The organism is Sulfurimonas sp. HSL3-1 (assembly GCF_039645995.1).
GTDB lineage: Bacteria > Campylobacterota > Campylobacteria > Campylobacterales > Sulfurimonadaceae > Thiomicrolovo > Thiomicrolovo diazotrophicus.
Genome location: NZ_CP147920.1, coordinates 674979 through 899406 on the forward strand (window position 1 = coordinate 674979; position 224428 = coordinate 899406).

The following is a 224428-nucleotide window of genomic DNA, read 5'->3' on the forward strand; positions in this document are numbered from 1 at the left end:
TCGATCACTTCGCAGTGGTCAAGGGCAGGGACAAAGAGGCCGGCGGCGGGGGCGTTGATGTAGAACACCTCCCCGACCTCGGAGGTGAACGGCTCGCGGACCTTGAACTCCGTCGGGGTCTCGATGATCCCCTCGCGCTGCATCAGATTCAGGATCCCCCGCAGGAGCTGGCGCCCGTAGGCCTTTGTCAGACGCATCCCCACCCCCATCTCGACGACGAGGGTTTTCGTCCCCCGCTCGTTCATCGTATGCGAAAAGGTCGCTTCGAGGACCGTGACGGCGTCGTGGATCCAGATGAAGTCGCAGTTGAGCTGTTTGGCCAGGGGGAGGGTCGCTTCCGAGAACGCCTTGTTGATGCGGATCTGCGGGATCTCGCGCAGGAAGATGTTGGAGGAGTGGATGTCGATGGCGATGTCGCTGCCTTCGACGTCTTCGGCCAGGGCATGCACCACCTGCGCGGGCAGGAAGTCGTTGCGCGCCCCCGGGAAAGCGCGGTTAAGGTCGATCTCGTAGAGGGGGAAGCCGCGGATAATGGTGTCGACCCCCAGGGAGTTGACGGCGGGATAGATGTCAACGGTCCCGCGCAGGGCTTCGGGATGCTCGCGCAGCCATGCGGCCAGGAGGTAGATGACGAGCTGCCCTTCGAGCTCGTCGCCGTGTATCCCGCTGACGACGCTGATGCGCTTGGCGTCCGGGCGCACTTTTTCCGGTGCGAAACGGGCGCGCTGGATGCGCAGCGTCTCTCCCACCGGGAGCTCGGAGGAGAAGATTTCCGTGATTTCCGGGTTCATTTTCAGTAGACGACGAGCTCGTCGATGAGGGCGTTGATGGCGTCGAGGTTGGCCTCTTCGTCGGTTCTGGAGATGGCAAGTTTCGCGTCGGGCGCGATCTTTTGCGCCGTCTGCAGAATGTTGTTGAGGTACTCGATGGGCTCTTTCCCGTCCTTGCCGTGACGGAGGTGGAGGTCAACCTTTTCGGTCAGCTTGCCCAGGCGGACGAAGTGGTCGCTTTTGCAGCGGATCAGGCCGCGGTTCATGCTGCCCCAGATCTCGTTGATCAGGGAGAGGGCATCGTCGACGAAGCGGTAGTCGACGAAGACGGCGCTTTTCGAGGCGTGGTCGAAAAGATCGGCGAGGTGGATCGTCTCGCCGAAGGCGTCCGTATCGATATAGGCCCGTGAGATGATCGCGTTTTCGCGGGCGAAACGCATGATCTCCGCCAGGTTGGAGGGGTGGTCCCCGAAGATGGCGTTGTCAAGGAACTGGGAAGCGTTGGCGTAGTCGAGTTCGATCTCGAGGTGCTCGAAATAGCGCCTCCCGGCGTCCTTGTCCGTGTCGATAACGCAATCGAAGATTTCGATAACGTCAACGAGGGTTGTTTCGACGCGCTGGAGGTGGCGTCCGAACCAGTAGAGGTTGGTGGCGACGTTGGTGCTCAGCAGTTGATCCATCTTAGAGCTCCATGACCCATGTATCTTTGAACCCGCCGCCCTGGGACGAGTTGACGAGGTAGTTGCCCGCTTCCATCGCATAGCGTGTCAGCCCGCACTCCCAGACATTGACCTTCTCGCCCATGACGACATAGGCGCGGAAGTCCGCCTTGCGGGGACTCAGCTCCCCGTTGATGAGACACTCTTCGTCGTAGAACTCAACGAGCTCCTGGGCGATAAAGCGGCGGGGGTTGGCCTCGATGATCGTTTTGAGGTCATCGAGCTGGATCTTGGACATGGCGTGTCCGAACATGACGCCGTACCCGCCGGCTTCTGCGACATCCTTGACAACGAGTTTGTCAATGTTGTCGAAGATGTATTTTTTGTCCTTTTCGAAATAGGGGAGGTAAGTCGGCGCGTTATGCATGATGGGCTCTTCGTTCAGGTAGTATTTGATCATTTGCGGCACAAAGTAGTAGATCCCTTTGTCGTCCGCGACTCCATTGCCGACGGCGTTCATGATCGCCACGTTGCCCGCGAGGTAGGCTTCGATGATACCGGGTACGCCGATGAGACTTTCGGGGTTGAAAAACTTGGGGTCGAGGAAATCATCGTCAAGGCGGCGGTAGACCGCCCCGACGCGGATGCGTCGCCCGTCGTAGTTTTTAAAGTAGAGGACCTTGTTCTCCACGACCAGTTCGGCGGCGCGGACCAGTTCGGCCCCGATCTCTCCGGCGAGGTAGCTGTGTTCGTAATACGCGGAGTTGTAGCGCCCCGGGGTCAGAACGACGTTGATGCCGCCGGTATTGACGTAATCCATCGCGTTGCGCAGGTACGACGAGTACTGCTTGATCGGTTCGATCTTCAGCTCTTCGAAGAACTCCGGGTAGATCTTGCGGTAGGTGTCGCGGATGGAGAGCGGATAGCTCGCCCCGCTGGGCACGCGCAGGTTGTCCTCGAGGATGACCCATTCGTCGTTCTTGGTATCCTTGACGAGGTCGATGCCGTTGATATGGGTCCTGATCTTCTGCGACGGGGAGAAACCGACGAACTCCTTGAGGTACCCTTTGGCCTGGTGGATAAATGCTTCGGGGACGATGCCGTCCTTGACGATCTTGGCCTCGGTATAGAGGTCTTCTAGGAAGAGGTTCAGTGCCGTGATGCGCTGCTCGAGGCCGCGCTGCATCTTGCCGAACTCCTCCTTGGAGATGATGCGGGGAATGACGTCGAAGGGGAGTGAACGCTCGATGAAATTGCCGTCTTTATAGAGATTGAAATTGACAGCGAACTTATCCATATAGCGCTGAAACTCTTCGACTTTCTGTCGATCCTGCCGGGAAAAAATCTCCCAGAACTTTTCGTGTAGTTTTCCAGTTTCTTCTATCAATGTATCTCCCTTGATGCTTTTATGCGAACATCACTCCGACCCGCGGGTTTCACGGTGCCAAAGGTGGTGTGGGTATAAAAGATCATATTGCATATTCTATGAGAAAATGCTTTTATTCGGTGCTTTTGTGGTTTTCGTTTTTTCGTCAAAGCGCGGAGGGCTAGCCGCCCCGATCCGTCGATTTGATGAACGCGGCTTTTCGCAGGGGGTTCGGCATGTGGTACGGGGCGCGGCGGGTCTGTTTTGCTCGCATCTAAACCACAACCAGGTTCTCGAAGAGGTCGTTGATAGCATCGAGGTTGGCCTCATCATCTTTTTCGTCGATGGGCATCTCCGCCTCCGGGGCGATCCGCTGCGCAGTGATGAGAATATTGTGCAGGTAGACGACCGATTCATTGCCGTTCTTGCCGTGGCGCAGGTGCAGGTCGACTTTCTCGGTCAGTTTGCCCAGGCGGATGAACTGGTCGCTTTTGCGCCGCAGAAGACCGCGGGCCATGATCCCCCACACCTCGTTGATGAGTGAGAGTGCATCCCCGATGAAACGGTAGTCGACCTTGGTATCGGTCTTGGCATAGGTGTCGAGGAGGTTGTAGAGCCTGATCGTCTCCCCGAAGGCTTCCGCGTCGAGATAGGGACGGCAGATGATGGCGTTTTCTCGGGCGTTGCTCATAATGGTGGCGAGGTTTGCGGGGTGGTCGCCGAAGACGGCCTTTTGAAGGAAATCCTGCGCGCTCTTGTACTCCAGCTCAATGTCCAGATGCTCGAAGTAGCGTACGCCGGCTTCTTTGTCCGTGTCAATCACCGCGTTGAAGAGCTCCAGCACGTCGATCAGGGTCGTTTCGACGCGCTGGAGGTGGCGGCCGAACCAGTAGAGGTTGGTGGCGACGTAGGTGGTGAGCAGCTGGTGTTTATGACTGTGCTGGGGCCAGGTTTCGACAAACTTTATGCTCGGGTACTGCCGGTAGTCGGCATAGCCGTTAAGATAGTCTCGGAGCCGTTTAAAAAGGGTGATGGCGTTGAACGTCCAGAGATGCTTTGGATCTCGGTCGACGGGGGGAACATGTACTGCGTTCATAGTGCGCCTCCTGCAGATACAGCGGGTCTGTCGGGCTCAAACACGTTTCGAGCATATATTTTGACCATTATAGAACGCGCGGCTGTGCATAGGGTGATATTTATGATTAACTTTTAAACATAGCAGGTTTTTTCAGGTGGAAATGGACGTGAAATCACGGAAAATAAGGCGCTTTCTCCTCTGAATGCACAAACGGGCTTACATAGGGGACGTTTACGAAAAGCCGCCGATCGAAAAGCGACGGGTGCCTATCGTTTGCGCGCGTTGATGAAGTAGACGGCGGCGGTACTGACGGCACCCCCTGCCACGAGCCAGAAGGAGGGGCGCTCTCCCAGCAGCAGGAAGCTCGCTACCAGGGCGGTCAGCGGCACGAGGAACATATAGCTTCCGGCCTTGGCCGAGCCGATCTTACCCGACGCGACAAAGAAGATGGTCGACGCCACCGTCTGCCCCATGATGGCCAGGAAAAGCAGCCCCGTCCAGAACGTCCAGTCCTGGTGCAACACCGTACCCAGCCCCGCGGGCAGTGCCGGAACGAGTGTGATGGGTACGGCGAAAACGGCCAGCCAGAAGTTGAAGTGGATGGGTTCCATCTCCGTATGCGACTGCTGCCCCAGCAGGGTGAGCACGGCCCAGACGAGCGCGCTGCCGATAAAGAAGACATTGCCGCTGTGCAGCAGGTCGGCATGCCACACCTCCAGCATCAGCATCCCGCCGAACAGTCCCACTCCCAGCCCAAGCAGCTGCGTCGGGGAGACGCGGGTGTGGAAGACAATCAGGGCGAGCAGGGCCGTGAGAATGGGGCTGGCCACGGTGATGATGACCCCGCCCGCCCCGGCGCTGCCCGTTTGCACGCCCCAGAAGGCGAAGTACATAAATGCGACGTTGAGCGCGCCCGCCGCGATAGTGAAGCGCAGCGTCCGGCGGTTGAGGCGCAGCGGCTTGCGCCGCCAGTAGAGGATGGGCAGGAAGGAAACCGCCATGATGGCGAAGCGCAAAAAGGTGACGGTCTCGACCGGGACGTCAGTATCGGTCACGACCTTGAGCGCGGGCCAGCCGATGCCCCATAACACCATCGCCAGTACGATCCAACCCGCCATATTGCTTCCCTGCAGAAAATTTCGGGAATTATACTCCGATAATGGTGTGATGTGATATTTCAATGACTTCTATTTGCTACTTTGCTATCATGGCTTTTGAACGAAATGTATGATTGGTCTCAATTCTCAATAGCTGAACATACGTTATTGCTACTAATTAATTCTTAGGAGTAGACTTTGGTCAACCTATGGATATTGCCGATTGCACTCGTCATACTTCTAGACCTTGCTGCACTTTTTGTCGTCATAAACGAAGAGTTACTGTATGAGGCACATCAAAAGTTTTATAAAGTGCTTTTTATTCTCCTCGTTCCTCTTATCGGTGCTATTGTAGAGCTTTACCTACTTAGCAGATATGCAAAATTTCGTGGAGATGGCTATTACCCAGATGATGATGTTAAGTGGTATGCATTTTGGAATCACTTTTCAAATGACAGTTCATCATCTGGCAGCCATAGTGGTTCTGATGGGAGTGGGGGTGGAGATTCCGGTGGCGGCGGAGATTAAAACTTCTAACAAACTAAAGGAGACCAATCAAAAACCCGCAAGCAGGTTTTTGATTGGTCATTTTAAACGTAATAGTAACAAGGGAATCTGAAGATGGGAAATAAAATAGAGTACAAAAAAGCGTTGAAAAAGCAAATTGTGACTGCGATTGCAGCACTTTTGCTTTTCCTTGTACTGATGTATCTTTCTATGCAATCATCATTTGGCATACTTCAATTTAGCATAATAGGAATGCTTAGTATCGGCCTCATGTTAACAGTTCTACATGCCTTCAAAAATCAAGCCAAAGAGGCAAAGTGTCCACATTGTGAAACCGACTTATTTGAAATGACACAAGTCGCATTGTCTGAAAAAGTCGAATTCAATTACTGTCCAACCTGTGGCAAACATGTTGAGCTATAACAAATCAAAAGAGACCAATCACAAACCCGAGGGCGGCTTTTTGATTGCTCATTTAAATGTAAACTTCCAAGAAAAAAGGAGACAAAAATTGAAATCTGAGAGGTATAAAATCGGAAGGGAGAAACTGGCCGAGGTCGGCGGCGATCAGGGGGATAAGATCATTGAGGCCCTCAGTGCAATCGCTCCGGAGTTCGCCGACCTGCTTGTGGAGTTTCCTTTCGGAGACATCTACAGCCGTCCGGGCTTGGAACTGCGCTCCCGTGAAATCGCCACGGTCGCGGCCCTGACGGCGATGGGTACGGCAGCGCCCCAGTTAAAGGCCCACGTACACGGGGCACTCAATGTCGGCTGCACGCCGCAGGAGATCATCGAGATCATGATTCAGATGGCGGTATATGCCGGTTTTCCCGCCGCGTTGAACGGGCTTGCGACCGCCAAAGAAGTTTTTGACGAACGGGATATCAGCGTTCAAAACTGAAAACGCTCCGGGGATCGCTATTTCCGGTAGTGTTCCAGTGCGATTGTCAGGTACTGGGTGTGGTGTCCAAACGATTCTTTCGAAGAGAGGGAGGGGGGCAGCGATATCTCTCCCCAGGTGGAGGTGATAAAGAAGCGGGCGAAGGCTTTGGTGTCAAACGCTACGAGTTCACCGTCTGCAACGGCGGCTTCCAGCGCCAGAGAAAGCTTGTCGATAAAATGGTGGTAGGCCTTTGTCAGGACGGTTTCAAAGTCGGGGTCCAGCGGGGCCATCTCCACGAGCAGGCGGTGCAGAGGGCAGCCGTTGGCGATGAGGGCGCCATGGTTCTGCATCTTCGAGAACACGCGCTCGAAAGTCTGAAAAATGTTCTCACCCGGCAGGCGAGAAAAGTCGAAGAAGTCGTCCATTTTCGGGACGATGCGTTCTTGGCTCACGGCCAGGATGAGGTCCTTCTTGGAAGCGAAAAAGTGGTACATGCTCCCCTTGGGCACCCCGGCGGCCTTGAGGATGACGGCGGTGCCGGTACCGTGATAGCCGTTTTTGTAGACTTCAGCAAAGGCGGCGTCCAGCAGCCGCGCTCTTGAGTCCTGGCGCTTCATAGTTAAACCCTTGAAATTTTTGCATCATTATATCGGTTTGTCCCCGGGGTGCCGGGGCACGGGCTAAAGCGCTTTGGTGAAGATGATGGCCCCGTTCGTGCCGCCGAAACCGTAATTGGTGCTCATGACGGTTTGAAGCTCCTTCTCGCGCGCGGTGTTGGCGACGTAGTCCAGGTCGCAGGCGTCGTCTGGGGTACGGAGGTTTATGGTCGGGGGCATGATGTTGCGCTCCAGGGCCATAATGGAGACGGCGGCTTCGATGATGCCGGTGGCCCCGAGACAGTGGCCGATACTCCCCTTGATGGAACTGATCGGAGGCACGGTCTCAAAGACCGCTTTGAAGGCTTTGGTTTCGTTGGCGTCCCCCAGCGGGGTACTGGTCCCATGCGCGTTGATGTAGTCCACTCGTGGGTTGCCGGCCATCTGCAGCGCTGCCTGCATGGCCCGGACGGGGCCGTCCGTGGCGGGGGCTGTGATGTGGCCTGCGTCTGCGCTTTCGCCGAAGCCCGCGACTCGTGCATAGATCTTCGCACCCCGCTTTTGGGCATGTTCCAGGGTTTCGAGCACGAGCGCCGCCGCCCCTTCGCCCATTACGAAGCCGTCGCGCTCCTTGTCGAAGGGCCTGGAGGCCGTTTTCGGGTCGTCGTTATGGGTGGAGAGCGCCTTCATGGCGCTGAAGCCGCGGATGCCCGTCTCGCAGATGCACGCTTCGGCGCCCAGGGCGACCATGACGTCTGCCCCGCCGGCCATGATGGTCTTCGCCGCCTGGTTGATGGCGTGAAGCCCCGCCGTGCAGGCCGTCGTCGAGGAGAGGTTCGGCCCCTTGAGCCCGTAATAGATGGAGGCGTACCCCGCCAGCATGTTCGTGATGGAACCGGGGATGAAAAAGGGCGAGATCTTCTTGCCGAAGGCGTTCTTTTCGATATTTTCCTGCATCATCGGCAGTCCGCCTATCCCGGTGGCGGCGCTGACGCCCATCCGGGCTGCATCCCCGCTTTGCGGTTCGAGCGCGGCGTCGGCAAGGGCCTCTTTCAGCGCATGCATTCCCAGGTGGATGAAGCGGTCGCTCTTTTTGATGTCTTTGGGGTCCATGATGCTGCTTGGATCGAAGCCTTTGACTTCACTGGCGATTTGGACGGCATCGCCGGAGGCATCGAAATGGGTAATATAGTCAATGCCGCATACCCCCTCGATCAGCGCTTCAAAAGCGCTCTCGGCGCTGATGCCGACGCCGTTGATCATGCCGATTCCCGTAATGACAATAGGGTTCATTTTAACTCCTTTGCAAAAGTTTGAATGAGACAGAAACATACAAAGTTCGCTCAAATAGACTGATTGGTCTAGTGAGATTCTAGTAGAGCTGTGCTTAAACTAGACTAAACGGTCTAGTACTAAGATGCTATAGTTGTCTACGAATAAGAAATGTGTCGATGCGGTCACTGGCGATATTGTGCCGGGCCGAAAGAAAGGAGAACCGTTGGAAGCCGCCGATATACCATTTGCACGCTATATTGGGCTTGAACAGGAGAAAGGGAGCGTGTCGCTGGGGTTCAGCGGTACGGTAATGAACCATCTCAATACGATACACGCCAGTGCCCAGTTCGCTTTGGCGGAGACCCAAAGCGGTCTGTTTCTGCAGACGCTCTTTCCCGAACTGGAGGGCAAAGCCGTCCCGCTTTTGCGGGATGCGCAGATCCGTTACAGAAAACCCGCCGCGGCAAGGATCGTCGCGTCCGCGTCAGTGGACACATCGGCGGTCGAAACGTTCAGGGATCAGTTCGGAAAAAAGGGGAGGGGGTCGATCAGGGTCGACGTCGCCGTGACGGACATCAACGGTGTATTGACGTCGCAGGGCTCCTTTACATGGTTCATCCAGACGCTCTGAGGCGTCAGCCGCTCCACTTCTCCAGCTTCGCCGCGTTGTGGTTGTAATCGGGCTCTTTCGACTCCGGGTCGAGGAGGTCGTTGGTCAGGTAGTTGATACGGCGGTCGGTGACAGGGACGAAGAGGGTCTTTTCGCGGATGTTCTCCGTCACCTTCGCCTCGAAGACAAGCGCACCCCTCGCCGTCGTCACCTTGACCTTGTCGCCGTCCGCAATCCCCGCGCTTTGCGCGTCTTCGCTGTTGATCTCGATGTAGCTCAGCGGCTTGTGCTTGAGCAGGCGGTCGACGAAGGCGGTCTTTGTGCCGCTGTGCCACTGGTCGCGGGTCCGCCCGGTCGTGAGCAGGTAGGGGAACTCCAGTGAGCTGCTTTCGCTGCGGCGTTCGTTCTGTACGAAGATGAGGTTCGCCCTTCCGTCTGGGGTGAGGAACTCGTTATCGTCAAAGAGCCCCTCGCCCCAGACATGGCCGCCGTTTTTGAGGCTGGCGGCGTCGACGCCGCTGATGTCCATGTGCCCCTTCGGGCTGAGCGCCGTCATGCGGCGGTACTCGTCCCAGATCGCTTCGGCGTCTTGGTAGTCAAAGGCGCTTACGAAGCCCATGGCCCGCCCGATCATCGAAAAGATCTCCCAGTCGGGTTTGCAGTCGATGCTGCGGCGGGTTAGGCGCTCTTGGCGGGTGATGCTGCGGTCCATGTTCGTCTGTGTCCCCTCCTTTTCACCCCAGGGGGCCGCCGGCAGCCGCAGGTGGGCAAAGGGTTTCGTTTCGCTGTCGTCGTAGGCGTTGATCTCGACGATGAAGGGGACCTTCTTCAGCGCCGCTTCGACCCGGCTGCGGTTGGGGAGGTGGTAGACGGGGTCGGTGTGGCAGATGATAAGGACGTCGAGTTCGCGCCGTTCGGCCGCTTCGATCATCTCGAAGGCGGTGAGCCCCGGAGCGGGGGCGATGTTCTGCGCCCCCCAGAATTCGCTCACCTTGGCGATGGACTCTTCGTTAAAATCCAGGTGCACCGCGAGGGTCGTCGCCAGCCCCCCGACCTCGCGGCCCCCCATGGCGTTGGGCTGTCCGGTCAGGGAGAAGGGGCCGTTGCCGGGACGGTTGATCTTGCCGGTAAGCAGGTGGAGGTTGATGAGCGCGAGGTTCTTGTCGACCCCCTGCGCGCTCTGGTTCAGCCCCATCGTCCAGGCGGAGATGACGTTCTCGCTCTGGTAAAAGAGTGCCATGAATGCTTCGAACGCTTCTTCTTCCAGCCCGCACCGCTTTAGCAGTTTCTTCGTCGGGATCTTCTTGATCTTTTTGAGGTAGGCGTCAAACCCGTTGACATGCGCGTCGAGGAAGGCGTCGTCGGTCTTGCCGTCGTCGACGATGCGCCGCGCGACAAGGCTGAGAAAGTCGATGTCGGTACCGACGCGGATGGGAAGGTGGAGGTCCGCCTGCTCGGCGGTCTCCGTACGGCGCGGGTCGATGACGACGGTTTTCAGCCCCTCTTTTTTCGCTTTCTTGATTTTGTTGTTGAAGACGACGTGCGCTTCGGCGGGGTTGGCGCCGACCATGATCAGAAGGTTGCAGTGCTCGATCTCCTCCATCCGCACGGGGACGTAGTCGACGCCGAAGACCTTCTTGTGGGCGACGACGGCGCTGGCCATGCAGGTGCGTGAGTTGGTATCGACGTTGTTGGTCCCCAGGAACCCCTTGCCGAGCTTGTTGGCGACGTAGTAGTCCTCGGTGAGCATCTGACCCGAGAGGTAGAAGCCGATCCGCTCGGGGGAGGTGGAGCGGATGTTGTGGACGATCGTCTCGATGGCCATCTCCCAGGAGATCTCCGTAAAGTCTTCATAGGCTTTGCGCAGCTTGGGGCGCAGCAGCCGCGTCGGTGTCTCGATGGTGTGCAGCTCGCTGGCCCCTTTGGAGCAGACGAGTCCCTCGTTGACGGGGTAATCGATGTCGCCGACGAGGCGCCGGGTGTCGTACTCGATACCGCAGCCCACTCCGCAGTATCCGCAGACGGATTTGATTTTCATAACAAGCCTTTCTCTATATATAGGGGTCGATATTTCGTTGTTGCTGACGTATTATGACATAATATGCTAAGAAAATATTAAGACTATTGTATAAAAAACATACAAATAAATTGTCATTTTACTCCCTATAGCATGCCATAATGGTGCAACCGAAACAGAGTTTCAAAAAAAATAAAGGTTAAAGCAATGAAAAGTGCATCTGGATTAAAAGGTTTGACACTGGCCGGACTCACCCTCGGGCTGGTAGCGACGACGCTGATGGCGGACGTCGAAAAGAAGAAGCTGACCATCGGCTTTATTGCGCTGACGGACTGTGCTCCCATCGTCATCGCGGAGGAGAAGGGTTTCTTTGACAAGTACGGCCTGGATGTGCATGTCGTCAAGGAGGGCGGCGGTTGGCCGGGGATCCAGCAGAAAGTGATCAACGGCGAGTACGACTTCTCGCACGCCCTGGCGGGGATGCCGATCGCGGCGACGCTGGGCATCAACGGGGATGCGAACCTCCAGGCGCTGATGAGCCTCGATTTCAACGGCAACGGCATCACCTTCGGCAACAACATCATCAAGAAGATGAAAACCTACGGCATGGACGAGAAAAAACGTCCGCTCGGTTCCGGATCGCTGAAGAAGTACATCGATGCCAAGCATCAAAAAGAGGGGGGCAAATACCAGCCGCTGAGCTTCGGCATGGTGCACCCGGTCTCGACGCACAACTATGAGCTGCGCTACTGGATGGCCTCCTCGGGCATCGAGCCCGACCGCGACGCGACGATCAAACCTTTCCCGCCGCCGACGATGCCGTCGAACCTGATCGCGGGCAATATCGAAGGGTACTGCGTCGGGGAGCCTTGGAACGAACGGATCGTCCTGAAAAAAAAGGGCTCAACCCTCGTCACGAACTACGACATCTGGAACAACAACCCCGAAAAGGTGCTCCAGGCCCGGGCGGACTTTGTCGAAAAGAACCCTGAAACGACCAAGGCGGTCCTCAAAGCGATCATCGAGGCGCAGATGTGGCTGGATGAGAGCTGGGAACACCGCAAAGAGGCGGCGAAGATCCTCAGCAAGCCCAACTACGTCAAGGCACCGGTCTCGGTACTTGAAAAGTCGATGACGGGGACCTTCCAGTACCTTAAGGGGCGGGATTCCGAGCCCAACCCGATGTTCAACGTCTTCGCCAACTACTACGCGGCGTACCCTTTCTACAGCCACGGCATGTGGTTCATCACGCAGATGTACCGCTGGGGACAGCTCGACAAGCCCGTCGATATGAAAGCGGTCATCGAGAAGACCTATCGTCCGGACCTGTTCGCGATCGCGGCCAAAGAGGTGGGGTATGCACTGCCGCCGAGTCCGTGGAAAAAGGATGGCGTGGACAAGTACAACATGTTCATGGACGGCAAGGTTTACGACCCGAACAAGGCGGTCGAGTATATCTACAGCTTCAAGGTGACGAACCCGCTCGTGAGCGAGGCGGACCTCAAAGCGGCCAACGCCTGGGAGGGGAGCCTGAAGACGGCCCAGCCCGATTATGTCTGCCCCTACGGGCCCGCCGGCTGCGCCGACCCCAAATACGTTACGAAATAAATCTTCGGCCCTTCGCGGCTGAAACCAGGAAAACATGATGCAGGAAATTATCAAGAAAACCGCGCTGCCGCTGATGGTGCTGTTCGTCATTCTGGCGGGCTGGCAACTGGTGGCCAACAATGTCGAAGAGTTCCCGACGCCCCACAGCACATGGGTGGCGGCGTTCGGGGGAATCAATGCCGACGGCGACGAGATCGAGGGAGTGCTTTCCGATCCGTTTTATGTCGAGAACGAGGATGACAAGGGGATCGCCTGGCAGATCACGAACTCCCTCGGCCGGGTCTTCGGGGGCTTCGCGCTGGCGATCCTCGTGGGGATCCCCGTGGGGCTGCTGATCGGGATGAGCAAAAACTTTATGATGGCGCTCAACCCCTACATCCAGATCCTCAAGCCGGTTTCGCCGCTGGCGTGGCTGCCGCTGCTGCTGATGGTCTTCCAGGACATCAACCTGACGGCCATCTCGACGATCTTTATCACCTCCATCTGGCCGATTATCATCAATACGGCCCTGGGGGTGCGCAGCGTCAACCAGGATTATCTCAATGTCGCGAAGGTGCTGCAGTTCACCCCGTTCGAGACGATCCGCAAGATCATCCTGCCCGTCGCGGTACCGTACATCTTTACGGGGATGCGGCTGAGCCTGGGGATCGCCTGGCTCGTCATCGTTGCGGCGGAGATGCTCACCGGCGGGATCGGCATCGGGTTCTGGATCTGGGACGAGTACAACAATCTGAACTACCCGAACATCATTATCGGGATCATCATCGTCGGTGTCGTGGGGTATATCCTCGACGTCATCATGGGCAAGATCGCCGATTTCTTCGACTACCGAAAACGCGCCTGAGGAGGACAGCATGGGTAAATTTCTCTCACTGGAACATGTCGACAAGGTGTTCCCGCTTCCGGGCGGGAAGGAGTATGTGGCGGTCCGTGATGTTGACCTCGAGATCAAAAAGAACGAGATCATCTCCATCATCGGTCACTCGGGCTGCGGCAAATCGACGCTGCTCAACATGATCGCGGGGCTCGACCTCAACACGGCCGGGGGGATCTTCTTGAACAACAAGGAGATCGGCGGCCCGGGCCCCGAGCGCGCCGTGGTATTTCAAAACCACTCACTGCTGCCGTGGCTGACGGTCTACCAGAACATCGAGATGGCCGTCAAGAAGGTGATGCCGGAGCTCAGCAAACAGGAGCTTGGCGAGCGGGTCATGAAATTCGTCAGCATGGTCAACCTCGACCACGCCAAGGACAAGTACCCCGGCGAGATCAGCGGGGGAATGAAGCAGCGCGTCGGGATTGCCCGCGCGCTCTCCATCAAGCCCGAGGTGCTGCTGATGGACGAACCCTTCGGGGCCCTTGACTCGCTGACCCGCGCCAACCTGCAGGAGCATCTGATGCGCATCCAGGAGAAGGTACAGAACACCGTCATCATCATTACGCACGACGTCGACGAAGCGGTGCTGCTCAGCGACCGGGTCATCATGATGACCAACGGCCCCGAAGCGACGGTGGGAGAGATCCTCGAGGTGAACCTGGAGCGCCCGCGCGACCGCGTGGCGCTGCAGCAGGACCCCGAATACGTCCGCTGCCGCGAAGCGATCCTCAGTTTCCTCTACGAGAAGTTCGCCAAAGACGACGAATAAACACTGCTTTTGAAAGCAGCAAGGTGTCGGCGGGACGCGTTCCCGCGGCGTAATAAAGTCGCTCGCTCTTCTGGGGAGTCCCGTCGCATCATGCGGGGCTCTCCAGAGGTGCCGCCTCGAGATTGTAAAAGGATAATTTGAATGAAGAAGTGGATGATGTCGCTGGCCGCCGTGCCGGTTATTGTGGGAAGTATGGGTGTGGCTGCAACGGCTGCTGAAGAGATCGTTCTCCTGAACGGTATGAAGATGAGCGGCGAGATCCGCCCGCGCTACGAGATGGCAGCAGTGAAGGACAACGGCCTCGATACGGCCAACGCCTTTACGGCCCGGACGCGCCTTGCGGTCGAAGGGACGCTCTTCGGCCTGGAAGGGCTGAGCGCCAAAGTGGGGATGACCTCGGTCAACAACTTCGGCTATAACGACTACGCGCCGCAGGATGCAACCTATGACCTGATCCTGGACCCCCAGCAGGCGATCCTGACGGAGGGGTACCTGGCCTATACGGCGGCGGACACGACGCTGCTTGCGGGGCGCTCCTTCGTCAATCTCGACGACCAGCGTTTCGTGGGCACGGTCGGTTGGCGCCAGATGGAGCGCGCCTACGATACGGTGACGCTGAGCAACGGTTCCATCGACGGGCTCTCCCTGATGGGGTCGTGGATCTACGGTTACCAGGGGGTCAACGCCAACCCGACGACGGACACGGGGTCGCTGCTCCTGCACGCGACATACACGGCGGGCAAGGCGCTCTCCGTCACGGGGTTCGGCTATATGCTCGCGGACGTGCATGACACCTACGGCCTGCGCGTCTCCGGGGACATCGCCCTGAACGGCGTGACGCTGAACTATGCGGCCTCCTACGCCAAGCAGAGCGATGCTTCGCTGACCTACGCCCTCGATGATGCGCCGGAAATCGACGCTTCTTACTACGACATCGCCCTGGGCGCGAACATCTCCGGTCTGATCGTCGGCGCGGAGTACGAGGTGCTCGGGGATGCCGAAAGCAACAGCACAAAGGGGTTCACGACCCCGCTGGCGACCCTGCACAAGTTCCAGGGGTGGGCGGACGTCTTTCTGGGGCGCACGGCCGGCAGCAATAACGACGGTCTGGCGGACCTGAGCGGTAAACTGGGATTTGCGGCGCCGGGCTTCGGGAAGGTGCTGGGAGTTTACCACAAGTTCGACGCCCTCTCCGGCGCGAACAAGGACCTGGGCAGCGAGTTCGACCTGCTCTACGCCAACAAGGTCCCGGGTGTCAGCAACCTCGGTTTCCTGGCAAAGGCGGCCTTCTACTCCAAGGGCGACACGGGCAACGACGTCACCAAGGTCTGGGCGCAGCTCGATTACAAGTTTATGGTCAAATAAGCGTTCGCGCGGCCTTTCCGGCCGCCGAAACGGTCATGTTTTTTGACGCTTCTTCATCACCGAAGGCGCATTAAAAAACATACGAAGGATTCATGATGCAAAGAATTACCCTTCCCGTTGTACTGCACAACCCGAAGATACTGCTGATAGGCGGCGGGCCGGTCGCCCTGCAAAAGGCGCAGGTGATGCGCCGCAACCAGATCGATTTCGACGTTATCACTGCGTGCTGCAGCGAGGCGATGCGCACCCTTGTCCCGGAGGCGTGTGAACGCCCCGTGACGGAGGAGGATTGCCGGGAGTACGGCATCATCATCGACGCCACCGGCAACGCCGAAGTGACGGCGATGCTGACGGCGCTCAAGCAGCGGCAGCGTTTCCTGCTCAACGTCGTCGACGTCCCGGAACAGTGCGACTTCTTCTTTGCCGCACTGATCGAGCAGGGGCCGGTCAAGATCGCCGTGAGTTCCAGCGGGGGCTCGCCGGTGATCGCCCAGGCCATTCGCGACAAGATCGCCCGGATGCTGCCGGCATCACTGGCTGCACTGGGGCAAAAGGCGATGCGCGAGCGCCTCGCCGGGCAGATCCGCCCCGGGGCGCTCAAAGCCGAGGCGAAGCGGCAGCTGGGACGGGTACATCTCGTCGGCTGCGGCACGGGGGACGTCGACCTGCTGACGCTCAAAGCGTACCGCCTTATCACGGAAGCCGACGTCGTTTTCGTCGACCACCTGGTGAGCGACGAGATCAAGGCGCTTATTCCCAAAGCGACGATGGTCATCCACGTCGGTAAGCGCAAGGGGCACCACAGTATCAAGCAGGAGAAGATCAATGAGCTCCTGATCGAGTATGCGCAGAAGGGGCTGGAAGTCGCCCGGCTTAAGGCGGGCGACCCCTACATCTTCGGACGCGGTGCAGAAGAGGCGCAGGCGCTCGCGGCGGAGGGGATCCGCGTCGAAGTCGTGCCGGGGATCTCCTCGGCCGTTGCCGGACCGCTTGCCGCAGGGATCGCCCCGACGGCACGGGGATACGCGGCGAACCTCTCCATCGTCTCCGCGCACCTGGCGGGCAACCGCATCAACACGGAGTGGATCGACCTGCTCAAATTGAAAAACCATACGACCATCGTGCTGATGGGGGTCTCGCGCGCCAAAGAGATCGTGGAGAAGGCGCTGGAGGCGGGCGCGGACGCGGCGCTGCCCTGCGCCGTCATCTCCAACGCCTCCCGGCCGAACCAGCAGCGCTTCATCACGACGCTGGAAGGGCTGCCGGCAGTGGCCGAAAACGCCCCGCGTCCCGCGATCATCGTCTTCGGCGACGTCGTCAACCTGCACGCGGTGCTGCCGCAGTACATCAACGAAGGGGAGTACCATGATCAGCGTATTGCAAGCGGCCTCTGAAGCCCGGAATACCAAAACGAACAAGGTCGAGCAGACCAAGGCGCTCAAAACCCCCAAAGAGGCGTTCGAGCAGATCGCCGAGTACGCCAAAAAGGGGTACGGCAGTATCCCCAAGGAGGACCTGGGCTATTTTTTGAAGTGCTTCGGCATTTTCGACCGCCCGATGACCCCCGAGCGCTTTATGATGCGGGTGCGCATTCCCGGCGGCCAGCTGGATGCCGCCCAGGCACGCACCGTCGGCGAGATCGCCAAGGCGTTCGGCCGGGACTACATCGATATTTCGACCCGGGCGCAGATCGTCCTGCGTTACCTGAGCATCGAAGCGATGCCGGAGATCCTTGAACGCCTTGAAACGGTGGGGCTGACGACATTCCATACGGGGGTGGACAACTTCCGCAACATGGTCAACGACCCCCTCGACGGGGTGGCGTTCGACAACATCCTGCCGTCGCAGGGGCTGCTTGTGAGTCTTCAGTCGCTTTTCCTGGGGCACTGGGAGTGGGTCAGTGCCCTGCCGCGCAAGTTCAACACGGGGGTCTGCGGCTCCCTGGCCAACCGCTGCAACATCTTCGGGCAGGACTGCGGTTTCGTGCTGGCGCAAAAAGAGGGGGTCTACGGCTACAACGTCTACCTCGGCGGAAGGGTCGGGGTGATTGCCCGCAACGCGGACATCTTTGTGCGCGACGAGGCGGAGGCCGTGGCGATGTTCAAGGCGCTCATCGAGCTTTACCGCGATTACGGGTTCCGCGACAACCGCAACAAGAATAGACTCCACTTCCTCATTGAGGCGGTGGGGATGGAGGCCCTCGCCGCGGCCATCCGCGAAAAGGCGGGTATCGACTTCGCCACGGCCGGGGAGACGCTGACCCAGCTGGACAACAGCGACCCTGATCAAGGGCGGGTCCAGCTGAACAACGGCAGCTTCGCGGTCCATGCCGTCGTCCCCTCCGGCGTTTTCAGCGGCAGCGACCTTGTCGCCGCGGCGGAGGCGGCGGAGACGTTCGGCGACGGGCGTGTGCGCCTCGACATTGAACAGAGCCTTTACCTCCTTGGGGTAGACGCAGTCCACTACGAGGCGTTGATGGAGACGCCGTTCTTCGAGAACTACAAGAGCGTTTCCAGCCCCTATTTCAACCACCTGATTGCCTGCGCCGGGGAGGAGCACTGCCCCTTCGGCGTCATTCCGAACAAACCCGACGCCATCGAGATGGCCGAGTACCTCAGTCGCGCGGTGCCGCTGGAGGGCGGCCGCGTGCGGATGCACTGGTCGGGCTGCGTCAAAGGGTGCGGCCTGCACGGGGTCGGCGACGTCGGTTTCGAGGGGTGCAAGGCTAAGGTGAACGGCGAAACGGAGCACGGGGTGCACATCACGCTGGGGGGCAAACTCACCGCCGAAGGGCAGGAGGGGTACAGCGTCATGAAGTCAGTGCCGCTGCGCTTTGCACGCTACCACGTCGAGTCGCTGATGCGCGAGTACCGCCGTCTGCGCAGGGCGGGGGAGAGCTTCGGGCAGTTCCACGACCGGGTGCTCTCAGGTTACTCGCCCGCGGCGATCGGCTTTGTCATGCAGCTGCAGGCCTATGTGCGCGGCAGGGGCATCGATCTGGCGTTGGGGTTCGAGGCGGGTGCGAAAAGCGGCCGGAACGAATCTTTCGAACTCTTCGACTTCGGCTGCCGGCTCTATAAAAAACTGACGGGTGAGACGGCCTACCCGCTGCAGGCGCACTATATGCCCTCGGAGGGGGAGCGGCTGGATACGACGCTGCTTGAGCGGCCCGGCATCGATACCAATCTGGCCCGGATGGTTTCAAAGATGCTTGAGCCCCATGCCAACCTTCGCGCCAAAGCCTTTACGGAACTAAACGGTTTCGTGGCACTTTCGCCTTCCTAGCACGCACTACTTGCCCTCGGGGCGGGCCCGGTCCTCGGACGCCTGCGCAGAGAGTGTCCGACAGAAATCGGCATGCGGCAGACATCAAAATATTTCTTCAAAAAACTGTTAAGTTCCATTCTTCACCACTCGTCTTCATCATAAACGGTTTTAGTGTTCAGAAAATAATAAGATTTGTGTATAAAATACATACAATTTTCTGCTACATAGTTTGAAATTTAATCGGTAGAATTTTTCAGGTTGATCGGACCGTGGTAGTGCCTGCGCGCCTGCTGTACGGAAGGACCACGCCCTTGCCGATGCCGCTCTCCGTGAAGGGCAGCAGCGTCGGGAAGCGGCTTCGATCAACAACACGATAAGGAGATATCCAATGGCCTATTTGGCTCCAAGCGAATTTGTAACAAAAATGGTCGATTCGGGAGAATCGAAAGTCTATATGTCCACAAAGGACACCCTCATCCGCGCCTATATGGCGGGGGCTATCCTGGCACTGGCGGCGGTCTTCGCCGTCACGGTCGCAATGAAAACCGGTTCGCCGCTGGTCGGCGCAATGCTGTTCCCGGTCGGCTTCATTATGCTCTACCTCATGAGTTTTGACCTGCTCACGGGTGTTTTTGTCCTCGTCCCGCTGGCATGGCTGGACAAGCGTCCGGGCGTTTCGATAGCCCAGGTCCTTCGTAACTGGGCTCTGGTGGGGCTGGGGAACCTGATGGGTGCCTTGACGGTCGCGTTTATGATGGCTTTTATTTTTACATACGGTTTTGACACGGACGGCGGCGAGATCGCCAAGAAAGTGGCGGGCATCGGTGAAGCGCGTACCCTGGGGTACCAGTCCCACGGTGTATCCGGCTGGTTTACGGTTTTTGTCCGCGGCATGCTCTGTAACTGGATGGTCTCCATGGGTGTCGTCGGCGCGATGATCTCCACGACGGTCAGCGGCAAGTTCCTGGCGATGTGGATGCCGGTCATGCTCTTCTTCTTCATGGGCTTCGAGCACTCTATCGTCAACATGTTCCTGTTCCCGTTCTCCCTGATCATGGGCGGTAACTTCACGATCTCTGACTACATCCTCTGGAACGAGGTTCCGGTTGCACTGGGTAACCTGGTCGGCGGTCTGGCGTTTACGGGTCTGACGCTCTACGCAACGCACGTCAGAACAAGCCCGAAACGTGTGCTGGGGTAACCCGGCATCGCGGCCCCGGCCGCATCCATTCAAAACAAAAAGGAAATATTTTTTATGACAAAGCTTGAAATGACTGAAACGATTATGGCGGCGAAGAAAAGCAGCGGCCTGGGCTGGGAGGCGATCTCAGAGAAGGTCGGTCTCGGTTCCGTGTTCCTCACCTCGGCGTGTCTCGGCATGAACAGCCTGAAGCCCGAACCGGCAGATAAACTGTGCGAAGTCCTGGGGCTGGATGCCACGGTCTCCGAAGCGCTGCAGGCGTTCCCCAACAAGAAGTGGGACCAGATCGTTCCGACCGATCCGCTCATCTACCGTCTTTATGAAGTCGTCGGCGTCTACGGCGAAACGATCAAGGAGATCGTCGGCGAGAAGTTCGGCGACGGCATCATGAGCGCCATCGATTTCTCCATGGATATCGACAAAGAGGAGAACCCGGCGGGCGACCGCGTCGTGATCACCATGAACGGCAAATTCCTGCCCTACAAGTCGTGGTAACACGACTTTTTTTGAGCATGGCCGCGGTTGCGGCCGTGTTCAAAAGGAGTCTGACAAAGATGATCAAGCGATGAATACAGCCGTGAAGCTCACCGTCGGAAGCCACACCGACAAAGGGCGCAAACCCCTGAACCAGGATTTTCACGATCTGCGCATCCCCGACGATACGCTGCTCTGCACCAAGGGGGCGGCCGCAGCGCTGGCTGACGGCATCAGCAGCAGCGAGGTGAGCCAGATCGCCAGCCAGGTCGCCGTCGTCTCTTTTCTGGAGGACTACTTCAGCACCCCGGAGACCTGGTCGGTCGGCCGGGCGGCCCGGCAGGTGCTCAAGGCGACGAACTCCTGGCTCTACGCCCAGACCAGGCGTGGGCCGGAGCGCTTTGATATGGACAAAGGCTATGTCTGCACCTTCAGCGCGCTGGTACTGCGGGGCAGGAGCGTGCACCTCTTTCATATCGGCGATGCGCGGATCTACCGGCTGCGCGACGGGGTACTGGAGCAGCAGACCGAAGACCACCGCCTGCGGATCTCCCAGAGCGAGAGCTACCTCAGCCGTGCCATGGGGATGGATTCGCAGCTCATCATCGACCATGCCGTGCTGAGTGCGGAAGCGGGGGATATCTTTTTCCTGATGACCGACGGGGTTTACGAGCATCTTCTTGACGGGGATATCCTGCAAACGCTGCAAGCGAGCGGCGACGATTACGACGGCGCGGCGGAAGCGCTGGTCAACCGGGCCCTGGAAAACGGCAGCGGGGACAACCTGACGCTGATGCTCCTGCGCATCGACGCCCTCCCGGAGCAGGCGATCGACGAGCGCTACAAGGAGGTGATTGAAAAGCCTTTTGCGCCGCTGCTCGAACCCCGGTCGGAATTCGACGGCTACCGCATCGTCCGTACGCTCAGCACGACGAGCCGAAGCCATGTCTACCTGGCGGTCGACATGCAGACCGATACGCCCGCGGTGCTCAAAACCCTCGCGACGGAGCTGCAGCATGACCGCACGCAGGTGGAGCGTTTTCTGACCGAGGAGTGGATCGCCCGCCGGGTCAGCAACGCGCACCTGCTCAAGGCCTACCCGCAGCAGCGCCTGCGCGCCTACCTCTACACCGTGACCGAGTATGTGGAGGGGCAGTCGCTGGCGCAGTGGATGACGGACAACCCCCGTCCCGACCTCGAGACGGTCAGGCGCTACGCCGAGCAGATCGCGCGGGGGCTGCTCGCGCTGCACCGCCGTGAGATGGTGCATCAGGACCTCCGCCCCGAAAATATCCTGATCGACGCCACGGGGACGCTCAAGATCATCGATTTCGGCTCGGTGAAGATCGAGGGAATTCAGGAGACGGTGCCGGAGCGCGAAGGGACGCAGATGCCCGGCACGGCGCACTACTCGGCGCCGGAGTATTTCCTGGGCGACACGGGGACGCCGCGTTCGGACCTCTATTCGCTGGCGGCGATCCTCTACCGGATGCTCTCGGGCAGCTCCCCGTACGGACTCAAAGTGGCGCGGACCAAACAGCGTTCGGAGCAGAAGAAGCTCAAATACGTACCGCTAGCGACGGAGGGGAGCGGCGTGCCGGTCTGGTTCGACAAGGCGCTGCGCAAGGCGCTCGATCCGGACCCGGAGCGCCGCTACGAGGATGTCGCCGAGTTCGTCTACGACCTGCGCCATCCCAACCGGGCCTTTTTGAATAAAAGCAGACCGCCGCTGATCGAACGCGATCCGGTCCGTTTCTGGCAGGGGGTCGCCCTGCTGCTCGGATTCGCCCTCGTCATGGTGGCGGCACAATGCCTGGGCGGGTGAAGGTTCCGGCGTACTTCTGGGGAGCTCCGCCCACGCGGCGCGGCGTTGCTCAGAGGTACAACCTCGCACGAATAATTAAAGGAATAACTATATGAAAAAATGGATGATATCCCTGGCGGCGGCGCCGTTGATGATTGCAGCAATGAATACGGCGGCGGCAGCCGAAGAGAGCATTACGATCCTAGACGATATGAAGGTGAGTGGCGAGATCCGCCCGCGCTACGAGATGGCGGACGTGAAGGACAACGGTCTTGACACGGCCAACGCCTTTACGGCCCGGACCCGCCTTGCGGTCGAAGGGACCTTGTTCGGTCTCGAAGGGCTCAGCGCCAAAGTGGGGATGACCTCGGTCAACAACTTTGGCTACAACGACTACGCGCCGCAGGATGCAACCTATGACCTGATCCTGGACCCCCAGCAGGCGATCCTGACGGAGGGGTATCTGGCCTATACGGCGGCGGACACGACGCTGCTCGCGGGACGCTCCTTCGTTAACCTCGACGACCAGCGCTTCGTGGGCACGGTCGGCTGGCGCCAGATGGAGCGTGCTTACGACACCGTGACGGTCGTCAACAAATCCGTCGAAGGGCTGACGCTTCTGGGGTCGTGGATCTACGGCTACCAGGGGGTCAATTCAAACCCGACGACCGATACGGGTTCGGCGCTGCTCAACGTCAACTACAAGGCGGGAGAAGTGCTCACCGTCAGCCTGTTTGACTATATGCTGGCCGACATCCACGATACCTACGGCATCCGTGTCAGCGGCGCCGTGCCGGTCGAGGGAATCAAGTTCGATTACGCGGCATCCTATGCGATGCAGAAAGACGCGACGCTCGATTATGCCCTTGACACCGCGCCGAAGATCGACGCCTCCTACTATGACGTCGCCCTCGGGGCGAACATCTCCGGTCTCATCGCCGGGGCGGAGTACGAGGTGCTCGGTGACGCCTCCGGCAGCAGCACAAAAGGCTTCACGACACCGCTGGCGACCCTGCACAAGTTCCAGGGGTGGGCGGATGTCTTTCTGGGGCGCACGGCCGGCAGCAATAACGACGGTCTGGCGGACCTGAGCGGCGAACTGGGATTTGCCGCGCCGGGCTTCGGGAAAGTCCTGGGGCTTTACCACAAATTTGACGCCCTCTCCGGCGTGAACAAAGACCTCGGAAGCGAGTTCGACGTGCTCTATGCCAACAAGGTCCCGGGCATCAAGGACCTGGCCTTCCTGGCGAAGGCGGCTTTCTACTCCAAGGGCGACACGGGCAACGACGTGACCAAAGCGTGGCTCCAGCTCGACTATAAGTTCGCGACGAAGTAAACCGACAGACGCGGTGTCCGTGAGCGGCCGCCGCGCGAAGCAGATAACAAAGGAGTTTGACCATGAGTCTGTCCAAGGAGACGATCGAGATCGTCAAGGCGACGGCGAAGCCCGTTGCGGAAAATGCGGAAGCGATCACGGCACGGATGTACGAGATCCTTTTCGAACACTATCCGGAAATGCAGGTGCTCTTCAAAGACGCGTCGCCGGACCAGCACAAAAAACTGGCCGCCGCCGTCGGCGCCTATGCCGTCAATATCGAAAAGCTCGAACTCTTAGGTGACGCTCTCGAAAAGATGGCGCAATCGCATGTCCGTTCCGGCGTGCTGCCGGAACATTACCCCGCCGTCGGGGTCTCGCTGCTCACGGCCGTCAAAGAAGTGCTCGGCGATGCCGCGACGGACGACGTGCTGAGCGCCTGGAAAGAGGCTTATTTCTTCCTCGGCGATCTGCTGATCGCCCGCGAAAAAGCGCTTTACGCCGCGGCGTAAAACGTTACTTCCCCCGCAGGCGGAAAAGCTTTTCCGCCTCCATCACCACGACCAGCCCCAGCGCGAAGAGCAGCAGTTTGCCCCACATCTCCAGCGATACCGGTTCCAGTGACAGCAGATGCTGCATCCACGGCAGCTGCATGGCGGCAATATGCACCGTTTGCGCCGCCACGATCGACAGCGGCAGCAGCAGGTTCTTGAAATGGCTGACCGCGAAGAGGTAGCGCGTTTCGCTCCGGCTGTTGAGCGCGTGTAGATTCTCAAAGAGCACCATGAGCAGCAAGGTGACGTTGCGGGCGGATTCCACCGAAACGCCCTGCGCGAGAAGGGTGTAAAAAACCCCAAATCCGATGACGCCCATATAGAGGGCCCCGAGGGCAATACGCCGGATCATCAGAACGTTGAAAATGGGTTCTTTGGGCGGACGGGGGCCGCGTTTGAGCACGTGGGGCTCGGCGGGCTCAAGCCCCAGGGCGACATCCTGGATGCCGTTGGTAACGAGGTTGAGCCAGAGCAGGTGGATGGGCAGCAGCGGCACGGGGGTCGCGAAGGCCAGGGAGAGCAGGACGAGGATGATCTCCGCCAGTCCGGTGGAAATGAGCAGGTGGACGACCTTGCGGATGTTGTCGTAGGCGCGGCGCCCCTCCTCGATGCCGCCCACGATGGAGGTGAACGCATCGTCGGTCAGGATCAGGTCGGCGCTCTCCTTGGCCACGTCCGTGCCGCTTTTTCCCATCGCGATGCCGATATGCGCGCTTTTGAGCGCCGGGGCGTCGTTGACGCCGTCCCCCGTCACGGCGACATAGTGCCCGAGGCCCTGGAATGCGTGGACGATCTGCAGTTTCTGTTCGGGCGATACCCGTGCAAAGACGCGGATGCCGGCCAGTGCACTTGGATCGGCCCCGTTGTCGTACCATCGGCTCAGCGCCTCTCCGTCGATCACCTGTGTCGCGTCTTGCGCCATCTGCAGACGCTTGGCGATATGCAGCGCCGTCTCGGGGTGGTCGCCCGTGACCATGGCGACGGTGATGCCCGCTTCGCGGCAGTGGGCCACAGCCGTTTCGACCCCGTCGCGCAGGGGGTCGGTGATGGCGGCCAGGCCGGCCCATTTGAAGCGTTTGGCGTTCAGGGCGTCTTGAAGGTTCGGGGACGCGCCGTCGGCGTAGGCGACCCCGATCAGGCGGTACCCCTCCCGGGCAAGGCGGCTGACCCGCTCCAGCAGCGCTTCGCGTTCGTCCTGCGCGATGCGGCAGGCGGCGAGGATCACTTCGGGCGAGCCTTTGATCGCCGCGAAGTAGCCCGTTTCCCTCTCGATGACGGCGCCGGAGAACTTCTGGGAGGGTTCGTAGGGGATAAGGTCGGTCTTCGGGGTCTCGAGCAGCTCCGCCAGGTCGGCATTTTGCCGGTGCGCGTAGCGTACCAGGGCGACGTCGACCTGGTCGCCGCCGAAGCGGCCTTCGCGGTTGAGGTAGGCTTCGTTGGCGACGACGACCGCTTCGAGCGCCTTTTCGGCTTCGATGTCGAAGGATTCGACGCTGAGCCTGTTCTGGGTCAGGGTCCCGGTCTTGTCGGTGGCGATGAAGGTGCATGAGCCCAGGGTCTCTATGGCCGGGAGCTTTCGGACGATAACGTTGCGGCGGGACATGGCGACCGCCGCCGAAGCGAGGGCGACGGTGATGGCGACGGGAAGCCCTTCGGGCACGGCGGAGACGAAGAGGGCGACGGTCAGGAAGAAGATCTCCAGCAGCGGCGTTCCCCGAAAGAGCGACAGGGCAACGATCAGCAGGGAGATGATCCCGACGGCGGCTGCGATCTTGAGGGAAAAGGCTTCCAGGCGCGCGATGAGCGGGACCTTGACGGCGGATCTGCCGATGAGGAGTTCGGCGATCCGCCCGATCTGGGTATGCAGACCGACGGCGCTGACGATCCCTCTGGCCCGCCCGCTGGTAATGTAGGTCCCGGCAAAAAGCATATTGCTGCGGTCGCCGAGGGGAAGGTCGGGGTCGTCGAACCGGCGTTCCGCATCCTTCCCGACCTCCAGCGACTCGCCGGTCAGCAGCGACTCGTCGGCGGAGAGGTGATAGGTATGGATGAGCCGGAGGTCCGCCGGGACCTTGTCGCCGCTTTCGATCACCACGATATCGCCCAGGGCGAGGCCCGTGGCATCGATCAGTTCCTCTTTGCCGTCACGCAACACCTTCGCCAGAGTCTTGACGCTGTGCCGGAGGGCGTGGGCCTGCTGGTCGGCACTGCGTTCGAGCACCGTCCCGATGGCGGCATTGATCACCAACACGGCAAGGATGAACCCGGCATCGAGCGCTTCGCCGATACCGAAACTGATCAGCGCGGCGATGAGCAGGATGAGGATGATGGGGTTTTTGAACTGGGAAAGTATGATGCGAAGCAGCGGGGTCGGCGGGGCGACCGGGAGGGCGTTGGGACCGTCGCGCTTCAGGCGCGCTTCGGCCTCGGCGCTGCTCAGGCCGCTGCCGCTGCTGTCAAGATGTTTGAAGGTGGTATCGATCCCAAGGGTGTGATGCGCGTCGAATTCCATACACCTATTGTATCAGGCAACATGCGTCTCGGTAAAGGGCTTGCCCCTTCAGCCGTTGTTGCGGTTGAAAAAGGCGAGGACGAGGGCGACGACGATGAGGAGGCCGAAGGTGATCCCCCAGATGAGAAGGTTGATGTCCCCGTCGAGGGGGGTGTTGTTCGGGTTCATAGTTGCTCGCTTTTATCTTGGGTCAGATAGATCCAGTAATCCTGGTAGCTGTAACCCCGGTTGAGGAAATAGAGTTGCAAAACGACGACACGGTAGAGCGTCAGCGCCATTTTCGCAAAGGGAAGGGCGAGGCTGAGCCCGGAGAGCCATCCCTGCTGTTTTCGCCCGCGGGTCTCCTGCATTGTCTCCTTGCCGATATTCTGTATGAGGTACCAGCCGAAAAGAAAAGAGAAAATGAAGTTCGCCATCACCCCCAGCAGGGCGACGGCAATGAGGTCCTGTGTAAAAAGACCGAAGAGCACTGTTTAGGCGTTTTCGATAGCGTCTTGGAGGATCTTGGCGGCAGCAGCCTTGTTCTGGTAGTCTTTGACCTTGACCCATTTGCCCGGCTCGAGCGCTTTGTAGGTTTCGAAGAAGTTCTTGATCTTCGCCAGGGTGTGTTTCGGCAGGTCGTCGATGTCCTGGATCTCCTCGTAAGTCGGGTCGATCTTGGAGACCGGTACGGCCAGCAGTTTTTCGTCGATACCGCTCTCGTCTTCCATGATAAGTACACCGATCAGGCGGCAGTTGACGACGGAACCGGCCTGCATCGGGTACTCGGTCAGGACGAGGACGTCAGCCGGGTCGCCGTCTTGTGAAAGGGTCTTGTTGACGAAGCCGTAGTTGGCCGGGTAGTACATGGCGGAGTGCATGACGCGGTCGACGACGACGGCACCGCTCTCTTTTTCGATTTCGTACTTGATGTTGGACCCGTAAGGGATCTCGATCACCGCTTTGACTTTGTCCGGGTTTTCACCGTAGCCGATTTTGCTCAAATCCATAATGCGTTCTCCAGAAATATTTGGCGTGATTGTAGCAAAGCGCACCTCTGAAAACCCTGTAAAGTTCCAAAACAGATGGCGGTGTATGGTAACAGTCCAGGCTTAGGGGATCGTGATTTTACGGGAATATCATACGATTTTTATCTTCTTTTCTATACTATAGGCCGAGTAATTTTGATGAAGGCCCAGGCCTTCGAAACTGTAACAAGGGTAGATCATGGAAGTGAACCTCGTAGCCGAGGGGCTCAAATTCATGGTGCTCGGTATGGGCATCGTCTTTTTGTTCCTCACGCTGATGATTTTTGCGATGAACGTAATGTCGAAGATCATTCATCGCTATTTCCCGGAACCGCAGGCGGCAGAGTCGGGAAAGTCCGCTCCGGCGGCGGATAAACTGAAGAAGGTGGCGGCGATTGCCGCGGCCATTCACCACCATAACACTAAGTAAGGATTGGCATGGCGAAAAAATTCATTGACGTGATGGATACGACGTTCCGCGACGGCTTTCAGTCCGTCTTCGGCGGACGGGTACTGCTGAACGACTTCCTGCCGGCGGTCGAAGCGGCAAAAGAGGCGGGGATCACCCACTTCGAATTCGGCGGGGGCGCACGCTTCCAGGTGCCTTTTTTCTACCTCAACGAGAACGCGTTTGACAACATGGACAAGTTCCGCGAGATCGTCGGCCCCGACGCGAACCTGCAGACGCTGGCCCGCGGGGTCAATACGGTCATGCTCGACACGGGCAGCCGCGAACTGGTCGACCTGCATGCGAAGATGTTCAAAAAGCACGGGACGACAACGATCCGCAACTTCGATGCCCTCAACGACGTCAACAACCTCATTGATAGCGGCCGCAGCATCGTCAACCACGGCCTGAAGCACGAAGTCGTGGTGACGATGATGGACCTCCCCCCGGGATGCGAAGGTGCGCACACCGTCGACTTCTACGAAAAGATCCTCCGCGACATCCTCGATGCGGAGATCCCTTATGATTCCGTTTGTTTCAAAGACGCCACCGGTACCGCCAATCCGCAAAAAGTCTACGAGACGATCAAAATGGCACGCAAACTGCTGCCGGAAGGGACGCATATCCGCCTGCATACGCAGGAGACAGCGGGGATCAGCGTCGCCCAGAACCTGGCGGCCCTCGAAGCGGGCGCGGACGGTATCGACGCCGCGGCGCACCCGGTTTCCGGCGGTACGAGCCAGCCGGACCTGCTCGTGATGATGCACGCTATCAAAGGTAAAGACTACGATTTCGGCTTCGATTTCGAGAAGCTCCTCAAATACGAAGCGACCCTCAAAGAGTGCCTCGCAGACTACTTCATTCCGCCGGAAGCGACCCAGGTCGAACCGCTGATCCAGTTCTCTCCGATGCCGGGCGGCGCGCTGACGGCCAATACGCAGATGCTGCGCGACAACAACATGATGGACAAATTCCACGATGCGATCCTCGCGATGCGCGAAGTTGTCGAGAAGGGCGGGTACGGCACCTCCGTCACCCCGGTTTCGCAGTTCTATTTCCAGCAGGCGCTCAACAATACCCTGATGGGGCCGTGGAAGAAGATCGCACCGGGTTACGGCCGTATGGTCCTGGGCTACTTCGGCAAGACGCCGGTGGCGCCGGACGAGGAAGTCGTCAAGATCGCCGCGGAACAGCTCGGCCTCGAACCGACAACGGAAAAAGCGATCGATCTCGCCGACAAAGACGAAAAGAAATCCGTCGCCTTCTGGACCAAGCGTCTTGAAGAAGAGGGGATCGAAACGAGCGAAGAGAACATCTTCATCGCAGCAGCCTGTGATGAAAAAGGGATCACCTTCCTTAAAGGTGAAGCGGAAGTCAACGTCCGCAAACTTTCCGAAATGCAAAACGAAAAAGAGGAGTGCACAGGTATGGGTTCAGGAAACTACACGGTCGTCGTCGACGGTCAGAAATTCAGCGTTCAGGTCGCCGAAGGCGATGCAAATATCCAAGTGACTGCGGTGCAGGGTGAAGCGGCAGCCGCTCCCGAAGCGGCCGTTCCGGCCGGTGAAGGCGAAGAGATCAAGGCGCTCCTGCCGGGCAACGTCTGGAAGGTCGTGGCCAATCCGGGCCAGAGCGTCGCGGAAGGCGACAAGATCATGATCCTCGAATCCATGAAAATGGAGATCGACGTCGTAGCACCGCGCGGTGGCGTCATCAAGTCCATCAACGTCAACGTCAACGATAAGGTCGTCGAAGGCCAGGTTGTCGCGGTAATCGGATAAGCGGATGAGAGCGCTGTTTATCAAACTGCTGCTGGCATTGTCGCTGTTCGGCGCCGTGTCGGCGTCGGCATCCGATGCCACTGCCGCGCACGAGGCGCCGGCCGTAGAGCAGAAAGCCTACGAGTCCCACAGCATCGGCCACCTGCTGGCCAACTTTGCCAAGTCGACCGGCGTCTACGCGATCCTCTTCCCCGATCCGGACGAGATGAGCGCCCTCGGAAAACCGATGAGCGATTTCCACAAGGGGTGGGGACGCGTCATTATGATCCTGGTCGCTTTTGTCCTCTTTTACCTGGCGATCGCCAAAGGGTTTGAACCGCTGCTGCTGCTGCCGATCGGCTTCGGGGGCCTGCTTTCCAACATCCCCGTCGCCGACATTGCAGGGCCGCACGGCTTCCTGGGCGTCATCTACCAGGCAGGGCTCGCGAACGAGCTCTTCCCTATTATCATCTTTATGGGTGTCGGGGCGATGACGGACTTTGGCCCGCTGCTCTCCAACCCGAAAACGGCGCTGCTCGGCGGTGCCGCGCAGTTCGGGATTTTCGGGACCCTCGTCGGCGCGGTCGCGCTGTCGCAGTACACGGACCTTTTCGCCTTTACGCTGCAGCAGGCTTCCGCCATCTCCATCATCGGGGGTGCGGACGGCCCGACGTCGATCTACATCGCCACGAAACTGGCGCCGGAGCTGCTGGGGGCGATCGCGGTTGCGTCGTATTCGTACATGGCGCTGGTGCCGATCATCCAGCCGCCGATCATGAAGGCGCTGACCAATGAGAAAGAGCGCAAGATCAAGATGACGACCCTGCGTCACGTCAGCCGTATGGAAAAACTGATCTTCCCGATCCTGGTCCTTGTCCTGGCGATCCTGGTCCTCCCGGACTCCACGCCGCTGATCGGCGCCTTTGCGTTCGGGAACTTCCTGAAAGAGTCCGGTGTCGTCGAGCGCCTCTCCGATACGCTCCAGAACGCCCTGATCAACATCGTGACGATCTTCCTCGGTCTCGGTGTCGGTTCCAAGCTGGCGGCAGACCAGTTCCTCGTCGCGGACACACTGGCGATCCTGGCCTTGGGCCTGGTCGCCTTCTCCGTCGGTACGGCCGCCGGGGTCATCATGGCGAAGATCATGAACCTCTTCCCGGGGACGAAGATCAACCCCCTCATCGGTTCGGCAGGTGTTTCCGCGGTGCCGATGGCGGCGCGTGTCTCCAACAAAGTCGGTATGGAATACGACCGCAATAACATGCTGCTCATGCATGCGATGGGCCCCAATGTCGCGGGTGTCATCGGTTCCGCCGTCGCCGCGGGTGTCATGATCAGTATCTTCGCGTAAGCGCAGAACTTCCTCTGCTTCCCGGGGCATCCCGGAAGCGACCCTTACACAAAACCTTTCCCCGTCGTGCTCAGTGCCGCATCAGATAGGCGTTACACCCGTCTTTGTAAAAGCCTTCGAGCGTTTTGACGGTCTCGAAGCCGAAACGGCGGTAGAGGTCGATTGCGGCGTTGTTGTCGCAGCGGACTTCAAGCACGCAGCGCATAAAGCCGCGCGACGCCAGTTCGGAAAGCATCCGCTCCATCAGCAGGGAGGCGATGCCCATCTTGCGGTATGCCGGGGCAATACCGAGCGAATAGAGCTTCGGTTCGCGGCGCCGCAGCAGTGCGAGGATATAGCCGGCCATCTCCCCGCTGTCGGTCTGCGCGATGAGCAGCAGGCTGTGGCGGATGTGGTAGTAGAACGCACGACGGCTCAGGGGGTAGTTCTCCGCGGAGAAGAGGGTGCGTTCAAGCTGTTCGAGTGCCGCGGCGTCGGCGGCAGCGGCGGCTCTGACCGTCATTTCTGGTAGATGGTGTACTTGGGCACCAGCTTGAAGGGACGGTAGGACATCTTCACCTTCTTGAGGTTTTCAAAGCCCATGTCGTCGCCGACGTTGATGTAGACGATGCCGTACCGCTCCTTGAGCAGTTTCGAAAATTCGCGGAAGATGAACTGGGCGCACCCCATCACTTCGAAATCGGTCTTTTCGATGATGACGCAGGCCGTATCGCCGCTGATGCGTTCGCCCGCCGTAAAGCCTTTGATCTCCCCGTCGATATAGATGACGAGGCCGAGCAGCCCCAGCTCCGTGTAGTGCTTGAGCATCCGTTTGACGGCGTGGCGCTCCTGGTGGATCCCCTCGAGGAAAACTTCCGCCTCCTCCTTTGGCATATATTTCACCCGGTCCGCAACCCACTTGTTGAACAGGGCCATAATCCCCTCAAAGTGCTTCTCACTGTCGAGCTCCTCGACGTAGGCGTCGGTGTAGGAGTTGCGGAAGCGGTTGATCTCGGTGCGCTTGGTGTGGTAGCTGTTACCCCGCAGCTCGATGAGCTTGTCGGCTTCATAGACGTAATCGACGAGCTTCTTTTCGATAATGTAGTGTTCGAGCATCTCAAACATGCTTTGCGCCTCGTCTTCGCTCTGGACGAACTCCTCGACGGTGGACGCCTGCACGTAGTCGATGCGGGAGTAGTAGGGGGAGGAGTTGTTTGCGTTCATGATCTCGAAACAGCGTACGATCGCCTTGTCGACGTTCTTTTTTTTGCCGATGGGCGGCAGCAGCATTGTCAACTCGCCTCCCGTGATGATGAAGAGACAGAAACATTTGTTGATGACGGCGTAAAAGCCGCTGCTGTTTCCCAGCCAGATATAGTTGGCGGCAAAGGTGTAGTCGCTGATGTCGACGTCGATTTTGCGCAGCTGTTTTTCAAGAACGGGTTTGGCTTTGAGGCCGAAGGGTTTGAGTGCCTGTTTGTTGATGACGAGGTTCGCCATGGGGGTGGTGTGTCCTTTGCGAGGGAGAGATTTTAATGGAATTCTACTCCGCTTTTCGCTGTTTGCGTCAAGGAAATTTTTTGGGCCCGGAAGGGGCGGAAAACAGGGCGTTATGCAATCGACGACACAGTATAATGCCCCTGTAAAAAGGATTGACGATGCTAAAAATGATGATCGGTTTTATGAAAGATTACTGGAAGTACCGCGACGCGGTCAAAAAGCAGCACCGCTGGATCGTGAAGTATGCCGCGCAGAAGGGGTATGCGATCAACCCGAGCCTGATGATGAGTAAGAACCTCGAAGTGTGGCTGAGCGAGATGGAGGCGACCTTCGGCAAGCGCTACTGCCCCTGCTTCGAGCCATCCGGTGATGCGAAACTGGACAAGCAGATGTGCTGCCCCTGCGAATTCATCGACGACGAGATCGACGAGTACGGTACCTGTCACTGCGCGCTTTTCGGCCGGGGGGACCTTGACAAGGCGGGCTGGAAGGCGTCGTCGCAGCGCCTGATGGGAGAGTACCGCGTACCGTTGAACATGAAAGAGGGCGTCCTCGACACCCGCGGCATGCCCCTCGACCCGCGCCGCGGCCTGCCCATCCCCGACGCCATGCACCAGATGAAGGCAACGCTCAACGGCTACGGCGGCAAGACGTTGAAGATGATCGTCGAACGTGACCAGGAGGCAAAGAACCTGGAGACCATTGCCGCCTTCCGCGGCTACGGTTTTTCGAAAACGGCGTCGGATGACGGGATCACCGTGACCCTGGACCTGGAGAACAAAAACGCGCAGGGCGCATCGGGCAGCTGCGGGCAGTAAGCCGCCGCCCCCACTTTTGCACGTCCGCAGGGATTTTTAAATCTCAAGGGATTTTTCCTATACTGCAAATATTGATATATAATAGTGCAAAAGGGGGATAAGATGAAAAAACTTGCACTTATTCTGGGATTGACCCTATCACTGCTGGCGGCGGACAAATGCGCTGTCTATGCCGTAAAATACCAGGAGATCCCGCAGATCAAGGTCGTCACGATCAACGGTTCGTCCACCTGCGAAACGGGGACGGTGGTCATCAAAATCTATGACGGGAAAGGGCAGTTCCTCCAAAAAATCTCCGCCCCGATCGAAAACAGCGCCTTTTCAACGCAGTTTGAAGGCACAGCGGCAAAAGGCCTGCGCTTCAAACACTCGGTACTGGATAAAGACGGAAACGTGCTGGATCGCTACTGAGCGGTGCGGACGCACTCTATCGGATCCCCGGTTTAAGGGGCTTCCGATGGCGTCACTCTGCAATGAAGATTAATCTGGAAAGTTGCTTGTTAACTCTACTGGATACTCAGAAGTGGGCCCGGTGAGATTGTAGGCAGATATGGTTTTCACAGTAAAATTCATCGCCCAGCTGAGAAGCTTCGCGCTATAATAAAGGATGCTTCTCTATAAATATTTGACTCCTGAACGTACTGACGTACTCCACAACAAATCAATAAGACTAACACAGATAAATCTGTTAAATGATCCTTTTGAATATATCATCAATGTTAGTGCTGAAAAAAAGACGATGGCAGAATATTTGCACAAACATAGACTCAATGAACTCAAGGCAGAAGTCTTTAGACAAAATCCATACCTGACACAAATATCAAATACAATCGATTGGAAAAATCAGATTGAAGCTTTTTGTACACACGATACTTTGCATGAGCTTATTCATTGGGAGAATGTACTGGAGAATGTGATTAATAAAATAAGCTCGCACGGTGGTGTTCTTTCAATGACTGAAGATCGAAATAACAATTTGATGTGGTCTCATTATGCAATGGAACATACTGGTTTTGTCGTTGGCTTTGATACATCAACTCCAATGATTGAAGGAGGCGGATTTAAGCCTGTGTCATATCAAGATGAAACCGTGAGAATGCATTTTACAAAAGTTGAAGAAATAGAAGATGTACGTGCTCATGAAAAGAGTAAAGATAAAGAATATTGGATGAGTGCAATGTATGTAAAGAGTACGGATTGGTCTTATGAAAAGGAATGGAGACTTACTGGCCCATTTTCTTTGTGCAAGGAAGTTAAGCCCCTTGTCTATTTGCTGCCATTTGATCCTAGATCAGTAAAAGAGATTATTTTGGGGTGCAGGGTATCTACTGAAACTGAAGAAAAAATACGTAAGTTACTTGCACAAGATAAGCAGTTGGAACATGTTGAACTGTATAGGGCAAAAAAAGATCCAAGAAAATTTCAGCTGATTATCGAGCCATGTTAATCATTTGCACCACGCTTTCGTCTTTGTCCCGCCGTCGTACCGTACCGCCAGACCGCTGTCCATCAGGCTCTGTCCGACGCTTTGCCCGTCCACATAAACATCCGCCACGATCCGGAAATACTTCCCGCGCTTCATATTCCGAAGCTCGATCGTTGTTGCGCCGCGGAGCATGGCGACCGTATGCTGTTTCGCACGATGCGCCAGACGTTTTTCCGCCGGGCACTTCCCCCGCATTTCCGGGGTGTCGATGCCGTTGATCCGGATCCCGATGCGTTCGCCTATTAATGGGGGCCATGCGTTGACCGTCGCCCGGAAGGTGTCGCCGTCATAGACGCTGGTGACTTCGTCGACGATGACGGAACCGAAGTTTTTGTTATTGATCGAAGCGGCGTTCAGGGTGAAGCATAAGAGGAGAATAGTCAGGTGTGTTTTCAATAATATTCGTACTTTATATTCCAATAGAATTGGGTTTGATGGTGGTGCTGATGGGGAGACTCGAACTCCCGGCCTCTTGATTACGAATCAAGTGCTCTAGCCGACTGAGCTACATCAGCATTCGGGGGGCGGCATTATACGATGCAATCGCTTATTCTGCAAGGGTAAGGAGATGGTCTGCGGCAAAATGGGCCGCGCCGTCGAGGGCCGTTTCGGGGTTGAGCGACACCCGAACGGGCATCGCCTCGAGCAGGGGGGCAAAACGCCCCTTCGCGCGGAAGGCGTCCATAAAGTGCTGCTGCAGAAAGGGGAGGATCTTCGGTGCGATCCCGCCGCCGATATAGACGCCTCCCGTGGCCATCGTTTTAAGCGCAAGGTTGCCCGCTTCGGCCCCATAGATCGCTGCAAAGAGCGCGAGGGTTTCTCTGCAGAGCGCATCGCCATGCAGCAGGGCCCCCTCGCTTATTTTCGCGCTGCGGTCCTCCCCGGCTGGCAACTCCCGCATGAAGGCGGGTTCCGGCGCAACTTCCGTCTCTTTTAAAAAGTCGTAGAGGGTATGGACACCGGGACCGGAGAGCACGCGTTCGGTACTGACATGATCGGGGTGGCGGCCCCGGAGCCAGCTGAGCAGTTTTTGTTGCAGGTCGTCGGCGGGGGCAAAATCGCAGTGTCCGCCCTCCGAGCCGACCGGCCGGTAGTGCTGCCCGTCGGAGAAGAGCATCGCTTCGCCCAGGCCCGTTCCCGCGGCAATGACGGCGCGGTTGCCTACGGCGGCGCCGGCACCGTCGTTGAGGTCGGTGAAATCGGCGTCGTCGAGGTAGAGCATCCCGTACGCGGTCGCCTCGAGGTCGTTGAGGAGCCTGACCCTCGGGGTATCAAGCTTTGCCTGCAGCGCCGCGGTGTCGATTTCCCAGGGGAGGTTCGTCGTTTTGCAGACGCCGCCGACGACGGGGCCGGCGATGCCGAAACAGGCGGCATCGATCCGGGCGATCGCGGATGTATCCAAAAAAGCATCGATCACCGAGGTGAAATCGTCATGATCGCCGCTGGCATACTGCCGTTTCGTTTCGATCTCGAGGCCGCCGTCACGGTAGCGGTAGAGGGCGAGATTCGTCTTGGTTCCGCCGATGTCGCCGGCAAGGATCAGGGGCGAGCGAGTCATTCGAATCCTTCGTGCAGAAGATGGCGGAAGGCTTCAACGAAAGCGCTTTCCGTGTCGCGGGGGGAGCGGTGGTAAAAAGCGTCCCACGCCTGTCCGCGCTGCTCATTGTAATGGGCGTCCCCGTGCTCCTTGGTCCAGGCGATGCGCACCGCGTGGCCGATAAGCACATCCAGAACGATATCGTTTTCGACCTTCAAGTCTGGGTTCTGCCGAAACAGCCAGGTGAGGCTCTCGATCGCCTCGAGGTTGAGCTGACGGTACTCCGGGGCTTGAATGCCCTGCAGCAGGGTGTCTATGCGCAGTTCGAAGCTGCGTTCGCCGGCGGTGGTATCGAGGGTCTGCTCGCTTCCGACGCGGTTGGCGATGTCGTATTTGTCCCCGATGACGATGCCGCTGCACTGCTGCAGCAGATACCAGACATCCTTGTAGAAACGTTCGGCATGGTGCCCGATCAGCCCGGCGTCATGACGCCACTGCATCCAGTTCTCCACCTGCGAGAGTTCCGTGATCCTAGCGACGGATTTGAGCTGGGAAAAGCCCGAGGCACGGAGGTTTTCCATCTCGTTCATGCGGCGCCGTTCGGTGGCGAAGGTCTGCAGCACCTCCCGCAGGCGGTGCAGGATCTCGTGAGGGGAGAGGGTGAGCAGGGTTTCGTAGGCGTCGCCCATCGGCAGCTGCATTTCCCGGCTGATACGGCTGACGAGCAGCTGCACAAAGTACCAAGTGCGCAGGGTAATGAGCTGTTCGAAGAGCTCCGGCTCGATGCGGATGAGGTGACCCAGATGGAGAATGATCTCCTGGGTCAGGACGGTCTCTGCGGCGCTGTTGCCACAGTAGGCGTAGATGGTCTCCACGATGGCCGTACTCTCCGCGGGGTGGCAGAAGGTCGCCTTTTCAAAGTAGGCGCGCCCGACGGCAAGGCGTTTCTGGCGAATGACGATATCGAGCAGGACGTCTTCGAGGCGCTCATCGTAGCGGTAAAGCAGGTCCGCCAGTCGGCGCACGGCCGCCCAGTCGTGGCGGGCGGAGGCGGTTTCATACTGCTGCTGCGCGATCGTTTGGAGTGATTGCTCCCCCCGGACGGTCGGCACCGCAAACGCTTCGCCGCGGCGGCGCCAGAGCTGCTGCAGCGCTTCGACGGCGCGGGGATCAGGGGTGAGCGGATGGAGGAGTGCCACAAGGGCATCGTCGTCGAGCTGCCCGATCTCCTGGCGTGCGGCATAGGAGAGATGATAGTGCTCCTGTGCCGCGGCATCGTGCGGGCGGGTCTCCCCATCGGGGCGGAACTGCGGCGGTTCGGGCCGGAAGGCTTCGCGCTGCCCCATCTGTTCGCGGGATGCGGCGGTGAGGAGGGTATGAAGCGGACCGGATTGTACCGCCGTACCGCAGCAGCGGCCCGATTCGACGGCGCGCAGCAGCTCGAGGACGCTCTCCTGCGTTGCCGCTTCGAGCATGTCGTCGCGCACGAGCAGGAGCATGAGGGGCCGGCCGGCCTGATCCCAGTTCTCGGCCAGGAACTTCAGCGACGAGCGGATATGCTCGACGAGCAGACGGTTGTCGTAATGGAAGTAAAAGGCTTTGGGGTCGAAGTGGTAGGGGAGAAAGACGTAGGTCTCGTCGCCCACCTGGTAGAGCCGGGAGGTCGTGATGGTACGCGAGACCTGCTGCGGCCGGCCCGTGAGGTGCAGTTTCCGGTTGGCACCGACGCTGCTGAAGAGCCGCGAGAGTTCCGAGGCGTGCAGGACCTGGGCCGGTGCCGCTTCTTCAAGGGTTTCGCTACGGATACCGAGGGCGTGCAACCGATCCTTGATGGCTTGGCTTTCGGCGACAACGGCGACGAGGGGGGTGGTCGTCCGTATCGCGCCGACACGTTCGCGCCGCCGGAGCGGGTCGATGTCATCGGGAATGAGGAGGCCGTCGTCGAGCAGGGAAGCAAGCAGGTAGAGGCTCTGGGCCCAGACGAGGGGAACATTCTCATTGGGGCGGCGCTCCTGGGAACCGGGCGCGGCTTTTTCCGCTTCGATCGCCGCTTCGGGGACGATGTAGAGCTCCGGCAGGAGGCTTATCCCTTCCACCTCGACAAAGAGGGGCTCCAGTTTGGCTTTCCACTCCCCGGCGGCTTCCGCGTCTCCGCGCAACAGGGCATCAAGCATCAGGTAGGTAAAGAAGAGCGGCCACTCCGATTCGATGTGCTCGAACTGTCGCAGCTCCTCGGCCTCGTAATGGAGCCGGGAAGTGTCTTCGAGCACGCTCTGGTGGCCGTCGAGCAGAAAGCGCTTGCACCCAAAGCGGCCGGCGAGCTTTTTGCGAATCTTCTGGGCCGTTTTGTTCACAAGTTCCGCATCCTCGACGGCGTAGGCGGGGTAGCCGATGATGGAGAGCAGCGCCGCATCGGTCTCCTTGGAGGTCGATTCGCGCGGCAGGAGGCCGTGCAGGGTGAAGCGCGAGCGCGCGACGTCGCTGGCGACGACGTGGATGACGCCCTCGAGGCCCCGCGCGGTGCCGTAAAGGTTGAACCCGTCGAGGGCCTCCAGGGCGGCCTTTGCCATCCCGACCGAGCTGCAGTTGATCTCGGGGTCGCCGTGGTTGATCTTGTTGCCCCGCTCCCAGATGCCGTAATCGGGGGTGGCATAGGTGCGGCTGATATAGTGCACGAGGTTCTGGACGAAGTCGACCTCGTCATCGCTGTAGATGATCTGCAGGCCCGAGGCCGTCATCTGGGCAAGCATCAGCAGGAACAGGGAGGTGGCATCGAGCTGCAGGTGCCCCCACTCGTTGTCGCCGACGACCGCGAGGCCGCTCTGGGTGCCGTACTTGGCGTGCAGGGCATCGAGGGGGTTCTGGGTGCGTTTGAAGCGTTCGACACGGTCGGATTGGCGCATCATCGCCGTCAGCACACCACGCATCAGCTTGACGACGCTGAGCGAGAGCGAAAGGGTACGGGCGTTGGCGGGGTCGTGCCGCTTGTAGGCCAGGGAGAGGCCCCAGACGCAGAGGATGCTGTAGACGTTGTCGCGGACCCAGGCGTCGGTGTAGTCGCCGTGCGCATTGACGGCGGTACTGGCGGGCAGAAGTCCCGTCACGGCGTCCTGACGCTCGAGAATGATCTTCGAGACGGCGTCAAAGCGTTCTGAAAGGCGTGCTTCGAATGTCATGATGGCTGTCGTCCCGGAAGAGAATATTGTAAGAACGATGATAGCATATCCGCGTTTCCTGGGAGGGGGAAGGGTGGCGTTTTTTTGAGCAGACGCGCGCAGTTGAATCTCCCCATAGACAAGGCGCCGACGCAGGGAGGCTAGAGCTTTGCATAAGCCAAAAAGGGATAGAATTGTCCGAAAAAACGGGAGCCCCATGCAGAAGAAAACCGCCTGTCCCCTGGACTGTTACGATGCCTGCAGCGTCATCGTCGACGCGGGCAAACTCAAAGGGGATAAACTCCATCCGTACACTCACGGTTATCTCTGTCCCCACCTGAACCACTTCAAGAAACGCGAACGCATCGCCGAGCCGAAGCTGAGGGGCGAAGTCGTCTCGATGGAGACGGCGCTGGCGCATCTGGAGACGTTGGTACGCGACGCCCGCGAGGGTAACGGGATTCTGCATTACCGCAGTTCCGGGAACTTCGGCCTGATGCAGGGAGTGACGGACCACTTCTTCGCTTCCGTGGGCGCGGCACTGACAAAGGGCTCGCTCTGCGACGGGGCGGGAGAGGCCGGTGTCGTCGAAGGGCGCGGGGCAAACCGCGCCCTGCCGCCCGAACAGATCGCCGAGGCCGATGTCGTCATGGTCTGGGGGCGGAACGTCCCCGTGACCAACTCCCACCTACTTCCCTTCCTCAAGGGCAAGGAGCTCATCGTCGTCGATCCCGTCCGGACGGCCTTCGCCGAGAGCGCGGATATCCATATCCAGTTGAAGCCCGGCGGGGATCTCTATTTCGCGATGCTGCTGGCCCGCTTTATCGTGATCGAGGGGATGTATGATGCCGAGTACCTGGCCGAACACGGCGAGGCGTTCGAGGAGTACTACGAGCTGACGCAGACGGTGCGGATCAAAGCCGCCTTGGACAGCATCGGGCTGGGGCTGGGTGATATCGGCCGTGTCCTGGAGCGGCTGAAGGGCAAAAAGGTTGCCATTCTGGTGGGCACCGGCGTGCAGAAGTACCGCCACGGCGACGAAGTGCTGCGCGCCATCGACGCCATCGGTACGCTGCTGGGGCTCTTCGGGAAACCGGGCTGCGGCGTCAGTTTCCTGGGCAGTTCGTCCAGCGGCATCCCTTCGCCTTTCGCGGCGGCCCGCCGGTTCGAGTCCAAGGCCGCGGCGGCCTTTTCCGATTACGATCTCGTCTTTGTCCAGGGGGCCAACCCGGTGGCGCAGATGCCGGATACGAGGCGGGTTGTAGACAGCCTCTCCAAGGCGGGGCACGTCGTCTATTTCGGACTCTATGAGAACGAGACCTCGGCGATGGCTGAACTGGTCATCCCTGCCAAGACTTTCCTGGAAAAACGCGACGTGCGCACCGCCTACGGCCATAACGCGATGCTGGAGATGCCCGAGTGCGAAACGGGCGAGACCGGCATCAGCGAGTACGCGCTCTGTACGGCGCTCTGTACGGCGTTCGACGTGCCCCTCGAGAGCGAAGCGTACTACCTTGAGCACTTCCTCGCCTGCGGGGAAGCGAAGGATGATAAAACCCTTGTCAAGGGGCGGGAAGCGCTCCCGTACGCCGAGGGATTCGACACCGATGACGGGCAGTTTTTATTCCTAGAGGAGTATGATTTCGATTTCGATATGGAGGAGGATTATTTCCTCGTCTCCCCGAAAAGTCCCCGAAGCCTCAACTCCCAGTTCGACCGGGAGTCGCGGGTGTTCATGCACCCGGAGTGCGGTTTCGAGGAGGGGGCGTCGGTACGGCTCGTTTCGGAGCAGGGGAGCCTGGAGCTGCCGCTGGCCTATGACGACCGGCTGTTGGCCGACTGCGTCCTGGTCTATGCCGGGACGCCGGGGGTGAATAATCTCACCACATCCCTGCGCAGTTTCGCAGGAGAAAACGCCTGTTACCAGGCAAACAAAATCAAGGTGGAAGCATGTTAGATACGATCAAGTCCATGGACGAGCAGTTTGTTCTGCCGACCTACGCACGGCAGGATATCGCTTTTGTCAGTGGTGAAAACGCACGGTTAAAAGATACGGAGGGCAAGGAGTATATCGACTTTACCTCCGGTATCGGCGTCGTCAGCGTCGGCCACGGGAACCCGGTGGTCACCAAGGCAATCTGCGAGCAGGTGGGGCGCATTACCCACATTTCGAACCTCTACCGCATCGAACCGCAGGCCGAGTGTGCGCGCCGCATCGTCGAGCGCAGCGGCTACGACATGAAGTGCTTCTTCGGCAACAGCGGGGCCGAGGCGAATGAGGGGGCGATCAAGATCGCCCGCAAATACGGGGAGGTCGACGGGCAGGTGAAGCGCTACAAGATCATCACCCTCGAGCACTCCTTCCACGGCCGCACGATCACCGCGCTCAAGGCGACGGGGCAGGAGGCGATGCACAACTATTTTGGTCCCTTCCCCGACGGTTTCGTCTACGCCAAGTCCATCGACGAGATCGAGGGGCTCATTGACGACCATACGGTCGCGGTCATGATCGAACTGGTTCAGGGCGAAGGCGGGGTGCAGCCGCTCGATCGCGAAAAGGTCCAGGCACTGGCGGCGATGCTCAAGGCAAAAGACGTGCTGCTGATGGTCGACGAAGTTCAGACGGGGATCTATCGTACGGGCGAGTTCCTCGCCTCGAACCTCTACGGCATCGAACCGGACGTCATCACCCTGGCCAAAGGGGTAGGCGGCGGGGTCCCCATCGGGGTCGTCATGACGGCGAAGAAGGATATTTTCGCCCCCGGCGACCACGGGTCGACCTTCGGGGGGAACTACCTCTCCACCGCGGCGGCCAATGCCGTTCTGGACGTGCTCGAAGCGTACAAGGAGAGCGGGAAGCTCGACGAAGCCTTCCTCTATTTTGAAACGGAGCTCAAAAAGCTCTTTGAAGAGTATCGCGGCCTCTTTACCGATGCGGTCGGTTTCGGCATGATGCGCGGCCTGCGGGCGAAGGATGCCGACACCCTGGCCCGCGTGATCGCCAAGGCACGCGAAGAGGGGGTACTGGTCCTCAAAGCGGGGCGGAATACGCTGCGGTTCCTGCCGCCGCTTACTATCAGCCGGGAGGAAATGGATGAGGGGTTTACACGCCTTCGCCGCGCTCTGGCTGCTCTCTAGCGGTCTTTGCGCCGCCGAGCAGAACGCGACGGTCCTGTTCGGTACGCAGCAGCGCTCCGGGGCCGACCGTCAAAGCGTCTCCCTCGAAGCCTACCTCTCCGAACTCAAGCGCAAAGCCTTCGGGTACGACTACGCCAAGACCGAAGAGGAGAGCGCGAAGCTGCGCGACAGCTGGATCCAGCCGGCACTGATCAACTACACCCTCACCCGCCAGAATCCCTATAATGAGCGCGGAGCGCCGGAGACCCAGCAGGAGAGTGCTTCGATCGCCATCGACCAGCCCATCTTCCGCAGCGGCGGGATCTACTACGGTATCAAGTATGCCCAGGCGTCGCGCGACGTCGGCATGCTGACCATCGCCCAGCAGGAGCGCACGCTGATCAAGCAGGCGGTCGACCTGCTGATGCAGATCAAGCAGTCCGAACTGGGCATCGCCAAGCAGAAGCTGCAGGTGGACAATACCGAGATCAACCTGCTGCAAAAGCGCGAACAGTATATGAGCGGGCAGCTGGACTCGGGTTTCCTGAACAATGCCATCATCGAGCGCAACCTTGCCAAGCAGGCGCTGCTGGACCTGCAGACGGCCCAGGCGAAGCTGGTCAGCGCTTTCGAGAGCATCAGCGACCTCGATTACCGTGACGCCAAGATTCCTTTTCTCGCATCGGTGGACGAGGCGCGCTTTATGGACGGAACGATCGACCTTGCCCTGGCGCGGCAGCAGCGGGCGCAGGAGGGGTACAACAAAGCGGTCACCCTTGCATCATACCTGCCGAGTATCAGCCTGCAGGGGAGTTACAACTGGCAGAAGCGGGAGTCGATCATCTACATCAACGGATCGTACGTTCAGTCCAACCCCTCCGAAACGTCTTACTACAGCTACGGCCTCAAGGCCTCCATGCCGATCGACGTCAACAGCATCAACGATTACGAGGCTTCACGGCTCGCTTACCTCAAGTCAAAAGTCACCATCGACGACACCAAACGTGCGCTGCGGGCCCTCTACGAGCAGGTTGTCGAGAACCTCAGGAACATCGACGCGAAGATCGCACTCTCCCGGGAGAACGAAGCGCTTTACGCGACGCTGCTGCACGATACGCAAGAGCAGTACGGGGTCGGGTTGAAGACACAGTACGACGTCGATCTGCTGGCCAATTCCCGGCAGATCGAGAAGCTCAGCCAGCGCAGTTACGAAATCGACCGCCAGCGCGAGCTGCTGAACCTGTATGAAAAGCTGAGCGATCCCGAATCATGAGATTCAGCGAGTACATGACGGAGTGGCTCTATGCCGAAGACGGCTACTACGCGACCTACCGTCCCATCGGGAAACAGGGGGATTTCTACACGGCCGTCAGCGCGTCGAAGTTTTTCGGCGGCACCATCGCCAAGCACCTGATCGACGTGATCGACGAAGGGTTCCTCAGTCCGAACGCGACCGTCTGTGAGATCGGGGCGCACCACGGCTACCTGCTCGCGGACATTGTGGAATTCATCTACACCCTGCGCCCCGAACTGCTGAAGAGCCTCTCCTTTGCCATCGTCGAGCGGTTTGAACATCTGCGGGAGCAGCAGCGGCGCTATTTCGCCGACGCTTTCGGCGACGCCGTCACGCTGCGGCAATATTCGGCACTGGACCAGATGCGCGTTGAAGAGGCGTTCTTCGTGGCCAACGAGATCTTCGACGCCTTCCCCTGCGAACTCTATTACAAGGGCAAGACGGGGCGGGTCGAAAACCACGAGGTCATCTTCGATCTCGATGACGCCTGGGTCAAAGCGAAGGCAGAGCAGTTCCACAAGGACCGGGGAGAAATCGCCGTCGGGTACGAGGATTTCGCGCGGGAGATGGCCGCGGCGGCAGGACAAAGCGAATTTATCACCTTCGACTACGGGGAGATGCAGGCGCGGCCGGACGTCTCATTGCGGGTCTACAAAGAGCACGAGGTGTTCCCCTTTTTCGATGAGGGGCTTGAGCGTGCGGCAGCTTTCAAAAAAAGCGATATCACCTACGACGTGACCTTCGCCCACGTCAAGGAGGCGTTCGAAGCCGCCGGGATGCCGATGGCGGAGTACGCGACGCAGATGAAAGCTTTGGTGGAGATGGGCATCCTGGAACTGATGGAGATCTTAAGAGCGAATGCAGACGAAAAAGTCTATAAACAGGAACTTGAAAAGGTCAAGACGCTGATCATGCCGCAGTTCCTTGGGGAACGTTTTAAAATGATTCGATTCAGAAAGGAGAGAGCGTAATGGAAATCATCATCAACGGAGAGACGCGTACCGTCAAGGAAGATACCCGTCTTGGCGCACTGCTCGACGAGATGGGCCTTCGGGAAAAAGTCATGGCCGCGGCCATCAATATGGAGATCGTCAAACAGGAGCTTTGGGATACGCACGAGCTGCACAATAACGACCGTCTCGAACTGCTTGACTTCGTCGGCGGAGGCTGAAGCCGCCAGCTGACGAGGCACTGAGGAGCTGCCGATGGAAAACGGAAACGCCCTGAACCGGTACGCACGGCTTGCGGGGATGGCCTGGCTTGTCGTCATCCTCACCGGTATTACCGCGGAGTTTTTCCTGCGGATGCCGCTGATCGTGGCGGGAGACGCGGCGGCCACGGCGTCGAATATCCTGGGGGCGGAGGGAGCGTTCCGCCTCAGCATCGTCGCCGACATTATCATGCTCCTGTTTGACGTGACGGCCGCCGTGGCACTCTACCTTCTTTTTCGCCCGGTCAATCAGTTGCTGGCCCTGCTGGCGACCGCTTTTCGGCTTGTGATGGGCGCCGTGCTGGCCGCCAACCTCACGGCACTGACTTCCCTCCTTTCCGTTTTGCACGGGACGGACTCCGCGGCACCTTCCATCGTTCAGCAACTGCTTGATGCCCATGCAAGCGGCTACGCGATCGGACTCGTCTTTTTCGGTCTGCACTGTTTCATCCTCGGTGCCTTGATTCTCAAATCCCGTTACCTTCCCCGGCTGCTGGGGATAATGCTGATGATCGCGTCTCTGGGCTATCTCATCGACAGTTTCGCCCACCTGCTGCTCCCGCAGGGATCGGCGCTTTTGGCAATGATGGCACAGACGCTGATTGCACTGGCCTTGTTGGCGGAAGTGTCGCTCTCTTTATGGCTGCTGGTAAAAGGGGTGAGGGCATAACGCGGGGAAAGCAGGCAGCGGATGCAGGCATCCGCGCCTCTCATATTTACGGTTGTGCCGGTTCGACACACGCTTCGTCACAGAGGGGGCAGTTTGATGTCGCGGTCGCCCTGACCTCGGTGCCGTTAAGCGGCTCGGTACCGATCGCTACGACAGTGTTGCTGTGCGAGTTGTTGATCGCGCATTCGGAGACCGTCGCTGTGGGGTGGTAGGTGCTGCTGAAGCTTTCGCACTGGGTCCGGCCCTGCGGGTCGTCTGCCGGGTAGAGGGCATCGTAATCGAACATCTCACCGGACTTGTCGTCGGTGACGTGAATGTTGGTGAGGAGGGTGCCGTTTTGTTCGTTACAGACCCTGCCTTCGTAATCGACGCGGACGACGACTTGGCCCCCGCGCGTTTCGAGTTTCTGTTTACAGGTTTTCGTGATGGAGATCGCCGGGTTGAGCGTGACCTTCTGACAGGTTGACTGCGCCGTTTCCGGTGCCATAGAGTACTCGCCGATATAACCGGTCGCAGTGATCGTATTGGTCGGCGGGTTGAGGTAGGAGTTGACCGTATAGCTGTAGCTTCTTGATTCGCCCGTCGCCAGGTCCGTCATGTCGCTGAGGGTCGGATCGTCGCTGGGATCGTCCGGGCTCCCCGCATCGTCTTTAAACTCGATACGGTCGATCGTACCGAAGCCTTCGTTGGTGACCGTATACTTGAAGGTATGGTTGATCGTGATGTAGTCGGAACGTTCGAGTTCGGAGGAGAGACACTCTTTGTAAATACTCAGTTTACAGGTATCGAGATTGCCGCTGACGAAGTCCTTGAGCTGGGCGTTGACGCGGTGGGATGAACGCGTCTCCATCAAAAAGGAGCTGAAGCAGGGGACTGCATTTTCAAAGATCCAGCTGAGATTGATCCCCCCTTCGAAGAAGCTGTTTTCGGGATAGGTGTGTTCGGGCATGCCGTCGACGAGGGATTTGGGGGTGTAAGTGTCCCAGGCTTGCGTCGGACTGCCGTTGGAGGTGGCGAAGTAGTAGTTGTCTCCCCCGCCCTGGCCCTCGAAGATGAGCTTCAGGTTGTCTTTTTGCGTGGTATCCCACTCGTAGAGTTTGACGTGCGCCTGCGCACCGCCCTGCACGAACTCGGCAAGCATCAGCACGTCGCCGTTTTTATGGGTGCCCGAAAAGGTGCCGTCAGGTTTCGGGGCGACACGGTCCTGGAAAAACCACACACCCATCTCTGCCGAACCGTCCGTGGAGTAGCGGTCGCCCATCAGGTAGACGATCAGTTCGCCGTTGGCATTGTAGGCTGCGGCGGCGGAGTGGAGGATCTCATCCTTGTCGGGGACCGAACCGTCCGTCCAGCGCCACTGGTTGACATTGCGCACGTCCTTCGAACCGCCGCCGGTGAAGATGCTCATGCCGAGCCCGTCTGCAATGATGCCGCTGTCGCTGAAGGCGCTGTCGAGTCCGTTGGCGATATCCTGCCAGTCGTCTCCGGGGACGGCCGCTTCACTGATGATATTCCCGTCGAGTTCAAATTGACCCGTCGCATGGGGCTTTTCCCACGCGAATGCATTGGCAGCGGCGCCAAGCAGCAGTGTTGCGGCGAGGAGGTTTCTCCACTTCCGCCCATTCAATGTGATCTGTTTCATTTTCGGAACCTTTTCACTTGAGGGGCAGGGACAGCGTAGGATAACGATGTGTTTCCCCTGAGCCTATTGGCTTCTAAAGCCAAACCGTTTCATTTCTTCCATAACTAAATATTATTCCTGAAGAGCTTAAGAACCGATAAGCACAAAATTGAACTTGTGAAAGAGAGCTGCCATGACGGGCGCGCGAAAGCGCTTTTTTTCAGGCGGAGGGAGGGGTCTTGAGGAGGGATTTTAGTTCGCTCCCTTCGATGAATTCGACGGCTATAAGGCGCTGGGCGACGGTCTCAATCAGCGCCCAGTGCGTATCGATGACCTCTTTGGCCCTGGCAGTGCCCTCCGCGATCCAGACGGCGATGCGCGATTGCAGTTGAGTGTCAAAGAGGGTGTTACTGACATTTTGTTGCAGCATCTCGATACTGATGTTCTGCAGCTCGCTGTCCATACCGTATTGGGCGACGGCGCTGTAGGCGTAGAGGGTTGCCTGCTGCAGGTCGTTATAGGCACCCGTTTCGATCCCTTCCCCCTCGCCGTACTGTTTGACGGTCGCCAGGCGCCCCGCCAGCGAGACGGCGATGTTGGCACGCAGTTCATCCGCGCTCATGTTCGCCTGAAGCTGCTCCTGGGTATAGGAGACGAGCCCGAGGGTCTCGCTGCGGGGAATGACGGTGACCTGTTCGATCTCGACCTCGGGCAGGAGCACCATGGAGGTGACGGCATGGGCCGCTTCGTGGTAGGCGCTGCGCTGCAGGTCCTCTTCGAAGTTCTTGAGGCGTTTCTTCTCAAGACGGCTGCCGTATTTGATGGTGTTGATCTGGTCGATAATAATCTGTTCGTCCAGTGTGGCTTTGTTCTGCTTGATCGCCTCCAGCGCGCAGGCTTTGGCGATGCGGCCGAGCTCGTAGCCGTTCATGCCGCTCATATAGCGGGTAATGCGTTCGATATCGATCTTTTCATGGGGTTTTTCAAGGAGCTGTTTGGCGAAAAAGAGTCGGGCTTCCCTGTCGAGTTCCGGCACCTCCACAAACTGGTCGATACGGCCCGGATGCATCAGCGCCGCGGGCACCTCCTCTTTGTGCTGTGCCGTCATCACGGTGAAGACGAAGTTTTCCGGCGAGTCCGGACTCCCGTCGATCGCCGCGTCCAGCGCCTCGGTCGGAATCGGCGTGTAGTTGCCTTCGATGATCCCCTTGACGTCGACGTTGTCGAGAATGACCAGGAGCGGGGCGGCCTGACGGGCCCGCTGGAATGCCGCCTCGATCAGCTCTTCGTTGAACAGGTCGCTGCCGCGCAGGTAGAGGTAGGGGAGTCCGGCTTCCTTGGCAAAGGCTTTGACGAGCAGGGTCTTGCCGACCCCTTCGGGGCCGTAAAGCAGCAGCCCCTTGGGGAGGGTGATCCCGAAGGTTTTCAACCCCCGGTCGTTATGCAGCAGCGCCACGAGGGAAGCGAGCTGCTGTTTGACGCGGTTCTGTCCGGCGATGGCGTCGAAACCGGTGCGGCCCACCGGGTGGATGGTCAGGCGGTCGCTCTGCGTGCTCAGGGGGGTGATCTCCTGGGAGTGCTCTTCGATGTCGCGCAGGCGAAGTTCCGTGCACTCTTTGCCGACGTGGCGTTCCCAGTTCAGGCTGAAACGGCGGTCGTATTTGCCGAAGGCTTTCAGGTCCGATTCGTCGGCAAAGGTGCTGCGCAGCCAGTTGCGCGCATCTTTGGAGACGTCAAGAACGATGCGGCCCGTTTCGGGCATGTCCGCAGCGGCGAGATCGAAGAGGTAGGCCGGGAGACGGTGCGCTACCCGTGTCGTATTGAGGTAGGGGGAGAAGGAGAGCAGCAGTGCGAGGGCAAGCTCGGAAGGGTGCCGCACTTCGAGGGGAACGGGCCGGAAAGTGTTCCAGTGCGCGGCTGCGGTTTGCAGGATCTGTTCGGTGATGGCCCGAAGCGTCTGCAGGTCGTGGGGGTAGAGGAGGATAAGATCCGTTTCGCTCATGACGTTGAGCAGTTCCGGGTCGAAAAGGGCACGGAGGATGCCGCTCTCATCGGGCATCCCCGTGGTGGCCAGCCCCTCGTAGAGATGGGCCTGTTCCAGCAGCGGCTGGTCGTAATAGCGGTCGAGGAACTGCTTGTCGACCCATTCGGGGGATTTGATCTTGAAAAGAAGTACGAAGAGCGTACGGCCGTACCGCTCCGACGCCCCCGGCGCACCGTCGGTAATGATGGCGGCGACGGCGCGCTGAATCGCATGATCGGCTTCGTCGATATCCTCGAAGACGATCGCCCCCTCCGGATGCTCGGTGACCCAGCGCGTGAGAATGCCCTTCGTTCCCAGCAGCCGTTCGGCATCGTCGGCGAAGGCGAATTCCCCCATGTGCAGGTGCAGTCGCTCGCGTCCCAGATGGGCGAGCGTCTGCAGCATCATCAGCTTTTTCCCGGAAGCGGGAGGCCCGGCGATCACGAGGAGGTCGGCGACGCCCCCGAAATGGGGGCACTGCCCGAACCGCCCCAGCCACTGTTCCAGCAGTGCTGCCGGTCTTTCCTGCCCCTTGGAGGCCAGATCGGTTATTGTCGTATCCATTCGAATATTATAGGGAGTTTTTGCCTTCAAGTGCAACGACGGCGATGGCGAAGCCGCCGTCGTGGGTGATGGAGAGGGAGACGTCGGTAATGCCGAAACGTTCGCGGACCGTGTCGGAGAGGGCGAGCTGAGGGGCGCCGCGATCGGTTTTGGTGATAACGATGTCGTGGAAACCGCACTCGCCGCCGATGCCGCACCCCAGCGCCTTGGCGCAGGCCTCCTTGGCGGCCCAGAACCCTGCGGCGGTATGGGGCCTGCCTACGAGGGCAATCTCATCGGGGGAGAGAAAGCGCTGCAGTGCCCGTTCGCCGTGACGCGTGATCATCCCTTCGATGCGCTCGATTTTGACGAGGTCGATGCCGATCATAGCTGCTCGTAGTCGTCGATCTGATGCTGTTTGCCGAGGTCGCTCAGCGGCACAAAGCTTTTTATCTCGGGGTCGTAGTAGCGGATGTGCCCTGTTTCGATATCGTAGTACCAGCCGTGGATAAAGAGCTTCTCCTCTTTGACCATTTTGTTGACATAGGGATAGGTGAGGAGGTTCTCGATCTGGGAGAGGATGGAAAGCTGCTCGGTGAGGCGAAGCAGCGCTTCGCGGTCCCCGTCCATTCCCAGGGTGGCGACCGCGTTCTCTTTTGCCTTCATCCCCAGGGAGAGCCATTTGCGCGTATGGATCAGCCCGGGGTCGCTGATCTCTTCGTAAAGCGCCTGGCAGGCGCCGCAATGGGTGTGGCCGCAGATGATGATCTCGGAGACCTTGAGGACGCTGACGGCATATTCGATTGCCGTGGCGGTGGCATGGAAATCTTCGTCGGGCTTGTAGACGGGAACGAAATTGCCGACGTTGCGCATGACAAAGAGGTCACCGGGTTTGCTCTGGATCATCAGGTCGGGGATGACGCGGGAGTCGGAGCAGCCGATAAAGAGGGCTTTCGGACTCTGCCCCTCTTTGGCGAGGCGGAGGAGTTCCGCTTCATGCTCTTTGAAATAGACCTGTTGAAAGAGTTCGTTCCCTTCGGCGTATGTCTGCATGGGAGATGATTAGAGTTGACAGCGCTCGATGTTGAGCATCTTCATCAGTTTCTCGAAGATGGCGCCTGCTTCACGGTCGTAGTCGTCGTGATACTCCACTACGATCAGCTTGCGTCCGCCGGCGCTTTCGGTCAGGTAGACGCTGCGGTCGAGCTTATGCTCTTCGTGGATCTGCGCCAGGGCGGCATTGATCTCTTTATACTGCTCTTCCGTATCGTAAGCCAGTGTGATTTTGGTGTAGCGCTCTTCGCCTTTGTAGTCCGCATCAATGCATGGTGCTGCCATAGGAATCCTCTGCCGTTTATCTTTGGGTTGATTATACTGAAACTCTTTTGAAGGAAGCAAATCGCGGGGGCGTTTCGCGGCCGGGGCACTCAACGTGCTTCGATTCTGACCTCCAGGTGGGAAGCGGCGGTGTCGGCGAGGATTTTCTCCAGATCGGGTCGACGGTCCGGGGAGGAGGGGAGGGCCGTCAGCTGCCCCATCAGCAGGCTGAAAAGCTGCACGGTACTCTGGCCGCTGCGGTTTGTGACGTTGATCTCCAGGGTGTCGGCCCGGCCGCGCAACAGGGCGGAGAAGGCCGATTCCGCCTCGGTGATCCAGCGCGTCAGGGTGGGACTGTAGGCGAACTTATTGCGTTTGCGTTCGAAGGCGCGGTGCAGCAGGGTGTCGTACTGGCCGATATAGGCGGCGAAGCGTTTGTCTTTTTCGAGCAGGGAGCGGTAGGCCCGGCCGTCGGCGCTGCTCTGTGCATGCAGAGCATGGAAGAGAAGATCGGGGTAACCGGAATGCGGAGGCTTTCGTGCCGGGGTAAAGAGGGCCGAGGCGTTGCGGAGCGTGACGTGCAGCGTCAGGGTGTCGTGGTTCCCGTTCGCGTTGTCGTTGCGGGAGGTGAAACGGGTGTCGATGGTGTCGTTCCCCTCATACACGGTCGTGAGCGCCAGGCGGCCGGAAAACGGGGAGGCGAACTGCTCGGCGTAGAGGGCATGCAGCCTTTTGCCCACATAATCGGCTCTGACGGTGTCGTTGGTGTCGAACCAGGCTTCGAACAGGTAGGGGGCCGTGGCGTCGCTGCTCTCCGTCGCGTTCGTCTCGAGGGTGGCCCCGGCGTAGTCGAGCGAGACGCTGCCGAGGACGCGTTCGGCGAAGGCGGCCCCCTTTGCCGTACGCTTCATCCTGTTGGCGAAATGGAGGGTGTCGATGTGCAGATGGGCCTGGGGATCATACTGGTCATAGTCGAAATCCGAGACGTCAAGCTGTTCGAGATTGCCGACAAGGGCCCGTTCCAACGCATCTTTTCGGGGGGTCGACGGCGGGGCGAAATAGGGCTTTTCGGCGGCAAGGTGCTGTTGCTGCAGACGTTCTAACTCTTCCACCTCCTTCATTGCGGCGTCAAAGGCCTCTTTTTGCAGCAGCACCCCCAGCGCCTTGTTGAACGATGCGGTTGCCGCTTTGAAGGCGGTGACGGCGGTGCGGTTGGCATCGCGCTCCTCTATTCGTTGGCGCTGCGCCTTGCAGACAAACTGCGTGCGCTCAGCGCGGCATGCCGGGATGAGCCTGCCCTCGGAGCGGTAGGTAAGGTAGCGGGTGAGATTCACCGTGGGATCGTCTACTGCTTTGGGGACTGGAACGGCGAAGAGCAGCGCTGCAGGCAGAAGCAGTGCCGGGAGAAGATAGGGGGTCATGGCGCTTCCTTGAACTCCTATTGTACTTCAAGAAAGCCAATAAGCCGTTCAGTCGGCGACAGGGAGGTAGGCATATCCTTCATTCTGTTTTTCGATCAGGCCGACGCCGGCGTTGAGCACGGTTTCGATGCCGGGGTAAATATCCTTGGCGTCGATTTTTTTCTTGGTCATCCCCGCCTGGCACATCAGAAATGTCACCTCGTAGGTCTCGGCGAGGGCGGCGATGCGTTTGGCCAGTTCCGGGGCGGCTTTGAGCAGTTTCGGGTCCTTGGCAAAGTCGAAGTGTGCCGGATCTTTGAGAAAGAACTTGTAGGCGTTGCCGTGGATGACGACGGCGACGTCGAGCTCTTTGAGCTGGTTCTCAAAATAGGTCTTGTGGGCGACGATCCCTTTGAGAATCTTCTGTTCAAAGGTGTGCATGTCGCCGGTGGTCAGGTCGATGACGACTTTGGGGTTCTCCGCGCCAAAGAGCGAGAGGACGGTCAGCAGGATGAGAAAGAGTTTTTTCATGCAATCTCCTTGGTGAAGTGCATCATACCGGGGGAAAGTAAAAACTATGTAAAAAGGGGCGTTTAATGTCCGGTCCCCGAGGCTGCCTGCGGTTTGGGACGGAACAAACGTAGGAGTAGAAGAATGAATCAAACCAGTTCGGCAGGGAGGGGAGCCGAATCTGCAGGCAGCCTCGGGGACCGGACGGAGAGGTTACTCCGTCAGATCGCCCAGCAGCGTTTCAAAATCGTTCTGTGCTTTCATCAGTTCGGCCTTGGCCTCATCATCCTGGACGCGCGCGCTGCTCATCCAGTTGTAGACGCCGGGGAAACCGATAACGATCTTGTCTTCCCCTTTTTTCTTGTACATCATCATCGTACAGGGCGCGAAGGCCGAAGCCTGCGGGCGCGTCTTGGCGACGTTGTAGATCACCTTCAGCTTGCAGATGGAGTAGGTGTCGTAGAAATCGAAGGGGTTGTCGATGCTCTCATCCTCCCCGACGACCATTTCGAAATCGAGGGTGTTGGAGAGGACGAACCCTTTGGGACTGAGACCGCCCTGGATTCCCATGGCGAGTTCCTCTTTAACGTCATCGTACTCATCCTCTTCGACTTCGAGGCTGTAGGTCGAAACCAGCGGTCCCGACGCCGGGAGCGGGTTCTCGTTCTCGATCGCGACGGAGGCCTTCGGCATTGCTGATTCCAGCGCTTTCAGCGCCGCCGCCTCGATCTTTTTCAGGATCGGGTCGACGCTTTTGAGACCGATGATCTTGGCCATCGCTTCGGCCGTCAGGACGGAGACGTGCAGCTGCTTCTCGCCTTTGTGCTGGTAGATCCCGAAGCCCATCGGCACGAAAATGCCAGCATCGGGATACTTGACGACGAGCGTGCGGGAGAGATCCGTATGGTACGCCGTCAGCAGGTAAAAGACGTCGAAGTCGCTCTGCTGGAACTGGATGTTGAACGGTTTGTTCATCTCCGTATTGGCGGCGATGGTGAAGCCGTTGGCCGCAAGTGAACGTTCGATCACCTGCGGCAGATCGCTCGTGGGGTCGTTATCGACGCTGAAAATCCGCAGGTCGCCCTGGGCATGCAGTGCGATCACGGTCGAAAAGAGTAAAAACAGTATGTGTTTCATCATGGTGTAATCCTTACGGTTTGATATAGACCCAGCCATCTTTGACCCGTTCGATCATCTCGACGATGCCGGCGGTGACGACTTCGACGTCGTCGATGAGCTGGTCTTCGGTAATGTTTTTGGTGCGCATCGTGTTGCCGCAGGCGACAAAGGTGACGTCGTACAGCATCAGCGTGCGCACCCGTTCCGCAATTTTCGGGTCGTTCTTGAGCAGGGTGCGGATCCCTCCCGAATAGGCGACGATCTCCATCTGGACCTTTTCGGGGCCGTAGAACTTCAGCACGTTGTTGGCGGAGCTGAGGACATGGTTGATCGCCTCGTCGCTGCCCTCGGTCACCGAGAAAACGACTTGGCGTGGGTTGTCAAGGGCCGGTTTGGGATCGGCGAACTCCGTATCGGCGTTCAGCCAGAGGCCCCAGGCCAGCAAAATGATCAGAAAACGCATGTTACTCCTTTGTGCACGCCGAAGCGGTCAGTGCGGTGAAATCCTCCCGGTTCCAGGAGCCCGGGACGGTTTTGATGATGCTGCCGTCGGGCTGAAGGATGACGAAAGTAGGGGTCATCGGGACCCTCGCTTTGAAGGGAACGTCCCGCTTCGAGAGGTTGATCTTGACCGGGACGAAGCACCCTTCGACCCAGCGGCTCATGGCCCCATCGTTGAACACGGCCTGCTCCATGTCGTGGCAGTAGTGGCAGTCGTCGCGCACGAGGGCGGCCAGGATGTTCCTGCCGCTCTCGTGCGCTTCGGCCTTGCCCTGTTCCCAGCTGCGCCAGTCGACGGCGTCGGCGAGCAGCGGCAGCAGCAGCCACAGCAGCTTATTCATCGTCCCACTCCAGCATCCGGTAGGCCACCTCGACGTTTTGCGCATGCATCGTGTCATAGAGCGCGACACTGCGGAAAGCGTCGAGGCGGATCGTTTTGGTGGCCTCGGCGATGCCGATGCCCTCGTCGATGGCATCACGCACGCGGTCGCGCAGCTGCGTCAGGTAATCATAGGTCATTTGCAGTGCGTCGCCGTCGGTGCGCTCGCCGTGGCCGCCGATGATGTGTTTCAGCGGCATTGCCCGTATCATCTCCAGCGCGGCGATCCACCCGTGGAGGTCGCCGTCGCGCAGGGAGGGGATGCGGTCGTTGAAGACCAGGTCTCCGGCAAACAGCGTCTGCCGGGAAGGGAGGTAGACCAGGAGATCTTCCGCGGTGTGGGCGCGGCGGGTGAGGCGGATGATCCGGATCTCTTCGCCGTCGATGCGCAGGGTTTCATTGGTGTCGACGTAGCGGGTCGGCAGCGCGATTTCCGTGCCTTCATAGGCTTCGGGGCTGATGCGCTGCTGCATCCGCGTCTTTGCCGTGAGGCTGACCGCCTTGTTGAAGAGGCGGGGACCGATCACCTCGGCGCCCCGGGCTTCGAAAAAGCCGTTGCCCAGCCAGTGGTCGTCGTGCACATGGGTGTCGATGACCGGGCCGTTCTTCTGCGCCTTGATGCGCTGCATGACTGCAGCGGCCTCTTTGGCATAGGCGTAGGTCGGGCCGCTGTCGATGACGAGCCAGCGGTGGCCGGTATCGACGTAGCAGCTGTTGACCATGTTGCCGTTGTTGACGGTGTTCATCACCTCCGGCTTTCCGAAAAAACAGTAAATACCCCGGGCGACACTGACCGGTTCGAGATGGTACTCGAACGCCAGTGCCGATGTGATGCCAAGCCACACAGTCCAGAGCATTTTCATCTGTCAATCCTTCTTAGAAGAGGTAGTTCAGCTCGAAGCGGTATTCGTTGTAGGAGTCTTTGTCATACCCCGCTTCACGATCTTTGGCATCGACCAGGCCGATGCGGACTTTGGCTTCGAGCCCCGGAATCGCTTTGACCTTTTCGATCAGGTCGATATGGATAATGTTGCTGTCCGCCTGGACACCGGCCGCCTGCTTGTCCTCGTCGAAGTCCTGCATCGCGTAACGGACCATCGCGCTCAGACCGGAGACCAGGTTGGCCTTGTCGAAATTGAAGTTGACCTGTGCTGCCGTCGTCTTGGTATTGGCATACCAGTTGTACTGTGCCATCGCACGGGTATAACCGCCGGTCGGGAAGCCGCGCCACGGCGCGACGATATCCGCTTCATCGGCGACGGCGGAGTAGGCGACCATCATTTTAAGCGGACCGGTTTCCGCGACGAGACGCGCCATCCAGAGGCTGGAGTCGAGGCTGTCAGGCGTATCGTAGCCCTTGGTGTTGTCAAAGACGGCCGTACCGCCCGTCCAGTCGACGAGGGTCCCTTTGAGGGAGGCACCACCGACCTTACCGCCGCCGTCGTCCATCTGTTTCATGTAGCGGGCACCCGGCGTGATCTTCCAGCCTCCGAGCGGAATGGCATAGTTGATCTCGCCGGTCAGAGAGCTGACGACGCCCGGGACGCCGCCGTAGGTCAGGTCAAGCTGCAGGTTCTTGATGGATTTGTTCTGCACGTCGGCGACGATCAGCGAATGGGTGATATCCTCTCCCGCCGCGCGGAAGTTGTTGACGCTCAGACCCTTGTGGACCGCGGAGTCGTCGTTGCCGTTCCACTGCGTTTTGACGCTTGTATTGGAATCATCAAAAGTGAGGACGTCGTGGAACGTCTCATGGTCGCGCAGCTTCTGCTGGTAGAACCAGGCACCGCGGATCCGTGTCTGCGGAAGCTCTTTGGTCGTGAAGGAGTAACCCTCGAAGGTGTTCGGGATCATCTTCGTGTCGTTGGACTTGGTCAGGAAACTCTCGAAGATCTGACGGCCGGCGACGAAGGAGGTTTTGGAGATGTCATACTGGACATAGGCCTGCGCCAGCGTCGCAAAGCCGTATCGTCCGAGACGGTTGACGTTGTAGCGGCTGGTCGTATCCTTGCCCGCCTTGAGGTAGCCGATGTTCGCCTCGGACATGCGCTCGCCCGGGAACGGTTCGTCGGTATAGTACAGACCCGCACCGGCGCTCAGGCCATAGAGGGAGGCGGTTTTGTAGATTAGGTTACCGCCGAGCCCCAGGGCACGGTTGTCCTTGTTCTTCGTCTGCGCCGTATCATCGTTTTTCCAATCCCAGTTGAAGGAGTTGACGCGCAGGCGGCCGTAGACGACCCCCTTGGCAAACATATCGGTGATGGTATCCGCTTTGCCTGGGAGCACGTTGTAGACCTCCATCATGTTCCCTTTCAGGGAACGTTTGGGGGTGAATGCCTCGCCGTCGGCGGCAGAGGCACTGCTCGTCAATGTACAGGCCAGCGCGGCCGCTGCGGCAGTCGAAATGAATTTCATTGATTTAATATTAGCCATTTACTCATCCTTTTTTCAATGTAAAAGAGAGATAATGTCAGCGGTGATGAACGAATGTCCCCGTGACACTATCACTGGCTGGCGGCAGGTAGCAGCTGCCGCCGTCTTGTCCTCAGACACCTACTCCCACGACACCGTGACGGTGCCGACCGTGCAATCTCTCAGCAGCCTCCCCCCTTGGAAGGACAACCGCAATCGTAATCCAGCAGTTTGACATTGCCCGCATTGCTGACATCCACCACTTTTTTGCGGCGGATATAGTCGCGGACGACATCATAGACGGGACGGATCTTCTCTTTTTGGAGATGCTCGCCCGCATTTTGGAGGTTGCCCCCCCATGACGAAACGACATAGGTCCGCTTCGGATCGATCGGTTTGCCCCCCACAAGAAGATTGCTGATACGCTTGCCGCGGGCGTTGCCGACGGCGATGTCATAGGTCACCCCGCCGAGGCGGCTCATATCGCCGCCCTGCTGGTAGAGCGGGTTGGCGTTGAAGACGTTGTCGGCGATATCTTCAAGCAGGTTGGCGATACGTTCGCCTTTCAGCTCGAAGGTGTAGACGTTGGGATAGGTGATCCCGCACATCTCGTAGACGTTGTCCATCAGGATGTCGTCTCCCGGAAGGACCGTCGTTCCCCACCGGTAGCCCGGCGTGAAGGAGATGTCGCATTTCATCTCATCCATGATCGCGTCATTAATGAGCTGGTCGAAGGTCGAGAAAAAGGTGTCGCGCTTGTAGAGCAGCCCCTTCGTTTTCCCCAGCACTTCGTTGAACTCCTTGTCAAAGGGCGCATAAAGCTCCGCGACGAGCTTTTCGCCCGCGGGATCCGCCGGAATGATGTTCGAAGCGACCGGGATGAGCTTGTACTCATACCCTTTGACCTTGTGGTCCCGGATGTCGATATCGAGGCGCCCGACGTATTTGCCGTGGCTGCCCGCGATGACGATGACCGTGCCGTCGATGACAATCGGTTTCGGGGAGGGGTCGTGCGTATGGCCGCTGAGGATAAAGTCGATCCCGTGGACCTTGCGCGCCACCTCCTGGTCGACGCTGAAACCGTCGTGCGACAGCACGACGACACAGTCGACCTTCTGCTCGTTACGGAGCTCGTCGACATACTCCTGCAGGGTATCAAGCCGCAGCCCGAAGCTCCACCCCTCGGTGAACTCTTTGGGGTTCGCCGTCGAGGTGAACGGGAAAGACTGGCCGATAATGCCGATCTTCGCCCCGTTGCGCTCTTCGATGGTGTAGGGTTCGAAAATCAGCTCTTCGTACTCCTCGGAGAAGGGGTCGTCCCCGATAATGTTCTGGGAGACGAACTTCGCATCGAGTTTGTCAATAAGCTCTTTGACCCGCTCTTTGCCGTAGGTGAACTCCCAGTGGCCGACCATGACGTCGACGCCGAGGTAGTTCTGCGCCTTGACGATGGCTTCGCCCTCTGTCTTCAGCGCGACGCCGGTGCCCTGCCAGGTGTCGCCGGAGTCGAGCAGCAGGACTTTCTCCTTGCCGCGCTGGCGTTCGACCTCGTCGATCAGGGTTTTCATGTGGGCGATGCCGCCCATCTTCCCGAATTTGCGTGCCAGGGCGGCAAAATCCATGTGGGTGTCGAAGTAGGCGTCGAGGGAGCTGGGCTCCAGTCCGTAGTGCTTGGCAAAGGCTTCGCCGCAGAGGAAACCGGGCGTCCCCACGAGGTTCGGCGCCGAGATCAGCGTCGAAGGCTCGCGCCAGTAGAGGGGCTTGATGTGCGCATGCAGGTCACAGATGTGCAGCAGGGTCACATTGCCCGTATCTTTGAAGTCATACAGATCCGCGAGCGAAATGTCCGCAGGGTTTTTTCCCCCGACGGTCGTCGCGTAGCCGTTGGAAACCGTCACCAGTCCCAGGGCCGCGGCGATCTGCAGAAAGTCTCTTCTTGAAATATCCATTCATCTGTCCTTTAGCGTTTCAGGCCGGGGATCGCGATCGTTTTGTTCTTGGCTTTCGCGAGATTGGTGACATAGACCTCAAGGCCCACCATCTCATCCGAACCGATCGGGAGCACCGCCAGCAGGGCGTTTTTCATACACCCCTGGAAGCGGCGCTGCAGGGTGCGCAGGGAGGACTTCGTCATCCGGTACGCCGGCCAGGTTGCGCCGGCGCCCGCTTCGCCCAGATCCGGCAGGGGCTGGGTGCGCAGTACGGAACCGACAATGTCGGCGGAGTGGCAGCTGTTGCACGAAAGCCCGCGGCCGCCGCGCGCCGTCATAAAGACCTCTTCGCCCAGCTTGTAGGCGGCCTTCATCTGCGGGTTGGCGTTGACGTCGATCGCCACCGCTTCCTCGTTGGCCAGCGATTTGGCGTAGGCCAGCATCGCAAACATCTCTTTGCTGCTGAGCTTGAACGGTTTATGGCCGTTCTGGGCCATCAGCGCCTGCATCACCTGGTCGACACCGAGGACGGCGTCAAACGGTTTGATATAGCGGGGGAAGCCGGCGATGTACGCGGGGAGCTTTGCTTCGGAAATGCCCAGGAACTTCGCCAGGCCGGCGTCGCCGCCGCAGTTTTCTTCCACGAGCTCACCGCCCCATTCGACGTCCATCTCCGCCGGGTTGTTCTCCAGCAGTTCCGCATAGAGCGCGCGGTCGGCGTCGCTCATGGCGAACTGCTCACCGCCCATGGCCAGCGTGCCGCAAAGCAGGGTGGCCGCAATGATTGATGTAACTTTCATGGCTCAGCCTTTCGGTTTGAGTTTTTTCGACTTCTCTTGGACTTCGCCGGTGTTGGTCTTGTAGACGACTTTCAGTGTCCCTGCAGCGGGCACTTTGAAATTGATCGTGAAGACCGGGTTCGTCGAAACGGATTCCCAGACCTGCATCGTCGTGAACGGGGTGTCGTTGAAGAAGAACTTCACCTCGGTGATGTAATCGGCGGGCACGATCTTGCCGCTTTTCTTGTCTTTGCGCATCCCGGTTTCCATCGGGTGCATGACCATGAAGTTGACCTTGACGACGTCGCCGCTTTTAAACTTTTTCGGTTTGATTTTAATCAGTGATTTTCTTTCTGCCATTGTCTATCCTTTTTTGATGATACTCGGGTCTGAAGCGGCGATCAGCCGCAGCCGCCGATCGTGACTTTGACGCTCTGTTTCGCGCTGAGGAATTCGCCGGTGCTTGTTTCGGCGACGACGAGGACATCCTGGGAGCTGCCGAGCTTGATCCGTGTCGCGAACATCGCCGCGCCGTTGGCCGGTGTCAGCATGATGTCGGCACAGCGGACGTTGCTGTTTTTCGTGGCGAAGATGTGGATCGCTTTGACGTAGTCATCCGGTGTCATCGGGGAATCGACTTCAACCGTGACGGGAACGACGGCGCCGTTTTCCGCGATCTCAGGCGCTTTGAGGTGCACCTTTTTCGAAGGCGTGACGGCCTTGCCGCCGGTAATGGCCTTGAGGGCCGCGTCGATGTTCATCGTGTTGGGGCCCTTGGGCGCTTCCGCCGCGAGCAGGCTCTGCGGGGTGAGGGTTGCTGTTGCTGCCGTGGCCGCTGCGGCCAATCCGATACGTTGTAAGAAACTTCTTCTTTGCATGGGTTCTCCTTTAGTGTTTAATGGAAACGATATATGAGGTGATGTCGCAGATTTCACGTTCGGTAAAGAGACCGGTCGTGAGGTTGATCGTCATGTGCGTCTTCGGGTTATCGACACGCGCGTCGGCGATTTTCTGGTAGACGAACTGGTTGTCACGGGTACCCGTTTCAATGAAAAATGCATGGTAGTTTGTCAGGTCCGGACCGATATTTCCGGCGCCTTTGGCCCCTTCGATATTGTGGCAGGCGACACAGTTGCCGTACTGCTTCGGTGAGCCGTTCGCATTCTTTTTTGACAGGCCTGCAGGCAGTTTGCCTTTGGCTTTTTCTCCATTGAGGTTATGGAAAATGTATGCGCCCCGGGCGATCGCGTCCTTGTCGTCCGTGATACACCCCGCTGGCATCGTGTAGGCCTTGGCCGGGCCGAACAGATCCTTCTGGATGATCGACGCCGCTTCGGGCCGCTCGATGGCATCGGACAGGTTGGCGGCGAACGCTACACCCAGACCGATGGTCGTACTGAGTAACAGCCATCTCTTCATCGTGTTTCTCCTTGCTTGGTTTCGAAAATTGTAACGGTGCAATGTAAAAACAATGTAAAAAAGTATAAAGATTTTTGATGGGGAGAGAAAAAGTTCCTATTAGCAGATCAAATAGCAGGATTTTGGCAGAGATGGGGCGGGAAAACGTAGGTAAATGTGCTTCCTTGTTGCGGTACGGAAGAGACCTCCAGGGTGATGCCCGTCTCCTCCATGATCGCCTTGACGATATTGAGCCCGATGCCGAAACCGCCTTTGCCGGTCTCCTCGCGGTAGTAGCGTTCAAAGATCTTTTCGGTGTTCTCGATCCCCAGCCCGTAATCCTTGAAGGTCAGTTCGCAGCGGTGGTCGTACCGTTTCAGGGCGACCTCGACGATGCTGTTCTCGTGGGAGTACTTGATGGCGTTGGAGATGTTGTTGTCGATGATGCGCTGCAGCTGGGTCTGGTTGAAGTGCAGGAACACCCCTTCATCGATCTCGGAGGCGATGGTGATCCCTTTCATGGCGGCGACCTCGTTGAAATAGAGGATGCGTTCGCGCACGAAGGCGCTGACGTCGATCTCCTCGTATTCGAAAACGATCTGCTTGTTCTTGATGAGGTACTCCATGTCGTTATAGATGTTCGAGAGGGTCTTCGACGCGGCTTTGATGCGCTGCAGGTATTTGCTCTGGGGATGCTTGCGGTTATAGAGATCGATGTTGATGTTGATGATGGAGAGGGGCGTGTTGATCTCGTGGACGGTATCTTTGATAAAGTTATCCAGTTTCTGGTTGACGCGCTTGAAGGGCAGGGCAAAACGCTGCAGGACCAGGAGCGAGAGAAAAAAGACGAGGACGACGATGGCGATGAGGATCGTCGCGACGCGTTCGTAGACGGGTGCGTAGGTGAGGTGGTTGCCGACGATGAGGTACTCCGCGCCGAAGTAGCGCTCCCGCGGCAGGGGGATGATGAGGTAGGCGCTGCGGCTTTCGTCGATGTGGTACCCGGCGGCAAAGTGTTCCATCGGAAAGTCGATGAGGGTGAAGACCGGTTTGAAGTGCAGGTCGTAAAGCCCCGAGACGATCCGCTTGAAGCGGGGGTACTCGAAATAGCTTTCACGGTTCTCGTCGTACTCCTCCATGGCGCTGATGACACGGGCGGCGTGCTGCTTGAGCATCAGTTCGTTCTGGATCCCGTGGATCTGTTTCATATAGACGGTGTAGACATAGAGCGGCGCGAGGAGGATCACCGTGATCAGTGCCGTGTAGAGCATCGCGTTTTTGAGGGCGTACTGATTATCTTTCAATGATATACCCTATGCCGCGGCGGTTCTTGATGATGTCCGCGGGGAGTTTTTTGCGCAGGTTGTTGATCTGGACCCGGATGTTGGCGGGGTCGACATACTCGCCCCACACTTCGTCCTGGAACATCGCCATGGAGACGGCCTGGTTCGTATGGCGCAGCAGGACTTCCAGGATGTCGTTCTCCGTCTTGCTCAGCGTAATCGGCTCCTCTTTGTAACTCAGCTGCATCCGTTTCGTATCGTAGAGCAGATCCGGGGCGAGTTCGATCGCTTCGCTGTGCTTGTAGTAGTAGCTGCGCAGCGCATGTTCGATGCGCAGCTGCAGCTCGGTGAGGTCGAAGGGCTTGCGGATGTAATCGCAGCAGCCGCGCTTGTACCCCTCTTCGAGGTCCTTGGTCTGCGTCCGGGCGGTGATGAAGATGGCCGGGGTCTCGTTGCCCTCGGCACGCAGGGTCTTGAGCAGTTCGAATCCGCTGAGGCCGGGGACGTTCACATCGAACAAGAAAAGGTCAAAATGGGTCGCGCAGGCGGCGTCGAAAGCGTCGTCGCCGTTGGCGTAGGTCTCGACGTTGAAATCAAGATCCTCCAGAAACTCCTCGATGCTGACGCGCAGCGCGTATTCATCTTCCAGCAGCAGAATCTTCATCGTATCTCTCCTTCGATCTTCCGGGCGAGTTTGTAGTGGAGCATCAGGGCGATCAGCTCCTCTTTGGTGTAGGTGGAAAGTATGTCCCGCGCCTCCTCCATAAAGAGTTCCCGGTCCTCCTCGGGGACGGTGTCCTTGAGCGAGAGCAGGGCCTTGTCGTATCCGCTGTGGTAGACCTTGTTGTCGTACTGCTCTTTCTTGACGATGTCGTAGAGGTTGTTCCGCGAGAACGCGAGCAGGAAAGAGAGGTCCTCCCCGCTGCGGGCAAAGTGCTCGATGCTCTGTTTGGGCATGACGAAGACGAAGGCGCCGATGGTCTCGCCGTCGCCGTTGCGCATCGGTTCGAAGAAGATGTACTTGTTCTCCCGCAGCATGATCCGTTCTTTGCGCAGCTGTTTCATGTCCAGGCGCTGCAGGACCTTGAGGTTGATGTTGTTGTAGCGGCGGTTGCCGACGAGATACCAGGCGACGGAGGGGTTGTTCTGCATCAAAACGGCGGTGTTGTAGTAGCTGTCGTCGAGCAGGGCGTAGAGGTCGATCCCGAACTTGTGGAAGAAGTCGGTACTGGCGTCGAAGAACTTCAGCACTTCGACAAAACCGATGAGCTCCCCCTCTTCGTACATGGGGACGGTCGCCTTGATCCCCAGACGTCGTCCGACTTCGATGGAGGAGCGCGGTTTCTTGTGCAGCATGATCTCTTCGAGGTCGCGGCGGTAGGTATCGAGCGGCATCCCCGAAAAGAGATTGTCGGCATCCCAGCTGCGGGCGAAGAGGCGCGAATCCGCGGTAATGATCTGAGCCCGCACGAGTTCGGAGGTGTTTGTCTGCACCGATTTGATCATCCGTTTGAGGAGGGCGAAGCCCGCTTCGTCGTCATCTTCTTTGAGGGCATGCCGGAGGGAGTCGTTCTCCGAGAGGATCAGCGCAAACCGCAGGGCATCCTCCTTCTCGTTGCGCAGCTCCGTGCGCAGCGAGAGGCTGAGCTGGTCGCTGACCTCGTCGATGACCTGCCACGCGACCTCCCGGTTGAAGACTTCTATGGTCATAATCAGTAAGAGAATGATGAGAAAGAAAGGAACGGCGAAGAGCAGGTTGTTTCTGGAAAATAGCTTCAAAGGGTATCGGCTCCTTGGATCACCGATTATATCAAAATGTTATTACACTGTTCAAGAGGCCTGAGCCCCTTCTTGAACATGCCGGGCAGAAGCGTAACAGCGGTGCAGCACCGCGCGTCGCGTTTACTGGATCTTAATATAGGCGAATCCGTCGCGCTGGTCGTCAATGACCTTGACGATGCCGCCGGGGGTGATCTCCACGTTGTCGGCGATCTGTGACGCTTTGACGTTCTTCTTGTCCATGGTGTTCTGACAGGCGAAAAAGGTAATGTTGTCGCCGCCGAGCAGCTTGAGGCCGTTAAAGCGTTTGCGCGTCCCTTCGCCTGTCGGCCCGCCGCGTTCCAGGTAGGGTTTGGCCGCGAAGCCGGTCCCTTTGAAGTCCTTCATGAAGTACTGCAGGCACGGCCCCAGTGCAACGACGTCGATCTCGTACTGGATCAGGTTCTTCTCGTAATATTTTACGGCGTTGTTCAGCGTGTTCAGCATGAGGTGGACCCTCTGGACGTCGGGGAAATCGCACTGGTAGACGATCTTGACGACGTCATCTTCGTCATCGGCCCAGACCGTCGGTATGAAAAGGGTGAGTGCCAGTGCGGCTATTATCCGTGTGATCGATACGTTTTTCATGTTGTCTCCTTTTAAAATGCCGCGGTGAGCTGGATGGCGAGGCGATCGCCCATGTTGTCCAGCACGTTCTGCGCCGCAGAGTTGCCCGGTGCTTTTGCATCGCGGATCATGTAGTTGAAATCGATCCGCGTCGGGCCGCGGAAACGATAGGAACATCCCAGGGTGATGGTCTGGAAGTCGCGTTCGCCTTTGGTGTCGTTGGTCAGGCGGTTCATAAAGTCATAGCGGCCGAAAACCTCGAACTGCTTGGGAAAGAGCTCGTACTGCAGGTTGAGATAGCCGCCTTCGGCCTTGTTCTCGGTGCCGACGGCAAACTGCAGCTGCCAATCTTCCTGATAGGGGTCCGGGTCTGTGTCCTTGGCGCCCGTATAGATCATCCCTTCGGCCCACATATATTCCGCTTCCGCCCGCAGGCCGTTTTCGTAGTAGGAGAAGCCGACGCCGTAGCGTTTACGGTCGTGCTTGACGGGCGTGGTCGTGCCGTTGGCATCGGCGGAGTAGAGCCGCCGCTTGCCGGTCTGCCCCCAGACAAAGAACTTAAGGGCTTCGGTGTAGAAGCCTTTGCCGGCGCCGAAGTCGTCTTCGAGGGCCAGGTAGCCGTAATGGGTCGCCTGGTGGTCCGAAGCGTTGTGGGAAATCCCCGTACCGTTGCCGTACATGTAGGCGTAGCTGAGCGTCCACCCCTGACCGAGCGCAAAGGTGTCAAAGAGCTCGATTCCCATGTCCCGGAACGCGGCGATCGGCCGTGTGACGTCGGTACTGGTGTAGTGTACCGTCGAAGCGCCGCCGGCCGCTTTGCCGGTCTGTGCAGTACCGACATTGGTCACCTGGCGCTCGAGCACCTGCTGGTTCGTCATCGTGGTGAATTCGATATAGGGGGAGACGAAGACGGCGCGCAGCCCCTCTTCGCTGCCGGGTGTTTTAAACATACCGATGCGCGCATTGAGCCCGGGGACGTGGCGGAGCGTCACCGATGCGTCGGTGAAGAAGGTGGCGGTATCATGCCCGGCAAGATTGTTGACGGCGTTATTGCCGAACTCCGTCATGAAAAAGTAGTTGACTTTGTTGTCGTTGTCGGCCATGCCGCGCGCGGCGAGTCTGGCGCGAAAAAGGCTGAACCCCTCCTGGTCGGCTAGATTGGGGTTCAACAACGAGAACGGGGTTTTGTTGACACCGTTCGGGTCGATGAAGACATCGCCGTAATCTTGCTTGTAGTTGGCCTGGATAAAGCCCCAGACGACGGGCATCTTGTTGCGATAGGGTACGACAACCCCTTTGGGCGCGACGGTGTCGGGCTGCGTTCCCTGCAGCATCAGCCAGTTGGCCGCCTCCAGCGACATGGCGCTTAAAAGCAATACTATTATTCCTGCTACTCCCCTGAAAAAGGGGCGTATTAAACCGTTTCCTTGCGTGGGCATTTCCCATCCTTTTGATTTGAATGGGCATGATGATAGAACTGGAGTGTAAAATTAATATAAAAATTTCGAATATTATTGATATTTTTGTGATTAACTTTTGTTATGGAAGAAAAGTAGTGGTGGGATGGGTCCTATTTGTACATAAGAATTTCGATTCTTGTCTCGCGCGGGCAAGCGTGACTGAATGTCACCCTTGATTTTGCTGGTGGACTATTGATTTCAAGCCTGTGCTGGTCCTTTGGAACAGCGCTAAAGCGCATTGCTGAAAACAACTAAATTGTTTTTCAGTGCAACAGCTACGGTTTGTCCTCGCTGCGCTCCGGAATTCCGCTACGCTGCATCGTTCGCCAAAACGCCAAAACAAGGGTACCGCTCGCGTAGCGATGTTTCCTTGAGCAGTTGGCGTTTTTTACGGCGAACTCACATCCAATCGATCAGTTTGGTGACCTCGTCGACGGGGTAGCATTTCACGCCGTGGCTCTGCTGGGGCTTTTTGGCCACCAGTGCCTTGGTGATGCCGTGCATGGCGAGTTCGCGCAGGCGGGTGTCGAGCTGGAAGACCTCGCGCACGTCCCCCACCAGCGAGACTTCGCCGATGAAGACGGTCTCCTTGGAGACGGTACGGTCGCGGAAGCTGCTGATGATGGCCGCAAGCACGGCGAGGTCGGCGGCGGTCTCATTGATCTTGATGCCGCCGGTGATGTTGATGAAGACGTCGTAGGAGTTCAGCGGCAGCTCCAGTTTGCGCTCGAGCAGCGCCAGGAGCATGTTGAGGCGGTTAGTGTCGAAGCCCGTCGCCTGGCGCTTGGGGTTGGAAGCGTGTGATTCGCTGACGAGAGCCTGCACTTCCAGGATGATCGGACGCGACCCCTCCATGATAACGGTAAGCGCCGAACCGCTCTGCGCACGGTTTTTGTCGAAAAAGCGCGACCCGATGTCCTTGGCGCTGACGAGTCCCTCGTTGCGCATTTCGAAAACGCCGATCTCGCTGGTGGGGCCGAAGCGGTTTTTGAACCCGCGCAGGATTCTTAGCTCCTGGGCACTGTCGCCTTCGAAGTAGAGCACGGTGTCGACCATGTGCTCCAGCACCCGCGGTCCGGCGATGGAGCCCTCTTTGGTGATGTGGCCGATGATGAACACGGCGATGCGGCGCTCCTTGGCGAGGCGCATCAGCTCGAAAGTGATCTGGCGGACCTGGGTGACGGAGCCCGGGGCGGAAGTGACCGCCTCACTGTAGAGCGTCTGGATGGAGTCGACGATGAGGCATTCGTAGCTGCGGTGGGCCAGCTCGGCAAGCACCTGTTCCAGGCGGATCTCGCTGAGGAGATAGAGGTGGTCGGCGTTGGCGTCAAGGCGGTTGGCGCGCAGCTTGACCTGACCTTCGCTCTCCTCGCCGGTGACGTAGAGGGTGTTCCGGCCCCCTTTGGCGATGTTGGCGCCGATTTTGAGCAGCAGGGTCGATTTGCCCACACCGGGACTGCCGCCGATCAGCGTCAGCGATCCGGGAACGACCCCGCCGCCGAGCACCATGTCCAGTTCGACATCGTCGGAGCTGAAGCGTTCGACCTCGGTGTGGGCGATCTCGTTGATGGGCTGCGCCTTGGCTTTGCCGGTGACGGAGGAGGCAGTCTGTTTGAGCACCTCCTGCTGCTGTTCACTCAGCTCGACAAGAGAGTCCCAGGTGCCGCAGTTGGGGCACTTGCCCATCCATTTGGCCGAGGTGAAACCGCAGTGCTGGCATTCGAAGAGGGATTTTTTCTTGGCCACGATGCCTCCGTATATCCGTATTGTGTGGGAAAGCATAGCATACCGCCGGCGTAGGCGGCCATACTATGACGCAGTGTCAGAAGGATGCTTAGGCCTCCGCCTCAAATATCGGGTCGAGGAAGCCGTCGATGAACTCGAACTTGTTGAAGGGAACGAGGTCGTCGGGCTGCTCGCCGACACCGACGAAGAAGATGGGCAGACGCAGTGCGTAGGCGATGGAGAAGATCGAACCCCCCTTGGCCGTGCCGTCGAGCTTGGTGATAATGATGCCGTCGACATCGACCATCTCGTTGAAGGCTTTGGCCTGGGCAATGGCGGAGTTGCCCTGGGTGCCGTCGATGATGAGGATCTTGCGGTGCGGGGCACCGGCATGGGCCTTGTCGCAGATGCGGACGATCTTCTTAAGCTCCTCGGAGAGGTTCGTCTGGGTGTGGAGCCGTCCCGCCGTATCGATGATGACATGCTCGAAACCGCGGGCTTTGGCGGACTCGATGGCGTCGTAGGCGACGGCGGAGGGGTCGTGCCCCTGGCGCGAGGAGACGATGGGCACGCCCAGGCGGTCGGCCCAGCGGGTCAGCTGCTCGATGGCCGCGGCACGGAAGGTGTCGGAGGCCCCCAGCAGGACCCGCTCCCCCGCGTTCATGTAGTGCTGTGTCAGCTTGGCGATCGTCGTCGTTTTGCCCGCGCCGTTGACCCCGATGATGAGGTCGACGAAGGGCTTTTCGTGCTCGGGCTTTTCGTAGTTGGCCCAGGCAAGGGTCGCCATCAGCTTCGATTCAAGCTGGTCGCGCGTGACGTCGTCGGCGTAGAGCTCGCGCAGGATGATCTCGATGAGATCGTATTCGACATCGGCTTCGAGGAGAATATCCTCGAGCTCATCCTTGGGGATACGTTTGCGTTTTTTCGGGGCGACGCTTTTCATCGCCTCCGCGGTCTTCTGCAGCCCTTTTTTGAAAAAACCGAGCATTGTCTATTGCGCCTCCGCCAGGGCTTTCAGGTCGGACTCGAGCATCTCTTCGGGAACGAGTCCCGAGTAGTATTTGACGAAACGGCCGTTTTTATAGACCACCATGAGGGGGATGGGAAAGTCCTGCCCGACGCCGATGGCGCCGGCGACCGCACGGGAGAATTTCTGGTTGTCGGGAGAGTTTACAAGGCTGTACTCAATGCCGATATCCTCCGCGAAACGCCGGTAGTAGGCGTTGTCGTTCCCCTCTTCGATCGTCACACCGATAATTTTGATCTTGCCCGCCAGTTTTTTTTGCAGGCTGCTCAGGTGCGGGGCCTCGGCACGGCAGGGCGGACACCAGGTGGCGAAGATGTCGTAGACGACCACCGGTTCGGGGACGCCGCTGATCCGGAAGTCCGCGCCGGATTTGGTCACTTCGTAGGCAGAACCGTTGATGTCGTTGAGCGTGTAAACGGTTTTGGCGATCAGCGCATCCGCGTCGCCGCTCTGCGCGTCTTTGCTGTCGCTGCAGCCGCCGAGCATCAGCAGCGCGACAAGTGCGGTTATCGTGAACTGTTTTACCATCATTTTCATACCTGTTTGTTAAAATGGCCGATATTATAACCCATCTCCGGTAAAGCCCCATTATCCGGGCTGCAGGGGGCGGTTCCAAGCGAGGTGTTTTATGACGAAAGCCGCATTCCGCGACATCTGCCTGAACAAGCAGCGGTCGGTCTGGGAACATAACCGCCTGGAGCGGGACAAACGGCTCTGCGATGCCCTCTACGCGGAAGTGCGTACAAGCGGCGGGAAAGACATTCTGCTCTTCTGGCCGCTGGGGAGCGAGCCGGACCTTCGGCCGCTGCTGCACCGGCTGCGCCGGGAGGGGTGGAACGTCTATCTGCCTTTTATGGTCGGTGCAAGCTTCCTGATGGTACCATTTAGATACCCGATGTTCCGTAAAAATTTTGGGATTTACGAGCCGGGATTCAGTAATAGAAACATTAAAAAGATTGATATAGCTGTGGTGCCAGCCGTCGGGGTTGACGCACAGGCACGCCGCATCGGATTCGGTAAAGGGATGTACGACCGTTTCTTCGCCCGATTGAACAGAAAACCAAAAACGATCTTTGTTCAACTCGAAGAGTGTATGACAAACGAGAAAATTTGCGATGATTACGATGTTTCGGCTGATGTGCTATTGACACCGTCGGCCCGCTATGAAGCAGCGGGGACGATACATGATAAACGAAATACTCTCAGGAGGCGCGATCGCCACTATTAGCGGTGTGGTGGGATTTTTCATTTCGAAAAAGATCACGAGTGCTCACCTTGATTTTTATACGGAACAGGCGAAAGCCAAAGCCAAAACCATTGAGAAAGAGGCGGAGGCCCTGCTGGTAGGCGCTTCGGAACGGGCGCGCAAAACGGAAGAACGGGCGGAAAACCGCTACGAGGATGCCGTGCGCCGCGCCGAGCATGACCTCGCCGGGCGCGAGTCGACTATGTCTCGACGCGAAAAGGACCTGGAGCGTTTTGTCCGCCAGGAGCGCGAGGCGGTCGAGCATGAGCTCAAGGTGGCCGGCAGCAAGCGGCTGGCTGTCGAGCGCCGCGAGAAGGCGCTGATCCAGCTGCAAAACGATTTTGAGCGCCGTACGGATGAGGCGATCCGTGCCGTTGAACGCAGTGCCGGGATGACGAAGGATGAGGCACGTCAGCTGCTGCTTGCGCAGGTGGAGGCGCGTTCGCGAGACGAGATCGCCCACATCGTGCGCCGCTACGAGAACGAGGCGAGGGAACAGGCCGAACGCCATGCAAACTTCCTGCTGGCCCAGGCGACGAGCCGTTTTGCGGGCACCTTCGCCTCGGAGCGCCTGATCAGCGTCGTGCATCTGGACGATGATGAGCTCAAGGGGCGCATTATCGGCAAGGAAGGGCGCAACATCAAAGCGCTTGAAATGGTGCTCGGCGTCGACATCATCATTGACGAGACCCCCAAGGAGATCGTGGTAAGCAGCTTCAACCTCTACCGCCGCGCCATCGCCACGCGGACCCTGGAACTGCTGATCGAGGACGGGCGGATCCAGCCCGCAAGGATCGAGGAGATCCATGCCAAGGTGACGGCGGAGTACGAGGAGAAGATCCTGCATGAGGGCGAGGAGGTCGTCTTCGAAACCGGTGTCGGCCCGATGCATCCCGAGCTGATGAAGCTGATCGGGCGGCTGCGCTACCGTGCAAGCTATGGTCAGAACGCCCTGGCGCACACCCTCGAAGTCGCCAATATGGCGGGGATCATCGCCGCGGAACTCGGCGGGGACCCGAAGATGGCCAAACGGGCGGGGCTGCTGCATGATATCGGTAAGGCGCTGACCCATGAGCACGAGGGGAGCCACGTGGATCTGGGGGCCGAAGTATGCCGACGCTATGACGAGGATACCATCGTCATCAACGCGATCTTCGCCCACCACGGCCAGCAGGAGATGGACTCCATCGAGTGCGCCGCCGTCTGCGCCGCCGACGCCCTCTCCGCCGCCCGGCCGGGGGCGCGCCGCGAGGTGCTCGAGAGCTTCCTGAAACGGGTGACGGAAATAGAGGAGATCGCGTCGCGCCACCCCGGCGTGCGGCAGGCCTACGCCATCAACGCCGGCCGGGAGGTCCGTGTCATCGTCAATGCCGAGGTCGTCAGCGACGACGAGACGGCGCTGCTGGCCAAGGAGATCGCCGACGAGATCGCCCAGAGTGTGAGCTATCCGGGCGAGATCAAGGTGAACGTCATCCGTGAGCTTCGCAGCGTGGAGTACGCACGCTGAAACACGATAACTGTGTCTGTTTCTTAAACAGAATACGTTCGTAAATAGTGTTAGAATGCCCGCTGCATTTTAAGATCGGTTTTTAGAGAACCGAATGACGCCAAGGAACGTATTGATGGATAAAGCACAGACGCTTGAACAGCTCAGCGCAGCTAAAAAAGCGCATATCAAATGGGTCAACCGTGCGAAAGCCCTCGTCGGGGGGCTCCCCGTCGAAAAGGACGCCATTCCCGTCGACAGCACCGACTGCCAGTTCGGCCAGTGGTTTTACGGTGAGGGACAGAAGCTCAATGCGATACCCGGCATGGACCGCCTCAGTACGATCGAAACCCTGCACTTTACCCTGCACGATACCTATCTGAAGATTTTCAAACTCTATTTCGGGGAGATGAACCGCTCTTTTTTCAGCAAACTCTTCAATATGAAGCCGAAGATATCCGACAGTGATAAGGAGCTGGCAAAGGAGTATTTTCAGCAGCTCGAAGGGGTCTCGAAGCAGCTGCTGGATGAGATCGGTCGGCTGGAGCGGCGGCTCAACGCGATGAGTGCGGAGAGCTTCGAAGAGAAGTAGTCGGGTTTTAGTGCTTGACGGTGACGACAACCGCGCCGCGGAGGTCGTTCATACGGTAGCCCGTCGCTTTGTCTTCGGGGTAGCGTTCGCGGATCGCTTTGGCAAGCTCCGGCAGTTTGTCGATGTCGCCGTGACATTTGAGGCAGGCCGCTTTGTTGATCAGCAGCGGCTTGTAGTATTTGTAGACACCGTCCCCGACGACTTCGACGACGTCTTCAGGCAGCACGACGCCGTTGGCCTGCAGGGTCTGGAGGGATTCGAGGATCGCTTTTTCGCTTCCCTGGGGCGCATTGGCCGGGTTGCGGTACTGGAGGCTGATCCGTTTGACGCTGACGTCGGAACCCATGGACTGGTCGATGACTTCGGTCAGGGTGTAGGCGTGGTCGCTGCAGAATCCGAAGGCCTCCATCGGGCCGCCGGATTTGAGATGCTTCTGGAGGTTGCCGCCGAGGCTTTTGAGCAGCGCGGCTGCCGTTTTCTGGCCGGTGGCTTTGACAGCGGCGATCTCCTCGGGTGTGCTCTCATAGGGGTTGGCAAAGAGGGCCGTGGCCAGCAGGGTCGTAGTTAACAATATTTTTTTCATCGATTAATCCTCCAATAATGTGTTTGGCGCCATTCTAACGTTTTTTCCGCCAATGCGCGTGCTTCGTTCGCGATTCAGGTGGCGTAGAGCTGCTCGACTTCCATCTCGTTAATATCGGAATCGTCATAGGGATCGGTATGGATAAAGGGGTGGACCCGGTCGTTGGGGAAGAGCATCCGCATCATGCTCTCCACCTGGTCGCTGACCTTGTGGGCATCGAGCAGGGAGGTCGCGTCGTCAAAGACGAGATGGACGGAGACAAAGATGTCGCTGCCCGCCCGCCGTGTCTGGAGATGGTGGTGACCGTTGATCTTCTGCAGCCGGTTGAGCATGGTCGTGATGCGGGCCGTCTCCTCCTTGGTGAGGGAAACATCCAGCAGCATCATCAGCCCCTCTTTAAGAATAGGGAAGGCGGAGGTGATCATGTAGATCGCGATCCCGATCCCCAGCAGCGGGTCGATCAGTTCGAAACCGCTGAAGTGGATGATGCCCAAAGAGAGTAGGATCGCTCCGTTGGTGAAGAGGTCGGTCTTGTAGTGCAGGGCGTCGGCGCGGATGACGAGGTTGTTGTTCTTTTTCGCGACGTGGTTCAAAAAGAGGACCAGCGCGCCGGTGAGGATGATCGAAAAGAGCATGACACCCATCGAAGCTTCCATGTACTCGATCGCCCGGGGCGTGATGATCTTGTCGATGGCGCTGTAAAGGATGAAGAGCCCCGAGATGGAGATGATGGTTCCCTCCACGACGGAGGCGACCGCTTCGAGTTTGCCCAGCCCGAAGTTGAAGTTCTCGTCCGGTTTGCGCTCGGACTGGTGCAGGGCGAAAAAGTTGAAGATGGAGACCGAAAGGTCCAGCAGGGAGTCGATCGCGGACGCCAGAACGGCGACGGAGCCGCTAATGATCCCGATGGCCAGTTTGAACAGCACGAGGATACCCGCCGTAGTACTGGAGATTAAGGTCGCTTTTTTCTCGATACGCATGAGGCCGATTTTAGCGAAAGATGGCTAAAATGCGTCTCATAAGGGCCAAAGTGAGCAAGGAGTTACAATGCAGTTACCCCAGATTTCAATTCCACTGACACTACCATTCGAGGTGCCGACGATGGTGCACCCGGTCATCATCCATTTTGCGCTCGTTCTGCCGGTAATCGTCCTGCTGATCGAGCTGGCGAACCTGGGCTTTAAGCGCCGCGCCCTCAGCCTGACGTCTTTGGGCCTGCTGCTGCTCTCCCTGCTCTTCTTTGTCGCCGCCTACTACACGGGGAAAGCGGACGGGGGCGAAGCCTTCGACCTGCTCGGTACCGGAGCGCGCGAAGCGCTGGGTGCGCATAAAATGCTGGGGACCTATCTCGTTTATGCGCTGCTGATACCGATTGCATTCAAACTGGCGGCGATGCTTCTGGCGCAGAAATGGGCCCGCGGGGCGTTGATCGTGACACTGATCATGCTGATCAGCTTTATGGTCAAACAGGGGTATGACGGCGGCGAGTTGGTCTACCGCTACGGCGTCAATGTCGCGGCGGTGACGGAGGCGGAAGAAGCCGCCTCCGATGCGCGCGACGATCTTGCGGACATGAACGAGACGGTTGCGGAGCAGGCCGCGGAGATCGAAACCCTCAAGGCGCAGATCGCGGTGATGCAGAGCAAGGCCGGCGAGAGCTTCGGAGAGAAGGTCGACAAGGCGGTGACGGACGCCGTTTCCAAAGTGAAGAAGATCTTCAGCGACGACAACGCTACCAAAGCGGCGCCGCAGGAGGAGAAGGCGCCCTCATCCGAGGCGAACGGGACCATCTGAACGTGACGATCTCACCCCTCGACGCCATCCGTCGCGAGCGCGAAGCGTGGATGGGATGGAAAAACATCGCCCCGCTGCGTGAAGCACTCGCGGCCCTTCCGGAGATCGAGACCGTCTGCAGCTACGGGGATACAGTCACCCTGACAACGGCAGCAGACGTCGATCCGGCCCAGGTCGAACGGGTCGCACGGATGCTGATGCCGTGGCGGAAAGGGCCTTTCGAGCTCTTCGGCCTCTTCATCGACACCGAGTGGCAGAGTTTTATGAAATACAACCTGCTCCGTCCCCACTTCGATCTGCGGGGGAAACGGGTCGCGGACATCGGCTGCAACAACGGCTACTACCTTTTCCGTATGCAGGAGGATGCCCCGGCAAAGCTGGTGGGTTTCGACCCCTCTGCACTTTACAAGACCCAGTTCGATTTTATCAACCATTTCGCCAAGACCCAGATCGTCTATGAACTGTTGGGAGTAGAGCACCTGCCACTGTACGAGGAGAAGTTCGATACGATCTTCTGCCTGGGGGTGCTTTACCACCGCAGTGATCCCGTCGCAATGCTCAAACAGCTTTATAAAGGGCTTGACAGCAGCGGGGAGGTCTACCTCGATACCTTTATGATCGACGGGGAAGAGGAGATCTGCCTGACGCCGGCGGGCGCGTACTCGAAGATCCCCAATATCTATTTCGTCCCGACGATCCCTGCACTGCAGAACTGGTGCCTCCGGGCGGGCTTCACGGGCTTTGAAGTACTGGAGACCTCCGTGACGACACCGGAGGAGCAGCGCAAAACGGAGTGGATAGAGGGGCAGAGCCTGGAGGACTTCCTGGACCCGGAAGACCCGGCAAAGACCGTCGAGGGGTATCCCGCCCCCAAACGGGTCTACGTACGACTGACAAAGGAATCAAAAGCATGATTCTCAACACTCACCTGAAGATAGATACCGCGCTCTGCGGAAACGTTATTACCCTGGACAAAGGGTATGCGGCGGTGGAGCTGGAGACGACGCCGGCGATGGCGGCGGATGAAAAAGGGCTGGTGCATGGCGGCTTTATTTTCGGCGCGGCCGATTACGCGGCGATGGCTGCCGTGAACGAACCGACCGTCGTTTTGGCGGGGAGCAGTTGCCGTTTTTTGGCCCCTTCGAAAGTGGGAGATACGCTCCTTTTCAAGGCCGAATGCTCCGAGAATGACGGCAAAAAATATCAGATAACGGTTAACGCATATTGCGGCGAAACCAAGGTATTTTCGGGGGAGTTTACGGCCGTAGTACTGCCCGAGCATGTACTGGGATGAGCGGTTTTTACACAGTTTTTGTATAAAAAATTCAAAAAAGTTGGATTTCCACTAAGTTATTTAATTTTTTGATAGTACAATTTTATCACATTGTTAACTAAGGAGTAGTAAGTTGAAAAACGTAATGACAGTGATTGCAGCCTTCTTCATCGCGATGATGGTGAGCGGATGTGCGACGATGCATATGGGATGGACTGCGGTAACGCAGCAGTATAAACTGGACGACGGCGCAATGGAAGCGTACGACAATATGTTTACGAAAGTTACCGAGTACGGCGACCCGGCAAGAGCGATGATGCAAGAGTGGAAAGTCAACGCGGATATTCCGAACGAGGACGTTGCCGAAACGATCAAGTCCCTTGCGGAAGAGTACAACATGCGTGTCACGGGTGACATCAAGATGTATACAAAAGACGATGCGAAGCCGGACGAAGTGAAGCATGCGCGTATCTTCTCCCTCTGTAGCCTTCCGATCGCGAAAGTGTTCCTGAACCACTCCCGTTATTACGGCGGTTTCATGCCGTGTCGTATCATGCTGGTTGAATACGGCAACGGTGACCGCTGGCTTGTCAGTATGGATATGACCCTCGCCATCCACGGCGGATACCCGCTGCCGGATGATATGCTCCAGATGGCACTCACCGTCAAAAAAGCGATGGACGAAGTCCCGGCGCGCGCAGCGATCGGCGATTTCTAAGAAGCCTTTTTCTTACCTCGGGGCGTGCTGAGGCACGTCTCACCCCTCCGTAACTCCCCCTAAGCCGTTTTAGCTATAATCTTTCCTTACAAAAACAACGTCATTGCAAGGGTTTTATGTCGTGTTACACAGCGAGATTGATGCAGTTCTCAACAGCAAAGACCGCCTGCTGACCGAGGTCTATTTTGACCTGCAGCGCCGTTTCGAGGAGAAATACGGCAGCGATACGGTCGTCTTCATGGAGATCGGTACCTTCTATGAAGTCTACGAGGTCAACAATGACGACATGCAGGTGGGCAAGGCCAAGGAGATGGCGGAGCTGCTCAATATCCAGCTGACCAAGAAAAACAAGAACATCCCCGAGAACAGCGTCAAAAACCCTTTTCTGGCGGGGGTGCCCTCCGTCTCCTTCGAGCGCTACCTGAACCGTCTGATCCAGGAACAACGCTACACGATCATCGTCATCCGCCAAAAGGGGGTGCCGCCGAAACTCAGCCGCTATATCGGCCAGATCATCTCCCCGGGCACCAACTTCGACCACACCGTCGACAACGACGACAACTACATCGTTTCCCTGCTGATCGACCGCCACAGGGAGATCTACAGTGTCGGTTACGCGGCCATCGACGTGACGACGGGAAAAACCTGGCTCTACGAGACCTACGGCACGAGCGAAGACCCCACCTACGCCCTGGACGAGATCTTTAACCTGCTCAACATCTATCGTACCACGGAGGTGGTGCTGACCTTCCTGGAGGGGGTGGAGAACCAAAAAGAGGTAATCCGCTACCTCGAGATCAGCGAGCACTACGCCTACAGCGTCAACCACGAGCGTCCCAAGATCGACTACCAGAACGAGCTGTTCCAGAACGTCTACCAGATCCAGTCGCTGCTCTCGCCGATTGAGCACCTCGATCTGGAGCGGCATCCCTTTGTTTCCGAAGCGCTGGCGACGCTGGTGCACTTCGTCATCGAGCACGACTACCATATCATCCAGAAGCTTGCCCGCCCGAAGATGATCGATAACACTCGCTATATGTACCTCGGCAACAACGCCCTGGAGCAGCTGGCCGTCCTCTCCAAAGACCGCAGCGATATGACGCTGCTGAAGCTCATTGACAAGAGCGTCACCGCCATCGGGAAGCGCCTGCTCAAAGAGCGGCTGCTCAACCCGATCCAGGAGCGCGGCGAGCTCGAACGCCGTTACGGCCTGATCGACCGTGTGATGCCGCACGTACGGATGCTCGGCGATGCCCTGCGGGGGGTCTACGACCTCGAACGTCTGCACCGCCGGATCGCCCTGGCGCGCCTGCACCCCTTCGAGATGAACTACGTCCACGCCTCGCTCGTCGGCATCCGTGAACTGATGGAGTTCGTCAAACGGCACAAGCTCATCAAGACCCCCTTCAGCGAGCAGGAGGTCGATACCTTTATCCGCGACATCGAACAGAGCATCGATCTGGAAGTGTCGCGCCGCTTCACCGTCAGCACCGTCGACGACAACTTCCTGCGCCGGGGCGTCGACGTGCAGGTGGACGCGCTGGTGGATGAGAACGCCCGGATGCTGCAGCACTTCGCGATCATCATGGATGCGATGGAGCGGATGCTCGGCGAGCAGGGGGCGGCCGCGGGCAGCGGCGGCTACGTCTCCCTGGGCGTCCTGGACAAAGAGGGGCACTACATCTCCATGAGCCGCACCCGCTGGGCGATGATCGAGAAGGAGTTCGCTTCCGGCAGCGTCGACCTGGGGGGCGAGACCGTCTGTTTCAGCGACTTCAGCGTCAAGCGCCTGACCAACAGTGTTAAGATCACCTCGGAACTGACGGAACAGCTTTCCGACAAGATTATGCGCAACCAGGCGAAGATCGTCGCCCTGGTCAAGGAGCGTTTCATCGCCCTGCAGCGCACTTTCGAGCGGCGTTATACGCTCCTGTTCGAGCGGATCATTGCCTACGTCGCCGACCTCGACGTCGCCGTCGCCTCCGCGCGGGCGGCGCAGCAGTACAACTTCGCCTGCCCGACCATCGTCGATGTGCACGAGGACGAGAACTTCCTGCAGCTCATGGCGCTGCGTCACCCGCTCATCGAGATCCAGGAGCGGCAGGGGGTCTACGTCCCCAACGACATTGTCATGGGCAACCGCGCCTACATGGACCTTCCCTATCCGGAGACCGTGATGCTCGATCCCGCCGTGCATGACGGGCACGAAGTCAACGGAGTGCTGCTCTACGGCATCAACTCCAGCGGGAAATCCTCCCTGATGAAGAGCATCGGGCTGGCCGTCTTGATGGCCCAGGCGGGCTTTTACGTGCCGGCGTCGTCGATGAAGTTCTCCCTTTTCGAGTCGCTCTTTACCCGGATCGTCTCCCGGGACAACCTGCAAAAGGGGCTCTCCACCTTCGCCGTCGAGATGATGGAACTCAAAAACATCTTCAACCGCGCCGGGACACGGTCGCTCATCCTCGGTGACGAGATCTCCCACGGCACCGAAACGCTTTCCGGTGTCGCCATCGTCGCGAGCGCGATCATGAAACTGGCGAAGCTGCGTTCCATCTTCCTCTTTGCCACCCACCTGCATCAACTGGCATCGATGGAGGAGATGCGGCGGCTGGAGAACGTCGTCGACCTGCACCTGAGCGTGGAGTACGACGAGGCGCTTGACCGTCTGATCTTCAACCGGGTGCTGCAGCCGGGCAGCGGCTCGAGCGTCTACGGGTTGGAGTTTGCGCGCTCCCTGCATATGGACCAGGAGTTCCTGGAGGCGGCGAACCGCATCCGCAAGCGCCTCTCCAACGACTTCGACGAACTGGAGCTGCTGGTCAAAAAACGCACCAGCAAGTACAACAAGGACCTCTTTGTTACCACTTGCGTCATCTGCGGGGCGAAGGCGGAGGATGTGCACCATATCGCCCACCAGGCCAGTGCGGACACCCGCGGCTTCATCGGCCATATGCCCGTCAACCACCGCCACAATCTCATCCCCCTCTGCCGGGATCACCACCGGGAGATCCATGAGGGAAAACTCGTCGTCAAAGGCTTCGTCATGACCTCCAACGGTCTGGAACTTGACGTCGAGGCTCAGTTGGCCAAACCGGCCGTTGTCACCGAGGAAGTACCGGAGATCAACGAAGCCGAAGTACCGGAACCACAGCCCGAAGCACCGGGAAAAGCCTCCATCGATATGGATGATTTTTAAGGGGATTGTCTATGGAGTTCAAGCCGCATTCGCAGGCACAGCTCAAAGCCCTTAGGGTGACAGCGGGAGAGGCCTACATGATCGAGTATCTGAACAAGGATTACTTCAACGGTGAAGAGACCGTCGAGCGCGGGAGAGGGACGGCCGTCGTGACGGAGCAGGGCATCTTCTTCAATGTCGAAGACCCTTACGGGATGGAAAAACTCATCATGCAGGCACGAGTGGTCGTCCGCGGCTGAAGCCGTATGGGGTGTTTGGACCGAAGACGTTATAATCCGGTAATTTGTTTGCCGGACAAGGAGAACAGAATGAAAAAAGTATTGACTATTTTGACCGTAACGCTGATGATGCTTGGCGGCTGTACCCAGGAGACGCAGAACAAGTTCGGCCATGGGCTGCAGAACTGGACGGGGACCAACGGCGTGCTCGACATCTACAGCGGCGGCAAGCTTGTGATGCGCTTCATCAAGATCGGAAAGATGAGTACAGGCAAGGGAACGGACGATGGTTCGCCGCGCCCTTTCCGTTACAGCTACGGCGTACTGGACAGCAACTTCAACTACGAAGTCGACAGCGGCGAGAAGAAGATCTATTTCGAGGTCAGCGACTATTCGACGGAGTATGTTTTCTATGAGAACCCGAAAGGCTGAGTTTGGACGTCATTGCACTTTTTAAGCACCTGATCGAACGCAAAAGCGAGACGCCGGACGATGGCGGTATCCTCGATTTCGTCGAGGGGTATCTTGACGGCTATACCGCGGTGCGCATTGACGTCGCCGAGGTGAAAAACCTCTTTATCTACAAACGTTTCGGCGAGGGGGAACACCTCTGTTTCGCGGGACATGTCGATGTTGTCCCGGCGGGCGAGGGGTGGGAGACGGACCCCTATACGGCCGTCGAGAAAGAGGGCAAGATCTACGGCCGCGGCGCGCAGGATATGAAAGCCGGCGTCTCGGCATTTCTGCAGGCGGTCAAAGAGACCGAGGCATTCCGGGGGACGCTTTCACTGTTGCTGACCTCCGACGAGGAGGGCCCCGCGAAACACGGCACCGTGGAACTGCTCAAATGGCTGCAGACGGAGGGGATGCTCCCCGATGCCTGCATCGTCGCCGAACCGACCTGCGAAGAGCGGTTCGGTGACGCCATCAAGGTCGGGCGCCGCGGCTCCATCAACGGCGTGATCGAGAAGCGGGGCAAACAGGGGCATGCCGCCTATCCGGAAAAAGCGAAGAACCCCATCCACAAAGTCGCCCAGGTGCTGCACCACATGGCGGGGGTAAACCTGGACGAGGGGGACGAATACTTCAGCCCCAGCCAGTTCGTCGTGACCGATATCCGCGCGGGTATGGAGGTGACCAACGTGACCCCGGGTAAGCTGAAGATGATGTTCAACGTCCGCAACTCCACAAAAACGGCCAAGGAAGATATCGAGGCCTTTGTCCACCGCTATTTCAAGGAGATGGACTACACCCTGAGCCTGGACCAGAGCGCGAAGCCCTTCGTCACCGATGCCAACACCCACATCGTCCGCACGATCGATGCGGCGATCGCATCGGTAACGGGGCTGAAGCCCAAGCACTCCACGGCGGGGGGAACATCTGACGCCCGCTTCATCGCCGAATACGGTATCGACGTCATCGAGTTCGGGGTGCGCAACGACACGATCCACGCCCCGAACGAATGCACGACGCCCGAGCAGGTCCGGGGGCTCTGCGACGTCTTTAAGCAGGTGATCGCGACCTACTGAACCTCCGCGCCCGCAGGGGCGACCCTCGCTTCATCGGCCTGAATATACTCCAGCATCGCCCTGGCGTGCTGCGAATAGCATACCAGCTGCTCCTCGTCGACAAACCGGCTGTTTTTCCGTTGCAGCCGCAGATAATCCTCATTATGATAGTAACTGAAGAAGACGCCGCTGTAGAAGAAATGGCGGCGGTTGAGCATGGCGACGACCTCGTCGATCTCCTCGATATGGTGAAGGTTGATGTCGGCATAGACCATTTCGCAGTGGTCGGTGTGCATCAGGTCGATCAGCTCATCGAGCGCCTCGTCATCGGGCAGCCCCTCGATAATGATGAATCCGACATTGATATAGGGGTTTAAATGGTGCGAAAGGAGCTGCCGGTTGGGATTGGCCGGTCTGCTGGCCGAATTTTCCACCTTCGCGCAGCGGTAGGCGGCTTCAATCTGCCCGGCATAACGCTGCGGCGGCAAGCAGTAGCGTTTATGGGTGTCAAAGACGAGAAAACTGATCATCGCTCCGCTGCGCAAGGAAGCCTTGATCTGGCGTTCGATCTCCGTCTGGGAAGGGACTTCGCCCAGCACGATTGCCGTTTCGCACATACCGTGGGAGAGGTTGGCTCTCTGGCTGTAGGGGTGCAGCATCAGCGCTTCGCCGTAGATGGCGTTGAGATGCATCGCCCTGGCGGTGGCGATGATCGTATCGAACATGCGGGTCATGATCCCCATCTTCTTGAATTCCGGGTCGACGGCGGCGATGGCGATTTCGGCGATTTCGGCGTGGCGGGAGAGCACCAGGGCGAAATGGCCGACAACGCGCACCCCGTAGACGGCGACAATAGAGACGACTTCCCGGTCCTGGTTGAGCTGCCGGATCTTGACGGGATCGTAGAACTGGCTCTTGTAGTAGGTGTAGTGGTAGTTTTTATAGATAAGTTGGGCGATCCCCTCGGCATCCGACTCATCGAAACGCCGGACATCAAGCCGCTGCAGGATCGTCTCCTTGTCCGGCAGTGCTGTCGAGGTCTTGCCGGTACGGATGTCATAGTTATGCTCGAAGGCCTGGATGACGCTGAAACGTTTTCCCCGGTTCTCAAGCATCGTGAACCAGAAACGGTCGACGAGGTCATAGATGCGGTAGAATCCCTTTTCATGCTGGGTAGTGTGGTCGACTGCCTCGCTCATAAAGGGGGTGAAATCAAAGGGAAGCCCGCTGTCCTCCACATCGATCTGCAACTGCCGCGGGGTAATAGTAAAACGGACCGTGACATCCATGTTCTCCAGTTTTTCATAGGCGTGTTCGACGACGTTTTCAAGCAACTGGTCGATCGCCTCGGAGAGCTGTTCAGGGCGGTGTAGTGGCAGCAGTTGCCTCAGGTGTTTGCAGGTGTAGCGCAAGAGGCCGAAGTGGGTTCTGCTGGTGAGGTGGATTTCGATGAGGTCACGCATCGTCCATCGCTTTCAGCGCCGCGAGGGCCATGATCTTCATGCCGTAGCGCAGGGCGTCGTCGTCGACATCGAAGCGGGCATTATGCTGGGCGACGCAGGTCCCTTTTTCCGGATCGCAGCTCCCCAGCCGGAAAAAGGCGCCGGGGACGATCTCGAGGTAGCGCCCGAAGTCCTCCCCGCCCATTACGGGGTCGGCGAGATCGATGACGTTTGTTTCTTCCAGTACCTCCGAAGCGGCGGCACGGACGATGTCGACCATGGCGTCGTGATTCTGCACCTCGGGAGAGCCGTAACGGTAGGAGAAGGCGTAGGTGGCGTGCATGGAGTCGCAGATTCCCCTGATAGAGACCTCCATCATCTCGGGGATGGCGTGACGCACATCATGGTTGACGGTCCGTACCGTACCGCACACCTTGACATGGTCGCAGATGACGTTGGGCGCTTTGCCCCCTTCGACGGTCCCCAGCGAGATGACGGCGGGATGAAGGGGGTCGATCCGCCGGGAGACGATATGGTTGAGGGAGTTCACCGCCATCGACATGACGAGGATGGCATCGACCCCTTCGTGGGGGCGGGCGCCGTGCGCACTTTTGCCGAAGATCTCGATCTCAAAGGTATCGGCAGAGGCGAGCATGACCCCGTATTTGTATCCGATCTGTCCGGTGTTGAGATAGGGGTAGGCGTGCAGCCCGAAGATCGCCTTCACGTTCTCGAGGGCCCCGTGGGCGATCATCTGGGCACTGCCCCCCTCGGTGATCTCTTCGGCGGGCTGGAATATGAAACGGAGGTTCTGCCCGAGGCTGCCTTCAATGCGCTTGAGCGCCAGGGCGGCCCCCAGCAGCACGGCGGTATGGGCATCGTGCCCGCAGGCGTGCATAATGCCCGGGGATTGCGAAGCATAGGCCCTCTCCGTGCGCTCCTGGATCGGCAGGGCGTCGATGTCGGCCCGCAGGGCGACGAAGGGGGCGTCCTCGTTCACGACGATCTCGGCGATCAGCCCGTAGTGTTCCTCGAAAGAGCGGACCTGCAGCCCCTCTGCTTCGAGGATCGCCTTGATCATCAGGGTCGTATGCTCTTCCGCGCCTGAGAGTTCGGGATGGGCGTGCAGTTCGTGCCGCAGCGTCACGATCCGCTCTTCGATGGCGTCAATCGTTTCGAACAGTGTGGTTTGCCGTGTTTCCATGCGTCACCTTCCCCGTTTGATTTGATTATAGTGCAGTCACATTAAAAGCAATCTTTGGTGCGCCGCGCTTTTCTTATGCTAAAATGGACCTACCATAGAGGGGGCTCATGCGCTATCTGCTGAATATTCTTTTTTTCGCCGCACTGCTCTTAGGCGCCCCGACGGAGTGGGCGAAGAGCCTGGACGATGCCAAACGGATAGCCGCGGCGGAGGGGAAACTGGTCTATGTGCTGATCACGGAGCCGGGTTGCCGCTGGTGCAAGCGCTTCAAACGTACGACGCTGCACGACCACGGGGTCCGCCGACGGCTCGATGAGATGGCCGTCGGGGTGGAGGTGGAGCGCGGCAGCGGCACCTACCCCGATACCCTCAAGGCGCTGATGATTCCGATGCACTATTTTTTAAGTCCCGATGAGAGGGTTTTGGTTAAAATGCCGGGCTACTGGAACATAGAGGATTTTATGTCCATACTCGACGATGTGGAAAGGAAACGAAAATAATGCAGTTTGTACAGACGGAAAACGCCCCGGCGGCAATCGGACCCTACTCGCAGGCGGTCAAAGTGAACGGGATGGTCTACACCTCCGGGCAGATCGCGCTGACCCCGGCGGGAGAGATGCTTGAGAACGATATCACGGTTCAGACGAAGCAGGTACTTGCCAACTTGACGGCGGTGCTTGAAGCGGCGGGCAGCGGCCTGGACAAGGTAATCAAAACGACGATCTTCCTGGACAGCATGGACGATTTTGCGACGGTGAACGCCATATATGCCGAAGCCTTCGGCGATCATAAGCCGGCGCGTTCGACAGTGGCGGTCAAAACCCTGCCCAAAAATGCCCTGGTGGAAATAGACGCGATCGCCCTTGCGGATTAAAGCCTTTTTGGCTATAATTCGCCCACTAAAAGAACAGGGACCTCTCTTGAAGACTGAGAGTGTAACCAGAGGAGCGCGCTGAAGTCGCGGCATGCGTGTCGTTGAAAGCGCTCCTCCATCCAGGTGCTAAAAGGCCTGATCGGAACTGATTGTCACGTTTTGATGAGTCGGATACACTCTGAGTCTTTAAGTTAGGGCACCTTTAGAAACTACCTTCGGATCTCAGAGGGTTTTTGAGGTATGAGGTTTTATTCGTTTTTTGTGAAGGCACAGCTAAAGCTGTGTCAAACGGAAAACGGAGGAAAGATCGTGCCTCAAAAAACATCCCGAAGGGCGTTACAGAGAAAGCCACACTCGGCGTTGCCGCTTCTCGACTTGGCTGCGGCCAGGTCTTCGAAGCGTCGCCTTGATTGTGACATTCTCTGTAACGCTGAGACCGAAGGTAGTTTCTAAAGGTGCCCTGGGGATTCTTTTCTATACATTACAAGGAAATGCTATGTACGCAATCATCAAAAACGGTGGCAAGCAGTATAAAGTGGAAGAGGGCGATATCCTTCTGCTTGACAAAATGAGCCTTGAGCCGAAAGCAACGCTCGAGATCAAAGAAGTGCTCGCGGTCAACGCCGGTGAGCTGAAAGTCGGTGCTCCTTTTGTTGACGGTGCGGTTGTGACTGCAGAAGTCATCAACGAAGGCCGCGACAAGAAAGTCACGATCTACAAAAAGCGCCGTCGTAAAGACAGCAAGCTCAAGCGCGGTTTCCGCCGCAGTTTCACACGCGTTCGCATCACGAAGATCGCGGCGTAATCTAGGAGGAGTTCGATATGGCACACAAGAAAGGTCAAGGTAGTACACAGAATAACCGCGATTCCGCGGGACGTAGACTTGGTGTGAAGAAATTCGGCGGCGAAGTTGTCAAAGCCGGAAACATCATCGTTCGCCAGCGTGGTACGAAAGTCCACCCGGGCCAGAACATCGGTATGGGCAAAGACCACACGCTTTACGCGCTGGTTGACGGCATCGTCCAGTTCGAGCGCAAAGATAAGACCCGCAAGCAGGTCTCTATCGTCCCGGCTTCCTAAGCCGCTTTTTTAACTACACGCCGCCCGAGCTTAGCTCGGCGCCGCTGCTTTCTATAAGAATCACCTTTATTTAACAGTATACTTCTAAACGGATGTCCAAGTCTTCTGTTGAGTGAAGCCCTACAAGGATTTAATGCATGTTTGTCGATCAGATCGAATTGGAATTGTCATCAGGGAAAGGCGGCGCCGGCTGTGTAGCGTTCCGCCGCGAGAAATTCGTCGTCAACGGCGGCCCGAACGGCGGGGACGGCGGACGGGGCGGGGACGTCTGGTTCCGCGTCGACAACAACACCCACACCCTGGCCCATTACCACGGCAAGCATAAGCTGGTGGCGGAAAACGGCCGCCCCGGTCTCGGCTCGAATATGACGGGCAAGTCTGCAGCGAAGCTCTTTGTGATCGTTCCCCCGGGGACCCAGGTATTCGATGCCGAAAGCGGCGAGCTGCTGATGGACCTGGTCAGCGAGGGGCAGGAGCAGAAGCTGCTGCAGGGCGGCAAGGGCGGCTTGGGGAACACCCACTTCAAATCCTCGACGAACCAGCGCCCGACCTATGCGCAGCCGGGTGAACCCGGAGAAACGCGCCGGGTCCGGCTGGAGCTCAAGCTTATCGCCGATGTCGGTCTGGTCGGATTCCCCAACGTCGGTAAATCGACGCTCATCTCGACGGTCTCCAATGCGACACCTGAGATCGCGAACTACGAATTTACGACCCTGACACCGAAACTGGGGCAGGTCCGCGTCAACGATTACGAATCTTTCGTGATGGCGGATATCCCGGGGATCATCGACGGCGCCAGCGAAGGGCGCGGTCTGGGACTGCAGTTCCTGCGCCATATCGAACGGACCAAAACGCTGCTTTTCATGATCGACCTGGCGTCGTACATGACGATGACCTACCAGTACGAGACGCTGCAGCAGGAGCTGGAACGTTTCAGTGAGATGCTCGCCACACGCGCTTTCGCCATTGCGCTGACCCGTGTCGACGCCCTCTCCAGAGAGGAAGCCGAGGAGAAGATCGCGGAGATGATGAAGCTGGTGGGGGTGTCCCCGTCGCAGAAGAGTCGCTACGGATTCGATGACGCCCTGCCGTTTTACGAGCAGGACCTCTCCGACGAATCCCAGAGTTTTGACCGGGAAAAACCCTTCTTCATGGTCCCGATCTCCTCGGTCGCCCATGAGAACATCAAGCCCCTCAACTTTGCGCTGCATACCCTGGTGGAGATGGAACGCGCGTGAAACGTATCGTCCTGAAGGTCGGCAGCGCCGTCCTCACCGAGAACAACCGCATCGCCCGCGACAGGATGCAAAACCTTGTCGACCTTATCGCCCGTCTCAAAGCGCGTTACGAGGTGATCCTTGTCTCCAGCGGCGCCGTAGCGGCGGGGTATACGGAGCTTAAGCTCGACAAGAGCGTTCTGGCGAACAAGCAGGCGCTCGCGTCCATCGGCCAGCCGCTGCTGCTCAACCGCTACAAGAAGAAGTTTGAGAAACACGGGATCCTGCCGGCGCAGGTCCTGGTGACGGCGGCCAACTTCTATACGGAGAGCCAGGCGGAAAAGGCCCGCAACACCATCGACACCCTGATCGAAAACGGGGTCGTGCCGATTATCAACGAAAACGACGCCACCGCCGTCGAGGAGCTGGTCCTGGGCGACAACGACCAGCTCTCCGCCTACACGGCGTACCACTTCAACGCCGATCTGCTGGTGATCCTCTCCGACATTAACGCCTATTACGACAAGGACCCGCACTGTCACGACGATGCCTGTGTCCGCCCGCTCGTACACGCCATCAAAGCGGAGGAGCTCTCGAAGGAGGTGACGCCGCACAACAGTTTTGCGACCGGGGGCATCGTCACCAAACTCAAAGCGGCGCATTTTCTCCTCGAACGGGGCCGCAGCATGTTCCTGGCCAGCGGCTTTGAACTGGAAGACGTCGAGAACTTCCTGCTGCATGACACCCAGAGCGGCGGGACGCTCTTCACCCCGGAGGTATCGGCATGAAAGTGATCTTTATGGGGACACCGGATTATGCCTCCCGGATCCTGGAAACGCTGATCGCTCAGCATGACATCGAGGTCGTCGCCGCTTACACCCAGCCGGACAAGCCCGTGGGTCGGAAAAAGGTACTGACGCCGCCGCCCGTCAAAACGGTGGCGGAGGCGGCGGGCATCCCCGTCTTTCAGCCCGAGCGTCTCCGCGACGAAGCGACGGTTGAGACGTTGCAAGCGATCCCCTGCGACTATATCGTCGTTGCCGCCTACGGGCAGATCCTGCCCAAAGCGGTGTTGGCACACGCCCCCTGCATCAACCTTCACGCCTCTATCCTGCCGCAGTACCGCGGCGCGAGTCCCATTCAGCAGAGCCTTCTGAACGGGGATAAAGAGACCGGCGTGACGGCGATGCTTATGGAAGAGGGGCTTGATACGGGCCCCATTCTTGCCACCCGCCGCATTGCCATCGGCGACGATGAAACGGTGGGGAGCCTTTTCGAACGGCTGACCGACCTCGCCGCGGACATGACGCCGGAGGTGCTGCGCTCCTATTCGACCCTGACACCGGTTCCGCAGAACGACGCCGATGCAAGCCTCTGCAAGAAGATCAGCAAAGCCGACGGCGAAGTCGCCTTTGACGACGCCCGTACCCTCTATAACAAGTACCGCGCTTTTACCCCCTGGCCGGGGGTCTATCTCTCCGGAGGCCTCAAACTGACGAAGATGCATCTGGCGGAGGAAGAGGGAAGCTTTGTACCGGGACGTATTCTTGCCGTTGAGAAATCACAGGTAAAGATCGGCTGCAGCACGGGGGCACTCTGGATCGAGACGGTCCAACCGCCGTCGAAAAAAGCGATGGCGGTCATTGACTACCTCAACGGGAAACGGCTCGGTCTTGACGATACGCTGGCTTGAGCGGGTCGATTCCACCCAGCGCTATCTCATCGATCAGCTCAAAAAGGGTGAGGTTGTGCCGCCATTTGCGGTAGTAGCGGACGTACAGGACGCGGGGCGCGGCAGCCGGGGGAACAGCTGGACGGGTTTGGAGGGGAATCTCTTTTTCTCTTTTGCCGTCGAACGCAGCGTTTTGCCTGCCGATCTCAAACTTGAATCCTCCTCCATCTATTTTGCCTTTCTGCTCAAAATGGTTCTTGAAGATGCGGGATCGGAAGTCTGGCTGAAGTGGCCGAACGATTTTTACATCGGGGAGCAGAAAATCGGCGGAACGATCACGACACTGCGACAAAATAGCCTTGTGTGCGGCATCGGGCTCAACTTGAAAAATGCCCCGGAGGGGTTCGCCGCTCTTGACATTGAAATTTCACGAAAAAAGTTATTAGATGATTATTTTTCAAGGGTGGAAGGATTTCCAAAATGGAAGGAAATCTTCAGACTATACGCGCTAGAATTTGACAAAAGCAGACGGTTCCAAACGCATAATAATCATCATAAATTTTCCTTAGAAAACGCGGTGTTGTGCGACGATGGATCGGTTATGTGTGACGGGCAAAGGATATACAGCCAGCGATGAGTGAAGTAATTGTAATCGCCAATCAAAAAGGCGGGGTAGGCAAGACGACGACTGCGGTAAATCTCGCGGCGTCCCTTGCCGTTGAAGGGAAAAAGGTGCTGCTGATCGATGCCGATCCCCAAGCCAATGCCACGACATCGCTGGGATATACCCGTAACGACTACGAGTTCAATATCTACCATGTATTGATCGGGGCAAAGAAGCTCGGCGACATCATCCTGACGACCGAACTGCCGATGCTGGATCTCGCACCCTCGAACATCGGCCTGGTCGGGGTGGAAAAAGAGTATTACGACTCCAGCCAGAGCAAAGGGCGCGAACTGATCATGAAAAAGGCGATCGCGCAGGTCAAAGAGCATTATGACTATGTCATTATCGATTCGCCGCCGGCGCTGGGACCGATGACGATCAACGCCCTGAGTGCCTCGAATTCGGTCATCATCCCGATCCAGTGCGAGTTTTTCGCCCTGGAGGGGCTGGCGCAGCTGCTCAACACGGTACGCCTGATCCGTAAAACGATCAACCCTGCGTTGGCGATCAAGGGATTCCTGCCGACGATGTACAGTTCCCAGAACAACCTTTCCAAGCAGGTCCTGGCGGACCTGCGCCAGCACTTCAAAGAGAAGCTCTTCACCGACGAGATGGACGACTGCATCGTCATCCCGCGCAACGTGAAACTGGCGGAAAGCCCCAGTTTCGGCAAACCCGCGGTCCTGTACGACGGACGTTCCAGCGGCTCCATGGCGTACCAGAACCTTGCCCAGGCTATCCTGGCGTAACGGATGGGTATGGCAAAAGCGAAATCCCTCGGACGCGGCCTGGGCGAACTGCTCGGAGAGATCGAAGAAGCCTACGATCACGAAATCCCCAAAAACGCCCAGGTCGTAGAGGTCCCCCTCTCACAGATACGGCCGAACCCTTTCCAGCCCCGGAAACATTTTGACGAAAAAGCGCTGAGTGAACTGGCCGCTTCTATCAAATCCCACGGCCTGATCCAGCCCATCGTCCTCGTCGAAGACGTCGACGGCTACATCCTCGTCGCGGGGGAGCGGCGCTGGCGTGCAAGCAAACTGGCGAAACTGAAGACGATTCGTGCCGTCATCGCCTCCCTGGACGAGGCGCAGATGCGCCAGCATGCGCTGATCGAAAATATCCAGCGCGAGCAGCTCAACGTCGTCGAACTGGCCCAGGCCTACGAAGAGCTGATCAACCTCCACGGTCTGACCCAGGAGGAGCTGGCGGCGGTGGTTCATAAAAGCCGCAGCCACATTACTAATACCCTCCGCCTTCTGCAGCTTTCCAAGAAAACCCTCTCCTCGTTGATCGACAGTACGATCAGTGCCGGGCATGCCAAGGTCCTCGTCGGGCTGACCGACAAGGAGCAGAAGGTGATGGTTGACTCTATCCACGGCCAGAAGCTTAGTGTCCGCGAGACGGAACAGATGGTCAAACGGTTGAAGAGCCGCGGCGAGCATGAAGTACAGGAGAAGCCGAAAGCCCCAGAATACGACCTCGGGGCCGTACGGAACGCCCTCGCAGACGGCGGGTTTACCGTGGCCTCCGGAACGAACAAAATCACCATCACTTTTCGCGATGAGCAGGAGATTGCCCGTTTTCTGGACATCCTCGGCTGACCGCTGCATTAATTTGTAACCAAAAAATTTCACCCTTTTGTAATTTTTCTCCTTTTTCGCTTTTTCACCTCCCAACTTAACAGGGTTTTTAATTTATAAGTTGTATAATCACGCAACTTTTAGGAGGTGATATGTTAGATATTAGTCCACTGCTGCTCATCAGTACAGCTGTTGTCTTCCTTATCCTTATCGCCGTTCTAAACGGTATGCTCTACAAACCTCTCTTCGCTTTCATGGAAAAACGTGACCAAGACATTCAGAACGATCTGGCGGAAATCGGCTCAAACGACGCCGAAGTCAGCGCACTGAACGAAACGGCAGATTCCATTATCAGCGAAGCACGTTTGCAAGCGGCTGCGGAACGGGAAAAAGTGATTGCGGATGCAAAAAAAGCGGCGGAAGCCGCCATCGGTGCCAAGCGTGCTGAGCTGGCCAAAGCCTACGATGCCTTTGAGGCGGAACTTGCGACAGAGCGCGATAACCTCCGCTCAGCGCTTGCTGCAGAGGTCCCGGCTTACGTCGAGGCTGTTAACGCCAAGATCAGCAAGATATAAGGAGATATGATGAAAAAACTGTTGGTAATGACCCTGTTCGTTTCAGCATCGCTCTTTGCTTCATCCGGTGCCGAGCACGGTGCGACAGATATTCTTCCGCGTACGGTCAACTTCCTGATCTTCGCCGGAATCCTGTGGTATTTGCTGGCGAAGCCGGTCAAGGGATTCTTCACCGGTCGTGCCGGTGAAATCGCCGACCGTCTGAACAGCATTCAGGAGAAACTGCGTGCCTCCGAAGCGGAAAAAACCGCTGCGGAAGCGCGTGTCGAAGAGGCAAAAACCTTTGCGGCAGAACTGACGGCGACAACGGAAAAAGAGAAAGAGGTTCTCAAGAAACAGATTGAAGTCCAGTCTGCCAATGAGATCGCCGTTCTCGAAAAACAGATGAAAGACAAAGAGGGCCTCGCGGAACGCCAGATGGTGCGCGGCGTCGTTGAAACTGTTCTTTCAGACGTAACGGCACAGAGTACAGCTTCTCTCGACAAAGAGAAGATGGCTGACATCATTATGAAGAAGGTGGCTTAATGGAAGCGATGATCGCACAACGTTACGTCAAAGCCCTCACTTCCATGATGGATGCCGAGGCTCTTGCCAATACGAAAACCCTTTTTGATGCACTCGCAGACGCTTATAAAGAGAAAGCGTTTGCCGATATCATCAATGACCCCCAGATTGGCGACGCTGCGAAAGAAGAGCTCCTGCTCGCCATCGTAGCGGGTGCTGACAGCAGCGCAGTGAACAATCTGATCAAACTGCTGGTCGAGAAAAAGCGCCTGACGGTTATCCCGGCGATTGCGGAGTCACTCCGCCTGACACTGGCAGGGATGAACAAAACCTATGAAGGCAAGGTCTACAGCAACACGGAGGTTGAAGCATCGACCCTCGCGGCGCTGAGCAGTGACCTGGGTAAAAAGATGGATGCGACGATCACGCTCGCTTTCGTCGCATCGGATTATGACGGTATCAAAGTTGAAGTGGAGGACCTCGGTGTCGAGGTCAGCCTCTCGAAGAGCCGCATGAACGCTCAACTGGTTGAGCACATCTTAAAAGCAATTTGATCTTGGAAAGGAGATAGCATAGTGGTAGCAAAAGTACAAGCAGATGAAATCAGTTCAATTATCAAAGAACGTATTGAAAACTTTGAACTGAACGTCGAGATTAATGAAACAGGGAAGATCGTCTCTTACGGAGACGGTGTTGCTCAGGTCTATGGCCTGTCCAATGCAATGGCCGGTGAAATGGTCGAATTCGAAGACGGGACTCAGGGTCTTGTCCTCAACCTCGAAGAGAGCAGCGTCGGTGTTGTTATCCTCGGTAAAAGCGGTGCACTGCGCGAAGGCATGAGCGTCAAGCGCCTGGGCAAACTGCTGCGCGTACCGGTCGGTGACGCACTGCTGGGTCGCGTTGTCAACGCCCTGGGTGAGCCTATTGACGGCAAAGGCCCGATCGAAGCAACGGAAAACCGTTTCGTCGAAGAGAAAGCACCGGGCATCATGGCACGTAAGTCCGTCCATGAACCGATGGCAACGGGTATCAAGTCTATTGACGCCCTCGTGCCGATCGGCCGCGGTCAGCGCGAGCTGATCATCGGTGACCGCCAGACAGGTAAAACCACTGTTGCACTCGACACGATCATCAACCAGAAAGGCAACGGCGTTGTCTGTATCTACGTTGCTGTCGGTCAGAAAGAGTCTACGGTCGCTCAGGTCGTCCGTCGCCTCGAAGAGCACGGTGCCCTCGAGTACACTATCATCGTTTCCGCGACAGCGTCTGAAGCGGCTGCACTGCAGTTCCTCGCACCGTACACGGGTGTCACGATGGGTGAATACTTCCGTGACAACGCTCGCCACGGTCTGATCGTTTACGATGACCTTTCCAAGCATGCGGTCGCTTACCGTGAAATGTCCCTGATCCTCCGCCGCCCTCCGGGTCGCGAAGCGTTCCCGGGTGACGTCTTCTATCTCCACTCCCGCCTCCTCGAGCGTGCTGCGAAGCTCAACGATGAGAAAGGTGCAGGTTCACTGACGGCGCTGCCGATCATTGAAACGCAGGCTGGTGACGTTGCGGCATACATCCCGACGAACGTCATCTCCATTACCGACGGACAGATCTTCCTCGAGACTGACCTGTTCAACTCCGGTATCCGCCCGGCGATCAACGTTGGTCTCTCCGTATCACGCGTCGGTGGTGCTGCACAGATCAAAGCAACCAAGCAGGTTGCCGGTACACTGCGCCTCGACCTGGCTCAGTACCGCGAACTCCAGGCGTTCGCCCAGTTCGCTTCCGACCTCGACGAAGTCAGCCGCAAGCAGCTCGAGCGTGGTCAGCGCATGGTCGAAGTTCTGAAGCAGCCGCCGTACTCTCCGCTGACAGCTGAGAAGCAGGCACTGGTCATCTTCGCGGGTAACGAAGGTTACCTCGACGATCTGCCGGCAAGCAGCGTTGTCAAGTTCGAAGCAGAACTGTATCCGTTCGTGGAAGCTTCTTATCCTCAGATTTTCGAGAACATCCGTTCTACATCCAAAATCGATGATGAGACGAGTGCACTGATGAAAAAAGCGATCGAAGAGTTCAAAGCGTCTTTCGTCGCTGAGTAAGGACCATCATGGCCAACTTAAAAGATATTCAACGACAGATCAAGAGTGTCTCTAGCACGCAGAAGACGACACGTGCGATGAAGCTCGTCTCCACGGCGAAACTCCGTCGTGCGGAAGAGCTCGCAAAGCGCTCACGTCTTTTTGCCGAAAAAACGAATGCCATGATCTCTGAACTGGCCAGCCAGATCGAATGTATGAAGATCGGCGGTATCGAAAACCGCGCGTTCTCCGAGATTGAAGCGCCGAAAATGGTCGATATCATTTTCGTGACGGCCGACAAGGGTCTCTGTGGCGGCTTCAATATGCAGACGATCAAAGCCGTTCGCAAGCTGATGGCCGAGTTTAAAGACGAGAAGGTGAAAGTCCGCCTTCGCGGTATCGGCAAGAAAGGGATCGAGTTCTTCAACTACAACCAGGTGGAGATGCTCGACGAAGAGATCGGTCTGAGCTCTGCGCCGGACATGGATCGCGCCGCCGAGTTCATGGATGCATCCATCCAGGACTTCAAAGACGGCAAGATCGACGGCGTCTATGTCGTCTACAACGGCTACAAGAACGTCATCACGCAGGAACTCCACGTCAACCGCATCATGCCGGTCGATACGGAAGAGTTTGACTGTAACGACGTTAGCAAAGGTTCCCTGCTGGAACTGGAAGCGGAAGACAGTGAAAAGATGCTGGACGCCCTGCTGACAAAGTATGCCGAGTACAACATGTACTACGCCCTGATCGATTCGGTCGCGGCGGAGCACTCTGCACGTATGCAGGCGATGGATGCGGCTACGAACAACGCCAAAGAGATGGTGAAGAAACTGACAGTCCAATACAACAAGGCGCGTCAGGAAGCAATTACGACCGAGCTGATCGAAATCATCAGCGGCGTCGAATCGATGAAATAGGAGGAATCGAATGGTTGGAAAAATTATCCAGGTCATGGGACCGGTTGTCGACGTTGAGTTCGACGGAAATCTTCCTGCGATCAATGAAGCGATCGAGGTAAAAGCAAGTGTGGAAGGCAACGAATACCGTCTGGTACTCGAAGTTGCTTCCCACCTCGGTGACGGTCGTGTCCGTACGATCGCCATGGATATGACCGAAGGTCTTGTCCGCGGTACGGAAGCCGTCGCGACAGGCGCTCCGATCAAAGTACCGGTCGGTGACAAAGTTCTCGGCCGTATCTTCAACGTTATCGGTGAAACGATCGACGAAGGCGATCAGGTCACTGACGCTGAAATGTGGTCTATCCACCGTGATCCTCCGCCGCTTGTCGAGCAGAGCACGAAGACTGAGATGTTCGAAACCGGTATCAAAGTCGTCGACCTCCTCGCGCCGTACGCCAAAGGTGGTAAAGTCGGTCTGTTCGGTGGTGCCGGTGTCGGTAAAACCGTCATTATCATGGAGCTGATCCACAACGTCGCACATGCACACAGCGGTTACTCCGTCTTCGCCGGTGTCGGTGAGCGTACCCGTGAAGGTAACGACCTCTACCACGAGATGAAAGACTCGAACGTTCTGGATAAAGTTGCCCTCTGCTACGGCCAGATGAGCGAGCCTCCGGGAGCACGTAACCGTATCGCCCTGACGGGTCTGACCATGGCGGAATACTTCCGTGATGAAAAAGGCCTCGACGTTCTGATGTTCATCGACAACATCTTCCGTTTCGCGCAGTCCGGTTCCGAGATGTCTGCACTTCTCGGCCGTATTCCGTCCGCAGTTGGTTACCAGCCGACACTGGCACGCGAGATGGGTGCGCTCCAGGACCGTATTACGTCTACGACGAAGGGTTCAATCACTTCCGTCCAGGCGGTTTACGTCCCTGCGGATGACCTGACTGACCCGGCACCGGCGTCTGTCTTTGCCCACCTTGATGCGACGACGGTTCTGAACCGTAAAATCGCGGAAAAAGGTATCTACCCGGCCGTCGACCCGCTTGACTCTACGTCTCGCCTGCTCGACCCGCAGATCATCGGCGAAGAGCACTATAACGTCGCTCGCGGTGTCCAGAAGACACTGCAGAAGTACAAAGACCTGCAGGATATCATCGCGATTCTCGGTATGGACGAGCTTTCCGAAGACGACAAAGCGACTGTCGAACGCGCACGTAAGATCGAGAAGTTCCTTTCTCAGCCGTTCTTCGTTGCAGAGGTCTTCACGGGCGCTCCGGGTAAATATGTCACTCTGGAAGACACGATCAAAGGCTTCAAGGGAATTCTCGAAGGTGAATACGACCACATGCCGGAAAACGCATTCTATATGGTCGGTGACATGAAAGAGGCGATCGAAAAAGCTGAAAAAGCCAAAGCGTAATCTTTTTCAGTCCAAAAGGAATAAGTAATGGATACTTTTAAACTGGAAGTGATCACGCCGAACGGCCTCATTTTTGATAATGAAGCCGTCGAAGTCACGCTGCCGGGTGAAGAGGGTGAGTTCGGTGTACTGCCGCGCCACGCCTCTTTGACTACGCAGCTCAAAGCCGGCGTCATTGACATCGTCACTGCAGAGAAACGCACCGAGTCCATCGTCGTGAACTGGGGTGTGGTTCAGGTGACTGAATCGAAAGTGACGGTGCTGGTCGACGGTGCCGTCGCGATCCGCGGTGAAGGCGAAAGCGAAATCGCCAAGGTCCTCGAGGATGCGAAAAAACTCCTGTCGGATGTTTCGGACTCCAAGATGGCACTGGCTTCGGTCTCAGCCAAGATCGAATCGGCTGCACACAAACTGCTGTAAGCGACGATCATGTTTGATTCGCTCAGCGACTACTATCTCAAAAGCAACAGTGTCACCCTCGCGGTCCTGGCACTGCTTGCGCTCTATTTCATCGTTATCAACTGGACCTTTTTCTACCGCTTTCTTTCACTCAATCGCTGGGTCGACAAAGAGACGGATTCGCTTGAATCGCTTTTGATGGGTGCACAGGGGATTGCAGCAAACTCCTACCTGAACCACTTTATCAAGAGCAGCAAACGTCTCTCCGCGGAACTCTTCGACCTGGGACTTTTCGCCGGTACGAAAGAAGCAACGAAAGGGTTGGCGATTCTCTCCGTTGTCGCCTCTACAGCACCGTTTATCGGGCTGTTCGGTACGGTTGTCTCCATCCTTGATACCTTCAACAACATCGGTAGTGCCAGCGGGACGATGGCTGTTATCGCCGCCGGCGTCTCCGATGCGCTTGTTGCGACGGCGGCGGGGATCTTCGTCGCGATCTTCGCGTACACCTACCACCAGATCCTCAAACGCCGTGCGTACGAGCTGACAGGGCTGCTGCAGATGCAGCGCGATGCCCTGATGGCGAAAGAGACGGACGCCGCGTGAGCGTATTCGACTGGGATGAGCGCCCGGAACTGAACATTACGCCCCTCGTGGACGTGATGCTCGTGCTTCTGGCGATCTTGATGGTCATCGCTCCGAACATTGTCTATGAAGAGCTGATCAATCTCCCCCAGGGTTCGGCACAGCAGCAGATGCAGAAAAAACCCCCGGTACACATTGTCATTACGAAAGAGGGCGTCATTCTCGTCAACAAAGAGAAATTCGACCGTCTCGGGTTCATCGACAACTTCTACCGTTTTGCCGAACAGAATCTCGATGCCAAGTCAACGGTGACGATCAGTGCCGACCGTTCACTGGATTACGGAATGGTGATGTCGGTTCTGGCGGCGGTAAAACAGGCAGGTTTCAGTGAAGTCTCTCTCGCTACCAACGGTTGACGACCCCAGGGACTTCTATCTGGGCGGGCTCTATGCCGTTGTCCTTTTTGTCCTGATCATCCTGCTTTTTTTCCAGCTCCTTCGGGGACTGGACAAAATGCACAGTTACGCTATGACGAAAAGTTCTGCGGTCTCTGTTTCCCTGGTGGATGTCCCGCTGGTGACTTCAAAACAGAACAATACCCCCAAACCTGTACCCAAACAAGAAGCGGCGCCGGAACCCACCCCCGAGCCTGAAGAGAGCCCCACGCCTGTTGAGGATATCTCCTCGCTCTTTTCGGATATCCAGACGCAGAAGATCGTGCATACCAAGCGGCTGGACGAGCAGAAAAAGATCGATACAAAGCGGCTTGCCAACCTCCAAAAGCGCATTAAAACAACGAAGAAGCGCGACACGACTGCAACGGCTGAGAAGGTCAAGAATCTGAACCTCGTACGCCCCTCGCAGGAAGCCGGCGGGCAGAGCGCGTCGGGCGGCGCGGAAGTCAATGCGTATTACGCTAAAATACAGGCCACTATCTATGAGAACTTCTTCCCGCCGGTCAATTCCGAAGGCTCGGTTTCACTGATCCGCATCTGGATTTCGGCCAGCGGCAAGATGACGCGTTTTAAAGTGCTGCGCCCTTCCGGCGAGGCATTTTTCGACCGGGAGGTCACGCAGCTGGAGCAGCGCCTCCTGCGCGTCAGGTTCGAGAGAAACCCAAAAGGAAATGAGGCCGTGCTGGATGTCAGCCTGGTCTCCAAGGAGTAACGATGCGTTTTTTCATTGCCATGATGATGAGTGTGACGTTGATGTTCGCCGCCGATGCGACCATTGAAGTAGTAAAAGAAGCCGACAGTCTTCCTTCCATTGCCGTGGAGGATGCCTCCGTCGATTTCACCGGTACGCCGGCCAAACGTTTTTTCAGACTGCTTTCGAGCGATCTGAACGTCTTGACGCTCTTCAATGTCGACCACCACTACGCCACGACCCATTTTGATAACGCTTCGATACTGAACCGTGCCATGGATTACACGCTGCGTTTCCGCCTGCGCGACGACGATGCCGCTTTTGTCGCCGACATCCGCCTTTTCCAGGACGACAAGGTCGTGATGCAGAAAAGCTACCGGGTGGCCAACACGGGCATGAGCCCCTTTGTGGCGCACGCGATCGCCTATGACATTAACGATTTCTTCGGCCAGGCGCCGCTGGAGTGGCTCAAGCGCAAGATTATCTTCGCACGTCTCAAAGGGCGTATGGAGAGCGAAATCGTCATTGCAGACTATACCCTCTCTTATCAGCATGTTATGATCAAAGGAGGACTCAACGTCTTTCCGAAATGGGCGGACGAGGCGCACACCGCGTTTTATTACACCTCCCTCAGCGGAAACAAACCGACCCTCTTCAAGATCGACGTCCGCACCGGTGCGCGCAATGCGATCATGAGTTCGGACGGGATGCTGGTCTGCTCCGATGTCAGACGGGACGGACGGGATCTGCTGCTGACAATGGCGCCCAACGGCCAACCCGACATCTACCTCTATGACACCGCCACGAAAACGGCCAAGCGGGTCACGACCTACGGCGGCATCGACGTTAACGGGCAGTTTATGAACGACGGCCGTGTCGTCTTTATCTCCAACCGTCTCGGGTATCCGAATGTCTTTGCAAAGCGCCCGGGCGAAGCCAAGATCGAACAGCTGGTCTTTTACGGAAAAGACAACTCCGCGTGCAGTGCGCACAACGAATATGTCGTTTACAAATCCCGTGAAACGAACAATGCCTTCGGTCCGAATACCTTCAACCTCCACCTGATTTCGATGAAGACGGACTTTATCCGCCGCCTGACCGCCACGGGCATCAACGAGTTCCCGCGCTTCTCCAATGACGGCGATGCCATCATCTATATCAAAAACTACAAACAGCAAAGTGCCATCGGGGTGATCCGTCTGGCCCAGAACAAAAACTTTTTGTTCCCCCTCGCAAGCGGAAAAATCCAGTCTTTGGACTGGTAATCCGTAAACTTAAAGCAGGTTGCTATATCCTGTTAAGTTTTTTTTGCTAAAATCTTCTGGATTAATTAATGAACACCCTCGTGAAAGGCTCTGTTCGGACTCCCTAAAGGATTGTGATGAAAAATGTGTTGGTATACAGCAGTGTAGTTCTGATGTTGTTGGCTGGATGTAGCTCTAAAACACCGGCGATCGATGAGACGCAGACGGGTGCGGAAAGCAGCCAGATGGAGAGTGCGGCGGATGCAGATACTGTTGTCGTCGATGAGAATGCAGGTGTCAGCGACAGCACGATCGAGATCGGTGAAGAGACGATGAGCGCACTGGAAAGCCAGATGGACTCCATCTACTTCGCTTTCGACAAATTCGATATCAGCATGGAAGCATCTTCGAAGCTCCAGACAAATGCGGCACTGATGCAGGGCAAGGCAGCTGCCTTTAACATCAAAATCGAAGGTAACTGTGACGAATGGGGTAGCGACGAGTACAACTTCGCCCTGGGCCTCAAACGCGCAAAAGCCGCCAAAGATGCGCTGGTCGCCGAAGGCGTAAGCGCCGAACGTATCAGCATGGTCAGCTACGGCGAAAGCAATCCGGTCTGTGTCGAAAAGACACAGGAGTGCTGGGCCAAGAACCGCCGCGACGATTTCAAACTTCTTCCGTAATCGGGACAAATGAAACGTCTTTCCCTCCTTCTGGCGGGCGCCTTGCTGCTTCAGCTTCAGGCGTCTGAGCCCTCCGTATTCGGTGCCGGCAATCTTGACAGCGATTCGCCCTATGGGTTGACTGAATCCGAAAAAAAGATTGTCGAAAACCGGCAGAACCTCAAGAATACCAAACGCAAATCCCAAGAGAACAGTGCACAGCTTCAGAGCCTGCGCGAACGCATTGACGGGTTGCAGACGATTATCGAAGGGTTGGCGGAAAAAACCCAGGAAAACAAGCTCAAAGTCACGGAACTGACATCCGGCGAAGACATCGGTGCCCAGCGTGATGCCAAGATCGCGGCACTGGAAGAGGCGGTCCGGGCGGACGAGGCCAATATCGCTTCGTTGAAGTCGCTCCTGGAGAGCATGGCGACACAGGTGGACGCCATCAACGCCAATTACGTTTCCAAGGATGAGTTCAACGCGCTTGTCGGGGAGATCAACGCCTTCAAACGCGATCTGGGCAAAACCCTTAAAAGCGTCAGCGCTCCGGCGGCGGGGGCATCCCTGGAGTCAAAATCGAGCAAGGAGCTTGCCGCCGAAGCGAAGGCAAGCTATAACAAGCTCTACTTCAAAGATGCCATCCCGATGTACGAGGAGCTGATCCGCCGCAACTACAAACCGGCCTATGCACACTTCATGATCGGGGAGATGTGGCACTACCGCAAAGAGTGGTCCAAAGCGCTTTCATATTTCAAGGAGAGCGCGGCCCGTTCTTCGAAAACATCGTTTATGCCGACACTGATGCTCCACAGTGCGGAATGTATGATGCATACCGGTGATTCGGCAAACGCGAAAAAGTTTCTCCGGTCACTTATCGCTAAATACCCTGCCTCCGGTGAAGCAGCGGAAGCAGAACGGCTTCTGAATACTTTGTAGGCAGCTATAGCGCCACTTTTTCAGCCGCGCTATAGTTAGATCGGGTTAGAATCCCTAAATTTTTGTAAAGGTAATATTATGGCAATCGAAACGAATCAAGTCGTATCCATCCAGTATGAAGTTCAGGCCGACGGCAAGGTCGTTGACTCCAACATCGGCGGTCAGCCGCTCGTCTTTATGTTCGGCAAGGGACAGATCATTCCGGGCCTCGAAGCGGGTATCCAGGATATGGCAGCAGGCGAAAAGGGCGATGTCCTGGTTAAAGCCTCTGACGCTTACGGCGACTACAATCCCGAAGCGACTCAGGATGTTCCGAAAGAGCAGTTCGCCGGTATCGATCTTCAAGAAGGCATGACACTCTACGGTCAGGGTGAAGACGGCGGTACGGTCCAGGTCGTCGTCAAAGAGATCAAAGACGAGAGCGTTCTTGTCGATTTCAACCATCCGATGGCCGGAAAAGATCTGATCTTCAGCGTCACGATCAATGAAGTACGTGACGCGACGGCCGATGAAATCGCCAGCGGCGTTCCGGCAGAGAATAAGGTTGATGACAGCTGCTGCGGAAGTAGCGGCGGACATAGCTGTGGCTGCCACTGAGTTTCTGGCGGCCTCACACGCTTCGACCGAAGCGCTGCGGACGGCGACTCTCCTCAAGACCCTCCAGGTCAACGCACTTATCAGCGGACCGAAGGGAACAGGCAAACAGACGCTTGCACGGGTGATCCTGCCCGGCGCGGTCGTGTTGGATGCGCGGGATTTTGACAATGTGCTCAATGCGCTTGAAAGCAATGACGAAGTTGTTTTGACGCATATTGAACACTGTCCGAACATTACGCTGCTTTTCGAGCGGGTCAAAACGGAAAAGCTCCGTCTGATCGCCACGGCATCATCCGAATACCTTTCCGATGCGATCTGGGAGTTCTTCAGCGTCAAGATCGCCCTGCCGCCGCTGCTCGAGCGCCCGGAGGACGTCGAGCTGCTTGTCAGCCATTTCAATGCCGAGGCGGACCGGATCTTCGACCTCTCCCCCGAGGCTTCTCCCTCCGGTAAAAAACCGGACCTGAGCGACAACGCCTACTCCCTGCGCAAGCAGATCTATTTCGAGCGCCTGATGGGTGGCGTCAACGAAGCGGAAGTGATACAGGTGATGGAACGTTATTTACAGTCGCAGATGGGGTCGCACAACGATTACCGCAAATTCCTGCACCTCTACGAGGTCCCGCTGATCCGTACGGGACTGCGCAAGTTCAAATCGCAGCTGCAGCTGGCGGAACGCCTGGGTCTCAACCGCAACACCCTGCGCAAAAAGATTGCGGAAAACGAGCAGTTCGGTCTGCTTGAATCATAATTCAGGAGGAGAAATGAGTCAGAAAATCGCGATGGTGTTCCCGGGACAGGGGAGCCAGAGTGTCGGTATGGGCAAGGCGTTCTACGAGGCGTCTGATTATGCAAAAGAGATGGTCGAGAAGGCCAGCGACCGTATTGGGGTCGATTTCAAAGCGTTGATGTTCGAGGAGAATGCGAAACTCGATCAGACAGCCTATACCCAGCCGGCGATTCTGCTGGTGTCGATGATGGCTTATAAGCTCTTTCAGGAGGCGCGTCCAACGGCGCCGACACTGCTGCTGGGGCACTCCCTCGGCGAAGTGTCCGCCGTCTGCGCGAGCGGGGCGATCGATTACCTCGACGCCGTCGAGCTGGTGCACAAGCGCGGCCAGCTGATGCAGGGGGCCTGTGAAGGCGTCGAGGCGGGGATGATGGTCATCGTCGGTCTTGACGACGCAGCGGTCGAGACGATCTGTACCGATGCGCGCAACAAAGAGAACAAGCAGGTCTGGCCTGCGAATTACAACCAGGACGGCCAGCTTGTCGTTGCCGGTCTCAAACCGGACCTTCAGAGCCTCGAAGCAACTTTCAAAGAGGCCGGAGCCAAGCGTGCGCTGCTGCTGAACATGTCGGTCGCCAGCCACTGCCCGCTGCTCTCCGCCGCACAGGACCCGCTGCGCGCCGAGCTGGAGAAAGTGCTGCACGATCCCTTCGACGCACCGATCATCTCCAACGTCACGGCCAAGCCGTACCACACGAAGCAGCAAGCGGTGGAGCTGCTCAGCGAACAGCTGATCTACCCGGTCCGCTACAAACAGTCCGTCGCCGCGATTGCCCCGGACGTCGACCTCGCCATCGAGTTCGGCAACGGCAAGGTCCTTGCGGGCCTTAACCGCCGCATCGCCAAAGAGATGAAGACCTTGAACGTCTTCGACATGGATTCGCTCCAGGCTACCCTCGACGCACTCTCATGACCGTCACACTCGTCCAGAATGCACCCCGGCTGAACCGTACGAACCTTGGGGCGTGCGAAGCGCTGGCGGCTGCCTATTCCGGACGCAACGACGTCATCGTCTTCCCGGAACTGGCGCTCAACGGCTACCTGCTTCAGGACAAGGTCTTTGAAGATGCCTGGACGCTGCCGGAACTGGAACCGCTTGCCAAAGCGAGTCTCGCCTGCGATATCGTCGTCGGTGCGGCCCTCAAAGAGAATGGTCGCACCTACAACACCGCGTGCTATTTCAGCGGCGGCGAACTGCGTCATCTCCACCGAAAACTGCACCTGCCCAATTACGGGATGTTCGAAGAGGCGCGCTACTTTTTCAGGGGAGAGCGCATCGAAGCCTTTGACACGACATACGGTCGGAGTGTCATGCTTGTCTGCGAGGATCTCTGGCGCGCTCAGACAATGGCCGACGTTGCGGCGCTCAAACCGGAATTCGTCTATGTGATCGCCAACTCGCCGGCACGGGGTTTCGAGGAGGATGGATTGGCCATAGAGGGGCAGTGGGACGCGCTGCTCAAATCCCTCGCGCAGCTCTCCAACGCCTACGTCGTTTTCGTCAACCGTGTCGGTTTCGAGGACGGTCTGGGCTTCTGGGGCGGCAGCCGTGTTATCACGCCGCGCGGCGAAGCGGAAGAGACGCTGCCGCTCTTTGACGAAGCCGTGGTCAGTGTCACCCCGGACCACCGTCTGCATGACGTCGAGAAGTGGCTCGCCAAGATCGACTGAGACCCCTTTCCAGACCGCGGCAGCAACGCCGTCGCAGTTTATCCAGAAAACGTACTTCTATTCTCTTCCCCCCGCTACGCCATGCCGTGTTCGGTCAGAAACCGGTGCAGGGCGTTGGCGAAAGCGTGGGCGTCTTTGGGACTGAAGGGTTTCGGCCCTCCGGTGACGACGCCGGTGTCGCGGATCGTCTCCATCAGGTTGCGCATCGCAAGGTACTGCTTGATGTTGTCTGCGGTGTAGCGCTCCCCGCGGTGGTCGATGGCATGGGCGGCTTTGGCGAGGACCCGGTCTGCCAGGGGGATATCCGTCGTGATGACGAGGTCGCCGGGGGAGAGCAGCTCAACGATCCTGTCATCGGCGGCGTCGGCTCCGGCCGCCACGATGACCGTCTTTATCAAGGAAGAGTCTCCCAGCCGGACGGGTTTGTTCGAGACAAGCACCAGGGGCAGTTTCACCCGTTCGACGGCGCGCACCACGATGGGTTTGAGGAGGTTGGGGAAGGCGTCCCCGTCGACGAAAATGGTCACTGCGCGATCCTCACGCGGAACTTTTTGCCCTTGATCTTGCCGCGGTTCAGCTGCTGCAGGGCGGTGTCGGCGACACCCTGCTCGACAGCGACGTAGGCCAGGGTGTCATGGACGGCGATGTTGCCCACCGCTTTACCGTCGATGCCGCCGGAGGCACAGAGGGCACCGAGCAGGTCGCCGGGGCGCAGTTTCTGCTTCCGGCCGCCGTCGATCCGCAGGATGGCGAAATCGGGGAGAAAACGTACGGGGTCAGCCGGGGGGAAACCGGAGGCGTCTTCGGGGCTGAAAGGCGTCTCGCCGGCTTCGGCCAGCCGTTCGGCGGCCGGCTGCTGCTTGGGGGTAAAGAGCGTCAGGGCCATGCCGGTGCTGCCCGCCCGGGCCGTACGGCCGACGCGGTGGAGGTAGGTTTCGGGCTTTTCGGGCAGGTCGAAATTGATGACCGCGCCCAGCGCCTTGATATCGAGTCCCCGCGCGGCGACGTCCGTCGCGATGAGCAGCCGGATCCCGCCGAGGGCAAAACGCGTCAGGACCTCGGTGCGTTCGCCCTGGCGCAGGTCGCCGTGTAGGACGGCCGCGTCGTAGCCCTGCTCGGCAAGGGCGATCGCCAACGCATCGCAGCCCGCCTTCGTATTGCAGAAAACGACGGCAGATTCGGGGCTGTAATGACCGAGAAGACGCACGAGCGTCCCGACCTTCTCCCCTTTTACCTTGAAGAAATGCTGTGTGAGCGTCACCTCGGAAGCGCTATTCTCGACCTCCACAGTCACAGGATCGCGCAGCAGCGCGGCAGCGATGGCGGCGATCGTCTCGGGGAAGGTGGCCGAAAAGAGCAGGCTCTGGCGGGAGGAAGTCAGGTGCGAAGCGATCTTCATGATGGCGTCGTGAAAGCCCAGGTCCAGCATCCTGTCGGCCTCGTCGAGTACCAGGGTATGCACCTTCGAGAGCGAAAGCGTTTTTTTCCCCAGGTGATCGAGGACCCGCCCCGGGGTGCCCACGACGATGTGCGCTCCGTACTGCAGCGAGTCGCGCTGCGGTGCCAGCGGCACCCCGCCGCAGAGCGTCAGAATTTTGATGTTCGGCCGGTGGCGGGAGAGGCGTCGCAGCTCTCCGGCCACCTGTTCGGCCAGCTCCCGCGTCGGACAGAGAATAAGCCCCTGAACATCCGATTCATTCTCTGCGAGCTTCATGATCGTGCCGATCCCGAAGGCGAGGGTCTTACCGCTGCCGGTTTGCGCGCGGACGATGGCGTCTTTGCCTTCAAGCAGCGCCGGAAGGCTCTGTTCCTGTACGGGGGTCATACGGCGGTAGCCTAGGGCATCCAGGTTCTGCTGCAGTGCTGCGGGCAGGGGAAGAGTGGTAAAAGGTTTGGAGGTCACGGCGGCTCTTTGTGGCAGAATGCTCCGGGAACTTCTCCCGAAGGCGTTACGCCATTGTAGCGTATTGCGCCCCTGCGTGCATTTTACCGCGCTCTGAAGCTCTTTGGCTATAATTGCACCAATTTTACGATGCAGGAAAAATGATGAAAATTGCCATTATGGGGGCCATGGTCGAAGAGGTGGAGCCGTTTCTCGACGCGGGGGAACACGAACCGCTGCTCAAATACTTCAAGAAGCACAACGACGTCGAATATGCCGGGAACCTCTACCACGAGGCCCGTTTCAAAGGGCTTGATATCGTGCTGGGCTACAGCAAGATCGGCAAGGTGAACGCGGCATTGACCGCCGCGACAATGCTGGAGAAGTTCGGCTGCGAGATGCTGCTTTTCACCGGGGTGGCGGGTGCCGTGAACCCTGACCTGAAAATCGGTGATCTGATCGCGGCGACGCAGCTGTGCCAGCATGACCTTGACATCACGGCGTTCGGTCACCCGCACGGTTTTGTGCCCGAAGGCAAGGTCTACGTTGAACCGTCCCGCGAGCTCCTGCATATGGCCAGAAGCGTGGCCGAGGAGAAGGGGATCGAACTCAAAGGGGGGATCATCGCGACCGGCGACCAGTTCATCGCAGACGCGGAGCGTAAAGCCTGGATTGAAAAGACCTTCGAGGCGGACGCTATCGAAATGGAGGGGGCGGCCGTTGCCGTCGTCTGCGATGCGATGCAGGTTCCCTTCTTCGTGCTGCGCGCGATCAGCGACGCCGCAGACTTGGACGCGACGTTCGATTTCGACGAATTCCTGAAGCACTCATCACAGGTCAGCAGCAGTTTCGTCATGGGGATGCTGGAGAAGATCGCCGCCACCCATGGTCAGTAAAAAAATCATGCGGCAGCTCGGCCGCACCAACGCTGCTTTCAACCTGGTCGAGGAGGGAGACCGTATCCTCGTGGGGCTCTCGGGAGGCAAAGACTCCCTGACCCTCGTGCATGCCATGAAGGAGCAGCAGCGCCGCGCGCCCTTCAACTTCGAATTGATCGCCGTGACCGTTGCATACGGGATGGGAGAGGATTTTTCCGCGCTGATCGAACACTGCCGCTCTCACGGCATTGAGCATCACATCCACGATACGAACATCTACGACACGGCCAAGGAGAAAATCCGCAAAAACTCCTCGTACTGCAGTTTTTTCTCGCGGATGCGCCGCGGGTCGCTTTACAGCGCCGCGGAGAAGTTCGGCTGCAACAAGGTCGCCCTGGGGCACCACCTCGATGACGCAGCCGAAAGCTTTTTTATGAACCTGATCTACAACGGGCACCTGCGTTCACTCGCCCCGAAGTACCGGGCGGACAACGGCCTCATTGTCATCCGCCCCCTGATCCAGATGCGCGAACGCCAGCTTGCCGCCGCCGCGCACGACAACGACTGGCCGACCATCGGCGACGAGGCATGCCCCTCCATGCGTTTCGATGTCAAGATGCCCTACGCACGCGCCGAGATGAAGACGATGCTCTCGGAGATGGAGGGAAAATACCCCGACCTCTTCACGTCGATCAACGCGGCCTTCGGCCATATCTCCGACGACAGTTTTTTCGATCCGGAACGTTTCGCGCTCTAGGAGCGTCTGCGGCGGTGATGCCGCCGTACGGAAACGATCCAGAGGCGCTGGACCAGGTAGTAGCCTGCGACTGAAAAGAGGGTAGAGTAGAAGAGGGCGCCCGTATACAGCGGCACAACGATCGCATCGAAGTTCTGCTCAAACCACTCCAGGCTCATAGCAACGTGTGGCAGATTGTGCATGCCGAGCAGGAAGCCGCCGGTTTGATACTCGACATAGTAGATAAAAGGCATCGTCGCGGGGTTGGTGATCCAGACCAGGGCAATGGAGAGCGGCAGGTTGAAGCGGAAAAGCGGCTGCAGCAGCACGATGGCGACCATCTGCGCCGGCATGGGGATAAAGGCGATGAAAAGGCCGACAAGAACGCCTTTTGCAACTGCGTGTCTGTTCACGCTTAGAAAAGCACGGGGTATTTTATACTTTGCGATGACGTCGGCATACTTTTCATTGAAGCGGCTGCGTTTGAAAAACCGTCGGATCATGCCGTCACCCCGTGCAAAAGTCGCAGTATTATAACTGCTTTAACGAAATTGGCTATTAAAACAGGAATAAAATTCGTTTAAATGATAGCCGATATAATTTTGCCTAATTTTTATAACCTAATGATTTCAAAGGGAAGATAATGTCAAGTCTTAACGTATATCCGGACAAAGAGCTGCTGGAAAACTCCGATATGGTCGTCGTCGATATCCGCACCGAGATGGAGTGGATGCAAACGGGCGTCGTTCCGGGATGTAAAACGGTCACCTTTTTCCAGATGGACGGCAGCTACGACGCGGAAGGCTTTATGAAGGCAATGGATGCACTTGGTGGCAAAGAGAAAGAGATCGGCTTCATCTGCCGCACCGGTTCCCGTACGGCGCAGGTCGCCATGTTCATGAAGCAGCAGGGCTACAACGTCAAGAACCTCGCCGGCGGCGTCATGAAGCTGATGAGCGAGGGATACGAGCTCGTTCCCTACAAGGGCTGATCGCCCGCTCAAGCGGAAACAAACTCGCTGCGCAGCTCTCCGAAGAGCCGCAGGATACTCTCCTGGTAGGCGGTCACGTCGGGATCGTCCTGGCATGTGAGCAGCGGCTCCAGCTGGTCCAGATCGATCTTCAGCGCGTAGCGCGGCACGGAACGCAGGTCGCGGATGATATCTTCGACCAGTGCGTCGATGTCGAGCCCATTGTTTTTCAGGACCTTTTCCACCATCTCCCGCGTCGTCAGTACCAGCGTATTTGAACGGTCCTCGTCGTTGTAGATCTTCATCCCCGCCTCTTTGACGACGTCGAATTCACACTCGTTCGCTTCGTTGTCGGCCGAGATGAGCGCGGCAAAAAGTTTGGCACGGAATTCAAGCGAGCTGTGGTGATAGAGGAATAGCTCCCGGAACGCGTTGAAGAGAAAATATTTGAAGCTGAAGCGGATCGCCATCTCGTCGCTACCCCTTAAGGCATTTGGGATATTATACTGCATGCAATATTTCAGGGCACTTTCCCTCGCCGTTTTTTTCATACTCTTTTCGGGCTGCTCCCACCCCCGGGCCGCATTGCAGCATATCCTGCCGCAGTCGTGCGGCGTTTACGATATGAAACAGGCCGCCTGTATCGGCGATGCGGAGCTGGTGGCACGCCTTTCGCCCTACCGGGTGCTCTTTGTCGGGGACCATCACTCCAGCGAAGCGATGCACAGACGCTTCGCCGAAGTGTTGAGCCGCCTGGGAGAAAACGGGCGCCGTCTCCTGCTGGCCAACGAATGGTTTACCCCAGAGGATGATGACCTCCTGTCACGCTACGCGCGCGGCGCATATGACGGAAACTTCACCGCAGAGATCGGCTGGAAAACGAAAGCGGGCTACCCTTTTTCATCGTACGATCCCATCTATAAAAGCATCGTGGGAGCCGGGGGGATGCTCTTCGGTGTCAATATGGACAAGTCCTTTCAAAAAGCCGTTTCGGACGGCAATCTGAGCGCCATGTCCGAGGATGAACAAGCGTTCTTCGAGCATCTCGATCTGAACCTGAGTGCGCACAAGGCGATGCTTGCGCCCTTCTTCGCCCACTGCCACGCGAAGCAGGAGGGTGAAAGCGCGCAGCAGTGCCGGGAGCGGATGTACCGGGTGCAGGTCGCGTGGGACAGCTATATGGGTGAGCAGAGCGCACGGCTTGCCGCGGAAGAACTGCATTCGGACGAGGAGCTGCTTGTCGTCTTTGCCGGGGCGTTCCATATGGCTTACGGCCTGGGGATCAACGCCCGCTTCGCCCGCCGCAGCGCCGAGCCTTATGTGACGATCCTTCCCGTACCCGCGGGCAGCACCGATGCCGATGTCGGCGAAGCGGATTACCTGCTGTTCTATACCCCCGACGCACCTCCCAAGGAGACAGAATGACGCGTGAATCGAAGCGAATCTACGGCTGGGCGCTCTATGACTGGGCCAATTCCGCCTATGCCACCACGGTGATGGCCGGGTTCTTCCCGCTCTTTTTCAAAGCCTTCTACAGCGCCGATACCGATGCGACGCTCTCAACGGCCCAGCTGGGGGTCGCTAACGCGGTCTCCAGCATCATCGTCGTGCTGTTGGCACCGCTGCTCGGGGCCATCGCCGACGCCGGCGGCATCCGCAAGCGTTTCTTGCTGCTTTTCGCCTTCCTGGGCATCCTGATGAGCGCCGCGCTCGCCCTGGTCGGAAAGGGGCAGTGGGAGCTGGCCGCATTTGTCTATGTCCTGGGGAATATCGGTTTTATGGGGTCGAACATTTTTTATGACGCCTTTCTACCCTCGGTCACCTCGGAGGACCGTTTCGACAAGGTCTCCGGGCTGGGGTATGCGCTGGGGTATCTTGGCGGCGGGATCCTTTTTGCGCTGAACGTGGCGATGGTGCAGCAGCCCGAGTGGTTCGGGCTTGCCGATGCGGCGGCAGGGGTGAAAGCCTCTTTTATTTCCGTAGCACTCTGGTGGATGCTCTTCGCACTGCCCTTCGTCCTCTGGGTCAAGGAGAAGCGCAATACCCGCAAAATCGGTACGGTGACCCTCACGGTGCTCGGCTACCGTCGCCTGATGCGTACATTTCACAAGATCAAGCATCTCAGAGGCCTTTTCCTTTTCCTCGTCGCCTATTGGTTCTACATCGACGGGGTCGACACGATCATCCGGATGGCCGTCGATTACGGCATGGCAATAGGGTTCGAGGCCGGGGACCTGATCAAGGCCCTGCTGCTGGTACAGTTCATCGGGTTCCCGGCGACGATCCTTGTCGCGAAGCTGGCGCAGATGTGGGATACGAAAAAGGCGATCTATCTTACCCTTGGTTTTTATGTCCTGATCGCCATAATGGCGGCCTTCATGCACGACGTCAGCTCCTTCTACCTGCTCGCGGCGATGATTGCGCTGGTGCAGGGCGGTATCCAGGCGATGAGCCGTTCGTACTATTCGAAAATGATCCCCGCGGAGTACGCGGCGGAGTTCTTCGGCTTTTACAATTTCCTCGGAAAGTTCGCCACGGTTTTGGGGCCGCTGCTTATCGGCGCCGTCGCCCTGGCGACGGAGAGTTCCCGGGCGGGGATCGCTTCGGTCGCGGTCTTTTTCGTGATCGGCGCGGTACTGCTCTATATGGTCGATGAAAAAGCGGTGGCGGAGGAGGTCAGGGGCGCGATGCGCTAAGCTGCTTCAGCACCTTGTGGTCCGCCCCGCTCAGGGCCAGAGCGTCGATCTCCTCTCTTTGGAAATAGGTGAGCCCTTCGCGGTGTGCTTCGCAGAGCCAGACCTGCGCTTCGAGCCGGAAGTGCGAATAGACCTGCACGATGCTTTCGAGCGTTTTCCCCTGCTCGGGCGGCGCTGTTTGTTCATGAAACCCCCAAAGCCCGTGCAGGAATCTTCCTTCGCGCTGTTTTAACCCGTAACGGCCGTTGTGCCTGTAAACGACGATATGCCGTTCGCGCACCGGGACGCTTTTGCGCTTTTTCGGGGCGGGGTAGTACAGGGGGTCGCCCGCGGCGCCTTTGCAGGCGCCTTCGAAGGGGCAGGCATCGCATGCTGTACTCTTTGGGAGGCAGAGCGTCGCGCCGATATCCATCATTGCCTGGTTGAATTCAAAAGGGTGTTCGGGGTCGAAGAGCTTTTCGGCCAGTCGCCAGAGGGTTTTCTCATCGGCCTCCCTGCGGCCGAAGAAACGGTAGAGGATACGCTTGACGTTGGCATCGAGGATGGGTACAGGCGCGCCGTAGGCAAACGCGGCGATGGCGTGGGCCGTGCTTTTGCCGATCCCGGGCAGACGGATCAGACCCTCGACGGTTCCGGGCATATAGGGCGCAGCAAGTTGTGCGGCCCTGTGCAGGTTCTTCGCACGGGTATAGTAGCCCAACCCTTCCCACTGCTTCAATACGTCGTCAAGCGGAGCGCTCGCGAGGGAGGGGAGCGTCGGAAAGCGCTCGAGAAAGGGGAAATAGAAGCGTTCGAGCACGGTCTTGACCTGGGTCTGTTGCAGCATGATCTCGCTGACCCAGATCCGGTAGGGATCATCGGTATTTCGCCACGGAAGGGTATGGCGGCCGTGGTGTTCATACCACTGCAGCAGCCGGTTGTGCAGATCTACATTCATGGTGCGGATTATAGCAGACGCGTGTCGGAATGCAATCGTATAGTGCACTATTTATGTCTGCAATCAAATTGATTTTTCTTATATGAAATTAATTTTCTACGCTCTATACTGGGAGGTAATGAATAGCTGTTTTTCTCACGGCTTCGCGCTAAAAAGTGAAGGGGAGGCTGTTCAAGGTTGTTTGATTTTTTTGTACTGCAAGAAAAGCCTAACCCGGTGCGAACCGGGGGCGGAAAGCTACGGATCTTCTCGAAGATGGCCGGGTTGCCAAAAGTGGGGTAACTCGGTTGAAAAGTCTACTGATTCACTCTGTTACCCTCCTTTTTGATTTGAGTACTTCGATGCCTGCCCGTGTCAAACGGGTTTGGATTTGGAACCGCTTCGCAAGAGCGGCTCTATACAACAGGAGACTCTAAAAATGAAAGCTTCATTTCGAGATGAATGGGGGCTGATCAAGCGCATGCTGGGAGCGGGAGCACTGCTCTTCGCCGCAGCGGCGTCGGCCAACATCGGCTATACGCTGGAAGGGTGTCGCTCCACGTCTATTCCCGACGGATATGACCTGGCCGCGAACGACTATGTCTGCCCCGACGGGGCCTATACGACCGGTAACCTGAAAGGGTGGGCGGAGCTCGACCTTGTCCCGCACCGGGTGACGATCGAAAACAAGGGGAGCGATCCCCAGAAGTTCACCTTTACCGTCGGCGGTGACTACCTGTACGCCGAAGGCGGCGATCTGCGCGGGTGGGACTACATTTCCGTATTGACCCTCGATACGGACCTCTCCAACGACATCTGTAAAAATTGGGCGGAACAGTATCAGGACCAACTGGTTGTCCAGGATCTGCTTATTACACCCGACAATGAAGGTGCCGGGGGGGTCTTTACCACGATCTACCGACAGATTTCCGTAGCAGGCGGCGGACCGAGAGACGGGGAGTATGCCGCGAACGGTCTTCCCGGCGGTGCCGTGTGTGTCGCCAACTACTATCAGCGTCTCGCCCTGGGGTCACACCTCTATTCGGGATCTTCTTTGCAATCCAACCTCTGGGATGCGAACCTGAGCTCTTCCGGCGGCCAGAAACGTGTCCAGCTCCCCGATGTCAAGGCGGTTGAAACCAGCAAAGACATGACGGCGCGCCAGGCCCAGTCTTTTGGATGGAGCATCTCCAAAAGCGGCCCGGCGACGGTTGAATTCGGCGACACCTGTGCGCCGAGCGCCCCTACCAGCAAGCTGGTCGATGTCAACGTGACCTGGACGAAACTGGCGGCTACCCCGGAAGGCACGGTCGGTATCCACACCAAGATCTATGTCTCCAACACCGCTTCACGCGAAATCTACGCCAATGTGTCTGATGTCGTCTACTACAGCGGCGGCATGACCAGTGTGCAGCCGGATGCGTGCACTCCTTATCTGATGCCGCCAAACTTCTCCGGGGTCGTTTGCGAACACGATGTCATCGTCCCCGAAGATGAGAGCGGCGGACTGTACGATATCGCGACCATCGGTTTCGAAGACCCTTACCTTCCTGATGTGCCGATCACGGTTACCCTGGAAGCCACCGCATCCGCATCGGTCCAACCGGGTGACCAGCTCAACACCACGGCAATCGTCAGAGACCACGAATGGATCGAAAGTACGAACGGACTGATGAGTTTCTCAAGCGGTACATTCACGCCGGGTGATATCGGTGAATACGATGCGCCGTACGTTTCGGGAACGCCGACGGTCGGCGACGTTAACTGGACCTCTTACACTGTTGAAGACAGCGGCGTGCTGGTCTTCCATAAGACTGTTTATATCGACGGTCCGATAATCGCGACCGGTATGCTCAGCGACACCGCGACGATTGTGGGCGACGGGGGCTATACACCTGATCCTGCAACACATGAAATCGCGCTCTCTGCCGATGCGACCGTGTCGCTGACGATCAATAAAACAATGCCGGACGTGCTTGACGGCAACGACAGCATCGATGTCCTCTTTACCGTCTCCAGAGAGGGGATGGATGACATCAACCGCACCCTGACCTTCACGGCGCTCAGCCCGTTGACCCAATCGGTGAAGATAGAAGGTCTGGAACCGGGTTCGTATACCGTAACGGAAACGGCCCCGACCGGGTTTGAGCCGGAAGTAAGTGCGATTAAACCGGTGACGATCACGCTGCCGTCCTGCGGCGAGTCTGTCACCTTTAACAACCAGCTGGCCGGCCAACCGGCGGTCAAAGTCATCAAAGTGACCAAACCGGCCGAGATCGAGGGCATCCCGCAAAAAGGCGACTGGAACATGACGCTTTATAAAGAGACTGCTCCGGATGTCTGGACGGTTGTGACATCTCTGCTTACCGATCCGAACAGCGCAACGAACGTGCTTGTACCGGAAGGTGAACTCGCAGAGGGTCACTACAAAGTCGTCGAAATCATGAAAGACGGCTGGTATATGTCCGATCAATCCGGTGATTGCGACTTCACTGTCGACTATCCGGAAGATCTCTATCGCGCCGACTACGAGTGCCAGTTTGAAAATACCAAATACGGTACGGTGATCATCAACAAGCTGACCGTTCCTGCGGGAATGCCGGATTACTTCCACTTCGCCCAGGATCTCAACGGTTCGTATGATCTGAACCTGACGCATCTTGGGTCGCACACCTTTATGGATGTGATTCCGAAAACCTATACGGTGACGGAAGATGACCCGAAACCGGAGTATGATCTGATCGGTCTCTCCTGTGTCGAGCTTGACGGCGTGGAGAACAGCTCTACTTCTCTGAGCCAGCGCGAAGCAACGATCGTCGTCGATCCGGGTGAAACGGTCCAGTGTACCTACACCAACCGCAAGCGTGGTAAGATCGAACTGATCAAACACGAAAACGGCGGTACGACGTACACGCTGAATTGGACCTTTACGCTCAGCGGAAACGGTCTGAACCTGCTGGATACACCTGATGCGAACGGATTGGTAGACTTTAACGGAGTCTGGCTGGTTCCGGGTGCAAACTATACAGTGTGTGAAACGGGTATCCCGGTTGCCTGGGAAAACCTCTGGTACGTTGAAGGTTCTCCGGTCTCTTATGACAATCCTGACTCAGGGGAAGCATCGAACGAGAACCACTGCTATACCTTCAGCGTGGAAGCGAATCAGACGATCCACTTCGTCGTAGAGAACAACTATACGCCTCCGGGCGGTGAACCGCGTACGATCGGCTACTGGAAAAACTGGACGACATGTGACGGCCACGGCAACCAGCAGGAAAAAGCGGAAGCGGCAAACCTTCTGGCAGGCCAAACAGAGGTGTGGCTGGTCGATTATGTCCTGCCGATCACCCTGGGAAGCTTTGAAGTCGCCAGCTGTGAAGACGCGGTATCCATCCTGGATAAGCGCGATGTCTCCAGCGGCAAGAAGCGTGCCGGGGATGCAGCCTACGGTCTGGCGGCGCAGCTCTTGGCGGCCAAGGCCAACTATGCGGCCGGCGCGACCCAGTGTAGCGCCGCAAGCGATGCCATTGCTGACGGGGACGCGCTGTTGTCCTCCATCGGCTTCGACGGCACCGGCGGCTACCTCAAAGGCGGTAAGAACGCCGCGGCCCAAAAATCGTTGGCAACGTCGATTGCGGGTACGCTCGATGCTTACAACAACGGTGCGCTCTGTCCGTAACCGTTAGGCAAAGGCGCTTCGCCTTTGCCCTATTAATCTCCCGTTTTTCATCACATTTCAATCACTTTTACCCATTTTTTTTCTTTTTTGTATGCGATATAGAGAACTGTTTATCAACCTCTATTATGATATGCACCTATTTAAAGGAGAAGTATGAAAAAGGTTACGATTCTCGCGGCCGCCCTGCTGGCGTCGGCACTCTACGCGGCGCCTTCCGCGGAGCAGCAGCAGGCGGAGGCGATCAAAGCACGTCAGGAGGCGATGCTCAAGCAGATCCAGGCGGAGCTCGGTCTCAGCGACAAGCAGACGAAACAGTGGGGCGATATCCATGAACGCTACCTCAAGGCGCATATGAAACTGCGCGTCGATCAGAACAACGAGATCCAGGCACTGCTCACGGATGAACAGCGTAAAAAGTTCGAAGCGATGCAGCAGCGTTTTCGCGAGCAGCTGAACAAGCAGATGGGTGCACAAAAAAAGTAAGTGCCCCTCCTGCGCCCGCTATAATGGCGTCATGCAAATCCTCAAGACGCCTGTTTCCTCAACCTACGAAATCAAACAGTCGAAATTTATCGCCCATCTCGTCCCCTATAAGCTCTTCGATGCAACCCTGCAGCGCCTGCGAGCCGAGCACCCCAAGGGGCGTCATTTCGTGACGGCTTTCCGTTTCCTGAATGACCATATGCAGGTCGTCGAGGGGAGCAGCGACGACGGCGAACCGAAAGGGACTTCCGGCAAACCGAGCCTTGCCGTTTTGGCGGGACATGAGCTGATCGATGCCGCCGTGATCATCGTGCGCTATTTCGGCGGCACGAAGCTGGGGACGGGCGGGTTGGTCCGCGCCTATACCCAGGCGGTTTCCGATGCGGTGGCCCTGGCGGAGCTGACCGAGTATATTCCCCAGGAAAAGGCTGCGTTTACCTGCGGCTACAGCGCGGTCTCTCAGGTGGAATACCTGTTGACGGAGAGCGGTGTGACGGAGGTTGAAAAGGCCTTTGAAGCCACGACGGTGCTCTGGCATGTTTGGGGGGGAGATGAAGCCCTGGAGACATTCTTCGCCAGGGCGGGGCGTCTGGTGGAACGCCTGGAGGACGGAAAGTAAAGGGGCGTCGCGGTACTGCCGCGATGCAATCAGGGGCGGCCCAGGACGGACTCGAACATCGCGAAAGCTTTGCGCAGCCAGACCTTGGTGCGCTGGCGCTCCATCAGGCTCAGGTGGGCGGTGCCGTTCTCTTTGAGATTGGCGGCGGCCCAGAAGCTGAAGGTGTATTTATCGATTTTCTGCATGGTCGGGGCGTGCAGCGCGGGCAGTACCACCTCTTTAAGCGTACCGTTCGCCTCGCTTGAAACGGAGGCGATGACGTCGTCGACTTCGGAGAAATCGCTGCCGCGTCCCTCGTTTTTGACGACGGCGCAGGTCATGACGACGCTGTATTTCGGCAGGAATTTTTTCAGTAGCTGCACGGAATCCTTGCCGCCGTCGACGAGGTACCAGTAGACGATCTCGATCCCCGTCTCTTCACACATCCCAAGAACGTCATTCTCTTCGATCCAACGGTCAAGGAAACGCTCGGACTGCGCCGGCAGGTCCACCAGAACGTTGATGTCTTTTTCCAGCGCCAGTTCCATGATCTTGTCGCTGCTCTCGAAAAAGTCCAGGTCGATGGCATCGGTGAACTGCTCGTAGTAGCGGGTGAGTGACGCGTGGGAACGGTCCGCGTCCAGTCCGACAAAAGCGACATCGTTGTCGATAAAATACTGCGAAAGCAGGCGCGCGAAGACGGACTTGCCGACGCCTCCTTTCTCTCCTCCGATAAAGTGAATCATACTCATTGTTTCTCTCTCCATATCATGTGATGTATCACGGATATATTGTGCGCGTATAGTAGCGCTGCGGATATAAATGCGGGCTGTGGATCCGCAGGCAAATCGGAAAATTTCTGAAAGATTACACTAGACAGGACGCCTGCAATGCTTCGCCGAAATAACATCCTCCCAAAAGACTCATTGTTGATTTTTGTATCGGGAAAGTTTCGCTTTGACCGTCGATGTCGCCTGCTCGAGTATGGACTTGACTTCTTCGAAGCTCGTCGCTTTGTCGGCGTTGAAATCGATAAGCCGATGCTTTGTCCAGCGTGCACGATAGCGATCGTCAATCGCAAACCTCACTTCCTGCAGGGCCGGCTGCCGATGGACATAGTGGCCAATCACCTCCACCGAGGCTCTTTCCAACGCGCAATAAAGATCCAGCTTTTCTGATTGTGCGCAATCGGGCACAGGGGCTTTTCTCCAGGCGCTTTCATTGTGCAGCAGCGCATCCGCCCTACTGAGAATCTCCAAATCGACCGGCGTAACGCGAACGTCCCTCCGCTCATAATCCGGCAGACCCAAAACGATGCCGTTTTCGGTTTTGTAGACACCGATGACGCCGAAAATGATAAAAGAGCCCAGGAGCAGGAGAGACAAAAGGGTATAGAGAATGTACTTTTTCATGAATCGAGCCTTTATCGGACAGCTCCTCTATGCCGACAATGATGGCACATGTGCTTTTGGCAATTGTACTTCATCTCCCGGAAACGGGCAGGAAATCTCCTATTTCATATACCTTTTTGTCAATCGGCAAAAGTCGTAAAAGTCGCTCAGCATCAAGTAGCGGATTTCGACGTCTTCAAACTTCTTCTTCAAGATGGCATGGCCCTGCAGGTAGAGCTTGACATCGTTTTGGAACTCTTTGGGATATTCAAGTTTTTCGGCTCCCAAAGAGGAAAAGCAATCCAAAAATTCAAAAAAGAGCGCCGTGACGATCTTCTCTTTTTCCGGTGTCCTGTTTGAGAGAAAGTCCGTTGTCTCCTCAAATGTCTCGCATATTTTCGTCAAACACGCATTCATTTATATCCTCTTTACTCTGGTCTGTCGGAAAGGAAGTACAAAAACTGTACCTGCTGCTGAAATGCGACATGAAGGAGATCTCTTTTGTTATAGATCAGCCCACCCTTCGTCAATAAGCCATAGTGCAATGAGCATCATCAGAAAATAGCACGCCAGCAGCGTGTCCATGCCTGTCCACTTTAGCGCAACGGTGTGTCCCGCGGTGTAATCGGCCCCCTTCTTGGATGTTTTAAAACGGCTCATCGAAAGCATCCATGCGCCCGAATAGGCCACGACAAACCCCGTCACGTTCCACCACATCCACATCACTTCCGGGTGGAAAAGCCATAAGAAGAGGTTAACGCCGACGCCGCCAACGAGGCCGGTCAGTATGGCGCTGCTGCCGATGTGCCTGTGAAGCGCGCCGGCGAGGAAGACGGCCAAAACGGGCCCGTAAAAGGCCGAACCGATCTTGTTGATCGCTTCAATGACGGTATCGGCGATCACACCGACCATCAAAGCGAAGAGGATGACGGCGATGCCCCAGAAGAGGGTCGTGATCTGGCTCAGACGGATCTCTCTCGCTCCCTGGGTGTGCTTCTCTTTCAGGACAAAATCATGCAGCGTAACGGCGGAGAGGGAGTTGAGCGCCGAGTCGATGCTGGACATGGCCGCGGCGAGAATGGCGGCGATCAGCAGCCCTTTCACCCCTCCCGGAAGGTACGCCAGGATAAACTGGGGGATGAGGTGATCGGGGGAGGAGGCGGCGACACTCGCCTGGAGTGCACTGTCCTGCAGATAGAGCGTGCCTACGGTAATGCCCATCAACACGTACAGCAGCGTCAGCGGGAACCGCGCAAAGCCGTTGAAGTAGAGGGAGCGTTTGGCGTCCTCGATGCTCCTGGCGGAGAGTTCCCGCTGCACCTGGCTCTGGTCCGTTCCGTAATAGGCCGTATAGAGAAAAAATCCGCCGAAGAGAAAGGCCCAAAACGGCATGCCGCCGTCACTGCCGAGCCCCCAGCCAAAATCGAGTGTCTGCAGCCGCGCTTTGGGGAAGGTGTCGACAATGGCCCCGAACCCGCCAAGGAGATCGACGGCGATGGCGATGGAGACGATGACACCCAGCAGAAGCAGCCCCATCTGGAAGATGTCCGAATAGACAACGGCCCGCATGCCGCCGAGGGTGTCGTAGATCAGAATGATGAGGCCCATCGTAAGGATGGAGATCCAGAGTTCAAACCCGGTGATACTTTGCATCACGATGGCCGTCGCATACAGAGCGATACCAGTCCCCAGGGCACGGCTGAGCAGAAAGAGGACGGCAACCGTATTGCGGACGCCGGTGCCGTAGCGCAGCTGCAGGTACTCATAGACACTGACAAGCTTCAGCTTCCGAAAGAGCGGTATGAGAAAAATGGACGTTACGATCATGGCCAGGGGCAGGGCCAGCTCGTACTGCAGCCATGTCAGGCCGCCGCCCTCTTTGACGGCGACAAATGCAGGGATGGAGATAAAGCTGATGGCGGAGCTCTGTGTCGCCATCGTCGAGATGCCCACGGCCCACCACGAGAGCTTGCGGTCGGCGACATAGTAGTCATCCTGGTCGCGGTTTTCCTGACCGATAAAATAGCCGAAGAGCAGCAGCAGTATAAAATAGGCACCGATAACGTACCAATCTAGTAAATCCATACGGTTCCTTTGGCTGCAGCGTTAAAAGATAATGCCCTATTTTTGCCCATTTGTGAAATGCAGCTGCCCTCAGTAGATCCCCGGAAACAGGCGATAGCTTACTTCCTTCGCATAATCGGGGTACCCGGGAAGCTCCTCATGAAGGGTCTTGTCTTCAAGCGCGGTCCGGATCACGGCGATGAGCAACGCCGCCGCGGCGGGGAGAAGTGTCCAGAGAGAGTTCAGGGCGAGGATGATGCCGGCAAGGGCCAGAAGGTTTCCCGCATAGCCCGGGTGGCGAACGACCCGGTAAGGGCCGCTGTCGCAGACCGTATGCCCCCGGTCCGTCTGGATACGTACCGTCGTGGAGAAAAAGCGGTTCTCGACGATCGCCCAGGCCGCAAATGCGTACCCTAGTGTGATGATAATGAGGCCGAGAACGGTGAGCCATGCCGGCATGAGCGGCGTCCACGCATAACGGTGGTCGAGCCCTGCGACGATGACCAGGGGAAAAGAGAGGCTAACGGCCATCATCGGAGCAAGAACTTTGTCCCATGGTTTCGCGTTTTTAGCCTTCTCCAGGCTGGCCCTCTCTGCGAGAATGCCCGGATGCCGTTTTTCCGCCAGGAACCGTCCGCCGACACCGGCAAGAAACAGCAGCACGGAGTAGACCCAGCCCTGCCACCATCCAACATCGCCACCGCAGAGCAGCAGCACCAGCGGGATGATGAGGTAAAGGAGGATCACGTTGCGCCACAGACGGGGCTGGTTTTTATTTGGATGAACAGTTTTCAATGCCATATCTTTACTCCGGAATCAGCCATGATTTCAATACGTACGCCACCAACGTTTGAACTGCCCCATCAAATGACGCCCGCGCGCTTTTGACGGGGCTTGACCGATTTTCTATGTTTACAAACGGTGGGTTTCTTCCCACAGGCGCTCTTGGCCTACCCTGATGTACCAATCGTCGAATTGGGAACGGTAGTGTTCAAAAGGGTCTTTTAGCTTGGGACGGGGGTCTTTGCTGAGGGAATATGCCATCCCCTCGGTGAACCATTTTGGAGCCCGTAAAACACTGATCATACCCAATCTTTCATTTTGAAGATGATGGATCATTTCGTGCCTTACATAATACCGTTTCCAGGCCCGGGGACCGATAATGATGCCGAAAGTACCCAGGGTGATCGCAGAGCGCCTTCCCAAGCCGAACGACTCGGAACAGGCTTCTGAACTGCAAAATACAGTGCGCGGAGCATGTCTGATCCCGCCGACGGAGGTGCCGACGAAGTGCAGCGCTTCATTATACAGAGCGGTCGCGTCTTCCAGGCGGGAAGCATCGTCCGTGCATATCGCGTCGCTGAAGCACGGAACACCGGCTAGTTCCGGGGCAAGAATCCGAACCGGTTTATAGAATGCCCACGTAGAGCTGATAATCACTGCAATGAGCAAGGCGGCTATCGGAACTGCTTTTTTCATACTCTTACTATATTCGTATAACGTAAATGGAGTCGGTTACGTCAACCGTTTCGACTTCTCCAGGCGCTGCCCATCAGATAAAATGACCCGATCGACAAGCCCGAAATCAGCAAGGCACCAATACCCATAACGATGACTCTGACGATGCTTTTTGGCTCCATGAACAAGTCGTAGACGATGTGACCGGAAAGATATCCGAATGTCACGGCTGCTACAGCCATGAGCAAGACAATGAGATATGTAAACACTTTTCTGGGGATGAGCGCTGCAAGGGTCTGGCCGATCAATTCCTCGATAAGAAAATCAATCAATGGCATCCCTGCCTGGTTGCGGACTTGCCTCTGCCCGCAGTTTCAGGGCCTGATTCATCTCCTCGAACCCGCGTCTGGTGTCGCTGTCCAGACTGGAGCGAAAGAGTCCTACCAGGATGCCGCTGAAGCGCTCGTTCTGCTGAAAGCGCACCTTGTCCTCGCCGAGCGCTTCGATGACGAATGCATGCTCGCCGTCAAAGAGACCCGGGAACAGAAACCGGCCCAGCCACCTCAGTTCGCGCCCGGCTTCAGCGGCGAGGACCGCAGGCGAGAAACGCATAGGTTTGCTACCGCTCGGCTGGATCTCGACCTGAAGCCGCTTACCCTGGGTTGGGGTGCCCTGTATCGAACGGATGAAAGGATTCCATTGGGGGTATGCAGTGAAATCGGCCAGGATCTCCCATACCCGTTCAGCGGGTGCATCAATCTCTATTTCCGTATGTAGTTCGTGGATAGCCATATGGTTTCTGTGTCAATGATGTTCATCGTTTAAAAGAGCGATCAAAATTCGCATTATAGTCGGTCACTTGGGATTCGCTGGGAATGTCAAATATCCATAGCGGTGTAGAACAGGTCATCCGTTCGATTGTCTGTTGCCGTATCATTTTCTTTGTATTTTCTCAGCAACCATATTTCGAAGACTGCTCCGATCAATGGAACGCCCAATATGACGATGGTTTTGAAAATTTTTGTTCTTCTTGTATAAAGCATTTCTTCCAATAAAATAGACATGATTGCGCCAATGTCAACAGCTATTACCGTCCAAATGAGAAATAGATAAACACCAGTCATATTATTTCCTAACAATTCAATGGCATTCATTTTAGCAGATTATTGTAAATATGTACATTTTTTTAAACAGACTAAAACGTAATTTATTTCTATTTCTAATAATATACAGATGAACCCTATGGAAATTTGCCAATGCGGTATCGAGGCGATGGAGACAAAGCGGATAGCCGTGTTATTCGTCAAAAGTGCTGGAAATAATGGATAGTGGTGTATGGGAGGAGGAAAAAATGCTTTGAAAACCTTCTGATGTGCTGCATACAACAGAGCTTCGTTGACGGGTAGGAGAAGAATCGACAGATCAAGGGCAATAGGTGCAATTCATAGGCTTTTTATCTGCGCTTAACGCTGAGAATGACTCATGAAACGGGCGCAGGCGGGTTACTGATTGGGTTCCACTGAATTTGTTAGGCTCATTTTGCGTTCCATTCGTAGACGGTAACGATGGATGACTTCGAAGTATGCACCGGGTCACTGAACGCTATGGCCTCGGCCTCTTCAAGACTATCAGCTTTGATCAAATAGGCACCGCCGCTCTTGTCCGTAAACGGACCGGCAAGTTCAAGTTTTCCTCGTTGTCTCAGGTCATCGAGAAAGGCATAATGCGCATCAATGACCGATGGGTCGAACTGGGGCGTGCGAAACGTAGTTATAAGGTATCTATACATTCAAATTCCTTTTTTTGGTATGTCATTTGGATTAAATATCTCCTGCCAGACGTAGGATATTGAGTTCCTCGTCCACAGTCGGAGCCTCAAAGAATTGGGTAACATGGTTGAACACCGCTTCATTGTCGAACTGTGCCCGTTCCGGCTGCTCGGTTCGGCGCTTTGCGATCTGCGTTAGACACTGTGCATTGCTCACGTCGAGAAAGATAAGTTCATGCTCACATGCAGCTTCGGTGCAGAGCTGTTTGAACCACGCTCTCTGCCTGACCGTATTCGCCGGAAAGTCCATCACCACGTTCGTGCCCGTATTGATGATCTGCAGCACATGCAGTTTCACAAACGGCTTGATCATCTTGGAGAATTTCAGGTAATCGTCGAATGTGTTGATCTGGCCGGGGTAATGCGATGATAGCCAATCGTCTTCGGAGAGAAGCACCGCATTTTTTTCGGCCGACACGGCTTTTGACTTCGTCGATTTTCCGGCTCCCATCTTTCCGCAGAAAAATGTAAGTGTTCCTTTTGGTTTCATAATCCCTTCTTTTATGCATAACGTTTGACATGAGCAATCAAAAAGCTGCGCGCGAGTTTTTGATCGGTCTCCGATGAGTGGTCAAACCTTTGTTTCAAGCTCCATGAGCTTTTTCCAGGCCTTTTTCGGCTTAAAGCCCTCTGGTGCGATCAGTTTCGCATCCGGCTGATTCAAGACAAGCCTTTTATATTGAAAAACAAACGCAGATGCCCTGTAGTTCATGATGCAGTGAATGAATACTTTTTTCTTCTCATCCTGCAATGTTTTCAGAAGATGCAAGAACAGTGTGAATCTCTCTGTTCCCGGGTTTTTCCATGTTATCGGTATGTGAATATACATCATCCCGTTTTTCGAAACAATTTTATCCTCTTCTTTCAACGCGCCTTTGTTGTGCATCGCCAGGTTGATGACAACGTCAAAACCGTTCTCTGCAATGCGCTTGAACTGTTTTTTCGTGGGTTGTCCTGAGGTGGAAATATTGTCGTTGACTTTTATATAGTTGAGTATTGATTCCATCACCACTCCATTGTAGTTAAACGTTTAGACTGACCAATGAAAAAGACGTTTGTGCGTTTTTGATTGCTCTTCTCTGCATTGTTATAAGCTCTAAAAAAGCCACTTCAAGATTGTTACAAATCCAACGATCATTGAACTTAGAATAAGTGTCATAATGATTGATCCAATAAGCTTGCCAATAAATGTTTCTTTATCTTCATGGTAATAGGATTCATCCACTAGTTTGACACCTGCAAACTTTCCGAGTTCAAAATCTTCACATTCGCCTTTTTCTAATGCTGTTTGACAGGCCTTAATTAAGTTCTTGAGACTTTCTTCTGTTCCAACAAGAAAGTCTTCATCTTCTCCTGTCTGTCCATAACCTAGAAATGCATTTTTCTTATTTTTTTCCGGAATAGTGCCTTTGTATTCATCTTCAACATATTCCAAGATCAAACTTTTTTCTTTATCCATCTTCACTCTTTTGTATTGTCAGATTTGATCCGTTCAGCTCAAAAACCTGCATGCAGCTTTTTGATTGCTTTCCCTTGGGGTGTTATATCTATTCGAGCATAGCGGATATTACGCCATATGCAATAAATAAAACTGGTGAAGCTATCAATCCAAACATGACAATATGAAAGAGATTGAAATCGGGAAGACTGCTTTTGACTTCTTCAATTTCTGCAGCATACTGATCTTTAACCAAGAGCTTCAAACAAAAGAGTATGAATTGTACACCTGTGAGAAATGCAAAAATGCTCATCAATATTGGGTGCGCACTCCAGTGAATTAGAATGATCGGGAATGCTATAAAAGCCCAAAAGATCATATGGACTGGATTGAATACAAGCGCATTATTCGGGTCTATGAAAGTTATGATTTTAATGATTTTTTCATCCATGTAATCTGTTGCCTCCTTACGATATCACGCTTAAAATGAGCAATCAAAAAACGCACGTCGGTTTTTGATTGGTCTCCTGTGCCTTGTTGGCAAAAGCGCTATGGCAGTACACCGCCTTCTTTCTTGACATAGTGAATTCCTTTGTCATCCACAACCGTTTCATATCCAAGCACGGTCCAAACTTGGCAGAAAATAATTTTTCGAACGACATATCTTGCTACTTCTTCATCCGTCACATACATGCCAATAAAATTGTTTACTGTCTCGGCACAAAATTCTTTTGATGCGGGCAATTTCTCAAAGCACTGTTCTTTTGTCATATTGCCATCTGTCATTTCTTTTGCCCTTCGACATATTTGTTCATCATTATCAGAGGCATTTATAATGGACAAAATGATTTCTGATGTCTCCATTGTTTCTGCAATTGCAGCAATAGGGAGAAGTATGAAAATAAGAAGTGCGACAAAATGCATCTGGTATCCTTTGAGTTGTGATTTTGTTTAACCGCAATCGCCAAAATATTTATGGAATAGGTTGCTATAGCTTATGACCCGGTATCGTTTTTTGATTTTCAATGCTTGTCAGATATTTGGATGATTAAAGTCATATTCCGTCCACCACTTGATGTTGTATATCTCTTCATTTTGAGCGAGCACTTTGCTAAGTGCTTTTTGTATTGTCTCAACCGTTTGTGTCGTTGAAATTTTTTTGAAAAGGAATTTTCTAACGTACGGTTTTCTTGGCTCGATGAAGCAGAGAAAGCCATCGACGTACTCTTTACACTGGCCACAGCCAATCCAAATTGGGAATGCATCATTGCATATTGGAATCGTCCATCCCCAATCCTCACTGAAAGGATCCCTGACTTGAACACCTTCCTGCTTCAGCTGTTCGAACAATACAGTCGCAAGTTCTTGAACCGAAGAAACTAGAGTGGAACGGAACTCTACATGTGTTTCCATGCTATTGTCACCCAGCTATTAATCAGTTTACATTTGAAAGTACTATAGAACATCTTTGGTTAGAAAAACCTGGAAAATAATAACAATATACAATATATTAAATCTTCTAGTGTGCCGTAAAGCAAAAAAGAGTGCAAGGTTTTTATCGAAATAGGGGGATAGATTACTAACTTGTAGGGCTGCAAGCAGAGTTCCCCATTAAGGACAAGTCATGATTGTGGAGGTGTTAATTTAAAAGAGCATCAAAAGCCCTTTGGACTTTTGAAATAGACGGAAAGTTACGAGGGCAGTACGTCCTGAGAGCCGTTCGAGACTTTGTCTGCAGCGCTTTTCGCGGCTGTGGCGCTTTCGTGGTGCGCTTCGACCTCGACACTCTTGCGGAACATCGAGTGCGTGAGAACGATGACGTTGAAGACGGGGGTGATGTAGGCGGCGAAGGGGACCAACGAGAGCAGGTAGAGCCCGAGGGTCGTCATTCTTACTTTCCCGCCGTGGAAGGCCATGATCAGCTTGAAGCGCTCCTTCGTCGTCGTTTCCGAGGCGACGTCGAGCAGGTAGAGCTTGTGGAACAGGTAGTAAAAGGGGAGGTTGAAGGCGACGAGGTTCAGCATCGGAACGAAATAGAAAGGTGTGAGCACCAAAAAGAGCAGGAGCATAATGACGACATGCTTCAGCGAGGCGAGGAGGATGCCTGCAATGGAGCCGTGGTGTTCCAGCGGCAGGTGGCTGTAGTGGCGAGCGTGGATCTCACGCACGATATAGGGCGTCAAAAAGCCGATGATGGCCAGTGCGACGAACATGGCAAGGATGAACGTAGCAATCCCACCGACGGTAAAGACGATGAAACTGACCAGCCAGGAGGTGACGGTGTGCTCCATCAAGAAGCGCAAAATGGCCGAGCCGCCTTCGACGGTGGTCGTTTCGCTCTGCGTCTCCACCACGCCGTTTTGCTGGGTCTGCTGGTGCTGCTCGACCTGCAGGGTGCTCTGTTCAAGGGCGTCCAGTCCGGCGCTCGCCGCACCGAAAAAGAGGACGTACATCACGAGCACAGTCCCAATGAAGGGGATGAGGGCAAACTGGAGCATCCGCTTCGTAAAAAAGTCGCGGATGCTTACCGACCAGAGCGTTTCGTTCACATGTGTTCCTTGATAAGGGAGATGATCTCGTCGAAGCTGCCCTGCGGCACCTCTCCCTCATAGAGATAGAGGACGTTGCCGCTTTTGTCCGTAATGATGATGTCGGAGTTGTCGTCGGCGACCTTCCAGGCGGAGACCCCTTTCTTGTGCATATCTTTGACATAGATCGTATCGGGGAACTTCTCCTGCTTCGCTTTGAGCGATTTGGCGATGGCGAAGTTCGGCAGCCAGGTCGCCTCCATGTTGATGATGGCGACAGAGGCGAAACGGCTGCGGTCGAAGTCTTCGGCCTTCAGGGCGTCGGAGAAGGGGTTGTTGAGGTCTTTCTCGTCCGGGTCGACGTAGAAGATGACGTGGACCTTCTCTTTGAGCTCGTCGCTATTCCAAGGGGTACCGTCGACTTTGCCGCCGTCGTCGCCCTGAAGGTTAAGCGCCGGAAGGGGCTGGCCGGTCTGCAGGGCCATCAGGCTGAGCGTGAGCGCGAAAAGGGAGAGGAGGAGTTTCATAGGGGTCCTTTGCGAGATTTATAAGATTCTAGCATGGAAAGGCTTGGGATCAAATGCCCTTCTTCAGGTCTTGCTCCAGAGTTTTTCGTTGAGCTTCAGTTCCTCGACGATCCCGATGGAGGAGCGCAGGGTGCGGATGTAGCCCATGGCCTGATCGATGGAGAGCAGCGACGAAAAGACCGTCGGTTCGAAGAGGTCTTTGTCGTAGTCAATGGCGATCATGATCTTCTCGCCGTTAAAGGAGACGTAAACCTTGCTGCCCGTATCCTTCTTCAGTTTGAGCAGCCGCTGCATCATCGTGTGTGTGAGGATGTAGCGCGCTTCGATCTGGTCGGTGCCGTAGACGACGAAGGCTTTTTCAAAGGCGGGGTCGTCCATTCTGACGAGCTGGTCCTTGGTGAAGTTGCGCGACTGAAGCATCCCCCCGATAAAGGAGCCGAAAAGGTTCTCGGCCAGGTCGGGGAGGATGAGGGTGCGGCCTTTGAAGTGTTTGTTGAAGTCCGCGACAATAAAGAGCCCCTGGAAGATCGTGGACCAGTGCTCCCGCCCTTTGGAGTCGCGGCTGCGGTGTTCGGCATGGATGTCGGAGAACTGCAGCGAGACGCCGTCGAGGGTACCGCGCACGAGGTCGTTACCGCGGAAACGGTCGATGCGCTGCTCAAAGAGGTGGGAGAACTGAAAGAGCGACTGGGGAATGGCCGCATCCGGGGCGTAATGCAGCTCCTTTTCGATCGCTTCGATCAGGGGCCGGATGATCTTCTCCTTGAACCCGCTGCGGTAGCCGCTGATGAGCCAACGGAAGCCAAACCCGCCGATGGCGGTCGCCCCGACGCCGACCCAGATGTAAGACTCGTTAAAGCAGTGGCAGCTGTTGTAAATGGCGCCGATGATGAGCAGGGAGAGCGCTCCGAGGATGCCGAAGAGGGTCAAGACCTTCTTGCGGACCGCGTTGCGCTCCTGCTCCAGCTCCTGCAGGGAGTCGTAGAGCTCCGTATAGTAGAAATCCGTCAGTTCCGATGCACTTTTCATAAAGGATTACTGTTTGAAAAGGGCTCCGACATCAACGTTTTTGCGTTCATCCTCGGTAATCTCGAAGACCTGTTTTCGGCGGTAGTTCATCATGTTGGCGAGGATGTTCGTCGGGATCATCTCGATGGCGTTGTTGTAGTCCGTCACGGCCTGGTTGTAGGCACGGCGGGCGGCGGAGATTTGGGCTTCGACCTCGGAGAGGGTGCGCTGCAGGTGCATGATGTTTGTGTTGGCCTTGAGTTCGGGATAGCTCTCCACCGCGACCATGATGCTGCCCAGTGCGGAGGTGATCTGCTTATCCAGCGCGATCTTCTGTTCGTCGGAAATACCCGGTTTCATTGCCTGGGAACGCAGTTCGGTTACCTTCTCCAAGATCCCCCGCTCGTGCTGCATGTACTGCTGTACGGAGCTGACAAGGTTCGGGATGAGGTTGTAGCGTTTCTTCAGCACGGCATCGATCCCGGCAAAGATGTTGTCGACCTGGTTCTTTTTGGCAACAAGGCTGTTGTACATCAATACGATGATGACGATGACGACGGCGAGGATGATGAGTGCAGTCATGGCGGTACTCCGATGGAAATAATATCGTTTATTGTACTGAAAATCGGGCGGGAATCCGCCATAGCGTCGGGATAAGTAAAACACAACGCGTCTACCGCTACAATAAACAAAAAGGGGGTGCCTATGCAGAGCAGACTATACGCGATCCGGGGCAGGGTGCAGGGCGTGTGGTACCGTGCAACCATCCAGCAGCTTGCCCAAGCGGCGGGAGTAAGCGGTTACATCCGCAATTGCAGCGACGGCAGCGTCGAAGCGGCCGTCAGCTGCCCGAACGACGACTGTTTCGATCAGTTTGAACGGCTGCTCTGGGAGGGGTCGCCGCTCAGCGTGGTCGACAACGTCTCTTATGACATCATCGAAGGGGTGTTCGAAGGGGGATTCGAACAGCGCTAGGCGCGGGATGTTCTGGCGGCATGCAGGCCTGCCAGGTAGCCGCTTCCCCAGGCAAAGTGGAAGTTGAATCCTCCGCGATGTCCGGTAATGTCGATGACTTCCCCGGCAAAATAGAGTCCCTCCGCCTTGCGCGATGCCATCGTCCCCGGGTCGATCTCCTCCGTGGCGACCCCGCCGCCGGCGACTTCGGCATGCTGGTAGCCGTGGGTGCCGCTCACCGTAAACGGCCACTGTTTGATGATATAGGCGATCTTCTTGGCCGTTTTGGCGTTGAGCTCGCCGCAGCGCTGCTCCGCAGAGAGCTTCTGGGCCAGGAGCAGCGGGCGGATCAGTTTGCGCGGCAGCAGCCCACCCAGCAGGTCGGCGAGGGTGTCGTCGGGGATCAACTTCGCCATCTGTTCGAGCTGCGCCGCCAGTGACTGCGCGGTAAAACGGGGGAGCAGGTCTACTTTCAGCGTGACGTATTCAAAATCGCGTAGGGCCCTGGAGACGGCGTGGGAGAGGTCGAGGACGGCAAAGCCGGAGACGCCGTAGCGGGTAAACAGCAAGTCGCCTTCCTCCTCCTGGAGGGGCTGGTTGTCAACGAACAGCGTCACCCGCGCCGTCGTCTTGGTTCCGGCCATCTTCTCCAGCCCCGAAGCTTCCAGATGCAGCCCCACCAGAGAGGGGAAGGGGGGGACGATACGGTGGCCGAAATGTTCGGCCATGGTCATCCCGCTTTCGTTGCCGCCCAATTGCGGCGCTGCGGGAGAGCCTGTCGCGATGATCAGGCGTTCATAACGTCGTGTCTCCTCCCGAACCGACAGGGTAAACATATTTCCTTCTTTTTCGATGCGGGTGACGGTGGCATTGTTTTCAAACCGCACCCCCCGGTGCTGTGCCGCCCGGATCAGTGCGGACTGCACGGAACGGGCTTCCTGGCTCATGGGGTAGCACTTCCCGTCCTCTTTGACTTCCAGCAGCAGCCCGATGCGTTTGCAGAAACGTTCGAACGCGGTGAAGTTCATCGCCTCCAGCGCCGTTGCCGCGAAGGCGGGGGCTTCCCCTTCATAATCTTCGATACCGGTCGCGCGGTTGATGATGTTGCAGCGGCCGTTGCCCGAGGCGAGGATTTTCTTGCCGGGTTCGCCGTTCTGCTCGTAAACCGTGACCTCTGCACCCGCTTCCGCCGCCGTGATGGCCGCCATCAGTCCCGCGGCGCCGCCGCCGATAATTGCGATCGTACTCATAAAGGGATTGTAGTGGCTGTCGGGTTAGTTTCGGATTAGTCTTGGAAAAGAATAAGGGGAGAAAAAAAGAAAAGGCACCCGAGGGTGCCCGAAGGCGGCGGAATTAATTCCAGCCGTCTTTGACGATCTGAGTCGATTTGTTGTACGGATACTTCTCGACCAGTTCTTTGACAGAGAGTTTCTGATCGCCGCTTCTCATGAAGTGAGCGAGGGTGACAGAAGCCCAGTAGTCGTCAGCATACGCGGTGCCTTCGAGCTGAACCGGTACACCTTTCTTGTTAACCGTGTGACATGCGGAACATGTAACCGGGCCTGCATATTCGCCGTCCGGGCTGTACTGCAGCGCCTGCTCATGCGTCGTGATGTCAACGGTACGGTTCGGTCCGTCGTAGCGTGTAGAGTAGAGGCCGTGTGTGGACTCGTGACACGTTTGACAAGCCAGGTCGCCGTGCGCTTTAGAGTAGCGGAACAGAGACAGTTTGTTGTTCTGGTCGATCGGGAAGTACTGACCGCCTTCACTTTCAACAAACGGAGCGATGTGACAGTCTGCACAGTGCGGTTCGCCCGCTGCCAGCCACCAGTCGTTACCGCCGGATGCCGCTGCATACGGTACCGCACCGCCAGTCGGGTGATTCCACGGTTTCAGGTCAAGACCGTCTTTTGCGACGTTTTTGACGAGGACAGCAGATTCATGATCTGTATAGTACTTCATAACTTCGTTGTCGCCGGTTGTTTTCGGGTCTGCGATCGCTACGAATCTCTTCATGTCGCCGCCTGCAACTGCACTGACGATCTCTTTGAGAGATTTGTTACGGATAGATTTACCTTCAAGGGTCTGAACCGTTTTGAGGTCATCCAGTGCCTGCATTTTCTGCGCAACTTTCGTGTGACAGTTCGTACAGTACAGACCGCGCATTTTGGAAACACGCTCACCGTTCTCATCTTTGTGTGCGACTTCGTTGAGCTGGAACTTACCGTATTCGTTCAGGAAGAACGGCGGTTTGGCATCCGGGTTGGAGTGCGCGTCACGGCGGACATAACAACCACCACCACTCGTACGGACATCACCTTCGCTGAAGCGGCCTTCACCGTAGCGGTCAGCAACACGGTACGGGTTCGTATCGTCGTTCATGCTCGGGTTCTGGAAGTGTGTCGGGTGACAGGACTGACATGCTTGTGAACGGCCAGCAGCATCCGGCATCGGAACCATAGAGAGGTGGAAACCGTGGATTGCTTCTGTGAGCGTTTTCGCATGGACAGTCTTGTAGCCTGTTGCACCCGGCCGCGGTTCTTCGAGGTTACCGGAAACGTTGTCACCGTGACAGTCGGCACAGTTGACCTCACCGGTCTGACCCAGACGGTTGGAAGACGCTTTGTCGTTGTAGTACTTCAGGAATGAGGTACCGTGGTGGGCGTCGTGCAGCGAGAGAATGTTGATGGATGCTTCACTGAGGCGAGCCATGTATTCACTCTCATCCGGGTAGGTTTTCCAGTAAGCGTATTCGCGGTCGCTGGCATTGAGCCCTTCGTCGCGTGCCATCTGGGCAGCTTTACCCTGGCGGGAGTGACATGCATAACAGTTCGGGATATCAACCGGGTTGGTACCGAAATACTCGATAATCTGACCGTTTTCATCCATCAGCGGGCGACCGTTCTGGTCATGCACCTGTACTGCGGACTTCTGGAACGGCTGGAAATCTTTTTCGGTAACGGAACGGATCGTCCCTCTACGTGTAGAGTCGTTAAATGCCGTCAGCGGCAGACCCAGCGCATCCCACAGGTGTGATGCCGTCAGAACGAGCGGGATGTTCTGGACCGGCGGAACCAGTGTGTTCGTGAAGACGACGTTGCTACCGTCTTTACCGGAATACTCGAGGTAACCGCCGGCGATGTGCTTGCCGGACGGACCGGAATCGATAGGTACTTTAATGTCTTTACCGACAAAGAGGCGATCTTTCGCCGTTGCACCTTTAGGAATCGTACCTTCAAGATCTTTATAGATAAAGAGGTGTTTCCAAACATAGTTGGCCACGTTATCGCCCGGGTCGTCCATACGGCCGTTGCCGTCGACGTCTTTGGCGACAGACCAGTACTTCATCTTGTTGCCTTCACTATAAGAGTTATCTTTCGTATAGTAATAGAGCTTGACTTTGTCATCCGGTGTCAGCAGTTTCGGCAGTGCGCCGTTGGTACCGGATTTTACAGCCTGGGACTGGATAGAGTTATACGGCGGAATGACACAGCAGTAGCTCATCTCAAAACCGACACAGTGCATACCCAACTCATAGTTGACGAACGCATTGATATCGTTTTTCGGGTTGTAAGCTTTTACTTTCTTTCCACCGATTTTCATTTCAGTCGGCTTGAGCAAGGTCATGCTAAACGGCGGATTCTTGTCATAGTCTTTGACAGAAGCCGATGTCGTACTTGACAGTGCAGCCAGGGTGAGCGCCGCCGTCGTTAAAACAGAAACGCCACGAAGTTTTCGATTCATCATGTACTCCTCAGTGATAGAAATCCCGTTAGTTTTGCATTTGTTTTTTTAATCTATCTTTAAAGGCAAAAAACTTAAAAGGCACTGTGATGAACGTGTGATAAAAATAAGAAAATACTATATTAACTGCTTATGGTTCCGTTACGAAAAAATAATACGTGATGATAAGGTGATAATTATTGCCTATTTTTAAATGCGTATTTTCAAAAGATATTGAGGAGTATTGTTAAAAAAAAGTAAAGGTTGGCGCTTTAGCGCCCTGGGAAGAGGAGGGAACCGAGGCGGACCATCGTGGATCCGCAGGCGATCGCCAGTTCGAAATCGCCGCTCATACCCATGGAGCAGATCTCGGCCCCTTTGAGCCCGTCAAAGATCTTGCGGGTCGTCTCGAAGCTCTGCTTGATATGGTCGTTGTTCTCGGTATGGGCCCCGATGCTCATGACGCCGCGCAGGTCGATGCGCGGACAGCTCTCCGCGATCTGCGCGTAGATGTCTGACGCCGCTTCGGGCATGACACCGGACTTCGTCTCCTCTTTGGCGCTGTTGATCTGCAGGAGGCATTCCATCGTTTTGCCTTTGGCCTCGAGGCGCTTGTCGAGGGCCTGGGCCAGCTCGAGAGAGTGGAGCGACTGCATCAAGAAAGGGTCGAGGTCGATCAGCTGGTTGATCTTGTTCTTCTGAAGGCTTCCGATAAAGTGCCACTCCAGCGGCAGGTCCTCAAGCGTTTCCATCTTTGTCTTCATGTCCTGGACCTTGTTCTCGCCGAAGGCGCGCTGCCCGATGGCGTAAAGGGCTTTGACCGCCTCGGTGTCCACGTACTTGCTGACGGCGACTACTTTGACGATGTGGTGCTCGCTCACCAGAATGCGCGCCCGTTCGATCCGTTCGACGATCTTGTCGATGTAGATTTTATACTCTGTCTGTGTCATTGCATCAACCTGTTGATATCGTTATAGAGTCCGAGGCTCATCAGCCCGAGCAGTATGCCCCAGCCCGCGATGGTGAGCTTGAAGAGGATCGCTTCGCTCGGGGCGCGCCGCATGACCATCTCGTAGAGATTGAACATGATATGGCCGCCGTCGAGGGCGGGAATAGGCAGCAGGTTCAGCACCCCGAGGTTGACCGAGATGAGCGCTGCAAAGAACAGCACGGCCATCCAGCCGCTCTCACTGGCATCGGCGGTGATCTTGACGATGGTGACGACGCCGCCGAGCTCGGAGGTCGGCACGGCCCCGGTAATGAGCTTCTCGAGACTGATGAAGATCAGTTTGGAGGCCTGCCAGGTCTCTGCCGCGGCATAACCGAGCGCCCCGGCGAGTCCCAGCTCAAGGGCATGGGTCTCTCCGGCGGAACCGATGCCGACCATGGGGCGGTAGACGGTCTCGCGGAACATGTTCTGCGTTTCGGTCATCTTTGGCGTTACGGCAACCTCTTCGACCATGCCGTCGCGTTCGATCTGCAGGTAAAGCGTCCGTTCGGCCTGCTTGACGGTGTCGGACATCTCATCCCACGTCGTGACGGCTTTGCCGTCGATGGCGAGGATTCGGTCCCCCGATTTGAGGCCCGCCACCGCCGCCGGGGAGTCCTCGACGATACTGCCGATGACCGGGGAGAGGACCTGAGGTCCGCCGAGGGCGATCAGGAAGTAGAGCACGTAGGCCAGCACGAAGTTGGCCGCCGGGCCGGCAAGCAGGATCGCGATGCGCTGCAGCGGGGATTTGCTGTTGTAGCTGTCGGGGTCGGGACTCGTCTTGGTCGGGTCGCTGTCGTCCTGACCCTTCATGCGGACATAGCCGCCCAGGGGAATGGCCGCGATGCGCCATTCGGTGCTGAAGGCACGGAAACTGGCCAGTTTACGGCCGAAGCCGATGCTGAAGACCTCGACATAGACCCCCAGAAGGCGGGCCACGGTAAAGTGTCCGAGCTCATGGAAGAAGATCAGCGCCGAGAGGACGAGAAGGGAGACAAGCCAGCTCATGCCGCGTGGTGCCTTGCGTAGGTGCGGGCGAAGCCGACAACGTATTCCGCCCCGGAGTAGAGGGTGAGCACGACGGCGATCCAGAGCAGGATGTTACCGCCGGGCCAGTGCATGAGCAGGAAACCGACGGCGAACATCTGCGCGACCGTTTTGACCTTGCCCGCCCAGGAGGCGGCAATGTCGATCCCCTCTGACATGGAGACCGTCCGCAGGCCCGTAATGAAAAGCTCGCGTACGATAATGATATAGATGGCCCACGGCGAGGCGGCGTCGGTCATCATCAGTCCCAGAAAGGCGGCGAGAATGAGCATCTTGTCCGCCAGGGGGTCAAGGATCTTTCCCGTCATCGTGATCTGGTCGAGTTCGCGTGCAATGTAGCCGTCAAAGAAGTCGGTGGCGCTGGCGAGCACGAAGAGCAGGGCGGCGAAGTAGTAGTTCCAGCTGATGTCGATCCCCTGAGCGGTGAAAAACTGCGGGTTCAGGATGATCCAGAACATCAGCGGCGCAATGATGATGCGCGACAGTGCCAGCGTATTGGGCAGATTGAACATTACTTAAAGGTCGTCCCACCGTCGACGACGATCGTTTGGCCGGTGATCCAGCTCGCCTCTTCCGTACAGAGGAAGTAGACGGCGCCGGCGATATCTTCGGGCTGCCCCATGCGGCCGATCGCAGAGCGTCTGACCGTTTCGGCCTTGACTTCTTCGTAGTTGGTGAAGGCTTTGAGGGCGTCGGTGTCAATCGGACCGCCGGAGACGGCGTTGACGCGGATGTTCATCTCGCCCAGTTCCACGGCGGCGTAGCGGCTCATCGCTTCGACGGCGGCTTTGTTCGTGCCGTGGCCGGCATAGTTCTCGATATAGACGAGGTTTCCGGTGCTGGACATCGTGACGACGGCACCGCCGCCGACCTTTTCCATCCGCTTTGCCGCTTCCTGGGTCCCCATGACGAAGGCGTTGACCGTTGCGGTGTAGATGTTGTTCAGGCCGCGGGGCTTGAGGCGCATGAACTTGCCGTAGCCGCCGACGACGGGGCGGCCGTAGATCATCGCGTTGGAGACGAAGAAGTCGATCCGGTCGAAATCTTCATCGATCTTGGCGAAGAGGGGTTTGAACTCGTCGGGTTCGAGAATGTTCAGGGCGTAGGCGCGTGCTTTAATGCCGTAGGCAGCTTCCCAGGAGGCCGCAAGCTCGTTGGCGACGGTCTCGTTGCTGTTATACGTAAAGGCGATATCGACACCGTTGGCGGCGAACTTTTCGGCGATCGCTTTGCCGATCCCCTTGGTTGCTCCGGTGATGACCAGTGTTTTGCCCTTCATTTCTGACATTTAGTTGACTCCTACAATAGTATAGTTTTTCATGACGGCTTCGATGCGCTTCATGTTCTCCGCGGACGGCGGGACAAGCGGCAGGCGGTATTCGAGGGTGTCGATAAGGCCCGCAATATACATGGCCGCCTTGATCGGGATGGGGTTGGCCTCGCAGAAGAGGACCTTGTTGATCGGCAGCAGCTGCTCGTTAAGCGCGCGTGCCGTGGCGAAGTCGCCTTCGAGCGCGCTTTTGACCAGGGCGCTCTTCATATCGGGAAGCAGGTTCGCCGTGACCGAAGTGATCCCCGCGCCGCCGGCGGCAAGGATGGGATAGTCGATGGCGTCGTCGCCGCTGAAGACTTTGAGCTCCGGGCAGCGCGAAAGCAGCTCGACGGTGCGCTCCAGGCTGCCTGTCGCCTCTTTGATGCCGAAGATGTTCGGCAGGTCGTTGAAGAGACGTACCACCGTGTCGGCGGAGATGTCGGACATCGTGCGACCCGGGACGTTATAGAGCATGAACGGCAGTTCCGGCACGGCTTCGGCGATCGCCTTGTAGTGCTGGTACAGCCCCTCCTGGGAGGGTTTGTTGTAGTAAGGCGCGACGGAGAAGATCGCGTCGACGCCGCAGTCGCGGGCACGGATGGCCGTCGTGATGGCTTCGGCCGTCGCGTTGCTGCCGGCACCGGCGAGGACTTTGGTCTGTGTGCCCTTGCACACTTCGACGGCGATCTCCATGCAGCGGATATCTTCATCCGCCGTCAGGGTCGCGCTTTCGCCGGTCGTACCGACCGGGCAGACCGCATCGATCCCGTTGTCGATCTGGCGCTGGATCAGCGCCGCGTAGGTCTGTTCGTCGAGTGTGCCGTTTTTGAACGGGGTGATCAGCGCGGTGGAGGAACCGGTGATAATGTTCATTGCTCTGCCTTTCTCAAAATAATAGTCGTAGAGTGTTTGTCGTCAAAATAGGTCTGCGCCGTCTTCTGGATCTGTTCAGCCGTCAGTGCCGCGATATTCTCCTCGTAGGTCTCCAGCGGTTTCAGATCGCCGCGGGCGAGGTAGCCGCCGAAGAGGTCGGCGACGGAGCTCGCGCTCTCCAGGGAGAAGATGAAGTCGGCCCGGGTGTTGATCTTGACCTTTTCGAGCTCCGCCTTGGAGACGGGGTGGGCCTTGATCTGTTCGATCTGCTCGTGCAGCGCCGCTTCAACGCTCTCGGCTTTGACGCCCGGGTTGCAGGCCGCCATGAAGATAAAGACACCCGGGTCGATGTTCTCCATGTTGTAGGCGTAGATCTGGTTGACCAGGCGTTTTTTGTCGACAAGCTCGCTGTAGAGGCGGCTGCTCTTGCCGGAGCTGAGCATCTCGGAGATGGCCGAGAGGGCCGGCTGGTCAGGGTGGCGGAAGTCGGGGATGTGGTAGACGATCGCGATCATCTCCACTTCGCTCTCTTTTTCGATGAAGACGCGCTTGGCGCCGTCCTGCACCGGTTCTTTCGCCAATACCTTGGGGATCTCGCGGCTGTTCTTGACGGGACCGAAGTGGCTTTTCGCAAGGCTGAAGACGGTCTCGGGCTCAATATCGCCGGTAACGATGAGAATCGCGTTCTGCGGCTGGTAATAGGTCGCATGGAAGTTGCGGATATCGTCGATCGTCCAGGTCTGGATGTCGTTCATGAAGCCGATCGGCGTCCAGTGGTAGGGATGGTAGAGATAGGCGTTGTTGAAGAGCCGGAAATAGAGGTAGCCCAGGGGGTTGTTGTCGGTACGCCAGCGGCGTTCTTCGGCAACGACGTCGCGTTCGGGCTGGAACTCCTCGTCTTTGAGGCTGAGATGGGCCATCAGTTCCGCGAAGAGGGAAATGGATTTTTCCGCATTCCCCGCGGAGCTTTTGATGAAGTAGTGGGTGTAGTCGAATCCGGTGGAGGCGTTGTTGACGCCGCCGACACTCTTGACCTCTTCGTCGAACTGCCCCGCTTTGAGGTGTTCGGAGGATTTGAAGTTCATGTGTTCGAGCATATGCGCGATGCCGCTCTTGCCCATTACTTCGTTGCGGCTTCCCACTTTGTAGAAGACATCGGTCGAGATGACACCGGTGCCGTTGTGCATCGGGATGACGACGACCTGCATCCCGTTTTTCAGTGTCTGTGTTTCATAAGGCGGCAGCGAATTTGCCATAAGCGTTCCTAAGGTGAAAAATAGTGCGATAACCGTTCTGATCATCGTCTGTCGGCTCCAATGGCCTCGGTGATGCTGCTGTAGCCGTCGCGCTTCAGCAGGTCGGCGAGCCCACGGTTGATGTCCCCGATGAGCTCCGGCCCCTTGAAGATCAGCGCCGAATAGACCTGCACCAGTGAAGCCCCTGCCTTGATACGGCGGTAGGCTTCCTCGGCGCTGTCGATCCCTCCGACGGAAATGAGCACCGTTTTACCGAAGAGTTCCTTCGCCACGGCTTCGAAAATGGCGAAACTCTTCTCCTTTAAGACTTTGCCCGAGAGGCCGCCGATGCTTTTGGGCTGGGCCACAAGGGAGTAGTCGACGGTCGTATTGGTCGCGATGATCCCGTCGGCCCCCTTCTCGACAGCCAGGGTCGTCAGGGCCACGGCCTGTTCGGGGGTCATGTCTGGGGCGATCTTGAGCAGGATCGGCTTGTCAGTGATCGCCTTTGCCTCGGCGAAGAGCTCGGCGATGAACGTCTCGTTCTGCAGGTCGCGCAGGCCGGGGGTGTTGGGCGACGAGATATTGATGACGAGGTAATCGCCCAGATCGTGCAGGCCGCGGATAAGCTGCGTGTAGTCGCTGATGGCGTTCTGCTCCTCCGTCGTTTTGTTCTTGCCGATATTGACGCCGATGGGGGTCGTGAAGGGGTAGCGCGCTTTCAGGCGCTGCTGCACTTTGTACATTCCGTCGTTGTTGAACCCCATAGCGTTTTGGATCGTCTCTTCCTCGACGTGGCGGAACATCCGCGGTTTCGGGTTGCCCGGCTGCGGCTGGGGCGTGACGGTGCCGATCTCGGTGTAGCCGAAGCCGAGCGCCTGGATGCCGCGGATCATCGTCGCATTCTTGTCAAAGCCCGCTCCCAGGCCGACGGGGTTGGGGAAGGTACGCCCGAAGAGCTCCTGGTTCAGGATCGGGTCGGCGACAAAGTGCTTTTCCTGCCAGGGGTTGAAGAGCGACGGACAGACGTTGGCCATGCGCAGCAGGGTCGCCACGACGTGGTGGGCCGTCTCCGGCTGGAGTTTGAAAAGCCACGGTTTGAGGGATTCGTATGCGATCATCACGTACCTGTTTTTGGCAGGATTATACTTAATAATGATTTACGGTCAGTTAAAGCAGGAAGGTTTGCGCCAGGAACAAGAAGATGAAAAAGCCGAAAACATCGGTCGTCGTCGTCAGGAAAATGGAGGAGGCGACGGCTGGATCGATCCCCAGCCGGTGCAGGCCCAGGGGGATAAGGGTGCCGGCCGTCCCGGCGACGAGCAGGTTCAGAAGCAGCGCGCCGGCGACGATGGCCCCCAGGCGGATATCGCCGAACCAGAGCGAGACGATCAGGGCCGCGACGACGGCGATGGAGAGGCCGTTGGCCAGCACGATCAGCGCTTCGCGTTTTACCGCGGCGGAGACGCCGTCGTATTCAATCTCCCCCAGGGCGATCTTGCGGATCGTGACGGTGAGCGCCTGCATCCCGGCATTGCCGCCGAGGGCGGCGATGATGGGCAGCAGGGCCGCGAGGGCGATGTAGGAGGCGATCGTCGCGTCAAAGAGGTTGATGACGGCGGAGGCCGCCATGATGGCGACGAGGTTGAAGAGCAGCCAGATCAGCCGCTGGTGCGCCGCGCGGGAGACCGAGCTCTCTTCGGCTTCGTCGTCGACCCCGGCCAGACCGTAGGCCTGGTCCGTTTCGATCTGGCGGATCATGTCGTAGATGTCGTCGTACACGATCCGGCCGATCAGTTTGCCTTCGCTGTTGACGACGGCGATGATATTGAGGTCATACTCCTCGAAAAGGCGGACGACATCCGCAATCGGCGAGGCGGGACGGATCGAGAGAGGGGCTTTGCGGTCGCCGCGCTGCAGGATCTCTTCGATGGTCGTTGCGTCGTCGAAAAGGATCAGGTCGGTGAAGTGGAGCGTGCCGAGCAGCAGTCCCTCGTCATTGGTGACAAAAAGTTTGATGATCGGCGCAGCGGGTTCGTTTTGGCGGAAAAGCCGGATCAGAGTCTTCACGTCGCCGACCGTGTCATCGGGGTGGGCGGCCAGGAACTCGCGCTCCATATAGGCCCCGGCCTGGTCCTCTTCGAATTTGGAGAGCTCCAGGACCTCCCGCCGCTCCTCGTGGGCCATCAGCGAGAGGATCTTCTCCGCCAGAGTGGCATCGGCCTGTCGGATATCCTGAATGAGGTCAGTCGCCTCGTCACTCTCGATCGCCTCGGCGGCCCGGGCCAACCGGTGCGGGGGGAGGCGTTCCGCGGCGGCGGCGAATGCGTCGGCAGGGAGCTCGAGGAGCACCTCGCCCAGGTGCTGATGGGTGAGTTTGCTCAGGTTTGAAAAGAAAAGCCCGACATCGTAGCCGCGCAGTTTGACGAGGCTTTTGGCGGTATCGGTGGGGTTGAACCGTTCGTGCCCTCCGGCAATGGCGTGGATGCGGTCGACATGCTTTTTGATCTTCGGCTTCATAAGTTATATCGTAGCAACCCATCCTGAAAAAACGGTGATATGTCCGGGTGTCAGGAAGATGTTCTGTCATGAGGGATTAGAGGGGTGGTGCCTTCGCAGCAGCGCGGCGTCTTTGGAGGCGCTGGTCTGTGCGGGTGTTTCGGTTATCCGAAAAGTTTTTTCATGGTCGCAAAAAAGATTTTGAAGAGGCCTTTGTTCCCGACCAGGTCGTTAATGAATTCGTCGTAGCTTTTCCCTTTCTCTTCGAGGAAACCGCGCAGGTATTTTTCCGAGCCTTCCACACCGCTCTCGTTCTCGATCTCGACCAGTTTTTTGTAGATCGGCTCAATGGTTTTGATGACGTTGTCGGGTGCCGCTTTACGGTAGGCGGTGTAATTGACGATCTCATTGGTGATCTTGTCCGTTTTCGGCTCAAAATCCGTGATGACCCAGTAGTGGCGTCCGTCTTTGGCACGGTTTTTAACAACGGCCAAAATGTTATGCTTGTTTTTGATACGCTCCCACATCATTTTGAAGATGACTTTCGGCATATCCGGATGACGAATCATATTGTGCGGATGGCCGATGAGCTCGCTCTCTTTGTAACCGGAGATTTCGACGAAGTAGTCGTTCCCGTACTCGATGATCCCTTTGGGATCCGTCTTGCTCACAATATATTTTTTCGGGTCGAGATCAATACGATCTTTAACAGAACCTGACATCAAATAACCTTTTTGATAATTTGTACCGTTATTTACGGTTACTGAACTAGTTTAACAATCGTTAAATAAATTCAACGTTAAGCTACTATAATTGTTTCTAATCTGAGACACTAGGTAAAAGTGAGATGTTAATATGAAAAAAAATGATGCATTGCAGATCGTTGCCCAGGCGAAAAAACTCCAAAACGGCGAAATGCAAAAAGTGATGTTAATGGTCAAGAAGATCCCGCTGGACGGGGATGCGGTAGCGACGAGCTACCTGGAGTGCGGGGTCGACAAAACCCTGCGCGAGGACGAAGAGGGGCTCAAAAAGCTGCTGGGGGCGTCGCTGGTCGAAGAGATCGAAACATTGCATAAACAGTGGCACGATGAGTACTATAAGATCTATGAGCTCTACCAGAAAGAGAAGGGGCTGGTCTCAAAGCTTTTCGGCGGCCAGCCGAAGCTCAGCGAACTGGACCAGGAGAAGGCGAACAGTTACAGCAGCGATCTTAAAGAGCTGACGCGGAAGATCATCCACAAACTGGAAGCGGCGGAAGGGCGGCTTAAGCTGCTGCGCGGCTGAGGACGGCGGCATCCGCGGGGAGAGGGGTTACTCCGCCTTTTCCCAGAAGGTTCCCTGGGGGGTGTCCATCAGCTGGATTCCCAGGGCGCTGATCTCGTCGCGGATCGCGTCGGAACGCTCGAAGTCCTTCGCCTGTTTTGCCGCATTGCGCGCCGCGATCAGATTCTCGATTTTCGATTTCGTCTCTTCGTCGATCCCGTGCTGGAAATATTCATAGGGGTTCATCGTCCCGAAACCGAGGAGCGCCTCGACGTAGGCGAGGTCGGCGAGGATACGGCGTTTGAGCCCCTTGTCCTTGGGGTTGGCGTCGAGCCCCTCGTTGGCCGCGGCCACCATCTCATCGAGCAGTGCCAGGGCCTTGGAGATATTGAGATCGTCCCCCAGCGCTTCGAGCAGCGCAGCCTGGAAGGGCGTTTTTTCCTCGACGACTTTCATGCCGAAAAGACGCTTTTTCAGCCGGTAGAGGCGGTCGAGCCGCTTTTTCGAAGCGAGCAGATCCTCTTCGTTGAAGTTGAAGTCGCTGCGGTAGTGGGTGCCGAGGAGGAAGAAGCGCAGCACTTCACCCGGGTAGGCCTGCAGCGCATCTTTGATAAAGAAGCTGTTGCCGAGGCTCTTGCTCATCTTCTCCCCGTCGATCGTCACAAAGCCGTTGTGCATCCAGTAACGTGCCAGTTCATGCCCGGTGGCGCAGCGGGTCTGTGCCGCCTCGTTCTCGTGATGGGGGAAGAGCAGGTCGGCCCCGCCGCCGTGGATGTCGATGGCATACTCCAGGTGGGTACTGAGGTGTTTCTCGATCATTGCCGAACACTCCGTGTGCCACCCCGGGCGCCCCTTGCCGAAGGGCGAATCAAAGGCGACGGAGTCGTCCTGCACCCCTTTCCACAACGCAAAGTCCGCGGCATGGCGCTTCTCGCCGAAGCTTTCGACACGCTGCTGGGTATCGGCCTCGTCCTGGCGGCGGTTGGAGATGCTGAGATACCCGCTGTCGCTTCCCGTATCGAAATAGACGTCGCCGTTGCTCGTCCGGTAGGCGTGGCCGGTGTCAAGCAGTTTCCCGATAAGTTCGAACATCGCCTCGAGGGATTCGGTCGCTTTGGGTTCCAGGGTGGGGCGCTGCACCCCCAGCGCGCTCATATCGCGGTGGTAGGCCTCGGTATAGGTGTCGGTCAGGTCCGTGATGGAGATGCCGGCCTCGCGGGACTTGTTGATGATCTTGTCGTCGATGTCGGTGATGTTGCGGGCATAGGTGACACTGTAGCCTTCGGCCTCAAGCACGCGGCGCAGCAGGTCGAAGACGAGGGCGCTCTTGGCGTGGCCCAGGTGGGCGTCGTCGTAGACGGTCGGGCCGCAGACATAAAGCGACACCTTGCCCGGGATCAGCGGTTCGAAGAGGCGTTTGGTCTTGGTGACACTGTCAAATATATGCATGCAGCAGCTCCTTGAATGCGAGGACGGCCGCGGTGAAGAGTGTCACGGAAAGCACCCACCACAGCCCTTTTTTTGGGCGAATTATAGCAGATACGTGCGCCCGTCCCACGGCCCGCAGCGTGGCGGCGAGGGCGACGCTGCCGCCGAGCGACGACGCCAGTGCCAGTCCGGCGCCGCCGAGGGGGGCGATCAAGGCCAGGGAGAGCACGACGTTCGTCCCCAGGCTCCAGGTCGCGATTCTCGCCGCTTCGCCCTGCCGGCGCTGGGCATAGAGCCAGAGGGAAAAGAGCTTGCCCAGACCGAAGGGGATGAGGCCGATGAGGTACATCTGCAGGATCAGGGCCGTCGCGGCGGTATCGCCGGCGGTGAACGCCCCTCGTTCGAAGAGCAGCTGTGTGATCTCGGGGGCCAGTACGATGCCGCCGACGGCCGCGAAACCGAGCAGGTAAAGCAGGAACCAGAACGCCCGCGCAAGCATCGCGTGGGCCTGGGCCTCGTTGTCGTGCTTGAGGTGGCGGGAGATCTTGGGAAAGAGGGCGATCGTGGTGGCGATGGCAAAGAGCGCCAGCGGCAGCTGGAAGACGCGGTTGGCGTAGTAGAGGTAGCTGATAACCCCGGCACTGAGAAAACTGGCCAGCCAGGTATCGAGGAAGGCGGCGACCTGCGCGGTGGAGTTCCCCCATACGGCGGGGAAGAACTCCCGGGTGAAACGGCGCGTCTCCTCCCTGATCCGCGCGGCTTTGCGGCCGTAGTAGCGGACGCCCCCGGTTAGGAGCCGGTGGAGGCCCAGGCCGCGGATGGCGAGCAGGTGGACGAAGAGCTGGGCGAAGCCGCCCAGGACGACTCCGTAGCTGAGGTAGAGCACGACGGTCTCACTGCTGCCGTCGCGGGCCAGCAGCAGGGCGATGATCAGGGCGATATTGAGCAGGCCGGTCGCAAAGGCCGTCGTCGCAAAGTGGTTTTTGTACTGCAAAAAAGTGCTCAGGAAGGTGACGGCAAAGATCAGCGGCAGGTAGAAGAAGTTGATGGCGACGTAGGGGGCGGCCATCTGCACCGTCTGCGCGTCGAAGCCCAGGGCGATCACCTTGGCCGCAAGGGCGGGAAAGAGGTTGACCGCGAGGGTCATCAGCAGAATGATCCCCAGGAAGACGAGAAAGATGTGGACCGAAAAGACGGCTTTGTGTTTCGAACGGGTGAAGGCGGGGAGGAAAGACTGCGTGAAGGCCCCCTCCGCAAAGACGCGCCGGAAGAGGTTGGGGAGTTTGAAGGCGATAAAGAAGATGTCGCTGTAGATGTTCGCCCCCAGCACCGACGCGGTCAGCAGGTCGCGGGCAAATCCGAGGATGCGCGAAAAGAGGATGCCGAAGCTGTTGGTGAATATGGCTTTAAACATCGGCTTTCCCGTTGCCGGTCGTAGCATTTCTCGTTGCGTTGGTCATCGGTAAAACTCCCTTATTAAGGAGGGATTCTAGCACAGGGGAACTCAAATTCATCACCATGTAAACGGGTTGGGAGCATCACTATCTTATCACATTAAACAAATTAACACAGAAGTAACACTTTTTTCTTACGATGCACTTCTATTTTCATATTAGGAGATGTTTGTGAATGTTATTTTAAGAAAGGCTCTACTGCTGCTGGGGATTCTGATCACCCTGGCGCAGGCGGAAGAGACCTATTTTACGTCCTATCACTTTATGGGTTCGGGCAACTGTATGCGCTGCCATAACGGCATGACGGACAGTTACGGAAATGATATGTCGATCGAGACGGCATGGTCCTCCACGATGATGGCCAATTCCTCCAAGGACCCGATGTGGCGGGCGAAAGTCCGCAGCGAGATTAACCGCAACCCGCACCTGGAAGGGGTGATCAACGACAAGTGTACGCGCTGCCACGCCCCGATGGCGAATGTCGAGGCGCATACGTCCGGTGATGCCGTCGAAATTTTCGGCAGCGGCTTTCTTAACCCCGACAACGCGCACCATGACGAGGCTCTGAACGGAGTGAGCTGCACGCTCTGCCACCAGATCAAGGATAGCGGCACCCTCGGAACGCTCTCAGGCATGTCCGGCGGATACGAGGTAGACGACAGCCGCAGCATCTACGGGCAGTACGGTGACGTCTTTGCCGGTCCGATGATGAACAATCTCAACTATACGATCCGTCAGAGCGATCACATCAGCGCTTCGAAGATGTGCGCAAGCTGCCACAATCTGAAAACCCCCTATGTCGACGAGAACGGCAATGTGCTGAGCACGACCCCTGAGAGCGGGTTCCCCGAGCAGATGCCCTACAGCGAATGGGAACACAGCGGCTATGCCCAGAGCAAAAGCTGCCAGGATTGCCACATGAAGCGGGTCGACGGGGTGCGTATCTCGATGCGCCCGAACTGGGCGAATACACCGCGCGACGGCTTTGCACAGCACATGTTCGTCGGCGGCAACGTGCTGCTCCTGGACATCCTGAAAAACAACAAAAGTGCCTTGGAGGTGACGGCGAACAACTTCGACAACACGATCGCCAAGGCGGGGGAAATGCTTCAAAGCGCCGCATCCATCGAGGTCGCCCAGTCGTCACTGCAGCAAGGAACGCTGGAGGTCGCACTCAAGATCACCAGCACGACGGGGCACAAGCTCCCGACCAGCTTCCCCTCCCGCCGGGCGTTTGTGCACTTCAAAGTGACCGATGCCGCCGGCAGCGTCGTCTTCGAATCGGGACGTGTCAACGCCGACGGCAGCATTGAGGGCGCGGACGCCGACGGCGACGCCGCGGCTTACGAGCCGCATTACGACGTCATCACCTCGGCCGACCAGGTACAGATTTACGAGACGATCATGGCGAATAATCTCGGTGACGTGACCTATACACTGCTGCGCGGCATGGCGTACAAAAAAGACAACCGCATCCTGCCTGCGGGCTTTGACAAGGCGACGGCGTCTGATGATATCCGCGTACACGGCGGTGCAGAAAGCGACAGCAATTTCATCGGCGGGAGCGACACGCTTTCCTACCGCGTCAGCGGGCTGCCGGAGGGCAGCTACCATGTAGAGGCGGAGCTGCTTTACCAGCCGGTCTCCTACGCCTTTGCCCAGGATATGTTCAGCGACAGCTCCGCAGAAGCGTCGGCATTCCGGTCGATGTATGATGCATCGGCGATGAAAACGGCGCAGATCGCGGCGGCAGCGTTTGCGGTAGAGGGAAGCGGCGGCGCGCCGCTTCCGGCCTGCAGCGACGGTGCCGACAATGACGGCGACGGCCTGGCGGACCTGGCCGACCCGGGATGTGCCGACAGCGCGGACGATGACGAGACCGACACGGTCACACCGGCGACACCCGAACCGCTCCCGGAGTGCAGCGACGGCATCGACAACGACGGTGACGGCAAAACCGATCTTCAGGACCCCAGCTGTTCGGACGCTTCGGATAACGACGAGACCTATCCGCTCAGACGCCGCGGCGGAAAATAAACGCACCGGGGGTGTTCGCATCATCGCACGTTCTGTGCGGCCGTTCGCCCCTTCTCCGTCCCTCTACCTTTTACACAACTTTAACCCCCTTTGCATTACAATAACAACCAAATTGGCTGCAGGAGCGGGGATGATCGTCGGGATTGAAGGCGCGGTAGAACACAAAGAACCAACACTGGTGCATCTGAACGTGTCAGGGCTGATCTACGAGGTTTTTATTTCGCTTCAGACCTACGGCGCCATCCGCGAACCGCGGGTCAAACTCCACACCTCCCACATTATCCGCGAAGACGCCCAGCTGCTGTTCGGTTTTTTTGAGAAGAGCGAAAAAGTGCTTTTCGAACGGCTCATCAAGATCAACGGCGTCGGCCCCAAGGTCGCGCAGGCGATCTGTTCGACCTTCACGCCTGCGCAGTTCGGGCAGGTGATCGCGGCCAGCGACATCGCCCAGCTCAAGCGCGTGCCCGGTATCGGCCCCAAGAGTGCAGGGCGGATCCTCGTCGAGCTGGCCGGCTTCGACATCGAACTGACCGCCGGACACGCGGCCGTCCCGGCTGCCTCCGGCGAAGCGGCACAGGCCCTGGAATCCCTGGGCTTCAAGAAAGAGGAAGTGGCCAAGGCCCTGGCCAAATGCGAAAGCACCGAGACCTCCGCCCTCGTCAAAGAGGCGCTCAAACTACTTCAGAAACTGTAAGGATCACCTTGAAATTAGCGATTGTATTCGGCGGCGCGAGTTACGAGCACGAGATCAGCATCGTCAGCGCCATCACCGTGATGGAAAAACTTTCCGGCTATGAGCTGACGTTCGTGTTTTGCGACCAGGACCACACTTTCTACCTGATCGACCGCGGCAACATGAAGGCGAAGTATTTTGCTTCCGGCGACTATAAAAAGGCCCCCGTGCTGACCCTGACCAAAGGGGCGTTCGTCCAGAAGCGCCGCCTGGGTTCCACCGAGCATGCGATGCCGGTGCTGAACCTGATTCACGGCGCGGACGGCGAGGACGGGACGGTCGCGTCGCTGCTGTCGTTCTTCGATATTCCCTTCATCGGTCCGCGCACGGATGCGTCGGTACTGAGCTTCGACAAGCGCATGACCAAGTGGTTCGCCGCGGGCCGCGGCGTCAAAACGGTGGCATACGAAGAGCTGCACGCCGCGGCGGAGCATAAGGTGTCGACGTCCATGCCCTGCATCGTCAAGCCTTCACGCCTGGGCAGCTCCATCGGGGTCAGCGTCGTCAAAAGCGCCGCGGAGCTCGATTATGCCCTCGACGTTGCCTTCGAGTTCGATGACAGCGTTATCGTCGAACCCTTCATCGCCGGGGTCAAAGAGTACAACCTGGCCGGCTACCGAGGGGCGGAGGGGATCGTCTACTCCATCATCGAAGAGCCGCAGAAAAACGAGTTCCTTGATTTCGACAAGAAGTACCTGGACTTCGCCCGCAGCGGGGAAGTCGGCAGCGCCGCGATCGATGACGTACTGGCGGTGAAGCTCAAAATGGCATTCGCCTCCATCTACGAAGGGCTGTTCGAAGGGGCCTTGATCCGCTGCGACTTCTTCGTCATCGACGGCGAGGTCTATCTCAACGAGATCAACCCCATCCCGGGGTCGATGGCGAACTATCTTTTCGCGGATTTCCCCGCAGCCGTCGCTGACCTGCTCTCGAACCTGCCGCGTGCGCGCCGCCCGCAGGTTGACTACAAATATATCCACTCCATCAATGCAGCCAAAGGAAAATAGTGGCCATCAAGACCCTTCAATACGCCCAGCAGACTTTCTCGGTCAGTTATGAGATCGTCAATCCCGGGGCGAAGCACACCATCGTTTTCCTGCACGGCTGGGGATCGAACAAGGAGCTGATGAAGCAGGCGTTCGGCCGGACACTCGACACTTTCCGGCACGTCTACATCGACCTGCCGGGCTTCGGCAACTCGACGGCGCCGATTTCACTGGACAGCGAAGGCTACGCCGACATCATGGAACTTTTCCTGGCGCAGATCAATGCCAACGACAAGGAGATTATCGTCGGACACTCCTTCGGCGGCAAGGTGGCGACCCTGCTGCGCCCCCGGCTGCTGGTGCTGCTCTCCTCCGCGGGGATCGTCTGGCCCAAGCCGCTGAAAGTACGGGCGAAGATCGCCGCGTTCAAGCTGCTCAAGAACCTGGGGCTGGCCCAGCTGCGCGCACGTTTCGTCGCCGAGGACGCCAAGTCGCTGAACCGGGTGATGTACGAGACCTTCAAGCGCGTCGTCAATGAAGACTTTTCGGGCACCTTCCGCCATTTCGGCGGGCGGGCGCTGCTGTGCTGGGGACGCGACGATACGGCGACGCCGATGAAGAGCGCGGAGAAGATCGACACCCTCATTGAAAACAGCCGTCTGGTCGCGATGGAGGGAGACCACTACTTCTTCCTGAAACAGCCCGAAGCGGTGGCGGCGGAGATCGCCGCCGAATTCACCCGGAGCGTGAAGTGAACCCGGCGCTGGCGCAGACCGTGGCGTTCGCGACCAACGTTGCGCTGGTCCTGACGCTCGGGTGGTATCTCATCCTTAACCTGCAGTGGTACAGCTACAAGCTCGAGCGCGTCGTGCTCAACCACCACAAACGCAGCTGGCACCTTCTCTACTTCGTCGTGCCGTTCCTAGCCTATTTCATCCTCGGCGAATTTTTCCCGCTCTTTTTCCTGCTCTATTTCGGCGCTTTCGTCTGGTGGTACGTGCGCCTGGACAAGAAACTGGTGCTGACCTGGCGGGTCAAGCGTTTCCTCATCCTGCTCAGTGCGCTGGCGCTGTTCGGCGATTTCCTCTGTCTTATCAAGAGCTGCGGCACCCTGCCGCTTTTCCTCCCGCTGCTGCTGGCGTGGCTGCTCTCCACGGGCATCGAGAAATTCCTCTTCCTCGCCTACAAAAAAGAGGCGAAGCGCAAACTGGCCCGCCTGGAGGGGCTGACCGTCGTTGCCGTGACGGGGAGCTACGGCAAAACGAGCATGAAGAACTTCATCGCCCAGCTGCTCGGAACGCAGTTCGAGGTCTACATGACGCCGCGCAGTGTCAATACCCTGGGCGGCATCATCAAAGATATCAACGAAGCGCTTCCCGAAACGGCCCGGGTTTACGTCTGTGAGGCGGGGGCGCGCCGTCCCGGCGACATTCTGGAGATCGCCCAGCTCGTGGCGCCGCACTACGCCGTCGTCGGCAAGGTCGGGCCGCAGCACCTGGAGTATTTCGGCGATCTGGAGACGATCGTGCGCACCAAGCTGGAGCTGATCCAGTCACCCCGCCTGAAACAGGCCTTCGTACACTTTGAAGCAACGGATGAGCCCCATGAAAAGGTGCGCTTCTTCGGCAGGGAGATCGAAAACATCGCCGCCGACCTGGAGGGGACGTCGTTCGACCTCGCCCTTGATGAGGCACCCCTGCAGCTGCATGCTCCGGTCCTCGGCGGCTTCAACGCCGTGAACATCGAGGCGGCCGTGTTGATCGCGCGGGCGATGGGGATGACAGACGACGCCATCATGAAAGGGGTCGATGCCCTCCAGCCCGTCGAACACCGTCTGCAACGCATCGACGCCGGCGGCAAGGTCATTCTCGATGACGGCTATAACGGCAATATCGACGGGATGAAGGAGGGGATCCGCCTCTGTTCCATGCACCCGGGACGCAAAGTGATTGTCACCCCGGGGCTGGTGGAGAGCACGGAAGCCCTCAACCGCGAACTGATTGAGGCGATCAACGGGGTGTTCGACCTTGTCATCGTCACCGGAAAACTCAATGCCGCGCAGTTCAAAGCACAGCTGAACGTTTCGGACGTCCTCTACCTCGAAGAGAAGAGCACCCTGACCTCCGTGCTGGCCGAGAAAACGCGCCCAGGCGACATCATCTATTTCGCCAACGACGCCCCGAACTTTATCTAGGGGCGTCCGTAAGCGTAACCGACGGCAAATTATTTTGTAATATAATACGGGCACTACCACAAGTCCCGTAGCCAAAGGAGCCCCCATGCAATTTCTTCTCAAGCTTTTCAAAGCTCTGAACTCCGCCCAGAGCCCCTGGCAGGTGACGCTGGCAATCACCCTCGGGATGATCGCCGGGCTGACGCCCATCAGCGGCCTGCAGAATGCCGTGATCCTTCTGCTCGCCTTCTTGCTCAACATTCACCTGGGGCTCTTCTTCGTTTCGGCGGCACTGTTTGCGGGAATGGGTTACCTCTTTGACCCCTGGTTCGAACAGCTTGGTTACACCATCCTCAGCAGCGAAGGGCTTCAGGGGCTCTGGACGGGCTTTTATAACAACGGTTTCGTCCGCCTGACGCACTTTAACAATACCCTTGTCATGGGGGCGACGGTCGTCTCACTGCTGCTGGCCGTACCGCTGTATCTGCTGCTGGGATGGCTGATCGGACGTTACCGCACGGTGCTGGCGTCTTTCCTGGAACGGCGCCCCGTTCTGGGGACCTTCGGTTTCCTCAAAGCAACGACGCACCTGGACCCGACGGTGCGCTGGTGGGGTGCGGGTCTCTACGTTGCCGGGGGCGGGATCGTCACTGCCGTCGCACTGCTGGTCATCGACCCGCTGCTGAAATGGACGGTGGAAACGGGCGGCAGCCTCGCGCTTCAGCGCGATGTCCGCGTCGGCGCGGTCGATACCGACTTCAGCAAGGGGGCCGTCACGCTCCACCGCCTGGAAGTCGCGGGGAAACAAGAGGGCGTGGACGCCGTTTCGGCGGAGCTGATCAGTTTTGACGCCGACCTCTCGGCACTGCTGATGGACAGGGTACATATCGAGAAGATGATTGTCAGCGGCGTTGGCTTCGACACCCCGGCGACACTGAAAAAATCGCCTGCAACGGCCGAGGAGGCAGCGGCAGCGAAAACGGAAGGGGAGGGATTCGCACTCCCGACATTCGAATTTCCCGATCCCAAGACCCTCATCGCCAAAGCGGACCTGCAGTCAGTCAAGGTCTATAACGATGCGCAAAAAGAGATCGGCGAGATCAAGGCACGCTGGGAGAAGACCTCCAAAGAGGAGCTCAGCGGCGACAGCCTTACCGAGCTCCAGGGGGACCTGGAGAACCTCAAGACGATGAGCAAGTCAAAAGATCCGCAGTCGATGCTCAAGCTGGCCCAGGAGGTCAAGGCGTTCAAGGCGAAGATCGATGCGCGCAAGAAAGCGCTTGAGAAGATCAAAGCAGACTTCGACAGCGACCGCAAGCGCATCGCTGTGTTGATGCAGCAGGTCAAAGAGGCCCCGATGGCGGATTACAACCGCCTCAAATCAACCTATACCCTCGACGGCAACGGGGCCCTGAACGTCATCGGCGGGCTCTTCGGCGAGAAGATCAAGGGGTACCTGGCCATGGCGCGCAAATACTACGCGATGGTCTCTCCCTACCTCGGCAGCGCCGGGAATGAGAATCCGCCGGAGGAAGCGGTGCCGCCGCGGGGCGAGGGGCGCTGGATGCGCTACCCGCAGACGGTCCCCAGCCCGGATCTGCTGATCGCACTGACACAGATCGACGGCCTCTTCAAGACCCAGGCGTTCTCGGGCACCGTCCGTGACATCTCCGACAACCAGAAGGCATTGGGGCGGCCGCTGAGCTTCAAGGCGGCCAGCGACGGCCCGACGGTCAAAGGGCTCGTGCTTGAGGGCGAAGACAACCGCCTGGGCGATACCGTTCTCGACAGTGTGAACTTCAAAGCGCTGCGGATACCCTTGAATGCACTTGACATGAAACCGGTGCTGCTGGACAAGAGCAACCTTGCCATGACGGGGACGCTCAGTCTCAGCGACGCCACGGCGCTCGCCGGGGAGGGAAGTTTCGCGTTCAGCGACGCGGCCATCACGGCCGAAGGGCTCAGCGGCAAAACGGGTGAGATCGTCTCGGGTATCCTGAGCGGGATCTCCGCGTTCAAGCTGGACACGACCTTGGGCGGAACACTGACGGCGCCGACCATCGGCGTCAAATCCGACCTGGACCGCCAGATCTCCCGGGGGCTCGGCAAAGCGATGGGCAAGGAGCTTGAAAAGTATCAGGGTGAGCTCAAATCGCTGCTGGGCGGGGACACCGCGGCACAGCTTGCCGACCTGAAATCGTCCCAGGCGGGGATCGCCGACGTCGACAAACTCGCCGGCGATCAGAATACGATGCTCGGCAAACTGGCCGAGGAGGCGACAAAACTTGCCGGAGGCGGCGCGGTCGGCGACAAGCTCAAAGGCGTGCTTCCCTTCTAGGAACAGCGCCTGCGATCAGACAAATTCATAGGAAAAATGGGAGTAAGATGAAAAGAATAATCATGATGATGGCGGCACTGCTGCTGACGATGAGCTCGGCGGGTGCGGTGGAGATGTTTACGCTCAAGGCGGCCGGCGAGAAGACGATCGCTGCGACGGAGATGCCTAACGGCATGCGCTTTAGAGGGTATGACGGCAAACCGGTACTGGTGAACTTTTTCGGCAAACAGTGCCGCTACTGCAAGAAGGAGATCCCGCACCTGGAGGAGCTCAAAAAACGCTACGGGGGGCGCATCGGCATCATCGGTATCCATATGCAGGGACGCATGATGCCGCAGGAACGCGCGCAGATCGCCGGGAAAGCGGGCTTCAACTACCCTGTTTTCGAATATGAAGACAACATGGCGATCGTCCAGCACATCGGTTCGCGCGCCCGTTTCAACGGGAGCATCCCCTTTAATATCGTCTTCAACGGCAAGGGCGAGGTTTCCGAGATCATCCCGGGGTACCTGAGCGACAAAGACCTGGAAATGATCTTCAGCGAACTGCTCAAGAAGTGACGCTCAAGGCATGACTGAAAGCAGGAAGTTCGGCCTTATCCGGCAGCTGATCAGCATCGTCGGCGCCTTGAGCGCCGCCGTACTGGGCGCGCTGGTCCTGCTGATCGTCTTTGACGCCACCCGCCGCTACCTTTTTCATGAAGGCTCCGTTGCGCTGCAGGAGCTGGAGTGGCACCTTTTCGACGTCGTCATTATGCTCGGCGTCGCCTACGCCATGCACCGCGGGGCGCATGTGCGTGTCGACATCTTCTACGACCGCTTCTCCGAACGGACGAAACAGGTCGTGAACGTCGTGACGATGCTCTTTTTCGTGCTGCCCGTCTCCGCGCTGATCCTCTACGTCAGTTTCGATTTCGTCCTGATGAGTTTTGCGCAGATGGAAGCCTCCTCCGACCCGGGCGGACTCCCTTACCGTTTCGTCGTCAAGGCGCTTATCCCCCTGGCGTTTGCCCTGCTGATCCTGCAGGCGATTCGTGAACTGGCTGAGGCGTGGCATGCGCTGAAGGAGAGCATGTGATCGCGCTGGCCATGTTCGTCATCGCGCTGGCGCTGCTGCTCTCGGGCATCCCCGTCGCCTTCGTTTTCGGCGGTGTCGCGCTGCTCTTTGCGCTGCTCATCCCCGAGCTCGGGCTGCAGGTCTTCAGTCTGCTGCCGTTCCGCATCTACGGCATCATGGGCAATACGACCCTGATGGCGGTCCCGCTCTTCATCGCCATGGGGCTAATACTGGAAAAATCAAAAATGGCCGAGAAGCTTCTCGAGACGATGAGCGGCCTCTTCGGAGGGCTGCGCGGCGGCTTGGCCGTCAGCGTCGTGCTCGTCGGTACGATCCTCGCCGCCTCGACGGGGATTGTCAGCGCTTCGGTCGTGATGATGAGCATCATCGCCCTGCCGCTGATGCTGGGCGCGGGGTATGACAAAGGGCTGGCGTCGGGCACGGTCGCGGCCAGCGGGACGCTCGGGCAGATCATCCCGCCGTCGATCATCCTGATCATTCTTGGCGACGTTATGAACGTCAGCGTCGGCGAGCTTTTCATGGGGGCGGTGCTGCCGGGCCTGGTGTTGGTCGGTCTTTATATCGTCTATATTCTGCTTTATGCGGCGCTGAAGCCAAAAGCCGCCCCGGCGGCGGCCCGGGGAGAACACGTCGGCATCATTAAGGCGCTGACGGCCATCGCCCCGCCGCTGCTGCTGATGGTCGCGGTCCTCGGTTCCATCTTCGCCGGAATAGCGTCGCCGACGGAGTCGGCGGCCTTCGGCGTCGTCGGCGCCCTTGCGCTCAGCGCCTTCAACCGCACCCTGAGCTACGCAATGGTGAGCTACGCCCTGCTGGAGACCGTTAAACTTAGCGGGATGATCTTTATGATTCTGATCGGGGCGACGGCCTTCAGCCTTGTCTTCAACGAACTCGGCGGCAGCGACCTCGTGCTGGAGTTCTTCAGTCATGATATCGGGAACGTGTGGGTCTTTATCGGGGTGGCGATGCTGGCGATCTTCATCCTCGGCTTCTTTATCGATTTCATCGAGATCTCCTTCATCGTCGTGCCGATCCTCGTGCCCGTCATGCACGCCTTCGGCATCGATCCCGTCTGGTTCGCCATCCTCATCGCCCTTAACCTTCAGGCCTCCTTCCTGACCCCGCCCTTCGGCCTGGCGCTCTTTTTCCTTAAAGGGGCGGCCGGGTCGATGGTGACGACCCTGCAGATCTACCGGGGGATCATCCCCTTCATTCTGCTGCAGCTCCTGGCGATCGGCATCGTCATCCTTTTCCCCGACCTCGTCTTCGCCTTAATATAATCCAGAGTGCTTAAACTGGTATACTGTGGAATGGGAGGTGAGCGATGCATAAAAAATGGATGATACTCATGCTGCTGGCGGGTACGGCAGTGGCTTTCGGTACGGTGATCGCGACGCCGCCGATCCAGATGAGCGGCAAGGTGCAGGCGGCACCCGAATATGTTGAAGTCGACCGGACAGGCTACACGACGCCCGTGATAACGACACCGACCGTCGAGATGCACGGCCGGACGCAGTAGGGGTGAGGATCATGAAACATCTGCTTTTGATAGCCCTCATCGCCACTGTTTCCGCCTGGGGCGCTCCGGTGGATTTTACGTTCAAAGTCCCCGTCAAACTGGTCAAGGTCCGTTCGTCGGATGCGCAGGTGATGTGTACGGTCTACAACGCCCAGCACCAGTCCATTGCCGGGAAGTTTTTCCGTTTCGACCTCAACGGTGACGGCCAGTACACCTACAGCTATAACGGCACCGTCACGATTGAGATGTCCGTGCATTCGGGCAAAGACCCCCGCGACGGTGAGACCTATGAATGCCAGCTCTCTTTGCTGCTTCCGTGGGCGTCGCCCCCGTGGCAGAAGCCGATATCGCAGGGCTCGGACATCTATTTGACACCGCAACCCGGCACGCCCTTTGCGCCCCTTGTTTCAGGAAGTATCCCCAAGCCGAAAACCATTCAACAAAGAGTGCTGCCGGACAAGTACCGATCCCTGCACCCCATGAAACTGAAATGAGTTTGCCGGGGCCGCGGCCCGGCGCCGGAGTACCTTTATGCCCCGCATGCCAAAATTTATTCACGACGGAAAACCGATGTCACAGTACTATACGAAATCATTCCGGGTCGACTGGTCCGACGCCAACGCGAACGGCCGGGTACACCTTCCCACCTATTTCCGCTATCTGATCGAGACGGCCTGGGACTGGGGTGCCGCAGTCGGTCTGGGCATAGAAGACAGCCGAAAGCTCGGCCTGGCCTGGGTGGTCCGCGAAACGCAGATCCATCTGCTTCGGCCCCTTATCCCCGACGATACCTTCGAATTGACGATCTGGCTGGCCCACTGGCGCCGTGTCCACGGCACACGCTACTTCGAACTTGTCCACAAGACGAGCGGGGCGGTCATCGCCCAGGGGGCGCAGGAGGTGGTGACGCTGGACATGGAGAGTATGCGCCCCAAAGCGGTCCCCAAGGCGATCGTTGAACGCATGACGATCGAAACGCCCCGCACGGTACCGCACCGCCCCTTCCCGGCATTCAGCGACACGTTTGGGCGTGCCGTCCGACGGCAGAGGACCGTCACCTGGCAGGACCTCGATACGCTGGAGCACGTCAACAATACGAAGTATGTCGCTTTTGCCGAGGACGCCGCCGTCGCAGCATTGGCGGAGTTCGGATGGGCGCCGAAGGATTTCAAAGCGCATGGGCTGGCGGTGAAGAGCGACGGTGTCCAGATTCAGTACCTGACGCCCGCCGTCTGGGGGGAGACGCTGGAGCTTGAGACGCTTTTGTCGGAACTGGGCCCGGAAAGCGGCGTATGGCACGTTGCGATCGCGCGGGCTGAGGACCGCGAACCGGTCGCTCGGTGTGTCATGGCCTGGAGCGCTGTCGATGCGTCCGACGGCACGCTGCGGAAGATCCCGGAGGAGCTGCACCGTCGGCTCCTTGCACATTTTACCCCTCCCAAAACGGCACCGCAGGGGTGACGGCGATTTGACGGCCGTCCCCCGTTTCTTCATTTCCTTATACGTATTATTATGCGCTATACTCCCTACATGAAAGAGATTCTTTACGCGCCGTGGCGCACGGACTACATCAGCGGGCAGCCGATCGAGGGGTGTGTTTTCTGCCATATCAGCGAACATACCGAAGCGGACGAGGAGCTCCATGTCCTCTACCGCGACGAACACTGCTTTGCCGTGATGAACCGTTACCCCTACACCCCGGGGCACTTCATGATCATCCCTCATCTGCATACGGAAGCGCTCGAAACGCTTGATCCGGAGGCGTGGCTCCGCATCAGCGCATTGGCGCAGCAGGGGGTCAGGATGCTCAAAGAGGGATTCGGCGCACAAGGGGTCAACATCGGTATGAACCTCGGGAAGGCCGGGGGTGCAGGGATCGCCGAACATATCCATCTGCACCTTGTCCCCCGCTGGGAGCGCGATACGAACTTTATGACGGCGGTGTCGGGAACGCGGGTCTATTCGACGGATTTCGAAAAGATCTACCGCCGTCTGAAGGAACTGGCCCCCCGCTATTTTGTCTAAAAGAGGCGGATATCACTTTTTGTATCAAAAAAAATATTCATTTCTTGTTTAATTTTATGTTCAATAGATATCAGATAGCATATGGGAATCTATAAGTGAAAGTGGGTAGAACCATGAAAGCAGTAATGACGGCCTTGGTACTTCTGTTCTGTACGGCGCTCTTCGCGACCGAAGCGGAGGCGGTGAACAAGGCAAGCACGGTGAGCTGGTACAAGAAGTCCGCTTCGGAGGGGAATCCGGAAGCGCAGTTCTATCTCGGTGTGATGTACAGCAAGGGTGCGGGTGTAACCAAGAACGATGATCTCGCCGTTTACTGGTTTAAAAAAGCCGCGGCGCAGAACCATGCGCAGGCGCAGCTGAACCTGGGCTATATGTACGAGTCGGGCAAAGGGGTGAAGAAGAACTACGGCGAAGCGGTACAGTGGTACGAGCGTGCCGCCGAGAACGGCAGTTCGGTCGCCATGAACAACCTCGGGATCATGCACATGATGGGCATGGGGGTCAAAAAAGACAGCTACAAGGCATACAAGTACTGGCGCATGGCGGCCCAGCACGGCAACAACAACGCCTGGGACAACATTGAAAAACTGCGTCGTCTAGATCCCCAGGCAGTCCGCTGATAGGGCGAAGGGAGAAGCGCGTGACTTCCGTCCTGCTTGAATTTTCCATGTTCCCGACCAGCGGCGACTGCCGGGACGGCGCTTCCGTCTCCGCCTATGTCAGCCGGATCGTCGATATGATCGACCGCAGCGGTCTGCCGTACCAGCTCACCCCGATGGGGACGATCGTTGAGACGGGGAGCGTCAAAGAGGCGCTCGCGGTCGTCGAGAAGGCCTACGAGGTGCTGGGCGAGGATTGCGAACGGGTCTATTCGGCGCTGAAGCTTGATATCCGCAAAGGAAAGGCGGGGCGGTTGAAAGGGAAGATCGACTCGGTAGAGCGGGAGCTTGGCCGCGACGTCAGCCATTGATGGCTGGCAGAACCTTACTCTATTTCAATGGGGGCGGAATATTTTGGCGCAGCTTGCCTGCGCGCTCCCTGTAAAGTGTAGATATCCGTGTTTTTGTCCGTATACCGCAGCGTTAAAGATAATCAGCCGTTGCCGTCATGGTCGTGTTCGGCGTGGTGCGCGTGAAGTTCCATCGTCACGCCTGAATGGATAAAGAGCGCGAAAGCGATCACCGTATAGAGCAGTTTCCCGCTCGTATCCCCCATCAGTGTCCAGACAATCCCGAAAACAAAAGCGACTGAAAAGATGACGAACCAGTTTCGGTCGCGTTGAAACTGCGTTAATTCCTGCATAATAAACCCCTCCTCACTGTTGAAAGAAAAATAAGTATAACCTATTTTTTCTTTCGCGTCAGCACGTAGAGGAAGATCGCGCCTATGACGAGAAAAATGACGATCTTGATCTGGGTCTCTTCCAGCGTCTGCATCGGCGTGCTTTAGTGGGTTTTCACGTAAAGATTGGCGATGTAGTCGGAAAGGGCCTCGACCTGAACGGGGGTCAGATCCTTGACCTGGTTCTGCATCAGGGTTTTCATGGCGCCGCCGTAGGTGCCTTTTTGGTAGCCGATGATGGCGTCGGCGATACGCTTGCTTTCCCATTCGCCGATGGCGGCGGACTGGTTCAGTGCCATTTTCTCGCCCTGGTTGCCGTGGCAGGCGGCGCACTTCTGGAAGAGTACGGCCGGAGAGGCTTCGGCGACAGAAGCGCTTTGCGCAACAGGTGCCTTTTCGGCGGCGGAGACCGGTGCTGCGACCGAACTGTTGTCCGCGGCTTCCTTGACCGGTGTCGGTGCAGGCTCAACTGCCGGCTCAGGCGTTTCCACCGGGGCTGCCGCCTTCGGCGCGGCCTCAGGCGATGTCTTCCTTGAATCGTTACAGCCGGCGAGCAGGAGGAGGGCGGCCGAAAATGCAAGAGTTCTTATCAAAGGGAGCCTTTTTAAAAAAAGATGCCGCCATTGTACACTGTTAGAGCATTTGGGTCAAAGGTGCGCTTGAAATTTGTTTTTTGCTATAAAGTCAGCTTAAGCAATATGCCGGTTTTGGGGGGATCAAAGCAGTTCGATCATTCCCCGGTGGAGTGTCACGACACCGTGGTGCTCAAGCTCTTTGAGCAGGCGGCTGATCACTTCCCGCGACGACCCGAGGTGGGCGGCAAGTTTTTCGTGGGTGATGGGGATTCTGGGGGTGTTCTGCGCATGCAGCCACTCCCGGAGACGATCGTCCAGTTTCTTGAAACGGACGTCTTCGACCAGCCCCGCCATGCATTCGAGCCGTTTGGCGAAGAGGGCGAAAATGTAGTGCTGGTAGTCGCGCTCGGCCGTGTAGATCTGCTTGACGATCTCGGCGGGGAAGAGGTAGCCGCTGATCGGCCCGTCGGCGACGGCGCTCCCGATGGCGGGGGTCCCGGTAAAAGCGCTGTTGAGGTTGACGTTGCACTGCTCGCCGGGACCGAGGAAGTAGAGAGTGATCTCCTGGCCCGATTCGTGGAGCCGGAAGACGCGGACACTCCCTTCGCCGAGAAAGAGGACCTGCGCGCAGCGGTCACCCTGGCCGAAGAGCTCCGCACCGCTTTGGAGCCGGACCGCTTCCGCGTGGGTATCGACGAGGCGTCGGGATTCAGGCGCGAGGCGGCTGTAGCAAGGGAAAGGTTCCATCGGGCTCCTTTCGGGGGTTTGAAGGCCCCCGGTGCTGCAAAAGTATAGCAGATTATAATGGGTCACAAAGTATAATAGAGCCAAAAAAATCAGGACGAGAATGCAGTTTGAATCCTACCCGTTCGAAAAACTAAGTGCTCTGCTTGATCCCATCGAGCCCAACAGCGCCTACGCCCCGCTGACGCTGACCATCGGGGAGCCGCAGTTCGAGACCCCCGCCTTTATCCGCAACGCGCTGTGCGGCAGTGCCGACACCCTGCGCCGCTACCCGAAAACGGCGGGGGAGGAGATGCTTAACGGCGCCATGCGCGATTTCGTCGCACGCCGTTTCGGCGTGACCCTGAAGCAAGACCAGCTTGTCTCCTGCTTCGGGACCCGCGAGGTGCTTTTCAATTTCCCCCAGTACCTCCTTTTTGACAAGCCCGACCCGGTCATGACCTTCACCAATCCCTTCTACCAGATCTACGAAGGGGCGGCAATCGCCAGCCGCGCGAAGGTGAACTATCTCAACCTCGACGCTGCCAACGGCTTCAAACCGCAGGTCGATCCGGCGGTACTGCAGTCGAGCGATCTGGTGATCCTCAACTTCCCGAACAATCCGACCAGCAGCTGCCTCTCCCTCGAGGAGCTGGGTGAATGGGTCAAGCTGGCACTCGAGTACGATTTCGTACTGCTTAACGACGAATGCTACAGCGAGATCTACCCGAACGAAGCCCCGGCGGGTATCCTGGAGGCGAGCGCGGCCGTCGGCAACACAGCGTTCAAGAACGTCCTGGCACTCAACTCCATCTCCAAGCGCTCCAGCGCCCCGGGGCTGCGCAGCGGGTTTATCGCCGGCGATGCGGCCATCTTAGAGGGGTACCGCCAGTACCGCACCTACATCGGCTGCGCGTCGCCCCTGCCGCTGCAGACCGCCGCGGCGGCGGCTTGGGCGGATGAGGCACATGTGGCCGAGGCCCGGTCCGTCTACCGCGAGAACTTCGAGATCGCGACTGAGATCCTCGGCACGGCGGTCCCGGAGGCGACCTTCTACCTCTGGCTGGAGGTGGACGATGCGATCGCCTTCACCGAAAAGCTCTACCGCGACTACAACCTGAAGGTCCTGCCGGGCGAATACCTGGCGCGCACCGATATCAACGGTAACAACCCGGGCAAAGGGCGCATCCGCATTGCGCTCGTCGAGCGCCCGGAACGCACGCGCATGGCGCTCGAACGTATCAAGGAGGCGATGAATGGATAAGACCGAAGCGCTGAAAGCGAAGATTCTCAAGGCGCAGGAGGCGGCGGATATCGCCGGGCTTTACGTGCTGGAGCAGGAGGCGAACGAATGTTTTGACGAAAAGACGCTGATCGCCTATTACGCCAATATCCTGGACCTGGCGCTGGAAAACCTCACGGACGCCCTGGGGGCCGCGCGCCGCATGCAGATGACGGATGTGAAAGATTTCGCCACGCTGCGGGCCCTGTACGAGTATGCCGTGGAGCATTACAGTGCCGGCAAGGCTGCCGATGCGGCGGCGCTTTTCGAGATCCTGGCGGGGCTCAGCGACGACGCCCGTTTTTCCGAAGCGATGACGCGGCACAAGGCGTATGCCGAGCGGATTCCCGATTTCGGCCAGTTCCTCGACGACGCGGCGGACCTGGACGCGACCCAGCGCAACGGGACCTTCTATATCAGCGCGTTCCGCATTGACGACAACGGGACGGGCGAATCGTGAAGATCCATTTCATCGGCATCGGGGGGATCGGCATCTCCGGACTGGCGCAGTACATGGACCATAAAGGCAATAAGGTCAGCGGCAGCGACATCGCGGAGAACCGCATCGTACGGCAGCTGAAAGCGAAGGGGATCGCCATCACCATTCCCCACGACGCGAGCGCGATCACGGACCAGGATCTCGTCGTGCATTCGGCGATTATCAAACCGACCAATGTCGAAGTCGCGGCGGCGAAAGCGAAAGGGATCGAGGTGCTCCCGCGCCGCGAAGCGCTGCTGCGTATCCTGCAGGACAAAGAGGTCTACGCCGTGGCGGGGGCTCACGGCAAAAGCACGACGTCGGCGATCCTGGCGGCCATCATGGAAGGATCCGCCATTATCGGGGCCGAGTCCAAGGCGTTCGGCTCGAACGTCCGCTACAACGATACGAACGACCGGCTCATCTTCGAAGCGGACGAGAGCGACGGCAGTTTCCTGAACGCCAACCCCTACTGTGCCATCGTTACCAACGCCGAACCCGAGCACATGGAGTACTACGAGTACGATTACGACCGTTTCTACGACGCGTACCGCCGCTTTATCGCTTCGGCCGCGATCCGGGTCATCAACGCGGAGGATGCGTTTCTCTCGACCATTGAAGGCGATGCGATCCGGCTCTACCCGAGCCGGGACATCTCGGAGGTGGAATACGTGTTGCACGACGGCGAACCGCATACGCGCTTCCGCCTGAAAGAGCTTGGGAGCTTCGACGTCTGGGGCTTCGGCGAGCATATCGCCCTCGATGCGGCGCTGGCGATCCTCGCCGCGGTCCAGACGATGCCGGTCGAGACGGTCCGCGAGAAGATCCTCGGCTACCGCGGGATCAAGAAGCGCTTCGACATTATCGACAGCGGGGAGAAATGCGTTCTGATCGACGATTACGGCCACCACCCCACCGAGATCGCCGCGACGATGGCCTCGGCGCGCACCTATGCCCGCCTGCTGGGTCTGGAGACGATCACGGCCGTCTGGCAGCCCCACAAGTATTCGCGTACCATCGACAACCTCGAGGCGTTTTCGCACTGTTTCGAGGGGGTGGACCGTCTGATCATCCTGCCGGTCTGGGCGGCGGGGGAAGAGCCCCGCATCATCGATTTCGAAGGGGTCTTCAGCGCCTACAGCCCGCTGCTGGCCGACCGCGTCAAACGCAGCGGCTGCGGTCTTGAAGTGCTGAAAGAGGGTACAATTGTCGAAACGCCGGCATCGGGCCTGATCATCGGCTTCGGCGCCGGGGACATCACCTATCAGCTCCGGGGAGAAAAATGAGTTACGTCTATATCGTCGCCGTCATTGCACTGCTCTATGCGGGGATGCACTTCTTTACCGAACTGACCCACCGCCAGAAGCTCTCCATGGCTGGCGTCGTGCTGCTCATCATCATGGGGGCCGTGGCCTGGAACCGCTCCGTCGACACAGAGCAGGAGCATGTCCGCGCCGTCATTTTGAAGTTCAACCAGCACCAGACGCTTGAGTGCCGGGGGGTGGAGGTCAATGACCGCACCTTTACGCTCAGCGTCGGGACCCAGAGCTTCATCGCCAACGCGGGCACGCCCCACGCCGGGCAGATCTTCGACGCCGCAGGGTGCCGATGAGCGCTTTCGGCCATCTGCTCGATCAGCTCGATCTCCAGGCCCACGTCGCCGAGATCGAAAGCTTCCTCAGCCGTAAAAAGCCCCTCTATATCGAAGGGGACCAGGGACGCCACTATCAGTACATCCGTGCCCTTGACGCCCTCGAATTTCCCGCCCCGCCGAAAACGACCGCCTTCGATACGATCCTGATCCACCTCAAAAAGCAGGGGGTGCTCAGCTTCGAACAGATTTTCGAGCTCATCAAGGTCGTACGCTACTTCCGCACCCTGCGCAACAAAGGCTTCGAAGGAATCATCGGGGAGTGGATGGCCTCCGTCATCGTCCCCGACGCCTTCAGAGAGGTCGAGCGCCACTTTGATGAGAAGGGGCACTTCAAAGAGGAGCTCGACGAGGAACTCTTCGCCATCGCCGAACGGATCAAGGCGCAGAAGGGCGATGTCGCGGCGCAGATGAAACGGCTGCTCTATGCCGACAGGCTGCGCAGCTACCTCGTCGATACCCAGGTGCACTACATCAACGACGAGGAGTGTCTGCTGGTGCGCGGCGGTTTCAGCGCCGTGCTCAAAGGCAGCGTCGTGGGCCGGACGGGGGCGGGCTTCTTCTACGTCACCCCCGACACCCTGCTCAAATCCAAAGAGCAGATCCGCGCCCTGACCCAGGAGCGCGATGCGCGCTACTACGAGTACGCCAAGGGCTTCTCGGCGCAGCTGCGCGAATTGCAGCCCTTTATCGGCTTTATCGACAAAGAGTTCGACCGCCTCGACCACTACCAGGCCCGGGTGCTTTTCGCCCGTGCCAAAGGGTTGCATATCGTCGCGGCGCAGCCGGGCGAGGCGATCGTGCTTGAGGCCTTCGAGCACCCGGCCCTCTCCAACCCCAAACCCGTCAGCCTCGATTTCAGCGCTTCGGTGCTGATGATCACGGGGGTCAACGCGGGGGGAAAGACGATGCTGCTCAAATCGATCCTCTCCGCGGCGCTGATGGCCAAGTACCTGCTGCCGATGAAGCTCAATCCCCACCGTTCGCGCATCGGGTCGTTCAAACAGATCGAAGCGGTCATCGACGACCCCCAGAATGTCCGCAACGACATCTCCACCTTTGCCGGGCGGATGCAGCAGTTCTCCCGTCTTTTCGAGCGTAAATCGGCCCTGGTCGGGGTTGACGAGATCGAACTGGGGACGGACAGCGACGAAGCGGCGGCGCTTTTCAAGGTGATCCTCGACGACCTGATCCGCCGGGGGCAGAAGATCGTCGTCACGACCCACCACAAACGGCTCGCCTCCCTGATGGCGGACCGCGACGACGTCGAACTGGTCGCCGCCGTCTACGACGAGGAGCGACGGGTCCCCACCTACGACTTTTTGCAGGGGATCATCGGCAAAAGCTACGCCTTCGAGACAGCCCTGCGCTACGGAATCACCCAGGGGATCGTCGTGCGCGCCAAGGAGGTCTACGGCGAGCAGCACGAGAAGCTCAACCTCCTTATCGAGCGGGGGAGCGAACTGGAGCGGGAGCTGCGGCGCAAACACGCCGATGCGGACGAACGTCTGGAACGGCTGGAGGAGCGTGAGCGCGTGCTGAAGGATGAACGCGAGAGCCTGCGCCGGGAGTACGAGGAGCTTGAACGGCGCCTGCGCGGCGAGTTCCGGCAGGCAATCGACAGCGCCAAAGCGGCGGCAAAAGCGGGGGATACGGCGGCGATCCACCGGGCGATGAACGAGGCGAACAAACAGCTGCCCGAAAAGCGCGAAGCGAAGCAGAAAACGGCCCCTGTCGCCCTCAACGTCGGGGATGAGGTCAAGTACCGCAAGCAGCGCGGCGTCATCGTCGCGCTCAAGGAGAAGGAAGCGACGATCGAAGTCGAGGGGATGCGGCTGCGCGTGAGGCGCAACGAGCTCAAACCCGCCGGGAAAGCGGCTGCGCCGAAACCGAAGGTACAGGTGAGCAACAAAGTCGAAAAGCGCAGCGGACTCAAGCTCGATCTGCACGGCATGCGGGCCGAACAGGCCCGGGAGAAGATGGACGTCTTCATCTCCGACGCCCTGATCCAGGGGTGGGACGAGGTGATCATCTACCACGGCATCGGCACGGGCAAACTCGCCTACGCCGTCAAGGAGTTCCTCAAAGAACACCCCAGCGTTAAAAGTTTCGAAGACGCCCCCCCGCAGCTGGGCGGTTTCGGGGCAAAAATCGTTCACCTCTGATATAATATCCACTAATGTACTTGGCTCGGGAGCGCCTTGCTTCCGGGCCGGATGGAGAGGTGACGTCTACCGTGAACCGTCTTGTTGCCGTGACGCTGGCCTTGGGAGTGATAGGGGGGTGCACGCAACTGGACGGAAAAGAGATATCCTCCGCGGCGACCGGCCTGCCCGGAAGCCTTACCCTCAAGCAATCTTTTGTAGTGCGGCAACTCGACAACGGTGCTACCTATCCGCAGACCCCCTATATCCTGACGTTGAACGAAGGGAACTACGAGCAGGGACAGTACCGCATCGACGGCGGGCTCCTGCTCTACAAGGGGCATGACGGTAGCGGTGTGAGCCTCAACCAGATGGCCCTGGTCTACTGGGGGGATGATTTCGACGTCAGGATAGGAAAATTCGTTTCCAAAACGGGGGTGCTTGACTATCTGAGCGGCATGGACCTTCTCAACCCGGTCCGGGTGGATTTTTTTGACGATGCGAATATCAACCTCCGAAGGCTCCCGCAGTGGATGGCGGAGCTCTCCTGCTTTGTCGGGGAGAGTTCCCTGCTCAGAGTAACCGTACAGCCTTACGACGGGCGGACGCAGAGCTACATCTCGACGTATGTGGGATTTCTGCTCGACAGTTACCTTCCGGCCTATTTTGAACAGCTCATTCAAAACAGTGCGGAGGGGGCGGCGATCTACCGGAACGTGTTCCTCCCGCTGTACCGCGACGGCATCAGCCCGGCGCTCAAAAGCGATATCGACGCGCAGTACAATGAACGCGGGCTGGCCGTGGAAAAAAGCACGATCCAGGTGCTTGCCGAGAGCAGCGGTGCGGGGGCCACGTTCGGCGCAGTGTGGACGAACCGCTACTCGGAGGTGCCCTATATAGAGGTCGATCAGCAGCTGCTTGACATGATCGGTGCGCTGCCGGATGGACAAAACAGCGGGGAAGCGTTCCGGGAATACCTGGATCAGCCGGACCTCAACCCTATCAAGGGCGTCAGAGGGTTCCGCTACAACCAGTACTCCCTCTATGCCGAGGGCACGGTCGACACGTACGGCGTTCGCGCCGAAGTGGGCGTGCGCGACAGGGTGCCGACACTCAACACCTTCAGTCCCCTCGCCATGGTCGGTGTCGGGGTGGACCGGCAGGCGGGGAGCGCCTATTTCGACCTGGAAGTGCAGTGGGGCTATCTCAAACAGTACCGCCAGAGCGTGCTGGCGACCGTGCTGCTGAACAAGTTTGACCTGACGGTCTACAGGGGGGTGGCCGTGCGTTTCGACCACTACCTGATCACCGGGTGGTATGCGGGCAACGCCACCGCCGTGATGCTCCCTAACCTCGTGTTCACCCGCGGCGCCTTTGAAGTCGATCTGCATGCCCTCTACCACTCCGACGACAAAGCGTACAACACCGTCGGGTTCACGCTGAGGGCAGCGTTTTGAAGCTCGGGATGAAAACGGGGGCGCTGCTGTTGCTGCTGCTGTTCGGCGCGGCTTTGATGCGACAGGTTGAGGTGCGCACGGTGGACTGGAGCCGTTTCTTTCCCGGCACGCCTGCTTCGGCGATGCCGCAGCAGTGGTTTACGGCGGAGCGGCAGTATCTTTTTAGCGCGCTACCGGATGAGGCTCCTCTGCATATGTGGCGTTCGGAGGGGCTGATCGCGGACTATTACCGCATCGACCGGCAGGGCCTTTACCTGATGACGTTCAACCGTCAAAACCAGAACGCCGTCCTCGCACGGGTCGGGGGGTATCCGCACAGCGGCACCGCCGTCGTCGGTGCCCTGCTGCTGCAGGGGTTTTTCGGCGACATGGTCTTTTACCTGTATGCGATCGTGCCTTTTCTGCTCCTGCTGCTTTGGCTGCTGACATCGCTGGAGTACCTGCTGAACATTCTCATCGAGATCGGGGCGTTTACGGTGTCGCTGCTCGCCGTGCTGGTGACCGGCGGTGTCGCCGTCGACCCCGCCGCGCTGCTGGCGGTCGTTTTTCTCGTCATTTACGCTTTGACCCTTTTCAACTATCTCCATTCCGGGGAGATCGGCAAACACCAGCTGGCGTTCGGCATCACCCTCTCGGTCGCCACGACCGCTTTGAGCTCTCTTTTCCTCTATGCGTCGGATTTCGGGCTGGTCAGTACGTTCGGAAAGATGATGCTGATCGGGCTGGGGGTGCTCTACGGCTATCTCATCGGGCGGATCTACCTCTTCAGACCGCTGCGTCTCGTGTTCGGCTGGCGCCGCCGATGGCATGCGGACGATGCCCGGCTGAAAAAGGGGCTGCTGTTTCTCGGGGGCGCCGCCGTTGCCTGCGGCTTCGTCTGCGCGAAGGCCCCCTCTGTCGATCTGAACCCCATGAACCTCATGCAGCCGACGATGGCGGCGTACAAACGCATTGCGGCGTTCGAGTCCGACCATTTGCCGACGCTGCCTTTTGTCGTCCGCTTACGCGCGCAGAAGGGCGATCTCTCCGATGTAGGTAAGGCTCGGGAGCTCGCCGGGCTGACGGCGCGTATCGCTGGCGCAGTGCCCGGGGTGCTGCTGGGGAGCCTTCCGATGGGGTATGAGCGTTTCGCGGGATCGCCGCTTCGCGATGCGACGCCCGATGCCTACGCCCAGTATCTTCTTGCCCTGGAGTGGCTCGACGGCGGCCTGCCGCTGCTGAGTGCGGATCAGCGCGAGACCTATATGACGCTGAGTATCCCGATCACGACGCCGTCATATACGATTGCCGCCATGCTCAGGCGGCTGCAGGCGATCGGGGAGGCTTCGGGCGATTTCTCGGTCGGCATCCTGGGCAAGATCGCCGATTTCGAACATTTCCTGAGACGTTTTGTTGGGGAGTTCCTGATGGGCGTCGGTATCTCGCTCGGGTTCGTCGTGCTCTTTTTCCTGCTTTACTGCCGGACATGGAAGAGCATCATCGTCGTTGTGCCGCCGCTGCTTTCGCTGCTGCTGCTGGCAAGTGTTCACCGCCTGCTGGGGATGGATTTTACCATGATCACGCTGCTGGGCACGATTCTGTTCATCGGGCTGGTGACGGATTCGATCATCCATCTTTTCATCTGCATGAAACAGGAGGGGCCTGCCTGCATCGGCAGCGTGCTGCGTCCGATCATCGTCTCGAACACGACGATGCTGATCGGGCTGGGCGGGATGCTGTTCGGCGGAACGATGATCCAGCGCTTCGGCATGGAACTGGGGATCCTGCTGGCGGCGAACCTCGCCGTTGTGGTCTACCTGCTGCCGCTGCTGCTGAAGCGCTACTTCTTCCGCTGCGGGTGAGCTTAGAAGGTGCAGCGGTGCAGACGGTTGTGATGAAATAGCCCCCGTTTGATATCGCGAGAGACGCTCTCGGTGTCAACCATGTAGGTCAGCTTCCGCGACTTGATGAGGTCGTTGACCTGCCAGCGGGTGATGAGCATCTGTTCATCAATGCGGTTGACCGCGTCGATGGAGACGACCCGCTGCAGCTGGCCCCCTTTGAAGATTTCGACTTTTCTGATCACGGAGGTGGCGGCGTCGATGTAGTAGACCGAGCGGTTTCCCTTTCGCCTCAGTGTCACCTTGTAACAGGCAGCGCCGTCGAACTGTGTCTCCTCCAGCGGATCGAATGTCCCTGTTTTCGCGTCCAGTTCGGCGTAGGAGATCCCCATGCCGACGGCTTCGCTCTCCTCTTCTTGTTCGGGGATGATCCGTACGCGTTTCAGGGCGGGGAAGTAGATGGCATTGCTGCTGCTCTCCTGCTCCCGCTCGATCAGGATGGCGGTGCATTTGATGTTTTGCGGGGAGCGGAAACGGATCAGGAGGGATGAAGCGTCTCCCGTCTGCCGTTCGGCGACCATAAAAGAGCGTTCCTGCCGGTTGCCGCTGTTTTCTACGGTCATCGTGACGTCGAAACGCAGGTTGCCGAACGAGAAGAGTTTCGCGCTTTTTGCATAGATGGCCTCGGCACTCTCCGAAGCGCACAGGCTGAGTCCGGCCCAGGTCAGCAGGGTGGCTATACGGTGCCACTGCATGTCACACCGTCGCATTGGCATCGGATGCCTGCGCGGTATGCGTCGCGACCCACTCCAGCGCGCTCAGGGTGATCTCGCGCAGGAGGCTCTGATTGTCCAGCACCGCCAGGGCATACTCCTGCATGTTCGCCATCATCTGCTCCATCGTGCCCGCGACGACGGTGACGATCTGGTCCTCCGCCGCCGGCGTATACCATTCGCGGTCGAGAATAAGCGCCATCCCCGTCAGCATGAGGTTGGTGATCGTCTTCATCCCGTCATAGATCAGCAGCCCGAAATCGAGGATCAGCATCTCCGTATAGACGATCAGCTGTTCGGTGTAGACGATCCGGTCCGCCATCTCGCCGATCCTGTCGGCCATCTGGCCGATCTGCACGGCCATCCAGAGGATCCGGTCGGCCATGATGCCGACCTCCTCGCCGCGGGAGGCGAAGAGGTAGCCGAACTCCATCCCCTTCATCGCGAACTGGTAGGCATCCTCCTCGATATCCATCGTAAAGCTGTAGGCGAGGTCGGCCATATGGGTGGCAAAGTCGTAGGCGTCGCTTGCCGTCTGGGCGGTAAAGCTGTAGGCAAGGTCCGCCAGATGCGATGCAAAGGCGAACGCGTCGGTCTCCGTTTGGGAAGCAAAATCGGAAGCCTGGGTCGAAAAGGTGACGGACATCGTGGCGATCAGGTCGAAGAGGTCGCGCCAGGAGGCACCGTTGTCCAGAAGGTCGCGGAGCTGATCGAAATAGCTGGCGCTCTCCGTCGTGTAGACGGTGCCGCTTTTCAACACCCCCTGCATCTCCCGGGTATAGGTCGTAAAGGCATCCGTCTGCGGCAGGGCGCCGGCACCGAACAGCGTGACGAAGGTCTCGGCATCGCTCCCCTCGGCAAATCCCTCCTGCACGACCCCCTCCGTCGTGACCGCATGCGCGCTGAGCATCGTGAAGAGCTGGCGTACGACGACGGAGATGACGGCGAGGGAGACGGAGCGTTTTTTGAGGGTATCGAGCGAGGCCTGCTGCTCCGCGCTCAGCGTGTAGTGCTCGGTGGCCGGGTCATAGCCGTCCTGGAGCGACGCCAGCAGCGCTTCGGAATGCGTCTTTGCCGTGCCGATGACCGTGCTGACCGCGCCGCCGACGACCTTGAACATCAGCGCGACCAGGGCGCTTTGCACGGAAACCGATCCGAGGAAGGTTTCCATCTGCAGGGTCTCATCGGATGTCATTGTGCCGGCGGACGCCGGGGAGACCGCCGCCGTACCGGCCGCAGCGAGTTTTTCGAGGGAGAAGAGCCCCATGAGCGCCACCGCGGCGATCGCCATCTTCGCAAAACTCAGCAGGGTGTCGCTGTTGCTCTCAAAGCTCAGATCGGCCGCCGTCTTATCCGCAATGATCTTGAGCAGCTTGTCGACGGCGAAGTAGGTGAGGGTGGCGTAGAGAAGGGCCCGGGCGTCGCCGTTGTCAAAGAGGCTTTTGAGGTAGTTGAAAAAGCCGTTCATGGCGATCCTGATGGCATCGAAGATGTATTGGAGCGCGTCCCCGGCCGCCGCTTTGAGTTTGGCAAGGAGATTGTCGAAATCGCTGAACTCCGATGGGGTCTCCGCCGCCGTACGGTAGTGCGCCGATGCCGCGGCGACATCCGGCGCACTCTGTGCCGTCTCCTGCGGACGATTCTGGTAGTCGAAAAGGCGCATGGTCGCCAGCAGTTTCACATACTGGTGGCCGAACTGCTGATGGGCGAGGCTGCCGTAGGTTTCGTATTTGCGCCACATCGACTCCGTCTCGTCGCTCTGGAAAAACAGCGCATTGAGCGGGGAATCGGCCGGCAGGGTCGGGGTCGTCGCGGCGAAAAAGCTGCTGATGTCGTCCGGGGTAGGCTGTGCCGTTGTCCGCAGCGGGGAGGCATAGGTTCCGGTGAGGCCGCCGAGAAGGTTTTCGATCTCGGCGACGGTGCTGTCGTTTTGCGTTTTGGCCGCTTGCAGCAGTGCGACACGCCGGTCGATGGGAGAGAGGGCCGTACCGCCGCCGGAGCCGCCGCAGCCCGATAAGAGATTGATCGCAGGGAGTGAATAGAGCGCAATCGCGCTTGTTGAGAGAAACTTCCGTCTGTTCATGAGTCACCTTTCAATTCCGGTAGGCCGCAGATCCGTGCAATGCGTTTGCGGAGCTGCGACACGCAATAACACTCTTCATCCGAGGAGATAAGTCAAGGGGGGAGCCAAACCGCCCCGTGCCATGGACGCGAAGAGAACTAGGATGCCGAGCACGGGAACAGCATAAGAGAAGATTACTTAATTTTCATGGCTAAAATCATAAAAAATAATTATATTTAATGGCAGTAATGTGGCGTTGCAGCGTAGGGTGTCGGAAGGGTGCATAGCATCATGTCGATGAAAGAGAGGGGGGATTGGCGAGGCGTCAAAGAGGGCGGCTGCGAACGCACCCCGGATGGTATCGGAGTGCGGGGAGCCGCAGGACTCAGCCGGCTTCGTTGCCGGAGAGGAATTTCGCCAGGTCGAGGTCGTAGAACATCGTGTGGCGGCGGAATTTGTCGTAGGCGTAGCTCTCGATGAAGGAGCGGGCCATCGGCGGCATCGACGTGATCATGGTAAAGAAGGACTCCATCTCGTCGACGAGCTGTTCGTGGTCGCCGGTATGCGTCTCCCGTTCGGAGTAGAGGTGCTTCATCATCAGCTTCTCCTCTTCGGCAAAGTGGCGTTTCGTTTCGGTGATCCATTCGCGGAAGAGGGCGGTGTCGATGGCGCCTCCCTCCATTTTCTGAAGCTGTTCAAGCATCTGCAGGAACGTCTCGTGCGCCGCATCCATCACTTCGATATTCAGGCGAAGATCATGTGTCATAACGCCTCCTTTGTAGACTTCTGGTTATCAATGCATATTATATTCTTTTCTGCCCTTTCCTGCACCCCTTTACTCTCAACAAGCTTCGTTATAATCCTCTGCAAAAAAGAGCAACAAAGATGACGGCTGAAACCTATCGCGAAAGCGTGGCGCTGCTGAACCGCTACGCCTACCACTATTATGTCCTCGACAACCCCATTGCCAGCGACGAGGAGTACGACAGGCTCTACCATGACGTCCTGGCGTACGAGGAGGCTCATGCGGAAGCAGTGCTTCCCGATTCGCCGACGCAGCGGGTCGGCGGGGTGCCGCTTGAAGGGTTTGAAAAGGCCGCGCATCGCAGCCGCATGTGGAGTCTGGAGGATATTTTCGACGCCGAGGGGCTGCAGAAATGGCTGGAGCGCGTTGCAAAGCTTGTCGACAACGTCACCTTCTACTGCGAGCCGAAGTTCGACGGGGCGAGCCTCAACCTGATCTACGAAGGCGGCCGTCTCGTGCAGGCGATCACCCGCGGCGACGGCACGATCGGCGAAGAGGTGACGCAGAACGTCAAAACGATCCGCAGCGTTCCCCTCGCCATCGATTACGACGGGCGCATCGAGATCCGCGGGGAGGTCGTCATCTTCAAAGAGGAGTTCGACGCGATCAACCGCGAGCGCGAAGCGCAGGGCGAAGCGCTCTTCGCCAACCCGCGCAACGCCGCCGCGGGAAGTCTGCGCCAGCTCGACCCGAAGATCACGGCGGCGCGCAACCTCGTCTTCCTGCCCTACGGCATCGGTGAAAATACGCTCGACATCCCTCTGCTGAGTAAGCGGATGGAGTGGATCTACGCCCTGGGGTTCCGCAAACCGCCGCTGCACCGCGTCTGCGAGGGCTATGACGACATCGAGGCTATTTACGAGGAGATGAAAGTTACCCGGGACGATTTCGCGATGATGCTTGACGGCATGGTCATCAAGGTCGACCAGGTCGAGGCCCAGGAGGATATGGGCTATACGGTCAAGAACCCCCGCTGGTCGGTGGCCTACAAGTTCCCGGCGATCGAGAAGATGACCCGGGTCCGTGACGTGATCTTGCAGGTGGGGCGCACCGGTGTCGTCACCCCCGTGGCGATCGTCGAGCCGGTCGACATCGAGGGGGTTGTCGTCGAACGCGCGACCCTGCACAACTTTGACGAGATCGGGCGCAAGGATATCCACATCGGAGACCACGTCATCATCCTGCGCAGCGGCGACGTCATCCCGAAGATCATCAAGGTCATTCCCGAACGGCGTGACGGCTCGGAAAGGGCGGTTGAACGTCCGACGCGCTGCCCGGTCTGCGGTAGCGAACTCCTCGACGAGGGGGCGCTGATCAAGTGCCAGAACCTCTCCTGCGAAGCGCGGGTCGTGAACGCCATCATCTATTTCGCCTCCAAGCAGTGCCTCAACATCGACGGCCTCGGCGACAAGATCGTCGAGGCCCTCTACCGGGCGGGGCTGGTCAAAGGGGTCATCGATCTCTACGCGCTTTCGCTCGAAGCGCTGCTGGAGCTCGAAGGGTTCAAGGAGAAGAAGAGCAGGAACCTGCTCGACGCCATTGAAAAGAGCCGGGGCACGGCGTGCTGGCGCTTTGTCAACGGGCTGGGGATAGAGCACATCGGCGAGGTCGCTTCGAAACAGCTCTGCGACACCTTCGGCCTGGATTTTCCCGACGCGACGGAGGAGGCGCTGCTCGCCATCGACGGTTTCGGCGGGGAGATGGCGGCGTCGGTGCTCGAATTCGTCCGGGTCAACCGGGAACAGATCGAAGCGCTGCGCGGCGTCGTCCAGCCGGCGGCCCCGGAACAGAAGGCTGAGGCGGCGGAGAACCCTTTCAAGGGGAAGACGGTCGTGCTCACCGGCACGATGAGCCGACCCCGTCCGGAGATCAAAACCGATCTGGAGGCCCTGGGGGCCAAGGTCGCGGGGAGCGTGTCGAAAAAGACCGATTACGTTATTTACGGCGAGGACGCCGGCAGCAAGTACGATAAGGCGGTGTCGCTGGGGGTGGCGACCCTTACGGAAGATGCGATGAAACAGATGCTACAATAGACCGATGAAAACACCCGAAGAAAATATTGTCGCCAGCGACTACCAGGAGATCTTTGAGCTTCAAAACGCCATCTTGGAGAAGGTGGCCGAAGACGCCAGCAAGGAGGCCGTGCTCGAAGAGCTCTGCTTATTGCAGGAGAAAATGGTCCCGGGCAGCATCGCATCCGTCATTCTCGTGAACCCGAAAGACGGGAAACTCTACGTCGAAGCGGCGCCCTCGCTCCCCGACGAGGCCGTCAGCGTCTTCGACGGGTTGCTGCCGGAGCCCCACAACGGCTCCTGCGCCAACGTCGTGCTGCGGAACGAACCGCAGTTCGTCTGCGATATCAGCTGCGACGAACGCTGGCAGAACATGATGGATGTCGCGCAAAAAGCGGGCCTGAACGCCTGCTGGTCCATGCCCGTCGTTTTGGAAGGGAAGACGGTCGGCACCTTCGCGCTGACCTCTTTCCAGGAACGCGTGCCGACCCCGTTCCACAAGATGCTGCTCACCGTTGCCGCACGGATCGTGAGTATCGTGCTGAAGCGGGAACAGAACCGCGAAAAGCTGAGTTTCCTCGCCTTTCACGACCCGTTGACGGGACTGGTGAACCGGGCGATGTTCGAGGAGCGGCTGAAGCATCTTATCGCCCGTTCGGAGCGGAACGAAAGCAAAGCCGCCCTCTTTTTCATCGATTTGGACCGGTTCAAATACCTTAACGACACCTACGGGCACGCCACCGGCGACCGTCTCCTGGTGGAAGTGGCAAAACGCCTCGGCGAAAACGTGCGTAACGGCGATACGGTGGCGCGTTTCGGGGGGGATGAGTTCGTCCTCCTTTTCGAGGAAGCCGAGGATAGGGATAAGGTGATGGAAGAGGCGCGGCGGATGATCGAAGCCTTCGGCGAGGCGTTCCCGATCGGCGAGCAGCGTTTTCACATCTACGGCAGCATCGGCATCGCGATGTTCCCCGAGGACGGGGAGGATGCTCAGACCCTGCTGAAGCACGCCGATACGGCGATGTATCAGGCCAAACAGGCGCAGGACCATATCCGTTTCTACACCCCGCAGATGAGCGAACAGACCTTCAAGAGCCTCGTGCTGGAGAAGGAGCTGCGTGAGGCGATCCACAACAACGAGTTCGTCGTGTATTACCAACCCGTTTTCGAAGGGAGCGGGACGAGCATCCGGGGGGCGGAGGCGCTGGTGCGCTGGCAGCACCCCGAACGCGGTCTCCTGCTTCCGGGCGAATTCATCCCCTTTGCCGAAGAGACGGGGCTCATTTCGCGGATCGACAAGATGGTCCTGACCCAGGTCATCGGGGACCTGCGGCGCTGGCATGCAATGTCGATCAACCGGATCATCCCGCTCTCGGTCAACATCTCCGGGCGCCATATCAACGAAAAAGACGTGACCCGGCTGACGGAGATCCTCAACCGCAGCGCATTGGCCCGGGACTACATCGGGCTGGAACTGACGGAAACCTATCTGATGCAGTTCGCCGAAGAGACGGTGGTGCAGCTCGAACGGCTCAAACACGCCGGCGTCAGACTGGCGATGGACGATTTCGGCAGCGGCTATTCGTCGCTGGGATACCTCAAGCGTTTCAAGATCGATACGCTCAAGATCGATCAGCTTCTGGTCCGCGACATCGTTGAAAACCCCGAAGACCGTTCCATCGCCGAGGCGATCATCAAGATGGGCCACAGTCTGGGCCTGCAGATCGTCGCCGAAGGGGTCGAGACCCTGGAACAGCTGGAGCTGCTCAAAGCGCTGGAGTGCGACGCCCTGCAGGGGTTCTATTTCGACCGGGCCCTCCCGCCGGACATTTTCGAAGCGAAATACCTCCGGAGAAACCGGTGAGGGGTGCGGCTATTCTGCTGGCGGCGACGCTGCTCTGCGCCGCCGATCGCAGCGGACCCTACCTGGAGGCCGGTGCGGGGCTGGGCAGTTACAACGACGACGGCCGGCGGGCGACGATCTCGACGGAAACCGTACCGCAGTACCGTTTCGGGGCGGGGGCGTTTATCAACCGTCACCTCTCCGTCTCTTTGCAGTATGCCCAGTTCGGTGATTTCGAGGGGAAAACGGGTGCAGGGGAGACCTCCCGGGAAGCTTTCAAGGTCTTGTCGGCGGACGTGACCGGGCACTATCCCATTTTCAATGAGACGGTGGATATCTTTGCCCGTTTTGGCGCGGGGGAGCTCTACTGGGACCAGAGCCGCCCCGAGCGCAAAAGCAGTTCGGCCGGGACGCTGGTCTACGGTATCGGCGTCGGCATTCGGGCGCTGAGCTGGCTGACGGTGAACGCCGGGTACGACTTCTACCAGTTCGGCATGGATGAAAACGGTACCTCTTATGAGATGAACCTCGGCAGTGCCTACATCGGGTTGCAGGTGCAGTTTTAGTGCGACTTGACCACTATCTCGTCGAAGCGGGGCTGGCGCCGACACGCTCGAAAGCGCAGCAGCTGGTCAAATCCGGGAGCGTCACCGTCGACGGCAGCGTGGTGACCAAGCCGGCATTCGCCGTCGAGTCCCAGCAGGTGGAGGTGACCGAGGCGATGCCCTACGTCAGCCGCGCGGCGCTGAAGCTCAAAGGGTTCCTGCCGTCGCTGCCCTTTGACATCACGGGAATGAGCGCCCTCGATATCGGCGCCTCGACGGGGGGCTTCACCCAGGTGCTGCTCGAAGCGGGCGCGGCAGCGGTCGATGCCGTCGACGTCGGCCGGGATCAGCTCCATCCCGATATCAAGGCGGATCCGAGGGTGCGGAGCTTCGAACAGACTGATATCCGCCGTTTCATGCCGGACCGGACGTATGATGTCGTCACCAGCGACGTCTCCTTTATCTCCCTGCACCATATCCTCGATGACGTGGAGCGTCTGGCGGGGCGCTGGATCGTGCTGCTGTTCAAACCGCAGTTCGAGGTCGGACGCGAAGCGGCCCGGGACAGGAAGGGGGTTGTGACGGACCCGGCGGCCGTGGCGAAGGCGATGGCTGATTTCGAAGCGGCCTGTGCGGCGCGGGGCTGGCAGCAGCGCGCGAAAGCGCCTGCCGCGATTACGGGCAAGGAGGGGAACAGTGAAACATGCTACTGCTTTGAAAAAGGTTGATGCCGTCGCCATCGGAGGTTTCGACGGGATGCATGAGGGCCATCAGCACCTTTTCAATGCCCTGGGGGAGCGCGGAGCGATCGTCGTCGTCGAGACGGGGTACGCGAACCTGACCCCAGGGCGGGAGCGGGAGCATTTTACGACGCACCCCATCGTCTACCTCCCCCTCGACGAAATCCGCATGCTCGACGACCGGGGGTTCGTCGACTACCTTCGCGAACGCTTTCCCGTACTCTCCCGGATCGTCGTCGGGTATGACTTCCGGTTCGGGCTGGACCGGAAGTTCTCTCACGCAGACCTCTCAAAGGCGTTCGGAGGCGCGGTGCAGGTGATTGACGAAGTGACCGTCGGCGGCGAGTCGGTGCATTCGCACAAGATCCGGGCGAAGCTGATCATCGGAGACGTCGCGGGGGCGAACCGTTTCCTCGGCCACAACTACACCGTGCGCGGCGATGTGGTACGGGGGCAGGGGATCGGCAAAAAGGAGCTCGTGCCGACGGTCAATATGCTGACCAACGGTTTTCTCCTTCCCAAAGAGGGGGTCTACGCGAGCCTGGCCCGCCTGGACGGCGAAGAGCACTACCATCCCGCCGTCAGTTTCGTCGGCCACCGGGTCACGACCGACGGCAGCTTCGCTGTCGAGACGCACGTACTTGACGGTGAGATCGTCTGCAAGGAGCGTATCGACGTCAGCTTCGTCCAGCGGCTGCGGGGCAACGAGAAGTTCGCCTCCCTCGATGCGCTGAAAGAACAGATCGGGCGGGATATCGCCGCGGCGCGCAAGGCGGTGGGGCGGCTGGAGCTCTGATCGCTTTTTATGCATCGGCAGTGCGGCCGTGGCGCATTTGTACCCATTTTCAGCGCGTTTTCCGGGCAATGTCCCGCCCTGTGGCGGGTTGGCTTAGGCTCCTTTAATGGAGAGAGGGCTATAATCGCACAACTATTTTGATCGAAGGAATTCTCGTGGGTGAACTCTTTACTTTCTTCGGTGTGATCAGTGAAAATCACACCTACCTCTTTATGTCGCATATGCTCCTGACGGCGCTGATCGTCATCATGCTGGCCAAAATGGCGACCAAAAGCCTCAAAGTCGTCCCGGGGGGCACACAGAACCTGATGGAAGCGTACCTTCAGGGTGTCGTTGCAATGGGTTCGGACGTTATGGGCCGCGAAAAAGCGATGCGCTACCTGCCGCTCGTCGCGACGCTGGGTCTGTTTATCGGTATCGCCAACCTGATCGGGGTTATCCCGGGCTTTGAAGCACCGTCCGCGTTCCTGGACTTTACCCTGGCGCTGGCGCTGATCGTCTTTATCTACTATAACTTTGAAGGGATCCGCCGCAACGGTGTCGTCGAGTACTTCAAACACTTTATGGGGCCGGTCTGGTGGCTGGCATGGCTGATGTTCCCGATCGAGATCGTGTCACACATCTCCCGCATCGTTTCGCTCAGCTTCCGTCTTTTCGGTAACGTCAAAGGGGACGACATGTTCCTGATGGTCATGCTGATGCTCGCACCGTGGCTGCTGCCGATGATCCCGTTCGCGCTGCTCTCTTTCATGGCACTGCTGCAGGCGTTCATCTTCATGATGCTGACCTACGTTTACCTTGGCGGAGCCGTCACCCTTCACGAAGAATCCCTCTAACCTTTTCTGGGACGCCGGATGAAACGCAGCACGTTTGACACGCTTCTGAGTTTCCTGCTCGGCTTTGCCTGGGCCCTGCTGCTGCTGGGCTCATGGCTTCTTTTCCACATCACCGCTATTTTCGGTTTCTCCATCGCGCTGCTTACCACCATCGTCTTTATCTTTTTGATGTTCTGTGTCATCCTGATGCTTGAGGGACTCAATCTCTACAAAGAACGTGTCGAAAACCAGCGTGAACAGACGCGGCTGCTGCAGCGCATTGCGGAGCTGCTCGAAAGCGAGGCATGAGGCCATGGCTTTTTTCGCCTACCTGATCACCGACGGAAGCTACGCCTGCACTACGCCGGGGGCTTTTGCCAAACACCTGGGGGAGCTCTTCGCCGCGCAGAAGATTGATTATGCTCTTTACAGGGATAAGTCGAACCCGGATTATGAACGCTTCGCGTCGGTCTTCGTCGATGAATGCCATATGCACGGCATCAAAGCAATGCTGCACCGCGATGCGGCGCTGGCGGTTGCCCTGGGGGCGGACGGGGTCCACCTGACGTCGACGCAGTTCGACGCGGTCGCCGGGGCGAAAGCACAGGGCCTCTTTACGGTTGTCTCGACACACAGCGCCGTCGAAGCGATGCACGCGGCGGCCGAAGGGGCCGATGCCATCACCTACAGCCCGATCTTCGAGAGCCCGGGCAAAGGTGCGCCCAAAGGTTTAGAGGATTTAAATGAAACAGCGGGTAAAATTGACCTACCTGTTATCGCGCTGGGCGGCATCGTCAGCCCTGCCCAGATTAGCGCGGTCCACGCCGCCGGCGCCGCCGGTTTCGCATCGATTAGATACTTTATAAATTCAGCCAAGGAATCCTTTTGTTCGAAGTGATTATCGGACTCGAAGTCCACGTCCAGCTCAATACGAAAACCAAACTTTTTTGTTCGTGTCCCACCAGTTTCAACGACCGCCCCAACGTCAACACCTGCCCGACCTGCCTGGCGCTGCCGGGAGCGCTTCCCGTCTTTAACGAGGCCGCGCTCCACAAGGCGGTGATGTTCGGAACTGCCGTCGATGCGACGATCAACCGCACCAGTTTCTTTGACCGCAAAAGCTACTTCTACCCCGACAGCCCGAGTGCCTACCAGATCACCCAGCTCTATACCCCTGTCGTCGAGCACGGCAAGCTCGAGATCGATTTCGAGGACGGTTCGCATAAGACGATCCGCGTCAACCGCGCGCACATCGAGGCGGATGCGGGCAAGAACATCCATGACGGCGCCGTTTCCAAAGTCGACCTCAACCGCGCGGGCACCCCGCTGATCGAGATCGTTTCCGAACCGGACATGCGTTCGGCGGACGAGGCGATCCTCTACCTGAAAAAACTGCATTCCATCGTCCGCTACCTCGACATCAGCGACGCGAACATGCAAGAGGGCTCCTTTCGGGTCGACGTCAACGTCTCCATCCGTCCCAAAGGGGATGAGAAGCTCTACACCCGCGTCGAGATCAAGAACATCAACAGCTTCCGTTTCATCCAGAAGGCGATCGAGATGGAAGTGGCGCGCCAGATCGACGCCTGGGAAGACGGTATCTACGACGAGGAGATCGTCCAGGAGACCCGTCTCTTCGACCAGACCAAGCAGGAGACCCGCTCCATGCGCGGCAAGGAAGAGGCGGCGGATTACCGCTACTTCCCGGAGCCGGACCTGATGAAAGTTGTCGTTGACGACGCGATGTACGCGGAGGCCACACAGATCCCGGAACTGCCGGACGAAAAACGCGAGCGCCTCGTCAAAGAGCACGGCCTGCGCGAGTATGACGCAAGCGTCATTACCGCCGAGCTGGAGATGGCGCACTTCTTCGAGAAGATGCTCTCTCAGGGGATCAGCGCGAAAAACGCCGTCACCTGGCTCACCGTCGAACTCCAGGGACGCCTCAAGGGCGGCATGACCGTCGCCACCTCCCCGGTGGATGCGGAGAAACTGGGCTTGATCGTCAAGCGCATCGAGGACAATACCATCAGCGGCAAGGCGGCCAAAGAGGTCCTGGACTACCTGATGGAGAACGACGAGGGCGTCGATGCGACGATCGAGAAGCTCGGCCTCAAGCAGGTCAGCGATACGGGGGCCATCGAAGCGATGGTCGACGAGATCCTCGCGGCAAACCCGGCCAAGGTCGAGGAGTACCGCGGCGGCAAGGACAAACTCTTCGGTTTCTTCGTCGGGCAGGTGATGAAAGCGAGCAAAGGCAGCGCGAACCCGCAGGCGGTCAACGAAATCCTCAAGCAGAAGCTGGGATAAACACGTGAATCTCTTCTCCAGGGCGCTCGTCGACAGTGCCTACGCTCTGGAGTCCTCCCAAAAACTGCGCCGGACGCGCCACAGCGTCGACAACCTGATGAACAATGTCGGGTACAGGTACAAGCGCTACTTCGACCTCTTTATGATGGTGCTCATCTTCTCGAGCGTCTTTATCCTGATCCGCGACGTCAAGTTTCCCCAGCAAGATTTTCTGGCCGTTTTCAACGACTACATCATCTCGCTGATCTTCCTTGTCGAATACCTGATGCGCTTCTGGGTCAGCAGCGACAGCGCGCGCATTATTATCGATCAGTACGAGAAAGATGAACTGCTGCAGCGGGAGTTCCGGGCGGGCAGGGCGCTGATGAAGGTGCTGATCGCGAAATGGCGCTATGTCAGTTCCCTCTCGGCCATCATCGACTTCCTGGCGATCATGCCCTTCTTCCACGAACTGCGGCTGCTGCGCCTCTTCATTATTTTCAGGGTCTTCAAGCTCTTCCGCTACGCCCAGAACATGCACCACTTCGCGGCCATCCTTGCCAGCAAAAAGTTCGAGCTGCTGACGCTCTTTACCTTTGTCGGCCTGATCATCTTCGTTGCGTCGGTGATGATCTACGTCATGGAGGCGCTCAATCCCGATTCGAAGGTGAACACGCTCTTTGACGCGCTCTACTGGTCGGTGGTCACGATCTCGACGGTGGGGTACGGCGACGTCGTCCCCGTCAGCGGAGAAGGGAAGCTCGTTGCGTTGGTCGTGATCGTCTCCGGGGTGGCCGTGCTGGCCTTTGCGACCTCCATTGTGGTGGCGGCGTTCACGGAGAAACTGGACGACATCCGCGACGGGAAACTGATCCAGGACGTCCAGAAACTCAAAGGCATCTACCTGATCTGCGGGTACGGCACGGTGGCGCAGCAGACCGCTTCCAAACTCCGCCGGATGGGACGGAGCGTGGTGATCCTTGACGCCGACGCGGCGAAGATCGCCGAAGCGCGGCGCCATCACGACCTGGCCCTGGCAATCGACCCCTCCAGCCTGGAGGCGCTCGGGCAGCTGGGCATCGATCCCGGCCGGCAGGTGCGGGCCGTGATCCTGTTGGGGGATACCGACGTGGAGAACGTCTACACGGCGTTGACGTTGCGCTCGATGAACAAGGATCTGAGGATCCTCTCCCTGCTGCATGACAAGAAGCACCGGCGTAAGTTGGAGAGTGCGGGGGTCGACGACGTCGTCTATGCCCAGGAGCTGATCGGCCAGCTTTCGCGCGAATACAGCGACCAGCCCATCGCCTTCGAGGCGCTGCACGCTTTGCGCGCCGAACATTCGGGGGTCGTGATCGACGAGATCCTGATCGACGAGCGGATGGCACGATTCGTACAGACGGTGCAGGACCTCAAAATCAGGGGGCGCCGGCTGATCCTGCTCGGGGTGGAGTCACGCCGCGAAGCGCGCTTCGTCTTTAACCCCCCGGTTGATTTCGCGGTCGAAGAGAACGATCTGCTCGTCGTCATAGGGGAGAATGCGATGCTGCACGAATACCGGATAGATTTGCATCAGGCGGTGCATTCATGAATGTCGACGCTATCATTCTTTTCGGCTACAACGAATTCGCGCGAGAGATCGCGCAGCAGCTCCGGTACAGCTGCAGTCGCATCGTCATTTACGCGCTTAATAACGGCGATGTGGAACAGGCGCAGGCGGAGGGGTTCGAGGCGCATCTGGCGGACCTGGAGGACAACTGGGATGATCTGCTCTCCTTTGACCTCTCCGTGACGCGGATCATCTGCGCGCTGGAGAGCGAAGCGGAGAACGTTTTTCTGACCCTCTCCCTGCGCGACCGTTTTCACGAAGCGGTGATCGTGGCCCTTGCCACGACCCAAGAAAACGCGTCAAAGCTCCGGCTGGCCGGTGCGAACAAGGTGATCGCCGAACTGCAGACGACGGCGAACCTGGTCATCGAGCGGCTGGAAAAACCGGTGATCACCCGTTTGCTCGACGCACTGATGGATACGCAGATGGAGCTCAAAGTCGCCCAGATCACCCTGACGGAGCTCTCCCCGGCGGTCGGAAAGCATATCAACGAACTGCTCGAAACGACGCAGCGCGATATCATCGTCCTGGCCGTCGTCGACCAGCGGATGAGCGAGTCGTTCATCTTTACGGCCAAGGGGTATAACCACCTGCTCGACCCGGGGGATGTTTTAGTCGTGATAGGTTACGATAAGGAGATAAAGGCATTTGAAGAGGAAGTTGGAGGGGTACGTGAAACGGATCGCAGTCATCGGGGCGGGTAAGTGGGGTTCGGCCCTGGCATTTGCATTGGGGCAGAACCCGGAGAACGAGGTCGTTATCACGTCGCGCCATCCCAGGGACGTTCCCAATTTCGTCGACCTGGAGACGGCGCTGCAGCGCGAATACCTTGTCATGGCGATCCCCGCCCAGCAGGTCGGCGCGTGGCTGAAAGAGCACTTCCGCTACCGCGACCAGAAGGTGCTCGTCGCGGCCAAGGGGATCGAAGCGTCAACGGGCCGCTTTCTCAACGAAATCTTCGCCCCCTACGTGCCCGATCAGAACATCGCGTTTCTCTCAGGCCCCTCTTTCGCGGCGGAGGTGATCCAGGGACTGCCGACGGCCCTCGTCGTCAGCAGCGCGGACGCGCAGACGGCGATGGGCTTTGCCGAGGCCTTTCCCGAATTTATCCGCACCTATAGCGACGATGATATCGCCGGGGCGGAAGTGTGCGGCAGCTATAAAAACGTCATTGCCATCGCCGCGGGGATCTGCGCGGGGTTGAAGCTCGGCAATAATGCGGCGGCGGCGCTCATCTCCCGCGGCCTGATCGAGATGCGGCGCTTCGGCCTTGCCTACGGTGCACGGGACGAGACCTTTCTCGGTCTCAGCGGAGCGGGGGACCTCTTCCTGACGGCCAGCTCGGTATTGTCGCGGAACTACCGTGTCGGTCTCGGACTGGCCGAAGGCAAGGCGAAAGAGCAGATCGTCGAGGAGCTGGGCGAAGTGGCCGAGGGGATCGGGACGGCCTACGCGCTGCACGGCATCGCGCAGCGCAGCGGGGTCTACTTGCCGATCGCGACGGAGGTGTATGAAATCCTGGAGGGCAAAGCGCCCCGGGAGAGCCTCAACGACCTGCTGACGAGGTAGAAGGGCATGGGCGGATCAACGGTCAAGATCCTCTGGGCCGTCGGGACGGCGCTGCTCCTTTACGCCCTGGTATTGCCGATACTTTCCCCGGTGCAGGCGGCCCTGGCCGGGGTCGTGACGCTGCTGGTCGTGCTCTGGACCAACGAGGGGCTGCCGCTGGGCGTCGTTTCGCTCCTGCCCATCGTACTCTTCCCGGCGCTGCACATTCTGCCGACCAAGATGACCACGGTCAATTACGCCCATCCTATCATCTACCTTTTTCTCGGCGGATTCATGCTGGCCATCGCCGTGGAGAAGAGCGGGCTGCACATCTGGATCGCACGGAAGATGCTGGGGATCTTCCCGGCGACGGGGCGGGGGATCATCATCTCGCTGGCGGTGACGTCGGGGGTGATGAGCTCGATCCTCTCGAACACGACGACGGCCCTGCTGCTGATGACCATTGCGCTTTTCCTCTCCGACGACCCGCGGCTGAAGATGCGGTTTACGCTGGCCATCGCCTACGGTGCCAGCATCGGGGGGATCCTGACCCCCATCGGCACCCCGCCGAACCTGATCCTGCTGGGGGTCATGGAGGAGCACGGGATGGCCATGATCCCCTTTGTGCAGTGGATGTGGATGGTTGCCCCGCTGGCCCTCGTCATGATTGTCGTCATCTCCGTGGTGCTCGCCGTGGGGATCAAAGACGTCCGCCTGGCGCTTCCGGAGGAGGAGAAACCGCTGAGTGGGGATCAGAAGAAGCTCCTGGCCCTGCTGGGAGGCTTGGTGGTGCTGTTGCTCGTCAATGCCCCCATCCGTCCCTGGTGGGAGGGGCTCGGTATGAGCGAACCGGTGATTCTGCTCAGCGCCGGTCTGCTGCTCTTCGCGCCCCCGTTCAATCTTTTGATCTGGCAGGAGGACAAGGCGAAGATTCCCTACCGCATCATGTTCCTGTTCGGGGCGGGGTTCGCGATCGCCAAGGCCTTTTCCGAAACGGGACTGGCGGGTCGGGTTGCCGAATTCCTCGTCGATTACAGCTATTTGACGCCGCTTTACCTGATGCTGATCGTCGCGGCGCTGATCACCTTCACGACGGAGATCACCTCCAATACGGCGCTTATCTCCATTATGCTGCCGGTGATCTACGCGGTGGCGCAGCAGACGGGGCTGGATGCGACGCTGTTTATGATGGTGGCAACGATCTGTTCGAGCTACGCCTTTATGCTACCCATCGCGACCCCTCCCAACGCCATCGCGATGTCCAGCGGGGTCATCCCGATACGGACGATGGCGCTTTACGGACTTCTGTTCAATCTTGTCGGCATCATTCTGATCGTGTTGATCGCCTACCTCTTCTGGCGCCCTGTCCTGGGCTGAGGCTCAGCGTTTGAAGGTGGCGAGTATGGGGTTGTGGTCCGAGACCCGGCCCGTGTTGACGGCTTCGGCGGTAAGCAGGGTGAGGCCGCGGAAGTAGAGGTGGTCGAGGGGCTTGGAAAAGCGCTGCTTGATATGGTGCCCGTTGGCACAGGTGGCGGGGAGGAGGTCGATCGAGCGGGCAAAGCCTTCGAGGTACTCCATCCGTTTCCGGCTCCAGGTATTGAAATCCCCCGTGACGATCATCGGCCCTTTGCGCTGTTGCAGGGCGATGCGGAGCCGGTCGATCTCTTCGATGAAGACGGCGGCGGAGACGAAGTTGATGGCGTGGAGGTTGACGGCGACGAGTTCGCTGCCGTTTTCGAAGGGGTGGGTCGTGATCAGCAGGCTTTTACGGGTGGCGATGTGCATCTCCCGCCGGTTGGTCTTCAGGCTGACCGTATCGTGGATGGGGCTTTTGGCCGCCGTCAGAACACCGTACTGGCGGTGGCGGAGATTGATGTTGATGGCGGCGGAGACGTTATACCCCGGAAAGTGTTCTGCCGTATGGGTATCAAGAACCGCTTCCTGGAACAAAATCAGTTCGGGCGTCCCGGTCGCCAACAGCGATTGCAGCGTTTTGTCGAAGGGGGGACGCCCCATCTCTTTGTGGACGTTCCAGGTCAGCAGCGAAAAGGTGTCAGGCAGGGGAATCCCCGCCTCGTCCGATCGGTAGTGTCGCATAATTCAATCATAACCTACATAGGTTAAAATGGCATCAAAAAAAGAGCCCCTTCTGGGGGAAATCAAAGGAGAAAATCATGGTTGTCCATATCGTAATGTTTACATTCAAAGAGGAGAACAAAGCGGCGAACGTCGCCAAGGCAAAGGCGATGCTCGAGGCGCTCACGGAGAAGATCGATCCGCTGCTCAGCATGGAAGTCGGCGTGGATTTCAACGGGAGCGAACGGGCGATGGACCTGGTACTGACGACGACCTTTGAAACGGAAGAGGGACTCGCAACCTATGCAACGCACCCGGCGCATCTGGAAGTCGTGGCATTCATCAAGGACGTGACCGAGATGTCAAAGGTGGTTGATTACGTACGTTAAAGGCAAGGGGTGGGTTGCGGGGCCGGTGCCCGGCCCGCGTCTCAGTTACATTCGTTGAGAGAAGGGTTCTGGAAGAGCTGGTTGATATTCTCTTCGATGAAGCGGTAGTCGACACCGTCGATGTGCAGCCCCGCTTTCCTGATCTCGATACAGTTGACCTTCGTTTTGGTCCATTGGCCGCCCAGGACCCCTTTTTGGCTGCTTTTGCCCGGGGGAACGCGCTCATAGTCGTCGGCCCAGAGCGTGACGGTCTGGCCGTCTTCGGTGACGCCTTCCAAGAAGAAGGTGGCCATGTCAACCGGTTTGGCTGACGTGTTGACGAAATAGACGATCGGGTGGCTGTTCCCCTTCTCATCGGTTTCGACATCAACATCGTAGATGACGACCGGCATCTTCATCTTTTTCGCGCTTTCCATATCCACATGGCTCGGTACCAGTACATTTGTCAGCGTATTCAGCTTCGCACAGCCGGTCATTAGACCTGCGGCTGCGACTGACGACATAAGAAACGCAAATCCTCTTCGCATAAAGCTATCCTCCTAAAAATATTAAAAATGATTATATCGGATGCGAGGCTTAAAGGACCATGAAGATATAACAATTTGTAAAATTGTCTTCAGGATGTGATAGATTTATGATGCCCGTCTATAGGGCTTTTGAGAGAAGAACGATCTTTTTTCCATCGTGACAAATGCGCTTCATCTGCAGCCGTTCTGCCGCGATTTCAAAGCTTCTCGGCGTGAAAAAAACGAGGTGTGTCGGGTCGCGGCGGTACCACCAGTTCTGGTAGAACGCCTCGCTGTTTTGGTGAAACTGCGTCATCAGTGCCAGGGTGCCTCCCGGGACGAGACGCGCGTTCAGTTCGGCAAGGGTCCCCATCGGGTCGGCGATGTGCTCGATCACCTCGGTGGAGGTGATCAGGTCAAAACGTGCATCCTCCGCCGGGGGCTCCGGCGCGAAATATTTGTCGTAGATCGTGACCTCGAAACCGCGGCGGCGCAGCAGTTCGGCCAGTACCGGCGCGGGACCGGAGCCGAAATCGAGGACCCGCTTGACGGGACGGTCGACGGCCGCGAGCGTATAATCGATGAAGGCTTCGAACATGGCGACGTACCCTTCGTTCTCGATCGAGTTGTTATGTTCGTCGTACTTTTTCCGTTCCTGCGCCTCCGAAGGGTGGGCGTTTTCCTCTTTAAAGAGCAGTTCGCAGTGGGGGCAGTGGTAGGTGAGGCAGTCTAGCTGCCGGTCTCGGAAGGAGGGGGAGGGGGTCTGGCAGAGCGGGCACTTTTTCATTGCCCCTCGATCTGCTCCGCTTTCTCCTCGATGGTGAGGAGCTCGTCGACTTTCGCTTCGTACTCCGCCTCGAGGGCTTCGAGCTCCTTGGCCAGCACCGAGATCCCCTTTTCGGCATAGCATGCCGGGTCGGCAAGGCAGGCGTTCAGGTCTTCGATCTTCTGCTCCAGGGCTTCGATCTCACCCGGCAGCGATTCGAGGGCCATCTTCTCTTTGTAGGTAAGGCGCAGCGGCTTCTCTTTTTTCGGTTTCTCCTGCACGGCGGGTTTGGCGCTCACCGTTTCTGCCTCGCGCTCCATCGCCTCCATCTCCCGGAACTCCTTCTCGGTTTCAAGGTATTCGCTGTAGAGCTGGTAGCGCTCCTCGACTTCGCCGTCGCCTTTGAAAACGAAGAGCTTCTTGGCGATCTTGTCAACGAAGTAGCGGTCGTGGCTGACGAGGATGACCGCCCCGGGGAAGGCCTGGAGCTTCTCTTCGAGGATGTTGATGGTGGGGATGTCGAGGTCGTTGGTCGGTTCGTCGAGGATGAGGCAGTCGACCTGCTTCGTAAAGAGCAGGGCGAGGGCCACGCGGTTCTTCTCCCCGCCGCTGAGGATGCCGATCTTCTTGTCGAGGAATTCGCGGGGGAAGAGGAAGTTTTTGAGGTAGCCGTAGACGTGCATGTTCTTGCCCTGCACCTCGACCCGGTCGCCGCCGTGGGGGCAGAAGGTCTCGATGAGGTTCTTGTCGTCATCGAGCATTTCGCGGTGCTGGTCGAAGTAGCCGATGGAGAACTCCCCCTGCTTGATCTTGCCCGCCGTCGGTTTGAGGCGCCCCAGCAGCGCTTTGAGGAGGGTCGACTTGCCGCTGCCGTTGGGGCCGACAACGGCGATGACGTCCTTTTGGAGGATACGCGTCGAGAAATCCCTGATCAGCATTTTAGTGCCCAGGGTAATGTCGAGGTGCTCGATCTCGAAGAGCATCTTCTGTTTGTTGACGCTTTTGTCCCGGTTGAAGTGCTTCGCCTCGCGGTCGAGCTCGACGCGCATCTTACGGATCTGCGCCGGGTTCGTTTTCGCCTGCTCCCGCAGGTTCATCAGCCGCTCCTTGCGCCCCTCGTTGCGCTTGAGGCGGGCGCGTACCCCGCGCGAATACCACTCGTTCTCGGAGCGCAGCAGGCGCAGCAGGTTGTCGTGCTGCTTCTGCATGGTGCGCAGCAGCTCCTCTTTCTGGGTCAGGTAGCTGCTGTAGCCCCCTTTGAACTCCCGCAGGCCGGCATCCTCCACTTCGACGGTCTTCGTCGCGATCTGGTCGATGAAGTAACGGTCGTGGGAGATGAAGACGAGGGTGAACTTCTCCTTGAGAATGAGTTCCTCGAGGAACTCGACCATGTAGACGTCGAGGTGGTTGGTGGGTTCGTCCAGCAGCAGGACGTCGGGTTTCTGCAGCAGCAGCGACGCCAGCGCGACCCGGCGCTGTTCGCCCCCGCTGAGCAGATTGACGTTCTTGCTTTCGTACATTTTTAGCTGGAAGTGCTGCAAGACCCGCTCGATCTTGTCGTCGAGGTTCCAGGCGCTGTGGTGGTCGAGGTAGGCGGAGAGCTCCGTGTGTTCCTTGATCAGCTGCGGGTCGTCGAACTTCTCGGCCATCTCCACCGAGAGGGTGTCGAAACGGGCCAGGGCCTCTTTGAGTTCGACGAGGCCGTGCTCGATCGCCTCGCGCACGCTGTGCCCCTGCTCGAAATGCGGCACCTGGGCGAGCATCTTCACCTGCAGGTTCTGGCGGATGATGCGCTCCCCTTCGTCGTATTCCAGCGTCCCGGCAACGATCTTCATCAGCGTCGATTTGCCGCTCCCGTTCTTGCCGACGACAACGACGCGCTCCCCCTCATCGATATGGAAATCGACGTTCTCAAGGATTTTTTGCGCTTCGTAGTTTTTATAGATGCCGTGCAGATCAATGAGGGCCATGGTGCTCTTTTTTTCTGCGTATTTTACTATAACGGGTTGAAAGTCAGTTGTTGTATCCGCGTATCCCTCTGCCGTAAGTGGCGGGCAGGAAGCTACTGCTCGAAGGCGTAATTGACGTGTCCCGCTTCGAACATCGCGTCGACGAGGGTCCGGTCTCCGCTTTTAACCGCGTTCATAAACGCCGTCTCCGTCTTTGGATCGTCGTTTTCGAACCAGAGGTACTTTTCCGTGATCAGCTCAGAGACCGTTTTGGGGGTGTTGTGTTTCATGGAAAGTTCGATGATGTAGCGGCAGGTGTAGCGGCGGAGGTTGCTGACCTCGCCCAGGGCGTGCTCGAGGTCGCCGTCGGGGGCGCCGTGCACGATGAGCATGGCGGCCATCCGTTTGAAGGTATCTTCCCGGTCAAACTCCCCGGCTTCGAAGGCGCGCTCTATCAGCGTGCCGACAAGCGTCAGCGGATGCACGCCCGCTTCGTTTTCCGTGATGGGGGAGGTGCCGGCCTCAAGAATCTGTTCAAGGGCGGCTGCATCGCCGGCTTCGATCGCATTGAAAATAGGTTTCGGCATGGTGACTCCTTCCGGGAGGAAATGGTCGTTAAATTATTATAGCCAATGCCGTAGCCGTTTGGTGACTGAAATGGTGAAAGTTGTGCCTGAAGCACCGAGCGGTGCTATGCTAGAGGCACTGGTCGACGACGTTCTCCTGTGTCTGGTACAAGAAGATCTCGACGCGGCGGTTTTGGGCCATATTGGCTTCGCTGTTGTTGGGAACGAGCGGTTTGTCGAAGGAACAGCCGCGGGCATAGACGGCGTTGGGCAGTCCCTGGTTTACCATGGCCGTGGCGACGGTGCGCGCCCGGCGCTCGGAGAGCTGCAGGTTGTAGTCATAGGAACCGCGCGGGTCGGTGTGGCCGACGACCTGGACGATGGAACTGGGATATTTTTTCAGTGCCGTCGTCAGCTGGTCGATCTTTGTCAGCGCCGTTGACGTCGGCGTATCGGAGTTCGTCGGGAACATCATGGCGCTTTTAAAGGTGACTTTGACAAAGGTCTCATGCTGGGTGACGATGATGTTGTCCGCGCCGACATCGCTCTGGCTGACGGTCGTATTGAGAGATTTGGCGACGTCTTTGGCCTGCTGGTCCATCGCATAACCGATCCCGCCGCCGGCTGCTGCGCCGACCGCCGCGCCGATCAGCGCGCCCTGGCCTTTGTTCTTGCCGCCGAGCAGCAGTCCGCCGATGGCACCGACGGCCGCACCGATGAGGGCGCCTTTTTTGGTCTTGTCGTACTCGTCCTGCTGCGTGCCGTCGGCATTGGGCTGGGTGCTGGCACACCCGCCGATCAGTGCGGCGGCAAGGATGAGTGAAAGTGATTTGGTTGGAAATGTCATTGTTTTTGCTCCTAAACTAGATCGCTTATTGTAACAGGAAAATGTCTCTTTTTCGTGATATCAGCCGACGGGCGTCTCTGTCTGCAGGTAGTCGCTGTGCACCCACCCCTCTCTGCAGATACGGACCTTCTGCCACACGCCGCTGCGCTCGACCAGCTCCACCCGGGTCCCTTTCTCAATCGGATCGCCTGCCAAAGAGGCGCTTCCCGAGGGCTGGGACCTGACGTTAAGGAGGCTGGCGGTGACCGTTGCGTTTGCGGCGGGAGCCTCCTGCTCATCCGTCGGCTCCGCATCGGCATGGCGTCCCGTCAGAACCCTGTCGCGCAGCCGCTCCAGCGGGAAGGCCGGGCCGGGGTCGATCTTGCGTTCGGGGGCGATCTCTTCGTGGCCGAGGATCGTCTGGATGGGATAGTGCCCCTTCAGTACCCGGCATATCTCGAAACATGCCTCGATCTGTTCGGCCGTATAGGTGTGCCAGTAAGAGGGTTCCGTCTGGTTCCGGTGGATGGCCCGGATGACGTCCGCCTCTTCGTAGCGCCGGCCGAACCAGGCGAGGTAGCTGTCACCCGAGGGGGTGAGCTCGCCGGCATTGACGAGCTCGATACCGATGGCATAGCGGTTGAGCCCGCTGCGTTCCTGCCAGCGGCTCGTGCCCGCGTGCCAGGCGATTCGCCCGAAGTCGACCATCTGCACAACTGTGCCGTCGCGATCGATGATGAGATGGGCCGAGGCTTCGACATCGGGGTTTTTGAACGTATTGACGGCGGAGGCGAGGGTCGGGCCGGCGGTGAAGTGAATGACGACGGTGTCGGGCAGACCCGCCGCATAGGGGCCGCTGTCTTTGTTGTCGCAGGGGTCGAAAACGACCTCTCGGCCGAACAGGTCGCCGGTCAGCAGGTGGGTATCGATACGCAGTGCCATCGTCACTCCTTTTTTAATAACATAAACCCATTATTATTCATGATTTATTAATAAAGGATAAACCCGTCTACAGCAGAGAGGATGGCTGCACGTTGTTGAGGGGCTAAAAAGGGTGGAGGCGGGAGGTCAGAGATCGCAGAGCATACGCCGGACGACGAACCATTTTGCGATGGCCTGATCGGTGTACTGGTACTCCTGCTGGGCGGGGGGAATGGAGATATTCCGGATCTTGGCGCGGAGGATACCGAAAGCGACGAATCCGAAGAGCAGGGCACCGATGGCATAGAACCAGTCATACAGGAGCCAGACCGCCACCGCGAGGAGATAGGTGCCGTAGGAGAAGAGCCACCCCAGCAGCCATGCTGCCGTGCGGCAGAGCGGTTTGGTGGGTTCGGGCGTCGGTTCAAGCAGTGGGATATCGGTTTTCATGGCATGATTATAGCAGTTGGCGCATCGAAAACGGTATTGACGATAAAATAAATAAAAAAATAGACTTAAATCGTCATTTTAATCCTGAAAACAGACGGGATCATCATGAATAAAAAGTATGATTGTAGCAAATAAAAATTAAAAGGATAGGTTATGAATGAACCGACACTCCAGGGCATCGGCGATTATAACGGACTCAAAGGTGAGAAAAAACGGGTAGTGCGGGCCGTCCTGCTCACGGGACTCCTGCTCGGTGCGCTCTATGTCATCGTCTCCAACAGCTACGTCGGAGAGGTACATGACAGGCTGCCGGTCCATGACGGCATCACCGCCGTTCCCTTCAACCGCTGAACTTCTTTGCCCGTCGCTGACCCGTTTTAGGGTCGCGATGCTACAATATCCGACACGCTTTCACAAGGTATTTCTATGGTAACAGCACTGATGGTTATGATCAGCCTCTATTTCATTATCAAACTCTACATCAGCGTCATGCAGGTCGGGTTTATCAACCGCGCCAAGCGGATGGCTCCGGTGCTCATGGGGAGTGCGGATTATCTCAAGGCCGGCAACTATGCCGTGGCAAAAGAGAAGCTGCAGATGACGGGAATGCTGATCGAATACATCATGTTCCTTGTCTGGCTCGACGGCGGGATCCGCTGGCTGGACGCGGTAATGGGCGGGATGGACGCGCCTTTCAAAAGCATCGTCATGGTCCTGGCGTTTTTGCTGATCAATACCCTGGTGGAACTGCCGCTGTCGCTCTACGAGAAATTTGTCCTTGATGCGAAGTTCGGCTTCAACCGTACCAGCGTCGGCCTCTACATCAAAGACACGCTGATCACGCTGTTTCTGGTGGCCCTGCTCGGCGGGGCGGTCATCTGGGGCGTGACGGCGATCATCGCATGGGCGCCGCTGTGGTGGTTCTGGAGCTTCCTCTTCCTCTTCGCCGTCGTCGTTGCGCTCAATATGCTTTTCCCGACACTGCGGGCACTCTTCTTCGACAAGCTGACACCGCTCGAGGATGCGGAGCTCTCAGAAGAGATCGACGCCTTGATGAAGAAGACGGGCTTTGTCAGTAGCGGGGTCTTTGTCAGCGATGCCAGCAAACGCGATACCCGTCTCAACGCCTACTTCGGCGGCCTGGGCAAGAGCAAGCGCGTCGTCCTCTACGACACGCTGCTCGAAAAGCTCGAAGCGCGCGAACTGCTTGCGGTACTGGGGCATGAACTGGGCCACTTCGCCCACGGCGACCTCTACAAGAACATCGCGGTCGTCGGCGGGATGCTTTTTGGCATGCTCGCCCTTTTCGGCAACCTGCCCGAATCGCTCTTCGTGCAGCTGGGCATCGGCAATACGCCTGCAGTGACGGTGATACTCTTCTTGCTCTTCATGCCGCTGGTCAGCTTCTTCATTATGCCGCTAATGGGCGTGATAAGCCGACATAACGAGTACGAAGCGGACCGCAGCGGCGGGGAGCTCGTCGGCAAGCTCTACCTCGCAAACGCCCTGCGCAAACTGGTAACGGAGAACCGCTCCTTCCCCCTTTCGCATCCGCTCTATATCTTCTTCTACTATACCCATCCGCCGGTGATCGAACGCCTGCGGGCGCTTGGATTCGAGGAGCGGGGCAGCGGCAAAGGTGCGATGCGCTCCGAATGCGACGCGGACAGCGTGGAGCGCGAACTCGATAACGAAGGTGTGCGTTCTTGATGGGTGAACGCGTGCGGACGCTGCGGGAGTGCCTCGATGTGATCGCCGCCGAGATCGCCGTGAGTGCGGAGCGTCCGCGGCGGGAGGCGGAACGGATGCTGATGGAGTACCTGGGGCGCGACGGCCTTTGGCTGATCACCCACCAGGACGAGCCGCTCTCCTGCGACGAAAGGCTCTGGGAGTGGGTGGCGCGTCGCAAGGCCCATGAACCCCTCGAATATATCTTCAACCGCGTCAGCTTCTATTCGCAGCTCTTCTATATCGCCCCGGGGGCTTTGATCCCGCGGCCGGAAACGGAGCTTCTAATCGACCGCGTCCTGGAAGCGGTCGACCCTGCCGCTGAGATGACGCTCTGCGAGGTGGGGGTAGGGAGCGGCGCGGTCAGCGTGACCCTGGCGCTGCATCTTGAACAGGCACAGATGATCGGCGTCGATATCAGCGAGGAGGCGCTGGGCGTGGCGGCCAAAAACGTCGCGGATTTCGGCCTCCAGGAGCGGATCGAGCTGCGGCAGAGCGATCTGCTCGCAGGCGTTCCGGAGAACATTGACGTTCTGGTCTCCAACCCGCCCTATGTCGCCGAGGATGCCGCACTCGAACGCAACCTCGATTATGAGCCTGACCTGGCGCTGTTCGGCGGTGTGACGGGGATGGACATTATCGTTCGACTGATCGACGCGGTCGCCGAGCGGAAGATTCCCCTGTTCTGTTGCGAAATGGGGTATGATCAGCGCGAAGCCGTCTCGGCGATCGTCCCGAAGGGGTATACGATCGATTTTTACAAAGATCTTGCGGGACTCGACCGCGGGTTCGTAATGACACGAAAGGATGAAACATGAATACCAAACAGTGGAGCGTCACGCTCTATCTTATGACCGTTGCCGCCACGCTGGGAGCGGTTTTGATTCTGGGCATCGTTGTCGCCGCGGTGATCTTCCACTCGGCATCGATCCTGCCGACGGAGCTGCTGGGCCGTTACGAAGAGGGAATGCTGATGGGCGAGATCTTCCGCCGTTTCAGTTTCTGGGCCTATGCGATGGCCGTGATCATCCTCGCCTTTGAAGGAAACGAATACCGCCGCCAGCGTCGTGACAAGTGGGCCATTATGAGCGCGCTGCTCGCGGTGGCAACCCTGCTGATGTTCGCGGCGGTCTACGTTCCGAAGATTCTCTCCATGCAGGCCGAGGGGGCGGATGCCACGGCGAGCGAAGCCTTCGCCTCGCTGCACAGTGCCAGTGAACTGGATTTCAAGCTGCTGGCCGTCGCGCTGATCGTCCTTTTTGTGCGTCGGATGCAGCTGATGTTTCTGCCGTCTGCCGGAAAGGTCTAATGTAACGGGAGGTCGCCCCTCTAGGAGCGATTGATGCCGTATTTCCCGGGCCCGGAAAAGAAGAGGGCGAGGGCGGCAAAGAGATAGAGTAGCGCCATCTCGCTGACCGGGCCGCCGGTTTTGCTCAGCTGCAGCGGGAAGAGCCCGCCGACAAGTGCCACGGCCACCAGCATATTCGCGGCCATCAGCGCCGCACCGATCCGCGCATACAATCCGAGAATAATCATCACCGGGGCGATCACCTCCCCGATAAAGACGCCGTAACCGAACCAGCCGGGCAGGCCGTGGGCCTGCAGCATGCCCTGGATATGGGCAATGCCGTGCAGCAGTTTATGAATGCCGTGAAACAGCATAAGGGTACCGAGGGCAAGGCGCAGCAGCAGGCGGGCAAGGTCGTCGTTTCTCAACATGATTGTTCCTTAACTAGCGTCCGCCGAACTTCCGTTCCCACCACTCCTGCGGCGTGAGGCAGGTCTCTTTGAGGTAGGGTTCGTCCAGGCGGTATTCGTAATGTTTGACAAATTCCAGCAGTATTTTATAGGCGTCGTTGATTCGCGCGCTCATGGTGTTCGCCGTATCGGGGTCATCCGGGTGCTTGTCCGGGTGCCAACGGTGCATCAGGTTTTTATAGCGCGTTTTGATTTCGGGGAGGGTCGCCTTGTCATGAAGGCCCAGCAGGGTCTTGGCCTTCAGAACGCTCTCATAGGGGGGCATTAGCGGGTGCGTCAGTCTTTTTGCTGGCGCATGTAGGTCGGCACGTCGAGGTAGTCATCACTCAGATCGCCGCCGACGACCATTCTCGGACGGCTCACAGTACGGCTGGCCGCCGGGGTCTCCTGTGCCGGAGCATCGTAGGAGTCGTTATTGATGGAGGGGGCCTTTTTCGGGGCCTCCTCATGGTCAAAACCCGTGGCAACGAGGGTGATCTTGATATAGTCGATCGCCAGCGTGGCATCCGTCGTCGTCCCGAAGATGACATCGGCATTTTCGTCCGCGCTCTCTTCGACGACACCCATCGCTTCCCCGATGGAGATCATCGGGAAGTCGGGGTGCATCGTGAAGTGGACGAGAACGCCCATGGCGCCGTTGATGCTCATGTTGTCGAGCAGCGGCGATTCGATTGCGGCGCGGATCGCTTCATAAGCGGCATTGTCGCCCTGGTGCTCGCCCACGCCCATCAGCGCCATACCGTGGTGGCACATGACCGTTTTGAGGTCGGCGAAGTCGAGGTTGATGTCGTTGTCGCCCGAAGAGAGGATCACGCCGGACGTCCCGCTGACCGCCTGGGCCAGGACGGCATCGACAATCTTGAAAGACTCTTTGAGCCCCAGGTTCTTGTCGATGATGGAGAGGAGTTTGTCATTGGGGATGACGACGATGGAATCACTCTCTTTTTTCAGCTCTGCCAGTCCCTGTTCCGCCAGTTTGAGGCGTTTGCGCCCCTCGAAGGCAAAGGGTTTCGTGACGACGGAGATGGTCAGGGCACCGACGTCGCGTGCGATCTGGGCGATGACCGGCGCCGCGCCGGTACCGGTGCCGCCGCCGAGGCCGGCGGCGATAAAGACGATATCGGCCCCTTCGATGGCACTGCGGATGTCGTCATAGTTCTCGATGGCGGAATCTTTGCCGACGCTCGGTTTCATCCCGGCACCGAGCCCTTTCGTCAGACGGCTGCCCATCTGGATTTTGACCGGGGCAAAGGAGGTCTGAAGCACCTGGGCATCGGTATTGGCAACGACCATTTCGATGCCGTCGACCCCTTCGTTGATCATATGACCGATCATATTGCCGCCGCCGCCGCCGACGCCGATGGCTACGATACGCGCACCGTTATTGGCCGTCGTCTCTTCGATTTTGAACATATTGTCAGATCCCATCTATCACTCCCCTGTTAAAATAACTGTGTAATCCAGTTCCAAAACTTGCTGCCGAAGCCTGCGGCTTTGTCAGCACTTTTTCTTGCGTCAAAGGACTTGATCCTGATCGTGCCTGCTTCCTCGGAGGGGGGCAGCGGAATCTCTTCCTCTGCCGGCTCCTGAACGGAAGGTTCAGTCAGGTCAGGCTTCTCCATCGGTTCTTCATTACGGTAACGTACCTGGCGGTTCACATCGATTTCGTAAGGCGCATAGCCTCCCGCCGCATATTTGATAAGCCCGACCGCTGTCGCCGTCGCCGGCTCTTTGAGGGCGTCGAAGAGTCCTTCGACGTTACACGGCTTGGCGAGGCGGACCGGCACATTGTCGAAAATGGCAACGGCAAGATCGCGGAGGCCGTCGAGTTTGGTAAAGCCGCCCGTCAGGACGACCCCGGCCCCCAGCTGATCTTTGAGCCCGCTCTTGTCAATGGACTGGGCGAGGATCATCAGGGTCTCCTCGACCCTGGCATAGATAACGTTGTGTACCACGCCGAGGGAGACCTCGTGGGAGGACTCCTCGTCGCCGATAATCGGCAGCTCGATCAGGTCATCGCTCGGCGCACTGAGCGATCCGTACTTGATCTTGACGCTCTCGGCGATGTTGAGCGGCGTGTGCAGCGCCATGGAGAGGTCGCTGGTGATGTGGTGCGAACCGACACCGAGGAAATCGTTGTAGCGGATCGCGGTCCCGGAGTGGATCACGGTGTCGCAGGTGTGGCCGCCCATGTCGATCACGGCGGCACCGAGTTCCTTCTCATCCTCGTTGAGCACGGCAATGGCGGAAGCGTAGCCGTTGAGGACGACGGTATCCACCTCGACGCCCGCGCCGCGAACGGCTTTCTTGAGGTTGTTGAGGTTGGACTTCTGCGTCGTGATGATATGGGTCTCGACCTCCAGGCGCGACGCATTCATCCCCAGTGGATCCTCGATGAACTCCTGGTCGTCGACGATAAAATTGTACGGCAGTGTATGCAGCACTTCGTATTCGTTGGGAATATTGGCGTTGTACAGCGACGTGTGCATGACACGGCTGATCTCTTTGAAGGTGATCTCCCGGTTGGGGATATTGACGATCCCGCTGGAGTTCAGGCTCTTTGTATAGGCGCCCGAGATGGAGACGATCGCCCGTTTGATTTCAGTGCCGGCGACGCGTCTGGCGTCCGCCAAGGCGGCTTTGATCGCCTTGGAGGCGAGCTCGATGTTAGTGATGGATCCCTTTTTGATCCCCTGGGAACGGACGATGCCGGCCCCCGAGATCTGAATCGTACCCTCAGGGGAGATCTCCGCGATGATGGCGCAGATTTTGCTGGAGCCTATATCGATCGCGAGGATGCTTTTTTTCACTGGCCGAATCCTTGAAGGAAGATTTTCGTCTCATACCGCTCGGCGAGGGCGGTGATCAGGGACTGGCTGAAAAGGGTCTCTTTTGTCTGTGCGACCGCCTGGTCCGCATTCGCATCGGCAACGGGGTCGATCTGCTGGTCGAGAATGCGGTAGAGGACGATCTTTCCATCCGGAAGCTGTGCCATGCTTTCGGCTTTACGTGAGCGGAAGAGGCTGGTCAGCAGGGCCTGCGTCTCTTTTTCATCCAGCCCCTGTACACCGGACGTCGCATCGCGCTTGAGGTATCCATCGGTCGTGGTACCGCGGAAGGAGTTCAGGGAGGAGGTCGCCAGTTCCGTCAGCTTTTCGGCGCGCATCTGGCGGGTGTAGGCGGCGAGGACGTCGGCTTCCGCCGCTTCGAAGCTCTTGGGCATCGGTTCGACGGTCTCCAGGCGTTTGATGATCAGGTACGCCCCGTGCTCTTTTTTCGGTTTCAGGTAGGGGCTGGCCGCGTCGGCGGAAGCGATGGCCTGCATCGTCTCCGCGCTGAAGCTGTTGTCGCCTTCACGGACGGTTGTCTCAACGATCTTCACGTCGGCGTCAAGCTTCTCTTTCTTGTAGGCGATGTAGGTCTTCAGCGCTTCTTTGTTGGTGGCTTTGTCGTTGACGGCGGCGACCACGGCGCTCTTGGCGTTGTCAAACGCGAGGATCTTTCCGTCCGGTCCGACGAAGTCGTATTTGTGCGCATCGTAGTACGACTGCAGCTCTTCCTCTCCGGCGCCGGCTTCGACGGCGTCTTGGGTGATGTAGGCGATCTTGAACGCCCGCGGCGTCATGTAGTCGAGCTTGTGGCCCTCCCAGAACGTTCTGAGGGCTGCGTCGGAGGTGTCGATGCTGACCATGGCGCCGTCAAGCACTTTGTATTCGAATTTGTCCCCGATACCCAGGGCGGTCTCGAAGGCTGATGTTTCGATGCCGTTCGCCTGGGCAGGGAAGAGGGCGAAGAGTTTCTGGATCAACAGGGCACGGCGGATGTCCGCTTCGTAGTCAACAGGGGTCAAACGGTTCTGTTTGAGGACCTTCTGGTAGAGCTCCTTGCTGAAAACGCCGTTCTCGATGAAGGCTTCCTGGGACTGCAGCACCGTAGCCACCTCTTTGTCGGTCGTTTCGAGGTTATAGCTGTTAGCGAGGTTCACCAGCAGGGCCTGGTTGACGAGCTGCTGTAACGCCTGTTTGTCCAGGCCGAGCTTTTTCGCCTGCTCCTCGTCGAATTTGCCCTGGAAGATCTGGCTGTAGCGGTTGAAAAGCTGTGCATAGGTTTTTTGAAGTTCGCGGCTGGTGATGCTGACGTCACCGACTTTGGCCACGGCCCCCGATTTGTCGCCGTAGCTGTACTGCCCCCATCCGACAAATCCGGCGCCGATAAAGGCGATCGTGGAGATCCAGATCGTAATGACGAGGTATTTTCGGTGTCGTTGCATCCATGTAATCATCTGTATAGTTTGCCTTCTTGCGTCGTAGTTGTCAATTTTATAAGGTTAAAGCTTAAGAATTGCCTTAAAGCCCCTGTTTTCCGAACCTTTTTTCACTGTGAGTTCAATATTTTTCGATAAGATTTTCAAAATTCTACTTTTGGAGGGTACAAGATGAAGAACCGCGAAATTTCCGAAAGGGACCTGCGCCATATCTGGCACCCGTGTACCCAGATGAAAGATCACGAATTTCTGCCGCTCACGCCGATCAAAAAAGGGGACGGCATCTACCTCGAGGATTTTGAGGGCAACCGTTTCATCGATGCGGTAAGCAGCTGGTGGGTCAACCTTTTCGGTCACGCGAACCCGATCATCTCTTCGGCGGTCAAAACCCAGGCCGAAACGTTAGAGCACGTTATCCTGGCGGGGTTCACCCATGAGCCCATTGTCCGTCTCTCCGAACGTCTGGCAGCCATGACTCCCGAAGGGCTAACGCGCTGTTTTTACGCGGACAACGGCTCGAGTGCGATAGAGGTCGCCCTGAAAATGGCCTATCACTATTATAAGAATATCGGAAAAGAGCGCCCCCTGTTCATCTCCCTGACCAACAGTTATCATGGCGAGACGATCGGGGCGCTCTCGGTCGGTGACGTGTCGCTTTACAAAGAGACCTACGGACCGCTGCTGCTGCAAACGATCCAGACGCCGGTCCCGGCCGACCAGAGCGAGGCGGCAGCACTGGCCGCGGCGGCGGAACTCGAAACCCTGCTAAAGGCCCGTGCGGAAGAGGTCGCAGCCCTCATTGTCGAACCGCTGATCCAGGGGGCTGGGAACATGCATATGTACCATCCGCGCTACCTGAAAGAGGCGCGAAAACTTTGCGATCAGTATGACATATTGTTAATTGCAGACGAAATCATGACAGGATTCGGACGAACCGGAACGATGTTCGCCTGCGAACAGGCGGGAATTTCGCCGGATCTTATGACCCTTTCAAAAGGGTTGACCGGCGGCTACCTTCCGCTCTCCGTCACCATGACAACGGATAAAATATACGAGGCGTTCTACTGCGACTACAACCTTTATAAAGCGTTCTTGCATTCGCACAGTTATACGGGCAATGCCCTTGCCTGTGCCGCGGCCAACGCGACGTTGGACATCTTCGAACTGGATAACGTGATCGAAGCGAACCGCGCGTTGTCGGAACAGATGGCGGAGGGACTCAAACGTTTTGAAAAGTTGCCGAACGTGAAATCGGTACGCCAGACGGGCATGGTCGCCGCAGTGGAGCTTGAGGGGTACGCTCCCGACGAGCGCGTCGGATTGAAGATCTTTGACTTCGCGCTGGCGCGGGGGGTTCTTCTCCGGCCGCTGGGGCCGGTGATCTACTTTATGCCCCCCTACATTATTAATGCGGAGGAGCTGACGTACGTCATGGACACCGCTTACGAGGCAGTGACCTCGTTGTAGCGTTATGACAACATACTTTGCCGGAGCATCAGGATCCGGCAGCTCTTTTCCAGCACGGCCAGCTGTTTGGCCATCTCATGCAGGTCGCGGTTGTAGGCGTAGATGCCGTAGCCGCGGATGACGACCAGTTCCAGATCGGAGTTGATCAGCCGTTTGGGAATCTCCGTGGAGGCGCGCTCGTACCACTGGTCGAAAGAGCGGGGATCGTAGACCTCGACGCGGGGCATCTCCTTGATCCCGAAATAGTCCTGCGGTTCGATCACCTCGTGAAGCAGGCTGTAGGCCATCGTATTGGGCGGCATCGAGAAGGTGATGAACTTCGCATCGCTGATCTGGCGGTAGATGCTGTGATGGATGGCCGCGTCGATACTGGCTTCGTTCCAGCGGTAATCTTTCTGGAAATAGAGTTCGATCAGCTGCGAGTCGTTCATATGGTCGAAGATGGTGTCTTTCGTATTGATGATGAAACGGCTGTTGTCGGATTTGGCAGAGACGCTGCCGTGGTAGATACTGAAGAACTCTTTGCGGAACATCGAGAGGGAAAAAGAGACGAGCTGTTCTTTGAGATGCTGTTTGTTCATAGCGCTATTGTAACGGAAGATAGGTGAATTTTTGTGTGAAGGAGAAGGGGGAGCGGAGGGGCCGGCCTTACGGCTGGCCGTTACCGTACTGCTCGGCGAGATAGTCGGTAATGAGGGCCTGATCTTCTTTGGTGATCGGCGCTTTGAACGCGTCAACCATCTTTTCGACTTTCTCTTTCCAGAAGGTCCGGGACTGTTTGCCCTGGTTCAGGATGTAGCCGAAAGAGTGGCAGGTCAGACAGTTGGCCTGGACCAGGTCGAAGTGTTTGCCCATTTTGATCTCAAACGGGACATAAGGGACTTCGACATCCTCGTTCAGGGCGGCGTGGAGATTAAGGGCACCCAGGCTCAGCAGGGCGGCAAAGATTGTTTTTTTCATAAAGGCTCTCCTTAGACTACTTCGACGGTAACGACGTCGATTCCGTTAAATTTGTAACCGCCGTGGTTCCACTTGATATCTTTGGCATACGGCTGCTCTTCGCCGGCGCGGTTGATCGCCTTGGCCATGATGGTCTGCTTACCGTACTTTTTCGGCTTGAAGTCGAAGGTGAAGGCGCGGAACGCGTAACGGCCCAGATCGTCGCCCAGCGTCGCCTCCTGCCATGTTTTGCCGTCGTCGAAGGAGAGCATGACCGCTTTGATGCCCGCGCCGTAGTCGAAGGCAACTCCGCGGATCGTCGCGTAGGAGTTATGGTAGAGCGTTTCGCCGTTCGTCGGGTAGCCGATGAAGGATTTGACGTTCATCTTCGTGATCGGTTTGGTCGGAACGTGCTCGCCCGGCTTCTGGCATTCGCAGTCGTTGTCCGGCACACGGTACGCCTTGTCCATAAAGAAGAGGTGCTGGTAGTCGCTGGTGACGGTCAGGTTGCTCAGCATTTTGACCCAGCTGTCGGAGTAGGTGCCCGGGATGACGAGGCGCACCGGGTAGCCGTTGAGGTACGGCAGGTCCTCGCCGTTCATCTCATAGGCAACGATGACGTGGTCACCGATCTCTTCGAGGTGCAGTTCGCGGACAAAGTTCGGGGTTTCGTAGTAGGCGGCCGTTTCGGAACCGTTGAACCCGACCCACTCTGCCTCTTTTTTCAGACCGGCACGCTCAAGGATGTCGCGCAGACGGACACCTTTCCAGCGGGCGCAGCCCATGGCGCCGCTGCCCCACTGGATACCACCGGCCGTCGGTTTGAACGCGGAGCGGCTGTTACCGCCGCACTGCAGGACGGCATAGACTTCGACGGGTTCGAAGTCATGCTTCAGCTGGTCGACGGAGAGAGAGAGTTCGCGCTCGACGAGGCCGTTGACCTTGATGCGGAAGGTTCCCAGGTCGATGTGCGTCGGAATGTCCGGCATATGCCAGCGTACGAAGAACATGTCGTTCGGCGTGACCGGGTGGGCAAAGACGTAGCGCGGCGATTCGAGCAGCGGCGGGCGGTCAGAGTAGGTGATCATCGGCCGTTTCTGCGGGAACGGAATAGAGGAGATTTTGCGGTTATCGACGGGTTGGCCCGCGGCGAAGGCTTCGGGGCCCAGCGCGGTCACGCCGGCACCGGCCAGCGCGCCCTTAAGGAAAGATCTGCGTTTCATGATTTTAGGACCTTGAGACGATATAAAATCGTTTGATAAAAATTATGTCCGTATTTTATCAAAAAGATATAGTTAAGAAAAATAAAACCAAAATGATATAATGTGCAATAAAACTGTACTTAATGGATCGTGTTTCCTCCGGGAAATAGGGGCATAGAGAGGTGCAGGAGGAGGGTGAGATGTATACGCTGAAACAGCTGGAACTTTTTCTCGATCTGGGGCGGAGCGAAAAGATTATCGACACGGCCAAAAAGTTCGGGCTGAGCCAGTCGGCGGTCTCGATGGCGATCAAGGAGCTCGAGCGGCTCCTCGACGGCCCGCTGTTCGAGCGGATCGGCAAACGGCTGGTGCTCAACGGACGGGGGGCGATGCTGATGCGCAGCGCCCAGCCGCACGTCGACGCTCTGCACGCCCTCTACGATCAGATGCGCAGCGATTCGCTGCGCGGAGAGCTCCGCCTGGCGGCCAGTGTAACGATCGCGGAGTACTTCATCCCGACGCTGGTCTGCAACTATATGGAGCAGAACGAACATGTCAGTATCTCGCTCAAAAGCGCCAACACCGCCGACGTCATCCACAAAGTCACCTCCGGGGAGGTCGATATCGGGTTTATCGAGGGGGAGGGGATCCTCGAAGAGGTCGAGAGCCGGGTGCTGATGCGCGACGAGCTGGTCGTGCTCACAAGCGACAGGGCACTGGCGGAGCGGGGGCCGTGGTTCATCGACCAGTTGGCGTCACGGCCGTGGATCATGCGCGAAAAGGGTTCCGGGACCCGGGCCGTCTTTCTCAACGCGATCAGCCCCGTCGACCAGGAACTCAATATGGTGATGGAGCTGGAGCATATCGAGTCGATCAAGAACTTCCTGCTGGCCAAGCCCGATTATCTCAGCGTTCTGCCGCGCATCTCTGTCAGAAGGGAACTGGAAGAAGGGCACCTGTTCGAGATCGCGATCAAGGCGCACCACTTCGAGCGCGACTTCACGATGATCGCCCGCAGCCAGCAGACGCTGCTGCCGCTGCAGACCCATTTCCAGGAGTACCTCTTAAGTTCCATCGGGCTACAATAGCGCATGCAAAACATCCCCCATATCCCGGTACTTTACCGTGAGGTTACCGAAGCTTTTTCCGGCTGCGAAGCGGGCATTGTCGTCGACTGTACCATGGGGTATGGCGGGCACAGCAGCCTGCTGCTTGAAGCGAACCCGAAACTCCGCCTGGTGGGCATCGACCAGGACGAGACGGCGATCCGTTTCTCGACGGAGCGGCTCGCCCCGTTCGCAGAGCGTGTCGAGATCCGAAAAGGGCGCTTCTCCGCCGTGCTGGAGACGATCGTGCGGGATTACGGCGCAGAGCAGATCCGCGGGGTGCTCGCGGATATCGGCGTCTCTTCGCTGCAGCTCGATGAAAAGGATCGGGGCTTCTCTTTTGAGAGCGAGACGCTGGATATGCGGATGGACCCTTCGGCGCCGCTGGATGCCGCGACCGTCGTCAATACCTACGCCGAAGCGGAGCTCGAGCGCATCCTGCGCGACTACGGCGAGGTCCCCAATGCACGCAAGATCGCACAGGTGATCGCAACGCAGCGGCCGTTTACGTCCGCCAAGGCCCTTGCCGAGGCGGTCCGCCCCTTCGCGCCCCGCGGCAAGAAGATCCACCCGGCGACGCTGGTGATGCAGGCGATCCGCATCGAGGTGAACGACGAACTGGGGGAACTGAACCGTCTGCTCGACGTCTGCGAACGTGCCTGCTTCCCCGAGGCGGTCATCGGGATTATCTCGTTCCACTCCCTCGAAGACCGGATTGTCAAACAGCGGTTCGCGCAGTGGAGCCGCAACTGCATCTGCCCCAGCGACGCGATGCGCTGTACCTGCGGGAACGACCATGCCATCGGGCGGCCCCGGCCGAAGAAACCGATCACGGCCCGCTCGGACGAACTCAAAGAGAACCCCCGCAGCCGCAGTGCGAAACTGCGGCTTTTTGAGATGAACTGCCATGGACGATAAAGCCAACCTCCTTGAAGAGACCGGCAGCGCCATTGTCACCCGCAAGGGAATAGGCCTGCGGTTTCTGCTCAGCATGCTGATGGTCTTCGGGATCGTCTGGATGCTGCTCTTCCCGAAGATCTACCTTCAAAACAGCATCTACTACAAGAGCCGCGACATCGCGACGATGCAGCGCGAATACGAGACGCTCAAAGAGGAGAACCTCGTTATCAAGCGGCGGGTGGAGGCGCTGAAATTCAAAAACCAGGTGCTTGACACCCTCTTTGTCGAGGAGCAGCCGTGATTGCACGCCTGATAGAGTTCGCGCTGAACAAACCGCTGCTCAACCACATGCTGCTGCTGTTCATCCTGCTTCTTTCCGTCTTCGCCTACCTCAACATTCCCAAAGAGATCTTCCCGCCGGTCCAGATGGACAAGATCACGATCACCGGCGGGTATGCCGGAGCGAGCGCGGATGTCCTTGATAAAATGGTCGTTACCACCATCGAGGACGAGCTGGGAAACATCAGCGAGCTGGAGACGGTAACGACGACAATCAAAAACGGCGCGTTCACCATTACGGCCGACATCAAGCCGGGGTCGCAGAACATCAACGTGCTCAACGACGTCAAGGATATCATCGCCCAGACGAAGCGGGACCTCCCTTCGGACATGAACGAACCCATCGCGCAGATCCATGAAGAGACGATCCCGCTGGTGCTGGTGGCCATCGCCGGTGAGGCACCCATGACGGAGCTGCTCGAACGCGCCGACGAGCTCAAAAGCGCGCTGTCACGCTACAAGGAGCTCAGCGACATTACGATCCGCGGCGATTCAGACGACGAACTCGTCTTCCGCATCGACCCGGACAAACTGGACGCCTACGGCCTCTCCACCGACGCCGTGGTTTCGGCGCTGCAGAACCTCAGCTCCATTTTTCCCGTCGGCACCGTCAAGCGGCGGGGCGAGCACCTCTACATCAGCACCTACAACGGTGAGAAGGATGAAACGGCGATCGAGAATACGGTCATCGGCGTCGGCGGCAAGCGGGTGAAAATCGGTCAGATCGCTACGGCCACCTTCGAGCTGGGCGACGCGACGGAGCTCTCGCACTACAACGGGGTGCGCAACGTCTCCGTCAACATCACCAAGTCAAAATCGGGCAACGCCATTGCCCTGGCCAAACAGATCCGCGAAACCCTCAAGGGCTTTGAAAAACGCTACCCGGACCTGCAGTTCGCGGTCTACACCGACACCTCGGTCTGGATCAAGAACCGTCTCAATACGGTCGTCTCCAACATCATCGTCGGGCTGATTCTCGTCTTCGCCGCCATGCTCATCTTCGTCAACCGCGGCATCGCGCTGGTCGTGGCGATGGGAATCCCGATGAGTTTCATGATCGGGCTGATCGCGACGGAGATGATCGGCTATTCGCTCAACATGCTCTCCCTGCTCGGCGCCCTGATCGCCCTGGGGATGCTCGTGGATGAAGCGATCGTCGTGGCGGAGAACATCTACCGCCATATGGAAGAGGGGATGCCGCGGAGGGAGGCGGCGATCCAGGGGGCGGTGGAGATGTTCCCCGCCGTGCTGACGGCGACGTTGACGACGGTCTTTGCCTTTTTGCCGATGCTGCTGATCAGCGGGGAGATGGGGACCTTTATCAAGATCCTGCCCGTGATGATCACCATTTTGCTGCTCAGCTCCCTCTTTGAAGCCTTTTTTTTCCTGCCGCTGCACGCACACGAACTGCTGCGCCTGCGCCGGGAGAGCCATGTCAGCCACAGCATCTGGGAGCACCTCTACCGCTGGTACGACAAAACGCTGCATCTGCTATTCCGCCGCCGCAAACGCTCTCTTTTCCTGATCGTCGGCGCCATCGTGGCGTTGACGGCGGTGATGGTGTCGCAGAGCCGATTTCAGCTCTTCCCTCCCTTCGATGTGACCCAGGTCTATGTGACGGGGAAGGTCAATATCAACAACGAGCTCGAAGATACGGAGCAGAGGGTTGCGGCCATCGAGCGGATGCTGTTGGAGAAGCTTGACCCCGAGGAGTACTCCTCGGTGACGGCGGTAATCGGGATGCGTCTGGATGCGAAGAACAAGGCGGAAATCGGCGAAAACCTTTTCCAGGTCTTCATCGACCTGCATGAACGGGCCCCGGACAACTGGTACAACCGTTACATCAATCCCTTCTTCTCGATTGAATATAACGCCGAAGTGCTCAAACGGCAGCGCGACGCGAAGGCGATCAGTGAGGATGTCAAGCGGTGGCTGGAACCGCTCGCCCAACGCACGGAAGAAGACGGGACGAAAACCTTCGAGAACTTCAATGTCACCGTCCCGGGAACGGGGGTCGTCGCGCACGATATCGAGCTCGCGCTTGAGGGCAAAAATGATACAGAGCTGGCCAAGGGCGTGAAAGTGCTGGAAGCAGCCCTGGCCGACGTGACGGGGGTCTATAACATTTCCGATGATGCCGATCTCGGGGAGCGGGAGCTGAAACTGCGCATCAACGACTACGGTTACGACCTGGGGCTTACCGAGGCGGATATCAGCCGTCAGCTGCGCGCCCACTACCTCAAAGGCGAATACGGCAAGATGTTCAGTGCCAGCGGCCTGGTCCGCATCCGCATCGAGAGTGTGCAGAAAGATGACCCCGAGAGTCTGGAGACCTTCCGCATCCAGATCCCGGGCAGCACGCAGACCGTTGCCCTGCGCGACGTCGCCGACTTCATTTATACGCAGGCTTATGTGACGATCGAAAAGGAGGACGGTGCGCGTATCCGCAGCGTCTATGCGTCGCTGGACAAGGATATTCGGACATCGTCGGAGGTGATGGCGGCGATTGCACCGACGCTGGAAGGGCTCAGGAAAGAGGGCTTTGATATCGAGATCAAGGGGGAGGAGAAGGAGAACGCCAAGACGCAGCGGGAGATGTCCCAGGCGGCGGCCGTCGCGATCTTCCTGATCTTTATTACCCTCGTATGGCTGTTCGACTCGCTGGTACTGGCGCTGATCGTGCTCAGCACGATCCCCCTTGTCCTTGTCGGTGTCTATGTCGGCCACTGGGTGATGGGCCTCACCATTACGATGCCGAGTCTGATCGGGGCCGTGGGGCTGGCGGGGGTCGTCGTGAACGACGGCCTGATCATGGTGAGTTTCATCCGGCAGGCCAGGGACAGCGAAGCGTTGATGCGGCGGGCGCGGACACGCCTGCGGCCGATCCTGATGACGTCGATCACGACGGTACTCGGGCTCATGACGCTGATCTTTTTCGCTTCGGGTCAGGCACAGATACTGCAGCCGATGGCGGTGTCGCTGGGATACGGGATATTATGGGCAACGGTACTGAACTTGTTCTATGTACCGTTGCTTTATGCCGTCATCTACCGTATCAAACGGTAGCGACGCGCTTTGAAATGAGAGGAGAAAAGGAAGTGCGGTAGGGAAGGAAGCCGACACTTCCCTCCCTGTGATTAAACGGACACTCAAAATCATACAGACCTGCCGTCCGCACAGACGTCAGCGTCCGTATGATGGCATCAGGTTGAGTAGTAAGGAGTGTACCGTCACCTTGTGTTGAACCGAGAATTGTGTGCTAATTAGTAGAGCGTGTGCAAGACACTCGAGGAGTAGAAGACCTTAGTTTATGTTTAGGCAACCCGGCCGTCTCAGTGAGACCCGTGGCTTTCCGTCCCCGTTTCGCAACGAGTTTGGCATTATCTACATAATTAAGCAACAACAGATTGTTATAAGTTACAGCTTACAGTTCCATTAAAATATGATTTTTTTCTAGCTTTATTTTTTTATCGGATCGTAAAGTAGCGATTGGCAAAGTCCGGACGGTGATTATGAGTTGAGGAGATGCACTTAAGCCCAAAAGGGGTATAATCACGAATTATTTTCAAGGTTACACAAGATGTACGAAGCACTTTTCGAAGACGAAGGCGATATGTTCAGCGGATCGCCTCGCAGTAAATTCATGGACGTTATCTTCAATGCTAACCGTTCGGTCGCCGAAGGGGAGCTCCAGCGCCTGATCGAGCGCCTGGCCGCAATGGAAAAAATCCTCTCAGAGTCGATGGACGATGCGACGCTCGAACGGACGATCAAACAGCTTCAGTTCGAGGAAGCGGATGCGATCAACGCGATGGCGAAGGAGCTCTATATCGAGTCGATGGGCAACGTGCTCAGCCAGAGCGAGTAGGGGGTAGGCGCCGAGATGGTCGAAGCGGTAGCGCGGAGAATGCAGGAGATGGTGGCGGCGGTGGATTATCCGTACGCGACCGGGCTTTTTGAAACACTGTCCGGCGGCAAGCGCCTCCGTGCCCGTCTGATCATGATGATCGCGGGGGAGGAAGATGCCGCGGTGACGCTGGCGGCGGTGATCGAACTGATTCACGCCGCCAGCCTCCTGCATGACGATGTCATCGACGAGGCGCAGCTGCGCCGGGGCACCCCTTCTGTCAATGCGACCGAGGGGAGCAAACAGGCGGTGATGCTCGGCGATATCCTCTATTCCAAAGCGTTCAGCGAGCTGACGCAGTTCGACGCCCGGATCGCCAAGAGCGTGGCAGATGCCGTTACCTCCCTCTCCGTCGGCGAGATGATGGATGTGCAGATGGCGAAAACATTCAACGAGGATGACAAGCGCTATCTGCAGATGCTCTATCTTAAAACGGGGGTCCTGATCGAGGCGGCGGCAAAGTGCGCCGCCCTGCTCGCGGGGAAGGATGCCGATGCCTATGCGCTCTACGGCAAGAACCTCGGGATCGCTTTTCAGATCATCGACGATATCCTCGATATCGTTTCCGATGAAGCGACGCTGGGCAAACCGGCGATGAACGACTTCGTCGAAGGCAAATGCACCCTGCCGTATATCCACCTCTACCGCACGCTCGAGGGGGAGGCGCGTGAGCGTCTCCTCGCCCTTCACGGCCGGAGTGCGACAACAGAGGAGACGCAATGGCTCAAAGCGGGGCTGGAAAGCAGCGGGGCGGTCAAAGCCGCCTACGCGCAGGCCCGCGCCCTCAGCGACGAGGCAAAACGCGCCGTCAGCGGTGACGCACCACTCGAGGCCGTCATCGAATCCATGATGCAGAGAACCTTCTGATGCACTATCTCATACTCAGTTTTACGCATAAAAATACGACGCTCCCCATCCGGGACAAGCTGGCGTTTAACGATGATGCTGCCAAAGAGACCTTTCTCGCCCGTACCCTTGAAGCGCCCTACCTGAACGAGGCGTTTGTCCTCTCCACCTGCAACCGTATTGAACTGATCAGCAGCTGCAACAACCCCGGCGAAGCGGCCAAGCACCTCTTTATGCTGCTGCATGAGCATTCGGGGATCAGCCTCAACGAGTTGGAGGGCAGGGCGGAGCTTTTCGAGGACCAGGGGGCGATCCACCACCTCTTCAGCGTCGCCAGCTCCCTCGATTCGCTCATCGTCGGCGAGACGCAGATCGCCGGCCAGCTCAAAGACGCCTACCGTTTCGCCCTGGAGCGGGGACATTGCGGCGATAAACTGACCCGTGCGGTCAACTACGCCTTCAAATGCGCCGCGGAAGTGCGCAACCAGACCGATATCTCCTCCAAGCCCGTCTCCGTTGCCAGTGTCGCCGTGGCGGCTGCACGCCGCGCCTTCGGTACGCTGTCGGGCAAACGGGCGCTGGTCATCGGTTCGGGGGAGATGTCCGTTATCGCCGCGCGCACCCTGAAGAACCATGGGGCCGAGGTCAGCCTGATGAACCGAACCATGGCGAAGATCGAAGCGCTGGCCGAAGAGGTGAAAGGGACGCTCGTTCCCTTTACGCGCCTCAAAGACGTCCTGGGCGAGTACGACATGATCTTTACGGCGACGAGCGCGGAAGAGCCCATTATCGGCGGGAAGATCGGTCTGAAAAAAGAGCGGGAGTGCCACTGGTTCGATATGGCGGTTCCGAGGGATATCGGCGACATCGACCACGCGATGGTAACGGTGCACCGGGTGGACGACCTGAAAAACACGGTCGACGAGAACATCATGCTGCGCGAAGAGGAGGCCAAGGCCTCCTTCGCCATCGTCGGCCGCTACACGGCGGAGTTCTACGCATGGCTCAAGTCGCTCAACATCGAGCCGCTGATCAAAGAGCTCTACCGCCGCGCGGACGCGGCGGCGTCGACGGAGGCGGCCCGCGTCGTCGGCAAGGGCTACGTGCCCGAAGCGTACGAAGCGCAGGCACAGAAGATGGCGCTGCAGGCGATCAAGCGTTTCCTGCACCCGCAGGTGCAGCAGCTGCGAAAGGCTGCCGACGAGGGCGACATCGACGCCATGATCGATTCGATGGCATTTATTTTAGACATGAGTGAGGAGTAACCGACAATGCGTATGTCCCAGGCTTTTATCCCGACGGAGAAGGAGGCGCCCAAAGACGCGGCGCTCCCGAGCCACATCTATCTGACCCGGGCCGGGTTTATCGCCCAGGTCGCCAGCGGGCTGTACAACCTGATGCCTTTGGGCAAGCGGGTGCTGAAAAAGATCGAAGCGATCATTAACGAAGAGATGGCCCGTGCCGGTGCGCAGGAGGTGGACCTCAGTTTCGTCACCCCGGCGGAGCTGTGGGAAGAGAGCGGCCGGATCGAGAAGTTCGGCAAGGAGCTGCTGCGTTTCCGTGACCGTAAAGAGAACCTCTTTGTCCTGGGACCGACCCACGAGGAGATGATGGTCAACCTCGTGCGCAACCGCGTCAACAGTTACAAGCAGCTGCCGCTGAATCTCTACCAGATCAAGACGAAGTTCCGCGACGAGGCCCGTCCGCGTTTCGGCCTGATGCGCGCCCGCGAATTCGTCATGAAAGACGGCTACAGCTTCCACACCTCCTACGAGGACCTCGACCGCGAGTTCGATGCCATGGAAGCGGCCTACAAGCGCGTCCTGGAGCGGCTGGGGCTTGATTTCCGCATTGTCGAGGCCGACAGCGGCGCGATCGGCGGGTCGGGCTCGAAGGAGCTGATGGTCCTTGCCGACAGCGGCGAAGATACCCTTGCCGTCTGCGACCGCTGTGAATACGGCGCCAATATCGAAGCCGCCAGACGTTCGGAGCGTACGACGATTCCCGAGGCGCCGGAGGCGGACTTCAACAAGTTCGCGACACCGGGCATCAAGAGCATCGAGGATCTGAGTGGTTTCTTTCACGTCGATCCCTACTACACCCTGAAGGCCGTGGCGAAGCGGGCGATCTACGAAGAGGGGGACGAGGTCGTCGTCTTCTTCCTGCGCGGCTGTGACGACCTGCAGGAGGTCAAGGCGACGAATGCCTGCGGTGCGCTGGATCTCGTCGATGTCAACGAAGAGGAGCTTTCGGCGCTCGGGCTCGTTCCGGGCTTCATCGGGCCGCTGGACCTGGACGCCGTGCGTACGATCTTTGACTGGGACGTCAAAGGGGCGGCGAATATGATCTGCGGCGCCAACGAGGCCGATTTCCACTATGTCGGCGTCGATCTTTCGGTCCTTCCGGAAGAGGCGGAATACGCCGCGCTCTATGAAGTCAAAGAGGGCGACGGCTGTCCGGTCTGCGACGGAAAGCTCTCCTATACGAAAGGGATCGAGGTCGGGCACATCTTCAAGCTCGGTACCGTCTACTCCGCACCGCTGGGGGCTCAGTTCCTTAACGAAAACGGAAAAGCGGAGCCTTTCGTGATGGGCACCTACGGTATGGGCGTGAGCCGTCTCATTGCCGCTGTCATCGAGCAGCACCATGATGAGAAAGGGTGCGTCTGGACGAAGACGACGGCACCGTACCTGGTCAACCTGATGATCTCCAACATCAAAGATGAGGCGCAGGTGGCCCTGGCCGAGCGCCTTTACGAAGCACTGCAAAATGCGGGCGTTGACGTCATTATGGACGACCGCAAGGAGCGCTTCGGGTTCAAGGCGAAAGACGCGGAACTGGTCGGATACCCGCTCACCGTCATCATCGGCAAGGAGCTTGCCAACGGCATCGTCCAGTTCTTTGACCGTGCCGAAGACACGAAGAGCGATGTCCCTTCCGATGAAGCCCTCGCGCGCATAATGGAGTGGATCGGATGATCTACTTTCTCCTCTATCTTTTCCTGGAAGTACTCGTCTCCGTCAACATCGCTTCGGCGATCGGCGGGGTATGGACCTTCGTCGAGCTGATCGCGAGCGCCCTGGTCGGCATCGTGATCCTGGCGAACTTTCGGGGCACGCTGGCGGAGAATATCAACGCGTTGAACCAGGCGCGCATCGACCCCTTCGAATTTCAGCAGCTCAACCTCTTTACCATTCTGGGCGCCTTTCTGCTGATCGCCCCCGGTTTTCTCACGGACATCTTCGGCGTACTGCTTCAGTTCAGTGTCATCACGAAGATGTTGGTTAACCGATTTGTGTCACAATCCAAGCACGATTCATCAACTCACAACACTCAAAAGGATGACCATGTCATTGATGTCGAAATTGTCAGCGACGATGCTGATAAGCGCTAGCCTTTTTGCCGCAACGAACAGCGAAGTCGAAACCTTTCTCAAGAACAACCTTTCCAAGAATCCCGCCATCACCTCTTTGACGGTCAAGGTCGTCGAGCGTCAACCGCTCGAGGGCATGAAAGGGTGGGACAGTTTCGTCGTATCGCTCGATGCGAAGGTGAAGCAGGGCAAGGATGAGCGCGAAGTGAAGCAGCGTGTCATCTATTTCGCCAACGACAAGGTGATCACCGGAGAACTGACGGATATGAAAACGGGCAAAAGCCTCCGCGACGCGGTGGCCCCGAAATTCAAAGCCGAGTACTACAAAAAAGAGAACCTGATTTACGGGAATGCGAATGCAAAGCACAAGGTCGCGATCTTCTCAGACCCGCTCTGCCCTTTCTGCCGCAATTACGTTCCGAAGGCGGTGGAGTATATGAAGCAGTACCCGGAGACCTTCGCCATCTATTACTACCATTTCCCGCTTGAACGTCTCCACCCCGCCGCACCGACGCTGACCCGCGCGGCAGTGGCCGCAGAGCTCCAGGGGCGGAAGGATGTCATGCTTTCGCTCTACAAGGTGCCGACGACGATCACGCGCGAAAAGGATGAGCAGAAGATCCTCGATGCTTTCAACAAAGCCGTCAACACGAACCTGAAAATCAGTGATCTGCATGCAGCAGCAGTCAACGCCCAGGTCGCATCGGATGACGCTGTCATCGAATCCCTGATGGTCAGCGGCACGCCGACGGTCTATTTCGACGGCGAAAAAGATGCAACCAAAAACCGTTACAAGGGAGTCAACGTTAAATGAAGAAACTCGTCATCGCAACCCGCGGAAGCAAGCTGGCACTCTGGCAGTCCGAACATATCAAGGCCGTTCTCGAAGAGCAGAACCCCGGGCTGGAAGTGTCGCTTAAAATCGTCGTCACCAGCGGCGACAAGATCCTCGACGTGCCGCTGGCAAAGATCGGCGGTAAGGGGCTCTTTCTCAAAGAGATCGAAGAGACGATGCTGAAAGGCGAAGCCCAGCTCGCCGTCCATTCGCTCAAAGACGTACCGACGCAGATGCCCGACGGGCTTCTGCTGGCCGCCATTACCGAACGCGAAGACGACCGCGATGCGATGCTGAGCGAAAAATACGCCAGTGTCGATGCCCTGCCCGAGGGGGCGGTCGTCGGTACCTCGTCGCTGCGCCGCCGGATGCAGATCCTCTCCTTGCGCCCGGACCTGACCATCAAGGACCTCCGCGGGAACGTCGATACCCGTATCCGCAAGCTCAAAGAGGGCGACTACGATGCCATCATCCTTGCTTCGGCCGGGATCAACCGCCTGGGGCTGCTCGACAGCGTCGAGTACGTCTACCCGATCGCGCTGGGCGATATGGTGCCTGCCATGGGACAGGGCGCACTCGGGATCGAAGCCGTCGATGATCCGGAAGTCCTTGAAATCGCCCGGGGGCTTGAAGATACGAATACCCGTATCGAAACGACGATCGAACGCGACTTCGTCGACACCCTGCAGGGCGGATGCCAGGTGCCGATCGGCGTCAATGCCACCGTGCTCGAGAACGGCCAGGTGCTGACCCAGGCGATTGTCGGGCTCCCCGACGGTACGGAAGTGCTTGCAGAATCGGTCGAAGTCCCTAAAGACGCCGTCGATAATCTCGGCCGGAAAATGGCGGAGACGTTCATTGAACAAGGTGCCCGGGAACTGCTTGCCAGGGCCGAAGAGATGGCGTTTAAGTAGCCTGTTACAAAAGTGTCACAATTAAGGCCCGCATAATAATATATAATGTATTCTTGTGTGACACCTCCCTTGGATAAAGGATGCGAATGAAGAAGGTCGTTTTCTCTGTTCTTATTACGGCACTGTTGACCGGTGCTGTCGGCGAAGCAGCCGTGTACAAAGGCCAGCGCGAGTTTCATAAACAGTGTAAAGCCTGCCATGATGACGGTCAGGATATCGCCTTTACCTATAAACGGAGAACATGGAAAAAGATGATGAAGGACAACGGCGCGGGATTGGCCGAACTGCATCTCAATAGCGAGAAAGCGAAGAAGTCCTGGAAATACTTCAAAAGCAAGAAGTACCAGAAAAATTCGAAGCACCTGAAGGACTTCATGGTCGAATACGCCAAGGACAGCGGGAACGTTCCCGCCTGTAACTAAAACCTCCGGGCCTCCGGGCCCTTTCTGCACTTTAAACCCTATTCGCTAAAATACCGTATTTTATTTTGGAGACAGAGCTATGGAAAAAATGTGGTCCGGCCGTTTCAGCGCCTCAGCCTCGTCACTACTAGACCAGTTTAACGCCTCGATCATGTTCGACCGCGAACTGTACCGGGAAGATATCGAAGGTTCACTCGCACACGCCGCCATGCTGCAGAGCCGCGGCATCCTGAGTGTGGATGAGATCGAGGCGATCCGCGGGGGACTGGCACAGGTCCGCGAAGAGATCGAAGCGGGCAGTTTTGAGTGGAATATCAGCGACGAAGACCTGCATATGGCGATCGAAAAACGTCTCACGGCGCTCATCGGGGATGCCGGCAAGAAGCTGCATACGGCCCGTAGCCGCAACGACCAGGTGGCCGTCGACTTCCGCCGCTACGTCCTGCGCAAGAACCTGGAGATCGCCGGTCAGCTTAAAACCCTGATGCAGACCCTCATTGACATTGCCGGCAAGCATACGGAGACGCTGCTGCCGGGGATGACGCACCTGCAGCATGCCCAACCGATCAACTTCGGTTTCCACCTGTTGGCGTATGCCAGTATGTTCAAACGCGACATCGACCGTCTCCTCTCGAGTCGCCAGCGCAACAACGTCTCCCCGCTGGGGTGCGCCGCACTGGCCGGGACGCCGCACGACATCGACCGCAACCTGACCGCCAACGCGCTGGGATTTGACAGCGTCAGCGTCAACTGCCTCGATACGGTCAGCGATCGCGATTTCGCCCTGGAGATCCTTTTTAACATCTCGACGATGATGATGCACGTTTCCCGCCTGAGCGAAGAGCTGATCCTCTGGTCGAGCTACGAGTTCGGCTTTGTCGAGCTCTCCGACGAATATTCGACAGGCTCCTCCATCATGCCGCAGAAGAAGAACCCGGACGTCCCGGAACTGCTGCGGGGCAAAACGGGCCGCGTCTACGGCGCACTCATGGGGCTTCTGACCGTGATGAAGGGGCTGCCGCTCGCTTATAACAAGGATACCCAGGAGGACAAAGAGGGAGTCTTTGACGCCGTTACCACGGCGCACATCTCCCTTGAGATCCTTAACGAAGCGCTCAAGACGATGACCGTGAAGCCCGAGAACATGCTGGCCGCTTCCAAGAAGGGACACCTGAGCGCCACCGACCTGGCCGACTACCTTGTCGAGCGCTGCGGGGTGCCGTTCCGCGAGGCGCACTTCATTACGGGCAAAGCTGTCGCCCGGGCCGAAGCGCTCGGAATCGACCTGAGCGAGATCGCCTACGGCGAGCTCAAGGCTATCGATGAACGTATCGGCGAGGACGTGATTCCCCATCTTCAGTTGGCGCACTCCATGAACGCCCGTACTTCCTCCGGCGGAACGGCGACGGTGCGCACGCTCGAACAAATCGTGCACTTCGAAAACTACCTGAAGGAGCTTGATTTATGAAAGTAACGATTTCCCACCTGGACGAGATGCGCTTCGAGGCGAAAACGGACCGCGGACAGAGTTTTGTCATTGACTGCCCGGTCATCTCCCCGATCGAATACTTCCTCTCCGGCCTTGTCGCCTGTACGACCAGCGACCTCATTGCCATCCCGAAAAAGCAGGGCAAGACGGTCACCAACCTCAGTGTCGACGGCGAGGTCGTGCGCAACGAAACGCCGCCGTGCAAGTTTAATACCCTGCACCTCGACTACCGCTTCGACTCCGACGCCGACGATATGACGGCGCTGCGCTGGGTCATGGGCAGCATCGAGACCTACTGCTCGACGATCAACACCGTCCGCGATACGACGAAGATTACTTACTCCGTGACGCATAACGGCAACGTCCTGCGCGAAAACGAAGAGGTCATCAGCGGGCAGGGCGGCAACGTCGACTTCGGCGAAATCGAAGCCTGCCCCAGCTAATACAGTAGATTTTCTATAAGCCGCTACAAATTCCTTTAGAAGCTTTTTGTTCCCTTTCTTCTTTGCTTGCACAAAGAAGAAACCGAACCCGAAAGAAGAAAGTGCAAAGCGGCTGCCGCATGTAATACACTCACACGCACTTCAACCGTCCTATTACATGGACATTCCATGCCGAAATTTTTTGTAATGTTTTTTAGTGGGGAGAGTTGAAAGCGCAGGCCTTCTGCGCGTGGGCTTGCTGCCGATGTAGCAAAGCGGAATTCCGCAACGCGAGTGAGGACAACGCAAACCCAGTGTTAACGTAGGCATCCGGACTTTGTTCGGATGCCGTGCGATTAAAGGAAGTCTTTCGGGTCCGCGTCCGCGAAGTGGCCCCAGCGGAGTCTGGCACCGCCGAGGATGTGGAAATGGAGGTGTTTGACCTCCTGGCCGCCGTTTTCGCCGACGTTCGTAATGACGCGGTAACCGCTCTCTTTCACATCCACTTTCTCGGCCACTTCCTGGATAAATGCAGTCATGTCCGCCATCATCTCCGGCGTTACCTCGTTGAAGCTGTCAACATGGGTTTTGGGAATGGCGAGCACATGAACAGGAGCCTTGGGGTTGATGTCGTGGAAGGCGACGAAATCGTCGTTTTCGTGTACCTTGTTGGCCGTCAGTTCATTGTTGGCGATTTTGCAGAAAAGACACATGGATGTTCCTTGAAAGAGCGTTTTTGAGATTGTAGCATAGAAGCCTTTGAGGCTAACCTGCTTTGAATTGGAGGGTTTCGGTCTTGATTTTAAAGAAGAGCATTTCAGAGAAAAAGTGCCGAGGGCGCGCGAGCGCTCCGAGAGCACTTCTTCCAGAGCGCCCGCTGCTGATGTAGCGAAGCGGAATTCCGCAGGGCATAGCTCGAGGACAACGCGAACTTAGCGTTAGCGTAGCTGTAGGGGCTTTGCCCCTGCAGGGTAATTGATCAATGATACTGCCCTTTAAAGCTCTTTGGATACAATACGCGCAAGATACATGGGGGAGACGTCCCCGAGAAGGAGCCAGGGTTGCAAGAGTGGTATGACGCCATTGCGTCGGCACAGAGTGTCGACAAACTTGAAGAGATCCGTATTGCGGTGTTCGGGAAAAAAGGGGTACTCGCGGCCGAGTTCGCGAAGATGAAGTCCGTTCCCAACGAGGAGAAGGGTGCTTTTGCCAAAGAGCTCAACGAGCATAAGGCGAAGTTGACCGAGGCCTTTAATGTCCGCAAGGAGATCCTGGCCCTCGAAGCGCTCGAGGCAGGGATGAAAGCGGAGGCGATCGACGTGACCCTCTTCGGCCGGGGAAGCGAACGCGGTGCGCTGCACCCGGTGATGCAGACGATGGACCGCATCGTTGAGTACTTCGTCGCCATGAACTTTTCGGTCAAGACCGGCCCGATGGTTGAAGACGACTTCCATAACTTCGAAGCGCTGAACCTGCCCAAGTACCACCCGGCCCGTGACATGCAGGACACCTTCTACTTCAAAGACGAGCTGCTGCTGCGCACCCATACCTCCCCGGTGCAGATCCGCACGATGAAGCAGGAGAAGCCGCCGATCCGCATGATCGCTCCGGGCGCCGTGTTCCGCCGCGACTACGACCTGACGCACACCCCGATGTTCCATCAGGTCGAGGGTCTGCTCGTCGACGAAGAGGGCAAAGTCTCCTTCGCGAACCTGAAGTTCATTCTCGAGGACTTCCTCAAGTACATGTTCGGCGACGTCGAGGTCCGTTTCCGCCCGAGTTTCTTCCCCTTCACGGAACCGTCCGCGGAAGTCGATATCAGCTGTATCTTCTGCGGCGGCGACGGCTGCCGCGTCTGTTCCAAGACGGGATGGCTGGAAGTCCTGGGCTGTGGGATCGTCGACCCCAACGTCTTCAAGGCGGTCGGCTATGAGAACGTCAGCGGCTACGCCTTTGGCCTCGGCGTGGAGCGCTTCGCGATGCTGATCCACCGTATCGGGGATCTGCGCTCACTGTTTGAGGGCGATATCAGACTACTGGAGCAGTTCAAATGATTGTCACACGCCACTGGCTTAACGAATGGATCGACCTTTCCGACATTACGACGGAGCACCTGGCCAAGACTTTCAATGCCATCGGTCTGGAGGTCGACAGGGTAGAGTCCTACCGCATTCCGGAAAAAGTCGTCGTGGGCAGGGTTGCTGCGTGCGAAAAACACCCTGATGCCGACAAGCTCAACGTCTGCCAGGTTGATCTGGGCGGCGAAACGCGCCAGATCGTCTGCGGCGCGCCTAACGTCGCGGCGGGGCAGTATGTTCCCGTTGCCGTTGTCGGCGCGGTGATGCCCGGCGGCCTGGAGATCAAACCGGTCAAGCTGCGTGGCGTCGATTCGG

Annotated in this window: 238 protein-coding genes, 1 tRNA gene and 2 riboswitches (2 of these 241 only partly in view); of the genes, 132 read left to right on the plus strand and 107 right to left on the minus strand. The window is 57.9% G+C overall.

What is annotated here, in order from left to right; all coding sequences use genetic code 11:
- The 5 genes from WCY31_RS03460 to WCY31_RS03480 form a co-directional block, all read right to left on the minus strand.
- Window positions 1-791: the 5' portion of a M14 family metallopeptidase gene (locus WCY31_RS03460; protein WP_345973117.1), read on the minus strand. 166 nt of this gene lie to the left of the window's left edge; only the first 791 of its 957 coding nucleotides appear in the window; it begins with the start codon at window positions 789-791; its stop codon lies off the left edge, out of view.
- A 2-nt stretch (window positions 792-793) separates the two neighbouring features.
- Window positions 794-1450 carry an alpha-E domain-containing protein gene (locus WCY31_RS03465; protein ID WP_345973119.1) on the minus strand — a complete coding sequence of 219 codons (657 nt, stop codon included), beginning with the start codon at window positions 1448-1450 and terminating at the stop codon, window positions 794-796.
- 1 nt (window position 1451) lies between these two features.
- On the minus strand, window positions 1452-2726 hold the full coding sequence (locus WCY31_RS03470) for a circularly permuted type 2 ATP-grasp protein (protein WP_345973121.1): 1275 nt from the start codon (window positions 2724-2726) through the stop codon (window positions 1452-1454).
- A 343-nt stretch (window positions 2727-3069) separates the two neighbouring features.
- Window positions 3070-3891: an alpha-E domain-containing protein gene (locus WCY31_RS03475; RefSeq protein WP_231020437.1), complete on the minus strand. Its 822-nt coding sequence runs from the start codon at window positions 3889-3891 to the stop codon at window positions 3070-3072.
- Between the two features lie 248 nt (window positions 3892-4139).
- Window positions 4140-4991 carry a DMT family transporter gene (locus tag WCY31_RS03480; RefSeq protein WP_345973122.1) on the minus strand — a complete coding sequence of 284 codons (852 nt, stop codon included), beginning with the start codon at window positions 4989-4991 and terminating at the stop codon, window positions 4140-4142.
- A 177-nt stretch (window positions 4992-5168) separates the two neighbouring features.
- On the opposite strand from WCY31_RS03480, the gene WCY31_RS03485 reads away from it, so the two are divergent.
- The 3 genes from WCY31_RS03485 (at window position 5169) to WCY31_RS03495 (ending at window position 6378) form a co-directional block, all read left to right on the plus strand.
- The gene (locus WCY31_RS03485; RefSeq protein ID WP_345973124.1) at window positions 5169-5498 is read left to right on the plus strand and encodes a hypothetical protein; all 330 of its coding nucleotides are present in this window, start codon (window positions 5169-5171) and stop codon (window positions 5496-5498) included.
- 93 nt (window positions 5499-5591) lie between these two features.
- Window positions 5592-5900, plus strand: coding sequence for a hypothetical protein (locus WCY31_RS03490; protein ID WP_345973126.1), 309 nt, complete (start codon window positions 5592-5594; stop codon window positions 5898-5900).
- An 88-nt stretch (window positions 5901-5988) separates the two neighbouring features.
- Window positions 5989-6378: a carboxymuconolactone decarboxylase family protein gene (locus WCY31_RS03495; RefSeq protein WP_345973127.1), complete on the plus strand. Its 390-nt coding sequence runs from the start codon at window positions 5989-5991 to the stop codon at window positions 6376-6378.
- A gap of 17 nt (window positions 6379-6395) precedes the next feature.
- Here the strand turns inward: WCY31_RS03495 and WCY31_RS03500 are convergent, their stop codons facing one another.
- Both WCY31_RS03500 and fabF read right to left on the minus strand, forming a co-directional pair.
- Window positions 6396-6977, minus strand: a complete 582-nt coding sequence (locus WCY31_RS03500; protein WP_345973129.1) for a TetR/AcrR family transcriptional regulator — start codon at window positions 6975-6977, stop codon at window positions 6396-6398.
- A 63-nt stretch (window positions 6978-7040) separates the two neighbouring features.
- Window positions 7041-8249 (minus strand): beta-ketoacyl-ACP synthase II, encoded by a 1209-nt coding sequence (gene fabF, locus WCY31_RS03505; RefSeq protein ID WP_345973131.1) that lies wholly within the window; start codon window positions 8247-8249, stop codon window positions 7041-7043.
- A gap of 205 nt (window positions 8250-8454) precedes the next feature.
- Here fabF and WCY31_RS03510 point away from each other — a divergent pair, with 205 nt between their 5' ends.
- The gene (locus WCY31_RS03510) at window positions 8455-8862 is read left to right on the plus strand and encodes a YiiD C-terminal domain-containing protein (RefSeq protein WP_345973133.1); all 408 of its coding nucleotides are present in this window, start codon (window positions 8455-8457) and stop codon (window positions 8860-8862) included.
- A gap of 4 nt (window positions 8863-8866) precedes the next feature.
- Here WCY31_RS03510 and WCY31_RS03515 read toward each other — a convergent pair whose 3' ends face one another.
- Window positions 8867-10879, minus strand: a complete 2013-nt coding sequence (locus WCY31_RS03515) for a molybdopterin oxidoreductase family protein (RefSeq protein ID WP_345973135.1) — start codon at window positions 10877-10879, stop codon at window positions 8867-8869.
- Window positions 10880-11092: 213 nt separating this feature from the next.
- Here WCY31_RS03515 and WCY31_RS03520 point away from each other — a divergent pair, with 213 nt between their 5' ends.
- The 11 genes from WCY31_RS03520 (at window position 11093) to WCY31_RS03570 (ending at window position 24050) form a co-directional block, all read left to right on the plus strand.
- Complete coding sequence (locus WCY31_RS03520) at window positions 11093-12466, plus strand: CmpA/NrtA family ABC transporter substrate-binding protein (RefSeq protein ID WP_345973137.1); 1374 nt, start codon at window positions 11093-11095, stop codon at window positions 12464-12466.
- A gap of 34 nt (window positions 12467-12500) precedes the next feature.
- Complete coding sequence (gene ntrB / locus WCY31_RS03525) at window positions 12501-13310, plus strand: nitrate ABC transporter permease (protein ID WP_345973139.1); 810 nt, start codon at window positions 12501-12503, stop codon at window positions 13308-13310.
- 10 nt (window positions 13311-13320) lie between these two features.
- Entirely contained in the window at window positions 13321-14112 is a 792-nt protein-coding gene (locus tag WCY31_RS03530; RefSeq protein ID WP_345973141.1) for an ABC transporter ATP-binding protein, read from the plus strand.
- A 141-nt stretch (window positions 14113-14253) separates the two neighbouring features.
- Window positions 14254-15477 carry a hypothetical protein gene (locus tag WCY31_RS03535; RefSeq protein ID WP_345973142.1) on the plus strand — a complete coding sequence of 408 codons (1224 nt, stop codon included), beginning with the start codon at window positions 14254-14256 and terminating at the stop codon, window positions 15475-15477.
- A gap of 92 nt (window positions 15478-15569) precedes the next feature.
- Entirely contained in the window at window positions 15570-16871 is a 1302-nt protein-coding gene (gene cobA, locus WCY31_RS03540; RefSeq protein ID WP_345973143.1) for a uroporphyrinogen-III C-methyltransferase, read from the plus strand.
- Entirely contained in the window at window positions 16843-18762 is a 1920-nt protein-coding gene (locus WCY31_RS03545) for a ferredoxin--nitrite reductase (protein ID WP_345973144.1), read from the plus strand. The genes cobA and WCY31_RS03545 overlap by 29 nt, the downstream gene beginning before the upstream one ends.
- 370 nt (window positions 18763-19132) lie before the next feature.
- A complete protein-coding gene (locus WCY31_RS03550) occupies window positions 19133-19945 on the plus strand; it encodes a formate/nitrite transporter family protein (protein ID WP_345973146.1) in 813 nt (270 codons plus the stop codon).
- 54 nt (window positions 19946-19999) lie between these two features.
- Entirely contained in the window at window positions 20000-20440 is a 441-nt protein-coding gene (gene cynS, locus WCY31_RS03555) for a cyanase (protein WP_345973148.1), read from the plus strand.
- A gap of 70 nt (window positions 20441-20510) precedes the next feature.
- Complete coding sequence (locus WCY31_RS03560; protein ID WP_345973149.1) at window positions 20511-22244, plus strand: bifunctional protein-serine/threonine kinase/phosphatase; 1734 nt, start codon at window positions 20511-20513, stop codon at window positions 22242-22244.
- 91 nt (window positions 22245-22335) lie between these two features.
- Complete coding sequence (locus WCY31_RS03565) at window positions 22336-23559, plus strand: hypothetical protein (RefSeq protein ID WP_345973151.1); 1224 nt, start codon at window positions 22336-22338, stop codon at window positions 23557-23559.
- A gap of 62 nt (window positions 23560-23621) precedes the next feature.
- A complete protein-coding gene (locus WCY31_RS03570) occupies window positions 23622-24050 on the plus strand; it encodes a globin domain-containing protein (RefSeq protein WP_345973152.1) in 429 nt (142 codons plus the stop codon).
- A 4-nt stretch (window positions 24051-24054) separates the two neighbouring features.
- Here the strand turns inward: WCY31_RS03570 and WCY31_RS03575 are convergent, their stop codons facing one another.
- From WCY31_RS03575 to ppa, 3 genes are all read right to left on the minus strand, one after another.
- Window positions 24055-26604 carry an HAD-IC family P-type ATPase gene (locus tag WCY31_RS03575; RefSeq protein WP_345973154.1) on the minus strand — a complete coding sequence of 850 codons (2550 nt, stop codon included), beginning with the start codon at window positions 26602-26604 and terminating at the stop codon, window positions 24055-24057.
- A gap of 164 nt (window positions 26605-26768) precedes the next feature.
- Entirely contained in the window at window positions 26769-27074 is a 306-nt protein-coding gene (locus WCY31_RS03580) for a hypothetical protein (RefSeq protein WP_345973155.1), read from the minus strand.
- Between the two features lie 3 nt (window positions 27075-27077).
- Entirely contained in the window at window positions 27078-27593 is a 516-nt protein-coding gene (gene ppa, locus WCY31_RS03585; RefSeq protein ID WP_345973157.1) for an inorganic diphosphatase, read from the minus strand.
- A 217-nt stretch (window positions 27594-27810) separates the two neighbouring features.
- Here ppa and WCY31_RS03590 point away from each other — a divergent pair, with 217 nt between their 5' ends.
- Genes WCY31_RS03590 through WCY31_RS03600 form a run of 3 tightly spaced genes read left to right on the plus strand, consistent with a single transcriptional unit; the run spans window position 27811 to window position 31170 of the window.
- The gene (locus tag WCY31_RS03590) at window positions 27811-28041 is read left to right on the plus strand and encodes an OadG family protein (protein WP_231020463.1); all 231 of its coding nucleotides are present in this window, start codon (window positions 27811-27813) and stop codon (window positions 28039-28041) included.
- A gap of 8 nt (window positions 28042-28049) precedes the next feature.
- Window positions 28050-29840, plus strand: a complete 1791-nt coding sequence (locus WCY31_RS03595) for a biotin/lipoyl-containing protein (RefSeq protein ID WP_345970904.1) — start codon at window positions 28050-28052, stop codon at window positions 29838-29840.
- A 4-nt stretch (window positions 29841-29844) separates the two neighbouring features.
- Window positions 29845-31170 (plus strand): sodium ion-translocating decarboxylase subunit beta, encoded by a 1326-nt coding sequence (locus WCY31_RS03600; RefSeq protein ID WP_345970905.1) that lies wholly within the window; start codon window positions 29845-29847, stop codon window positions 31168-31170.
- A 70-nt stretch (window positions 31171-31240) separates the two neighbouring features.
- Here the strand turns inward: WCY31_RS03600 and rimI are convergent, their stop codons facing one another.
- Together rimI and WCY31_RS03610 are read right to left on the minus strand one after the other, a co-directional pair.
- Entirely contained in the window at window positions 31241-31672 is a 432-nt protein-coding gene (rimI, locus tag WCY31_RS03605; RefSeq protein ID WP_345970906.1) for a ribosomal protein S18-alanine N-acetyltransferase, read from the minus strand.
- Window positions 31669-32649, minus strand: coding sequence for a DUF2156 domain-containing protein (locus WCY31_RS03610; RefSeq protein WP_345973159.1), 981 nt, complete (start codon window positions 32647-32649; stop codon window positions 31669-31671). Before WCY31_RS03610 ends, rimI begins: the two co-directional genes overlap by 4 nt.
- Before the next feature lie 158 nt (window positions 32650-32807).
- Here WCY31_RS03610 and WCY31_RS03615 point away from each other — a divergent pair, with 158 nt between their 5' ends.
- The 3 genes from WCY31_RS03615 (at window position 32808) to WCY31_RS03625 (ending at window position 34914) form a co-directional block, all read left to right on the plus strand.
- Complete coding sequence (locus WCY31_RS03615) at window positions 32808-33467, plus strand: ferredoxin-thioredoxin reductase catalytic domain-containing protein (protein WP_345970908.1); 660 nt, start codon at window positions 32808-32810, stop codon at window positions 33465-33467.
- A 102-nt stretch (window positions 33468-33569) separates the two neighbouring features.
- Window positions 33570-33878: a hypothetical protein gene (locus WCY31_RS03620; protein WP_345970909.1), complete on the plus strand. Its 309-nt coding sequence runs from the start codon at window positions 33570-33572 to the stop codon at window positions 33876-33878.
- 196 nt (window positions 33879-34074) lie between these two features.
- The gene (locus WCY31_RS03625; RefSeq protein WP_345973161.1) at window positions 34075-34914 is read left to right on the plus strand and encodes a DUF2971 domain-containing protein; all 840 of its coding nucleotides are present in this window, start codon (window positions 34075-34077) and stop codon (window positions 34912-34914) included.
- Here the strand turns inward: WCY31_RS03625 and WCY31_RS03630 are convergent, their stop codons facing one another.
- The 4 genes from WCY31_RS03630 to WCY31_RS03645 form a co-directional block, all read right to left on the minus strand.
- A complete protein-coding gene (locus WCY31_RS03630; RefSeq protein ID WP_345970911.1) occupies window positions 34915-35349 on the minus strand; it encodes a thermonuclease family protein in 435 nt (144 codons plus the stop codon).
- 42 nt (window positions 35350-35391) lie between these two features.
- Window positions 35392-35468 (minus strand) — tRNA-Thr (locus tag WCY31_RS03635).
- A gap of 32 nt (window positions 35469-35500) precedes the next feature.
- Window positions 35501-36511 carry a glucokinase gene (glk, locus tag WCY31_RS03640; RefSeq protein ID WP_345973163.1) on the minus strand — a complete coding sequence of 337 codons (1011 nt, stop codon included), beginning with the start codon at window positions 36509-36511 and terminating at the stop codon, window positions 35501-35503.
- On the minus strand, window positions 36508-39666 hold the full coding sequence (locus tag WCY31_RS03645; RefSeq protein ID WP_345973164.1) for a glycoside hydrolase family 15 protein: 3159 nt from the start codon (window positions 39664-39666) through the stop codon (window positions 36508-36510). The genes glk and WCY31_RS03645 overlap by 4 nt, the downstream gene beginning before the upstream one ends.
- 196 nt (window positions 39667-39862) lie before the next feature.
- Here WCY31_RS03645 and WCY31_RS03650 point away from each other — a divergent pair, with 196 nt between their 5' ends.
- The 6 genes from WCY31_RS03650 to WCY31_RS03675 are packed head-to-tail and all read left to right on the plus strand — an operon-like array spanning window position 39863 to window position 45936.
- Window positions 39863-41602, plus strand: coding sequence for a molybdopterin-dependent oxidoreductase (locus WCY31_RS03650; protein WP_345973165.1), 1740 nt, complete (start codon window positions 39863-39865; stop codon window positions 41600-41602).
- The gene (locus WCY31_RS03655; RefSeq protein ID WP_345973166.1) at window positions 41596-42783 is read left to right on the plus strand and encodes an aspartate aminotransferase family protein; all 1188 of its coding nucleotides are present in this window, start codon (window positions 41596-41598) and stop codon (window positions 42781-42783) included. The genes WCY31_RS03650 and WCY31_RS03655 overlap by 7 nt, the downstream gene beginning before the upstream one ends.
- A complete protein-coding gene (locus WCY31_RS03660) occupies window positions 42740-44035 on the plus strand; it encodes a TolC family protein (RefSeq protein WP_345973168.1) in 1296 nt (431 codons plus the stop codon). The genes WCY31_RS03655 and WCY31_RS03660 overlap by 44 nt, the downstream gene beginning before the upstream one ends.
- A complete protein-coding gene (locus WCY31_RS03665) occupies window positions 44032-45027 on the plus strand; it encodes an SAM-dependent methyltransferase (RefSeq protein WP_345973170.1) in 996 nt (331 codons plus the stop codon). The genes WCY31_RS03660 and WCY31_RS03665 overlap by 4 nt, the downstream gene beginning before the upstream one ends.
- A complete protein-coding gene (gene thiS / locus WCY31_RS03670) occupies window positions 45027-45227 on the plus strand; it encodes a sulfur carrier protein ThiS (RefSeq protein ID WP_231020478.1) in 201 nt (66 codons plus the stop codon). The genes WCY31_RS03665 and thiS overlap by 1 nt, the downstream gene beginning before the upstream one ends.
- A gap of 34 nt (window positions 45228-45261) precedes the next feature.
- On the plus strand, window positions 45262-45936 hold the full coding sequence (locus tag WCY31_RS03675; protein WP_345973171.1) for a DUF4386 domain-containing protein: 675 nt from the start codon (window positions 45262-45264) through the stop codon (window positions 45934-45936).
- A 46-nt stretch (window positions 45937-45982) separates the two neighbouring features.
- Here the strand turns inward: WCY31_RS03675 and WCY31_RS03680 are convergent, their stop codons facing one another.
- From WCY31_RS03680 to WCY31_RS03800, 25 genes are all read right to left on the minus strand, one after another.
- Window positions 45983-47578, minus strand: a complete 1596-nt coding sequence (locus WCY31_RS03680) for a hypothetical protein (protein WP_345973173.1) — start codon at window positions 47576-47578, stop codon at window positions 45983-45985.
- A gap of 199 nt (window positions 47579-47777) precedes the next feature.
- Complete coding sequence (locus WCY31_RS03685) at window positions 47778-50144, minus strand: AAA family ATPase (RefSeq protein WP_345973175.1); 2367 nt, start codon at window positions 50142-50144, stop codon at window positions 47778-47780.
- A 7-nt stretch (window positions 50145-50151) separates the two neighbouring features.
- Window positions 50152-50511, minus strand: a complete 360-nt coding sequence (acpS, locus tag WCY31_RS03690) for a holo-ACP synthase (RefSeq protein WP_345973177.1) — start codon at window positions 50509-50511, stop codon at window positions 50152-50154.
- Window positions 50508-51176 carry a carbonic anhydrase gene (locus tag WCY31_RS03695; protein WP_345970923.1) on the minus strand — a complete coding sequence of 223 codons (669 nt, stop codon included), beginning with the start codon at window positions 51174-51176 and terminating at the stop codon, window positions 50508-50510. The genes acpS and WCY31_RS03695 overlap by 4 nt, the downstream gene beginning before the upstream one ends.
- A gap of 9 nt (window positions 51177-51185) precedes the next feature.
- The gene (locus tag WCY31_RS03700; RefSeq protein ID WP_231020484.1) at window positions 51186-51461 is read right to left on the minus strand and encodes a hypothetical protein; all 276 of its coding nucleotides are present in this window, start codon (window positions 51459-51461) and stop codon (window positions 51186-51188) included.
- An 89-nt stretch (window positions 51462-51550) separates the two neighbouring features.
- Window positions 51551-52861, minus strand: coding sequence for a hypothetical protein (locus WCY31_RS03705; RefSeq protein ID WP_345973179.1), 1311 nt, complete (start codon window positions 52859-52861; stop codon window positions 51551-51553).
- Window positions 52862-52909: 48 nt separating this feature from the next.
- Window positions 52910-53371, minus strand: coding sequence for a DsrE family protein (locus WCY31_RS03710; RefSeq protein ID WP_345973181.1), 462 nt, complete (start codon window positions 53369-53371; stop codon window positions 52910-52912).
- A 192-nt stretch (window positions 53372-53563) separates the two neighbouring features.
- Window positions 53564-54490, minus strand: a complete 927-nt coding sequence (locus tag WCY31_RS03715) for a DUF302 domain-containing protein (protein ID WP_345973183.1) — start codon at window positions 54488-54490, stop codon at window positions 53564-53566.
- A gap of 10 nt (window positions 54491-54500) precedes the next feature.
- Complete coding sequence (locus WCY31_RS03720) at window positions 54501-54932, minus strand: DsrE family protein (RefSeq protein ID WP_345970927.1); 432 nt, start codon at window positions 54930-54932, stop codon at window positions 54501-54503.
- A 1-nt stretch (window position 54933) separates the two neighbouring features.
- The gene (locus WCY31_RS03725; protein ID WP_345970928.1) at window positions 54934-55311 is read right to left on the minus strand and encodes a thioredoxin family protein; all 378 of its coding nucleotides are present in this window, start codon (window positions 55309-55311) and stop codon (window positions 54934-54936) included.
- Window positions 55304-56212 carry an MBL fold metallo-hydrolase gene (locus WCY31_RS03730; protein ID WP_345973185.1) on the minus strand — a complete coding sequence of 303 codons (909 nt, stop codon included), beginning with the start codon at window positions 56210-56212 and terminating at the stop codon, window positions 55304-55306. Before WCY31_RS03730 ends, WCY31_RS03725 begins: the two co-directional genes overlap by 8 nt.
- Window positions 56213-56225: 13 nt before the next feature.
- Window positions 56226-57782: an OprD family outer membrane porin gene (locus WCY31_RS03735; RefSeq protein ID WP_345973187.1), complete on the minus strand. Its 1557-nt coding sequence runs from the start codon at window positions 57780-57782 to the stop codon at window positions 56226-56228.
- Window positions 57783-57943: 161 nt separating this feature from the next.
- Window positions 57944-59710: a thiosulfohydrolase SoxB gene (soxB, locus tag WCY31_RS03740; RefSeq protein WP_345973189.1), complete on the minus strand. Its 1767-nt coding sequence runs from the start codon at window positions 59708-59710 to the stop codon at window positions 57944-57946.
- Window positions 59711-59721: 11 nt separating this feature from the next.
- Complete coding sequence (gene soxA, locus WCY31_RS03745; RefSeq protein WP_345973191.1) at window positions 59722-60492, minus strand: sulfur oxidation c-type cytochrome SoxA; 771 nt, start codon at window positions 60490-60492, stop codon at window positions 59722-59724.
- 3 nt (window positions 60493-60495) lie between these two features.
- Entirely contained in the window at window positions 60496-60831 is a 336-nt protein-coding gene (gene soxZ / locus WCY31_RS03750) for a thiosulfate oxidation carrier complex protein SoxZ (RefSeq protein WP_231020494.1), read from the minus strand.
- 41 nt (window positions 60832-60872) lie between these two features.
- Window positions 60873-61349 carry a thiosulfate oxidation carrier protein SoxY gene (gene soxY, locus WCY31_RS03755; RefSeq protein ID WP_345973193.1) on the minus strand — a complete coding sequence of 159 codons (477 nt, stop codon included), beginning with the start codon at window positions 61347-61349 and terminating at the stop codon, window positions 60873-60875.
- Window positions 61350-61359: 10 nt separating this feature from the next.
- Window positions 61360-61890 carry a sulfur oxidation c-type cytochrome SoxX gene (gene soxX, locus WCY31_RS03760; RefSeq protein ID WP_231020496.1) on the minus strand — a complete coding sequence of 177 codons (531 nt, stop codon included), beginning with the start codon at window positions 61888-61890 and terminating at the stop codon, window positions 61360-61362.
- Window positions 61891-61997: 107 nt separating this feature from the next.
- A complete protein-coding gene (locus WCY31_RS03765) occupies window positions 61998-63173 on the minus strand; it encodes a HAMP domain-containing sensor histidine kinase (RefSeq protein ID WP_345973194.1) in 1176 nt (391 codons plus the stop codon).
- A complete protein-coding gene (locus WCY31_RS03770) occupies window positions 63163-63816 on the minus strand; it encodes a response regulator transcription factor (protein ID WP_345973195.1) in 654 nt (217 codons plus the stop codon). The genes WCY31_RS03765 and WCY31_RS03770 overlap by 11 nt, the downstream gene beginning before the upstream one ends.
- On the minus strand, window positions 63813-64931 hold the full coding sequence (locus tag WCY31_RS03775) for a cache domain-containing protein (protein WP_345970936.1): 1119 nt from the start codon (window positions 64929-64931) through the stop codon (window positions 63813-63815). The genes WCY31_RS03770 and WCY31_RS03775 overlap by 4 nt, the downstream gene beginning before the upstream one ends.
- 123 nt (window positions 64932-65054) lie before the next feature.
- Window positions 65055-65558, minus strand: coding sequence for a hypothetical protein (locus WCY31_RS03780; protein ID WP_345973196.1), 504 nt, complete (start codon window positions 65556-65558; stop codon window positions 65055-65057).
- Window positions 65559-65569: 11 nt separating this feature from the next.
- Window positions 65570-66913, minus strand: a complete 1344-nt coding sequence (locus WCY31_RS03785) for a hypothetical protein (protein WP_345973198.1) — start codon at window positions 66911-66913, stop codon at window positions 65570-65572.
- A gap of 483 nt (window positions 66914-67396) precedes the next feature.
- Window positions 67397-68743, minus strand: coding sequence for a DNA repair protein RadA (gene radA / locus WCY31_RS03790; protein WP_345973200.1), 1347 nt, complete (start codon window positions 68741-68743; stop codon window positions 67397-67399).
- Between the two features lie 88 nt (window positions 68744-68831).
- Entirely contained in the window at window positions 68832-69710 is an 879-nt protein-coding gene (gene ftsY, locus WCY31_RS03795; RefSeq protein WP_345973201.1) for a signal recognition particle-docking protein FtsY, read from the minus strand.
- A gap of 3 nt (window positions 69711-69713) precedes the next feature.
- Complete coding sequence (locus WCY31_RS03800; protein ID WP_345973203.1) at window positions 69714-70286, minus strand: TlpA disulfide reductase family protein; 573 nt, start codon at window positions 70284-70286, stop codon at window positions 69714-69716.
- Window positions 70287-70377: 91 nt separating this feature from the next.
- Here WCY31_RS03800 and WCY31_RS03805 point away from each other — a divergent pair, with 91 nt between their 5' ends.
- From WCY31_RS03805 to WCY31_RS03815, 3 genes are all read left to right on the plus strand, one after another.
- Window positions 70378-70977 carry a 5-formyltetrahydrofolate cyclo-ligase gene (locus WCY31_RS03805; protein WP_345973205.1) on the plus strand — a complete coding sequence of 200 codons (600 nt, stop codon included), beginning with the start codon at window positions 70378-70380 and terminating at the stop codon, window positions 70975-70977.
- Window positions 70937-72502 (plus strand): ribonuclease Y, encoded by a 1566-nt coding sequence (gene rny / locus WCY31_RS03810; protein WP_428837499.1) that lies wholly within the window; start codon window positions 70937-70939, stop codon window positions 72500-72502. The genes WCY31_RS03805 and rny overlap by 41 nt, the downstream gene beginning before the upstream one ends.
- Before the next feature lie 115 nt (window positions 72503-72617).
- Window positions 72618-73073 carry a CZB domain-containing protein gene (locus tag WCY31_RS03815; protein WP_231020507.1) on the plus strand — a complete coding sequence of 152 codons (456 nt, stop codon included), beginning with the start codon at window positions 72618-72620 and terminating at the stop codon, window positions 73071-73073.
- Between the two features lie 7 nt (window positions 73074-73080).
- Here the strand turns inward: WCY31_RS03815 and WCY31_RS03820 are convergent, their stop codons facing one another.
- Both WCY31_RS03820 and WCY31_RS03825 read right to left on the minus strand, forming a co-directional pair.
- The gene (locus WCY31_RS03820; RefSeq protein ID WP_345970944.1) at window positions 73081-73656 is read right to left on the minus strand and encodes a DUF3365 domain-containing protein; all 576 of its coding nucleotides are present in this window, start codon (window positions 73654-73656) and stop codon (window positions 73081-73083) included.
- A 74-nt stretch (window positions 73657-73730) separates the two neighbouring features.
- Window positions 73731-74636 carry a cation diffusion facilitator family transporter gene (locus WCY31_RS03825; protein ID WP_345973208.1) on the minus strand — a complete coding sequence of 302 codons (906 nt, stop codon included), beginning with the start codon at window positions 74634-74636 and terminating at the stop codon, window positions 73731-73733.
- Between the two features lie 67 nt (window positions 74637-74703).
- Between WCY31_RS03825 and WCY31_RS03830 the strand changes: the two genes are divergently transcribed.
- From WCY31_RS03830 to dapE, 8 genes are all read left to right on the plus strand, one after another.
- Entirely contained in the window at window positions 74704-75450 is a 747-nt protein-coding gene (locus tag WCY31_RS03830; RefSeq protein WP_345973210.1) for a DUF2231 domain-containing protein, read from the plus strand.
- A gap of 8 nt (window positions 75451-75458) precedes the next feature.
- Window positions 75459-76364, plus strand: a complete 906-nt coding sequence (cmoB, locus tag WCY31_RS03835) for a tRNA 5-methoxyuridine(34)/uridine 5-oxyacetic acid(34) synthase CmoB (RefSeq protein WP_428837500.1) — start codon at window positions 75459-75461, stop codon at window positions 76362-76364.
- On the plus strand, window positions 76361-76744 hold the full coding sequence (locus WCY31_RS03840; protein ID WP_345973212.1) for a hotdog domain-containing protein: 384 nt from the start codon (window positions 76361-76363) through the stop codon (window positions 76742-76744). The genes cmoB and WCY31_RS03840 overlap by 4 nt, the downstream gene beginning before the upstream one ends.
- Before the next feature lie 112 nt (window positions 76745-76856).
- Window positions 76857-77441: a DUF302 domain-containing protein gene (locus WCY31_RS03845; protein ID WP_345973214.1), complete on the plus strand. Its 585-nt coding sequence runs from the start codon at window positions 76857-76859 to the stop codon at window positions 77439-77441.
- 121 nt (window positions 77442-77562) lie between these two features.
- Window positions 77563-80637, plus strand: a complete 3075-nt coding sequence (locus WCY31_RS03850) for a MutS-related protein (protein WP_345973216.1) — start codon at window positions 77563-77565, stop codon at window positions 80635-80637.
- Window positions 80638-80648: 11 nt separating this feature from the next.
- Window positions 80649-80876, plus strand: a complete 228-nt coding sequence (locus WCY31_RS03855) for a hypothetical protein (protein ID WP_345973218.1) — start codon at window positions 80649-80651, stop codon at window positions 80874-80876.
- A 69-nt stretch (window positions 80877-80945) separates the two neighbouring features.
- Window positions 80946-81287 (plus strand): hypothetical protein, encoded by a 342-nt coding sequence (locus WCY31_RS03860; protein ID WP_345970952.1) that lies wholly within the window; start codon window positions 80946-80948, stop codon window positions 81285-81287.
- A gap of 2 nt (window positions 81288-81289) precedes the next feature.
- Complete coding sequence (dapE, locus tag WCY31_RS03865) at window positions 81290-82384, plus strand: succinyl-diaminopimelate desuccinylase (protein WP_345973220.1); 1095 nt, start codon at window positions 81290-81292, stop codon at window positions 82382-82384.
- On the opposite strand, the gene WCY31_RS03870 is transcribed toward dapE, so the two are convergent.
- The gene (locus tag WCY31_RS03870) at window positions 82378-83826 is read right to left on the minus strand and encodes an ATP-binding protein (RefSeq protein WP_345973222.1); all 1449 of its coding nucleotides are present in this window, start codon (window positions 83824-83826) and stop codon (window positions 82378-82380) included. The two genes, dapE and WCY31_RS03870, sit on opposite strands and share 7 nt — an antisense overlap.
- Window positions 83819-85009, minus strand: a complete 1191-nt coding sequence (locus WCY31_RS03875) for an amidohydrolase (protein WP_345973223.1) — start codon at window positions 85007-85009, stop codon at window positions 83819-83821. Before WCY31_RS03875 ends, WCY31_RS03870 begins: the two co-directional genes overlap by 8 nt.
- 107 nt (window positions 85010-85116) lie before the next feature.
- Between WCY31_RS03875 and WCY31_RS03880 the strand changes: the two genes are divergently transcribed.
- The 27 genes from WCY31_RS03880 (at window position 85117) to WCY31_RS04010 (ending at window position 105617) form a co-directional block, all read left to right on the plus strand.
- A complete protein-coding gene (locus WCY31_RS03880; protein ID WP_345973225.1) occupies window positions 85117-85509 on the plus strand; it encodes a thioredoxin family protein in 393 nt (130 codons plus the stop codon).
- Window positions 85509-85883, plus strand: a complete 375-nt coding sequence (locus WCY31_RS03885; RefSeq protein WP_345973226.1) for a RidA family protein — start codon at window positions 85509-85511, stop codon at window positions 85881-85883. Before WCY31_RS03880 ends, WCY31_RS03885 begins: the two co-directional genes overlap by 1 nt.
- A 496-nt stretch (window positions 85884-86379) precedes the next feature.
- Window positions 86380-86688: a 50S ribosomal protein L21 gene (gene rplU / locus WCY31_RS03890; protein WP_231020522.1), complete on the plus strand. Its 309-nt coding sequence runs from the start codon at window positions 86380-86382 to the stop codon at window positions 86686-86688.
- Window positions 86689-86705: 17 nt separating this feature from the next.
- Entirely contained in the window at window positions 86706-86963 is a 258-nt protein-coding gene (gene rpmA, locus WCY31_RS03895) for a 50S ribosomal protein L27 (RefSeq protein WP_231020523.1), read from the plus strand.
- 137 nt (window positions 86964-87100) lie between these two features.
- Window positions 87101-88201, plus strand: coding sequence for a GTPase ObgE (gene obgE, locus WCY31_RS03900; protein ID WP_345973227.1), 1101 nt, complete (start codon window positions 87101-87103; stop codon window positions 88199-88201).
- Window positions 88198-88968, plus strand: a complete 771-nt coding sequence (proB, locus tag WCY31_RS03905) for a glutamate 5-kinase (RefSeq protein ID WP_345973229.1) — start codon at window positions 88198-88200, stop codon at window positions 88966-88968. Before obgE ends, proB begins: the two co-directional genes overlap by 4 nt.
- Window positions 88965-89873 (plus strand): methionyl-tRNA formyltransferase, encoded by a 909-nt coding sequence (gene fmt / locus WCY31_RS03910; protein ID WP_345973230.1) that lies wholly within the window; start codon window positions 88965-88967, stop codon window positions 89871-89873. The genes proB and fmt overlap by 4 nt, the downstream gene beginning before the upstream one ends.
- Window positions 89854-90489, plus strand: a complete 636-nt coding sequence (locus WCY31_RS03915; protein WP_345973232.1) for a biotin--[acetyl-CoA-carboxylase] ligase — start codon at window positions 89854-89856, stop codon at window positions 90487-90489. The genes fmt and WCY31_RS03915 overlap by 20 nt, the downstream gene beginning before the upstream one ends.
- Window positions 90486-91268 carry an AAA family ATPase gene (locus tag WCY31_RS03920; RefSeq protein WP_345973233.1) on the plus strand — a complete coding sequence of 261 codons (783 nt, stop codon included), beginning with the start codon at window positions 90486-90488 and terminating at the stop codon, window positions 91266-91268. Before WCY31_RS03915 ends, WCY31_RS03920 begins: the two co-directional genes overlap by 4 nt.
- A gap of 9 nt (window positions 91269-91277) precedes the next feature.
- Entirely contained in the window at window positions 91278-92123 is an 846-nt protein-coding gene (locus WCY31_RS03925; RefSeq protein ID WP_345970962.1) for a ParB/RepB/Spo0J family partition protein, read from the plus strand.
- A gap of 131 nt (window positions 92124-92254) precedes the next feature.
- The gene (locus WCY31_RS03930; RefSeq protein WP_345970963.1) at window positions 92255-92677 is read left to right on the plus strand and encodes a F0F1 ATP synthase subunit B'; all 423 of its coding nucleotides are present in this window, start codon (window positions 92255-92257) and stop codon (window positions 92675-92677) included.
- 6 nt (window positions 92678-92683) lie between these two features.
- A complete protein-coding gene (locus tag WCY31_RS03935) occupies window positions 92684-93202 on the plus strand; it encodes a F0F1 ATP synthase subunit B (RefSeq protein WP_345973235.1) in 519 nt (172 codons plus the stop codon).
- Window positions 93202-93735: a F0F1 ATP synthase subunit delta gene (locus WCY31_RS03940; protein ID WP_345970965.1), complete on the plus strand. Its 534-nt coding sequence runs from the start codon at window positions 93202-93204 to the stop codon at window positions 93733-93735. The genes WCY31_RS03935 and WCY31_RS03940 overlap by 1 nt, the downstream gene beginning before the upstream one ends.
- A gap of 21 nt (window positions 93736-93756) precedes the next feature.
- A complete protein-coding gene (gene atpA, locus WCY31_RS03945; protein WP_345970967.1) occupies window positions 93757-95274 on the plus strand; it encodes a F0F1 ATP synthase subunit alpha in 1518 nt (505 codons plus the stop codon).
- Window positions 95275-95282: 8 nt separating this feature from the next.
- Complete coding sequence (atpG, locus tag WCY31_RS03950) at window positions 95283-96173, plus strand: ATP synthase F1 subunit gamma (RefSeq protein WP_345973236.1); 891 nt, start codon at window positions 95283-95285, stop codon at window positions 96171-96173.
- A gap of 10 nt (window positions 96174-96183) precedes the next feature.
- Window positions 96184-97581 (plus strand): F0F1 ATP synthase subunit beta, encoded by a 1398-nt coding sequence (gene atpD / locus WCY31_RS03955; RefSeq protein WP_231020535.1) that lies wholly within the window; start codon window positions 96184-96186, stop codon window positions 97579-97581.
- A 27-nt stretch (window positions 97582-97608) separates the two neighbouring features.
- Window positions 97609-98001, plus strand: coding sequence for an ATP synthase F1 subunit epsilon (gene atpC / locus WCY31_RS03960; RefSeq protein WP_231020536.1), 393 nt, complete (start codon window positions 97609-97611; stop codon window positions 97999-98001).
- Window positions 98002-98010: 9 nt separating this feature from the next.
- Window positions 98011-98586: a MotA/TolQ/ExbB proton channel family protein gene (locus tag WCY31_RS03965; protein WP_345970969.1), complete on the plus strand. Its 576-nt coding sequence runs from the start codon at window positions 98011-98013 to the stop codon at window positions 98584-98586.
- A 56-nt stretch (window positions 98587-98642) separates the two neighbouring features.
- Entirely contained in the window at window positions 98643-98981 is a 339-nt protein-coding gene (locus tag WCY31_RS03970; RefSeq protein WP_416768921.1) for an ExbD/TolR family protein, read from the plus strand.
- The gene (locus tag WCY31_RS03975) at window positions 98953-99732 is read left to right on the plus strand and encodes a TonB C-terminal domain-containing protein (RefSeq protein WP_345973238.1); all 780 of its coding nucleotides are present in this window, start codon (window positions 98953-98955) and stop codon (window positions 99730-99732) included. Before WCY31_RS03970 ends, WCY31_RS03975 begins: the two co-directional genes overlap by 29 nt.
- A gap of 2 nt (window positions 99733-99734) precedes the next feature.
- On the plus strand, window positions 99735-100976 hold the full coding sequence (tolB, locus tag WCY31_RS03980; RefSeq protein ID WP_345973239.1) for a Tol-Pal system protein TolB: 1242 nt from the start codon (window positions 99735-99737) through the stop codon (window positions 100974-100976).
- Between the two features lie 152 nt (window positions 100977-101128).
- Window positions 101129-101638 (plus strand): OmpA family protein, encoded by a 510-nt coding sequence (locus WCY31_RS03985; RefSeq protein WP_428837495.1) that lies wholly within the window; start codon window positions 101129-101131, stop codon window positions 101636-101638.
- 9 nt (window positions 101639-101647) lie between these two features.
- Window positions 101648-102559 (plus strand): tetratricopeptide repeat protein, encoded by a 912-nt coding sequence (locus WCY31_RS03990; protein WP_345970975.1) that lies wholly within the window; start codon window positions 101648-101650, stop codon window positions 102557-102559.
- A gap of 78 nt (window positions 102560-102637) precedes the next feature.
- Window positions 102638-103156, plus strand: a complete 519-nt coding sequence (locus WCY31_RS03995) for a peptidylprolyl isomerase (protein WP_345970976.1) — start codon at window positions 102638-102640, stop codon at window positions 103154-103156.
- A complete protein-coding gene (locus WCY31_RS04000; RefSeq protein ID WP_345973240.1) occupies window positions 103143-103907 on the plus strand; it encodes a helix-turn-helix domain-containing protein in 765 nt (254 codons plus the stop codon). Before WCY31_RS03995 ends, WCY31_RS04000 begins: the two co-directional genes overlap by 14 nt.
- 13 nt (window positions 103908-103920) lie before the next feature.
- Complete coding sequence (fabD, locus tag WCY31_RS04005; RefSeq protein ID WP_345973241.1) at window positions 103921-104859, plus strand: ACP S-malonyltransferase; 939 nt, start codon at window positions 103921-103923, stop codon at window positions 104857-104859.
- Window positions 104856-105617, plus strand: a complete 762-nt coding sequence (locus WCY31_RS04010) for a nitrilase-related carbon-nitrogen hydrolase (protein WP_345970979.1) — start codon at window positions 104856-104858, stop codon at window positions 105615-105617. The genes fabD and WCY31_RS04010 overlap by 4 nt, the downstream gene beginning before the upstream one ends.
- Before the next feature lie 74 nt (window positions 105618-105691).
- Here WCY31_RS04010 and WCY31_RS04015 read toward each other — a convergent pair whose 3' ends face one another.
- Complete coding sequence (locus WCY31_RS04015) at window positions 105692-106144, minus strand: YaiI/YqxD family protein (protein WP_345973242.1); 453 nt, start codon at window positions 106142-106144, stop codon at window positions 105692-105694.
- A complete protein-coding gene (gene dbpA / locus WCY31_RS04020; RefSeq protein ID WP_345973243.1) occupies window positions 106141-107520 on the minus strand; it encodes an ATP-dependent RNA helicase DbpA in 1380 nt (459 codons plus the stop codon). Before dbpA ends, WCY31_RS04015 begins: the two co-directional genes overlap by 4 nt.
- A gap of 140 nt (window positions 107521-107660) precedes the next feature.
- Between dbpA and WCY31_RS04025 the strand changes: the two genes are divergently transcribed.
- Together WCY31_RS04025 and WCY31_RS04030 are read left to right on the plus strand one after the other, a co-directional pair.
- Entirely contained in the window at window positions 107661-108395 is a 735-nt protein-coding gene (locus WCY31_RS04025) for a 5'-methylthioadenosine/adenosylhomocysteine nucleosidase (RefSeq protein WP_345973244.1), read from the plus strand.
- Window positions 108385-109134, plus strand: a complete 750-nt coding sequence (locus WCY31_RS04030) for an ATP-binding protein (RefSeq protein ID WP_345973246.1) — start codon at window positions 108385-108387, stop codon at window positions 109132-109134. The genes WCY31_RS04025 and WCY31_RS04030 overlap by 11 nt, the downstream gene beginning before the upstream one ends.
- Here WCY31_RS04030 and WCY31_RS04035 read toward each other — a convergent pair.
- Window positions 109131-109616, minus strand: coding sequence for a DUF2062 domain-containing protein (locus WCY31_RS04035; RefSeq protein WP_345970984.1), 486 nt, complete (start codon window positions 109614-109616; stop codon window positions 109131-109133). The two genes, WCY31_RS04030 and WCY31_RS04035, sit on opposite strands and share 4 nt — an antisense overlap.
- Before the next feature lie 140 nt (window positions 109617-109756).
- On the opposite strand from WCY31_RS04035, the gene WCY31_RS04040 reads away from it, so the two are divergent.
- Window positions 109757-110104, plus strand: a complete 348-nt coding sequence (locus tag WCY31_RS04040) for a rhodanese-like domain-containing protein (protein WP_345970985.1) — start codon at window positions 109757-109759, stop codon at window positions 110102-110104.
- A gap of 8 nt (window positions 110105-110112) precedes the next feature.
- On the opposite strand, the gene WCY31_RS04045 is transcribed toward WCY31_RS04040, so the two are convergent.
- Entirely contained in the window at window positions 110113-110553 is a 441-nt protein-coding gene (locus WCY31_RS04045; protein WP_345970986.1) for a hypothetical protein, read from the minus strand.
- Between the two features lie 40 nt (window positions 110554-110593).
- Here WCY31_RS04045 and WCY31_RS04050 point away from each other — a divergent pair, with 40 nt between their 5' ends.
- The gene (locus tag WCY31_RS04050) at window positions 110594-111508 is read left to right on the plus strand and encodes a ChaN family lipoprotein (RefSeq protein ID WP_345973247.1); all 915 of its coding nucleotides are present in this window, start codon (window positions 110594-110596) and stop codon (window positions 111506-111508) included.
- Entirely contained in the window at window positions 111505-112779 is a 1275-nt protein-coding gene (locus WCY31_RS04055) for an MFS transporter (protein ID WP_345970988.1), read from the plus strand. Before WCY31_RS04050 ends, WCY31_RS04055 begins: the two co-directional genes overlap by 4 nt.
- Here WCY31_RS04055 and WCY31_RS04060 read toward each other — a convergent pair.
- Entirely contained in the window at window positions 112760-113716 is a 957-nt protein-coding gene (locus tag WCY31_RS04060; RefSeq protein ID WP_345973248.1) for an A/G-specific adenine glycosylase, read from the minus strand. The genes WCY31_RS04055 and WCY31_RS04060 overlap by 20 nt on opposite strands.
- 196 nt (window positions 113717-113912) lie before the next feature.
- Window positions 113913-113988, plus strand: a riboswitch (cyclic di-GMP riboswitch).
- A gap of 146 nt (window positions 113989-114134) precedes the next feature.
- On the opposite strand from WCY31_RS04060, the gene WCY31_RS04065 reads away from it, so the two are divergent.
- The 3 genes from WCY31_RS04065 (at window position 114135) to WCY31_RS04075 (ending at window position 118476) form a co-directional block, all read left to right on the plus strand.
- Window positions 114135-117374: a prealbumin-like fold domain-containing protein gene (locus WCY31_RS04065; RefSeq protein ID WP_345973250.1), complete on the plus strand. Its 3240-nt coding sequence runs from the start codon at window positions 114135-114137 to the stop codon at window positions 117372-117374.
- A 153-nt stretch (window positions 117375-117527) separates the two neighbouring features.
- A complete protein-coding gene (locus WCY31_RS04070; protein WP_345970991.1) occupies window positions 117528-117857 on the plus strand; it encodes a hypothetical protein in 330 nt (109 codons plus the stop codon).
- Between the two features lie 31 nt (window positions 117858-117888).
- Window positions 117889-118476 carry an IMPACT family protein gene (locus tag WCY31_RS04075; RefSeq protein WP_345973251.1) on the plus strand — a complete coding sequence of 196 codons (588 nt, stop codon included), beginning with the start codon at window positions 117889-117891 and terminating at the stop codon, window positions 118474-118476.
- Between the two features lie 29 nt (window positions 118477-118505).
- On the opposite strand, the gene WCY31_RS04080 is transcribed toward WCY31_RS04075, so the two are convergent.
- From WCY31_RS04080 to WCY31_RS04175, 20 genes are all read right to left on the minus strand, one after another.
- Window positions 118506-119207 carry a hypothetical protein gene (locus tag WCY31_RS04080; protein ID WP_345973252.1) on the minus strand — a complete coding sequence of 234 codons (702 nt, stop codon included), beginning with the start codon at window positions 119205-119207 and terminating at the stop codon, window positions 118506-118508.
- A 171-nt stretch (window positions 119208-119378) separates the two neighbouring features.
- Window positions 119379-119867 (minus strand): DUF6197 family protein, encoded by a 489-nt coding sequence (locus WCY31_RS04085; protein ID WP_345973254.1) that lies wholly within the window; start codon window positions 119865-119867, stop codon window positions 119379-119381.
- Window positions 119868-119966: 99 nt separating this feature from the next.
- Window positions 119967-120251 (minus strand): hypothetical protein, encoded by a 285-nt coding sequence (locus WCY31_RS04090; protein WP_345970995.1) that lies wholly within the window; start codon window positions 120249-120251, stop codon window positions 119967-119969.
- Window positions 120252-120350: 99 nt separating this feature from the next.
- Complete coding sequence (locus WCY31_RS04095) at window positions 120351-121931, minus strand: sodium:solute symporter family transporter (RefSeq protein WP_345973256.1); 1581 nt, start codon at window positions 121929-121931, stop codon at window positions 120351-120353.
- A gap of 69 nt (window positions 121932-122000) precedes the next feature.
- Window positions 122001-122711 carry an isoprenylcysteine carboxylmethyltransferase family protein gene (locus WCY31_RS04100; protein WP_345973258.1) on the minus strand — a complete coding sequence of 237 codons (711 nt, stop codon included), beginning with the start codon at window positions 122709-122711 and terminating at the stop codon, window positions 122001-122003.
- A gap of 111 nt (window positions 122712-122822) precedes the next feature.
- Window positions 122823-123389 carry a hypothetical protein gene (locus WCY31_RS04105; protein WP_345973259.1) on the minus strand — a complete coding sequence of 189 codons (567 nt, stop codon included), beginning with the start codon at window positions 123387-123389 and terminating at the stop codon, window positions 122823-122825.
- A gap of 41 nt (window positions 123390-123430) precedes the next feature.
- Window positions 123431-123700, minus strand: coding sequence for a hypothetical protein (locus WCY31_RS04110; RefSeq protein ID WP_345973260.1), 270 nt, complete (start codon window positions 123698-123700; stop codon window positions 123431-123433).
- Window positions 123693-124160: an SRPBCC domain-containing protein gene (locus tag WCY31_RS04115; RefSeq protein ID WP_345973261.1), complete on the minus strand. Its 468-nt coding sequence runs from the start codon at window positions 124158-124160 to the stop codon at window positions 123693-123695. Before WCY31_RS04115 ends, WCY31_RS04110 begins: the two co-directional genes overlap by 8 nt.
- A gap of 86 nt (window positions 124161-124246) precedes the next feature.
- Window positions 124247-124522 (minus strand): hypothetical protein, encoded by a 276-nt coding sequence (locus WCY31_RS04120; RefSeq protein WP_345971001.1) that lies wholly within the window; start codon window positions 124520-124522, stop codon window positions 124247-124249.
- Window positions 124523-124902: 380 nt separating this feature from the next.
- Window positions 124903-125157, minus strand: coding sequence for a YciI family protein (locus WCY31_RS04125; RefSeq protein WP_345973262.1), 255 nt, complete (start codon window positions 125155-125157; stop codon window positions 124903-124905).
- A gap of 31 nt (window positions 125158-125188) precedes the next feature.
- Window positions 125189-125686, minus strand: coding sequence for an ATP-binding protein (locus WCY31_RS04130; RefSeq protein WP_345973263.1), 498 nt, complete (start codon window positions 125684-125686; stop codon window positions 125189-125191).
- A gap of 81 nt (window positions 125687-125767) precedes the next feature.
- Window positions 125768-126202: a protein tyrosine phosphatase family protein gene (locus WCY31_RS04135; RefSeq protein WP_345973265.1), complete on the minus strand. Its 435-nt coding sequence runs from the start codon at window positions 126200-126202 to the stop codon at window positions 125768-125770.
- A 90-nt stretch (window positions 126203-126292) separates the two neighbouring features.
- Window positions 126293-126655 carry a hypothetical protein gene (locus WCY31_RS04140; RefSeq protein WP_345973267.1) on the minus strand — a complete coding sequence of 121 codons (363 nt, stop codon included), beginning with the start codon at window positions 126653-126655 and terminating at the stop codon, window positions 126293-126295.
- A gap of 88 nt (window positions 126656-126743) precedes the next feature.
- Window positions 126744-127085, minus strand: coding sequence for a hypothetical protein (locus WCY31_RS04145; protein ID WP_345973269.1), 342 nt, complete (start codon window positions 127083-127085; stop codon window positions 126744-126746).
- Window positions 127086-127183: 98 nt separating this feature from the next.
- Complete coding sequence (locus tag WCY31_RS04150; RefSeq protein WP_345973270.1) at window positions 127184-127558, minus strand: hypothetical protein; 375 nt, start codon at window positions 127556-127558, stop codon at window positions 127184-127186.
- Between the two features lie 108 nt (window positions 127559-127666).
- A complete protein-coding gene (locus WCY31_RS04155) occupies window positions 127667-128047 on the minus strand; it encodes a hypothetical protein (protein ID WP_345973271.1) in 381 nt (126 codons plus the stop codon).
- A 278-nt stretch (window positions 128048-128325) separates the two neighbouring features.
- Window positions 128326-129183: an EI24 domain-containing protein gene (locus tag WCY31_RS04160; RefSeq protein ID WP_345971008.1), complete on the minus strand. Its 858-nt coding sequence runs from the start codon at window positions 129181-129183 to the stop codon at window positions 128326-128328.
- Window positions 129180-129689 carry a YtfJ family protein gene (locus tag WCY31_RS04165; RefSeq protein WP_345973272.1) on the minus strand — a complete coding sequence of 170 codons (510 nt, stop codon included), beginning with the start codon at window positions 129687-129689 and terminating at the stop codon, window positions 129180-129182. Before WCY31_RS04165 ends, WCY31_RS04160 begins: the two co-directional genes overlap by 4 nt.
- Before the next feature lie 63 nt (window positions 129690-129752).
- Window positions 129753-130718: a DUF3137 domain-containing protein gene (locus WCY31_RS04170; protein WP_345971010.1), complete on the minus strand. Its 966-nt coding sequence runs from the start codon at window positions 130716-130718 to the stop codon at window positions 129753-129755.
- A gap of 6 nt (window positions 130719-130724) precedes the next feature.
- Window positions 130725-131279, minus strand: a complete 555-nt coding sequence (locus WCY31_RS04175; RefSeq protein WP_345973273.1) for a LemA family protein — start codon at window positions 131277-131279, stop codon at window positions 130725-130727.
- Window positions 131280-131402: 123 nt separating this feature from the next.
- On the opposite strand from WCY31_RS04175, the gene WCY31_RS04180 reads away from it, so the two are divergent.
- Window positions 131403-131672, plus strand: a complete 270-nt coding sequence (locus WCY31_RS04180; protein ID WP_345973275.1) for an acylphosphatase — start codon at window positions 131403-131405, stop codon at window positions 131670-131672.
- Here WCY31_RS04180 and WCY31_RS04185 read toward each other — a convergent pair.
- The 11 genes from WCY31_RS04185 to WCY31_RS04235 form a co-directional block, all read right to left on the minus strand.
- Window positions 131669-132901, minus strand: a complete 1233-nt coding sequence (locus tag WCY31_RS04185) for an NAD(P)/FAD-dependent oxidoreductase (RefSeq protein ID WP_345971013.1) — start codon at window positions 132899-132901, stop codon at window positions 131669-131671. The two genes, WCY31_RS04180 and WCY31_RS04185, sit on opposite strands and share 4 nt — an antisense overlap.
- Before the next feature lie 103 nt (window positions 132902-133004).
- Window positions 133005-135254, minus strand: a complete 2250-nt coding sequence (locus WCY31_RS04190) for a hypothetical protein (protein WP_345973277.1) — start codon at window positions 135252-135254, stop codon at window positions 133005-133007.
- Window positions 135255-135646: 392 nt separating this feature from the next.
- Window positions 135647-136324, minus strand: a complete 678-nt coding sequence (locus WCY31_RS04195; RefSeq protein WP_345971015.1) for a YggS family pyridoxal phosphate-dependent enzyme — start codon at window positions 136322-136324, stop codon at window positions 135647-135649.
- Window positions 136321-137373, minus strand: a complete 1053-nt coding sequence (gene rseP, locus WCY31_RS04200) for an RIP metalloprotease RseP (RefSeq protein ID WP_345973279.1) — start codon at window positions 137371-137373, stop codon at window positions 136321-136323. Before rseP ends, WCY31_RS04195 begins: the two co-directional genes overlap by 4 nt.
- The gene (gene pgsA, locus WCY31_RS04205) at window positions 137370-137924 is read right to left on the minus strand and encodes a CDP-diacylglycerol--glycerol-3-phosphate 3-phosphatidyltransferase (protein WP_345971018.1); all 555 of its coding nucleotides are present in this window, start codon (window positions 137922-137924) and stop codon (window positions 137370-137372) included. The genes rseP and pgsA overlap by 4 nt, the downstream gene beginning before the upstream one ends.
- Complete coding sequence (locus WCY31_RS04210; RefSeq protein WP_345971019.1) at window positions 137924-138700, minus strand: enoyl-ACP reductase; 777 nt, start codon at window positions 138698-138700, stop codon at window positions 137924-137926. The genes pgsA and WCY31_RS04210 overlap by 1 nt, the downstream gene beginning before the upstream one ends.
- Window positions 138701-139597 carry a 4-hydroxy-tetrahydrodipicolinate synthase gene (gene dapA / locus WCY31_RS04215; RefSeq protein ID WP_345971020.1) on the minus strand — a complete coding sequence of 299 codons (897 nt, stop codon included), beginning with the start codon at window positions 139595-139597 and terminating at the stop codon, window positions 138701-138703.
- Window positions 139594-140898, minus strand: a complete 1305-nt coding sequence (locus WCY31_RS04220) for a M16 family metallopeptidase (protein WP_428837496.1) — start codon at window positions 140896-140898, stop codon at window positions 139594-139596. Before WCY31_RS04220 ends, dapA begins: the two co-directional genes overlap by 4 nt.
- Entirely contained in the window at window positions 140895-141953 is a 1059-nt protein-coding gene (locus tag WCY31_RS04225; RefSeq protein WP_345973283.1) for a quinone-dependent dihydroorotate dehydrogenase, read from the minus strand. The genes WCY31_RS04220 and WCY31_RS04225 overlap by 4 nt, the downstream gene beginning before the upstream one ends.
- Window positions 141954-142002: 49 nt before the next feature.
- Window positions 142003-143352, minus strand: coding sequence for a magnesium transporter (locus WCY31_RS04230; protein WP_345973284.1), 1350 nt, complete (start codon window positions 143350-143352; stop codon window positions 142003-142005).
- A gap of 143 nt (window positions 143353-143495) precedes the next feature.
- Window positions 143496-144053 carry a PAS domain-containing protein gene (locus WCY31_RS04235; protein ID WP_428837497.1) on the minus strand — a complete coding sequence of 186 codons (558 nt, stop codon included), beginning with the start codon at window positions 144051-144053 and terminating at the stop codon, window positions 143496-143498.
- A gap of 133 nt (window positions 144054-144186) precedes the next feature.
- On the opposite strand from WCY31_RS04235, the gene WCY31_RS04240 reads away from it, so the two are divergent.
- Complete coding sequence (locus WCY31_RS04240) at window positions 144187-144618, plus strand: hypothetical protein (protein ID WP_345973288.1); 432 nt, start codon at window positions 144187-144189, stop codon at window positions 144616-144618.
- A 27-nt stretch (window positions 144619-144645) separates the two neighbouring features.
- Here the strand turns inward: WCY31_RS04240 and cysS are convergent, their stop codons facing one another.
- Window positions 144646-146046 (minus strand): cysteine--tRNA ligase, encoded by a 1401-nt coding sequence (gene cysS / locus WCY31_RS04245; protein WP_345973290.1) that lies wholly within the window; start codon window positions 146044-146046, stop codon window positions 144646-144648.
- A complete protein-coding gene (gene murJ / locus WCY31_RS04250; protein ID WP_345973291.1) occupies window positions 146033-147439 on the minus strand; it encodes a murein biosynthesis integral membrane protein MurJ in 1407 nt (468 codons plus the stop codon). Before murJ ends, cysS begins: the two co-directional genes overlap by 14 nt.
- Window positions 147440-147650: 211 nt before the next feature.
- Here murJ and WCY31_RS04255 point away from each other — a divergent pair, with 211 nt between their 5' ends.
- The 15 genes from WCY31_RS04255 to WCY31_RS04325 all read left to right on the plus strand — a co-directional run bounded on the left by WCY31_RS04255 (window position 147651) and on the right by WCY31_RS04325 (window position 161337).
- Window positions 147651-149516, plus strand: coding sequence for a hypothetical protein (locus WCY31_RS04255; RefSeq protein WP_345973293.1), 1866 nt, complete (start codon window positions 147651-147653; stop codon window positions 149514-149516).
- A 130-nt stretch (window positions 149517-149646) separates the two neighbouring features.
- Window positions 149647-150210, plus strand: coding sequence for a Holliday junction branch migration protein RuvA (ruvA, locus tag WCY31_RS04260; RefSeq protein WP_345971027.1), 564 nt, complete (start codon window positions 149647-149649; stop codon window positions 150208-150210).
- A gap of 8 nt (window positions 150211-150218) precedes the next feature.
- Window positions 150219-151256, plus strand: coding sequence for a D-alanine--D-alanine ligase (locus tag WCY31_RS04265; RefSeq protein ID WP_345971028.1), 1038 nt, complete (start codon window positions 150219-150221; stop codon window positions 151254-151256).
- Window positions 151256-151990, plus strand: a complete 735-nt coding sequence (locus WCY31_RS04270; RefSeq protein ID WP_345973295.1) for an alpha/beta hydrolase — start codon at window positions 151256-151258, stop codon at window positions 151988-151990. Before WCY31_RS04265 ends, WCY31_RS04270 begins: the two co-directional genes overlap by 1 nt.
- Window positions 151987-153429, plus strand: coding sequence for a UDP-N-acetylmuramoyl-tripeptide--D-alanyl-D-alanine ligase (locus WCY31_RS04275; RefSeq protein ID WP_345973297.1), 1443 nt, complete (start codon window positions 151987-151989; stop codon window positions 153427-153429). The genes WCY31_RS04270 and WCY31_RS04275 overlap by 4 nt, the downstream gene beginning before the upstream one ends.
- An 85-nt stretch (window positions 153430-153514) precedes the next feature.
- The gene (locus WCY31_RS04280) at window positions 153515-155746 is read left to right on the plus strand and encodes a TIGR03545 family protein (RefSeq protein WP_345973299.1); all 2232 of its coding nucleotides are present in this window, start codon (window positions 153515-153517) and stop codon (window positions 155744-155746) included.
- A 47-nt stretch (window positions 155747-155793) separates the two neighbouring features.
- Complete coding sequence (locus tag WCY31_RS04285; RefSeq protein WP_345971032.1) at window positions 155794-156306, plus strand: TlpA disulfide reductase family protein; 513 nt, start codon at window positions 155794-155796, stop codon at window positions 156304-156306.
- A 10-nt stretch (window positions 156307-156316) separates the two neighbouring features.
- Window positions 156317-156823: a TRAP transporter small permease subunit gene (locus WCY31_RS04290; RefSeq protein ID WP_345971033.1), complete on the plus strand. Its 507-nt coding sequence runs from the start codon at window positions 156317-156319 to the stop codon at window positions 156821-156823.
- Window positions 156820-158103 (plus strand): TRAP transporter large permease subunit, encoded by a 1284-nt coding sequence (locus WCY31_RS04295; RefSeq protein WP_345973301.1) that lies wholly within the window; start codon window positions 156820-156822, stop codon window positions 158101-158103. The genes WCY31_RS04290 and WCY31_RS04295 overlap by 4 nt, the downstream gene beginning before the upstream one ends.
- Window positions 158104-158147: 44 nt before the next feature.
- Window positions 158148-158342 carry a hypothetical protein gene (locus WCY31_RS04300; protein ID WP_345973303.1) on the plus strand — a complete coding sequence of 65 codons (195 nt, stop codon included), beginning with the start codon at window positions 158148-158150 and terminating at the stop codon, window positions 158340-158342.
- 11 nt (window positions 158343-158353) lie between these two features.
- A complete protein-coding gene (locus WCY31_RS04305; RefSeq protein ID WP_345971036.1) occupies window positions 158354-158836 on the plus strand; it encodes a hypothetical protein in 483 nt (160 codons plus the stop codon).
- A gap of 76 nt (window positions 158837-158912) precedes the next feature.
- Entirely contained in the window at window positions 158913-159803 is an 891-nt protein-coding gene (locus WCY31_RS04310; RefSeq protein ID WP_345973305.1) for a thioesterase family protein, read from the plus strand.
- Window positions 159804-159872: 69 nt separating this feature from the next.
- Window positions 159873-160367 (plus strand): HIT domain-containing protein, encoded by a 495-nt coding sequence (locus tag WCY31_RS04315; protein ID WP_345971038.1) that lies wholly within the window; start codon window positions 159873-159875, stop codon window positions 160365-160367.
- Window positions 160368-160480: 113 nt separating this feature from the next.
- A complete protein-coding gene (locus WCY31_RS04320; RefSeq protein ID WP_345971039.1) occupies window positions 160481-160987 on the plus strand; it encodes a tetratricopeptide repeat protein in 507 nt (168 codons plus the stop codon).
- 47 nt (window positions 160988-161034) lie between these two features.
- Window positions 161035-161337, plus strand: a complete 303-nt coding sequence (locus WCY31_RS04325) for an MTH1187 family thiamine-binding protein (RefSeq protein WP_345971517.1) — start codon at window positions 161035-161037, stop codon at window positions 161335-161337.
- Window positions 161338-161459: 122 nt separating this feature from the next.
- Here WCY31_RS04325 and WCY31_RS04330 read toward each other — a convergent pair whose 3' ends face one another.
- The 3 genes from WCY31_RS04330 to WCY31_RS04340 form a co-directional block, all read right to left on the minus strand.
- The gene (locus tag WCY31_RS04330; RefSeq protein WP_345971040.1) at window positions 161460-161669 is read right to left on the minus strand and encodes a hypothetical protein; all 210 of its coding nucleotides are present in this window, start codon (window positions 161667-161669) and stop codon (window positions 161460-161462) included.
- 143 nt (window positions 161670-161812) lie between these two features.
- The gene (locus tag WCY31_RS04335) at window positions 161813-162301 is read right to left on the minus strand and encodes a c-type cytochrome (protein WP_345971041.1); all 489 of its coding nucleotides are present in this window, start codon (window positions 162299-162301) and stop codon (window positions 161813-161815) included.
- Between the two features lie 123 nt (window positions 162302-162424).
- Window positions 162425-163030, minus strand: a complete 606-nt coding sequence (locus WCY31_RS04340; RefSeq protein WP_345971042.1) for a Crp/Fnr family transcriptional regulator — start codon at window positions 163028-163030, stop codon at window positions 162425-162427.
- A gap of 100 nt (window positions 163031-163130) precedes the next feature.
- On the opposite strand from WCY31_RS04340, the gene WCY31_RS04345 reads away from it, so the two are divergent.
- The 7 genes from WCY31_RS04345 to WCY31_RS04375 all read left to right on the plus strand — a co-directional run bounded on the left by WCY31_RS04345 (window position 163131) and on the right by WCY31_RS04375 (window position 171859).
- Window positions 163131-164270, plus strand: a complete 1140-nt coding sequence (locus tag WCY31_RS04345) for a succinyldiaminopimelate transaminase (RefSeq protein ID WP_345973307.1) — start codon at window positions 163131-163133, stop codon at window positions 164268-164270.
- Window positions 164263-164748 (plus strand): hypothetical protein, encoded by a 486-nt coding sequence (locus WCY31_RS04350; RefSeq protein WP_345971044.1) that lies wholly within the window; start codon window positions 164263-164265, stop codon window positions 164746-164748. Before WCY31_RS04345 ends, WCY31_RS04350 begins: the two co-directional genes overlap by 8 nt.
- The gene (gene murC, locus WCY31_RS04355) at window positions 164745-166052 is read left to right on the plus strand and encodes a UDP-N-acetylmuramate--L-alanine ligase (RefSeq protein WP_345971045.1); all 1308 of its coding nucleotides are present in this window, start codon (window positions 164745-164747) and stop codon (window positions 166050-166052) included. The genes WCY31_RS04350 and murC overlap by 4 nt, the downstream gene beginning before the upstream one ends.
- Window positions 166049-166378, plus strand: a complete 330-nt coding sequence (locus tag WCY31_RS04360) for a hypothetical protein (RefSeq protein WP_345971046.1) — start codon at window positions 166049-166051, stop codon at window positions 166376-166378. Before murC ends, WCY31_RS04360 begins: the two co-directional genes overlap by 4 nt.
- Window positions 166375-168582 (plus strand): endonuclease MutS2, encoded by a 2208-nt coding sequence (locus WCY31_RS04365; protein WP_345973309.1) that lies wholly within the window; start codon window positions 166375-166377, stop codon window positions 168580-168582. The genes WCY31_RS04360 and WCY31_RS04365 overlap by 4 nt, the downstream gene beginning before the upstream one ends.
- 71 nt (window positions 168583-168653) lie before the next feature.
- Window positions 168654-170018 carry a hypothetical protein gene (locus WCY31_RS04370; RefSeq protein ID WP_345973311.1) on the plus strand — a complete coding sequence of 455 codons (1365 nt, stop codon included), beginning with the start codon at window positions 168654-168656 and terminating at the stop codon, window positions 170016-170018.
- Window positions 170015-171859 carry a hypothetical protein gene (locus WCY31_RS04375; protein ID WP_345973313.1) on the plus strand — a complete coding sequence of 615 codons (1845 nt, stop codon included), beginning with the start codon at window positions 170015-170017 and terminating at the stop codon, window positions 171857-171859. The genes WCY31_RS04370 and WCY31_RS04375 overlap by 4 nt, the downstream gene beginning before the upstream one ends.
- 2 nt (window positions 171860-171861) lie before the next feature.
- Here WCY31_RS04375 and WCY31_RS04380 read toward each other — a convergent pair whose 3' ends face one another.
- From WCY31_RS04380 to WCY31_RS04390, 3 genes are all read right to left on the minus strand, one after another.
- The gene (locus WCY31_RS04380; protein WP_345973315.1) at window positions 171862-172593 is read right to left on the minus strand and encodes an outer membrane lipoprotein-sorting protein; all 732 of its coding nucleotides are present in this window, start codon (window positions 172591-172593) and stop codon (window positions 171862-171864) included.
- Between the two features lies 1 nt (window position 172594).
- Entirely contained in the window at window positions 172595-174694 is a 2100-nt protein-coding gene (locus tag WCY31_RS04385; protein ID WP_345973317.1) for a hypothetical protein, read from the minus strand.
- A gap of 364 nt (window positions 174695-175058) precedes the next feature.
- Complete coding sequence (locus tag WCY31_RS04390) at window positions 175059-175439, minus strand: hemerythrin family protein (RefSeq protein ID WP_345971052.1); 381 nt, start codon at window positions 175437-175439, stop codon at window positions 175059-175061.
- 119 nt (window positions 175440-175558) lie between these two features.
- Here WCY31_RS04390 and ligA point away from each other — a divergent pair, with 119 nt between their 5' ends.
- The 13 genes from ligA (at window position 175559) to WCY31_RS04455 (ending at window position 189052) form a co-directional block, all read left to right on the plus strand.
- Window positions 175559-177511: an NAD-dependent DNA ligase LigA gene (gene ligA / locus WCY31_RS04395; protein WP_345973319.1), complete on the plus strand. Its 1953-nt coding sequence runs from the start codon at window positions 175559-175561 to the stop codon at window positions 177509-177511.
- A gap of 4 nt (window positions 177512-177515) precedes the next feature.
- Window positions 177516-179354 (plus strand): bifunctional diguanylate cyclase/phosphodiesterase, encoded by a 1839-nt coding sequence (locus tag WCY31_RS04400; protein ID WP_345973320.1) that lies wholly within the window; start codon window positions 177516-177518, stop codon window positions 179352-179354.
- Window positions 179351-179899: an outer membrane beta-barrel protein gene (locus tag WCY31_RS04405; protein ID WP_345971055.1), complete on the plus strand. Its 549-nt coding sequence runs from the start codon at window positions 179351-179353 to the stop codon at window positions 179897-179899. Before WCY31_RS04400 ends, WCY31_RS04405 begins: the two co-directional genes overlap by 4 nt.
- Complete coding sequence (tlyA, locus tag WCY31_RS04410; RefSeq protein WP_345973322.1) at window positions 179899-180606, plus strand: 23S rRNA (cytidine-2'-O)-methyltransferase TlyA; 708 nt, start codon at window positions 179899-179901, stop codon at window positions 180604-180606. Before WCY31_RS04405 ends, tlyA begins: the two co-directional genes overlap by 1 nt.
- Window positions 180575-181414, plus strand: coding sequence for a bifunctional riboflavin kinase/FAD synthetase (locus WCY31_RS04415; RefSeq protein WP_345973324.1), 840 nt, complete (start codon window positions 180575-180577; stop codon window positions 181412-181414). Before tlyA ends, WCY31_RS04415 begins: the two co-directional genes overlap by 32 nt.
- 155 nt (window positions 181415-181569) lie before the next feature.
- Window positions 181570-182250 carry a F0F1 ATP synthase subunit A gene (locus tag WCY31_RS04420; protein WP_231021219.1) on the plus strand — a complete coding sequence of 227 codons (681 nt, stop codon included), beginning with the start codon at window positions 181570-181572 and terminating at the stop codon, window positions 182248-182250.
- An 18-nt stretch (window positions 182251-182268) separates the two neighbouring features.
- Entirely contained in the window at window positions 182269-182538 is a 270-nt protein-coding gene (locus WCY31_RS04425; protein WP_345973326.1) for a hypothetical protein, read from the plus strand.
- A 4-nt stretch (window positions 182539-182542) separates the two neighbouring features.
- Window positions 182543-183127, plus strand: a complete 585-nt coding sequence (locus tag WCY31_RS04430) for a thiamine phosphate synthase (RefSeq protein ID WP_345973328.1) — start codon at window positions 182543-182545, stop codon at window positions 183125-183127.
- Window positions 183115-184539 (plus strand): Asp-tRNA(Asn)/Glu-tRNA(Gln) amidotransferase subunit GatB, encoded by a 1425-nt coding sequence (gene gatB, locus WCY31_RS04435; protein WP_345973330.1) that lies wholly within the window; start codon window positions 183115-183117, stop codon window positions 184537-184539. Before WCY31_RS04430 ends, gatB begins: the two co-directional genes overlap by 13 nt.
- Window positions 184540-184543: 4 nt before the next feature.
- Window positions 184544-186109 carry an ion transporter gene (locus WCY31_RS04440; RefSeq protein WP_345971061.1) on the plus strand — a complete coding sequence of 522 codons (1566 nt, stop codon included), beginning with the start codon at window positions 184544-184546 and terminating at the stop codon, window positions 186107-186109.
- Window positions 186106-186831 carry an NAD-binding protein gene (locus WCY31_RS04445; RefSeq protein ID WP_345971062.1) on the plus strand — a complete coding sequence of 242 codons (726 nt, stop codon included), beginning with the start codon at window positions 186106-186108 and terminating at the stop codon, window positions 186829-186831. Before WCY31_RS04440 ends, WCY31_RS04445 begins: the two co-directional genes overlap by 4 nt.
- Window positions 186800-187696: an NAD(P)H-dependent glycerol-3-phosphate dehydrogenase gene (locus WCY31_RS04450; protein ID WP_345973332.1), complete on the plus strand. Its 897-nt coding sequence runs from the start codon at window positions 186800-186802 to the stop codon at window positions 187694-187696. Before WCY31_RS04445 ends, WCY31_RS04450 begins: the two co-directional genes overlap by 32 nt.
- A 6-nt stretch (window positions 187697-187702) precedes the next feature.
- Window positions 187703-189052: an SLC13 family permease gene (locus WCY31_RS04455; protein WP_345973334.1), complete on the plus strand. Its 1350-nt coding sequence runs from the start codon at window positions 187703-187705 to the stop codon at window positions 189050-189052.
- Between the two features lie 3 nt (window positions 189053-189055).
- Here the strand turns inward: WCY31_RS04455 and WCY31_RS04460 are convergent, their stop codons facing one another.
- A complete protein-coding gene (locus WCY31_RS04460) occupies window positions 189056-189772 on the minus strand; it encodes an endonuclease/exonuclease/phosphatase family protein (RefSeq protein ID WP_345973336.1) in 717 nt (238 codons plus the stop codon).
- A 77-nt stretch (window positions 189773-189849) separates the two neighbouring features.
- Here WCY31_RS04460 and WCY31_RS04465 point away from each other — a divergent pair, with 77 nt between their 5' ends.
- A complete protein-coding gene (locus WCY31_RS04465) occupies window positions 189850-190140 on the plus strand; it encodes a Dabb family protein (protein ID WP_345973338.1) in 291 nt (96 codons plus the stop codon).
- Between the two features lie 41 nt (window positions 190141-190181).
- On the opposite strand, the gene WCY31_RS04470 is transcribed toward WCY31_RS04465, so the two are convergent.
- The 7 genes from WCY31_RS04470 to WCY31_RS04500 all read right to left on the minus strand — a co-directional run bounded on the left by WCY31_RS04470 (window position 190182) and on the right by WCY31_RS04500 (window position 196124).
- A complete protein-coding gene (locus WCY31_RS04470; protein ID WP_231020795.1) occupies window positions 190182-190643 on the minus strand; it encodes a hypothetical protein in 462 nt (153 codons plus the stop codon).
- 142 nt (window positions 190644-190785) lie between these two features.
- Window positions 190786-191433: a class I SAM-dependent methyltransferase gene (locus WCY31_RS04475; protein WP_231020796.1), complete on the minus strand. Its 648-nt coding sequence runs from the start codon at window positions 191431-191433 to the stop codon at window positions 190786-190788.
- Window positions 191430-193382, minus strand: a complete 1953-nt coding sequence (locus WCY31_RS04480; protein WP_345973340.1) for an ABC-F family ATP-binding cassette domain-containing protein — start codon at window positions 193380-193382, stop codon at window positions 191430-191432. Before WCY31_RS04480 ends, WCY31_RS04475 begins: the two co-directional genes overlap by 4 nt.
- 92 nt (window positions 193383-193474) lie before the next feature.
- Entirely contained in the window at window positions 193475-193948 is a 474-nt protein-coding gene (locus tag WCY31_RS04485) for a hypothetical protein (protein ID WP_345971065.1), read from the minus strand.
- Window positions 193949-194057: 109 nt separating this feature from the next.
- Window positions 194058-194774, minus strand: coding sequence for an OmpA family protein (locus WCY31_RS04490; RefSeq protein WP_345973341.1), 717 nt, complete (start codon window positions 194772-194774; stop codon window positions 194058-194060).
- 60 nt (window positions 194775-194834) lie between these two features.
- Window positions 194835-195695: an N-acetylmuramoyl-L-alanine amidase gene (locus WCY31_RS04495; protein WP_345973343.1), complete on the minus strand. Its 861-nt coding sequence runs from the start codon at window positions 195693-195695 to the stop codon at window positions 194835-194837.
- Between the two features lie 126 nt (window positions 195696-195821).
- Window positions 195822-196124, minus strand: a complete 303-nt coding sequence (locus WCY31_RS04500; RefSeq protein WP_231020804.1) for a hypothetical protein — start codon at window positions 196122-196124, stop codon at window positions 195822-195824.
- A gap of 153 nt (window positions 196125-196277) precedes the next feature.
- Between WCY31_RS04500 and WCY31_RS04505 the strand changes: the two genes are divergently transcribed.
- From WCY31_RS04505 to WCY31_RS04520, 4 genes are all read left to right on the plus strand, one after another.
- Window positions 196278-196475: a hypothetical protein gene (locus tag WCY31_RS04505; RefSeq protein WP_345971069.1), complete on the plus strand. Its 198-nt coding sequence runs from the start codon at window positions 196278-196280 to the stop codon at window positions 196473-196475.
- A 75-nt stretch (window positions 196476-196550) separates the two neighbouring features.
- Window positions 196551-197834, plus strand: coding sequence for a M48 family metallopeptidase (locus WCY31_RS04510; protein WP_345973345.1), 1284 nt, complete (start codon window positions 196551-196553; stop codon window positions 197832-197834).
- Window positions 197834-198670, plus strand: coding sequence for a peptide chain release factor N(5)-glutamine methyltransferase (gene prmC, locus WCY31_RS04515; protein ID WP_345973346.1), 837 nt, complete (start codon window positions 197834-197836; stop codon window positions 198668-198670). Before WCY31_RS04510 ends, prmC begins: the two co-directional genes overlap by 1 nt.
- Entirely contained in the window at window positions 198667-199161 is a 495-nt protein-coding gene (locus WCY31_RS04520; RefSeq protein WP_345973348.1) for a DUF4149 domain-containing protein, read from the plus strand. The genes prmC and WCY31_RS04520 overlap by 4 nt, the downstream gene beginning before the upstream one ends.
- Before the next feature lie 20 nt (window positions 199162-199181).
- On the opposite strand, the gene WCY31_RS04525 is transcribed toward WCY31_RS04520, so the two are convergent.
- From WCY31_RS04525 to WCY31_RS04545, 5 genes are read right to left on the minus strand one after another with little or no spacing between them, the layout of a single operon-like run.
- Entirely contained in the window at window positions 199182-199571 is a 390-nt protein-coding gene (locus WCY31_RS04525) for a DoxX family protein (RefSeq protein ID WP_345973350.1), read from the minus strand.
- A gap of 13 nt (window positions 199572-199584) precedes the next feature.
- Window positions 199585-199875: a J domain-containing protein gene (locus tag WCY31_RS04530; protein ID WP_231020821.1), complete on the minus strand. Its 291-nt coding sequence runs from the start codon at window positions 199873-199875 to the stop codon at window positions 199585-199587.
- An 11-nt stretch (window positions 199876-199886) separates the two neighbouring features.
- On the minus strand, window positions 199887-201038 hold the full coding sequence (gene ftsZ / locus WCY31_RS04535; protein ID WP_345971074.1) for a cell division protein FtsZ: 1152 nt from the start codon (window positions 201036-201038) through the stop codon (window positions 199887-199889).
- Between the two features lie 14 nt (window positions 201039-201052).
- Window positions 201053-202420: a cell division protein FtsA gene (gene ftsA / locus WCY31_RS04540; RefSeq protein ID WP_345971075.1), complete on the minus strand. Its 1368-nt coding sequence runs from the start codon at window positions 202418-202420 to the stop codon at window positions 201053-201055.
- Window positions 202417-203892: a peptidylprolyl isomerase gene (locus WCY31_RS04545; protein ID WP_345973352.1), complete on the minus strand. Its 1476-nt coding sequence runs from the start codon at window positions 203890-203892 to the stop codon at window positions 202417-202419. The genes ftsA and WCY31_RS04545 overlap by 4 nt, the downstream gene beginning before the upstream one ends.
- A gap of 153 nt (window positions 203893-204045) precedes the next feature.
- Between WCY31_RS04545 and WCY31_RS04550 the strand changes: the two genes are divergently transcribed.
- On the plus strand, window positions 204046-205341 hold the full coding sequence (locus WCY31_RS04550) for an adenosylmethionine--8-amino-7-oxononanoate transaminase (RefSeq protein ID WP_345971078.1): 1296 nt from the start codon (window positions 204046-204048) through the stop codon (window positions 205339-205341).
- Window positions 205342-205343: 2 nt separating this feature from the next.
- On the opposite strand, the gene WCY31_RS04555 is transcribed toward WCY31_RS04550, so the two are convergent.
- The 3 genes from WCY31_RS04555 to WCY31_RS04565 form a co-directional block, all read right to left on the minus strand.
- On the minus strand, window positions 205344-205922 hold the full coding sequence (locus tag WCY31_RS04555; RefSeq protein ID WP_231020831.1) for a class II aldolase and adducin N-terminal domain-containing protein: 579 nt from the start codon (window positions 205920-205922) through the stop codon (window positions 205344-205346).
- Between the two features lie 67 nt (window positions 205923-205989).
- Window positions 205990-206301 carry a sulfite:cytochrome C oxidoreductase subunit B gene (locus WCY31_RS04560; protein WP_345971080.1) on the minus strand — a complete coding sequence of 104 codons (312 nt, stop codon included), beginning with the start codon at window positions 206299-206301 and terminating at the stop codon, window positions 205990-205992.
- Between the two features lie 11 nt (window positions 206302-206312).
- Window positions 206313-207503: a molybdopterin-dependent oxidoreductase gene (locus tag WCY31_RS04565; RefSeq protein WP_345971081.1), complete on the minus strand. Its 1191-nt coding sequence runs from the start codon at window positions 207501-207503 to the stop codon at window positions 206313-206315.
- Between the two features lie 179 nt (window positions 207504-207682).
- Here WCY31_RS04565 and WCY31_RS04570 point away from each other — a divergent pair, with 179 nt between their 5' ends.
- From WCY31_RS04570 to WCY31_RS04635, 14 genes are all read left to right on the plus strand, one after another.
- A complete protein-coding gene (locus WCY31_RS04570) occupies window positions 207683-208570 on the plus strand; it encodes a LysR family transcriptional regulator (protein ID WP_345973353.1) in 888 nt (295 codons plus the stop codon).
- A 3-nt stretch (window positions 208571-208573) separates the two neighbouring features.
- On the plus strand, window positions 208574-209506 hold the full coding sequence (rsmH, locus tag WCY31_RS04575) for a 16S rRNA (cytosine(1402)-N(4))-methyltransferase RsmH (RefSeq protein WP_345973354.1): 933 nt from the start codon (window positions 208574-208576) through the stop codon (window positions 209504-209506).
- Window positions 209496-209789 (plus strand): hypothetical protein, encoded by a 294-nt coding sequence (locus tag WCY31_RS04580; RefSeq protein ID WP_345971084.1) that lies wholly within the window; start codon window positions 209496-209498, stop codon window positions 209787-209789. Before rsmH ends, WCY31_RS04580 begins: the two co-directional genes overlap by 11 nt.
- Window positions 209786-212893, plus strand: a complete 3108-nt coding sequence (locus tag WCY31_RS04585) for an efflux RND transporter permease subunit (protein ID WP_345973355.1) — start codon at window positions 209786-209788, stop codon at window positions 212891-212893. The genes WCY31_RS04580 and WCY31_RS04585 overlap by 4 nt, the downstream gene beginning before the upstream one ends.
- Window positions 212894-213141: 248 nt before the next feature.
- A riboswitch (cyclic di-GMP riboswitch) is annotated at window positions 213142-213216 on the minus strand.
- Window positions 213217-213407: 191 nt separating this feature from the next.
- A complete protein-coding gene (locus WCY31_RS04590; protein WP_231020851.1) occupies window positions 213408-213695 on the plus strand; it encodes a DUF2018 family protein in 288 nt (95 codons plus the stop codon).
- A 15-nt stretch (window positions 213696-213710) separates the two neighbouring features.
- Entirely contained in the window at window positions 213711-214601 is an 891-nt protein-coding gene (locus WCY31_RS04595; RefSeq protein WP_345971087.1) for a polyprenyl synthetase family protein, read from the plus strand.
- Window positions 214601-215845 carry a glutamyl-tRNA reductase gene (gene hemA, locus WCY31_RS04600; RefSeq protein WP_345973356.1) on the plus strand — a complete coding sequence of 415 codons (1245 nt, stop codon included), beginning with the start codon at window positions 214601-214603 and terminating at the stop codon, window positions 215843-215845. The genes WCY31_RS04595 and hemA overlap by 1 nt, the downstream gene beginning before the upstream one ends.
- 6 nt (window positions 215846-215851) lie before the next feature.
- Window positions 215852-217558 (plus strand): proline--tRNA ligase, encoded by a 1707-nt coding sequence (locus tag WCY31_RS04605; RefSeq protein WP_345973358.1) that lies wholly within the window; start codon window positions 215852-215854, stop codon window positions 217556-217558.
- The gene (locus WCY31_RS04610) at window positions 217555-217974 is read left to right on the plus strand and encodes an FxsA family protein (RefSeq protein ID WP_345971089.1); all 420 of its coding nucleotides are present in this window, start codon (window positions 217555-217557) and stop codon (window positions 217972-217974) included. Before WCY31_RS04605 ends, WCY31_RS04610 begins: the two co-directional genes overlap by 4 nt.
- Entirely contained in the window at window positions 217937-218767 is an 831-nt protein-coding gene (locus tag WCY31_RS04615) for a thioredoxin domain-containing protein (protein ID WP_345973359.1), read from the plus strand. Before WCY31_RS04610 ends, WCY31_RS04615 begins: the two co-directional genes overlap by 38 nt.
- Window positions 218764-219702 (plus strand): hydroxymethylbilane synthase, encoded by a 939-nt coding sequence (hemC, locus tag WCY31_RS04620; RefSeq protein WP_345973361.1) that lies wholly within the window; start codon window positions 218764-218766, stop codon window positions 219700-219702. Before WCY31_RS04615 ends, hemC begins: the two co-directional genes overlap by 4 nt.
- A gap of 86 nt (window positions 219703-219788) precedes the next feature.
- The gene (locus tag WCY31_RS04625) at window positions 219789-220124 is read left to right on the plus strand and encodes a cytochrome C (protein WP_345971092.1); all 336 of its coding nucleotides are present in this window, start codon (window positions 219789-219791) and stop codon (window positions 220122-220124) included.
- A gap of 79 nt (window positions 220125-220203) precedes the next feature.
- Window positions 220204-221592 carry an argininosuccinate lyase gene (gene argH, locus WCY31_RS04630; RefSeq protein ID WP_345973363.1) on the plus strand — a complete coding sequence of 463 codons (1389 nt, stop codon included), beginning with the start codon at window positions 220204-220206 and terminating at the stop codon, window positions 221590-221592.
- Entirely contained in the window at window positions 221589-222056 is a 468-nt protein-coding gene (locus tag WCY31_RS04635; protein WP_345973365.1) for an OsmC family protein, read from the plus strand. Before argH ends, WCY31_RS04635 begins: the two co-directional genes overlap by 4 nt.
- Before the next feature lie 335 nt (window positions 222057-222391).
- On the opposite strand, the gene WCY31_RS04640 is transcribed toward WCY31_RS04635, so the two are convergent.
- Window positions 222392-222748 (minus strand): histidine triad nucleotide-binding protein, encoded by a 357-nt coding sequence (locus WCY31_RS04640; protein ID WP_345971097.1) that lies wholly within the window; start codon window positions 222746-222748, stop codon window positions 222392-222394.
- 348 nt (window positions 222749-223096) lie between these two features.
- On the opposite strand from WCY31_RS04640, the gene pheS reads away from it, so the two are divergent.
- On the plus strand, window positions 223097-224089 hold the full coding sequence (pheS, locus tag WCY31_RS04645) for a phenylalanine--tRNA ligase subunit alpha (protein WP_231020871.1): 993 nt from the start codon (window positions 223097-223099) through the stop codon (window positions 224087-224089).
- On the plus strand, window positions 224086-224428 hold the beginning of the coding sequence (pheT, locus tag WCY31_RS04650) for a phenylalanine--tRNA ligase subunit beta (protein ID WP_345973366.1). It continues 1991 nt past the right edge of the window; the window shows 343 of its 2334 coding nt (coding positions 1-343); the start codon lies at window positions 224086-224088; its stop codon lies off the right edge, out of view. Before pheS ends, pheT begins: the two co-directional genes overlap by 4 nt.

Bases quoted from the DNA above. Each gene is read 5' to 3' on its own strand.
- WCY31_RS03730 (WP_345973185.1), bottom strand. From the start codon at position 56,212: ATGAAAATGCTCTGGACTGTGTGGCTTGGCATCACATCGGCACTGGCG.
- WCY31_RS04150 (WP_345973270.1), bottom strand. From the start codon at position 127,558: ATGCATTTTGTCGCACTTCTTATTTTCATACTTCTCCCTATTGCTGCA.
- murJ (WP_345973291.1), bottom strand. From the start codon at position 147,439: ATGTTTAAAGCCATATTCACCAACAGCTTCGGCATCCTCTTTTCGCGC.
- WCY31_RS04045 (WP_345970986.1), bottom strand. From the start codon at position 110,553: ATGGCGATCCGCTTCAGCTTCAAATATTTTCTCTTCAACGCGTTCCGG.
- WCY31_RS04095 (WP_345973256.1), bottom strand. From the start codon at position 121,931: ATGGATTTACTAGATTGGTACGTTATCGGTGCCTATTTTATACTGCTG.
- WCY31_RS04360 (WP_345971046.1), top strand. From the start codon at position 166,049: ATGAGTTACGTCTATATCGTCGCCGTCATTGCACTGCTCTATGCGGGG.
- WCY31_RS03800 (WP_345973203.1), bottom strand. From the start codon at position 70,286: ATGAAAATGATGGTAAAACAGTTCACGATAACCGCACTTGTCGCGCTG.
- WCY31_RS04380 (WP_345973315.1), bottom strand. From the start codon at position 172,593: ATGCAGTGGCACCGTATAGCCACCCTGCTGACCTGGGCCGGACTCAGC.
- WCY31_RS03700 (WP_231020484.1), bottom strand. From the start codon at position 51,461: ATGGCAGCACCATGCATTGATGCGGACTACAAAGGCGAAGAGCGCTAC.
- WCY31_RS04350 (WP_345971044.1), top strand. From the start codon at position 164,263: ATGGATAAGACCGAAGCGCTGAAAGCGAAGATTCTCAAGGCGCAGGAG.
- WCY31_RS04050 (WP_345973247.1), top strand. From the start codon at position 110,594: ATGCAATATTTCAGGGCACTTTCCCTCGCCGTTTTTTTCATACTCTTT.
- WCY31_RS04385 (WP_345973317.1), bottom strand. From the start codon at position 174,694: ATGAACAGACGGAAGTTTCTCTCAACAAGCGCGATTGCGCTCTATTCA.
- WCY31_RS03560 (WP_345973149.1), top strand. From the start codon at position 20,511: ATGAATACAGCCGTGAAGCTCACCGTCGGAAGCCACACCGACAAAGGG.
- cynS (WP_345973148.1), top strand. From the start codon at position 20,000: ATGACAAAGCTTGAAATGACTGAAACGATTATGGCGGCGAAGAAAAGC.
- WCY31_RS03860 (WP_345970952.1), top strand. From the start codon at position 80,946: ATGAAAAAAGTATTGACTATTTTGACCGTAACGCTGATGATGCTTGGC.
- WCY31_RS04285 (WP_345971032.1), top strand. From the start codon at position 155,794: ATGAAAAGAATAATCATGATGATGGCGGCACTGCTGCTGACGATGAGC.
- WCY31_RS04505 (WP_345971069.1), top strand. From the start codon at position 196,278: ATGAATGAACCGACACTCCAGGGCATCGGCGATTATAACGGACTCAAA.
- WCY31_RS04530 (WP_231020821.1), bottom strand. From the start codon at position 199,875: ATGCCCCCCTATGAGAGCGTTCTGAAGGCCAAGACCCTGCTGGGCCTT.
- WCY31_RS04165 (WP_345973272.1), bottom strand. From the start codon at position 129,689: ATGAAACTCCTCCTCTCCCTTTTCGCGCTCACGCTCAGCCTGATGGCC.
- rplU (WP_231020522.1), top strand. From the start codon at position 86,380: ATGTACGCAATCATCAAAAACGGTGGCAAGCAGTATAAAGTGGAAGAG.
- WCY31_RS03825 (WP_345973208.1), bottom strand. From the start codon at position 74,636: ATGCGTATCGAGAAAAAAGCGACCTTAATCTCCAGTACTACGGCGGGT.
- WCY31_RS04610 (WP_345971089.1), top strand. From the start codon at position 217,555: ATGATCTACTTTCTCCTCTATCTTTTCCTGGAAGTACTCGTCTCCGTC.
- prmC (WP_345973346.1), top strand. From the start codon at position 197,834: ATGGGTGAACGCGTGCGGACGCTGCGGGAGTGCCTCGATGTGATCGCC.
- soxX (WP_231020496.1), bottom strand. From the start codon at position 61,890: ATGAAGAGATGGCTGTTACTCAGTACGACCATCGGTCTGGGTGTAGCG.
- argH (WP_345973363.1), top strand. From the start codon at position 220,204: ATGGAAAAAATGTGGTCCGGCCGTTTCAGCGCCTCAGCCTCGTCACTA.
- WCY31_RS03710 (WP_345973181.1), bottom strand. From the start codon at position 53,371: ATGAAAAAACTCTTTCTCATCCTGCTGACCGTCCTCTCGCTCTTTGGC.
- WCY31_RS04525 (WP_345973350.1), bottom strand. From the start codon at position 199,571: ATGTTGAGAAACGACGACCTTGCCCGCCTGCTGCTGCGCCTTGCCCTC.
- soxZ (WP_231020494.1), bottom strand. From the start codon at position 60,831: ATGGCAGAAAGAAAATCACTGATTAAAATCAAACCGAAAAAGTTTAAA.
- WCY31_RS04070 (WP_345970991.1), top strand. From the start codon at position 117,528: ATGAAAAAGGTTACGATTCTCGCGGCCGCCCTGCTGGCGTCGGCACTC.
- WCY31_RS04495 (WP_345973343.1), bottom strand. From the start codon at position 195,695: ATGGCACTGCGTATCGATACCCACCTGCTGACCGGCGACCTGTTCGGC.
- WCY31_RS04145 (WP_345973269.1), bottom strand. From the start codon at position 127,085: ATGGATGAAAAAATCATTAAAATCATAACTTTCATAGACCCGAATAAT.
- WCY31_RS03935 (WP_345973235.1), top strand. From the start codon at position 92,684: ATGATGAAAAAACTGTTGGTAATGACCCTGTTCGTTTCAGCATCGCTC.
- WCY31_RS04010 (WP_345970979.1), top strand. From the start codon at position 104,856: ATGACCGTCACACTCGTCCAGAATGCACCCCGGCTGAACCGTACGAAC.
- WCY31_RS04310 (WP_345973305.1), top strand. From the start codon at position 158,913: ATGTCACAGTACTATACGAAATCATTCCGGGTCGACTGGTCCGACGCC.
- WCY31_RS03610 (WP_345973159.1), bottom strand. From the start codon at position 32,649: ATGGCGAACCTCGTCATCAACAAACAGGCACTCAAACCCTTCGGCCTC.
- WCY31_RS04235 (WP_428837497.1), bottom strand. From the start codon at position 144,053: ATGTCAGGTTCTGTTAAAGATCGTATTGATCTCGACCCGAAAAAATAT.
- WCY31_RS04065 (WP_345973250.1), top strand. From the start codon at position 114,135: ATGAAAGCTTCATTTCGAGATGAATGGGGGCTGATCAAGCGCATGCTG.
- WCY31_RS03925 (WP_345970962.1), top strand. From the start codon at position 91,278: ATGGCAAAAGCGAAATCCCTCGGACGCGGCCTGGGCGAACTGCTCGGA.
- WCY31_RS04640 (WP_345971097.1), bottom strand. From the start codon at position 222,748: ATGTGTCTTTTCTGCAAAATCGCCAACAATGAACTGACGGCCAACAAG.
- WCY31_RS03940 (WP_345970965.1), top strand. From the start codon at position 93,202: ATGGAAGCGATGATCGCACAACGTTACGTCAAAGCCCTCACTTCCATG.
- WCY31_RS04470 (WP_231020795.1), bottom strand. From the start codon at position 190,643: ATGTCGTCAGTCGCAGCCGCAGGTCTAATGACCGGCTGTGCGAAGCTG.
- atpC (WP_231020536.1), top strand. From the start codon at position 97,609: ATGGATACTTTTAAACTGGAAGTGATCACGCCGAACGGCCTCATTTTT.
- WCY31_RS03660 (WP_345973168.1), top strand. From the start codon at position 42,740: ATGAGGGGTTTACACGCCTTCGCCGCGCTCTGGCTGCTCTCTAGCGGT.
- WCY31_RS03875 (WP_345973223.1), bottom strand. From the start codon at position 85,009: ATGGAAACACGGCAAACCACACTGTTCGAAACGATTGACGCCATCGAA.
- WCY31_RS04100 (WP_345973258.1), bottom strand. From the start codon at position 122,711: ATGGCATTGAAAACTGTTCATCCAAATAAAAACCAGCCCCGTCTGTGG.
- soxA (WP_345973191.1), bottom strand. From the start codon at position 60,492: ATGAAAGTTACATCAATCATTGCGGCCACCCTGCTTTGCGGCACGCTG.
- WCY31_RS03815 (WP_231020507.1), top strand. From the start codon at position 72,618: ATGGATAAAGCACAGACGCTTGAACAGCTCAGCGCAGCTAAAAAAGCG.
- WCY31_RS04445 (WP_345971062.1), top strand. From the start codon at position 186,106: ATGAATGTCGACGCTATCATTCTTTTCGGCTACAACGAATTCGCGCGA.
- WCY31_RS04080 (WP_345973252.1), bottom strand. From the start codon at position 119,207: ATGAGTATGATTCACTTTATCGGAGGAGAGAAAGGAGGCGTCGGCAAG.
- WCY31_RS03720 (WP_345970927.1), bottom strand. From the start codon at position 54,932: ATGCGTTTTCTGATCATTTTGCTGGCCTGGGGCCTCTGGCTGAACGCC.
- rpmA (WP_231020523.1), top strand. From the start codon at position 86,706: ATGGCACACAAGAAAGGTCAAGGTAGTACACAGAATAACCGCGATTCC.
- acpS (WP_345973177.1), bottom strand. From the start codon at position 50,511: ATGATCGGCATCGACCTCGTCAAAATCGAGCGCATCGAAGGGATGATC.
- WCY31_RS03665 (WP_345973170.1), top strand. From the start codon at position 44,032: ATGAGATTCAGCGAGTACATGACGGAGTGGCTCTATGCCGAAGACGGC.
- WCY31_RS03990 (WP_345970975.1), top strand. From the start codon at position 101,648: ATGAAACGTCTTTCCCTCCTTCTGGCGGGCGCCTTGCTGCTTCAGCTT.
- dapA (WP_345971020.1), bottom strand. From the start codon at position 139,597: ATGAACATTATCACCGGTTCCTCCACCGCGCTGATCACCCCGTTCAAA.
- WCY31_RS03620 (WP_345970909.1), top strand. From the start codon at position 33,570: ATGAAAAAACTTGCACTTATTCTGGGATTGACCCTATCACTGCTGGCG.
- WCY31_RS03870 (WP_345973222.1), bottom strand. From the start codon at position 83,826: ATGCGTGACCTCATCGAAATCCACCTCACCAGCAGAACCCACTTCGGC.
- WCY31_RS03650 (WP_345973165.1), top strand. From the start codon at position 39,863: ATGCAGAAGAAAACCGCCTGTCCCCTGGACTGTTACGATGCCTGCAGC.
- ntrB (WP_345973139.1), top strand. From the start codon at position 12,501: ATGATGCAGGAAATTATCAAGAAAACCGCGCTGCCGCTGATGGTGCTG.
- WCY31_RS03855 (WP_345973218.1), top strand. From the start codon at position 80,649: ATGGAGTTCAAGCCGCATTCGCAGGCACAGCTCAAAGCCCTTAGGGTG.
- WCY31_RS04550 (WP_345971078.1), top strand. From the start codon at position 204,046: ATGAAGAACCGCGAAATTTCCGAAAGGGACCTGCGCCATATCTGGCAC.
- WCY31_RS03770 (WP_345973195.1), bottom strand. From the start codon at position 63,816: ATGAAGATTCTGCTGCTGGAAGATGAATACGCGCTGCGCGTCAGCATC.
- WCY31_RS04400 (WP_345973320.1), top strand. From the start codon at position 177,516: ATGAAAACACCCGAAGAAAATATTGTCGCCAGCGACTACCAGGAGATC.
- WCY31_RS03735 (WP_345973187.1), bottom strand. From the start codon at position 57,782: ATGGCTAATATTAAATCAATGAAATTCATTTCGACTGCCGCAGCGGCC.
- hemC (WP_345973361.1), top strand. From the start codon at position 218,764: ATGAAGAAACTCGTCATCGCAACCCGCGGAAGCAAGCTGGCACTCTGG.
- WCY31_RS04185 (WP_345971013.1), bottom strand. From the start codon at position 132,901: ATGAGTACGATCGCAATTATCGGCGGCGGCGCCGCGGGACTGATGGCG.
- WCY31_RS03880 (WP_345973225.1), top strand. From the start codon at position 85,117: ATGCGCTATCTGCTGAATATTCTTTTTTTCGCCGCACTGCTCTTAGGC.
- WCY31_RS03490 (WP_345973126.1), top strand. From the start codon at position 5,592: ATGGGAAATAAAATAGAGTACAAAAAAGCGTTGAAAAAGCAAATTGTG.
- WCY31_RS04040 (WP_345970985.1), top strand. From the start codon at position 109,757: ATGTCAAGTCTTAACGTATATCCGGACAAAGAGCTGCTGGAAAACTCC.
- WCY31_RS03715 (WP_345973183.1), bottom strand. From the start codon at position 54,490: ATGATGAAACACATACTGTTTTTACTCTTTTCGACCGTGATCGCACTG.
- rsmH (WP_345973354.1), top strand. From the start codon at position 208,574: ATGCAAAACATCCCCCATATCCCGGTACTTTACCGTGAGGTTACCGAA.
- WCY31_RS04595 (WP_345971087.1), top strand. From the start codon at position 213,711: ATGGTCGAAGCGGTAGCGCGGAGAATGCAGGAGATGGTGGCGGCGGTG.
- WCY31_RS03575 (WP_345973154.1), bottom strand. From the start codon at position 26,604: ATGGAATTCGACGCGCATCACACCCTTGGGATCGATACCACCTTCAAA.
- WCY31_RS03805 (WP_345973205.1), top strand. From the start codon at position 70,378: ATGACGAAAGCCGCATTCCGCGACATCTGCCTGAACAAGCAGCGGTCG.
- WCY31_RS04480 (WP_345973340.1), bottom strand. From the start codon at position 193,382: ATGGCCCTCATTGATCTGCACGGCATCTATAAAAACTACGAAGCGCAA.
- WCY31_RS03680 (WP_345973173.1), bottom strand. From the start codon at position 47,578: ATGAAACAGATCACATTGAATGGGCGGAAGTGGAGAAACCTCCTCGCC.
- WCY31_RS03545 (WP_345973144.1), top strand. From the start codon at position 16,843: ATGATCAGCGTATTGCAAGCGGCCTCTGAAGCCCGGAATACCAAAACG.
- WCY31_RS04590 (WP_231020851.1), top strand. From the start codon at position 213,408: ATGTACGAAGCACTTTTCGAAGACGAAGGCGATATGTTCAGCGGATCG.
- WCY31_RS03595 (WP_345970904.1), top strand. From the start codon at position 28,050: ATGGCGAAAAAATTCATTGACGTGATGGATACGACGTTCCGCGACGGC.
- WCY31_RS04320 (WP_345971039.1), top strand. From the start codon at position 160,481: ATGAAAGCAGTAATGACGGCCTTGGTACTTCTGTTCTGTACGGCGCTC.
- WCY31_RS04105 (WP_345973259.1), bottom strand. From the start codon at position 123,389: ATGAAAAAAGCAGTTCCGATAGCCGCCTTGCTCATTGCAGTGATTATC.
- WCY31_RS03675 (WP_345973171.1), top strand. From the start codon at position 45,262: ATGGAAAACGGAAACGCCCTGAACCGGTACGCACGGCTTGCGGGGATG.
- WCY31_RS04035 (WP_345970984.1), bottom strand. From the start codon at position 109,616: ATGATCCGACGGTTTTTCAAACGCAGCCGCTTCAATGAAAAGTATGCC.
- WCY31_RS03970 (WP_416768921.1), top strand. From the start codon at position 98,643: ATGCTCGTGCTTCTGGCGATCTTGATGGTCATCGCTCCGAACATTGTC.
- WCY31_RS04340 (WP_345971042.1), bottom strand. From the start codon at position 163,030: ATGGAACCTTTCCCTTGCTACAGCCGCCTCGCGCCTGAATCCCGACGC.
- WCY31_RS04125 (WP_345973262.1), bottom strand. From the start codon at position 125,157: ATGTATAGATACCTTATAACTACGTTTCGCACGCCCCAGTTCGACCCA.
- WCY31_RS04560 (WP_345971080.1), bottom strand. From the start codon at position 206,301: ATGAAAAAAACAATCTTTGCCGCCCTGCTGAGCCTGGGTGCCCTTAAT.
- glk (WP_345973163.1), bottom strand. From the start codon at position 36,511: ATGACTCGCTCGCCCCTGATCCTTGCCGGCGACATCGGCGGAACCAAG.
- WCY31_RS04425 (WP_345973326.1), top strand. From the start codon at position 182,269: ATGAAACGCAGCACGTTTGACACGCTTCTGAGTTTCCTGCTCGGCTTT.
- WCY31_RS04115 (WP_345973261.1), bottom strand. From the start codon at position 124,160: ATGGCTATCCACGAACTACATACGGAAATAGAGATTGATGCACCCGCT.
- WCY31_RS03695 (WP_345970923.1), bottom strand. From the start codon at position 51,176: ATGCAGACATACGCCGAAGGGAACGAACTCTTTCAACAGGTCTATTTC.
- tolB (WP_345973239.1), top strand. From the start codon at position 99,735: ATGCGTTTTTTCATTGCCATGATGATGAGTGTGACGTTGATGTTCGCC.
- obgE (WP_345973227.1), top strand. From the start codon at position 87,101: ATGTTTGTCGATCAGATCGAATTGGAATTGTCATCAGGGAAAGGCGGC.
- WCY31_RS04225 (WP_345973283.1), bottom strand. From the start codon at position 141,953: ATGATCGCATACGAATCCCTCAAACCGTGGCTTTTCAAACTCCAGCCG.
- WCY31_RS04500 (WP_231020804.1), bottom strand. From the start codon at position 196,124: ATGAAAACCGATATCCCACTGCTTGAACCGACGCCCGAACCCACCAAA.
- soxY (WP_345973193.1), bottom strand. From the start codon at position 61,349: ATGCAAAGAAGAAGTTTCTTACAACGTATCGGATTGGCCGCAGCGGCC.
- WCY31_RS04290 (WP_345971033.1), top strand. From the start codon at position 156,317: ATGACTGAAAGCAGGAAGTTCGGCCTTATCCGGCAGCTGATCAGCATC.
- WCY31_RS04055 (WP_345970988.1), top strand. From the start codon at position 111,505: ATGACGCGTGAATCGAAGCGAATCTACGGCTGGGCGCTCTATGACTGG.
- rseP (WP_345973279.1), bottom strand. From the start codon at position 137,373: ATGAGCTGGCTTGTCTCCCTTCTCGTCCTCTCGGCGCTGATCTTCTTC.
- WCY31_RS03830 (WP_345973210.1), top strand. From the start codon at position 74,704: ATGCAGTTACCCCAGATTTCAATTCCACTGACACTACCATTCGAGGTG.
- WCY31_RS04580 (WP_345971084.1), top strand. From the start codon at position 209,496: ATGGACGATAAAGCCAACCTCCTTGAAGAGACCGGCAGCGCCATTGTC.
- WCY31_RS04460 (WP_345973336.1), bottom strand. From the start codon at position 189,772: ATGCGACACTACCGATCGGACGAGGCGGGGATTCCCCTGCCTGACACC.
- WCY31_RS04330 (WP_345971040.1), bottom strand. From the start codon at position 161,669: ATGCAGGAATTAACGCAGTTTCAACGCGACCGAAACTGGTTCGTCATC.
- WCY31_RS04315 (WP_345971038.1), top strand. From the start codon at position 159,873: ATGAAAGAGATTCTTTACGCGCCGTGGCGCACGGACTACATCAGCGGG.
- ppa (WP_345973157.1), bottom strand. From the start codon at position 27,593: ATGGATTTGAGCAAAATCGGCTACGGTGAAAACCCGGACAAAGTCAAA.
- WCY31_RS03725 (WP_345970928.1), bottom strand. From the start codon at position 55,311: ATGAATAAGCTGCTGTGGCTGCTGCTGCCGCTGCTCGCCGACGCCGTC.
- WCY31_RS04120 (WP_345971001.1), bottom strand. From the start codon at position 124,522: ATGAATGCCATTGAATTGTTAGGAAATAATATGACTGGTGTTTATCTA.
- WCY31_RS04140 (WP_345973267.1), bottom strand. From the start codon at position 126,655: ATGGATAAAGAAAAAAGTTTGATCTTGGAATATGTTGAAGATGAATAC.
- WCY31_RS04390 (WP_345971052.1), bottom strand. From the start codon at position 175,439: ATGACACATGATCTTCGCCTGAATATCGAAGTGATGGATGCGGCGCAC.
- WCY31_RS03655 (WP_345973166.1), top strand. From the start codon at position 41,596: ATGTTAGATACGATCAAGTCCATGGACGAGCAGTTTGTTCTGCCGACC.
- WCY31_RS04625 (WP_345971092.1), top strand. From the start codon at position 219,789: ATGAAGAAGGTCGTTTTCTCTGTTCTTATTACGGCACTGTTGACCGGT.
- WCY31_RS04365 (WP_345973309.1), top strand. From the start codon at position 166,375: ATGAGCGCTTTCGGCCATCTGCTCGATCAGCTCGATCTCCAGGCCCAC.
- WCY31_RS04345 (WP_345973307.1), top strand. From the start codon at position 163,131: ATGCAGTTTGAATCCTACCCGTTCGAAAAACTAAGTGCTCTGCTTGAT.
- fabF (WP_345973131.1), bottom strand. From the start codon at position 8,249: ATGAACCCTATTGTCATTACGGGAATCGGCATGATCAACGGCGTCGGC.
- WCY31_RS03885 (WP_345973226.1), top strand. From the start codon at position 85,509: ATGCAGTTTGTACAGACGGAAAACGCCCCGGCGGCAATCGGACCCTAC.
- WCY31_RS04220 (WP_428837496.1), bottom strand. From the start codon at position 140,898: ATGATCAGAACGGTTATCGCACTATTTTTCACCTTAGGAACGCTTATG.
- WCY31_RS04475 (WP_231020796.1), bottom strand. From the start codon at position 191,433: ATGAAAAAGTGCCCGCTCTGCCAGACCCCCTCCCCCTCCTTCCGAGAC.
- WCY31_RS04510 (WP_345973345.1), top strand. From the start codon at position 196,551: ATGGTAACAGCACTGATGGTTATGATCAGCCTCTATTTCATTATCAAA.
- WCY31_RS03615 (WP_345970908.1), top strand. From the start codon at position 32,808: ATGCTAAAAATGATGATCGGTTTTATGAAAGATTACTGGAAGTACCGC.
- WCY31_RS04155 (WP_345973271.1), bottom strand. From the start codon at position 128,047: ATGGAAACACATGTAGAGTTCCGTTCCACTCTAGTTTCTTCGGTTCAA.
- ftsY (WP_345973201.1), bottom strand. From the start codon at position 69,710: ATGCTCGGTTTTTTCAAAAAAGGGCTGCAGAAGACCGCGGAGGCGATG.
- WCY31_RS04175 (WP_345973273.1), bottom strand. From the start codon at position 131,279: ATGACTGCACTCATCATCCTCGCCGTCGTCATCGTCATCATCGTATTG.
- WCY31_RS04305 (WP_345971036.1), top strand. From the start codon at position 158,354: ATGAAACATCTGCTTTTGATAGCCCTCATCGCCACTGTTTCCGCCTGG.
- atpD (WP_231020535.1), top strand. From the start codon at position 96,184: ATGGTTGGAAAAATTATCCAGGTCATGGGACCGGTTGTCGACGTTGAG.
- WCY31_RS04025 (WP_345973244.1), top strand. From the start codon at position 107,661: ATGATGAAAATTGCCATTATGGGGGCCATGGTCGAAGAGGTGGAGCCG.
- WCY31_RS04240 (WP_345973288.1), top strand. From the start codon at position 144,187: ATGAAAAAAAATGATGCATTGCAGATCGTTGCCCAGGCGAAAAAACTC.
- hemA (WP_345973356.1), top strand. From the start codon at position 214,601: ATGCACTATCTCATACTCAGTTTTACGCATAAAAATACGACGCTCCCC.
- WCY31_RS04030 (WP_345973246.1), top strand. From the start codon at position 108,385: ATGGTCAGTAAAAAAATCATGCGGCAGCTCGGCCGCACCAACGCTGCT.
- WCY31_RS04180 (WP_345973275.1), top strand. From the start codon at position 131,403: ATGCAGAGCAGACTATACGCGATCCGGGGCAGGGTGCAGGGCGTGTGG.
- WCY31_RS03995 (WP_345970976.1), top strand. From the start codon at position 102,638: ATGGCAATCGAAACGAATCAAGTCGTATCCATCCAGTATGAAGTTCAG.
- WCY31_RS03780 (WP_345973196.1), bottom strand. From the start codon at position 65,558: ATGAAAAACGTATCGATCACACGGATAATAGCCGCACTGGCACTCACC.
- WCY31_RS04615 (WP_345973359.1), top strand. From the start codon at position 217,937: ATGTCGAAATTGTCAGCGACGATGCTGATAAGCGCTAGCCTTTTTGCC.
- WCY31_RS04605 (WP_345973358.1), top strand. From the start codon at position 215,852: ATGCGTATGTCCCAGGCTTTTATCCCGACGGAGAAGGAGGCGCCCAAA.
- WCY31_RS03820 (WP_345970944.1), bottom strand. From the start codon at position 73,656: ATGAAAAAAATATTGTTAACTACGACCCTGCTGGCCACGGCCCTCTTT.
- ruvA (WP_345971027.1), top strand. From the start codon at position 149,647: ATGATCGTCGGGATTGAAGGCGCGGTAGAACACAAAGAACCAACACTG.
- WCY31_RS04635 (WP_345973365.1), top strand. From the start codon at position 221,589: ATGAAAGTAACGATTTCCCACCTGGACGAGATGCGCTTCGAGGCGAAA.
- WCY31_RS04430 (WP_345973328.1), top strand. From the start codon at position 182,543: ATGGCTTTTTTCGCCTACCTGATCACCGACGGAAGCTACGCCTGCACT.
- WCY31_RS03920 (WP_345973233.1), top strand. From the start codon at position 90,486: ATGAGTGAAGTAATTGTAATCGCCAATCAAAAAGGCGGGGTAGGCAAG.
- WCY31_RS03500 (WP_345973129.1), bottom strand. From the start codon at position 6,977: ATGAAGCGCCAGGACTCAAGAGCGCGGCTGCTGGACGCCGCCTTTGCT.
- WCY31_RS04325 (WP_345971517.1), top strand. From the start codon at position 161,035: ATGTTCCCGACCAGCGGCGACTGCCGGGACGGCGCTTCCGTCTCCGCC.
- WCY31_RS03470 (WP_345973121.1), bottom strand. From the start codon at position 2,726: ATGGATAAGTTCGCTGTCAATTTCAATCTCTATAAAGACGGCAATTTC.
- WCY31_RS03840 (WP_345973212.1), top strand. From the start codon at position 76,361: ATGATTCTCAACACTCACCTGAAGATAGATACCGCGCTCTGCGGAAAC.
- WCY31_RS04190 (WP_345973277.1), bottom strand. From the start codon at position 135,254: ATGAAAATCGGTGGAAAGAAAGTAAAAGCTTACAACCCGAAAAACGAT.
- WCY31_RS04135 (WP_345973265.1), bottom strand. From the start codon at position 126,202: ATGGAATCAATACTCAACTATATAAAAGTCAACGACAATATTTCCACC.
- cobA (WP_345973143.1), top strand. From the start codon at position 15,570: ATGATGCAAAGAATTACCCTTCCCGTTGTACTGCACAACCCGAAGATA.
- fmt (WP_345973230.1), top strand. From the start codon at position 88,965: ATGAAAGTGATCTTTATGGGGACACCGGATTATGCCTCCCGGATCCTG.
- WCY31_RS03535 (WP_345973142.1), top strand. From the start codon at position 14,254: ATGAAGAAGTGGATGATGTCGCTGGCCGCCGTGCCGGTTATTGTGGGA.
- WCY31_RS03705 (WP_345973179.1), bottom strand. From the start codon at position 52,861: ATGACCCCCTATCTTCTCCCGGCACTGCTTCTGCCTGCAGCGCTGCTC.
- WCY31_RS04485 (WP_345971065.1), bottom strand. From the start codon at position 193,948: ATGCCGAAACCTATTTTCAATGCGATCGAAGCCGGCGATGCAGCCGCC.
- fabD (WP_345973241.1), top strand. From the start codon at position 103,921: ATGAGTCAGAAAATCGCGATGGTGTTCCCGGGACAGGGGAGCCAGAGT.
- WCY31_RS03625 (WP_345973161.1), top strand. From the start codon at position 34,075: ATGCTTCTCTATAAATATTTGACTCCTGAACGTACTGACGTACTCCAC.
- ligA (WP_345973319.1), top strand. From the start codon at position 175,559: ATGACGGCTGAAACCTATCGCGAAAGCGTGGCGCTGCTGAACCGCTAC.
- WCY31_RS04555 (WP_231020831.1), bottom strand. From the start codon at position 205,922: ATGAACAAACAGCATCTCAAAGAACAGCTCGTCTCTTTTTCCCTCTCG.
- rimI (WP_345970906.1), bottom strand. From the start codon at position 31,672: ATGACGGTCAGAGCCGCCGCTGCCGCCGACGCCGCGGCACTCGAACAG.
- WCY31_RS04170 (WP_345971010.1), bottom strand. From the start codon at position 130,718: ATGAAAAGTGCATCGGAACTGACGGATTTCTACTATACGGAGCTCTAC.
- WCY31_RS03965 (WP_345970969.1), top strand. From the start codon at position 98,011: ATGTTTGATTCGCTCAGCGACTACTATCTCAAAAGCAACAGTGTCACC.
- WCY31_RS03930 (WP_345970963.1), top strand. From the start codon at position 92,255: ATGTTAGATATTAGTCCACTGCTGCTCATCAGTACAGCTGTTGTCTTC.
- WCY31_RS03685 (WP_345973175.1), bottom strand. From the start codon at position 50,144: ATGGATACGACAATAACCGATCTGGCCTCCAAGGGGCAGGAAAGACCG.
- WCY31_RS04465 (WP_345973338.1), top strand. From the start codon at position 189,850: ATGGTTGTCCATATCGTAATGTTTACATTCAAAGAGGAGAACAAAGCG.
- WCY31_RS04130 (WP_345973263.1), bottom strand. From the start codon at position 125,686: ATGAAACCAAAAGGAACACTTACATTTTTCTGCGGAAAGATGGGAGCC.
- WCY31_RS04060 (WP_345973248.1), bottom strand. From the start codon at position 113,716: ATGAATGTAGATCTGCACAACCGGCTGCTGCAGTGGTATGAACACCAC.
- WCY31_RS04195 (WP_345971015.1), bottom strand. From the start codon at position 136,324: ATGACACAGACAGAGTATAAAATCTACATCGACAAGATCGTCGAACGG.
- WCY31_RS04210 (WP_345971019.1), bottom strand. From the start codon at position 138,700: ATGTCAGAAATGAAGGGCAAAACACTGGTCATCACCGGAGCAACCAAG.
- WCY31_RS03515 (WP_345973135.1), bottom strand. From the start codon at position 10,879: ATGAAAATCAAATCCGTCTGCGGATACTGCGGAGTGGGCTGCGGTATC.
- WCY31_RS04230 (WP_345973284.1), bottom strand. From the start codon at position 143,352: ATGAAGCCGAAGATCAAAAAGCATGTCGACCGCATCCACGCCATTGCC.
- soxB (WP_345973189.1), bottom strand. From the start codon at position 59,710: ATGGATATTTCAAGAAGAGACTTTCTGCAGATCGCCGCGGCCCTGGGA.
- ftsZ (WP_345971074.1), bottom strand. From the start codon at position 201,038: ATGGGATCTGACAATATGTTCAAAATCGAAGAGACGACGGCCAATAAC.
- WCY31_RS04570 (WP_345973353.1), top strand. From the start codon at position 207,683: ATGTATACGCTGAAACAGCTGGAACTTTTTCTCGATCTGGGGCGGAGC.
- WCY31_RS04085 (WP_345973254.1), bottom strand. From the start codon at position 119,867: ATGAAAAAGTACATTCTCTATACCCTTTTGTCTCTCCTGCTCCTGGGC.
- WCY31_RS04565 (WP_345971081.1), bottom strand. From the start codon at position 207,503: ATGAAACGCAGATCTTTCCTTAAGGGCGCGCTGGCCGGTGCCGGCGTG.
- WCY31_RS03475 (WP_231020437.1), bottom strand. From the start codon at position 3,891: ATGAACGCAGTACATGTTCCCCCCGTCGACCGAGATCCAAAGCATCTC.
- WCY31_RS03985 (WP_428837495.1), top strand. From the start codon at position 101,129: ATGTTGTTGGCTGGATGTAGCTCTAAAACACCGGCGATCGATGAGACG.
- WCY31_RS04280 (WP_345973299.1), top strand. From the start codon at position 153,515: ATGCAATTTCTTCTCAAGCTTTTCAAAGCTCTGAACTCCGCCCAGAGC.
- WCY31_RS03480 (WP_345973122.1), bottom strand. From the start codon at position 4,991: ATGGCGGGTTGGATCGTACTGGCGATGGTGTTATGGGGCATCGGCTGG.
- WCY31_RS04075 (WP_345973251.1), top strand. From the start codon at position 117,889: ATGCAAATCCTCAAGACGCCTGTTTCCTCAACCTACGAAATCAAACAG.
- WCY31_RS04545 (WP_345973352.1), bottom strand. From the start codon at position 203,892: ATGATTACATGGATGCAACGACACCGAAAATACCTCGTCATTACGATC.
- WCY31_RS04490 (WP_345973341.1), bottom strand. From the start codon at position 194,774: ATGACATTTCCAACCAAATCACTTTCACTCATCCTTGCCGCCGCACTG.
- WCY31_RS03565 (WP_345973151.1), top strand. From the start codon at position 22,336: ATGAAAAAATGGATGATATCCCTGGCGGCGGCGCCGTTGATGATTGCA.
- WCY31_RS04520 (WP_345973348.1), top strand. From the start codon at position 198,667: ATGAATACCAAACAGTGGAGCGTCACGCTCTATCTTATGACCGTTGCC.
- WCY31_RS03570 (WP_345973152.1), top strand. From the start codon at position 23,622: ATGAGTCTGTCCAAGGAGACGATCGAGATCGTCAAGGCGACGGCGAAG.
- WCY31_RS04455 (WP_345973334.1), top strand. From the start codon at position 187,703: ATGGGCGGATCAACGGTCAAGATCCTCTGGGCCGTCGGGACGGCGCTG.
- cysS (WP_345973290.1), bottom strand. From the start codon at position 146,046: ATGCATATATTTGACAGTGTCACCAAGACCAAACGCCTCTTCGAACCG.
- WCY31_RS04300 (WP_345973303.1), top strand. From the start codon at position 158,148: ATGCATAAAAAATGGATGATACTCATGCTGCTGGCGGGTACGGCAGTG.
- WCY31_RS03600 (WP_345970905.1), top strand. From the start codon at position 29,845: ATGAGAGCGCTGTTTATCAAACTGCTGCTGGCATTGTCGCTGTTCGGC.
- atpG (WP_345973236.1), top strand. From the start codon at position 95,283: ATGGCCAACTTAAAAGATATTCAACGACAGATCAAGAGTGTCTCTAGC.
- pgsA (WP_345971018.1), bottom strand. From the start codon at position 137,924: ATGTTCAATCTGCCCAATACGCTGGCACTGTCGCGCATCATCATTGCG.
- WCY31_RS03645 (WP_345973164.1), bottom strand. From the start codon at position 39,666: ATGACATTCGAAGCACGCCTTTCAGAACGCTTTGACGCCGTCTCGAAG.
- WCY31_RS03530 (WP_345973141.1), top strand. From the start codon at position 13,321: ATGGGTAAATTTCTCTCACTGGAACATGTCGACAAGGTGTTCCCGCTT.
- WCY31_RS03550 (WP_345973146.1), top strand. From the start codon at position 19,133: ATGGCCTATTTGGCTCCAAGCGAATTTGTAACAAAAATGGTCGATTCG.
- thiS (WP_231020478.1), top strand. From the start codon at position 45,027: ATGGAAATCATCATCAACGGAGAGACGCGTACCGTCAAGGAAGATACC.
- WCY31_RS03590 (WP_231020463.1), top strand. From the start codon at position 27,811: ATGGAAGTGAACCTCGTAGCCGAGGGGCTCAAATTCATGGTGCTCGGT.
- WCY31_RS03465 (WP_345973119.1), bottom strand. From the start codon at position 1,450: ATGGATCAACTGCTGAGCACCAACGTCGCCACCAACCTCTACTGGTTC.